General features: G+C 56.9%; 205 protein-coding genes, 3 tRNA genes, 1 other RNA gene, 4 pseudogenes and 1 other annotated feature (2 of these 214 running past the window's edge). Of the genes and pseudogenes, 80 read left to right on the top strand and 133 right to left on the bottom strand.

Translation table 11 applies throughout. The annotated features are described in order from the left end of the window. The 3 genes from HFD97_RS04660 to rnt all read left to right on the top strand — a co-directional run. A protein-coding gene (locus HFD97_RS04660) for an alkene reductase (RefSeq protein ID WP_009090476.1) crosses the window boundary here: on the top strand, positions 1–174 show its final stretch. The gene continues 924 nt to the left of window position 1, outside the view; the window shows 174 of its 1098 coding nt (coding positions 925–1098); its start codon lies off the left edge, out of view; its stop codon occupies positions 172–174. Positions 175–290: 116 nt separating this feature from the next. Then, a complete protein-coding gene (gene gloA, locus HFD97_RS04655; protein WP_009090478.1) occupies positions 291–698 on the top strand; it encodes a lactoylglutathione lyase in 408 nt (135 codons plus the stop codon). A 119-nt stretch (positions 699–817) separates the two neighbouring features. Next, positions 818–1486 carry a ribonuclease T gene (gene rnt, locus HFD97_RS04650; protein ID WP_046101737.1) on the top strand — a complete coding sequence of 223 codons (669 nt, stop codon included), beginning with the start codon at positions 818–820 and terminating at the stop codon, positions 1484–1486. Between the two features lie 43 nt (positions 1487–1529). On the opposite strand, the gene HFD97_RS04645 is transcribed toward rnt, so the two are convergent. Beyond that, complete coding sequence (locus HFD97_RS04645) at positions 1530–1865, bottom strand: Grx4 family monothiol glutaredoxin (RefSeq protein ID WP_179291196.1); 336 nt, start codon at positions 1863–1865, stop codon at positions 1530–1532. A 365-nt stretch (positions 1866–2230) separates the two neighbouring features. Here HFD97_RS04645 and HFD97_RS04640 point away from each other — a divergent pair, with 365 nt between their 5' ends. Continuing rightward, a complete protein-coding gene (locus HFD97_RS04640; RefSeq protein WP_058956560.1) occupies positions 2231–3019 on the top strand; it encodes a C40 family peptidase in 789 nt (262 codons plus the stop codon). A gap of 47 nt (positions 3020–3066) precedes the next feature. On the opposite strand, the gene HFD97_RS04635 is transcribed toward HFD97_RS04640, so the two are convergent. Beyond that, the gene (locus tag HFD97_RS04635) at positions 3067–3156 is read right to left on the bottom strand and encodes a YnhF family membrane protein (RefSeq protein ID WP_122983609.1); all 90 of its coding nucleotides are present in this window, start codon (positions 3154–3156) and stop codon (positions 3067–3069) included. Positions 3157–3437: 281 nt separating this feature from the next. On the opposite strand from HFD97_RS04635, the gene purR reads away from it, so the two are divergent. Next, on the top strand, positions 3438–4463 hold the full coding sequence (gene purR / locus HFD97_RS04630) for an HTH-type transcriptional repressor PurR (protein ID WP_167430895.1): 1026 nt from the start codon (positions 3438–3440) through the stop codon (positions 4461–4463). On the opposite strand, the gene punR is transcribed toward purR, so the two are convergent. Beyond that, positions 4460–5365, bottom strand: coding sequence for a DNA-binding transcriptional activator PunR (gene punR, locus HFD97_RS04625; protein ID WP_167430896.1), 906 nt, complete (start codon positions 5363–5365; stop codon positions 4460–4462). The genes purR and punR overlap by 4 nt on opposite strands. Before the next feature lie 106 nt (positions 5366–5471). Here punR and punC point away from each other — a divergent pair, with 106 nt between their 5' ends. Both punC and cfa read left to right on the top strand, forming a co-directional pair. Beyond that, positions 5472–6674 (top strand): purine nucleoside transporter PunC, encoded by a 1203-nt coding sequence (punC, locus tag HFD97_RS04620; RefSeq protein WP_167430897.1) that lies wholly within the window; start codon positions 5472–5474, stop codon positions 6672–6674. A 308-nt stretch (positions 6675–6982) separates the two neighbouring features. Then, a complete protein-coding gene (cfa, locus tag HFD97_RS04615; protein WP_167430898.1) occupies positions 6983–8131 on the top strand; it encodes a cyclopropane fatty acyl phospholipid synthase in 1149 nt (382 codons plus the stop codon). A gap of 238 nt (positions 8132–8369) precedes the next feature. Here the strand turns inward: cfa and HFD97_RS04610 are convergent, their stop codons facing one another. After that, a complete protein-coding gene (locus HFD97_RS04610; RefSeq protein ID WP_009090489.1) occupies positions 8370–9029 on the bottom strand; it encodes a riboflavin synthase in 660 nt (219 codons plus the stop codon). 208 nt (positions 9030–9237) lie between these two features. Here HFD97_RS04610 and HFD97_RS04605 point away from each other — a divergent pair, with 208 nt between their 5' ends. From HFD97_RS04605 to HFD97_RS04580, 6 genes are all read left to right on the top strand, one after another. Beyond that, entirely contained in the window at positions 9238–10611 is a 1374-nt protein-coding gene (locus tag HFD97_RS04605) for an MATE family efflux transporter (RefSeq protein WP_046101733.1), read from the top strand. 153 nt (positions 10612–10764) lie between these two features. Continuing rightward, positions 10765–10841 (top strand) — tRNA-Val (locus tag HFD97_RS04600). A gap of 3 nt (positions 10842–10844) precedes the next feature. Further along, positions 10845–10921, top strand: a tRNA-Val gene (locus HFD97_RS04595). Between the two features lie 11 nt (positions 10922–10932). Continuing rightward, positions 10933–11009: transfer RNA gene (locus HFD97_RS04590), tRNA-Val, on the top strand. 351 nt (positions 11010–11360) lie between these two features. After that, positions 11361–12773 carry a pyruvate kinase PykF gene (gene pykF / locus HFD97_RS04585; RefSeq protein WP_009090491.1) on the top strand — a complete coding sequence of 471 codons (1413 nt, stop codon included), beginning with the start codon at positions 11361–11363 and terminating at the stop codon, positions 12771–12773. Between the two features lie 303 nt (positions 12774–13076). After that, positions 13077–13313 carry a major outer membrane lipoprotein gene (locus tag HFD97_RS04580; protein WP_009090492.1) on the top strand — a complete coding sequence of 79 codons (237 nt, stop codon included), beginning with the start codon at positions 13077–13079 and terminating at the stop codon, positions 13311–13313. 74 nt (positions 13314–13387) lie between these two features. On the opposite strand, the gene HFD97_RS04575 is transcribed toward HFD97_RS04580, so the two are convergent. From HFD97_RS04575 to sufA, 7 genes are read right to left on the bottom strand one after another with little or no spacing between them, the layout of a single operon-like run. Then, a complete protein-coding gene (locus HFD97_RS04575; RefSeq protein ID WP_167430899.1) occupies positions 13388–14413 on the bottom strand; it encodes a L,D-transpeptidase family protein in 1026 nt (341 codons plus the stop codon). A 56-nt stretch (positions 14414–14469) separates the two neighbouring features. Then, positions 14470–14886 (bottom strand): cysteine desulfuration protein SufE, encoded by a 417-nt coding sequence (gene sufE / locus HFD97_RS04570; protein ID WP_009090494.1) that lies wholly within the window; start codon positions 14884–14886, stop codon positions 14470–14472. 21 nt (positions 14887–14907) lie between these two features. Continuing rightward, positions 14908–16131 carry a cysteine desulfurase SufS gene (gene sufS / locus HFD97_RS04565; protein ID WP_009090495.1) on the bottom strand — a complete coding sequence of 408 codons (1224 nt, stop codon included), beginning with the start codon at positions 16129–16131 and terminating at the stop codon, positions 14908–14910. After that, entirely contained in the window at positions 16131–17411 is a 1281-nt protein-coding gene (gene sufD, locus HFD97_RS04560; protein WP_167430900.1) for a Fe-S cluster assembly protein SufD, read from the bottom strand. Before sufD ends, sufS begins: the two co-directional genes overlap by 1 nt. Then, on the bottom strand, positions 17386–18132 hold the full coding sequence (gene sufC / locus HFD97_RS04555) for a Fe-S cluster assembly ATPase SufC (RefSeq protein ID WP_009090499.1): 747 nt from the start codon (positions 18130–18132) through the stop codon (positions 17386–17388). Before sufC ends, sufD begins: the two co-directional genes overlap by 26 nt. A 42-nt stretch (positions 18133–18174) precedes the next feature. Continuing rightward, a complete protein-coding gene (sufB, locus tag HFD97_RS04550) occupies positions 18175–19668 on the bottom strand; it encodes a Fe-S cluster assembly protein SufB (RefSeq protein WP_046101730.1) in 1494 nt (497 codons plus the stop codon). A 7-nt stretch (positions 19669–19675) separates the two neighbouring features. Beyond that, positions 19676–20050 carry a Fe-S cluster assembly scaffold SufA gene (sufA, locus tag HFD97_RS04545; RefSeq protein WP_009090504.1) on the bottom strand — a complete coding sequence of 125 codons (375 nt, stop codon included), beginning with the start codon at positions 20048–20050 and terminating at the stop codon, positions 19676–19678. Positions 20051–20438: 388 nt separating this feature from the next. Here sufA and HFD97_RS04540 point away from each other — a divergent pair, with 388 nt between their 5' ends. Then, positions 20439–20843 (top strand): hypothetical protein, encoded by a 405-nt coding sequence (locus HFD97_RS04540; RefSeq protein WP_009090506.1) that lies wholly within the window; start codon positions 20439–20441, stop codon positions 20841–20843. Positions 20844–20876: 33 nt separating this feature from the next. On the opposite strand, the gene HFD97_RS04535 is transcribed toward HFD97_RS04540, so the two are convergent. Next, a complete protein-coding gene (locus HFD97_RS04535) occupies positions 20877–23930 on the bottom strand; it encodes an FAD-binding and (Fe-S)-binding domain-containing protein (RefSeq protein WP_167430901.1) in 3054 nt (1017 codons plus the stop codon). Between the two features lie 204 nt (positions 23931–24134). Here HFD97_RS04535 and ydiK point away from each other — a divergent pair, with 204 nt between their 5' ends. Together ydiK and rprA are read left to right on the top strand one after the other, a co-directional pair. Next, entirely contained in the window at positions 24135–25253 is a 1119-nt protein-coding gene (ydiK, locus tag HFD97_RS04530; RefSeq protein ID WP_369974595.1) for an AI-2E family transporter, read from the top strand. Positions 25254–25545: 292 nt separating this feature from the next. After that, an RNA gene (rprA, locus tag HFD97_RS04525) (antisense sRNA RprA) lies at positions 25546–25653 on the top strand. Between the two features lie 79 nt (positions 25654–25732). Here rprA and ppsA read toward each other — a convergent pair. After that, positions 25733–28117, bottom strand: a complete 2385-nt coding sequence (ppsA, locus tag HFD97_RS04520; protein WP_167430902.1) for a phosphoenolpyruvate synthase — start codon at positions 28115–28117, stop codon at positions 25733–25735. Positions 28118–28547: 430 nt separating this feature from the next. Between ppsA and HFD97_RS04515 the strand changes: the two genes are divergently transcribed. Beyond that, a complete protein-coding gene (locus HFD97_RS04515; RefSeq protein WP_009090518.1) occupies positions 28548–29375 on the top strand; it encodes a pyruvate, water dikinase regulatory protein in 828 nt (275 codons plus the stop codon). A 153-nt stretch (positions 29376–29528) separates the two neighbouring features. Continuing rightward, entirely contained in the window at positions 29529–30575 is a 1047-nt protein-coding gene (locus HFD97_RS04510) for a 3-deoxy-7-phosphoheptulonate synthase (protein WP_046101726.1), read from the top strand. 7 nt (positions 30576–30582) lie between these two features. Here the strand turns inward: HFD97_RS04510 and HFD97_RS04505 are convergent, their stop codons facing one another. From HFD97_RS04505 to HFD97_RS04435, 15 genes are all read right to left on the bottom strand, one after another. Next, entirely contained in the window at positions 30583–32034 is a 1452-nt protein-coding gene (locus HFD97_RS04505) for a YdiU family protein (protein ID WP_167431221.1), read from the bottom strand. 85 nt (positions 32035–32119) lie between these two features. Further along, positions 32120–32866, bottom strand: a complete 747-nt coding sequence (locus HFD97_RS04500) for an EAL domain-containing protein (protein ID WP_167430903.1) — start codon at positions 32864–32866, stop codon at positions 32120–32122. Positions 32867–33160: 294 nt separating this feature from the next. Beyond that, positions 33161–33619 carry a C40 family peptidase gene (locus tag HFD97_RS04495; RefSeq protein ID WP_009090526.1) on the bottom strand — a complete coding sequence of 153 codons (459 nt, stop codon included), beginning with the start codon at positions 33617–33619 and terminating at the stop codon, positions 33161–33163. Between the two features lie 68 nt (positions 33620–33687). Next, a complete protein-coding gene (gene btuD, locus HFD97_RS04490; protein WP_167430904.1) occupies positions 33688–34437 on the bottom strand; it encodes a vitamin B12 ABC transporter ATP-binding protein BtuD in 750 nt (249 codons plus the stop codon). Beyond that, the gene (locus tag HFD97_RS04485; RefSeq protein WP_140028471.1) at positions 34438–34983 is read right to left on the bottom strand and encodes a glutathione peroxidase; all 546 of its coding nucleotides are present in this window, start codon (positions 34981–34983) and stop codon (positions 34438–34440) included. 40 nt (positions 34984–35023) lie between these two features. Then, entirely contained in the window at positions 35024–36007 is a 984-nt protein-coding gene (gene btuC, locus HFD97_RS04480; protein WP_140028470.1) for a vitamin B12 ABC transporter permease BtuC, read from the bottom strand. Positions 36008–36177: 170 nt separating this feature from the next. Continuing rightward, entirely contained in the window at positions 36178–36480 is a 303-nt protein-coding gene (gene ihfA, locus HFD97_RS04475; RefSeq protein ID WP_003853259.1) for an integration host factor subunit alpha, read from the bottom strand. 4 nt (positions 36481–36484) lie between these two features. Beyond that, on the bottom strand, positions 36485–38872 hold the full coding sequence (gene pheT / locus HFD97_RS04470; RefSeq protein WP_150029990.1) for a phenylalanine--tRNA ligase subunit beta: 2388 nt from the start codon (positions 38870–38872) through the stop codon (positions 36485–36487). A gap of 14 nt (positions 38873–38886) precedes the next feature. Next, entirely contained in the window at positions 38887–39870 is a 984-nt protein-coding gene (gene pheS / locus HFD97_RS04465) for a phenylalanine--tRNA ligase subunit alpha (protein ID WP_009090534.1), read from the bottom strand. Between the two features lie 71 nt (positions 39871–39941). Further along, positions 39942–40067: a sequence feature (Phe leader region), on the bottom strand. Further along, positions 40018–40062, bottom strand: coding sequence for a pheST operon leader peptide PheM (gene pheM, locus HFD97_RS04460; RefSeq protein ID WP_106120997.1), 45 nt, complete (start codon positions 40060–40062; stop codon positions 40018–40020). It overlaps the preceding feature by 45 nt. Before the next feature lie 117 nt (positions 40068–40184). Further along, the gene (gene rplT / locus HFD97_RS04455; protein ID WP_006118956.1) at positions 40185–40541 is read right to left on the bottom strand and encodes a 50S ribosomal protein L20; all 357 of its coding nucleotides are present in this window, start codon (positions 40539–40541) and stop codon (positions 40185–40187) included. Positions 40542–40581: 40 nt separating this feature from the next. Beyond that, the gene (gene rpmI / locus HFD97_RS04450; RefSeq protein WP_009090535.1) at positions 40582–40779 is read right to left on the bottom strand and encodes a 50S ribosomal protein L35; all 198 of its coding nucleotides are present in this window, start codon (positions 40777–40779) and stop codon (positions 40582–40584) included. A gap of 100 nt (positions 40780–40879) precedes the next feature. Next, the gene (gene infC / locus HFD97_RS04445) at positions 40880–41431 is read right to left on the bottom strand and encodes a translation initiation factor IF-3 (RefSeq protein ID WP_033736278.1); all 552 of its coding nucleotides are present in this window, start codon (positions 41429–41431) and stop codon (positions 40880–40882) included. A 3-nt stretch (positions 41432–41434) separates the two neighbouring features. Continuing rightward, the gene (gene thrS / locus HFD97_RS04440; RefSeq protein ID WP_167430905.1) at positions 41435–43363 is read right to left on the bottom strand and encodes a threonine--tRNA ligase; all 1929 of its coding nucleotides are present in this window, start codon (positions 43361–43363) and stop codon (positions 41435–41437) included. A gap of 246 nt (positions 43364–43609) precedes the next feature. Beyond that, a complete protein-coding gene (locus HFD97_RS04435; protein WP_009090538.1) occupies positions 43610–44371 on the bottom strand; it encodes a YdiY family protein in 762 nt (253 codons plus the stop codon). A 350-nt stretch (positions 44372–44721) separates the two neighbouring features. On the opposite strand from HFD97_RS04435, the gene ghoS reads away from it, so the two are divergent. Next, a complete protein-coding gene (gene ghoS / locus HFD97_RS04430; RefSeq protein WP_009090539.1) occupies positions 44722–45042 on the top strand; it encodes a type V toxin-antitoxin system endoribonuclease antitoxin GhoS in 321 nt (106 codons plus the stop codon). A gap of 78 nt (positions 45043–45120) precedes the next feature. Continuing rightward, positions 45121–46014, top strand: a complete 894-nt coding sequence (locus HFD97_RS04425) for a fructosamine kinase family protein (RefSeq protein ID WP_009090540.1) — start codon at positions 45121–45123, stop codon at positions 46012–46014. 8 nt (positions 46015–46022) lie between these two features. Here the strand turns inward: HFD97_RS04425 and HFD97_RS04420 are convergent, their stop codons facing one another. Next, complete coding sequence (locus tag HFD97_RS04420) at positions 46023–46559, bottom strand: YniB family protein (RefSeq protein ID WP_009090542.1); 537 nt, start codon at positions 46557–46559, stop codon at positions 46023–46025. A 144-nt stretch (positions 46560–46703) separates the two neighbouring features. Between HFD97_RS04420 and hxpB the strand changes: the two genes are divergently transcribed. The 6 genes from hxpB (at position 46704) to HFD97_RS04390 (ending at position 52031) form a co-directional block, all read left to right on the top strand. After that, the gene (gene hxpB / locus HFD97_RS04415; protein WP_167430906.1) at positions 46704–47372 is read left to right on the top strand and encodes a hexitol phosphatase HxpB; all 669 of its coding nucleotides are present in this window, start codon (positions 46704–46706) and stop codon (positions 47370–47372) included. A 174-nt stretch (positions 47373–47546) separates the two neighbouring features. Then, complete coding sequence (kduI, locus tag HFD97_RS04410) at positions 47547–48383, top strand: 5-dehydro-4-deoxy-D-glucuronate isomerase (protein ID WP_150030061.1); 837 nt, start codon at positions 47547–47549, stop codon at positions 48381–48383. 16 nt (positions 48384–48399) lie between these two features. Then, a complete protein-coding gene (kduD, locus tag HFD97_RS04405; protein WP_167430907.1) occupies positions 48400–49161 on the top strand; it encodes a 2-dehydro-3-deoxy-D-gluconate 5-dehydrogenase KduD in 762 nt (253 codons plus the stop codon). Positions 49162–49299: 138 nt separating this feature from the next. Beyond that, positions 49300–49890 (top strand): metal-dependent hydrolase, encoded by a 591-nt coding sequence (locus tag HFD97_RS04400; RefSeq protein WP_009090554.1) that lies wholly within the window; start codon positions 49300–49302, stop codon positions 49888–49890. Positions 49891–50041: 151 nt separating this feature from the next. After that, positions 50042–51433: an L-cystine transporter gene (locus HFD97_RS04395; protein ID WP_167430908.1), complete on the top strand. Its 1392-nt coding sequence runs from the start codon at positions 50042–50044 to the stop codon at positions 51431–51433. A 187-nt stretch (positions 51434–51620) separates the two neighbouring features. After that, positions 51621–52031, top strand: a complete 411-nt coding sequence (locus HFD97_RS04390; protein WP_167430909.1) for a DUF6515 family protein — start codon at positions 51621–51623, stop codon at positions 52029–52031. Positions 52032–52135: 104 nt separating this feature from the next. Here the strand turns inward: HFD97_RS04390 and osmE are convergent, their stop codons facing one another. Next, positions 52136–52471, bottom strand: a complete 336-nt coding sequence (gene osmE / locus HFD97_RS04385; RefSeq protein ID WP_009090559.1) for an osmotically-inducible lipoprotein OsmE — start codon at positions 52469–52471, stop codon at positions 52136–52138. A 296-nt stretch (positions 52472–52767) separates the two neighbouring features. Here osmE and HFD97_RS04380 point away from each other — a divergent pair, with 296 nt between their 5' ends. The 4 genes from HFD97_RS04380 to cho all read left to right on the top strand — a co-directional run bounded on the left by HFD97_RS04380 (position 52768) and on the right by cho (position 56786). Further along, positions 52768–53970 (top strand): multidrug effflux MFS transporter, encoded by a 1203-nt coding sequence (locus HFD97_RS04380; RefSeq protein ID WP_150029997.1) that lies wholly within the window; start codon positions 52768–52770, stop codon positions 53968–53970. 118 nt (positions 53971–54088) lie between these two features. Then, positions 54089–54913 carry an ammonia-dependent NAD(+) synthetase gene (nadE, locus tag HFD97_RS04375; protein WP_009090562.1) on the top strand — a complete coding sequence of 275 codons (825 nt, stop codon included), beginning with the start codon at positions 54089–54091 and terminating at the stop codon, positions 54911–54913. 60 nt (positions 54914–54973) lie between these two features. Next, the gene (gene yddG / locus HFD97_RS04370; protein ID WP_167430910.1) at positions 54974–55858 is read left to right on the top strand and encodes an aromatic amino acid DMT transporter YddG; all 885 of its coding nucleotides are present in this window, start codon (positions 54974–54976) and stop codon (positions 55856–55858) included. Positions 55859–55925: 67 nt separating this feature from the next. Then, positions 55926–56786, top strand: a complete 861-nt coding sequence (gene cho, locus HFD97_RS04365) for an excinuclease Cho (protein ID WP_167430911.1) — start codon at positions 55926–55928, stop codon at positions 56784–56786. Positions 56787–56859: 73 nt separating this feature from the next. On the opposite strand, the gene spy is transcribed toward cho, so the two are convergent. The 6 genes from spy to HFD97_RS04335 form a co-directional block, all read right to left on the bottom strand. Next, positions 56860–57354: an ATP-independent periplasmic protein-refolding chaperone Spy gene (gene spy, locus HFD97_RS04360; protein ID WP_009090567.1), complete on the bottom strand. Its 495-nt coding sequence runs from the start codon at positions 57352–57354 to the stop codon at positions 56860–56862. 308 nt (positions 57355–57662) lie between these two features. After that, complete coding sequence (astE, locus tag HFD97_RS04355) at positions 57663–58658, bottom strand: succinylglutamate desuccinylase (protein ID WP_167430912.1); 996 nt, start codon at positions 58656–58658, stop codon at positions 57663–57665. A gap of 50 nt (positions 58659–58708) precedes the next feature. Next, positions 58709–60037 carry an N-succinylarginine dihydrolase gene (gene astB / locus HFD97_RS04350; RefSeq protein ID WP_167430913.1) on the bottom strand — a complete coding sequence of 443 codons (1329 nt, stop codon included), beginning with the start codon at positions 60035–60037 and terminating at the stop codon, positions 58709–58711. Further along, positions 60034–61503: a succinylglutamate-semialdehyde dehydrogenase gene (gene astD / locus HFD97_RS04345; RefSeq protein WP_167430914.1), complete on the bottom strand. Its 1470-nt coding sequence runs from the start codon at positions 61501–61503 to the stop codon at positions 60034–60036. The genes astB and astD overlap by 4 nt, the downstream gene beginning before the upstream one ends. Continuing rightward, on the bottom strand, positions 61500–62531 hold the full coding sequence (gene astA / locus HFD97_RS04340) for an arginine N-succinyltransferase (protein WP_167430915.1): 1032 nt from the start codon (positions 62529–62531) through the stop codon (positions 61500–61502). The genes astD and astA overlap by 4 nt, the downstream gene beginning before the upstream one ends. Beyond that, a complete protein-coding gene (locus tag HFD97_RS04335) occupies positions 62528–63748 on the bottom strand; it encodes an aspartate aminotransferase family protein (RefSeq protein WP_167430916.1) in 1221 nt (406 codons plus the stop codon). Before HFD97_RS04335 ends, astA begins: the two co-directional genes overlap by 4 nt. 907 nt (positions 63749–64655) lie before the next feature. On the opposite strand from HFD97_RS04335, the gene HFD97_RS04330 reads away from it, so the two are divergent. Further along, positions 64656–65729, top strand: coding sequence for a porin (locus HFD97_RS04330; RefSeq protein ID WP_280116731.1), 1074 nt, complete (start codon positions 64656–64658; stop codon positions 65727–65729). Positions 65730–65768: 39 nt separating this feature from the next. On the opposite strand, the gene HFD97_RS04325 is transcribed toward HFD97_RS04330, so the two are convergent. Beyond that, positions 65769–67340 carry a bifunctional diguanylate cyclase/phosphodiesterase gene (locus HFD97_RS04325; protein WP_167430918.1) on the bottom strand — a complete coding sequence of 524 codons (1572 nt, stop codon included), beginning with the start codon at positions 67338–67340 and terminating at the stop codon, positions 65769–65771. Positions 67341–67747: 407 nt separating this feature from the next. On the opposite strand from HFD97_RS04325, the gene HFD97_RS04320 reads away from it, so the two are divergent. The 3 genes from HFD97_RS04320 to HFD97_RS04310 all read left to right on the top strand — a co-directional run bounded on the left by HFD97_RS04320 (position 67748) and on the right by HFD97_RS04310 (position 70416). Further along, on the top strand, positions 67748–69292 hold the full coding sequence (locus HFD97_RS04320; protein WP_150030003.1) for a methyl-accepting chemotaxis protein: 1545 nt from the start codon (positions 67748–67750) through the stop codon (positions 69290–69292). A 338-nt stretch (positions 69293–69630) separates the two neighbouring features. Then, complete coding sequence (locus HFD97_RS04315) at positions 69631–70113, top strand: MarR family winged helix-turn-helix transcriptional regulator (protein WP_009090576.1); 483 nt, start codon at positions 69631–69633, stop codon at positions 70111–70113. Between the two features lie 102 nt (positions 70114–70215). Then, positions 70216–70416 carry a hypothetical protein gene (locus HFD97_RS04310; RefSeq protein WP_046101707.1) on the top strand — a complete coding sequence of 67 codons (201 nt, stop codon included), beginning with the start codon at positions 70216–70218 and terminating at the stop codon, positions 70414–70416. A gap of 90 nt (positions 70417–70506) precedes the next feature. Here HFD97_RS04310 and HFD97_RS04305 read toward each other — a convergent pair whose 3' ends face one another. The 8 genes from HFD97_RS04305 to HFD97_RS04270 form a co-directional block, all read right to left on the bottom strand. Further along, entirely contained in the window at positions 70507–71829 is a 1323-nt protein-coding gene (locus HFD97_RS04305) for a PAS domain-containing methyl-accepting chemotaxis protein (RefSeq protein WP_167430919.1), read from the bottom strand. A 177-nt stretch (positions 71830–72006) separates the two neighbouring features. Further along, entirely contained in the window at positions 72007–73434 is a 1428-nt protein-coding gene (locus HFD97_RS04300; protein ID WP_167430920.1) for a YchO/YchP family invasin, read from the bottom strand. A gap of 171 nt (positions 73435–73605) precedes the next feature. Next, positions 73606–74403 carry an SDR family oxidoreductase gene (locus HFD97_RS04295; RefSeq protein ID WP_167430921.1) on the bottom strand — a complete coding sequence of 266 codons (798 nt, stop codon included), beginning with the start codon at positions 74401–74403 and terminating at the stop codon, positions 73606–73608. Between the two features lie 11 nt (positions 74404–74414). Beyond that, positions 74415–75482 carry an ABC transporter permease gene (locus HFD97_RS04290; RefSeq protein WP_009090581.1) on the bottom strand — a complete coding sequence of 356 codons (1068 nt, stop codon included), beginning with the start codon at positions 75480–75482 and terminating at the stop codon, positions 74415–74417. Between the two features lie 17 nt (positions 75483–75499). Further along, the gene (locus HFD97_RS04285) at positions 75500–77026 is read right to left on the bottom strand and encodes a sugar ABC transporter ATP-binding protein (RefSeq protein WP_167430922.1); all 1527 of its coding nucleotides are present in this window, start codon (positions 77024–77026) and stop codon (positions 75500–75502) included. Between the two features lie 10 nt (positions 77027–77036). Further along, on the bottom strand, positions 77037–77648 hold the full coding sequence (locus HFD97_RS04280) for a DUF2291 family protein (protein ID WP_167430923.1): 612 nt from the start codon (positions 77646–77648) through the stop codon (positions 77037–77039). Between the two features lie 45 nt (positions 77649–77693). Then, positions 77694–78629, bottom strand: coding sequence for a D-ribose ABC transporter substrate-binding protein (locus HFD97_RS04275; RefSeq protein ID WP_046101702.1), 936 nt, complete (start codon positions 78627–78629; stop codon positions 77694–77696). 55 nt (positions 78630–78684) lie between these two features. Beyond that, positions 78685–79482: a GolD/DthD family dehydrogenase gene (locus HFD97_RS04270; RefSeq protein WP_111207469.1), complete on the bottom strand. Its 798-nt coding sequence runs from the start codon at positions 79480–79482 to the stop codon at positions 78685–78687. Positions 79483–79834: 352 nt separating this feature from the next. Here HFD97_RS04270 and HFD97_RS04265 point away from each other — a divergent pair, with 352 nt between their 5' ends. Continuing rightward, positions 79835–80647 carry a DeoR/GlpR family DNA-binding transcription regulator gene (locus tag HFD97_RS04265; protein WP_111207471.1) on the top strand — a complete coding sequence of 271 codons (813 nt, stop codon included), beginning with the start codon at positions 79835–79837 and terminating at the stop codon, positions 80645–80647. 166 nt (positions 80648–80813) lie between these two features. Here HFD97_RS04265 and cobA read toward each other — a convergent pair whose 3' ends face one another. From cobA to HFD97_RS04230, 7 genes are all read right to left on the bottom strand, one after another. Next, positions 80814–81653 (bottom strand): uroporphyrinogen-III C-methyltransferase, encoded by an 840-nt coding sequence (gene cobA, locus HFD97_RS04260; protein WP_167430924.1) that lies wholly within the window; start codon positions 81651–81653, stop codon positions 80814–80816. Continuing rightward, positions 81653–84271 (bottom strand): nitrate reductase, encoded by a 2619-nt coding sequence (locus tag HFD97_RS04255; protein WP_167430925.1) that lies wholly within the window; start codon positions 84269–84271, stop codon positions 81653–81655. Before HFD97_RS04255 ends, cobA begins: the two co-directional genes overlap by 1 nt. Continuing rightward, positions 84268–88332 (bottom strand): nitrite reductase large subunit NirB, encoded by a 4065-nt coding sequence (gene nirB, locus HFD97_RS04250; RefSeq protein WP_167430926.1) that lies wholly within the window; start codon positions 88330–88332, stop codon positions 84268–84270. Before nirB ends, HFD97_RS04255 begins: the two co-directional genes overlap by 4 nt. A 10-nt stretch (positions 88333–88342) precedes the next feature. After that, entirely contained in the window at positions 88343–89131 is a 789-nt protein-coding gene (locus HFD97_RS04245; RefSeq protein ID WP_167430927.1) for an ABC transporter ATP-binding protein, read from the bottom strand. Positions 89132–89141: 10 nt separating this feature from the next. Next, on the bottom strand, positions 89142–90014 hold the full coding sequence (gene ntrB, locus HFD97_RS04240; RefSeq protein WP_167430928.1) for a nitrate ABC transporter permease: 873 nt from the start codon (positions 90012–90014) through the stop codon (positions 89142–89144). Between the two features lie 11 nt (positions 90015–90025). Further along, entirely contained in the window at positions 90026–91276 is a 1251-nt protein-coding gene (locus HFD97_RS04235; protein ID WP_167431222.1) for a CmpA/NrtA family ABC transporter substrate-binding protein, read from the bottom strand. Between the two features lie 262 nt (positions 91277–91538). Further along, positions 91539–92753, bottom strand: a complete 1215-nt coding sequence (locus HFD97_RS04230; RefSeq protein WP_167430929.1) for a nitrate regulatory protein — start codon at positions 92751–92753, stop codon at positions 91539–91541. A gap of 487 nt (positions 92754–93240) precedes the next feature. Here HFD97_RS04230 and HFD97_RS04225 point away from each other — a divergent pair, with 487 nt between their 5' ends. The 8 genes from HFD97_RS04225 to HFD97_RS04190 all read left to right on the top strand — a co-directional run bounded on the left by HFD97_RS04225 (position 93241) and on the right by HFD97_RS04190 (position 102247). Continuing rightward, a complete protein-coding gene (locus HFD97_RS04225) occupies positions 93241–93732 on the top strand; it encodes a hypothetical protein (RefSeq protein WP_009090601.1) in 492 nt (163 codons plus the stop codon). 85 nt (positions 93733–93817) lie between these two features. Continuing rightward, positions 93818–95035: a type IVB secretion system protein IcmH/DotU gene (gene icmH, locus HFD97_RS04220; protein WP_167430930.1), complete on the top strand. Its 1218-nt coding sequence runs from the start codon at positions 93818–93820 to the stop codon at positions 95033–95035. Then, positions 95035–97149: a type VI secretion system membrane subunit TssM gene (gene tssM, locus HFD97_RS04215; protein ID WP_167430931.1), complete on the top strand. Its 2115-nt coding sequence runs from the start codon at positions 95035–95037 to the stop codon at positions 97147–97149. Before icmH ends, tssM (HFD97_RS04215) begins: the two co-directional genes overlap by 1 nt. Positions 97150–97162: 13 nt before the next feature. Next, positions 97163–97861, top strand: coding sequence for a type VI secretion system-associated protein TagF (gene tagF / locus HFD97_RS04210; protein WP_009090607.1), 699 nt, complete (start codon positions 97163–97165; stop codon positions 97859–97861). Positions 97862–97897: 36 nt separating this feature from the next. Next, on the top strand, positions 97898–99034 hold the full coding sequence (tagH, locus tag HFD97_RS04205) for a type VI secretion system-associated FHA domain protein TagH (protein WP_167430932.1): 1137 nt from the start codon (positions 97898–97900) through the stop codon (positions 99032–99034). Beyond that, positions 99031–99807 (top strand): PP2C family serine/threonine-protein phosphatase, encoded by a 777-nt coding sequence (locus tag HFD97_RS04200; RefSeq protein ID WP_009090611.1) that lies wholly within the window; start codon positions 99031–99033, stop codon positions 99805–99807. Before tagH (HFD97_RS04205) ends, HFD97_RS04200 begins: the two co-directional genes overlap by 4 nt. 14 nt (positions 99808–99821) lie before the next feature. Next, complete coding sequence (locus tag HFD97_RS04195) at positions 99822–100775, top strand: hypothetical protein (RefSeq protein ID WP_009090613.1); 954 nt, start codon at positions 99822–99824, stop codon at positions 100773–100775. Positions 100776–100819: 44 nt separating this feature from the next. Further along, positions 100820–102247: a serine/threonine-protein kinase gene (locus HFD97_RS04190; protein WP_167428288.1), complete on the top strand. Its 1428-nt coding sequence runs from the start codon at positions 100820–100822 to the stop codon at positions 102245–102247. A 78-nt stretch (positions 102248–102325) separates the two neighbouring features. Here HFD97_RS04190 and HFD97_RS04185 read toward each other — a convergent pair whose 3' ends face one another. Next, positions 102326–103000 (bottom strand): gamma-glutamylcyclotransferase, encoded by a 675-nt coding sequence (locus HFD97_RS04185; RefSeq protein WP_167428348.1) that lies wholly within the window; start codon positions 102998–103000, stop codon positions 102326–102328. A gap of 225 nt (positions 103001–103225) precedes the next feature. After that, on the bottom strand, positions 103226–103456 hold the full coding sequence (gene chaB / locus HFD97_RS04180) for a putative cation transport regulator ChaB (RefSeq protein WP_009090618.1): 231 nt from the start codon (positions 103454–103456) through the stop codon (positions 103226–103228). A gap of 372 nt (positions 103457–103828) precedes the next feature. Here chaB and chaA point away from each other — a divergent pair, with 372 nt between their 5' ends. Continuing rightward, positions 103829–104920, top strand: a complete 1092-nt coding sequence (chaA, locus tag HFD97_RS04175; RefSeq protein ID WP_009090620.1) for a sodium-potassium/proton antiporter ChaA — start codon at positions 103829–103831, stop codon at positions 104918–104920. A gap of 62 nt (positions 104921–104982) precedes the next feature. Here the strand turns inward: chaA and kdsA are convergent, their stop codons facing one another. Genes kdsA through hemA form a run of 6 tightly spaced genes read right to left on the bottom strand, consistent with a single transcriptional unit; the run spans position 104983 to position 110305 of the window. After that, entirely contained in the window at positions 104983–105837 is an 855-nt protein-coding gene (kdsA, locus tag HFD97_RS04170) for a 3-deoxy-8-phosphooctulonate synthase (RefSeq protein ID WP_167430933.1), read from the bottom strand. A 25-nt stretch (positions 105838–105862) separates the two neighbouring features. Continuing rightward, the gene (gene sirB1 / locus HFD97_RS04165) at positions 105863–106672 is read right to left on the bottom strand and encodes an invasion regulator SirB1 (RefSeq protein WP_009090623.1); all 810 of its coding nucleotides are present in this window, start codon (positions 106670–106672) and stop codon (positions 105863–105865) included. A gap of 1 nt (position 106673) precedes the next feature. Further along, complete coding sequence (locus tag HFD97_RS04160; protein WP_009090625.1) at positions 106674–107066, bottom strand: SirB2 family protein; 393 nt, start codon at positions 107064–107066, stop codon at positions 106674–106676. A 24-nt stretch (positions 107067–107090) separates the two neighbouring features. Then, complete coding sequence (gene prmC / locus HFD97_RS04155; protein ID WP_167430934.1) at positions 107091–107924, bottom strand: peptide chain release factor N(5)-glutamine methyltransferase; 834 nt, start codon at positions 107922–107924, stop codon at positions 107091–107093. Continuing rightward, the gene (prfA, locus tag HFD97_RS04150) at positions 107924–109006 is read right to left on the bottom strand and encodes a peptide chain release factor 1 (RefSeq protein ID WP_058956598.1); all 1083 of its coding nucleotides are present in this window, start codon (positions 109004–109006) and stop codon (positions 107924–107926) included. Before prfA ends, prmC begins: the two co-directional genes overlap by 1 nt. 42 nt (positions 109007–109048) lie before the next feature. After that, on the bottom strand, positions 109049–110305 hold the full coding sequence (gene hemA, locus HFD97_RS04145) for a glutamyl-tRNA reductase (RefSeq protein WP_167430935.1): 1257 nt from the start codon (positions 110303–110305) through the stop codon (positions 109049–109051). Positions 110306–110521: 216 nt separating this feature from the next. On the opposite strand from hemA, the gene lolB reads away from it, so the two are divergent. The 4 genes from lolB (at position 110522) to HFD97_RS04125 (ending at position 114448) form a co-directional block, all read left to right on the top strand. Beyond that, a complete protein-coding gene (gene lolB, locus HFD97_RS04140) occupies positions 110522–111145 on the top strand; it encodes a lipoprotein insertase outer membrane protein LolB (protein WP_009090634.1) in 624 nt (207 codons plus the stop codon). Further along, the gene (gene ispE, locus HFD97_RS04135; RefSeq protein WP_167430936.1) at positions 111142–111999 is read left to right on the top strand and encodes a 4-(cytidine 5'-diphospho)-2-C-methyl-D-erythritol kinase; all 858 of its coding nucleotides are present in this window, start codon (positions 111142–111144) and stop codon (positions 111997–111999) included. The genes lolB and ispE overlap by 4 nt, the downstream gene beginning before the upstream one ends. A gap of 136 nt (positions 112000–112135) precedes the next feature. Next, positions 112136–113083 (top strand): ribose-phosphate diphosphokinase, encoded by a 948-nt coding sequence (prs, locus tag HFD97_RS04130; protein WP_009090638.1) that lies wholly within the window; start codon positions 112136–112138, stop codon positions 113081–113083. Between the two features lie 213 nt (positions 113084–113296). After that, on the top strand, positions 113297–114448 hold the full coding sequence (locus HFD97_RS04125) for a GGDEF domain-containing protein (protein ID WP_167430937.1): 1152 nt from the start codon (positions 113297–113299) through the stop codon (positions 114446–114448). Here the strand turns inward: HFD97_RS04125 and ychH are convergent. Next, complete coding sequence (gene ychH, locus HFD97_RS04120) at positions 114445–114720, bottom strand: stress-induced protein YchH (protein ID WP_009090642.1); 276 nt, start codon at positions 114718–114720, stop codon at positions 114445–114447. The two genes, HFD97_RS04125 and ychH, sit on opposite strands and share 4 nt — an antisense overlap. A 255-nt stretch (positions 114721–114975) precedes the next feature. Between ychH and pth the strand changes: the two genes are divergently transcribed. The 3 genes and pseudogenes from pth (at position 114976) to HFD97_RS04105 (ending at position 118151) form a co-directional block, all read left to right on the top strand. Then, a complete protein-coding gene (gene pth / locus HFD97_RS04115) occupies positions 114976–115563 on the top strand; it encodes an aminoacyl-tRNA hydrolase (protein WP_009090644.1) in 588 nt (195 codons plus the stop codon). 108 nt (positions 115564–115671) lie between these two features. Continuing rightward, positions 115672–116763, top strand: a complete 1092-nt coding sequence (ychF, locus tag HFD97_RS04110) for a redox-regulated ATPase YchF (protein WP_046101684.1) — start codon at positions 115672–115674, stop codon at positions 116761–116763. A gap of 196 nt (positions 116764–116959) precedes the next feature. Then, positions 116960–118151: pseudogene (locus HFD97_RS04105) on the top strand (tyrosine-type recombinase/integrase). Positions 118152–118489: 338 nt separating this feature from the next. Here the strand turns inward: HFD97_RS04105 and HFD97_RS04100 are convergent. From HFD97_RS04100 to HFD97_RS04090, 3 genes are all read right to left on the bottom strand, one after another. Continuing rightward, positions 118490–118837, bottom strand: coding sequence for a hypothetical protein (locus HFD97_RS04100; protein ID WP_167430938.1), 348 nt, complete (start codon positions 118835–118837; stop codon positions 118490–118492). Then, a complete protein-coding gene (gene traD, locus HFD97_RS04095; protein WP_167430939.1) occupies positions 118830–119294 on the bottom strand; it encodes a conjugal transfer protein TraD in 465 nt (154 codons plus the stop codon). Before traD ends, HFD97_RS04100 begins: the two co-directional genes overlap by 8 nt. A 122-nt stretch (positions 119295–119416) precedes the next feature. Next, positions 119417–119971 carry a hypothetical protein gene (locus HFD97_RS04090; RefSeq protein ID WP_167430940.1) on the bottom strand — a complete coding sequence of 185 codons (555 nt, stop codon included), beginning with the start codon at positions 119969–119971 and terminating at the stop codon, positions 119417–119419. 388 nt (positions 119972–120359) lie between these two features. Between HFD97_RS04090 and mobQ the strand changes: the two genes are divergently transcribed. From mobQ to HFD97_RS04060, 6 genes are all read left to right on the top strand, one after another. Further along, entirely contained in the window at positions 120360–121802 is a 1443-nt protein-coding gene (gene mobQ / locus HFD97_RS04085; RefSeq protein WP_167430941.1) for a MobQ family relaxase, read from the top strand. A gap of 112 nt (positions 121803–121914) precedes the next feature. After that, positions 121915–123462: a class I SAM-dependent DNA methyltransferase gene (locus HFD97_RS04080; protein WP_167430942.1), complete on the top strand. Its 1548-nt coding sequence runs from the start codon at positions 121915–121917 to the stop codon at positions 123460–123462. After that, on the top strand, positions 123459–124724 hold the full coding sequence (locus HFD97_RS04075; protein ID WP_167430943.1) for a restriction endonuclease subunit S: 1266 nt from the start codon (positions 123459–123461) through the stop codon (positions 124722–124724). Before HFD97_RS04080 ends, HFD97_RS04075 begins: the two co-directional genes overlap by 4 nt. Positions 124725–124782: 58 nt before the next feature. Beyond that, positions 124783–128031 carry a type I restriction endonuclease subunit R gene (locus HFD97_RS04070; RefSeq protein ID WP_167430944.1) on the top strand — a complete coding sequence of 1083 codons (3249 nt, stop codon included), beginning with the start codon at positions 124783–124785 and terminating at the stop codon, positions 128029–128031. 41 nt (positions 128032–128072) lie between these two features. Next, positions 128073–128666 carry an anti-phage protein KwaA gene (kwaA, locus tag HFD97_RS04065; protein WP_167430945.1) on the top strand — a complete coding sequence of 198 codons (594 nt, stop codon included), beginning with the start codon at positions 128073–128075 and terminating at the stop codon, positions 128664–128666. A 10-nt stretch (positions 128667–128676) separates the two neighbouring features. Then, on the top strand, positions 128677–129591 hold the full coding sequence (locus HFD97_RS04060) for a Kiwa anti-phage protein KwaB-like domain-containing protein (protein ID WP_167430946.1): 915 nt from the start codon (positions 128677–128679) through the stop codon (positions 129589–129591). Positions 129592–129721: 130 nt separating this feature from the next. Here HFD97_RS04060 and HFD97_RS04055 read toward each other — a convergent pair whose 3' ends face one another. Both HFD97_RS04055 and HFD97_RS04050 read right to left on the bottom strand, forming a co-directional pair. Next, positions 129722–130297 carry a hypothetical protein gene (locus HFD97_RS04055; RefSeq protein ID WP_167430947.1) on the bottom strand — a complete coding sequence of 192 codons (576 nt, stop codon included), beginning with the start codon at positions 130295–130297 and terminating at the stop codon, positions 129722–129724. A 97-nt stretch (positions 130298–130394) separates the two neighbouring features. Then, a complete protein-coding gene (locus HFD97_RS04050) occupies positions 130395–130679 on the bottom strand; it encodes a hypothetical protein (RefSeq protein ID WP_167430948.1) in 285 nt (94 codons plus the stop codon). A gap of 412 nt (positions 130680–131091) precedes the next feature. On the opposite strand from HFD97_RS04050, the gene HFD97_RS04045 reads away from it, so the two are divergent. Genes HFD97_RS04045 through HFD97_RS04035 form a run of 3 tightly spaced genes read left to right on the top strand, consistent with a single transcriptional unit; the run spans position 131092 to position 136160 of the window. Next, a complete protein-coding gene (locus HFD97_RS04045; protein ID WP_167430949.1) occupies positions 131092–131529 on the top strand; it encodes a DcrB-related protein in 438 nt (145 codons plus the stop codon). Between the two features lie 18 nt (positions 131530–131547). Beyond that, positions 131548–135759: an RHS repeat-associated core domain-containing protein gene (locus HFD97_RS04040; RefSeq protein ID WP_167430950.1), complete on the top strand. Its 4212-nt coding sequence runs from the start codon at positions 131548–131550 to the stop codon at positions 135757–135759. An 11-nt stretch (positions 135760–135770) separates the two neighbouring features. Beyond that, positions 135771–136160, top strand: a complete 390-nt coding sequence (locus tag HFD97_RS04035; protein ID WP_167430951.1) for a hypothetical protein — start codon at positions 135771–135773, stop codon at positions 136158–136160. An 86-nt stretch (positions 136161–136246) separates the two neighbouring features. Here the strand turns inward: HFD97_RS04035 and HFD97_RS22255 are convergent. Then, positions 136247–136680 (bottom strand): annotated as a pseudogene (locus HFD97_RS22255) (replication protein); the annotation flags it as partial. 544 nt (positions 136681–137224) lie between these two features. Between HFD97_RS22255 and HFD97_RS04030 the strand changes: the two are divergent. The 3 genes and pseudogenes from HFD97_RS04030 to HFD97_RS04020 all read left to right on the top strand — a co-directional run. Continuing rightward, a pseudogene (locus HFD97_RS04030) lies at positions 137225–137401 on the top strand (RHS repeat-associated core domain-containing protein); the annotation flags it as partial. A gap of 87 nt (positions 137402–137488) precedes the next feature. Continuing rightward, positions 137489–137908, top strand: coding sequence for a hypothetical protein (locus HFD97_RS04025; RefSeq protein ID WP_167430952.1), 420 nt, complete (start codon positions 137489–137491; stop codon positions 137906–137908). Between the two features lie 471 nt (positions 137909–138379). Continuing rightward, the gene (locus tag HFD97_RS04020; protein WP_167430953.1) at positions 138380–138859 is read left to right on the top strand and encodes a hypothetical protein; all 480 of its coding nucleotides are present in this window, start codon (positions 138380–138382) and stop codon (positions 138857–138859) included. Between the two features lie 67 nt (positions 138860–138926). On the opposite strand, the gene HFD97_RS04015 is transcribed toward HFD97_RS04020, so the two are convergent. The 7 genes from HFD97_RS04015 to HFD97_RS03985 all read right to left on the bottom strand — a co-directional run bounded on the left by HFD97_RS04015 (position 138927) and on the right by HFD97_RS03985 (position 147037). Beyond that, complete coding sequence (locus tag HFD97_RS04015; protein ID WP_167430954.1) at positions 138927–139535, bottom strand: ANTAR domain-containing response regulator; 609 nt, start codon at positions 139533–139535, stop codon at positions 138927–138929. Further along, positions 139532–140689, bottom strand: coding sequence for a transporter substrate-binding domain-containing protein (locus tag HFD97_RS04010; RefSeq protein ID WP_167430955.1), 1158 nt, complete (start codon positions 140687–140689; stop codon positions 139532–139534). The genes HFD97_RS04015 and HFD97_RS04010 overlap by 4 nt, the downstream gene beginning before the upstream one ends. A gap of 43 nt (positions 140690–140732) precedes the next feature. After that, complete coding sequence (locus HFD97_RS04005; RefSeq protein ID WP_167430956.1) at positions 140733–142439, bottom strand: nitrilase-related carbon-nitrogen hydrolase; 1707 nt, start codon at positions 142437–142439, stop codon at positions 140733–140735. Continuing rightward, positions 142439–143932, bottom strand: coding sequence for a cytosine permease (locus HFD97_RS04000; protein WP_167430957.1), 1494 nt, complete (start codon positions 143930–143932; stop codon positions 142439–142441). The genes HFD97_RS04005 and HFD97_RS04000 overlap by 1 nt, the downstream gene beginning before the upstream one ends. 320 nt (positions 143933–144252) lie before the next feature. Next, entirely contained in the window at positions 144253–144894 is a 642-nt protein-coding gene (locus tag HFD97_RS03995) for a response regulator transcription factor (RefSeq protein WP_058956608.1), read from the bottom strand. Continuing rightward, positions 144887–146266 (bottom strand): PAS domain S-box protein, encoded by a 1380-nt coding sequence (locus HFD97_RS03990; RefSeq protein WP_244319720.1) that lies wholly within the window; start codon positions 146264–146266, stop codon positions 144887–144889. Before HFD97_RS03990 ends, HFD97_RS03995 begins: the two co-directional genes overlap by 8 nt. A gap of 225 nt (positions 146267–146491) precedes the next feature. Beyond that, entirely contained in the window at positions 146492–147037 is a 546-nt protein-coding gene (locus tag HFD97_RS03985) for an RNA polymerase sigma factor (protein WP_058956610.1), read from the bottom strand. Positions 147038–147311: 274 nt separating this feature from the next. Here HFD97_RS03985 and sctW point away from each other — a divergent pair, with 274 nt between their 5' ends. From sctW to sctU, 11 genes are read left to right on the top strand one after another with little or no spacing between them, the layout of a single operon-like run. Next, complete coding sequence (gene sctW / locus HFD97_RS03980; RefSeq protein ID WP_167430958.1) at positions 147312–148454, top strand: type III secretion system gatekeeper subunit SctW; 1143 nt, start codon at positions 147312–147314, stop codon at positions 148452–148454. Between the two features lie 10 nt (positions 148455–148464). After that, positions 148465–150588 (top strand): type III secretion system export apparatus subunit SctV, encoded by a 2124-nt coding sequence (gene sctV / locus HFD97_RS03975; protein WP_167430959.1) that lies wholly within the window; start codon positions 148465–148467, stop codon positions 150586–150588. A 2-nt stretch (positions 150589–150590) separates the two neighbouring features. Next, a complete protein-coding gene (locus tag HFD97_RS03970) occupies positions 150591–151457 on the top strand; it encodes an FHA domain-containing protein (RefSeq protein WP_167430960.1) in 867 nt (288 codons plus the stop codon). Beyond that, positions 151457–152815, top strand: coding sequence for a type III secretion system ATPase SctN (sctN, locus tag HFD97_RS03965; RefSeq protein WP_185155336.1), 1359 nt, complete (start codon positions 151457–151459; stop codon positions 152813–152815). The genes HFD97_RS03970 and sctN overlap by 1 nt, the downstream gene beginning before the upstream one ends. Beyond that, on the top strand, positions 152793–153257 hold the full coding sequence (locus HFD97_RS03960; protein ID WP_058956615.1) for a hypothetical protein: 465 nt from the start codon (positions 152793–152795) through the stop codon (positions 153255–153257). The genes sctN and HFD97_RS03960 overlap by 23 nt, the downstream gene beginning before the upstream one ends. Further along, positions 153254–153802 carry a type III secretion system HrpP C-terminal domain-containing protein gene (locus tag HFD97_RS03955; RefSeq protein ID WP_167430961.1) on the top strand — a complete coding sequence of 183 codons (549 nt, stop codon included), beginning with the start codon at positions 153254–153256 and terminating at the stop codon, positions 153800–153802. Before HFD97_RS03960 ends, HFD97_RS03955 begins: the two co-directional genes overlap by 4 nt. Then, a complete protein-coding gene (locus HFD97_RS03950) occupies positions 153799–154842 on the top strand; it encodes a FliM/FliN family flagellar motor switch protein (RefSeq protein ID WP_167430962.1) in 1044 nt (347 codons plus the stop codon). The genes HFD97_RS03955 and HFD97_RS03950 overlap by 4 nt, the downstream gene beginning before the upstream one ends. A gap of 5 nt (positions 154843–154847) precedes the next feature. Beyond that, positions 154848–155501, top strand: coding sequence for a type III secretion system export apparatus subunit SctR (gene sctR / locus HFD97_RS03945; protein WP_058956618.1), 654 nt, complete (start codon positions 154848–154850; stop codon positions 155499–155501). A 7-nt stretch (positions 155502–155508) separates the two neighbouring features. Then, complete coding sequence (gene sctS / locus HFD97_RS03940) at positions 155509–155769, top strand: type III secretion system export apparatus subunit SctS (RefSeq protein ID WP_111208903.1); 261 nt, start codon at positions 155509–155511, stop codon at positions 155767–155769. Beyond that, on the top strand, positions 155769–156584 hold the full coding sequence (gene sctT / locus HFD97_RS03935) for a type III secretion system export apparatus subunit SctT (protein WP_058956620.1): 816 nt from the start codon (positions 155769–155771) through the stop codon (positions 156582–156584). Before sctS ends, sctT begins: the two co-directional genes overlap by 1 nt. Next, a complete protein-coding gene (sctU, locus tag HFD97_RS03930; RefSeq protein WP_150030034.1) occupies positions 156581–157666 on the top strand; it encodes a type III secretion system export apparatus subunit SctU in 1086 nt (361 codons plus the stop codon). The genes sctT and sctU overlap by 4 nt, the downstream gene beginning before the upstream one ends. 27 nt (positions 157667–157693) lie before the next feature. On the opposite strand, the gene HFD97_RS03925 is transcribed toward sctU, so the two are convergent. The 11 genes from HFD97_RS03925 to HFD97_RS03875 all read right to left on the bottom strand — a co-directional run bounded on the left by HFD97_RS03925 (position 157694) and on the right by HFD97_RS03875 (position 169925). After that, a complete protein-coding gene (locus HFD97_RS03925; RefSeq protein WP_150030035.1) occupies positions 157694–158104 on the bottom strand; it encodes a type III secretion system chaperone in 411 nt (136 codons plus the stop codon). Between the two features lie 35 nt (positions 158105–158139). Next, complete coding sequence (locus tag HFD97_RS03920; protein ID WP_167430963.1) at positions 158140–163539, bottom strand: AvrE-family type 3 secretion system effector; 5400 nt, start codon at positions 163537–163539, stop codon at positions 158140–158142. A gap of 62 nt (positions 163540–163601) precedes the next feature. After that, a complete protein-coding gene (gene hrpT / locus HFD97_RS03915) occupies positions 163602–163787 on the bottom strand; it encodes an HrpT family type III secretion system protein (protein ID WP_058956625.1) in 186 nt (61 codons plus the stop codon). 17 nt (positions 163788–163804) lie between these two features. Next, positions 163805–165853, bottom strand: coding sequence for a type III secretion system outer membrane ring subunit SctC (gene sctC / locus HFD97_RS03910; RefSeq protein WP_111208908.1), 2049 nt, complete (start codon positions 165851–165853; stop codon positions 163805–163807). 24 nt (positions 165854–165877) lie between these two features. Continuing rightward, positions 165878–166105 (bottom strand): HrpF protein, encoded by a 228-nt coding sequence (locus HFD97_RS03905; protein WP_058956626.1) that lies wholly within the window; start codon positions 166103–166105, stop codon positions 165878–165880. A gap of 75 nt (positions 166106–166180) precedes the next feature. Continuing rightward, the gene (gene sctL, locus HFD97_RS03900) at positions 166181–166777 is read right to left on the bottom strand and encodes a type III secretion system stator protein SctL (RefSeq protein ID WP_167430964.1); all 597 of its coding nucleotides are present in this window, start codon (positions 166775–166777) and stop codon (positions 166181–166183) included. Beyond that, a complete protein-coding gene (locus HFD97_RS03895) occupies positions 166764–167348 on the bottom strand; it encodes a serine kinase (RefSeq protein WP_167430965.1) in 585 nt (194 codons plus the stop codon). The genes sctL and HFD97_RS03895 overlap by 14 nt, the downstream gene beginning before the upstream one ends. Positions 167349–167351: 3 nt before the next feature. Further along, the gene (sctJ, locus tag HFD97_RS03890) at positions 167352–168116 is read right to left on the bottom strand and encodes a type III secretion system inner membrane ring lipoprotein SctJ (RefSeq protein WP_167430966.1); all 765 of its coding nucleotides are present in this window, start codon (positions 168114–168116) and stop codon (positions 167352–167354) included. Positions 168117–168121: 5 nt separating this feature from the next. Continuing rightward, positions 168122–168490 (bottom strand): EscI/YscI/HrpB family type III secretion system inner rod protein, encoded by a 369-nt coding sequence (locus HFD97_RS03885; RefSeq protein ID WP_167430967.1) that lies wholly within the window; start codon positions 168488–168490, stop codon positions 168122–168124. A gap of 62 nt (positions 168491–168552) precedes the next feature. Further along, positions 168553–168792: a hypothetical protein gene (locus HFD97_RS03880; RefSeq protein ID WP_058956631.1), complete on the bottom strand. Its 240-nt coding sequence runs from the start codon at positions 168790–168792 to the stop codon at positions 168553–168555. 140 nt (positions 168793–168932) lie between these two features. Continuing rightward, complete coding sequence (locus tag HFD97_RS03875; RefSeq protein ID WP_058956649.1) at positions 168933–169925, bottom strand: sigma 54-interacting transcriptional regulator; 993 nt, start codon at positions 169923–169925, stop codon at positions 168933–168935. A 463-nt stretch (positions 169926–170388) separates the two neighbouring features. Here HFD97_RS03875 and HFD97_RS03870 point away from each other — a divergent pair, with 463 nt between their 5' ends. Both HFD97_RS03870 and HFD97_RS03865 read left to right on the top strand, forming a co-directional pair. Continuing rightward, complete coding sequence (locus HFD97_RS03870) at positions 170389–171057, top strand: hypothetical protein (RefSeq protein WP_167430968.1); 669 nt, start codon at positions 170389–170391, stop codon at positions 171055–171057. 15 nt (positions 171058–171072) lie between these two features. Then, a complete protein-coding gene (locus HFD97_RS03865; protein WP_167430969.1) occupies positions 171073–172131 on the top strand; it encodes a hypothetical protein in 1059 nt (352 codons plus the stop codon). Between the two features lie 186 nt (positions 172132–172317). Here the strand turns inward: HFD97_RS03865 and HFD97_RS03860 are convergent, their stop codons facing one another. From HFD97_RS03860 to HFD97_RS03705, 33 genes are all read right to left on the bottom strand, one after another. Next, positions 172318–174177: a hypothetical protein gene (locus HFD97_RS03860; protein WP_167430970.1), complete on the bottom strand. Its 1860-nt coding sequence runs from the start codon at positions 174175–174177 to the stop codon at positions 172318–172320. 191 nt (positions 174178–174368) lie between these two features. Next, positions 174369–175277, bottom strand: a complete 909-nt coding sequence (locus HFD97_RS03855) for a LysR family transcriptional regulator (protein WP_058956636.1) — start codon at positions 175275–175277, stop codon at positions 174369–174371. A gap of 170 nt (positions 175278–175447) precedes the next feature. Next, positions 175448–176269 carry a M55 family metallopeptidase gene (locus tag HFD97_RS03850; RefSeq protein WP_167430971.1) on the bottom strand — a complete coding sequence of 274 codons (822 nt, stop codon included), beginning with the start codon at positions 176267–176269 and terminating at the stop codon, positions 175448–175450. Next, positions 176266–177309: a P1 family peptidase gene (locus HFD97_RS03845; RefSeq protein ID WP_167430972.1), complete on the bottom strand. Its 1044-nt coding sequence runs from the start codon at positions 177307–177309 to the stop codon at positions 176266–176268. Before HFD97_RS03845 ends, HFD97_RS03850 begins: the two co-directional genes overlap by 4 nt. Before the next feature lie 2 nt (positions 177310–177311). Next, positions 177312–178196: an ABC transporter permease subunit gene (locus HFD97_RS03840; protein WP_046101680.1), complete on the bottom strand. Its 885-nt coding sequence runs from the start codon at positions 178194–178196 to the stop codon at positions 177312–177314. Then, positions 178193–179125, bottom strand: coding sequence for an ABC transporter permease (locus HFD97_RS03835; RefSeq protein WP_009090709.1), 933 nt, complete (start codon positions 179123–179125; stop codon positions 178193–178195). The genes HFD97_RS03840 and HFD97_RS03835 overlap by 4 nt, the downstream gene beginning before the upstream one ends. A gap of 83 nt (positions 179126–179208) precedes the next feature. Beyond that, complete coding sequence (locus HFD97_RS03830) at positions 179209–180750, bottom strand: glutathione ABC transporter substrate-binding protein (protein ID WP_167430973.1); 1542 nt, start codon at positions 180748–180750, stop codon at positions 179209–179211. A gap of 22 nt (positions 180751–180772) precedes the next feature. Next, complete coding sequence (locus HFD97_RS03825) at positions 180773–182638, bottom strand: ABC transporter ATP-binding protein (RefSeq protein ID WP_167430974.1); 1866 nt, start codon at positions 182636–182638, stop codon at positions 180773–180775. Between the two features lie 15 nt (positions 182639–182653). After that, positions 182654–183619 (bottom strand): N-acetyl-D-Glu racemase DgcA, encoded by a 966-nt coding sequence (gene dgcA / locus HFD97_RS03820; RefSeq protein ID WP_167430975.1) that lies wholly within the window; start codon positions 183617–183619, stop codon positions 182654–182656. A 1-nt stretch (position 183620) separates the two neighbouring features. Next, entirely contained in the window at positions 183621–184628 is a 1008-nt protein-coding gene (dgcN, locus tag HFD97_RS03815; RefSeq protein ID WP_167430976.1) for an N-acetyltransferase DgcN, read from the bottom strand. A gap of 606 nt (positions 184629–185234) precedes the next feature. Beyond that, on the bottom strand, positions 185235–185687 hold the full coding sequence (locus HFD97_RS03810) for an SMI1/KNR4 family protein (protein WP_167430977.1): 453 nt from the start codon (positions 185685–185687) through the stop codon (positions 185235–185237). A 3-nt stretch (positions 185688–185690) separates the two neighbouring features. After that, positions 185691–190055, bottom strand: coding sequence for an RHS repeat-associated core domain-containing protein (locus tag HFD97_RS03805; protein ID WP_167430978.1), 4365 nt, complete (start codon positions 190053–190055; stop codon positions 185691–185693). Positions 190056–190058: 3 nt separating this feature from the next. Next, positions 190059–190499: a DcrB-related protein gene (locus HFD97_RS03800; protein WP_167430979.1), complete on the bottom strand. Its 441-nt coding sequence runs from the start codon at positions 190497–190499 to the stop codon at positions 190059–190061. Between the two features lie 14 nt (positions 190500–190513). Next, positions 190514–191362, bottom strand: a complete 849-nt coding sequence (locus HFD97_RS03795) for a hypothetical protein (RefSeq protein ID WP_167430980.1) — start codon at positions 191360–191362, stop codon at positions 190514–190516. 205 nt (positions 191363–191567) lie between these two features. Beyond that, complete coding sequence (locus tag HFD97_RS22250) at positions 191568–192284, bottom strand: hypothetical protein (RefSeq protein WP_244319721.1); 717 nt, start codon at positions 192282–192284, stop codon at positions 191568–191570. Between the two features lie 4 nt (positions 192285–192288). Beyond that, positions 192289–194832, bottom strand: coding sequence for a type VI secretion system tip protein TssI/VgrG (tssI, locus tag HFD97_RS03785; protein WP_167430981.1), 2544 nt, complete (start codon positions 194830–194832; stop codon positions 192289–192291). A 16-nt stretch (positions 194833–194848) separates the two neighbouring features. Continuing rightward, a complete protein-coding gene (locus HFD97_RS03780; RefSeq protein WP_167430982.1) occupies positions 194849–196351 on the bottom strand; it encodes a serine/threonine-protein kinase in 1503 nt (500 codons plus the stop codon). 27 nt (positions 196352–196378) lie between these two features. After that, on the bottom strand, positions 196379–198988 hold the full coding sequence (gene tssH, locus HFD97_RS03775) for a type VI secretion system ATPase TssH (protein ID WP_167430983.1): 2610 nt from the start codon (positions 198986–198988) through the stop codon (positions 196379–196381). 54 nt (positions 198989–199042) lie between these two features. After that, positions 199043–200089, bottom strand: a complete 1047-nt coding sequence (gene tssG / locus HFD97_RS03770; RefSeq protein ID WP_009090735.1) for a type VI secretion system baseplate subunit TssG — start codon at positions 200087–200089, stop codon at positions 199043–199045. Beyond that, on the bottom strand, positions 200086–201957 hold the full coding sequence (gene tssF, locus HFD97_RS03765; protein WP_150029636.1) for a type VI secretion system baseplate subunit TssF: 1872 nt from the start codon (positions 201955–201957) through the stop codon (positions 200086–200088). Before tssF ends, tssG begins: the two co-directional genes overlap by 4 nt. A gap of 2 nt (positions 201958–201959) precedes the next feature. Next, entirely contained in the window at positions 201960–202535 is a 576-nt protein-coding gene (gene tssE, locus HFD97_RS03760; protein WP_009090738.1) for a type VI secretion system baseplate subunit TssE, read from the bottom strand. Continuing rightward, on the bottom strand, positions 202525–203352 hold the full coding sequence (locus tag HFD97_RS03755; protein ID WP_167430984.1) for a type VI secretion system accessory protein TagJ: 828 nt from the start codon (positions 203350–203352) through the stop codon (positions 202525–202527). The genes tssE and HFD97_RS03755 overlap by 11 nt, the downstream gene beginning before the upstream one ends. A 16-nt stretch (positions 203353–203368) precedes the next feature. Continuing rightward, on the bottom strand, positions 203369–204328 hold the full coding sequence (locus HFD97_RS03750) for a hypothetical protein (RefSeq protein WP_167430985.1): 960 nt from the start codon (positions 204326–204328) through the stop codon (positions 203369–203371). 10 nt (positions 204329–204338) lie between these two features. Continuing rightward, on the bottom strand, positions 204339–205130 hold the full coding sequence (locus HFD97_RS03745) for a PP2C family serine/threonine-protein phosphatase (protein ID WP_046101647.1): 792 nt from the start codon (positions 205128–205130) through the stop codon (positions 204339–204341). Further along, positions 205127–206998 (bottom strand): type VI secretion system-associated FHA domain protein TagH, encoded by a 1872-nt coding sequence (gene tagH, locus HFD97_RS03740; protein WP_167430986.1) that lies wholly within the window; start codon positions 206996–206998, stop codon positions 205127–205129. The genes HFD97_RS03745 and tagH (HFD97_RS03740) overlap by 4 nt, the downstream gene beginning before the upstream one ends. Before the next feature lie 166 nt (positions 206999–207164). Further along, on the bottom strand, positions 207165–207761 hold the full coding sequence (locus HFD97_RS03735; protein ID WP_167430987.1) for a hypothetical protein: 597 nt from the start codon (positions 207759–207761) through the stop codon (positions 207165–207167). Between the two features lie 217 nt (positions 207762–207978). Continuing rightward, entirely contained in the window at positions 207979–208353 is a 375-nt protein-coding gene (locus HFD97_RS03730) for a hypothetical protein (RefSeq protein WP_167430988.1), read from the bottom strand. A gap of 26 nt (positions 208354–208379) precedes the next feature. Next, complete coding sequence (locus HFD97_RS03725; protein ID WP_255461634.1) at positions 208380–208661, bottom strand: T6SS amidase immunity protein Tai4 family protein; 282 nt, start codon at positions 208659–208661, stop codon at positions 208380–208382. 206 nt (positions 208662–208867) lie between these two features. After that, positions 208868–209281 (bottom strand): hypothetical protein, encoded by a 414-nt coding sequence (locus HFD97_RS03720; RefSeq protein ID WP_167430989.1) that lies wholly within the window; start codon positions 209279–209281, stop codon positions 208868–208870. Continuing rightward, the gene (locus HFD97_RS03715) at positions 209278–210066 is read right to left on the bottom strand and encodes a hypothetical protein (protein WP_244319723.1); all 789 of its coding nucleotides are present in this window, start codon (positions 210064–210066) and stop codon (positions 209278–209280) included. The genes HFD97_RS03720 and HFD97_RS03715 overlap by 4 nt, the downstream gene beginning before the upstream one ends. A gap of 54 nt (positions 210067–210120) precedes the next feature. Next, positions 210121–210270 (bottom strand): hypothetical protein, encoded by a 150-nt coding sequence (locus HFD97_RS22245; RefSeq protein ID WP_244319724.1) that lies wholly within the window; start codon positions 210268–210270, stop codon positions 210121–210123. A 74-nt stretch (positions 210271–210344) separates the two neighbouring features. After that, positions 210345–210827 (bottom strand): type VI secretion system tube protein Hcp, encoded by a 483-nt coding sequence (locus HFD97_RS03710; RefSeq protein ID WP_009090751.1) that lies wholly within the window; start codon positions 210825–210827, stop codon positions 210345–210347. Between the two features lie 13 nt (positions 210828–210840). After that, the gene (locus tag HFD97_RS03705; RefSeq protein WP_167430990.1) at positions 210841–211026 is read right to left on the bottom strand and encodes a hypothetical protein; all 186 of its coding nucleotides are present in this window, start codon (positions 211024–211026) and stop codon (positions 210841–210843) included. A 122-nt stretch (positions 211027–211148) separates the two neighbouring features. Here HFD97_RS03705 and HFD97_RS03700 point away from each other — a divergent pair, with 122 nt between their 5' ends. Further along, the gene (locus tag HFD97_RS03700) at positions 211149–211388 is read left to right on the top strand and encodes a hypothetical protein (protein ID WP_185155335.1); all 240 of its coding nucleotides are present in this window, start codon (positions 211149–211151) and stop codon (positions 211386–211388) included. Between the two features lie 101 nt (positions 211389–211489). On the opposite strand, the gene tssC is transcribed toward HFD97_RS03700, so the two are convergent. The 10 genes from tssC to HFD97_RS03650 all read right to left on the bottom strand — a co-directional run bounded on the left by tssC (position 211490) and on the right by HFD97_RS03650 (position 225297). Continuing rightward, entirely contained in the window at positions 211490–212989 is a 1500-nt protein-coding gene (gene tssC / locus HFD97_RS03695) for a type VI secretion system contractile sheath large subunit (RefSeq protein WP_140924263.1), read from the bottom strand. Next, positions 212986–213519, bottom strand: a complete 534-nt coding sequence (tssB, locus tag HFD97_RS03690; protein ID WP_009090754.1) for a type VI secretion system contractile sheath small subunit — start codon at positions 213517–213519, stop codon at positions 212986–212988. The genes tssC and tssB overlap by 4 nt, the downstream gene beginning before the upstream one ends. Before the next feature lie 79 nt (positions 213520–213598). Further along, positions 213599–214621, bottom strand: coding sequence for a type VI secretion system protein TssA (gene tssA / locus HFD97_RS03685; protein ID WP_140028372.1), 1023 nt, complete (start codon positions 214619–214621; stop codon positions 213599–213601). A 10-nt stretch (positions 214622–214631) separates the two neighbouring features. Further along, a complete protein-coding gene (tagF, locus tag HFD97_RS03680; RefSeq protein ID WP_009090756.1) occupies positions 214632–215348 on the bottom strand; it encodes a type VI secretion system-associated protein TagF in 717 nt (238 codons plus the stop codon). 14 nt (positions 215349–215362) lie between these two features. Further along, the gene (gene tssM, locus HFD97_RS03675; RefSeq protein WP_167430992.1) at positions 215363–218992 is read right to left on the bottom strand and encodes a type VI secretion system membrane subunit TssM; all 3630 of its coding nucleotides are present in this window, start codon (positions 218990–218992) and stop codon (positions 215363–215365) included. A gap of 3 nt (positions 218993–218995) precedes the next feature. Beyond that, positions 218996–220234 carry a DotU family type VI secretion system protein gene (locus HFD97_RS03670; protein ID WP_046101641.1) on the bottom strand — a complete coding sequence of 413 codons (1239 nt, stop codon included), beginning with the start codon at positions 220232–220234 and terminating at the stop codon, positions 218996–218998. 17 nt (positions 220235–220251) lie between these two features. Next, on the bottom strand, positions 220252–221592 hold the full coding sequence (tssK, locus tag HFD97_RS03665; protein WP_167431227.1) for a type VI secretion system baseplate subunit TssK: 1341 nt from the start codon (positions 221590–221592) through the stop codon (positions 220252–220254). Between the two features lie 5 nt (positions 221593–221597). Beyond that, positions 221598–222092 carry a type VI secretion system lipoprotein TssJ gene (gene tssJ, locus HFD97_RS03660; protein ID WP_150029648.1) on the bottom strand — a complete coding sequence of 165 codons (495 nt, stop codon included), beginning with the start codon at positions 222090–222092 and terminating at the stop codon, positions 221598–221600. A gap of 23 nt (positions 222093–222115) precedes the next feature. Next, on the bottom strand, positions 222116–222709 hold the full coding sequence (locus HFD97_RS03655) for an SH3 domain-containing protein (protein WP_150029649.1): 594 nt from the start codon (positions 222707–222709) through the stop codon (positions 222116–222118). A 1067-nt stretch (positions 222710–223776) separates the two neighbouring features. Then, complete coding sequence (locus tag HFD97_RS03650) at positions 223777–225297, bottom strand: aldehyde dehydrogenase family protein (protein WP_150029650.1); 1521 nt, start codon at positions 225295–225297, stop codon at positions 223777–223779. Between the two features lie 232 nt (positions 225298–225529). Here HFD97_RS03650 and HFD97_RS03645 point away from each other — a divergent pair, with 232 nt between their 5' ends. Further along, positions 225530–226093: a class I SAM-dependent methyltransferase gene (locus tag HFD97_RS03645; protein ID WP_009090764.1), complete on the top strand. Its 564-nt coding sequence runs from the start codon at positions 225530–225532 to the stop codon at positions 226091–226093. Here HFD97_RS03645 and HFD97_RS03640 read toward each other — a convergent pair. Beyond that, complete coding sequence (locus tag HFD97_RS03640; RefSeq protein ID WP_167430993.1) at positions 226081–226803, bottom strand: glutamine amidotransferase; 723 nt, start codon at positions 226801–226803, stop codon at positions 226081–226083. The genes HFD97_RS03645 and HFD97_RS03640 overlap by 13 nt on opposite strands. A gap of 163 nt (positions 226804–226966) precedes the next feature. On the opposite strand from HFD97_RS03640, the gene HFD97_RS03635 reads away from it, so the two are divergent. Then, positions 226967–227851 carry a DMT family transporter gene (locus tag HFD97_RS03635; RefSeq protein ID WP_046101638.1) on the top strand — a complete coding sequence of 295 codons (885 nt, stop codon included), beginning with the start codon at positions 226967–226969 and terminating at the stop codon, positions 227849–227851. A 43-nt stretch (positions 227852–227894) separates the two neighbouring features. Beyond that, positions 227895–229274 (top strand): CoA transferase, encoded by a 1380-nt coding sequence (locus HFD97_RS03630; protein ID WP_150029653.1) that lies wholly within the window; start codon positions 227895–227897, stop codon positions 229272–229274. A 1-nt stretch (position 229275) separates the two neighbouring features. On the opposite strand, the gene HFD97_RS03625 is transcribed toward HFD97_RS03630, so the two are convergent. The 4 genes and pseudogenes from HFD97_RS03625 to HFD97_RS03610 form a co-directional block, all read right to left on the bottom strand. Beyond that, positions 229276–229842, bottom strand: coding sequence for a molecular chaperone (locus HFD97_RS03625; protein ID WP_150029654.1), 567 nt, complete (start codon positions 229840–229842; stop codon positions 229276–229278). Positions 229843–229870: 28 nt separating this feature from the next. Next, positions 229871–230065: pseudogene (locus HFD97_RS22240) on the bottom strand (phosphatase); the annotation flags it as partial. Between the two features lie 51 nt (positions 230066–230116). Beyond that, positions 230117–230320 (bottom strand): hypothetical protein, encoded by a 204-nt coding sequence (locus HFD97_RS03615; protein ID WP_046101635.1) that lies wholly within the window; start codon positions 230318–230320, stop codon positions 230117–230119. Positions 230321–230477: 157 nt separating this feature from the next. Beyond that, positions 230478–230686: the end of a phosphatase gene (locus HFD97_RS03610; RefSeq protein ID WP_150029655.1), read on the bottom strand. Its footprint extends 529 nt past the window's final position; only the last 209 of its 738 coding nucleotides appear in the window; its start codon lies beyond the right edge, outside the window — the gene reads right to left on this strand; the stop codon is at positions 230478–230480.

Below are 230686 nucleotides of genomic sequence, written 5' to 3'. Positions count from 1 at the left end.
GCGGACGATTTGATTGGTCGCGGTCTGATCGATGCCGTCGCGTTTGGTCGCGACTACATCGCGAACCCGGATCTGGTTGAGCGTCTGCAGCAGGATGCTCCTCTGAATCCTCAGCGTCCGGAAAGCTTCTATGGCGGCGGCGCGGAAGGCTACATCGACTACCCGACACTGTAAACCTGTCTGGCTGCCGTCCGGGACGATGACGGCGGCCATTATTCAATGGCGATTTTCATCGCTATACTTAGCGCCTGGGTCATCCGGCGATGGCGTTTTACTTCAAAGAGGATGTTATGCGTTTACTACATACCATGCTGCGCGTTGGCGATCTGCAACGTTCAATTGATTTCTACACCCGTGTGCTGGGCATGCGCGTGCTGCGTCAGAGCGAAAACACCGAATATAAATATACCCTGGCTTTTGTGGGCTACACCGACGAAAGCGAAGGGGCGGTTATCGAACTGACCTATAACTGGGGCGTGGACAAGTATGATCTCGGCAACGCCTATGGTCATATCGCGCTGGGCGTGGATGACGCGGCTGCCGCCTGCGAACGTATCCGTCAGAATGGCGGTAACGTGACGCGTGAAGCGGGCCCGGTGAAGGGTGGCTCCACCATTATCGCTTTTGTTGAAGATCCGGACGGCTACAAAATCGAACTGATCGAAAACAAAGATGCCGGTAAAGGCCTCGGCAACTGATCCTGCCGCCAGCCTGCCCTCCCGGGCGGGCTGAATCCCCTTCTCTGCGCTTCATCTGCTGCACCCGGCCCCGTTTTTTGCCATAATGCGCGCTGCCCTTTTCCTGCAATGAGATCCTGATGTCTGAATCGAATTCCCCTAATGCACTCAATCAACGTTTCCGTGGCTTCTATCCGGTGGTCATCGACGTGGAAACCGCCGGTTTCAACGCACAAACCGATGCGTTACTGGAAATTGCCGCTATCACGCTGAAAATGGATGAAGAGGGATGGATTCAGACAGACCAGACGCTGCATTTCAACGTCGAACCTTTTGTCGGATCGCTGCTGCACCCTGAAGCACTGGCCTTTACCGGTATCGATCCCGGCAACCCGCTGCGCGGTGCCGTCAGTGAATATGAAGCGCTGCACGCCATTTTTAAAATGGTGCGCAAGGGGATCAAGGACAGCGGCTGCAATCGCGCCATCATGGTGGCGCACAACGCCACGTTTGATCTGAACTTTATGTCTGCGGCGGCTGAACGTGCCAGCCTGAAACGCAACCCGTTCCACCCCTTTGCGACCTTTGACACGGCAGCCCTGAGCGGGCTGGTGCTGGGTCAGACCGTGCTGGCGAAGGCGTGTATCGCTGCGGGAATGGAGTTCGACAGCAGTCAGGCACACTCGGCGCTGTATGATACGCAGCAGACCGCAACGCTGTTCTGTGAGCTGGTGAACCGCTGGAAGCGGTTAGGTGGCTGGCCCCTGCCCTTTGCCGAAGGCGATGCAGACGCCAGCGCCTCCGTCTGAGGAATGCCACAACGAAAAAGGCCGACATTGCGTCGGCCTTTTTTTATTCTGCTTCTTTAAATTTTTCTGCGGTCTCTTTAATCAGCGACTGCAGTTCACCACGCTGTAACATCTCAACGATGATGTCGCATCCACCGACCAGTTCACCGTCTACCCACAGCTGCGGGAAGGTTGGCCAGTTGGCGTACTTTGGCAGCTCTGCACGAATGTCCGGGTTCTGCAGAATATCCACGTAAGCAAAACGCTCACCGCAGGCTGACAGTGCCTGCACCGCCTGTGCAGAGAAGCCGCAGCTTGGCAGCTTCGGAGAACCTTTCATGTACAGCAGGATCGGATTTTCTGCGATCTGGCGCTGAATTTTTTCTACAGTACTCATAATTGCCTTCCTTAATTCGTCACTTCGTGTTTGTTTATTGTAGCGACTTCGCAGCGTGACTGAAAACGAGATTTTGATCGCTGCCTGCTGAAATCGCCATCCTGGTTAAGTCATGACAGGCACAGCGTGAATTTCTGATTATTAACAGCCGGTAACAGATTAATAATTCGTAATAATTTCGTTGATATAAGACGCTGAAAATGTTCATTTTCAGCACAATCGCGTGGGTTGCAAAGATTAACAATAAAAGGCATTACAGTTTTTAAAAGAACTGGACTAGAATGGCTTCGGCGCTGATCCTGGATCAGATTAATCTCAACTTTGTCGCGGTGCGTAGTGGCCCTGACAACTTAACTACTTAATGGACTATGCGTTTAATCATTACGCTTTTTATGCTGGCCTTTGCGCAACTGTTCTTCAACATCGCCGCCGCGTCTCCGCACGCTCCGGTGAACGTCAGTACGCATAAAGCAGAGAAAAAGAGTGCGCGCGAGGATGAGCGCCGCAAACGTCGCGTGGTGAAAACCACGACAAAAAAAACCCGTCTCAGCCCGGTGCAGAAACTCAAAACGAAAAAACAGAAAAAAGTTGAACTGACCGCTAAACAGACACCTGCCAAAAAAACCTCGCTTAAGACCGCCCGACTCAGCACCAAAGAGAAAAAACGCTACGGCCACCAGCGCCTGCTGAAAAACGCGGATGCCAGCGAGACCGGCACCATTAAAATGAGCAAATCTCACCGTCAGCGCTACCAGAAAGCGCGTGAAACGGCGATGACCAAGCTCATGGGTCAGCTGGGCAAACCTTATCAGTGGGGCGGCACCTCCCCCCACACCGGCTTCGACTGCAGCGGGCTGGTCTGGTACGCCTATAAAGATCTGGTGAAGTTTAAAATTCCGCGCACCGCTAACGAGATGTATCACCTGCGTGACGCTGCCCCTATCAAACGTGAGTCACTGGAAAAAGGCGATCTGGTCTTCTTCCGCATTAATGGCCGCGGAACCGCGGATCACGTCGGGGTTTATCTGGGTGACGGCAAGTTTATTCAGTCACCGCGTACCGGCAAAGATATTCAGATCAGTGCGTTAGGGGAAGATTACTGGCAGCGTCACTATATTGGTGCGCGTCGTGTGATGACGCCGAAAACCATTCGCTGAGCTGATGCAGCGTCAGAAAAAAGCCGGGAGAAGTCCCGGCTTTTTTATCAGTGCAGTACAGCGGTAAAACTAAAGGCCACAATCATCAGCAGGCAGCCGACAGTGGTCATTAACGCCAGTTTAAGATCGGTACTCATGGGTTGCTCCTTAACCACGTAATCATTGTGGTTATTCTATTTTCCCACAGCCGTGGGTAAAAATCTCGTTTTATCCGTTCAGCCTTGTTAGAATCCCGCCCTTGTTGCGCAACGCGCGCAGCCCTGATTCCGTTTGCGCACTTTTTCAGGCATTTATTCTCCGTCGGCCGCCGGTTTAATGCGCCATAACACGGCATTTTTGCGGAAAATACCCTGAGCAGACGCAAACGTTTAACACTACGCTTATCATACAGTTAGATAAGTCCTGGAGTCCGATTTTCATGGCAACAATTAAAGATGTGGCAAAACGCGCTGGCGTCTCCACGACCACGGTTTCGCACGTCATCAATAAAACCCGCTTCGTGGCTGAAGAGACGCGCGATGCGGTCTGGCAGGCGATCAAGGAACTGCACTACTCGCCGAGCGCCGTGGCGCGCAGCCTGAAGGTGAATCACACCCGGACGCTGGGGCTGCTGGCCACCTCCAGCGAAGCGCCCTATTTCGCTGAGATTATCGAAGCGGTCGAGAATCACTGTTTTGACAAGGGCTATACGCTGATTCTGGGGAATGCGCATAACGACCTGCAAAAACAGCGCGCCTACCTCAGCATGATGGCGCAGAAGCGCGTCGATGGCCTGCTGGTCATGTGCTCTGAATACCCGGACGACCTGCTGCAGATGCTGGAAGAGAACCGCAATATCCCGATGGTGGTGATGGACTGGGGCGAGTCGCGCGCCGACTTCACCGATACGGTGCTGGATAACGCCTTCCAGGGTGGCTATCTGGCGGGACGCTATCTGATTGAGCGCGGCCACCGCGACATCGGCGCCATCCCCGGTCAGATGGAGCGTAACACCGGGGGCGGACGCCATGCCGGTTTCCTTAAGGCACTGGAAGAGGCGGGCATTCAGCCGCGCACCGAGTGGATTGTGCAGGGAGACTTTGAGCCGGAGTCGGGCTACCAGGCGATGCAGCAGATCCTGTCGCAAAAGCAGCGCCCGACGGCGGTGTTCTGCGGTGGCGACATCATGGCGATGGGGGCGATTTGCGCCGCTGACGAGATGGGTCTGCGCGTTCCGCAGGACATTTCGGTGATCGGTTATGACAATGTGCGCAACGCGCGCTATTTTGCGCCCGCACTGACCACCGTCCATCAGCCCAAGGCTCAGCTGGGTGAGAAGGCGCTGGATATGCTGCTTGATCGCATCACCAGCAAGCGCGAAGTGTCACAAACGATTGAAGTCCATCCCACGCTGATTGAACGCCGTTCAGTTGCGGATGGTCCGTTCCGCGACTATCGCCGTTAATCCTCGCTTAACCACTCCTGATTAAGCGTTTGCGCATCACCCAGATAGCTGAGTAACCAGCCTGTTGCCGGTGATGCGCGATCCTCTGCCCAGCTGACACAGCAGGGGCTGTCCGGAAACGCCTGCGGCAGCGTCAGTTCCACCAGCGCGCCGCTGTCGAGCAGTGGCCGGGCCAGATGGCCCGGCACCATCGCCACGCACAATCCCGCCTGCACACACTCCAGCCCGGTTTGCCATTCCGGCACCACCAGCCTGCGCTGATTGTCCAGCGTCCACGTCATGCGCCGCGGCAGCGCCCGTGACGTATCCTCCAGCACCAGCGACGGCCAGTGACGCAGCGTGTCATCATCAATCCGGGTCGCCTGCGTCAGAGGATGGTCGGGTGCCACCACGCAGCGCCAGTTGAGCTTCCCCATATCCCGGAATGCAAACCGTCCGCCAACCGGTATCGCCTGGGTCGCGCCAATCGCGACATCGACCCGGCCATCGGCCAGGGCATCCCAGACCCCGTTGAAGACCTCATAGCTGATGTGCAGCTCCATGTCCGGGAAGTGGCGATAAAAATCTTTAACCATCTGCCGGGTACGCTGCGGTTTGGCGATGCGGTCAACGGCAATGCTTAGCTGCCCGCGCCAGCCGTTAGCCAGCTGCTGACACTGCTGCCGGGTTGCGAGCATTTTTTTGATGACGCTGCGCCCCTCCCGGACAAAATGCTCCCCCGCCGGGGTCAGTACCACTTCACGGTGCTGACGCTCAAACAGCGGCACCGCCAGCCAGCTCTCCAGCTGGCGAACCGTATAGCTGATGGCAGAAGGCACCCGATGTAACTCCTGCGCGGCGGCGCTGAAACTGCCCCCGCGTGCAACCGCGTCAACCACTTCCAGTGCATACTCTGACCACATAATCTGCCTTCAAAAATTTTAACAGCAACCGGCAAATATTACCGTTTCACAGCCGCAAACGCACCTTTTACACTCTGCCGCGTTTACCCTGCAAAATGAGAATCTGATGTTGTCGAATAAAGGATTTATGCCCTACCTCGCTCTGCTCAGCATGCTGGGCTTTTTAGCCACCGATATGTACCTGCCCGCCTTTGGCGCGATGCAGGAGACGTTCCGCACCTCGCCTGGCCTTATCAGCGCCAGCATGAGTCTGTTTCTGGCCGGCTTCGCCTGTGGTCAGCTCTTCTGGGGCCCGCTCTCCGATCGCATCGGCCGTAAACCCGTGCTGCTGGCCGGACTGGCACTGTTCGCCGCTGGCTGTGCGGGCATGCTGTGGGTGAACGATATCTTTCTGATGCTGGCGCTGCGCTTCATTCAGGCGATTGGCGTCTGTGCTGCCGCCGTGAGCTGGCAGGCGCTGGTCATCGACCGCTATCCGGCGGCGCGCGCCAGCAAAGTGTTCGCCACGATTATGCCGCTGGTGGCCCTCTCACCGGCGCTGGCGCCGCTGCTCGGGGCCTGGCTGATCGGCCATTTCCACTGGCGTTCGATTTTCCTGGTGCTGACCCTGATTGCGGTGGCGCTGATTCTGGTCACGCTGCGTCTGCCCGCGGTGAAACCCGCTCCGCAGCAGAAAGGGGCACAGCCGGGCTTCTTCACGCTGCTTAAATCCCGCGTCTACAGCGGTAACGTACTGCTCTACTCCGCCTGCTCCGCCAGCTTTTTTGCCTGGCTGACCGGTTCGCCCTTTATTCTGGCGGGCCTGGGCCTTTCCCCCGCCGACATTGGCCTGAGCTATCTGCCACAGACGCTCGCCTTTTTAATCGGCGGCTTCGGCTGTCGCGCCCTGCTCAACCGCTTTAACGGCGCACAGCTGCTGCCCTGGCTGCTGGGGGTCTACAGCCTGAGCATTCTGGCGCTGTTTGCGGTCGCGCTTTCGGGTCAGGGAACGCTGCTCAGCCTGATGGTGCCGTTCTGCGGAATGGCGCTGGCTAACGGAGCGATCTATCCGATTGTGGTCTCCAGTGCGCTGATGCCCTTCCCGCACGCCACCGGCAAAGCCGCCGCGTTGCAGAACACGCTGCAGTTAGGCCTATGCTTCCTCGCCAGCCTGGCGGTGTCGGCGGGATTAACCCAGGCACTGCTGACCACCACGCTGATCATGACAGTAACGATTCTGCTCGCCCTGATCGGGTACGTCATGCAGCGCGCCGCAAGCGCACAAACTGTTGTTGCCACTGCGCAACCTGCCTGCCAGGATAATCATTAAGACGCTAACCTTTTAGTTAGCGCCCTAACAATAAGTCATTGAATATTGACCCGCGTGAGAATATACTCATCCGGGTCAACAAATCTGTAATAAATCAACAATATAATAACGTAATAATCTGATTGGCACGCTGTTGCCGGGACGGTATTCGTACGCGTTATTCCCTCTTACCGGCCCTGCTTCAGCCTGTTCCAGTCCTCTGTATCTTACAGATAATCGGTTTGCGGAATCCTCCGTGACGTTTCTCAATGCCTGACGAATTGGCTATTCTTTGTTCAGGTTCAGATTGGACAGGTGGTGGAAAAGCTATGAGTTCATCTTACGCAGAAGCAGTGACTCCTGAAGATAATCATTGGTATCGCATCGTTCACGAACTGCTGGAAAAAGCGGACATCGAAATAAATGGCTCACGTCCATGGGATATCCGCATTCATCATCCCGGTTTTTTTAAGCGTGTTCTGCAGGAGGGATCGCTGGGGCTGGGCGAAAGCTATATGGAGGGATGGTGGGACTGCGACCGTCTGGATATGTTCTTCCACCAGGTGCTTAAACATAAACTGGATCAGCAACTTCCGCACCATTTCAAAGATACCCTGCGCATCGCCGCCGCCCGCTTAACCAACCTGCAGTCCCGCAAGCGGGCCTGGATCGTGGGCAAAGAGCACTATGATCTCGGCAACGATCTCTTTTCACTGATGCTTGACCCTTACATGCAGTACTCCTGTGGCTACTGGAAAGAGGCCACGACGCTGGCGTCGGCGCAGGAAGCCAAGCTGGATATGATTTGTCGTAAATTAGCGCTGGAACCCGGGATGTCGCTGCTGGATATCGGCTGCGGCTGGGGCGGACTGGCGGAATTTGCCGCACGTCATTATGGCGTCAGCGTGCATGGCGTGACTATCTCGGCCGAGCAGCAGAAGCTGGCGCAGCAGCGCTGTGAAGGGCTGGATGTGACGATTCTGCTGCAGGACTATCGCGATCTGAACGAGCAGTTTGACCGCGTGGTGTCGGTCGGTATGTTTGAGCATGTCGGGCCTAAAAACTACGCGACCTATTTCGACGTGGTCGATCGTAATCTTAAGCCTGACGGGATTTTCCTGCTTCACACCATCGGCGCGATTAAAACCGATATGCGCGTTGACCCCTGGATCGATAAGTATATTTTCCCCAACGGCTGCCTGCCTTCGGTGCGTCAGGTGGCCGATGCCAGCGAGCCCCATTTTATTCTGGAAGACTGGCACAACTTTGGCGCAGATTACGACAGGACGCTGATGGCATGGCATGAACGCTTTTTGCAGGCCTGGCCTCAGCTGGCTGAGAATTATGGCGATCGCTTTAAGCGTATGTTCGCCTACTATCTCAACGCCTGTGCCGGTGCATTCCGCGCGCGCGATATTCAGCTGTGGCAGATCGTCTTCAGTCGTGGCGTAGAGGGGGGATTGCGCGTGGCGCGGTAGAGGAGCCGGTTGCGCCGCAAGGCCTGCCGAAGTCAGACCCGCGTTAACCGCAACGGAGAAGCTAAAGGCGCAGGGAACAGGGTCAGAAGAGGAAAGCGTCACGCGCCAGGGAGGGCGCGTGTCGAGCGTGTCAGGGATGACGGCTTTTGCGTCTTTCCGATCTGACCCTGTTTCCTGCGCAGGTGCAATCTCACAGCGAATCGGGTCAGCGGTTCAACAGGCGCTGTCGCGCCTGATATTAACTCTCTGCGGCAGGTTGCCCGGTCAGCGCGCTCATGGCTGCCGCGGCATCACGCTGGGCGAGCACGCGCTCCACGGTCTCGACGATCGCCTGAGTATGTGGATCGATCTCAATATTGACCCGCTGTCCAAAGGTCTTCGCCCCCAGCGTGGTGCGTTCCAGCGTTTCCGGGATCAGATAGACGCAGAACTTCGTTCTGGTCACATCCCCGACCGTCAGGCTGATGCCGTCGATACCGACGAACCCTTTATGCAGAATATATTTCATCTGCGCCGGGTCCTGGATTTTAAACCAGACTTCGCGGTTATGTTCTGACTGGATAATTTTGCAGATCTCAGCCGTGGTCATAATGTGACCCGACATCAGATGCCCGCCGATTTCATCGCTGAATTTTGCTGCCCGCTCGATATTGACCACGTCGCCCTCACGCAAATCGCCGAGGTTCGTCACCCGCAGCGTCTCTTTGATCAGATCAAAGCTGACACGATCGCCGTCGATTGCCGTCACGGTTAAGCAGCAGCCGTTATGCGCGACGGATGCGCCCAGCGCCAGACCCGGCAGGAGTTCTTCCGGCAGCCGGACAGTATGGGTACGAAACAGCTCTTTTTCTTCGATGGACACGATCTCTGCCATGCCCTGCACAATTCCGGTAAACATAATCTTTGCCTCTGAAAATCCGACGTTTGTGCCAGTTTACCACAGCTCAGGCCCGCTGTTAGATTTCAGCCCCTGCCACGGCGTTGAGTCAGTGCAAACCGCATTGTGTGACAAAGATTGGCGAATGGGGTTACGCCAGTTACACTAACTCACGAAATTCCCCGGGCTTTTTGCCCCTTTTCTTTCCTATAACTCGTCAGGTGTTAACGTGCAGAAGTATTTAACAGAAGCGCGTCAATTGCTGGCCCTTGCGATTCCGGTCATCCTTGCTCAGGTGGCCCAGACCGCAATGGGATTTGTGGATACCATTATGGCCGGCGCCGTCAGCGCCACGGATATGGCCGCCGTTGCTGTCGGCACCTCTGTCTGGCTTCCGGCCATCCTGTTTGGTCATGGTCTTCTGCTTGCATTGACGCCCACCGTTGCGCAACTCAACGGTTCAGGTCGCCGCGAACGCATCGGTGAACAGATCCGCCAGGCGTACTGGCTCGCCTTTTTTGTCTCCCTGCTGATTATGGTGCTGCTGTGGCATGCGGGTTACCTCATCCGCGCAATGCACGATATCGATCCCCGGCTGGCCCTGAAGGCAGAAGGCTATCTGCATGCCCTGCTGTTCGGCGCACCTGGCTATCTCTTCTTCCAGGTGCTGCGCAACCAGTGTGAAGGATTGTCGAAAACCAAGCCGGGTATGGTGCTGGGCTTTCTCGGCCTGATGTTTAACATCCCGCTCAACTATGTCTTTATTTATGGTCACTTCGGGATGCCGGCACTGGGCGGGGTGGGTTGTGGTGTGGCAACCGCGTCGGTCTACTGGGTAATGTTTATCTGCATGCGCTTCTGGGTGCGCCGGATGGGATCGATGCGTGATATCCGCATGGAGAGCCGCTGGTCGCCGCCTTCGCGTGTCATTCTCACCCGCCTGATGGCGCTGGGATTGCCGGTGGCGCTGGCGCTCTTTTTTGAGGTCACCCTGTTTGCCGTGGTGGCGCTGCTGGTGTCGCCGCTGGGCATCGTCAATGTCGCCGGCCACCAGATCGCACTGAATTTCAGTTCACTGATGTTCGTGTTACCACTGTCGCTGGGCGTCGCGACCACTATCCGCGTCGGCTACCGCCTGGGTCAGGGCTCCACCGAGCAGGCCCGGGTCGCCGCGTGGACGGCGCAGGGTGTCGGCATCAGCATGGCGGCGCTGACCGCGATTTTTACCGTGACGTTCCGTCACCAGATCGCCCTGCTCTACAACGACAATCCTGAGGTGGTGACGCTGGCCGCACAGCTGATGCTGTTGGCGGCGATTTATCAGTTCTCCGATTCGATTCAGGTGATCGGCAGCGGCATTCTGCGCGGCTATAAAGATACGCGATCCATTTTTTTCATCACCTTTATTGCCTACTGGCTGCTCGGTCTGCCTGCCGGGTATCTGCTGGCACTGACCGACTGGCTGGTGCCGCGTATGGGACCTGCGGGCTTCTGGTGCGGTTTCATTATCGGCCTGACCTCGGCGGCGGTGATGATGATCTGGCGCATCAGACGCTTACAGCGTTCACCGGCGGCCATTATCCTCGCCCGTGCGGCGCGATAATCCAGAAAAGCGGGCCATTTATGGCCCGCAGCGCCGAAAAAAACGACGGTTAGCACAGTTGCTGCGCAGTCACAGTGAAAAAACGATTTTCCCCTTGCCAGCCTCACACGCTGCCGTTAATATTCGTCCCCGCTGTCGCCCTGACAGCATGTTGCGCTCTTAGCTCAGTTGGTTAGAGCACCACCTTGACATGGTGGGGGTCGATGGTTCGAGTCCATTAGAGCGCACCAAGTGCGTCCGTAGCTCAGTTGGTTAGAGCACCACCTTGACATGGTGGGGGTCGGTGGTTCGAGTCCACTCGGACGCACCAATATTCAGTATGCGCTCTTAGCTCAGTTGGTTAGAGCACCACCTTGACATGGTGGGGGTCGATGGTTCGAGTCCATTAGAGCGCACCACTTTCAGAATTCCTTCAGCTTGCGCAACTCCCTTTATATTGATCTGCATCGCGTCCCCCTTCTGCTTTTTGATTGGTTTTCGCATACTTAGCGTCTATACTGTCCCCCGTTGTTTACTTGAAAGGTTTCAGCGATCACGTGCTTACTGCGATAACTCAAATGATTTGCGCAACAACAGCGTGGTGGTTACCAACCGTAGCCGCACAACTTCCCTGCACGCCTGGCCTTCGTCACCTATTCTTATTCAGTACTGCCCTTTTCAGTTTCAGTCTCAAATCAGAAATTTCACTTCGATGCGCTGCCATCGGATTCCGCCCTTATTCATCCATCACAACTTACAGATAATCCGTCATGAAAAAGACTAAAATCGTTTGTACTATCGGCCCGAAAACCGAATCCGAAGAGATGCTGACTCAGCTGCTTGAAGCTGGCATGAATGTTATGCGTCTGAACTTTTCTCACGGCGACTACGCTGAGCACGGCCAGCGCATTACCAATATGCGCGCTGTGATGCAGAAAACCGGTCGTCAGGCCGCTATCCTGCTGGACACCAAAGGCCCTGAAATCCGCACCATGAAACTGGAAGGCGGTAACGACGCGGCGCTGAAAGCGGGCCAGACCTTTACCTTCACCACCGATCAGAGCGTGATCGGCAACAGCGAGCGCGTTGCCGTCACCTACCCGGGCTTCACGGCTGACCTGAAGATCGGCAACACCGTGCTGGTCGATGATGGCCTGATTGGGATGGAAGTGACCGAAGTCACCGAAAACACCGTAGTCTGTAAAGTACTGAACAATGGCGATCTGGGTGAGAACAAAGGCGTTAACCTGCCAGGCGTCTCAATCCAGCTGCCTGCGCTGGCTGAAAAAGACAAACGCGATCTGATTTTTGGCTGTGAGCAGGGTGTGGACTTTGTCGCTGCTTCGTTCATCCGTAAGCGTTCAGACGTGCTGGAGATTCGTGAGCACCTGAAACAGCACGGCGGTGAGCACATCCAGATCATCTCCAAAATCGAAAACCAGGAAGGCCTGAACAACTTCGACGAAATTCTTGAAGCGTCAGACGGCATCATGGTTGCGCGTGGCGACCTGGGTGTTGAGATCCCGGTTGAAGAAGTGATCTTCGCGCAGAAGATGATGATCAAGAAATGTAATAAAGCGCGCAAAGTGGTCATCACGGCGACCCAGATGCTCGACTCCATGATCAAAAACCCACGCCCTACCCGCGCAGAAGCCGGCGACGTGGCGAACGCCATCCTGGATGGCACCGATGCGGTCATGCTGTCAGGTGAGAGCGCCAAAGGTCGCTATCCGCTGGAGTCGGTCACCATCATGGCGACCATCTGTGAGCGTACCGACCGCGTGATGAAATCGCGCATCGACAGCCAGAACGATACCCGTAAGCTGCGTATCACCGAAGCCGTCTGCCGCGGTGCCGTCGAGACCGCTGAGAAGCTGGAAGCGCCACTGATTGTGGTGGCGACCGAAGGCGGCAAATCGGCTAAAGCGGTGCGTAAATACTTCCCGAACGCCACCATCCTGGCCCTGACCACCAATCAGACCACTGCACGCCAGCTGATCCTGAGTAAGGGCATTGAGACACGCCTGGTTTCTGAGATCGCGTCGACCGATGATTTCTATCGTCTGGGTAAAGAAGCGGCGCTGGAAAGCGGCTACGCTCAGAAAGGCGATGTCGTGGTGCTGGTTTCCGGTGCATTAGTACCAAGCGGAACTACCAACACCGCGTCCGTACACGTCCTGTAAAACCTGCGTCAGCGGTTATTTAGAAGCGCCTTTAAGAGGCGCTTTTTTTATTTCCTCTTAAACCAAATACCAGAAAATTCCAATCGAAAATAACTATTCAAATACTCTTAATATTAAGGTTAATCCGATTAAATCTCTCTGTTTTCGCTAAATTTTTTTATCATATTCTGGGATTCGCTGCTTCTTTGAGCGAACGATCAAATTTAAGCATCTTCTCATCAAAAATTTATTCTCAACTTAAAAAGCTTTGTGTAATACTTGTATTGCTACATGGAGATTAACTCAATCTAGAGGGTATAAATAATGAATCGTACTAAACTGGTACTGGGCGCGGTAGTTCTGGCTTCAACTCTGCTGGCTGGTTGCTCAAGCAACGCTAAAATCGACCAGCTGTCTTCAGACGTTCAGACTCTGAACGCGAAAGTTGACCAGCTGAGCAACGACGTGAACGCAGTGCGTTCAGACGTTCAGGCTGCTAAAGATGACGCAGCACGCGCTAACCAGCGTCTGGACAACCAGGCTCACTCTTACCGTAAGTAAGAGTTCTGGTTTAAAAATGGCGCCTTTATGGCGCCATTTTTTTGCCCCTGCCAGGCTCTATCCGGCACCTTCTGTCAGGGTTTAACGTCCTTTGCCTCCTTCCCTGCTGCCGCACTCTCTGTCGGCACCGCGGCACTTTCCAGCCCTTCGGGCGGCACGGTATCACTCTCTACCGGTTCACCACTGCTGACCAGTACAGGCATGCCTGAGCGTCGTGCGATGCTGGCTTTAATCAGCGCCCGGTCACTCTTCTCACTTTTCATAAACTGTCTGAGTCCGTCGCTGAGCGCAATAGTCTGCGTCTGAGGATCATCTTTGTCACTGCGTGACAGCGGCTGGTGCACTTCAACGTAGCGTTTACCATCCGGCTCGATGGCGTACTTCACCGGCTGATTGATAATCTGCACCCGTGTCCCCTCTGGTACGGCGTTAAACAACGCTTCGATATCTTCGGAACGCAGACGGATGCAGCCGGAGCTGACGCGCATGCCGATGCCAAACTTCGCATTGGTGCCGTGGATCAGATACTGGCCCGTGCCGCGCGCCAGACGCATGGCAAACTGCCCCATCGGGTTATCCGGTCCCGCAGGCACCACGGCGGGCAGCGTGACACCCTCTTTCGCGTAGCGTTTGCGGATGTTCGGGGTTGGCGTCCAGGTAGGATTGGGGATCTTCTGGCTGATACGGGTGACCATCACGGGAGTGGCTGCCCCTAACTGGCCAATGCCGATGGGATAGACGATGACTTTGTTTTCGCCTTTGGGATAGTAATAGAGACGCAGCTCGGCAAGATTCACCACAATGCCTTCGCGTGGCGTATCGGGCAGGATCATCTGTAGCGGTATCGTCAGTTGCGTGCCCGCCTTTGGCAGCCAGGGATCGGTGCCGGGATTCACCTCCAGCATCCCCAGCAGACCGACCTGGTAGCGGGCCGCTATCGCTTCCAGCGGCTGTTTGTTATCGGGAACCTGAGTCAGGACGTTTTCGCCAATCAGGCGACTGTCAGGTGGCGGCAGCGGATATTCCGTGGCGAATGCGGGTGCAGAGAGCCCAAAACAGGTCAGCAGCAATGCACCGGCTAAACGTAAAGCTGGTTTCATGCAATTTTCTCGTCAGATAAAAAAACAGACGCCGGATGGCGTCTGTCGAGTGTAGCTTAGCTGAGGTTCTGAGCGGTATGGCGAATAGACCGAATCATCGCCTCCAGCCCCTGCGACCGGGTGGGCGTCAGGTGCTGCATCAGGGCCAGTTCGCCAAACCAGTGGCGGACATCCAGCGCCAGAATCTCGGCAGGCGGCAAGTTCTGATAGAGACTAATTACGATAGCAATCAGGCCCTTAACGATCGCGGCATCGCTGTCACCTTCGAAGGCGATGGTGCCATCGGCCTGCGGGGTCATTCTGATCCACACCTGGCTCTGGCATCCCGAGATGACGTTTTCCGGCTGGTGCAGGGTTTCAGAGGATTCCGGAAGTTTCGAACCCAGTTCAATGATGTACAGGTACTTCTCTTCCCAGTTGGCGCAACGGTTAAAGTTACGCACCAGTTTCTCTTTTTCAGGCAAATTCGCCATCAGTCACTCCGTTAGAACTGTTCAGCCGCCCAGCAGACGATGAATGCGCGTCAGACCCGCCGCCAGACGATCCACCTCTTCTTCACTGTTATAGAAGGTGAAGGAGGCGCGGCACATCGCAGGCACGTTGTAGTGCTGCATCAGCGGCATGGCGCAGTGATGGCCGGTGCGGATGGCAATACCATACTGATCCAGGAAACTGCCGACATCGTAAGCGTGGTGCTTACCGAGATTGAAGGCGATAACACCGGCGCGCGACTGCGGGCCATAGATGCGGATGTCCGGGACGGTGCCCAGCTTATCCAGGGCATAGTTCATGAGCGCCGTTTCACGCGCATGAATGGTATCAAGTCCCAGCGCCTGCACGTAGGCCAGTGCCGCACCAAAGCCGATAATGCCGCCGGTATTGGGGGTGCCGGCTTCAAAACGCCACGGCGCGCTGTTCCAGGTGGTGCCCGTCGGCAGCATGACGCGGTCAATCATCGACCCGCCGCCCTCCCAGGGTGGCATCTGGTCCAGCAACGCTTTGCGTCCATAAAGGATACCCACGCCGTTCGGGCCGTAGAGTTTATGGCTGGAGAAAACATAGAAATCACAGCCGATATCCTGCACGTCAACTTTGTCATGCATTACCGCCTGCGCACCATCCACCAGGGTAACAACACCCGCGGCTTTGGCCTGCGCCACGATCGCTTTGACCGGGTTAACCGTGCCGAGCACGTTTGAAACATGCGTCACGGCCAGCAGGCGCGTGCGGCTGTCAATCAGCCCCGCCAGCTGCTCAAGCGCCAGCTCACCGTTGTCATTCAACGGCAGCACACGCACTTCGGCTCCGGTGCGCTCAGCCAGCATCTGCCATGGAACGATATTGGCGTGATGCTCCATCTCAGTAATGATCAGGTTATCGCCAGACCGGAGCTGACTGCTGCCCCAGCTGTTGGCCACCAGATTGATGCCTTCGGTGGTTCCTTTGACGAAAACAATCTCTTCCTGCGACGAAGCGTTCAGGAAACGGGCGGCCTGATCGCGCACGTTCTCCATATCACTGGTTGCCTGCTGGCTCAGCGTATGGATGCCGCGATGCACGGCCGCATAGCCGTGCTGGTAAAAATGACTCTCGGCATTGATCACCGAGAGGGGACGTTGTGCGCTGGCGGCGCTGTCAAGGTAGGCCAGCGGATGACCGTTGACCTCTCGCTTCAGGATAGGAAAATCAGCCCTGATGCGGTCGAGATCGAAGTTCATCATACGTCGCCTCCGGGAAAACGTTGCGCGATACGCTGCAGTACGGCCTGACGCATCACCGGATTTTCCAGTGTTTCGGTCAGTTCTGCCGCAAAGGCGTGGATAATCATGGTCTGCGCAGCATCCTGCTCAATACCGCGCGAACGCAGATAGAACATCTGCTCGTCATCGATACGGCCGATGGTGGCGCCGTGGCTGCACTTAACGTCATCCGCATAGATTTCCAGCTGCGGCTTGGTATCGACCTCCGCCAGCTTGCCCAGCAACAGGTTGTTGTTGGTCATCTGCCCGTCTGTCTTCAGTGCATGCTGTGCCACTTTGATGTGACCGTTAAACACCGCACGGCCTTTGTCACGCACGATGGTTTTATGCATCTGACGGCTGACGCAGTGGCCTTTATTGTGCTCCAGGTAAGTACGGGTATCCGCGACTTCCTGTTTCACCGGCAACACCAGGCTGTTAATCGCCAGCGTACTGTTCTCGCCGTTCAGCTGCATGCTGGTATTGTGGCGCGACAGACCGGCACCCAGCAGGAAGCTGGTACTGCTGACCTGCGCATCGTTACCCACCACCAGATCGTTGTGCGCAAAGTGATAGCTGTTGCTGCTTTCAAACGCCAGTTTGGTGTGGGTCAGCTTTGCATTATCTCCGATCGCACAGGTAAAGCGCGAACCGGTGAAATGGGCCTGATCGTTGAGTGAAACGTAGTGCTCAATCACTTCCGCTTCGGCGCTCTCTTCCAGCTGCAGGTGATGACGATAATGAACGGTGTTCATGCCCGTCTGCTGACCGCTGGTGATATGCAGCAGGTAGACCGGGCGCGCTGCAGATTTACCGCGTGCCAGACGCAGGGTGGTCACCTCTTCCGCCAGGCTTTCGGTCAGATGCAGAAACACTTCCGGCTGAACGGCGGCGGGCAGCGGACGACGCTCGGCAGCCACGCTATGCTGAATCTCAAACAGCTCGGTGTCGCGGCTGCTCAGCGCCGCCTGGAACTGACCGTCAACGAAGACCAGGCGGATGGCATCCAGCGGCAGCGCCAGCGCATCAACCTGTTCAGCGCTCAGAGTCTGAGGTGCGTCAGGCAACACAAACTGCTGTGACAGCAGCGTGTCCAGCGGGGTGTATTTCCAGTTTTCATGCTTGCGGGTTGGCAGGCCAACGCGCATCAGTTGCTGCCAGTGCTGCTGAGCCTGCAGAGAACGCACGTCGCCGCGCGACTCAAACAGGTGATGCCACTGTTGCAGCGCAGAATCACTCTTCGTCGGTAAGCCAGCCATAACCTTGCTCCTCCAGCTGTTTCACCAGCGAGAAGTCGCCAGATTTCACGATTTTGCCCTGATACAGAACATGAACGAAGTCTGGCTTGATGTAGTCCAGAATACGCTGGTAGTGGGTCACGATGATAAAGGCACGCTTTTCGTCACGCAGGCTGTTCACACCATTGGCAACGATTTTCAGCGCATCAATGTCCAGACCGGAGTCGGTTTCATCCAGGATGCAGAGCTCAGGCTCCAGCGCCGCCATCTGCAGGATATCGTTACGCTTCTTCTCGCCACCGGAGAAGCCGACGTTAACGGAGCGGGTCAGCAGATCTTCCGGCATCTTCAGCAGCTGAATTTTCTCTTCGATGAAGTCCTGGAAATCAAAGCGATCCAGCTCTTCCTGCTGACGGTATTTGCGCACCGCGTTTACCGACGTCTGCAGGAAAAACTGATTGCTGACGCCGGGGATCTCAACCGGATACTGGAACGCCATAAAGATACCTTCACCAGCGCGCTCTTCCGGTGCCAGCTCCAGCAGATCTTTACCGTTGAAGCTCACCGAACCGCCGGTCACTTCATAATCTTCGCGGCCTGCCAGCGTGGCTGACAGCGTACTTTTACCTGAGCCGTTCGGGCCCATGATGGCATGCACTTCGCCTGGTTTAATTTCGAGATTCAGGCCACGCAGAATGGCTTTATCTTCAACACTGACCTGCAAATCTTTAATGCTTAACATACTTATTCCTTCACGTTGCTTCCGGCAAGGCGTGTGACGGCATCAGCCCACACTGTGCTCAAGGCTGATGGCTAACAATTTCTGGGCTTCCACGGCAAATTCCAGTGGCAGCTCGGAGAATACGTCTTTACAGAAGCCGTTCACGATCATCGAGATGGCGTCTTCTTCGCTGATACCGCGTTGCAGACAGTAGAACATCTGATCTTCGCCGATGCGTGATGTCGTGGCTTCGTGCTCCAGCTGAGCGGTGTTATTGCGGGTCTCCACATACGGGAAGGTATGGGCGCCGCAATCCGGGCCGATCAGCATCGAGTCACACTGCGTAAAGTTACGCGCGTTGGTGGCGGTTGGCATGATTTTCACCAGACCGCGATAGGTGTTCTGACTTTTACCGGCCGAAATCCCTTTAGAGATGATGGTCGATTTGGTGTTTTTACCAATGTGGATCATCTTGGTGCCGGTATCGGCCTGCTGACGACCGCTGGTCAGCGCCACGGAGTAGAACTCACCCACCGAGTAGTCCCCGCGCAGAATGCAGCTCGGGTATTTCCAGGTGATTGCAGAGCCGGTTTCCGACTGTGTCCAAGACATCTTGCTATGGTCACCTTCACACAGCGCACGCTTGGTCACGAAGTTGAGGATACCGCCCTCGCCTTCCCCGCCAGGGAACCAGTTCTGAACCGTGGAGTATTTCACTTCGGCGTTTTTGTGGATGATCACTTCCACCACGGCCGCATGCAGCTGATAGCTGTCACGCACCGGGGCTGAACAGCCTTCGATGTAGCTGACATAGCTGTCTTCGTCCGCAATCAGGATGGTGCGCTCGAACTGACCGGTTTTCGCAGCGTTGATGCGGAAATAGGTCGACAGCTCCATCGGGCAGCGCACCCCTTTCGGGATATAGACAAAGGTGCCGTCTGAGGCGACCGCAGAGTTCAGCGCGGCAAAGAAGTTGTCATTTGCCGGCACGACGGTGCCCAGATACTGCTTCACCAGCTCAGGGTGTTCCTGAATCGCTTCGCCAAAAGAGCAGAAGATGATGCCCTGCTCCGCCAGCTTGCCGCGATAGGTAGTGGCGACTGAAACGGAGTCGAAAATCGCGTCAACCGCCACTTCGCGGCCTTCGCGAACTGGCACCCCCAGCTGATTAAAGGCGTTTTCCACTTCCTGCGTCAGATATTCACTGGCAGGCGCGCTGCCTGAGGCCTGAGTGGCACCCGGCTCCGACGCGCAGCTATCGTCACAGCTGCCGCATGAGGGCGCGGAGTAGTAGCTGTAATCCTGATAGTCGAGCTTCTCGTAGTGCGCTTTCAGCCAGTGAGGCTCTTCCATTTCAAGCCAGGCATGAAACGCTTTAAGACGAAACTCCAGCATCCACTCTGGCTCGTTACGCTTGGCCGAAATCGCGCGCACGACATCTTCGTTGATGCCGTTGGCAAATTCTTCGGTTTGCAGTTGGGTAAAGAAGCCCTCTTTGTAGTTGAGCTTGCCTTCCCAGATTTGTACATCGTCAGATGTTTCGCTGTGTCGTGACATATTTCACTTACTCGACGCCAAAGCTCTCACCACACCCGCAGGCGTGCTGAGCTTTAGGGTTATTGAATTTAAAAATCTGATTCAGGCCTTCGCGAACATAGTCCAGCTCGGTGCCATCAACGAATGGCATCGCCTGAAGCGGCACAAACAGCGTTGCGCCGTAGAATGAAAACTGCAGATCGTCTTCGACAGGCTCTTTCACCAAATCCATAACGTAGCCGAACCCGGCGCAGCCGGATTGTTTCACGCTGAGTCGCAGACCCTTGACATCAGGGTCCTGCGCCGCCAGATTGAGAATTTGTTGCGCTGCGGTTTCAGTCAGCGTCAGCCCTTTCCAGACGAAATCGTCAGGAGAAAAAGAGTCTGTATTAACGGATGCCATATTGATACCTCTTGAGTCCGGACCTTTTCAGGCTATCCCCCTATGGTAGTGATCTCACCGATCACTTCAACCTCTTGTTTTGCAGGGATAATCATCTTGTGCTGTTTTATTTGCTTAATAATTAAGCATAGCCTCTTCAGCTCACTGTGTGGTGAGAACGTCAGCCTTAATAAGCCAATGATAACCTATTAATAAATCACTCATTTTAAAATAACCCTTTTTGATAAAAAGGCTTATTGATAGGTTACGCCTTTCTGCGATGTAAACAGATTGTTATTTCCGATTATACCGACAGGCAGGATAAATCGTTAAATTTTTCTGCCCGCACATTGCAATCCCTGAACAGTTGAATATGATAATTATTATCATTCACATTCAGGATGGTTTCATGACGCTCTCTGTCTCAGCCTGGCTCCAGCACAAAATCGATGAATACCAGTTCAGCATCCGCGATATCACCGTCGACTTTTACATGGCGCAGGCAAAGCTTGATCGGGCCGACTGCACGATACATCAGCTGCGTCAGTTCAACGATGCCTGTCAGGATATGGCAGAGATCTGCCAGTTGAATGGTGACGACCAGAGTTACCTGCATGCGATGGGAAAACTGCATCATCGCCTGGTTCAGGAGATGGGAAACAGCGAACGCGACCGCCTGTTCCGTATTCAGGCTTACCAGCTGGCGCGCCTCTCCCTGACCCGCCTCTGCCATCAACTGGCTCTCGTCGGCGAGTGGAACAAAGCCTCCGCGCTGCAAAGCGACTTCGTACGTCACGCAGGCTGGATATTCTAATCCAGCCATGCCGTGACGTCGCGCACAATTTTTTTACATTAATGCTAACAAAGCCTGAAGCGGATGACGCATGCCGTTGCCTTCCACCCGTTTGACCTGACTGCGGCAGGAGTAGCCGGTCGCCAGACAGCGCTGACGCGGCAGCCGCTGAAGCTGCGGATGCCATGAGAGCGCATAGATCCCCAGCGAGTTCTCCAGGTTTTTGCTCTCATGGCCGTAAGTTCCGGCCATGCCGCAGCAGCCAACGTTGATGTTCTCCAGTTTCGCACCAAACCGGGCAAAGATATCCTGCCACTGACCGGGGGCTGAGGGCAGCGCAGTTACCTCGGTACAGTGCGCAAACAGATACCATGACTCGCCGCCCGTGGCCTGTACGTCACGCTCTGCCAGCGCCCGCTGCAGCCATTCATGCACCAGCAACACAGCAAAGTCGCCACGTGCGTCGCCCAGCGTCTGACGATACTCATCGCGATAGCAGAGCACGGTGGCCGGGTCGACCCCGACCATCGGCAGGCCCAGTTTTGCCACCCGGTTGAGGAAGTCGGCCGTCCGGGCTGCGGTTCGGGCAAAGCGCTGCAGGAAGCCCTTAACGTGCTGCGCTTTACCATTGGGTGAGAATGGCAGCAGAACCGGACGATAGCCCAGCTTCTCAATCAGCCGGATGAAGTCACTGACCAGCTGCGCCTCATAGAAGCTGGTAAAGGGGTCCTGAACCACCAGCACACAATGCTCACGCTCCGCGGCGGTCAGCGCTTCCAGCTGCTCCAGCGTCATGTTCATCGCCGGATGTCCGCTGAGCTGCTGCTTCAGATTGGGCGCAGAGAGCAGAGGCAGGTCGACCATGCCGATATGCGTTTTGCTCAGCTCTTTCAGCCACGGCTGGCGCAGGAAGAAGTTAAACACTTTGGGTGCCTTCGCCATCAGCGGCGTATAGCTCTCAACCGCTGCCACCAGATGATCGCTCGCCGGGCGCAGATAGCGGGTGTGGTAAAGCTGCAGGAAACGTGAGCGGAACGCAGGCACGTCGATTTTGATCGGACACTGGGTGGAGCAGGCTTTGCAGGCCAGACAGCCTGACATCGCCTCTTTGACCTCATGCGAGAAGTCATACTCCCCTTTGCTGGCGTGCCAGCTGTTGCGGGTACGGGCGATCAGGGCGCGCAGCGACAGACGGTTTTCCGGCAGCTGCTTCTCCAGCATCAGCGGATCGACGCCCTGCCCGGCCAGCAGCCGCAGCCACTCCCGCGTCAGGCTCGCCCGTCCCTTGGGCGAGTGAATACGGTTGCGGGTGATCTTCATGGACGGACACATCGGGCTGCGGGCATCGAAGTTAAAACATAACCCGTTGCCATTACACTCCATCGCGCCGCGCCACTCATCCCGCACCGTTAACGGAATCTGCCGATCCCAGGTGCCACGCTTGACCGCATCAACCTGCATCATCTCGTCATGACGGTTGAAGGGGGTACAGATCTTGCCCGGATTAAGACGGTTAAGCGGATCGAAGGCCGCTTTGATGCGGCGCAGTTCGTTAAACAGCGTTTCGCCAAAGAAGGCCGGACTGTACTGGGCGCGGAACCCTTTACCATGCTCTCCCCACAGCAGGCCACCGTAGCGCGCGGTCAGTGCCACCACCTCGTCGGAGATCTGTTTCATCATCATCTCCTGCTGCGGATCGCACATATCCAGCGCCGGACGGACGTGCAGCACGCCCGCATCAACGTGTCCGAACATGCCGTAACTCAGACCGTGGCTGTCGAGCAGCGCGCGAAACTCGACAATGTAATCCGCCAGCTTCTCTGGCGGCACGGCCGTGTCTTCCACAAAGGGGATCGGTTTTGCCCGCCCTTTGGCGTTGCCCAGCAGTCCGACGGCCTTTTTACGCATGTTATAGATGCGTTCGATGCCCTCCAGGTCATTACAGAACTGATAGCCAATCACACCGCCCTGCTGCTGCGCCATCAGCGCATCGAGGCGGGCGCTGAGCCGTTCAATCTGCTGGTCGATCAGTGCGGCGTTGTCACCGGCGAACTCAACGATGTTCAGCCCCTGCATCTCTTTATCGGGCACATCGGCGATCAGTTCACGCACCGAGTGCCAGACGATATCTTCACGGGCCAGATTGAGCACCTTAGAGTCCACGGTTTCAACCGACAGCGCCTGGGCTTCCACCATAAAGGGTGCATTGCGCAGCGCAGAGTCAAAGGAGTCATATTTGATGTTTACCAGCCGCCGCACTTTTGGCAGCGGTGTGATATCAAGCCGGGCTTCGGTGACAAACGCCAGCGTCCCTTCCGCGCCACAGAGCAACCGCGTCATGTCAAAGGTCTGCATGTCATCGCTGAAGACATGGCGCAGGTCATAACCGGTCAGGAACCGATTCAGCTTTGGAAACTTTTCCAGAATCAGCGCACGGTGTTCACGGCAGCGGGTCAGAACCTGCTGATAGAGCCGCCCTTCGGGGGTTGCCGTCTGCGCCAGCGTTTCCGCCAGCGCGGTGGCCATCGGCCGCGTATCCAGGATATCGCCGCCCAGCAGCACGGCGCGCAGGCCCAGCACATGATCCGAGGTCTTGCCATACACCAGCGATCCCTGCCCCGAAGCATCGGTGTTGATCATACCGCCCAGCGTCGCCCGGTTACTGGTGGACAACTCCGGGGAGAAGAAAAAGCCGAAAGGCTTCAGCCAGGCATTGAGCTGATCTTTGATCACGCCCGCTTCCACCCGCACCCACCGCTCTTCCGTATTGATCTCCAGAATGCGGTTCATATAGCGCGACATGTCGACCACAATCCCCTGATTCAGCGACTGCCCGTTTGTACCGGTGCCGCCGCCGCGCGGTGTAAACACCAGGCTGGCAAAGCGGGCCTCTCCCGCCACGCGGGCGAGCAGCGCCACATCCGCGGTGGAGCGCGGAAACAGCGCCGCGTCAGGCAGCAACTGATAGATGCTGTTATCGGTAGAGAGTGAGAGACGATCGGCATAGCTGGTGGCCATGTCGCCGGTAAAACCCTGCTCTTTCAGCGACTCAAGGAACGTCAGCACCAGTTGAACGAGGCCCGGTGCCTGCGAAATCTGTGGGATCATGATTGTCTGACCGAAGGTGTTGTAAACGTTTGCGTTTATGCGTTAGCGATTTCCCGTTTTAACATATTTTTTCTGCGTCTGCCGTTTTTTCAGAAAAGCCAAAACCTTTCTCTGTAACGCTGTTTAATCCTCAGTAAATAGATCATGATGAAAACCGGCATCGCTATGCCGGAAAATGAAGGATTAAGACGAGGTTATGAGTCAATGATGAAAAGCCAGTACCGGGATATGGATTTACCGCAGATTCTCTTTACCCTGATGTTCATTCTGCTGCTGATTGTCGCCTGCCTGTGGGTGGTGCAGCCGTTTATTCTGGGCTTCGCCTGGGCCAGCATGGTGGTGATTGCTACCTGGCCGCTGATGCTGAAATTTCAGCGACTGCTGTGGGGACGCCGTTCGCTGGCTGTGATCGTGATGACCCTGCTGCTTTTGCTGCTGTTTATCATCCCTATCGCCCTGCTGGTCAGCAGCCTGATTGATAACAGCGCACCGGTCATTGCGTGGGTCACGCAGGGGCACACGATGCCGAAGCTGGTGTGGCTCAAAGAGATCCCAATGGTCGGCAAAAAGCTTTATGTCAGTTATGACACCCTGGTGGCGAGCGGCGGGGCCGGGATCATGGCCAAGATACAGCCCTATATCGGGCGTACCACCGGCTTTTTTGTCGCTCAGGCCGGTCATTTCGGGCGCTTTATGATCCATCTGGGCGTGATGTTACTTTTCAGCGTGCTGCTTTACTGGCGCGGTGAGCAGGCCGCTCAGGGCATTCGCCACTTTGCCTTTCGTATGGCCGGACGCCGTGGGGATGCCGCCGTGCTTCTGGCGGCGCAATCCATTCGTGCCGTGGCGCTGGGCGTGGTAGTCACGGCGCTGGTACAGGGCGTGCTCGGCGGTATCGGTCTGGCTATCTCCGGTATTCCCTACGCCACGCTCTTAACGGTGCTGATGATCCTCTGCTGTCTGGTCCAGCTCGGCCCGCTGCTGGTGCTGGTTCCGGCCATCATCTATCTCTACTGGAGCGGCGACACCACCTGGGGAACCGTGCTGCTGGTCTGGAGTTGTGTGGTGGGCACGATGGACAACGTCCTACGTCCGATGTTAATTCGTATGGGTGCCGATCTGCCGATGATCCTGATCCTCTCTGGTGTTATTGGTGGTCTGTTTGCGTTTGGCATGATTGGTCTTTTTATCGGACCGGTGGTGCTGGCGGTCTCTTATCGTCTCGTTTCCGTCTGGGTGCATGAAGCGCCGGCCCCGGATAACGATCCGCAGGCGGTGGCGGAAGCCCTTGCCGATCACGATGGCACCCCGCCCGCTGTGTGATACGGAACGGTAACAGGTTCTCCCGACGGCCTGTTTAACGATTGATTAGTGCGGTTAATGATGATTAACCGCACCCCCCCCTGCCGATCGGATAAATTTCCCTTTCCATTAGCGATTTTTAAGAAAAAAGCCATTCCCGGCCCAAAACAGACCTTTTTCGGCTAAAAAAGATTATTTTCTGCACTGTTTCTTAAGCCAAATGGGGGAGTTTAGAGGGCAAAAGATTATCGGCTTTAAACTAATAAGAGGATTCTTAAAGACGCCAGCCAGCCATATGAATAACATGTTTCCTATGTTCGAAATCAACTTACTGATTTCCAGACAACCTTATTCCCCTGAGTAGAGTAAAGAATTGCTGTGTGTAGTCTTTGCCCATCCCCTGTGATGGGCTTTTTTTTTTGCCTGAATCTGACCAGCAATAAAAAGAAAAAGGCCCGCAATGCGGGCCTGAAGGTTTGACAACAGCAGCGGTAAGGCCGTCAGGCCGTTTTCTTTAACTGCGCCAGACTCACCCAGGTTTCCACGACGGTGTCCGGGTTGAGCGACAGACTGTCAATGCCCTCTTCCATCAGCCAAGCGGCGAAATCCTGGTGATCGGACGGTCCCTGACCGCAGATGCCCACATATTTCCCCTGCTTTTTCGCGGCCCTGATCGCCATCGACAGCAGTGCCTTCACCGCCTCGTTTCGCTCATCAAACAGCGCAGAAACCACGCCTGAGTCACGATCCAGTCCCAGCGTCAGCTGCGTCATGTCGTTAGAGCCGATAGAGAAGCCATCAAAGTGCGCCAGGAACTGCTCCGCCAGCAGGGCATTCGATGGGATCTCGCACATCATGATGATCTTCAGCCCGTTCTCACCGCGCTTCAGCCCCTGACGCGCCAGCTCCTCCACCACCGCCTGCGCCTGGTCCACCGTGCGCACGAACGGAACCATGATTTCAACGTTGGTCAGGCCCATCTCATTGCGGACACGTTTTACCGCTTCACACTCCAGCGCAAAGCAGTCCCGGAAGCTATCGGCCACATAGCGACCTGCGCCCCGGAAACCGAGCATCGGGTTTTCCTCTTCCGGCTCATAGCGTTCGCCGCCCACAAGGTTGGCATATTCGTTAGTTTTAAAGTCGGAAAGTCGGACAATTACGCGTTTCGGTGCGAATGCCGCGCCAAGGGTAGCAATTCCCTCGGTCAGGCGGGCGATGTAGAACTCCACCGGATTATCAAATCCTTTGGTCATTTTACGAATCTGCTGCTGCAGTTCCGGGGTCTGCTGGTCGAACTCCAGCAGCGCTTTCGGATGCACGCCAATCATGCGGTTGATGATGAACTCCAGCCGCGCCAGGCCGACACCTTCATTCGGCAGACAGGCAAAATCGAAGGCACGGTCGGGATTGCCCACGTTCATCATGATTTTCAGCGGCAGTTCAGGCAGTGAGTCAACCTGAGAGCTGGTGATATCGAAGTCCAGCAGGTCATCATAGACATAGCCGGTATCGCCTTCGGCGCAGGAGACGGTAACGTTGTGCCCCTCTTTCAGCCGCTCGGTGGCGTCACCACAGCCCACTACGGCCGGAATGCCCAGCTCACGCGCGATGATCGCCGCATGGCAGGTCCGTCCGCCCCGGTTAGTGACGATGGCGGATGCCTTCTTCATGATCGGTTCCCAGTCCGGGTCGGTCATGTCGGTCACCAGCACATCCCCTTTCTCAATCCGGTTCATTTCGCTGATATCGTGGATGACCTTCACCGTACCGGCGCCGATACGATGACCGATAGCACGGCCTTCCACTACCACGCTGCCCTGCGCCTGCAGGGTGTAGCGCTCCATCACCTGACCGTTTGAACGCACGGTTTCAGGACGAGCCTGAACGATAAACAGTTTGCCGGTGTGACCATCTTTGGCCCACTCAATATCCATCGGGCGCTGATAGTGCTGTTCGATCAGCACGGCCTGCTTCGCCAGCGCCTGCACCTCTTCATCGTTCAGGCAGAAACGATCGCGTTCGGCCTCCGGCACATCTTCAATCCGCACCTGCTCACCGTGGGCCTGAGAGTCGGCGTAGACCATGCGAACCTTTTTCGACCCCATGTTGCGGCGCACGATAGCGGGACGATCGGCTGCCAGGGTCGGTTTGTGGACATAGAACTCATCCGGGTTAACCGCACCCTGCACCACCATTTCACCCAGCCCCAGTGCAGCCGTGATAAACACCACCTGATCAAAGCCGGATTCGGTATCAATGGTAAACATCACGCCAGACGCGGCCAGATCCGAGCGTACCATGCGCTGAATGCCGGCGGAGAGCGCCACACCGCGATGATCGTAGCCCTGGTGGACGCGGTAGGAGATGGCACGGTCGTTAAACAGCGAGGCGAAGACGTGCTTCACCGCCACCATGACGGCGTCAATACCCTGCACATTCAGAAAGGTCTCCTGCTGACCGGCAAAGGAGGCATCGGGCATATCCTCTGCGGTTGCCGAGGAGCGGACGGCAAACGAGGCGTCATGATCATCGGCAGAAAGCTGCTCGTAGGCGTCCAGAATGGCGGATTCCAGTTCCGGCAGGAAGGGGGTCTCAACCACCCACTGACGAATCTGTTTACCCGCTTTGGCCAGCGCTTCGACATCATCAATGTCGGTTTCATCCAGCAGCGCATAGATACGCTGGTTCAGCCCGCTTTGATCCAGGAAGAGGTTAAAGGCGTATGAGGTCGTCGCAAATCCGTTGGGCACGGAGACACCCAGCGACGAGAGATTCGTGATCATTTCACCCAGAGAGGCATTTTTGCCGCCCACCCGTTCAACATCATGCATGCCTAGCTGGTTATACCAGAGCACAAGTGGCTGTGCGTCATTACTGGCCATTAAGCGTATCCTTTTTAATGAATGGGGACAGGGAGTCATCTGTCCTCAGCCTGGCATATCACTTAAGCAATCACGATCTGTTGAATCGTTAAAGCAGAATTTCAGAAGCAGTTTCGGAATTGTGAGCGTTTTATTTTGCCGTTGCGCAAAATCGCCATTTTTACCTAACTCATTGATATTTTAACGTAAGTTAAATTTTCCCTTATCAGAGTGCTGTTTTTTGTTGCGCAACAAACCCGCGCAGACGCTGCCAGAAAACCGCCCCTCAGACGGTTAAAACAGCAAAATCCCCACGTTCGCTTTGTAGCCAGTGCCTTGAATCTCCGGATAAATAACCCGGATAGCGATTCCAGAAATGAACATCCGGCATGATTTTTTTCGCCGCATGACGCATGCTGATAACTCACTCTTGTTCAGGACAGAAGCGGTTATGACAACTGACAGAAGCGTTTTCTATATTTCCGATGGTACCGCCATCACGGCTGAAGTGCTGGGCCATGCGGTGTTGTCGCAGTTCCCGGTCAATATCACCAGCCTGACGCTGCCGTTTGTTGAAAACGTCCAGCGGGCGCTGGCGGTTAAAGCTCAGATCAACGCGCTGTATCAGCAGAGCGGCGTCCGGCCGCTGGTCTTTTTCTCAATAGTCACACCGGAAGTGCGCGACATCATCGTGCAGAGCGAGGGCTTCTGTCAGGACATCGTACAGGCGCTGGTCGCCCCGCTGCAGCAGGAGCTGGGTTTAGCGCCTGCGCCAGTGGCTCACCGCACCCACGGTCTGGATGCCAGTAACCTAGGGAAATATGATGCCCGCATCGCGGCCATCGATTACGCCCTGGCCCATGATGACGGCATCTCACTGCGCGGGCTGGAGGATGCGCAGGTGATCCTCGTCGGCGTCTCACGCTGCGGCAAGACGCCCACCAGCCTCTATCTGGCAATGCAGTTTGGTATCCGTGCTGCCAACTACCCATTCATTGCTGACGACATGGACAACCTTAAGCTGCCGCCCGCCCTGCGCGCGCATCAGAACAAACTGTTCGGGCTGACCATCGATCCGGAACGGCTGGCGGCCATCCGCCAGGAGCGGGCGGAAAATACCCGTTACGCCTCAATGCGCCAGTGCCGGCTGGAAGTGGGCGAAGTGGAGGCCCTGTTCCGCACCCACCAGATCCGTTATCTGAACAGCACCAACTACTCGGTGGAGGAGATAGCCACAAAAATTCTCGACATCATGGGTCTGACACGCCGCATGTACTAGGAAGCGGGAGCGGGCAGACGATGTAAAGCGTTGCTGCCGTCGGTTCTGATTTCATTATCAAATTCCGGGTTGAATTCGCACCCTGATGGTTTATTGTGACCACCATCACTTCCCGGTATTTCACCGCTGCGAAGAACCGTTTTCGAGAAACTCATGAATAAAACTGACGAACTGCGTACCGCGCGCATTGGTAATCTGATTACGCCTGCCAGCCTGGCGGCTGAGCACCCTGTCTCTGCGGCGATTGCCGATAATGTCACCGCAGCCCGCAAACGTATTGCCCGAATTCTGACCGGTGAAGATCCCCGCCTGCTGGTGGTGATCGGCCCCTGCTCGCTGCACGATCCCCGAGCGGCGCTGGAGTATGCTGAGCGCCTGAATGCGCTTCGCAGTCGCTATGCCGACCGACTGGAGATTGTTATGCGCGCTTACTTTGAAAAGCCGCGCACCGTAGTGGGCTGGAAAGGATTAATTTCCGATCCGGATCTGGATGGTCGTTATGATGTGAACCGTGGCATCTCTATTGCCCGCAAGCTGCTGATCGACATCAACGCCCTGGGCCTGCCTACCGCCACCGAATTTCTGGATATGGTGATCGGCCAGTTTATTGCCGACCTGATCAGCTGGGGCGCGATTGGCGCTCGCACCACTGAAAGCCAGATCCACCGCGAAATGGCCTCCGCCCTCTCCTGCCCGGTCGGCTTTAAAAACGGCACCGATGGCAACGTCCAGATTGCCGTGGATGCGATTCGTGCCGCGCGCGCCAGCCATATGTTCCTCTCGCCGGATAAGCTGGGCCAGATGACCATTTATCAGACCAGCGGCAATCCGCATGGTCATGTGATTCTGCGTGGGGGTAAACAGCCCAACTATCATGCCAGTGACGTCGCGGCGGCGGCTGAGAGCCTGTCAGCCTTTAATCTGCCAGAGCAGCTGGTCATCGATTTCAGTCACGGCAACTGCCTGAAGCAGCACCGTCGTCAGAAGGATGTGGCCGCAGATGTCGCGGAGCAGATCAAAGCAGGATCGCGTGCCGTGGCGGGCGTTATGATTGAAAGTTTCCTGCAGGAGGGCAATCAGAAGGTGGTGAGTGGTGAGCCCCTGGTTTACGGCCAGTCGATTACCGATCCCTGCCTCGGCTGGGAGGATAGCGAAGCTGTTCTCGCCCTGCTGGCCGAGGCGGTTTCTCACCGCCTCTGAGTCTCTGTCAGCTGGAGCAGCTCACCTCAAGCGTTTTACCCCAGTCTGGTGGCCGCTGACGATAGTCGGCGGCTGTTTCATCACTAAAGGGTTGCTGCAGCGCCTGGTGCAGACGCGCCAGCGCCCCCTGCTCTCCTCGCTCAGCCTCTTCAATCGCCTGCTGTGCCAGGTAATTTCTGAGGATCACCGCCGGGTTTGCCGCCTTCATCACCGCCTGACGCTCCGCATCGCTGACCTGTTCATCCATCAGGCGGCTGCGGTAGCGCTGATACCAGCGGTCAAAGGCCTCACGATCAATGAACTCATCCCGCAGCGGTGAACGGCTTTCCGCCTGTTGCGTCTCACTCAGTTGCCGGAACGTCAGGGTGTAATCGCTGTGCTCCTGCGTCATCAGCGCCAGCAGGTCGGTCAGGATCTGATTGTCGCTGCTCTGCTGGGTCAGTAAACCGAGTTTAGCCCGCATCCGCTCTCCCCATACCCGCATCAGTTCAGGTTCATAGGCGCTGAGTGCCGTGCGCAGTTGTTCAGTCGTCAGCAGCCCTGACAGCGCATGGGCCAGGCGGTTGAGGTTCCACATGCCAATCATTGGCTGATTTTCAAAACTGTAACGCCCCTGATAGTCGCTGTGGTTGCAGATGAAGTCAGGCTGATAATCATCCAGAAAACCATAGGGGCCGTAGTCGATGGTCAGACCCAGAATCGACATGTTGTCCGTGTTCATCACGCCATGCGCGAAGCCCACGCTCTGCCACAGCGCAATCAGCCGGGCAGTGCGCACCACAACGTCGGTAAACCAGCGCTGATAGCGATCCGCCTCCTCCACCAGATGCGGCCAGTGATGACGGATGGCGTAGTCGGCCAGCTGCTGCACTTTCTCCTGCTGCTGGCTGTAAAAGAAATGCTCGAAATGACCAAAGCGCAGATGGCTGGGTGAAATGCGCATCAGCATTGCACCGCGCTCCGCCGTTTCGCGGTAAACCGGCTCATCGCCAATCGACAGGGTCAGGGCGCGCGTGGTGGGGATCCCCAGATGGTGCAATGCTTCAGAGGCCAAAAACTCGCGAACGCTGGAACGGATCACCGCCCGCCCATCCCCCATACGGGAATACGGGGTCAGGCCCGCGCCCTTAAGGTGCCAGTCAAGTTTCTGGCCATCCTCTGTGCGCTGTTCTCCCAGCAGGATGCCGCGCCCGTCGCCCAGCTGACCGGCCCAGACGCCAAACTGATGGCCACTGTACACCTGGGCCAGTGGCTGCATGCCGGGCAGCAGTGCCGCGCCGTGCCAGACGTCATGCCCGTTACCGGCGAAGAGTGCGCTATCCAGTCCCATTGAGGCGGCCAGCGGGGCGTTATGATAGAGCAGGCGTCCGCCTGCCAGCGGCGTTGGGTTAAGCGCGGTATAGCATCCGGTAAGCACCCGGAACCAGGTATTGTCAAATGATAGCTTGCCTGAGGACATTGTTTCTCCCATGCGATGCTCAGCGAGACGTCGGTTTGCCAAAACCTTCAGTGTAACGCTGATATCGGGGATTAAACAGGTTCCATCAGCCAGGATGCTGAGAAGAGGGTCGGCGACTGTCGGCGCGGTTCAGGGAACGCAACGCGTCAGATTTGACCACCGGGAACAGTGCGCCCTGAAAATCGACCCCACTGAGCTGGCTCACTTTATCCAGCAGCCGATCATCGTCGATGCCGCAAATAATCAGCCGGTCACAATGGGTGCGGAAATTATCGATAATGCTCTGCATGAACGGCACAAACGACGCGCGCTTTGCCAGGGAGTGAATAAACTCTTTATCCAGACAGATCCAGCTGAATAAATTATCGTAGACCGCATTCGAGGGTGTTTTGCCAGCCCCAAAATGGGAAAGCGCTAAATTAAACTCATCATGCAGGCTCGCCAGCAGCGGATTATTTTTTCCGAGCTTCAGCTGCGGAAACGTTTCAGTGATATTCAGCAGAATGAAGGGCAGCTGCTTTATTTTGCGCATCACTAATTCGCTGGCCAGAAGCGTCCGGGCCATTCCTTCATCAATACGGATCAATGCGGAGACGTCGTGCGACTCGAATAACGCACGGTTCTGCTCCAGCAGGCTAATCTGACTTTGCAGCAGGCGTAACTGCTGCGACTCATCGAGCTGCGGCAGCAGCAGATCCTGAGGCAGCGTGATCGGCGCACTTTCATGCACAAACTGCGTAACCAGCTCAACAGCAGCCAGCCGTCCGTCAGCATCACAGACAGGATAAAACCAGATTTCCGACTGATAGTCGGCCGAGAGATGAATTTTCATTTTAATGCCAGAATATGCGGCGATGTTGATATCGTATAGTAATGGTCAGGCTCAGGCAATAGCGCCAAATCATTGAAGAGACGACCTTCTTTGCCCTTCCACCACCGTTTGCCAGCCTGCGATGACGCTTAAGCCAAATAGTGACGACAAAACTGCGCTTATTAGCGGAATTAAACCAGCATTTATTATGCCTAATAAAATCCCCGCTCAAAAACTGTCATTTAAAATAAAACTTTTAACGGCTGTTTTTTCTCTATTTTAAATTGGACTTAAGTCTTATTTCAGACTCTCCGGTTAAATACGGCGAGCCTGCCAGAAGACTTTGCGCCAGTAGACATTGTCCAGCGAGGAGCGGATCACCCCCTGGCTGGTGGAAGCATGAATAAAGGCATTATCACTGTCGTAGATGCCGACATGCAGGCCATTCTCCCCGCGACCGGTTTTAAAGAAGACCAGATCGCCGGGCAGCAGTTCGTCTTTACTGATACGGGTGCCGATATCACTCTGTGCTGAGGTGGTGCGCGGCAGTTGCAGCGCAAAGCGGTCGCGGAAGGTGAGATAGACAAAGCCAGAGCAGTCGACACCGTTACGGCTCATGCCGCCATAGCGATAGGGCGTGCCGTGCCAGTGACCGAGCTGGTCGTTCAGCTCTGCAATCACGGTAATCGAGTCGGAGAGACGACCATTAATCGGCGGGGCGTGATGACTGCATCCCGTCAGCAGCAGAACCAAAATCAGCAAACCCAGGCGCATCGCCAAATGTCCTTATCAGAAGTTGCAACCGGTTTAATGTAGCGGTAAAGCCCGCCGGGTAGCAAGTGTCAGGGCAGGACGGTCAGCAGCGTGCGTCCTTCAAGCTCAATCTGCCGGAAGGCGATGCCATAAAGCGGTGTCAGCCGCTGCGGGGTCAGAACCGCGGCTGGTTCGCCCTGCGCAATGACCTGTCCCCTCTCCATCAGCCAGACCTGATTCGCCTGATGCAGCGTGTGGTTGAGATCGTGACTGCTGGCGATCACGCTGATGCCCGCCGCACAGAGTCCGGCGATCAGATCGTCCACCGCTTTCTGCTGGGCGATATCCAGCGCGGTCATTGGCTCATCCAGAATCAGCAGCCGCCCGTCTGGATTGATGCGCGGATCAATTTGCAGGCAGACCGCCGCCAGGCGGACACGCTGCCACTCCCCGCCGGAGAGCCGGGTCAGTGAGTGGGCGAGTTTATCCTGCAGCTGAAGCTGCTGCAGCAGCATGCTGAGCCGATCTTCATCCTGCGCCCCCCTCTGTTTCAGATGCAGCCGTAAATAGTGCCAGACCGGCATCTGACTCAGGGGGGCCTGCTGCTGGGGAAGCCAGCCGCGAGCCCGGGCCAGCGCCGGGCCGCTCCACCCGGACAGCGGACGGTTATCCAGCACGATCCTGCCGGACGCGGCCTGCAGTCCGGCAACAATGCTGAGCAACGTGCTTTTTCCCGCGCCGTTCGGACCGGCGACATGCAGCAACTGACCGGCGGCAAGCTCACCGTTCAGTGAGCACAGCCGCCCGGCGAGCGCCACCTGCTGCAGGCGCAGCAGCATCTATTTCGCCAGAGCCTGCTTAATGGTTTCCAGAATAATGGGATCTTCCGGCGTCATATCAGGCGCGAACCGCTGGACAACGCGACCGTCCCGGCCAATAACGAATTTTTCAAAGTTCCACAGGATGTCGCCCGGCGCTTTTGGTCCGCGCCCTTTGCTCACCTGACGCTCGTAAAAACCGCTGCCTTCGGGACGAACGGCGTCAGGACAGGCCGCGATCAGCTGAGCATAGAGCGGATGACGCCCTGCCCCATTAACGTCGGTTTTGGCAAACATCGGGAATGTCACGCCATAGGTGGTGCTGCAGAAGGTTTTGATCTCTTCGCTGCTGCCAGGCTCCTGCTCCAGAAACTGATTGCAGGGAAAACCCAGTACGCTGAAGCCGTGATCCTGCCAGGCCTTCTGCAGATTCTCCAGCTCCTCATACTGCGGGGTGAGACCACATTTCGAGGCGACGTTTACCACCAGCAGTACCTTGCCCTGCCACGCAGAGAGCGTGGTTTTTTCACCATCAAGCGTAACCAGTTCAGTGTCATAAATGTTCATGCTGAATTCCTGTTGTGGATGCAGAGTAGCCAGCCAAAAGCTAGCGCGAAGATTTTACCAGTAAAAGAATAAACAGCGGCGCGCCGAGTGTCGCCGTGACCACGCCTATCGGTAATTCGGCCGATGTCAGCGCCAGACGCGCGACGATATCGGCCGCTAACAGCACGCCTGCGCCAGCCAGCGCAGAGGCGGGCAGCAGATAACGGTGATCGCTGATGCCGCTCAACCGCAGCAGGTGCGGGATCACCAGCCCGACAAAACCAATGGCACCGGCCATGGCAACGCTGATACCGACCAGCCAGCCCATCGCCAGCACCAGCAGATTGCGCCAGTAGAAAAGAGAGAGACCGAGCTGACGAGCGGAGATCTCCCCCAGCGCCAGCAGATTCAGTATGGGTCCCGTCGCATTCAGGGCCAGCATCACCGGCAGCAGCGCCAGCATCATTCCGCCATAGCGCCAGTCAATGCCGCTGAAGCCGCCCATCATCCAGTACATCAGCTGACGCAGGTCGAGGCTGGTGCTGAAGTAAACGGCCCAGGTCATGATGGCACTGCAGATAATCCCCAGCGCCACGCCCGTAAGTAACAGCCGGGTTACCGAGAGCTGACGATGCGCGAAACAGAGCAGGATCAGCGTAATCATGAGTGCTCCGGCCATCGCGGCCAGGCCGAGGCTCCATAGCGAGCCGCTGCCCAGCAACACGCCCAGCACCAGACCGATGCCCGCTCCGTTTGAGACGCCCAGCAGGCCAGGCTCGGCCAGCGGATTGGTAAACAGCGCCTGCATCACGACGCCGCACACCGCCAGGGATGCGCCGACCAGCATCACCGCCAGACTGCGCGGCAGCCGCAGCTGCCAGACAAAGAGCCGGCCGCTCTCCGTAAACCACTCTGAGGGCGCGATCCAGCTGTCACCGGCACACAGGCTGCCACAGAGCAGCGCAAGCAGTATAAGAGCTAAAGTAATAAGCCATTTCTGGCCGCGCTGGTCGGCCTGAAGCGCGAGCGGGTCAAGCAGAGACATAGGCTGGATTTGCTGAGAAAACAGAGATTTGATTGTAGTGGGATTGCAGAAAAAAGAAAGGTGGTTGATGCGGTGTGCGCCCTGCTGGCAGACGGGCGCGCCAGCGCAGTTACCGGCGGGTGAGACCATGAAAAAAGGCCGCTTGCGCGGCCTTTTTGAAACGCTGAAATTCAGTCAGTCTCTTTGGGTGTAGCGTTCTCTACGCGGCTTTTCAGCTTCTGTCCCGGGCGGAATGTCACTACGCGACGCGCGGTGATCGGAATATCTTCCCCCGTTTTCGGGTTTCTGCCAGGACGCTGGTTTTTGTCACGCAGGTCAAAATTGCCAAACCCAGACAGTTTTACCTGTTCTCCATTTTCCAAAGCGCGACGTACCTCTTCGAAAAACAGCTCTACTAACTCTTTGGCATCGCGTTTGCTCAGCCCGAGTTTCTCAAACAGGTACTCTGACATCTCAGCTTTTGTAAGCGCCATAGGTTCAATCCCTCAAGGTTGCCTGGAATCGCTCTTTTAATGCCGCAACACATTTGCCAACGGTCGCGGCAATCTCCTCTTCTTCGAGTGTCCGGCTGGTATCCTGCAAAATCAGGCTGATTGCGAGGCTCTTGAAGCCCTCAGAAACGCCCTTACCGCGGTACACGTCAAACAAGTTTACGCCAACTACCTGATTTACGCCAACTTTCTTACACTCCGCGATGATATCTGCTGCAGGGACGTTTTCAGCCACCACAACAGCAATATCACGACGGTTAGCCGGGAAGCGAGAAATCTCGCGCGCGTCAGGCAGGACGCGGTCTGCGACCTTATTCCAAAGCAGTTCAAAGACTAAGGTGCGGCCGTTGAGATCCAGCTTACGTTCCAGCTCAGGATGAACGACTCCGATAAATCCGATTCGTTCATCGTGCAAATAAATCGCCGCGCTCTGTCCCGGATGCAACGCCGGATTGGCTTCAGCCCGGAAGCTGATCGCATCCAGTTTGCCGGTTAAATCGAGCAGCGACTCTAAATCGCCTTTTAAATCATAGAAGTCAACTGCCTGGCGCGCCAGATCCCAGTGCTCTTCAACACGGTTTCCGCTGATAACACCGGCCAGCATAAGATCCTGACGGATGCCTAAATCTGCCTGCGTGTCGGGCACAAAGCGTAAGCCGCTCTCAAACAGACGTACGCGACTCTGCTGACGGTTCTGGTTGTAGACGACTGCGCTGAGCAGGCCGGTCCACAGGGAGAGACGCATGGTCGACATCTCGCTGGAGATCGGGCTTGGCAGCAGCAGCGCCTCTTCACCCGGATGCAGCAGCTGCTGAACCTTCGGATCAACGAAGCTGTAGGTAATCGCTTCCTGATACCCCTTGTCCACCAGCAGGTTTTTCACGCGTTTCAGCGACAGGTTCGCTTCGCGATGCTGAGTCATGACCAGCCCCGCCTGCACCGGCACGTTCGGGATGTTGTTGTAGCCGTAAACGCGGGCCACTTCTTCAACCAGATCTTCCTCAATCGCCATGTCGAAGCGCCAGCTCGGGGCGATCGCCTGCCACTCACCTTCGCCTGTCGTGACGTCGCAGCCGAGACGGGTCAGAATATCGGTAACCTGCTCATCGGCGATGACATGACCAATCAGGCGATCCAGTTTTTCCCGGCGCAGGGTGATCGTCGCCGGAACCGGCAAGGCGGCCTGATGCGTCTGGTCGATGATCGGGCCGGCTTCACCCCCGCAGATGGAGAGCAGCAGCGCGGTTGCACGCTCCAGCGCGATATGTTGCAGCGCCGGATCAACGCCTCGCTCATAGCGATGTGACGCGTCGGTGTGCAGACCGTGACGACGGGCGCGGCCGGTGATCGCCAGCGGGTCAAACCAGGCGCACTCAAACAGAATGTTCTGCGTTTCGCTGTTCACGCCCGAATGTTCGCCACCAAAGATACCCGCCATCGCCAGCGCCTGCTGGTGATCGGCGATGACCAGCGTGTCTGACTGCAGGCTGGCTTCAGTGCCATCCAGGAGCGTCAGCTTTTCGCCCTCTTTCGCCATGCGCACCACGATGCCGCCGTTGAGGCGATCGAGGTCGAAGGCGTGCATCGGCTGACCCAGTTCCAGCAGCACATAGTTGGTGATATCCACCACCGGATCGATTGAGCGGATACCACAGCGACGCAGCTTCTCTTTCATCCACAATGGCGTGGCCGCACCAACGTTAACGCCTTTCACTACGCGACCCAGGTAGCGCGGACAGGCCTCCACCGCATCAACCTGAATCGGGAAGGTGTCACTCAGCGTGGCAGCGACCGGCTGAATCTCTGGCTTGTTCAGCGGCAGACCGTTCAGCACCGCCACATCACGCGCGATACCGATCAGGCCCAGACAGTCCGCGCGGTTAGGCGTGACGCTGATTTCAATGGTGTTGTCATCCAGCTGAAGCCAGGCGCGGATGTCGGTGCCCACGGGCGCATCGGCAGGCAGTTCAATAATGCCGTTGTGGTCGTCGCTGATTCCCAGCTCGGAGAAAGAGCAGAGCATCCCTTCTGACGGCTCACCACGCAGTTTGGCCGCTTTGATTTTGAAATCACCCGGCAGCACCGCACCCACGGTGGCGACGGCGACTTTCAGCCCCTGGCGGCAGTTCGGCGCGCCGCAGACGATATCCAGCAGACGGTCACCGCCCACATTAATTTTGGTCACCCGCAGTTTGTCAGCATTCGGGTGCTGACCGCACTCCACCACTTCGCCAACCACGACACCGTTGAACGCACCGGCGACGGCCTCAACGCCATCCACTTCCAGACCGGCCATGGTGATTTGTTCAGACAGCGCGGCGCTGTCCAGGGCTGGATTTACCCATTCGCGTAACCAGAGTTCACTGAATTTCATTGGATAACCTGCCCTTACTTAAATTGTTTGAGGAAACGTAAATCGTTTTCGAAGAATGCGCGCAGATCGGTCACGCCATAGCGCAACATGGTCAGACGCTCCATGCCCATACCAAAGGCGAAACCGGAGTAAACTTCCGGGTCAATGCCGACATTGCGCAGCACATTAGGGTGCACCATGCCGCAGCCCAGCACTTCCAGCCACTTGCCGTTTTTACCCATGACGTCCACTTCTGCTGAAGGCTCAGTAAACGGGAAGTAGGACGGACGGAAACGAATCTGCAAATCTTCTTCGAAGAAGTTGTTCAGGAAATCGTGCAGCGTGCCTTTGAGATTGGTAAAGCTGATGTTTTTATCCACGATCAGCCCTTCCATCTGATGGAACATCGGCGTGTGGGTCTGATCGTAATCGTTACGGTAGACGCGGCCTGGCGCGATGATACGAATCGGCGGCTGCTGAGCCTGCATGGTACGGATCTGCACGCCGGAAGTCTGGGTACGCAGCAGACGGGTGGCGTCAAACCAGAAGGTATCGTGATCGGCACGCGCCGGGTGGTGAGCAGGAATATTGAGTGCATCAAAGTTATGATAATCATCTTCAATTTCCGGCCCGGTGACGACAGCAAAGCCTAACTCACCGAAGAAGGTCTCAATGCGATCCATCGTGCGGGTGACCGGATGCAGGCCGCCATTTTCAATGCGGCGACCCGGCAGTGACACATCGATGGTCTCTTCCGCCAGACGCGCATTCAGCGCCGCCGATTCCAGCGCCTCTTTACGCGCGTTCAGGCGGTCGGTGACCTGCTGTTTCGCTTCGTTGATTACCGCACCGGCTGCAGGGCGCTCTTCAGCAGGCAACTCGCGTAAGGTGGTCATCTGTAATGTCAGATGCCCTTTCTTACCGAGATATTCGACGCGCACCGCGTCAAGGGCGGCGATATCTGTCGCCCCGTCGATAGCCGCCGTGGCGCTGGCCACCAGTTCTGCGAGTTGGGACATAATTTCCTCTTTTTCCAGTCAGGCTGGTCAGTTCTTGTTGGGACCTGCCGGTCCAGTATGCTAACGCCAGAAATAAAAAAGCCTCCACGAGGGAGGCTTTTAGCGCGATTTTTCGTTTCTTTTCTTATGCGCAAAAGCCCCCGGATGTCAGGCGCTAAAGTAAAAAAAGAAACGGAAAATAGCAGCATTCATGCTTGCAGTTACCTTGTCATGCTTTACGAGGGCACTATTGAAATGCGCGGAGACGAAAATGTCAATCTTTTGCGCAGCTTACAGGCAATAAAAAAGGGAGCAAGCTCCCTTTTTCATCTGACTTACGCCAGAGCTGATTTCGCTTTTTCGACCAGTGCAGTGAAGGCCACTTTGTCGAATACGGCGATATCGGCCAGGATCTTACGGTCGATCTCAATGGCTGCTTTTTTCAGACCATTGATGAAACGGCTGTAAGACATGCCGTTCTGACGAGCCGCTGCGTTGATACGCGCGATCCACAGCTGACGGAACTGACGCTTACGCTGACGACGGTCACGGTAAGCATACTGACCAGCTTTGATAACAGCCTGGAAGGCAACGCGGTAAACACGTGAACGTGCACCGTAATAGCCTTTAGCTTGTTTTAAGATTTTTTTGTGACGTGCGCGAGCAACTACACCACGTTTAACGCGAGCCATGTGAGCTCTCCTGTTCTATATTCTGTTTAAAAAAATGGACTTATGCGTACGGCAGGCAGGCAGAAACCAGACCCAGATCGCCTTTTGACACCATGCCTTTAGGGCGCAGGTGACGTTTACGCTTAGTAGATTTTTTGGTCAGAATATGACGCAGGTTTGCGTGTTTACGCTTGAAGCCGCCAGAAGCGGTCTTCTTGAAGCGCTTAGCCGCGCCACGTACAGTTTTAATCTTTGGCATTTTTAAAAATATCCACTTCGCATTGTTGATAACATGACCCAGACAGGCGAACAGAAAACCGCACAACGCGAACGCTGCGCGGTTAATGTTACTTGAAAGCCTACTGTTTCTTCTTAGGAGCGAGCACCATGATCATCTGGCGGCCTTCGATCTTCGAAGGGAAGGATTCGACAATGGCCAAATCCAGATCTTCACACAGGTCTTTACGGACGCGGTTAAGCACTTCCATACCGATCTGCTGGTGCGCCATCTCACGACCACGGAAACGCAGCGTGATTTTGGCTTTATCGCCATCTTCCAGAAAGCGAATCAGGTTGCGTAGTTTGACCTGATAGTCGCCATCATCGGTTCCAGGACGGAATTTAATTTCCTTAACCTGAATAACTTTTTGCTTCTTCTTCTGTTCCTTAGAAGATTTGCTTTTTTCGTAGAGGAACTTGCCGTAATCCATAATACGGCAAACCGGCGGTTCGGCGTTCGGGCTAATTTCGACTAAGTCAGCACCCGATTCCTCGGCTTTTTCCAGAGCTTCGCGTAATGAGACGATGCCAAGTGGCTCGCCATCCATGCCCGTTAAGCGCACTTCAGTTGCGCGGATTTCGCTGTTAATTTTGTTCGGACGCGTCGGTAGTACTCGTTTTCCGCCTTTAATACTTTATTCCTCCAGTTGATGAAGATTTCGGCTGCGAATCTCTTGTTGCAACTTCTCAACAAAGAGATCGACATCCATCGACCCCAGGTCTTTACCACGGCGGGTGCGAACGGCAACTTTGCCTGCTTCCACCTCTTTATCACCGCAGACCAGCATATAAGGGACGCGACGTAATGTGTGCTCGCGGATTTTAAAGCCTATCTTCTCATTTCTCAAGTCTGCCTTCACACGAATGCCAGCATTCTGCAGCTTACGCGTTAAAGACTCAACATATTCCGCTTGTCCATCGGTAATATTCATGACCACGACCTGCTGTGGTGCCAGCCAGGTTGGGAAGAAACCAGCAAACTCTTCGGTCAGAATACCGATGAAGCGTTCCATCGATCCCAGAATCGCACGGTGAATCATCACAGGCGTCTGACGATCGTTATTTTCACCCACATACGTCGCTTCAAGACGTTTTGGCAGGGAGAAGTCTAGCTGAACGGTTCCACACTGCCAGGCGCGATCAAGACAATCGTACAGGGTAAACTCAATTTTCGGGCCGTAGAAGGCGCCTTCGCCTGGCTGGAACTCAAACTCAATGTTGTTTTCGTTCAGCGCGGCAGCCAGATCTTCCTCGGCGCGGTCCCACATCTCATCGGTGCCGATGCGCTTCTCAGGACGGGTAGAGAGTTTGACCACAATCTTTTCGAAGCCGAAGGTGCTGTACATGTCATAAACCATGCGGATACAGCTGTTCACTTCGTCACGCACCTGCTCTTCTGTACAGAAGACGTGGGCATCATCCTGGGTAAAGCCGCGTACACGCATCAGGCCATGCAGCGCACCTGATGGCTCATTACGGTGACAGCTGCCGAACTCGGCCATACGCAGCGGCAGGTCACGGTACGATTTCAGACCCTGATTAAAGATCTGAACGTGTCCCGGACAGTTCATCGGCTTAATGCAATATTCACGGTTCTCAGACGAGGTGGTGAACATCGCTTCTTTATAGTTTTCCCAGTGCCCGGTTTTTTCCCACAGGACGCGGTCCATCATGAACGGACCCTTCACTTCCTGGTACTGGTACTCTTTCAGCTTGCTGCGGACAAACACTTCCAGTTCGCGGAAGATGGTCCAGCCGTCGTTATGCCAGAAGACCATACCGGGTGCTTCTTCCTGCATGTGGTAGAGATCCAGCTGCTTACCAATCTTGCGATGGTCACGCTTTGCCGCCTCTTCCAGACGCTGCAGATAGGCTGACAGCTGCTTTTTGTCTGCCCATGCGGTGCCATAGATGCGTTGCAGCATCTTGTTGCTGCTGTCGCCGCGCCAGTAGGCACCGGAGATCTTCTGCAGTTTAAAGTGATGGCAGAACCGCATGTTCGGCACGTGCGGACCGCGGCACATGTCGACATATTCTTCATGATGATAGAGGCCAGGCTTATCGTCGTGGCTGATGTTTTCATCAAGAATGGTGGTTTTGTAGATTTCGCCGCGCGCCGCAAAGACGTCACGGGCTTCCTGCCAGCTGACCTTTTTCTTCACCACATCGTAGTTGGTCTCAGCCAGCTGATGCATGCGTTTTTCCAGCAGGTCGATATCTTCCTGGGTCAGCGTACGATCGATGTCGACATCATAATAGAAGCCGTTATCAATGACCGGGCCAATCGCCATTTTCGTATCCGGCCACAGCTGCTTGATGGCATGCCCTAACAGGTGCGCGCAGGAGTGACGGATGATTTCCAGACCGGCTTCATCTTTTGCAGTGATAATCGCCACGGCGGCGTCTTCGGTGATGGGGTCGACCGCATCAACCAGTTCACCGTTCACGCGGCCAGCGATACAGGCTTTCGCCAGACCCGGCCCGATGTCCAGCGCGATATCCATCACACTGACAGGGCGGTCGAACACACGCTGGCTGCCATCAGGAAGCGTAATTACAGGCATTTCTAATCCTTATTTGCAGTGGTAGGCCACACGAAAGCCTACATGCAACGTCATGTAAAATGGGTGACCTGGCGTAACATCAGACCCACATTGTCGGAATGTCGCCAGGATTGCCGTGCGGGGCAGATGATAGCAGTTTTCCTGGTCGAGAAAAACCATCCCCTTTTTGCTAAGCCGTGGAGAGATCAAAAAAAAGCGGCCTGACAGAGTGTCAGGCCGCCGGGCAGACCACGGTTAAAATTGCGCTTACATCGCGTAGGAGAGCATAACCGAGGTTTTGGTGTCGGTGCGATCCGGCGCAGATTCCGGCGGATTGTTGTTCCAGGTCACGTTGTACGCCAGCTTCAGGGCGAAGTGGCTGTTAATTGCCACCTGCAGGCCGGTTTCAGAGTTCACGGTGGTATCTTCACCGAAGCTGCTCAGTACAGACACACCCTGGACAAATTTGGTGGTATCAGTGAGCTGCCACTGATAGCTGACCGCGCCATAGCCCAGCGCTTTGGTTTCGTGGCCGCCATCGTGGAAATCGTCGTAGCGCACACCCGGACCAAATTCCGCACGCAGTGAATGCACCGGACCGTTCAGGATCTGACGACCGTAACCGGCTGTCAGAACGTCGCGCGAATCGTAACCATTGAAACGATCGCTTAACCAGCTCGCCTGACCAAACAGGTAGTCATAGTTGCTGACGTTGTAACGTGAACGACCGCCGATGCTATAGGTCTCGGAAGAGCGCTCATCGTTTGACGAGGTGTTGGCCGCGTTACCCCACAAGCTGTAAGCCATTGATGACTGATACCAGGTCATATTGGTCTGAGCGGTCATTGATGAACTGGTGGTGTTACCGGTTTGCGCCAGGTAGCCCGCAGCAGCTGAGCCTTCAAACGGCTTTTTCGCCGTAGAGGGGTCATCCATTGAGGTGAATACGGCGTTATCGGCCAGTGCCTGGTGACAAAATGCTCCGGCGGAGAGCAGAAGAACAGCAGACAGCTTGTTATAGGCTTTCATTAAATGTGATCCGTGCGACAGTTTAAAAAACGAAGAGTCTGAAGCGTTTTGCCCGGCATTCAATGCAATTTACGGTAAGTTTTGTAAAAAAATATTAACTCACCCGAAATGCGTGGAATCAGCCCTGCAACACGTGTTAATTGGGACTCATCTGATTAACGTCGCGCATTATAGTGCTGCGAAAGGGAAAAGATAGCCGTAGCCGCAGAAGATTTTTCCAACCCCGCGCACCTGCCTGACAGGAATTTACGCCCGGCATCACGGCAGGCACCGCGCATCCCCTTCATAATTCGCCTGATTTTTCACCATGGTCTACGCTCAGTTCAGTTTCCCTTCCCCGGAGGTGCCTCATGAGCAACAACGCCTTAACACGCTATATCGTGACCTTTCACTATCAGGAATCGGGATTAAGCGACATCCTGGAACTGACCAGCGCCATGACAGCGGCCGGTTTCACCACCACCCTGGCTGACGATGAGGGCCACCCGCATGAACTCGGGACCAACAGCTTTGGTATTGTCAGCCCGCTGTCGCCTGAAGCGCTGCAGCAGCAGGCCACTGCGGCGGGTGAAAGCGTGCTGGGTCAGCGGCCGGACGTGACCGTGACGACCTTCGAAGCGTTTCTGCGCGACACCGCTGAACATCGCCCCACCCGCTCCGCACCAGAATAAGAGGTGCAATCGGGCTGGTTTTGGTGAATATTTACGCAGTACAATCTGTCTTACGCAGCGAATAACGAGGATAGCCCAATGTGGTCAGCCATTAGTCGTCTGTTAAGCGAGCAGTTAGGCAATGCCGAAATCACCGAACGTCACGCCCTGGCCGGCGGCGACATCCATCCCACCTGGCGTATCCGCTACGGTGATCACGACGTGTTCGTCAAAAGTAACAGCCGGGACAGGCTGTCACTCTTCACCTGGGAAGCTGACCAGCTGGCGCTGCTGGCGCGCACCGGCACGGTTCGCGTGCCGGAGGTCTATGGTGTAGGCCAGCACCGCGAGGAGAGCTTCCTGCTGCTGGAATATATTCCGCCTCAGCCACTTGATGAGCAGAGTGCCTGGCGGCTCGGGCAGCAGCTGGCGCACCTTCATCAGTGGAGCGAGCAGACACAGTTCGGTCTCGATTTCGACAACAACATCACCACGACTCCTCAGCCCAACAGCTGGCTGCGCCGCTGGTCGGTCTTTTTTGCCGAGCAGCGCATCGGCTGGCAGTTACAGCTGGCGGCAGAAAAAGGGGTGCTCTACGGGGATACCGAGCTGATCATTGCTGCCGTGCAGCGGGTGCTGGCCTCCCATCATCCGCAGCCGTCGCTGCTGCATGGCGACCTCTGGCCAGCCAACTGTGCCAGCAGCCACAGCGGCCCCTGGGTGTTCGATCCTGCCTGCTACTGGGGTGACCGGGAGTGCGATTTAGCTATGCTGAGCTGGTACCCCGACCTGCCGCGTCAGATTTACGACGGCTATCAGTCGGTCTGGCCGTTACCGGATGGGTTCTCGCAGCGTCTGCCGGTCTATCAGCTCTACTACCTGCTGAACCGGGCTAACGTCTTTGGCGGGCACTGGCCGGACGACGCACAATTCGCCATCGGCCAGTTGCTGGAAGAGGATGCGCTGAGCGCCAGTCAGGCCAGACCGGCCTGACGACGCCCTCAGATAAAGCCGAGCAGCGACAGCACGAAATAACCGGCTACCGCAATGACCACGGGCAGGATGTAAAGCGGGAAGATCTGCAGGAAGATGGTGTGACGGGGTACGCGCACCTTCTCTTCCAGCTGCTGACGGCTTCGCCCTTCGCTGCCCTTTGCCTGCTCCAGGATCATCTGATCTTCAATGCCCTCTCTGACATGACGGGCCTGACGCCCCATGCGCGCGCCGGATGACTCCAGGGCCAGTCCGACAAAAATCAGGATGTAGATCAGCCAGAATCCCAGGTTCATCTGACCATTAAATTCCGGCACCGGGGAGTTGTGCCAGAAGATGTTCAGGAAGGGGGTGTTAAAGCGAAGCATATCGACGATAACATGAACAAAGTCGAGCATTACCGCGTCGATACCTGGCTGCTTCTCACTGTGCTTAAACATAAAGCTCAGCACCGAAATAATGGTCGACAGCAGCGCCACCAGAAAGAGCACCCAGCCTGCCACACGCTTAAGGATGGCGATGCGGCCAGCCTGTTGATAGGTCATAATATCTCCTGAACCCGAAATCCGATTTGCCGTAAGTCTACCTGCCAATGAAGAAATTTCCCAAAAAAAGCATGGCCGACGGGCGAAGCGTGCGCCAGCCGGGAATGATGCTATGGTAAAACCGACTTTAAAAGGAGACCTCTGATGCCCTATCACCGCCCTGTCCTCGCCGCCCTGTTTGATATGGATGGTTTACTGATCGATTCTGAGCCGCTGTGGGATCAGGCTGAACTGGATATCTTTTCAACGCTGGATGTTGACCTGTCACGTCGCAGTGAAATGCCCGACACGCTGGGTTTGCGCATCGACCAGACGGTGCGGATGTGGTACGAAACGCTGCCGTGGCAGGGTCCGTCGCAGCAGGAGGTCACGGAGCGGATTATCGTGCGCGCCATGACGCTGGTGGATCAGACCCGTCCCCTGTTGCCGGGCGTGGAAACCGCACTGCAACTCTGTCAGGAGCAGGGACTGAAGATTGGCCTGGCGTCCGCCTCTCCGATGGCGATGCTGGAACAGGTGCTGGAGATCTTTAATCTGCGCCACTATTTTGATGTGCTCTCCTCCGCAGAAGCTCTGCCCTACAGCAAGCCCCATCCGCAGGTCTATCTCAATGCCGCCGCCAGTCTGGGGCTCGATCCGCTGAACTGCGTCACGCTGGAGGATTCGTTTAACGGCATGATCGCCACTAAAGCGGCCCGCATGCGGTCGATTGTGGTACCCGCCGCTGAGCACCGCGACGATCCGCGCTGGGCGCTGGCAGATGTCCGGCTGGACACCCTGACGCAGCTTAGCCCGATCCATCTGAAAGGCTGACCCCCCGCCCGCTTTAAGCGGGCTTTTTTTTGCTCAGGCGTTCTGCGGTTGATCTGAATCTCAAAAAATTAAAACAGCGTTTCATTTTTATTGAATCACTGTCTCACTCTGCCTAAGATGCCCACATCGTCCCCTGATCGGGGGATGAATAACCTGACTCCAGAGGGGCACGAGATGGACATTCGCCAGAGCATTCACAGCGATCATGCTAAACAACTCGACACTGACGCACTGCGCCAGGCATTTCTGATTGAAAAGATATTTACCGCCGATCACTACACCCTGACCTACAGCCACATTGACCGCATCATTACGGGCGGCGTCATGCCGGTGAATCAGCCGGTCACGATGGGGGATGAGATGGGCAAACAGCTGGGCGTCGCCTGGTTTCTCGAACGCCGTGAACTGGGCATGATCAATATTGGCGGTCCGGGTCTGGTGGAGGTGGATGGCAAAACGTGGGAAATCGGTCACGAAGAGGCGCTCTATATCGGCAAAGGGGCGCGCGATCTGCTGTTTCGCAGCCTCGACGCATCGCAGCCCGCAAAATTTTATTTCAACAGTGCACCGGCGCACACCACCTTTCCGGACAGAAAGATCACGCTGCAGGAGGCGGTCAACGCCACGCTGGGCGATGCGGCAAGCGCTAATTGCCGCACCATACACAAATTTATCGTGCCCGACGTGTTGCCTACCTGTCAGCTCACGATGGGCCTGACCAGGCTGCATGAGGGCAGTCTCTGGAACACCATGCCCTGTCACACCCACGAACGCCGCATGGAAGTCTATTTCTATTTCGACATGAGCGAAGATCACGCCGTCTTCCACATGATGGGAGAGCCGCAGCAAACCCGTCATCTGCTGGTTCATAACGAGCAGGCGGTGATCTCTCCCAGCTGGTCGATACACGCGGGTGTCGGAACCCAGCGTTACGCCTTTATCTGGGGAATGGTGGGTGAGAATCAGGTCTTTGATGATATGGACGCGGTCAGAATTAGCGAACTGCGTTAAGCGGAGGACAAGCCGAATGGTACTGAACAGATTTGATTTAACAGGCAAAGTCGCCATCGTGACCGGCTGTAATACCGGGCTTGGCCAGGGGATGGCACTGGGGCTGGCGCAGGCTGGCTGCGACATAGTGGGTATCAACCGCATCGAACCGACTGACACGCAGCATAAAGTGGAAGCACTTGGCCGCCGCTTCTGGTCCGTTTCCGCCGATCTGATGTCTCCTGAGCTCATCCCGCAGGTCGCGGAAGAGGCGGTCGCCGCGGCAGGCAGAGTGGATATCCTGGTCAACAATGCCGGGATTATCCGTCGTGAGGATGCCCTGAAATTCAGCGTGCAGGACTGGGATGATGTGATGAATATCAACTGCAAGACGGTGTTTTTCCTCTCACAGCAAATCGCGCAGCGGTTTATCGCGCAGGGAAGCGGCGGCAAAATCATTAATATTGCGTCAATGCTCTCGTTTCAGGGAGGCATTCGCGTTCCCTCTTACACCGCCTCAAAAAGCGCTGTCATGGGCTTAACCCGTCTGATGGCTAACGAGTGGGGACGGCATGGCATCAATGTTAATGCTATCGCGCCAGGCTACATGGCGACCGATAATACCGAACCCCTGCGCAAAGATGCGGCGCGCAGCGCTGAGATCCTTGACCGTATTCCGGCAGGCCGCTGGGGCGTGCCGGATGACATGATGGGGCCGGTGGTCTTTCTGGCCTCGTCTGCAGCTGACTATATTAATGGTTACACGCTGGCGGTTGATGGCGGCTGGCTGGCCCGCTAGAAGACGGGGTGAGCCGTGACATGCCGCGGCTCGCCCTGTAAAAAAATTCACTGTTAGTTACAGCGTCACATGTTCTCATTTACTGGATAAATCCCTATACTGGATGCATCGACAGTTTCTTAGCATCCAGGTTCTATCATGACGGGCGAAGGCCACATCATTTTTGCCATTGCCAGCGCTATTTTTGCCAAACGTGCGGAGCTGACCCCGGTTCTGGCGCAGGCCGACTGGTGGCATCTCGTTCCCTCAGCCCTGCTGACATGTCTGTTGCCCGACATCGATCACCCTAAATCCCTGCTGGGACAGCGGCTGCGCTGGCTCTCACAGCCGATTGCGCGCGCTTTTGGTCACCGGGGCTTTACCCATAGCCTGCTGGCGGTGGCCGCCGGTTTATGGCTTTTTCAGATTAACCTGCCCAAGTCGTCACCCATACCGCCTGATGTCTTGCAGGGTCTGACCCTGGGCTACCTCAGCCATATAGTGGCCGATATGCTGACGCCTGCCGGGGTGCCATTGCTGTGGCCCTGCCGCTGGCGCTTCCGCCTGCCGATTCTGCGCAGCCAGAAAGGCAATCAGCTTGAGCGGGTATTGTGTCTGGGTCTGGTGGGCTATGCGCTCTGGTTTCCGGTGGGAATGCCTTCCTTTGGTGCAAACGGCTGGCCGACCCAGCTGTTCGATACGCTGCAGAATGGGGTCGGACGGTTAATTTCCAGTCATACCGCGCAATAAACCCGCAAAAATCAACAGTTAGTTATAAACCATGCCATTTGGATATAAGGCAGCCTCTCCGGCTGCTGTTACCATTCCTGCTGTCTTAATTCGTGATTAACATTATGCGGCCTCTCCCGGACGACAGGCCGCATTACTCTGGAGTTTCGGTATGGACCTTCCTCTTACGTTTAATATCGCGGCCTTCGTGGTGCTGCTGGTATTACTCTCCCGCTTCAGCCGCCATAGCTGGAGCCTGTCGAAGAAAGTGTTGATCGGTCTGGTGATCGGTGTGCTGTTCGGCCTCGTGCTGCAGCTGATCTACGGTGAAAACAGCGCCGTGGTCAAAGCGTCGATCAGCTGGTTTAACATCGTCGGCAATGGCTATGTCCAGCTGCTGCAGATGGTCGTCATGCCGCTGGTGTTCGTCTCGATTCTGAGTGCGGTCGCCCGTCTGCATAACGCCTCGTCGCTGGGAAAAATCAGCGTACTAACCATTGGCGTACTGCTCTTTACCACCGCGATTTCTGCGCTGGTCGGCGTCTTCGTGACCGGTCTGTTTGGCCTCAGCGCGGAGGGTCTGGTGCAGGGTGTCCAGGAAACCGCACGCCTGAGTGCGATCCAGAGCAACTATGTCGGCAAGGTCTCCGATCTGAGCGTGCCTCAGCTGGTGCTCTCCTTTATCCCGAAAAATCCATTTGCCGATCTGACCGGTGCCAGTCCGACCTCCATCATCAGCGTGGTCATTTTTGCCGCCTTCCTGGGGATGGCCGCTCTGCAACTGCTGAAAGATGACCAGGAGAAAGGTCAGCGGGTGCTGGTGGCGATTGACACCCTGCAGTCGTGGGTCATGAAGCTGGTGCGTTTAGTGATGAAGCTGACGCCGTATGGCGTGCTGGCGCTGATGACTAAAGTCGTGGCCGGTTCTAACCTGCAGGACATCATCAAGCTGGGCAGTTTTGTGGTCGCCTCTTACCTCGGTCTGGCGATAATGTTTGCGGTTCATGCCCTGCTGCTGTCGGTAAACGGCATCAACCCGCTGCGCTTCTTCCGCAAAGTGTGGCCGGTGATTACCTTCGCCTTTACCAGCCGCTCCAGCGCCGCCAGCATTCCGCTGAGCGTAGAGACTCAGACCCGTCGCCTGGGCGTGCCAGAGTCTGTGGCGAGCTTTGCAGCCTCCTTTGGTGCCACGATCGGCCAGAACGGCTGTGCCGGTCTCTATCCGACCATGCTGGCGGTGATGGTGGCGCCTACGGTTGGCATCAACCCGTTTGATCCGCTGTGGATTGCGACGCTGGTCGGGATCGTCACACTGAGTTCAGCCGGTGTGGCCGGTGTCGGCGGCGGCGCGACGTTTGCCGCCCTGATTGTGCTGCCTGCGATGGGCCTGCCGGTGACCCTGGTTGCGCTGCTGATCTCTATCGAGCCGCTGATCGATATGGGCCGTACCGCCCTGAACGTCAATGGCTCCATGACCGCCGGTTCACTCACCAGCCGCTGGTTAGGCCTGACCGACAGGCGCGTGCTGGAAAGTGACGACCACGCCGAACTGGCGCACCGTTAATCTCTGCTCAACCTGGCGCATCCGCGCCAGGTTAATCCCTTTCCGCTCTCCATAATCTTCCCTGTTCATGGCGACGCCGTTAAGAAAGCGTTAAGCGTGGTAAACAGGCGAAAATCCGCCGCTTTAGCGCTTGTCTTTCTTCTTTAAAAAGCGAATTCTGCCTCCACTCGTCTGTGGAGAATACCCGATGAAAAAAATGATCGTCTCACTTCTGACGCTGACACTCTTAGCGCCCGCCCTGGCTTCTGCGCATCCCGGCGGCTGGGGCCCACCAGGAGGATGGGGACCGCATGAGGGATGGAGCCGGCACGGTGGCCCCGGTCCGCGCTGGGGAGGGCCAGGTCCGTTGCGCTTTCTGCCCGAGGCCGCCACCGCCGTGTTGATTGGCGGGCTGACCTACTACCTGCTCAACGGCAACTATTATCAGCGTCACGGTGAGGAGTATGTCGTGGTGGCGCCACCGCCAGAGACGCGGATCAGCGGTGAGATGCGGGTGCTGGATTTTAACGGCAGGCGTTTTTATGTACAGGATGGCCACTACTACAAGCGGCAGATTGACGGCGATTATGTCGAGGTGCCGCGCCCGGCAGGGTTGTAACGGCAGGCTTGCCACCCACTCTTCGCGCCGGAAGGCATAAAACAGTGCCCCAACGAAAAACGGCCCGTCATGAAGACGGGCCGTTTACCATTCAGAAGCAGCGATTACTGCTGAACCTGCGGATCGGTGTCATACTCCGCGCAGCTCTGGAAGCCGTAGTTCATAACACGGCCGGTGTCGTTATAGCTCACGAAGTAAGTCTGTGCTTTACCGTCGCGCTGACCCAGAACATACGTCTGGCAGGTGCCGCGCGCGTGAACCATGGTAATTTCAGTTGAAGGCGAACCGGCGATCTGACGAACCTGATCGCGGGTCATCCCCTTTTTAACATCCTTAACGACTGGCTTAGTCACGTAGCTTTCCGCACGATCGTAAGTCGTACAACCAGACAGTGCCGCCAGTGTCAGCGCCGCAGCGATACATCCCATCACCTTCTTCATCTTGTTGTTCCTCATTTATTGTCCATGTGGCATCAAGCCTGGAACATAAATGCAGGTTTATCAAGTTTATGGCGGCCTTTTTGTGGCAGACGGAATGTCAGGATTCCGTAAAGAAGGCTGTTTTGCTGTCAACAGAGACGTATACTCCCCGGCATCTGAACCCTCTGATTTTGCGCCGTTTCCGTGACGCTGTCCTGCGCGGATGCCGATCAGGGTGCCCGCCGCACTGCCGGACGCTCTCTGGCGCAGGCTGGCCCGCTTTCTCTTCACCCCATCGCTGACGACCCCGAGGAATAATGACTCCTGCTCACTCTAACCGCCTGGTTTATGCCATCACGCTGGGCCTGCTGGCCGCACTGGGCCCGCTCTGTATCGATCTCTATCTGCCCGCTCTGCCTCAGATGGCGCGGGACCTCAACACCGAAACCGCCACGGCTCAGCTGAGTCTGACCGCCGGCCTGCTGGGGCTGGGAGTTGGCCAGCTGCTGTTTGGCCCGATGAGTGATAAGTTCGGCCGTCTGCGTCCGCTGACCCTGTCACTGGTGCTGCTGTTTATCGCCTCGCTGGGCTGCGCACTGGCGCAGGATATCCACCAGCTGCTGGTGGCGCGCCTGTTCGAAGGCTTAGCCGGGGCCGGTGGCGCGGTGCTGTCACGGGCGATAGCGCGCGATATGTACAGTGGTCATGAACTGACGCGATTCTTTGCCCTGCTGATGCTGGTCAATGGCCTGGCGCCCATCGGCGCACCGGTGCTGGGCGGCGTGCTGATGACGATCGTCAACTGGCGCGGCATTTTTATGGTGCTGGGCGGCATTGCCATTCTGCTGATCCTGCTGGCGCGCTGGAAGCTGCATGAGACGCTGCCGGAAGCCCGCCGCAGCAAAGGATCGATCTTCTCCGCTTACGCCGCGCTCGGCCAGGTGGTGACCCATCGTCCTTTCATGGGCTTCTGTCTGACCCAGGGCTTTATGATGTCGGGCATGTTCGCCTACATCGGCGCCTCTCCGTTCGTGCTGCAGCAGCTCTACGGTCTGTCGCCGCAGGCGTTCAGCTTCTGCTTTGCGGCCAACGGCATCGGTCTGGTGATCGCCTCCCAGACCAGCGCCCGCCTCTGCCCGTTGTGGGGCGAATATCGGGTGCTGAAAGGCGGCCTGACGCTGGCCTTTGTCGCCTCCAGCCTGCTGCTGCTCTGCGCCCTGTTTCAGGCCCCGCTGGCGCTGCTGCTGGTCGCGCTGTTCTTTACCATCGCCAGCAATGGGGTGATTGCCACGACCGCCTCCTCACTGGCGATGCAGAGTCAGGGCCATCGCGCTGGCAGCGCCTCTGCGGTGATTGGTGTCACCATGTTCACGCTGGGGGCGATTACCGTGCCCATCACCGGCATCGGCGGTACCTCGGTGCTGAGCATGTGCGGCACGATCTTCGGTTGCTTTATGCTGGCCATTTTAATGTTTACCGTGCTGGCGAAAAAACCCGAGCCTCAGCGAAAAACTCACTGATTTCGCAATGGTTAGCGCGAATCAGTTAGCGCTTTGGCTTGTTGTTTTCGTGAAGGCACGTTAGCTTTAATAACACGTTCGCATCGAGCCGACAGGCCACTGACCTGAGGAGAAGTTCATGTCACTGCAGCAGGAAATTATTGAAGCCCTGGGTGTGAAGCCCACTATCGACGCCGATCAGGAAGTGCGGGTCAGCATCGATTTTCTCAAAGCCTACCTGAAACGCCACAGCGGACTGAAAACGCTGGTGCTGGGGATCAGCGGCGGCCAGGACTCTACCCTGGCGGGCGCGCTGTCGCAGCGGGCCATTACGGAGCTGCGTGAAGAGACCGGCGATAACGACTACACCTTTATTGCCGTGCGTCTTCCCTATGGGGTGCAGGCGGATGAGCAGGATTGCCAGGACGCGCTGGCCTTTATTCAGCCTGACCGCTCACTGGTGGTTAACATCAAAGAGTCGGTCCTGGCCAGCGAGCGCGCGCTGAAAGAGGCCGGGATTACCCTGTCCGATTTCATCCGCGGCAATGAAAAAGCGCGTGAGCGCATGAAGGCGCAGTACAGCATCGCCGGCATGACCAAAGGCGTGGTAGTCGGTACCGATCACGCTGCGGAAGCGGTGACCGGCTTCTTCACCAAATATGGTGACGGCGGCACCGACATTAACCCGCTGTTCCGCCTTAACAAGCGTCAGGGCAAGCAGCTGCTGAAACATCTTGGCTGTCCGGAGCACCTCTATCTGAAGAAGCCGACCGCCGACCTGGAAGATGACCGTCCGGGCCTGCAGGATGAAGTGGCGCTGGGTGTCACCTACGAGATGATTGATGACTATCTGGAAGGAAAAAGTATCCATCCTGACAGCGCGAAAATCATTGAAGGCTGGTATCTCAAAACCGAGCACAAACGTCGTCCGCCGATCACGGTTTTCGACGATTTCTGGAAGTAATCCTGCGCCTCCTTTGCACGGGCAAGGGAGGCTCCTTTCACTCACGCTGTTGATCGCTCCATGCCTGCCACCGTTTCACGCGCCACCCTGATCGGGCTTATCGCCATTCTGCTCTGGAGCACCACTGTCGGCCTGCTGCGCAGTGTCAGCGAGGCCTTTGGTGCCACCGGCGGCGCGGCGCTGATCTACACCACCACCGCCTGTCTGCTCTGCCTGACCCGGGGTCTGCCCAGGCCAGGGGCGATGCCTGCGATCTATCTCTGGATCGGCGGCGTGCTCTTTGTCGGCTATGAGATGGCGCTGGCGCTGGCTATCGGACTGGCGAGCGATCGCCGTCAGTCGCTGGAGCTGGGGATGATCAACTATCTCTGGCCCTGCCTGACGATCGTGCTGGCGATCCCGTTTAATCAGCAGCGTTTCCGCGTCTGGCTGTGGCCCGGTCTGCTGCTGTCGCTGCTGGGCATCATCTGGGTAATGAAAGGCAGCGGCAGTGGCGCGCCGGCGCTGCTGTGGCAGAACATGCTGCGCAATCCCGTCGCCTATGCTCTCGCCTTTCTGGCCGCTCTGACCTGGGCGCTCTATAACAATTTCACCCGCCGCTATGCGCGCGGTGCCAACGGCGTCACGCTGTTTTTTATCCTGACCGCGCTGGCGCTGTGGCTGAAATTTGCCGTCAGCCCGACGCCGCTGACCTTTGCGCCGCTGCCGCTGCTGGAAGTCCTGTTTGTCGGCCTCTCCACCGCCATCGCCTATTCCGCCTGGAATCACGGCATTCAGCAGGGAAACCTGACGCTGCTGGCGACGGCCTCCTACTTTACGCCGGTGCTGTCGGCCCTGCTGGGATCGCTGTGGCTCGGCCTGACGCCACCGCTCGCTTTCTGGCAGGGCGTGGCGATGATCACCCTGGGCTCCCTCATCTGCTGGCTGGCGACACGGCCGCGCTGATCAGACGGCTGGCGATCATTTCACCGGTTTGTTATGCTGTATGGACAACCAGTAAATGGAGTCCACTTTGGTCAGACGTGCTGCCTCGCATCGCCTCGAACCCGACGCGAATGCGCTATATCAATATCCCGAACACCTGCGTGAGTGGCTGGAAGGTCTGCCGAATCACCCTGGCGTCTACACCTTCCACGGCGAGAGTGAGTCGCTGCCGCTCTATATCGGCAAAAGCGTGAATCTGCGCTCCCGGGTGATGTCCCATTTTCGCACCCCTGACGAGGCGAAGATGCTGCGTCAGTCGCGACGCGTCAGCTGGATCCCCACCGCGGGCGATCTCGGCGCGCTGCTGCTGGAAGCACAGATGATCAAAACCCAGCAGCCGCTGTTTAATAAACGCCTGCGCAAAAACCGGCAGCTCTGTTCATTGCAGATCACCCACGGCAAACCCGAAGTGGTCTACGCAAAGGATCTTGATTTCAGCCAGTCACCTAATCTCTTCGGGCTCTATCGCAGCCGGTTTGCTGCGCTGGAACGGCTCAAGCAACTCGCCGATGAGTATAAGCTCTGTCACGGTTTGCTGGGTCTGGAAGCCCTGAGTCCGCAGCGGGGCTGCTTCCGTTCGGCACTGCGCCGCTGCGCCGGGGCCTGCTGCGGTAAAGAGCCGGTCAGCGATCACCATGATCGGCTGCTGGAAGCGCTGGAGAACGTGCGGGTCTTCTGCTGGCCGTGGCAGGGTGCCGTGGGGCTGGTGGAAGAAGGCAAACAGATGACGCAGATCCACGTCATCGACCACTGGTTCTATCTGGGGTCGGTCAGCAGCATGGAAGAGGCAAAAAAACTGCAGCGGCCCAAAGGGGGATTCGATCACGACGGCTACAAAATCCTCTGCCGTCCTATCCTCTCGGGTGACTACCCTATCCTGCCGCTATAAAAAAACCGCCGGTGCTGTCCACTTACCTGCAGTGGACAGCACCGGCGGTCTCAGATGTATCGCTTAGCTCAGATTATTCAGCCGGTGGTGCCGGTGGCGCCATGTTGCCTTCGCGCGGGCCTTTTTCGGTCAGGCGCTGCTCAAAGTTGGCGTTGTACTGTTTCTTCTGCGCCGGCGTCAGCACGTTATAGAGCTTGTTCTGGGTTTCCAGCATCTTCAGCGCATGCTCTTTACCGTTGGCAGACATCTTCTCTGCCTGCGCTTCGGCTTTGCTCTTATCGAAGCTGTCAGCCGCGATGATGTCGTGCATCGCACGGCGATCATCCTGTGACGGACGCTGCATATCTTTGTGGCTCTCTTTCATGATGTCGCGCATCTGGGTTTTCTGCGCGTCGGTCAGATTCAGACCATGGAACATCATCTCCATGCCGTGGCGCATTGGCGGCTTATGCATCGCTTTTTCGCTGCCGGCTGGCGGAGGCGTCAGGGAATCCGCGGCGGCATGGACGGCGCTGGCTGCACCAAACGCCAGCGAAGAAGCCAGTAACAGGGAAGTCAGTTTGCGCATAATAGTGTCCTTATGATTCATGATAATGACGACAGCACTCTGTCGCGTCTTCGGAAACAAGAATACGACGCTGAACGTCAACTACTCAGAGCCTGAGTAAAGCCGTGAAAGCATAAAAGACAAAAATCCGGCAATCATGAAGAGAATGAGAAGAAAGGCGTGAGGAATTGAAAAACTTTATGAATTTACAGCGAATTTCGAAGAAATCGTGGAGGAGTGTAAGGGTTTCGGCAGGAAAGCGGAAGAGGATCTCCCGCTTTCCTGCCGATTTTTAGCGCGGATCGCTGTAACCCGTCAGCTGCCCCCCGTCAGAGAGGCAGCGCCTGGGTCTGTTCGCCCTCTTCAATCAGCATCAGGCCGGCTCGCAGTCCGGCAGCAACGCCGGGATTCGGGAAAAGCACATATTCCCGTGCCTGCTGCACGTAGTAGCGGGTATCCCCATCCTCGGCCAGCAGCGTGCCCTGAGGAAAGGCGGTAAAGTTCAGCGTCTCCAGCGTCATGTGCAGCCTGAAGTGCTCACTCAGCCGGGTGACCTGCTGCGCAACCCGATAGTGGCGCGGCTTCACGCGGGTGGCGGGCATGGGGTCACCAAAGAGCAGCGCCGCCAGCGCCTGCTGTACCGCACTGAACTGGCGCAGGTCGTTTTCGCCGAACGGCAGCGCCTTCCCCAGCTCCAGGGTGCAGCTGGCCGCACCGAAATGTTCACAGCTGAAATGGGTAAAGGTTCCGCCCGGTGCGCGATGAAAGACCAGCGCCTCCAGACCGGCAGCCGCCAGCCAGTCGAGAAACGCGGGAGGCCAGGGACGATCGTTTTGCGGCATGACGCCGAACTGCGGATGGTATGAGCCGCGAATCGCCGTGTGCATATCGAGATGCCAGCGCGTCTCATCGCATTCGCCCAGCAGCCAGAAGTTCTCCAGCGCCTGCTCCAGCCGCAGCACGCGGCGCGCCTCATCGCCATCGTCCACCTGCTGCCAGCGTCCGCCAAACAGCCGGTTAATATCATAACGGACATAGCGTTTGCCAGTGCGCAGCGCAGAGGGATTGCCCAGAATCACCAGCATCCGCTGCTGTAACGGCTTTTCGCCGCGAAGCAGCGCATTGACCAGCTGATTCATGATTTCCACCGGGGCCGTTTCATTGCCGTGGATCCCGGCGGAGAGCACCAGCGCCTGCTTAACGGGCACAACCGGCTCCATCAGCAGGATGCCGTGATACAACCACTGCCAGCGAAGATGCGCCGTTTCCCCCCTGCGCTTTCGCGGTGCCTCACCGGACAGCGTCTGCTGCAAAAAGTCCTGCATCGTTCCTCCTTTACGCCTCAGGCAGGTGGCAGCCCGTGCTGCCATCGCCTTCACTGCTGAAATGCATACACATTTCCTAAGTCTAGCAGCTTCGTCAGTTCATCCAGCGCGTCACGACCCTCCCGCAGCAGCTGCGGATCCACCAGGTCGGCCTGGGTCAGCCGATCGCGGTAGTGGCGGTCGACCCAGCTGTTCAGGGCGACGAACAGCCGATCGTTCATCAGCACGGCGGGATTGACGGCCTGCTGCTCCTGAGGCGTCAGTACCACCCGCAAACGCAGGCAGGCTGGCCCACCGCCGTTGTACATACTTTCACGCAGATCAAACACCTTCAGATCCTTCAGCGGCCCATCCCCTTCCACCTGCTCGCACAGGTAACGCCAGACCTCCGGATGCTGACGCGACTCTTCCGGCAGCACCAGCATCATGGTGCCGTCGGGACGGCTCAACAGCTGACTGTTAAACAGATAGGTGTCGACCGCATCTTTTACCGACACCCGATTCTCCGGCACTTCCAGCGCCACAAATCCGGGCACGCGTGCCCGAAGCTGCGCCAGCAGTGCAGGCTGATCGACAAATGCCTGCTGATGGCAGAAGAGCATCTGCTGGTTACTCACCGCGATTACATCGTTATGAAAAACCCCCTGGTCGATAACCGCCGGATTCTGCTGCGCAAACAGCAGGTGTTCAGGTGAGAGCTGATGCAGACGGGCGACCGCTTCACTGGCCTCGCGCGTCTGGCGCGCCGGATAGCGCTGCGGGGCTTTCCCCTCATGGCTGCTGTCGCGGCCATAGACAAACAGCTGTACGCCCCGCTCGCCATAGTCGCCCCCCAGGCGGTTGTGATTTGCGGCCCCTTCATCGCCGAACATCGCCACCTGAGGCAGCGCATCGTGCACCGCAAAATGGTCTCTGTCGCGGAAGATGGCGCGCAGCAGCCCGGCGGTTTCCGGGGCTTCCATCGCGCGGTGAAATTTATTGTTCAGGTTGGCCACCGTCAGGTGAACCCGGCCATCACCGCTGTCGGCTGACGGCGACACGGTGGCCGCATTGGCGACCCACATCGCCGAGGCGGAACTGGCCGCAGAGAGTAAGCCCGGCGCGGTTTTCCCGGCCGCCGCCACGACCTGCTCGTCACTGCCACGGAAGCCAAGCTGGCGCAGCGCCGCGATATTAGGACGCTCATGCGGGGGGATCACCCCCTGCACAAACCCCATATCGGCCAGCGCCTTCATCTTCAGCAGCCCCTGCTTTGCCGCCAGACGGGGGTTCGAGGGCTGCAGCTGATTGCGGGTTGAGGCTTCATTACCAAATGAGAGCCCGGCATAGTGGTGGGTCAACCCCACCAGACCGTCAAAGTTCGCTTCGGTGGCCTTCATAGCAACGTCTCCGAGGGTGAGAAATCCAGGCCTGGTGAGAGCGTGGCGGGCAGCGTCAGGTCCGGCGACTCCAGCGAGGCCATCGGCCAGGCGCAGTAGTCTGCCGCGTACCAGGCGCTGGCCCGATGGTTACCCGAGGCCCCAATGCCGCCAAACGGCGCGGTACTGGCGGCACCGGTGAGCGGTTTGTTCCAGTTGACGATGCCGGCTCGCGCCTCCAGCAGCAGCTGATCAAACTGCGCGCGCAGGGGGGAGATCAGGCCACACGACAGGCCGTAGCGGGTCTGGTTCGCCAGTGCTATCGCCTCGTCAAAGGTGTCGTAACGGATCACATTAAGCAGCGGGCCAAAAACCTCCTCATCCGGAATGCCCTGCACGCCGGTGATATCAATGATGCCGGGCGTCAGGATCGCGCTGTGGCGATCCGGCCAGCGCATCGCCAGCAGCACCTCGCCGCCCGCCTCCACCCGCCGCTGCCACTCCGCCATGATCTTCTCTGCCGCGCCGGTTGAAATCACGCTGCCCATAAAAGGGGGCGGTTCGGCATCCCAGGCCGCCGGCTGCAGCCGGCCTGCAACCTCCACCAGCCGCTGCAGAAACGCCTCTCCCGCCGCTCCGCGCTTCACCAGCAGGCGACGGGCACAGGTGCAGCGCTGTCCCGCCGTAATAAAGGCGGATTGCAGCGTGATGTTGACCGCCGCATCCAGGTCCGCCGGATCCTCGACAATCAGGGCATTGTTGCCGCCCATCTCCAGCGCCAGCATCTTTTCAGGCTGACCGGCAAACTGGCGATGCAGCTGATAGCCGGTATGGGCACTGCCGGTAAACAGCAGGCCGTCGATCTGGCTGCAGCTGGCCAGCGCCTGGCCCGTTTCACGTCCGCCCTGCAGCAGCGCCAGCACACCGGCAGGCAGGCCTGCCGCCAGCCAGATCTGCACGGTTTTTTCGGCGGTCAGCGGCGTCAGCTCACTGGGTTTGAAGACCACGCAGTTTCCCGCCAGCAGCGCCGGCACGATGTGGCCGTTTGGCAGATGACCGGGGAAGTTATAGGGGCCGAACACCGCCAGCACGCCGTGGGGACGATGGCGCAGGGAACTTTCGCCCTGCTGCTGTTCACCGGTGCGGCTATGGTAAGCCTTCACTGAAAAGCCGATTTTATTGATCATCGCCGCCACTTCGGTCAGCGCTTCCCAGCGCGGTTTCCCGGTTTCACGCGCAATAGTGTCGGCCAGTTCCGCTTTTTGCGCGTCCAGACCGGCCGCAAATTTTTCGATGATGGCCTGACGCTCCGCCAGCGGGCGGGTTGCCCAGCCCGGAAACGCGGCGCGCGCCGCCTCGCAGGCGGCGGCGACCTGCTCTGCTGAAGCCGCCTGCCCCTGCCAGAGCGGTTCCCCTCTCACCGGGTCCGCTTTCGTCAGGTGCTCTGCCTCACCGCTCTGCCACTCTCCCTTAATCAGGTGCGTCATGCTGTTTTCTCCTCTTTGCAGAGCGTCACCACCCGCAGGCTGTCGCCCGGCTGGCAGTGGAGCGCCCGCATCTGTTCGTCCGTCAGTTTTATGCTGTCACCGTCGGCATCTGCCGGGATTAGCGCGACACGGAACTGGCGGTAATGGTTATTGGCGACCAGGCAGAGCGGTGCATCCGCCGGATTTTCACCCCGCTCTGCGCCGCGCAGCCGGCTTTTGCGAATGGCGCGGATGCGGTCAATGTCGCACTCCAGTGTCGGGCCGCCATCAAAGATGTCGATATAGTTGAGGTAGCGGAAGCCCTCCGCTTCCAGTACGGCCCGGGCAGGTGCCGTCTGCGGGTGAACCTGGCCGATGACCGCCTGCGCCTCCGGGGTCAGATAGTCGATGTAGAGTGGATGTTTCGGCATCAGCTCGGCGATAAAGGCTTTCTGGCCGGTGCCGCTGAGGAAGTCCGCTTTGCTGAAGTCCATTGAGAAGAAGCGGCTGCCGACGCTCTCCCAGAAGGGTGAGTGGCCCTGCTGATCGCTGACGCCCCGCATCTCCGCGACTACCCGCTCCATAAAACGGTCACGGAAGTTAGCCATAAACAGGAAGCGTGATTTGGAGAGCAGATAGCCATTTTTGCCGTCACGATACTCAGGGTCGAGAAACAGGGTGCAGAGCTCGCTGCTGCCGGTATGGTCGTTACTCAGCGACAGGGTCGGCAGCGCGGCGTAGACGTTCAGCTCTTTCGACGCGTGCACCTGCGTGCCGACGCGGAAGTTATACCAGGGGTCCTGAAGGCCCACCGCCACTTCAATGGCGCAGATGCCCACAGCACGATTATCTTCACTGTCGGCCAGCACAAAGACGTAGCCCTGCTCAGCGCGCGGCAGCGTATCCTGCCAGGTTTGCAGCGATCGATCGATTCGCGCCTGAAGCGTGGCGCTATCGACCGGCAGCGAGGTCAGCCCGCCGCCGGTTTTGCCTGCCAGCGTCATCAGCTGGCTTAAATCATCGCGTTCAACCGGACGGATTACCATCATGATGCGGACCCTCGTACCAGGCTTTCACAGGCCTCGGCAAAGCGTGCCATACCCAGCTTCACCTCCTGCTCGCTGATGTTCAGGGCCGGGGCAAAACGCACCACGTTCGCACCCGCAATCAGCACCATGACGCCCATCTCAGCGGCAGCCAGGTTAATCGCTTTGGCTTTGCCGGCATACGCATCGCTCAGCACCGCACCTATCAGCAGGCCCAGGCCGCGCACCTCTTTAAACAGCTGCAGACGCTGGTTGATCTCCCCCAGAGCCGAGACGATCCACTGGTGACGCTCTGTCACTCCCGTCATAAAGTCCGGCTGATTGACCAGTTCCATCACTTTACCGGCCACCGCGCCCGCCAGCGGATTACCGCCATACGTGGTGCCGTGTGTGCCGACACCCATCACGCTCGCCAGATCGTCGCGCGTCAGCATCGCCCCAATGGGGAAGCCACCGCCGAGCGCTTTGGCGCTGGTCAGGACATCGGGTGTGACGCCGTAGTGCATATAGGCATAAAGCGAACCGGTGCGGCCCACGCCGCTCTGCACTTCATCAAAAATCAGCACGGCCTGATGCCTGTCGCAAAGTTCACGCAGTCCGCGCAGGAACGCCGGATCGGCAGGCAGCACGCCGCCCTCCCCCTGGATGGGTTCCACAATCACTGCGCAGGTCTGGTCATTAATGAGTTCCGCCGCGGCCGCCAGGTCATTAAACGGGGCGTGCTGGATGGCAGGTGGCAGCGGCGCAAAATCCTGAGAGTAAGCGGGCTGACCCCCGGCGGTAACGGTAAACAGCGTGCGGCCATGAAACGCATTCTTAAATGCCACAATGCCACTTTTCTGCGGGCCGACCCGATCGTGGGCCACTTTGCGCGCCAGCTTCAGCGCCGCTTCGTTGGCCTCCGCACCGGAGTTACAGAAAAAGACCCGATCAGCAAAGGTGGCATCAATTAACTGCTTCGCCAGTCGCAGGATCGGCTCATTGGTGTAGCCATTGCCGGTGTGCCATAAACGGGCGGCCTGCTCCTGCAACGCCTGTTGTAATGCCGGATGCGCATGCCCTAACGCATTCACGGCGATGCCACCGGCGAAGTCGACGTAGTCTTTGCCATTCTGATCCCAGACGGTTGAGCCCTCCGCGCGAACCGGGACAAATGTCGCGGGTGCATAAACCGGCATCATCCATTGATCGAAATCGTGACGTGAAACGTGCAGTGCCATAACCCATTCTCCTGCTTTCCCGGTCGGGTAAAGCTATTGTTTTAAAATTGTTAAGGGATGTTGTAATGCAGCCCTACTGTAGAGTGCAGTTAACGTGCCAGCCAGAGAATTAACTGCATAAAATCGTCACCCTGACGCAATATCAATAAGTTACACGCCGCTGATATTCACTTTTTTTGCATATATAGTGAATAATTGTCTGATTGCAGCGGCAGAGCCGGGTTTTAAATAGCGGAATTATGCAATCGCGGGATGAAATATCGCTTTTGTGATCGCTGATAAACAATCACTCCGCAAAAGGCCCGAAGAGTGCCCTGTTTTAGCGCAGCCTGCCTCGCGACGGTGCAGGATGAGGCGCAGAATATTCAGCGAGAGGATGACGACATGCCAGGATTTAACAGAATCTTTTCATTTAAGCGGGCAGTTCGACGTCTGGCCTGATTATTTTTTATGCGGATAAATATAATGAAAACGATTTCTTCTGCATTATTCCCGGCGTGATGATTGGCAGCGGAATAACCTTTGAAATAAAGATGAACAGATATTACTACGCAGACTAATGGTTAGAATAAAACCCTTATCGCTTATTTGCGTTAATGCCTTATCCATAATTTAATCAGCGGGAATGATGATTTAAAAACATACAAAATGCCGGGAATAGAAAAGCAACACCCACCAATTAGCAACTGATAATCATCACTTTTTTATTAAAAACGATAAAATCCATCAGAAGAAATGCTTATTACATCCGAATTTAATCGTCTTTCAGACACGCATTTTTCTTTACTGAATATGCATATCACATTTTGTTACTTTTATTGCGCTTTGTGATTTTAACTTTTTGTGTCATTTTCTTTTCTCCCCGCAGCCGGGGCATAATAATTAATGAATACAGGGTAATGAATAGATGATGAAGCGCACTTTACTGGCGGCTGTCATGCCGTTACTGCTCGGCCTCTCTTCAGTGCAGGCCGCAGAAATTTATAACAAGGATGGAAATAAGCTGGATCTGGTCGGCAAGATTAACGTGTCGCACCTCTTTTCTGACGACGATAAGAACAACGGTGATACCTCCTCTTATTCCCGCCTGGGTTTTAAAGGCGAAACAAAGATTACCGATCAGCTGACCGGCTACGGTTTCTGGCAGTATCAGTACAGCCTGCACAACTCAGAAGGCAGCGATGCGCAGAGCGGCAACCGTACCCGCCTGGGTTACGCTGGCCTGAAGTTTGGCGAAGCCGGTGCGCTGGATTATGGACGTAACTACGGCCTGGTATATGACGCGCTGAGTTACACCGATATGCTGCCCTTCTTTGGCGGCGATTCCGGCTACACCGACGCCTTCCTCTCTGGCCGCTCAACCGGCGTGCTGACCTGGCGTAACAGCGATTTCTTTGGCCTGGTTCAGGGATTAAATGTTGCCGCGCAGTATCAGGGTAAAAACGATCGCAGCGCTAACACCGACGGCGTACGTCGTTCTAACGGCGATGGCTTTGCCCTCTCTGCCTCTTATGACTTCGATTTCGGCCTGAGCTTCGCCGGGGCCTTTGCCAGCCTGGATCGCACAACGGCGCAGAACGCCGCCCCACGCGGTGAAGGCGAAAAAGCGCAGCACTGGGCGACCTCAGTGAAATATGATGCGAACCAGGTTTATCTGGCCGCGATGTATGGTGAAACCCTGAACGCCACGCCGATCACCAACGGTTTCGCAAACAAGGCGCAGAACTTTGAAGCCGTTGCTCAGTATCAGTTCCTGAATGGTTTCCGTCCGTCTGTGGGTTACGTCTCATCGAAAGGTAAAGACATTGAGAATATCGGCGACGCCGACATTGTCAAATACACTGCAGTGGGTGCGACCTACTACTTCAACAAGAATATGTCGGTCTATGGCGAATACCGCATCAACCTGTTGAAAGACAACAACCCGCTTAAACTGGCCACGGATGATATTACGGCCGTGGGTCTGATATATCAGTTCTGATGCCCATACGGGCCCGGCACACGCTGCCGGGCCCGTTTTTTATCGCTGTGCCAGCTGAGCCTCCGGGTCTGGCTCGATAACGGAGACGGCGGCTTCCTGAATGAATCCCTCTGCATCCGCCGATGCCAGCAGCAGTGTAGCCTGCTCAGCCGGTATCGGACGACTGAAGAGATAGCCCTGACCGTAGTCACAACCGCGCTTTCTCAGCCATCTCAGCGTTGAGACAACCTCAATACCTTCTGCGGTAATAATGACGTTCAGCTCCTGACAGAGCGTCAGCAGGGTTTCCACCACCTTGCGCTGCTCCGACCCGGTGACGATCCCGGCAATAAACGACTGATCGATTTTGATTTTGGTAATCCCCAGCCCCAGCAGCACCGACAGGTTGGAGTAGCCGGTGCCAAAATCATCCAGCACGACCCCAATCCCCTCCTCCCTGAGGCGTCTGATCGCCTGACGGGCATCGTCGGAGATCGCCATCACGTTCTGTTCAGTGATTTCGAGCTCCAGCATCACCGGCCCGGCCTGCTGCATAATGGCGGAGAGGCAGTTGGTCAGCGCAGGTCTCAGCAGCTGCTCCGGGGTGATATTCAGCGACAGACCGAGCCCGGCAGGCCATGCCCGCGTGGCGCTGACGGCATCCTGCAGCAGCGCCACGGTGAGGCTGTCCATCAGCCCGAGCCGCTCCACCACGGGCAAAAACTGCGCGGGTGCCACCGTCTGACCGGAGGCGGTGATCCAGCGCGCCAGGATCTCAAACCCGGTGATGTTGCCGGTGCGCAGCGAAACCAGCGGCTGCAGGAAAGGCACGATGGCATGCCCGCTGACGGCGGCGGCGACCTCATGCTCCATCTTCTCCCGCTGCAGGAAGCGCAGCGCCATATCCGGCGTGAAACGGGCCAGAGAGGCCTCTTTATTGCGCTTCGCCTCACAGAGCGCCAGATCGGCGGCCCGCACCACATCCTCCTGTCCCGGACAGTCAGAACTGGCAATACCGGCAGAGAGGTGCATAACGGTATGCGGCCCGGTGCGGATAGATGAGGCATGCTCACAGATCCTGCCGGCCTCCAGCAGCGCCTGCTCGGCCTGAGACGCCGCCACGACCAGGGCAAACTCATCGCCACCGATGCGAAACACCTGACTTTCCGTGCCAGCCGACGCGGTCAGCATCGACGCGAGCGCCACCAGGATCGTGTCCCCCTGACGATGGCCGTTGAGATCGTTGATAGTTTTGAAATCATCGATATTAAGCAGCGTCAGTGTATACGGCATCCCGCAGTCATCCAGCGCGGCGATATGCGCATTGAACGATCGGCGATTGAGTACGCCGGTCAGCGCATCGGTTCCGGCCAGCCTGAGCGCATTTTTTTCGGCCAGCAGTGTTTTGCGGATCAGACCCGCAATCAGCAGCGCCGGAATCACCATCGCCAGCCCGGCGAAAGCGGTCGATGTCAGGATGAACCGTAAGCGTTCGCTGGTTTCAAAATCCAGGTTATAGCTCAGGCCGAGCAGATGAGCGAGGTGCGCCTCAAGCCCATATTCCCACAATGTGGAAAGTAAAAAGATGGTCGCAATATTCAGCATTGCGAGCCAGAAAAGTTTCAGGCGCATGCGTTAATTCCTGGTGATGAAAGGTGTCAGAGTGTTGTTTTAATTTTTCTGTAAAAAACCGGGGCGTGATGGTTAAACACGGTCTGCGCGTGGCTGACAATAATGACCCCTTCTGTTCTGCCTGGTACTAATCAGGCGTTCTCACTGGCTGTGTGACAGTGAGGCAGAGGATCGCTCCTGACCGGCAGGGGCAGAACTGATCACTCATACCAGTCAGGGATCTATCGGCAGCGGCGGGCGTTTTAACAGGTCCGACCGGATAAATTAATCCTCCTGCGGGGTTTCTTACCGGCAAGTCACTGAATAGCACGGCAATAAATAGCGCTCAATTTAGTTAATAGCAACCCTCCAGAATTGCCGCTGACGGCCGATACCGTCTTAACTAATGACCCCTTCCGGAAAAACACATGAAAATCTCAACGCGTCTGAGTGCAGGTTTTGGTTTACTGATTTTGCTGTTAGTTATCTGTGCTGGCACAGCGATTCACGCCCTGGACAGTGCCCGCGATGGCATGAACGAGGTGGTGAATGTGCGGCTGAAAAAATATCAGACGGTGCTCGATATGCGGGGCGGCGTCCGTGATATGGCGATTGCCGTGCGCAACCTTGCCCTGCTGACCGATCCGAAGGCGATGCAGCCTGAGTGGGAACGCCTGCAGAAACAGCGGGCGCTTTACATCAGCAACCGCGAAGCGCTGGCACGCATGATGCAGACGGACGCCGGGCAGGCCGGGCGGGAAGCGATGGAGCGGATTGAGTCCAGTGAGGGTGCGGCCCTCTCCACGCTGATGACGGCGGGGAAACTGGGGCTGGAAAACCGTCAGCAGGAGGTCACAGATTATCTGTTAAACGTCGCGCGACCGGCACAGCAAAGCCTGCTGAAGGCAATAAACGAGCTGACCGAGCTTGAGATGCGCAGCAGCCAGCAGACCGTCGTGGAGAATGGCAACAGCATTGGTCGCACCACCCGCATACTGATGATCCTGACGGTCATCTCTCTGCTGGCGGCGGTCGCCACCTGCACATTCATTGTGCGGATGCTGATGCGTCAGCTGGGCGGCGAACCGATCCAGGCGCAGACGCTGGCGGCAGCGATCGCGGCCGGTGATCTCACCTCGCCGGTCACGCTGCGGACGGGTGACACGACAAGCCTGCTCGCCTCACTGAACAGCATGCAGACACACCTGCGCGGCATGGTCACGCAGATTAAAGACGCCTCGGCGTCGGTTGCGCTGGCGGCCGATGAGATTTCCCAGGGTAACACGGAGCTCTCTTCACGCACCGAAGAGCAGGCCGCGGCCCTGCAGGAAACCGCAGCCAGTATGGAGCAGCTGACCGCCACGGTGAAAAGTAATGCCGCAGGCGCACAGCAGACAGCGGGTTCTGCGCGCGAGGCGGCCATGCTGGCCCATGACGGCGAAGCGGATGTGCATCGTCTGGCGCAGACCATGCAGGAGATTTCGCTGAGTGCGGTCCGGGTCCGGGATATCACCGCGGTGATTGAAGGGATCGCCTTCCAGACCAATATTCTGGCGCTCAACGCCGCCGTGGAAGCGGCGCGCGCCGGTGAAGAGGGTCGCGGATTTGCGGTCGTTGCCGGTGAGGTCCGTTCACTGGCCCAGCGCAGCGCCACAGCAGCCCGTGACATCAAACAGCTGATTGAGCAGGCCGTGACGCAGGTCGAAGGCGGTGTGAGCGTCGCGGCGGGAACGGGTGAACGTATTCTGAAGATTGTCAGCCGCGTCGGTGAACTGGCCGATGCGATGGACAACCTCTCACTCTCCTCCAGCGAGCAGATGCAGGGTATCTCTCAGGTCAGCGTTGCGGTAAGTCAGATGGATGGGGTTACCCAGAACAACGCCGCGCTGGTGGAGGAGTCCTCGTCAGCCTCGCAGTCACTGCTGGCCCAGGCGCGCGATCTGCGCGGCATGGTCGAGACCTTCACGGTTTAACGCTCTCCGGCAGACCACGCCGCGCCGAACGTGTCGGGTGGAGACGTGCTGAATGCGCAGCCGGTTAGCTGCGCCAGCCGCTTCAGCACGTTGTGCACCCGGCGTGGCTGCCGGTTGGGTTGACTTCAATTTAATTTGACTCAATACTGGTTTGCCTTTCCATCCGGGGGCAACGGAACCGGTTTCTTCCCGCCGCAACGGCCCCCGACAGAGCGGGAGCCTGACAGCGTAAAGCGAGGCGGCCGCCAGGGTTGCCGACCCGGAGCAACCGCGGTGCCCTTACAGCGGAGACGCATCAGGATGCCGCCCCCCGTCCCCGACTCAGAATGAGTAAACATATGAACGATGAAACCACGGGGATCTGTGAAACGCCGCCGCCTGGTGCAGCACCGGAAACGATCGATCAGTTTCTCTGCTTTGCGCTCTACTCCGCCTCCCTCGCGATGACAAAACTGTATCAGTCACGGCTGAAGCCGCTGGGGCTGACCTATCCGCAGTATCTGGTGCTGCTGGTGTTGTGGGAAAAAGATCGCCTGACCGTTTCCGAAATCGGGGCGCGCGTCCGGCTCGACTCCGGCACGCTCAGTCAGCTTCTTAAGCGGCTGGAGAGTGCGGGCGTGATCTGCCGCCAGCGTGATACCGGCCAGGATGAGCGCCGGGTATGGGTCTCCCTGACCGAGCAGGGCCACCAGCTTAAAGTGACGGCGGCGGGCGTGCCGGCAGATATGATTTCGGTGATGGACACGGCCTGCCATGAGCTCGTCGATCTGACAGCCCAGGTCGCTACACTGCGGGACAAATTAGTGAAGGCGTTGCCATGATGGCCGCACACATCAGGGCGGCGGCCAGCCCGGGCCTGCGGCATCGCCTCAGCAGACCGCTTTCAGAAAATATTGATCAACACTGTTGCGCGGGGGTCGCCTTTGAGCACGAATAAACCGGTCGACATGGATGAGGTGCATGCCGTGGTCGGCCACGCGGTCGCCAGCCTGCTGAAGTCTGGCCAGCCAGCGGGCGCGGAGGAGATCCTGGCGTTTCTCCGGCAGCAGGAGGCGCGCTCCGTCAACGGCCAGAGAGATATCTATACCCATGCATTACGGGTGGTGATGGCCATCGTGCGCTGACAGACGCGCTGCCGGACGACAGGCTGACGGGATGCAGGCCATGCCGGGCCGCTGTTGCGGCGGACTGTTCAGCCCGCCTTTTATGGGCGATTACTCGCCGTGTGCCGCCCGGGCAACCTCACGCACGGCGCTCTCGACCCGCTCCGAATCTTTCTGAATGCTGGCGATAACCTCGCCCGCCTCACGCATCAGGCTCACTCCCTGACCGGTACTCGCCAGCGACGTTTCAATGCCACGCAGCACCTCTCGCGCCAGTTCGTTATTGCCCGCCACAACCCGTTCAATCTCCTCGGTCGCGCTGCTGACGCTGGCGGCCAGGGTGCGCACCTCGGCCGCGACGACGGCAAAACTGCGACCCGACGCGCCTGCCCGCGCCGCCTCAATGGCGGCATTGAGGGCGATCAGTCGGGTCTGCATTGCAAAACGCCGGATGGTTTCTACCATGCCATCGATGCTGGCAGACTGACTGTTAAGGCGCGAGACATCGGCCGACACAACGCCCATCTCCTGAGCGATCTGGCTGATTTTCTGAATGCTGTGTTCAATCACATCGGCCCCGGCCTGCGCACTGCCCCGCGTCTGAACCGCCATATTCCAGGCGTTCAGCGCCGCGTCATATTCCTGCTGATTACGCAGCACCTGCTCCGTCACATCGGTGGCGAACTTCACAATTTTGTCGAGCTGCCCGTCGCTGTTGAAGACCGGATTGTAGGTCGCTCTGAGCCAGAGCGGTTCGCCCCGCCGGTTGAGCCGGGGAAACTGCCCCGAAAAGAATTCACCCTGATTCAGCCGCGCCCAGAACTGACGGTACTCCTCGCTCCCTGAAAGTTCCGCTGAACAGAAAAGCCGGTGATGCTGTCCCACCACCTCCGCAGCCTGATAACCGGTGGCCTGGAGAAAGTTGTCGTTTGCCTCCAGCACAATCCCGTCAGGGCTGAAAGCGATCATCGCCATCGAGCGGCTGATCGCATTAATGATGGATTCTTTCTCCAGCGACGACTGCATCCTCTCTGAGATATCGGCGGCGATCTTGATGATTTTGAACACCCGGCCGCGTCGATCGGTCACCGGAATATAGCTGGCCTCCAGCCAGACCGGGCGCATGCCGTTAGCCAGCCGCAGATATTTGTCGCTGAAGCTCTCCCCTGCCGCGAGGCGCTGCCAGAAACGCTGATATTCAGCCGAGTTCACCAGCGCAGGCGGACAGAACATGCGGTGATGCTGACCCACGATCTCCTCCGCCCGGTATCCCATCGTCGCCAGAAACAGCGGACTGGCCCGGCGGATAATGCCAGCCGGGGTGAACTCAATCACGGCCATGGCACCGCCCAGCGAGGTGAACGACGCGGCAGCGTGCAGGCCACGCTGACGGATAAAAGAGGGAAGCAGAGTTTTCAGTACATTCAGGCGCATCAGCAAATCCGAAAAGGAGTGGGAACTGCTGTAGTTATCGGCATTTTCCCGTCACGCCTTATCCATTGCTGCGATAGTTGCGGCTGATGATTGCAACCTGATGTTACTGCTTTTCAGCCCCCGCCCGGCTCAGGCAGCGCGGGCGGGACAACGCCGCCGCAGAGGCCGCGGAGGTGATTACAGCGCCGCGCCGGGAGCCATCAGATCGAAGCGATCGTTCTGCGACACGTCATCCATCGGCATCGGTGGCGCAATCTTCAGGGTGATCCAGTTCGAGGTCACGCGCTGCTGTTTGCTGTCCTCCAGCGTTACCGACAGGCGATATTCGTTGCTGGCATCGGGTGACGGGTCCCACTGCGGCAGGATCACACTCCAGCCCTGCGGATCGGCATTGTTGGCAGGCGGTGTCAGGCTCAGTGCCTGCGTATCGCCCTGCCAGCTCACCGCCCGGATAGCATAACTGGCGCGCACCTGCAGCTTCAGCGGCAGACTCTCGCCACTGCTGAGCTGCCAGGGCGGGGTCGCCAGAAAGACCGACAGGGTTTTACGCTGACGGAAGGCGAGCACCGGCGTGTCACTGCGGGTCACCGTATCGTAGCGGCTGCCGCGCAGCGAGTGCGCTTCAGCGACGTTATCGGCATCAAGCTGGCGGCGCAGCGCCACGCCGAAACGGTAGTTGAGCTTCAGACCCAGCTGATCCTGGCTCTCGCCGGCGCTGCTGGTTTTATGGGTGGCGGAGAGCGTCACCAGTGGCACCGGCGTGTAGGAGAGACCAAACGACATGGCGGAAGGGTTGTGATAGCGGTTGCCGCTGTTAAACAGATCGACATTCTCCCCCAGATAGCGCTGATAGCTCACGGAGACGCCGAGCTGCCGGTAGAACGGCAGATAGCTCTGGCTGGTGATGTCATAGCCGCGCGCCATCCGCTGCTGCCGGGAATCGCTCAGGTTTTTCCAGCCGGAGAGAGGCTGATAGTAGTTGGCGGAGAGGCGCAGCGAATCGCTCCACGCCTCTGTGCCGACCGAGGCGCGCTGCAGGCCGCTGCTGAAGGTGCGGTCGACAAAGCCGTTGTAACCCAGCAGCCAGTTACCCGCCTCCCAGCGCTGACCCAGTCCGGCGTTGCCGACCAGCCCATCGTCAGTTTCGTGCAGGCCAAGCTGGCTGAAGGTGAGCAGGCTGTTTTCATCGGCCAGGGCGCTGAAGAGATCGCCGCCGGTGCCGGTGAAGTTACCCTCCATGTCCACTTTCAGATCGAGCTGTGCAGTGCCATAAGGCGACAGCAGCGACTGCCCTTCACTCTCTACCCGTTCGGCCACCTCATCCCGCAGATGATTGAACGCCCAGATGCCCGCCTGCTGGCCAAACGTGACGTTGCTGTCGTTTTTGCTCGCCTCACCGATACTTTTGGCGACGGCCGCCAGCTTTTTGCTCCACGCCTCATCCTGATCGCTGACACTGCCGAGGGTCGGCAGGGCGTCGCTGTAGCGCGCAGGATCGTCGAATGGCGTCTCTGACACGGCGGTGTCGGTCTGAAACGCGTGCGCGGCGGGTATCGCGGAGAGCGACAGCGTGATTAAGGCGAGAAAACCCGTTTTCCGTATCATGTCACCTGGTAAATTGATTGATTCGTTGCTGCAACAAAAGCCAAATTATCAATCATTACCTTAACATATTGTGACGGCGATGCAGGACAGCAGCGGCAAAATGTGCATATAACAGAAAAGTCTGGCTGAAAAAAGCCCGCCTGTGCGGCAGGCCAGCCGCGTACGACGCCGTCAGGAGAAGATCAGACCCCCATCCACATTAATGGTCTGACCGGTGATGTAGCGCGCATCCTCGGAGGCCAGAAAGGCCACCAGTCCGGCCACATCCTCCGGCTGTCCGGCGCGCTTCAGCGGAATGTTGTTGACCCACTCCGCCATCAGCTCACCTGTGCCGTAGGTTTTCTTTTCGCTGCTGAGGATCGCTCCCCAGACCCGATCGTTATAATCCCACATCTCACTCTCAATGATACCGGGACAAAAGGCGTTGACCGTGATGTTCCACGGGGCCAGCTCCAGCGCCAGGCTCTGCGTGATGCCAATCACCCCCATTTTGCTGGCGGCATAGTGCGGCGTGTAGATAAAGCCCTGCCGTCCCTGCCCCGACGAGGTGTTGATCAGGCTGCCGCTGCGCTGCGTCACCATATATTTTGCCGCTTCACGACAACAGAGCCAGACGCCGGTGGTATTGACCGCCAGAATCCGCTCAAAGTCGCTTTTTGGCAGCGTATCGAACCGGTCAATGGTGATAACCCCCGCATTCTGGATCGACACATCAATCTGACCAAAGCGTTCGGCGGCCTGCTGATAGAGCTGCTGCACCGCGGCTTCGTCGGTCACGTCAGCCTGCAGCGCCAGAATCTCACTGCCATACTGCTGCCGCAGCTGGTCGGCGGTGGCAAACACCCGGTCCGCATTGGACACCATCACCAGCCGCGCCCCGTCGCGGGCGAACCGCGCGGCGATACCGGCTCCAATTCCCCGGCAGGCACCGGTGATCACGACAGTTTTTCCCTGCTGTTTTCCGCTCATCATTGCTCCTGTTACGTGTGACGCACATCAGTGAGGGGTGCCGGCTGCGGCTTTTTTTCATGGCGACGCAGCAGCACCACTTTGCTTTGCAGACGCTGCTGGAACTGATCAATCACCACGGCCGTGACAATCACCAGCCCTTTAATCACCATCTGCCAGAAATCGCTGACGCCCATCATCACCATGCCATCCGCCAGGAAGACGATAACGAAAGCGCCAATAATCGAGCCGGAGACGCGTCCGCGTCCCCCCGCCAGCGCGGTGCCGCCCAGTACGGTGGCCCCGATGGCGTCCATTTCAAACATGTTGCCGGTCATCGGGTGCGCGGTCTGCAGCTGAGACGCCACCACCAGCCCCACCAGCCCGGCGCAGAGGCCGGAAAAGGCGTAGACAAAGATTTTAACTTTGATGATCGGCACCCCTGCCAGCCGTGCGGCGGACTCGTTGCCGCCCGTGGCATAGATATAGCGCCCCAGCGGCGTTTTGCGCGTCAGGTAGAGTCCCAGCAGTAAAAAGCCGAGCATCAGCCAGATAGGCAGATAGACGCCCAGCAGGGTGCCGGACCCCAGCACGGCAAAGCCGGTGTTGCCCAGGGCGGGCAGCCCGACCAGATTGGCGTAGGTGCCGCCATCGTTAAACAGCAGCGCCGCGCCCCGCGCCACATACATCATGCCCAGGGTGCAGATAAAGGGCGCCACGCCCAGCCGGGTGATCACCGTGCCGTTAATCAGTCCGGCCAGGATGCCAAAGAGGGCCACCACCAGAATCACTTCGGGCACGTTGAGAAACAGCGTGTTGCCGCCCCATAGCGGAATGCCATTGGTCAGCAGCGCGCCCGCCACCATGCCGCAGATCCCGGCCACCGCGCCCACCGAGAGGTCTATGCCGCCGGTCAGGATCACCAGCGTCATCCCTATCGCCAGCAGCCCGGTGATCGCCACGTGCTGCGTCATGATCAGCAGGTTAGAGGGGGTGAGAAAGTTCGGTACCATCACGCTGAAAAAGCAGACCACGATCAGCAGCGCAATGAAGGTGCGCGCTTTGAGCAGGTACATGTAGAGCAGATATTTTTGGTTCATCAGATTCTCCGGCCCGCTTAATCCTGCGGGGTTGATGCCGCGATGAGGTGTTCGCGCGTGGCCGCTGCGCGGGGCAGATCGGCCGTTATCCGGCCATCGGCCATCACTAAAATCCGGTCCGCCAGTGCCATCACCTCATCCAGTTCGGAGGAGGAGAACATCACCGCCAGCCCCTGCTGCGCCAGATTGCCAATCAGGTGATAGACATCGGTCTTCGCGCCCACGTCGATCCCGCGAGTCGGCTCATCCAGCAGGACCACCTGCGGCCCGGTCATCAGCGCCTTACCCAGCACCACCTTCTGCTGATTACCGCCGCTCAGCGAGGTAACCGGCAGCTCGGGATCGCTGACTTTGATCGCCAGATGGCCGATCATCTCACTGACCCGCTGCTGCTCGCGACGCGGGTTGAGCCGCCCCAGCGCCCGACGAAAGCCGCGCAGGCTGAAGTCCGAGAGCGTCATGTTGGCGGTGATCGACATCAGTTCAATCACCCCTTCGCCTTTGCGATCCTCCGGCACCAGCGCAATACCGCTTTTCAGCCGCTGCTGGAAGCTGCGTTTCGCCAGATCGCGGCCCGCCAGCCGCACCCGGCCCGACTGGCAGGGCATCAGGCCAATCAGCCCTTTAAACAGTTCTGTCCGACCGGCGCCGAGCAGGCCATAGATGCCGATTACCTCACCCTTGCGCAGCGTAAAACTCACCGCATTCAGCCTGTAGCCTCCGTTCTGATGCAGGGCAGTCAGCTCCTCCACCTCCAGCACGGTTTCCCCCTGCGGGGCAGGCTGAAAGTCGAACTGTTTTTTCCGGTCGCCCACCATCTGCGCGATAATCCACGGCACGCTGGCGTCGCGTACCTCGCGCTCACTGATAAAGCGGCCATCGCGGAAAATCGTGATGTGATCGCCGATCTCCATCAGCTCCTCCAGCCGGTGGGAGATGTAGATAATGGTGACGCCGCGCCGCTTGAGCTGCTCAATGACGCTGAACAGCACTTTCACCTCCGACTGGCTGAGCGCGCTGGTCGGCTCGTCCATGATCAGCACCCGGGTATCCTTGGAGAGCGCCCGGGCGATCTCCACCAGCTGCTGATGACCGATACCCAGCTCGCCCAGCGGCGCAAAGGGATCGACATCCAGCTGCAGCCGCTCCAGCAGCGACTTCGCCAGCGCATACTGATACTTCTCGTTGATCACCCCGCGCTGGAAAAACTCGTTGGCGATAAAGATGTTGTCCATGACGTTCATGTTTGGAAACAGGTTCAGCTCCTGAAAAATGATGCTGATCCCCTGTTTCTCCGCCTGCTGGGTGGAGTGAAGCGACACCGGCCGGCCATCCAGCAGAATCTCGCCCGACGAGGGGGTCTCCACGCCGGCCAGCATCTTCATCATGGTGGACTTCCCGGCGCCGTTCTCGCCGATCAGGACATTCACTTTGTTGCGGTAAACCCGGTAGTTGACCTGATCGAGTGCGGTTACGCCGGGGTAAAGACGCGACAGGTTGCGCGTTTCAATAATCACATCGCCGGGCTGTTGAGGTTGCTGCATCTGCCGCTCCTTATTGCCGGGAAATGGCGGCCGGGGTGATATCCGGCAGCTGTTGCGGAATGTCCCAGCTGCTGAACACGCCGGTCACCTTCACCTTATCGCCCACCTTCGGCGCGAACTGCTGCATCATCTGCGAGGCGTGCTGATTAATCGCCTTGCCGAAGTCACCGAACAGCACCTGGTCGTTAAAATCCTGATAACCTGCGCCCCGGTAGCCATCACGCAGCGCGGTGCCACGGATGATCGGCCCGATCTGAATAGTGACACTGTCACCTGATTCATCCTTTACGGTCATCTTTCCGCTGCGTGAGGTGGTGTTGACTGCCGTGACATCGCCCTGTACCGAGACGCTGAAGATGCAGGGATTCTCCGCCTGAGTGCGATAGCCGTCGGTCTGACAGGCAGTGTCAAAATCTTTGGCTGACCGCATTGCGGTGAGCAGCGCTGACACGGGCCGCGCCTCCGACTGGAGCTGCGGCACCAGCTTCTGCTGCCAGAGCTGGTCAATATCAGCCATCTTCGGGTTAGGGGGATTTTTCAGGTCAGCCAGCTCCTGCTGCGACACAATTCGGCAGCCACTCAGCAGCGTGACCACCAGCGTCAGCCAGACTCTTCGGGACATCTTCTTCTCCCAGGCGCCCGCCAGCGCAGGCGCGGCAGCGGTTAATTACGACTTGTAGTTGAAGTCCTGAACGCCTTTGGCATTCTCCGGGGTGATCAGAATGCCGCGGAACATCACCCGCTGTTTTTCCGGCTTCACGCCCTTCTGAATGAAGTTATCGAGATCGGTCACCCCTTCGGCGGCAATCGCCTGCGCCTGCAGCATGACGGTGGCTTTCAGCGTGCCGGCTTTCACCGCGTCGCGTTCGTCGTTGCTGCCGTCAATCCCGACCACAATCACGTCGTCACGCCCCGCCGCTTTCAGTGCCGCAATCGCCCCCAGCGCCACCGGACCGTTGCCGCAGATGACCCCTTTTACATCCGGGTGCGCCTGCAGGATGCTGTCCATGATGCGCTTGCCGTCGATCAGCGTGCCTTTGGCATCCTGACGCGCCACGCTCTGCATGTCGGGATATTGATCCAGCACCTGATGGAACGATTTCGAGCGTGTCACGCAGTTGTTATCCGCCAGGTTGCAGGCGAGTTCGGCGTACTTACCCTTTTCACCCATCTTTTCCACGAAAACGTTGGCCACGTCTGAGCCGGCCTGAAAGTTGTTGTGGGTGATCTGGGCCAGCGCCACGTCATCCACCGGAATTTCCCGGTTGATCAGCACCACCGGGATCCCGGCATCTTTGGCTTTTTTAATGGCCGCTACGCTGGCAGTGGAGTCAGCGTTATCGAGCACGATACCCTGCACTTTTTTACCAATCGCGGCGTCGATCAGTTCGCTCTGCTTCTTCACATCTTCACCATGCGACAGCACGGTGGTTTTGTAGCCCAGCTCCTGCGCTTTAAGATTGGCCCCTTTGGCCTCTGATGCGTAATAGGGATTATCGAGTGAGTTAACCAGGATCATAATGGTGCCTTTCTCGGCGGCAAACGCCGCCTGCGAAACCAGGCAGGCAGCCACGGCACTACACAGCAGGGTACGGTTTTTCATGATGTTCTCGCTTATCGTTATGTCAGGGTGTTCATTCCCGGGTGTCAGCGTGGCGTTACCAGATGGTGAAGCCCCCATCGATCATCAGGTCCGCGCCGGTAATCATGTCGCTGCCGTTGCTGGCGAAAAAGAGCACGGCGGCGGCGATCTCGTCGGTGTAGGCAAAGCGTCCCAGCGGGATCAGCTTTTTCATCTGCTCGCCCTTCTCGCCGCGCCACGCTTTTTCGCCCATTGGCGTCAGCACCACGGTGGGCGACAGGGTGTTTACGTTGATACGATGCGGGGCAAACTCTTTCGCCATGACTTTGGTCATGCCGAGCAGGCCCGCTTTGGCTGAGGTGTAGGCGACATGGTTGTCGATGGCGATCGAGGCAGCCTGTGAGGCGATATTGATAATTTTGCCGCCCGCACCCGCCCGGATCATCAGTCGTGCAGCCGCCTGTGAGCAGAGAAAAGGCCCGGTGAGGTTGACGGCGATCTGCTTCTGCCACTCGGCAAAGTCGGTCTCCACCACCGGCTGCAGCATCACGTATCCTGCGCAGTTCACCAGAATGTCGATGCGGCCATAGTGGGCAACCACCGTCTCAAAGGCGGCGTCGACAGAGGCGGGGTCGGTAACGTCACAGCAGACAAACCGGACCCGGTCGGCGGCAAAGTCCTTCTGCAGACTGGCAACCTTCTCCGCTTCAAACGGCGGATAGAGCAGTGCCAGACGCGCCCCCTTCTCCAGCAGCATGCCGTTGGTGGCCATCGCAATCCCGCCCAGCCCGCCGGTCACGACGGCCACTTTGTCACCCAGATTCAGGGCGGTATCCACGCCGTAGCGCAGGTTTACGTCATATTCACCACTCATCCCACTCTTCCCCTCAGATTTTTGCTGATGCCGTTGGCGTAATCATTTTCGAACAAAAATATATGCTATCGAAAAGAAATGATATGTGGAGCAGATCAAATTTCGACCATCTCACAGCCCGCGCCGCTTATCTGATTGAAAAGGCGTGATCTGGCTTGCAGTAGTGAAATAAAGCCTGACAGGCACGATCCGGAAAGCGTGAGAGATTCAACAACCTGTCTGCTTTTTATTTTCATTCGAAAATCAATGATGCACCTGGCTATCTCGCATTCAGAAAAAGGGCGCGTTAAACTCAGCCACAAAGAGCCTGTTTGCCCGACCCGTCAGGTCACTGGAAAAGGGAGCATTTCGATTGAAAAGCAAAAGTGAGCAGTTCGCTGACATGCAGCAACGCCGCGAGAAAATTCTGGAGATGATCCGTGAGGATGGCACCGTCACGGTTAAAGCCCTGACGGAGACTTTTGGGCTGACGGAGGCCACCCTGCGCAGCGACCTGCGTATGCTGCAAAAACAGGGGTTTGTACAGCGCTATCACGGCGGTGCGACCCTGATGACCGGTAAGCAGAACAGCGGTGCAATGCTGCTGGAGCGGCAGACACATCTGGAAGAGAAAGAGGCGATTGGCCGACTGGCGGCGCAGCACATCGAAAATGGGGATACGGTGATTTTCGATTCCGGCACCACCACCACGGCCATCACTGATGCCCTCAGCCATATCCGGCGTCTCTCCGTGGTAACGACCGCGGTGAATATCGCCCTGAAGCTGGGTGGCGAGCCGGGGATCAACATCCTGCTCACCGGGGGCACCTTTAAATTTCCGACGCTCTCCACCTCTGGCGAAAAAGCGGCCAGTTTCTTTGAGAACGTGCTGGCGGAGAAACTCTTTCTGGCCACCGCCTGCATCTCGCCGCGTCTCGGCCTGAGCTTTCCCAGTGAAACCGATATCAAGGTAAAACTGGCGATGATCAAATCGGCCAGCACAGTTTACGTGGTCGCCGATTCGAGCAAAATTGACAAAGTATCGATGTTTGCGCTGCCCTGCGACTGGAGTCACATTCACTATCTGATTACCGACAGCGGCATCAGCGCCGCTCAGGTCAGCGCGTTCGAAGCGCTGGGCGTGAAAGTGCTGGTGGCCCCCCTGCCCATGAAGCGGGCGATGTAACGGATTAGCACGCAGCGTTTTGAACGAAAGAAAGCACCGCCGTCAGCCGGGCAGGTAAGGCCTGCCTGAAGAGCAAAGTGTGCGAGCCAGGGAGGGCGAGCCCAATCCGCAGGGAGGCGGGAATCCTTTGCGATCAGGCAGGCCTTTCCTGCACGACGCACCACCCTCACAGCCCGCTCCAGACTGCGCCTGCGCCTGCTGCACGCGCAACACCCTGCTCCTGCAAATCTGCCCGGTAAAACCGCACGACGTCCCCCACCATCAGCAGCGACGGCGACACCGGCTGCGCCACCGCCACCGTCTCCGCCAGCCCGCCCAGGGTGGTGATCAGCACCCGCTGATCCGGCCGGGTCCCCTTTTCGATAATCGCCACCGGCGTCTTCCTGTCGCGCCCGTGCGCCTGAAGCTGCGCACTGATCGAGGCACTCCAGCTCAGCCCCATATAGAACACCAGCGTCTCATTCACCGCCGCCAGCGCAGCCGCATCCAGCTGCGGCTCGCCCAGCCGCCCATGCCCGGTAATCAACCGCAACGACTGCGCGCAATCCCGGTGCGTTAACGGGATGCCGCTGGCCGCCGCACAGCCCACCGCCGCCGTAATCCCCGGCACCACCTCACAACGGATCCCGGCCTGCTGCAGGCTCACCATCTCCTCGCCACCGCGACCAAAAATAAAGGGATCGCCGCCTTTCAGCCGGATCACGTTGCGCCCGCTTCGTGCCAGATCCACCAGCAGCTGATTGATCTGCGCCTGCTTCAGACCATGCGCGCCCGGCTGCTTGCCCACGTCAATCGACAACGCGCTCTCCGGCACCTCCGCCATCACCGCGTCGCTCACCAGTCGGTCATACACCACCACCTCCGCACGCTGCAGCAACCGCAATGCCTTCACCGTCAGCAGATCCACATCACCCGGCCCGGCACCAACCAGCCAGACCCTGCCCGCCTGCCCGCCCGCACCGGCCGGAGCCAGTAACTTATCCAGAGAATCAATTGCCCGCGTCATCATTCCTCCACCACCACGTCAGACAACAACAGCTGCTTCAGCTCCGGAATACAGGAGCCGCACTGTGTGCCGCACTTCAGCCTCTCGCCCAGCGCCTGAGTCGACCGGCACCCCTGCGCCATCGCCTGTAAAATCGCCTGCTCCCCCACCGCCATACAGCTGCAGATTATCCGGCCCGTCGCCCTGCCCTCTGCGGCCCGACCGGCCAGCACGCTGTGCCGCCCGGCCGCATCCTGCGGGGCAGCCAGGAAGGCCGCCGCGACAAACGCACTCTCCAGCGCCGGCTGCGCTGTGCCAGCGTAAAACGCCAGCTGCAACGCGCCGTCGCGCCAGGCCAGCAGCCGGTAGTCACTGCCGCTGCCGGTGGCGACCTGCACCTCACAACCGGTCAGATCCGCATGATCGGCCAGCCACGCCTGCGGCGAACCCTCGCCCGCCACCGCAAACCGCTGTACCGCCGGGTAGGGCACGCGCGCCCAGTAACGCAACCCGGCGGGCGGTGTCATCCCGCGCTGCCACAGCCAGCCCTGCCACTTCACCGCCAGCGGCAGGATGCGCACGGGCGTCTGCTTCAGCGCAGGCTGCCCGGAAAAAGGACAGGCCCGGGCGGCAACCAGCATGTCGACGTGCCCCTGCTGACTGAACTGCCGGTTCCAGTGCATCGGCACAAATAGCTCGCCACGCCGCATCCCGGCATCCGCACGCACCCGCACGCTGATCCAGCCCTGCTGCGACTGCACCCGCGCCAGCCCGCCCGGCGTCACACCATACTGCACGGCATCCGCCGGATGCAGTGCCGCAAACGGCTCATCACAATGCTGCATCAGGCGCGGCACCAGCCCGGTCCGGGTCATGGTGTGCCACTGGTCGCGCACCCGACCGCTGTTCATCAGCAGCGGATAAGCCGCGTCACGCGGCACAGCCCGCGGCGTTGCCGGCACCCGTAACTGCGCTTTACCGTCCGGATGAAAAAAGCGCCGATCGCTGAACAGCCGGGCGCAGCCTTGGGGGTGGTCAGCGTTTACCGGCCACTGCACCGGACGCAGCGCGTCCCACTCCGCCTGACTCAGCTGCGCCAGCCCGCTGATATCGAATGCCCGCTGCCCCCCGTTCTCAAAACCGGACAGCGCAGCATGTTCGCGGAAGATCTCCGACGGATGCTGCCAGTTAAACCCCTCACTGAACCCTAACCGCTGCGCCACCTGAGCCAGCAGCCACCAGTCTGGCCGGGTATCACCCGGTGCGCTGACGAAAGCGCGCTGACGTGAAATCCGCCGCTCTGAGTTGGTTACGGTGCCACTCTTCTCGCCCCAGCCCTGGGCAGGCAGCAGGATATCGGCAAAGGCGCTGGTGTCAGTCTGCGCCATCACATCGGACACAATCACCAGCGGACAGGCCGCCAGCGCCTGCGCCACCCGGTTGCCCTCAGGCATCGACACCGCCGGGTTGGTCCCCATGATCCACACCGCTTTCACGCTGCCCTCCCCGATCGCCCTGAACAGCTCCAGCGCGGTCAGCCCCGGCTGGCGGGCTATCACCGGACTGCGCCAGAAACGCTGCACCCGGTCGCAATCTTCTGCGGTAAACGTCATGTGCGCCGCCAGCTGGTTCGCCAGCCCGCCCACCTCGCGGCCACCCATGGCATTTGGCTGTCCGGTCAGCGAAAAGGGACCGCAGCCCGGGCGGCCTATTTTGCCGCTCAGCAGATGCAGATTGAGGATGGCCTGATTGTTGTCGCTGCCGGTGACGGACTGATTGATCCCCATACACCAGAGCGTCAGCACCCGATCGTGCTCACTGAACAGCCGGAAAAAGTGCGTCACCTGCTGCACGGTTAAATCGCACGCCACCGCCACCCGAACCACATCCCACGCCGCTGCCGCGGCCAGCGTCTCTGAGACGCCGTTGAGGTGCGGCAACATGCTGGCATCCAGGCCCTTCGTCTGTGCCAGCCAGTGCAGCAGGCCGGAAAACAGCACCGCATCGCTGCCGGGACGCAGCGGCAGGTGCAGATCAGCCTGATCGCCGCTCGCGGTCCGGCGCGGGTCCAGCACCACGATGCGCATCGCCGGACGCTGCTGCTTCGCCTGCATCAGCCGCTGCCAGACGACCGGGTGCGCCCAGGCGGCGTTAGAGCCGACCAGCAGCACCAGATCGGCCTGCTCCAGATCCTCATAACAGCAGGGCACAGCGTCCGCGCCCAGCGCCCGCTTATATCCCACCACGGCGGACGCCATACAGAGCCGCGAATTGGTGTCGATGTTGGCGGCGCCGATGTAGCCCTTCATCAGTTTATTGGCGACGTAGTAATCCTCGGTCAGCAGCTGACCGGAGCCGTAAAACGCTACCGCCTCCGGCCCATAGCGATCGATCACCGCGCGCAGCCCCGCCGCCGCCGCATCCAGCGCGGATGCCAGGCTGGCCGGCTGGCCGTCGACCCTGGCCGTCAGCAACCGGCCTTCCGGGATCAGCGTCTCGCCCAGCGCCGCGCCCTTGACGCATAACCGGCCCAGACTGGCAGGATGGTGCGGATCGCCGGTGACAACGGCCTGCTGCGACCCCTGCGGCGTGACGCAGACGCCACAGCCCACGCCACAATAGGGACAGGTGCTGTTCATGATGCCTGCGCCAGCGGGTTAAGCGGACGGTTTGCCAGCCAGATCTGCCCCGCTTCCAGCTTCACCGGCCAGCAGCGCAGCTGATGCTGCGGGTTATCCAGGCTCTGTCCGTCACGCAGCCGCACCCGCTGTTTATAGAGCGGGGAGATCACCACCGGCTCGCCGCCCACATCGCCCAGAATCCCGCGCGACAGCACGCTGGCATCGCTGCCGGGCTCGCGGTCCTCCAGCGCATAGAGCGTCTCGCCAAAGCGGAACAGGGCCACCCGTTCGCTGCCGAGACGCGCACCGATCCCCGCCTGAGGCGGAATCGCCTCCAGCGCGCAGATGGCACTCCACGGCTCGGCGGGCAGCTGTAACAGCGGCCGCGCGGCCACCGCTTCAGGCTGACGCTGACCGCGCACCCGGCTGTAGTGCAGCGTCTCATCCGGCTGCGCGCTGTTGAGGGTTGGGGTGAACAGCGCCAGGCGCGACGGGTCCGCCAGCGTGGTCTGCCACTCGCACTGGTAAGCGTCGACCACCTGCTGCATCTCCGCCTCCAGCGTCGCGCCCAGCCCGAGGCTATCCTCGATGATCACCTGCCGCAGATAGTCCAGACCGCCCTCCAGATTGTCCATCCAGACGCTGGTACGCTGCAGACGATCGGCGGTGCGGATGTAGAACATCAGCAGGCGATCCACATAGCGCAGCAGCGTGGCATCATCGAGATCGCTGGCGAAGAGGTCGGCGTGACGCGGCTTCATGCCGCCATTGCCGCAGACGTAGAGGTTCCAGCCCTTGTCGGTGGCGATCACCCCGATATCCTTGCTCTGCGCCTCGGCGCATTCGCGGGTGCAGCCGGAAACCGCCATCTTGATCTTGTGCGGCGCGCGCAGTCCCTTGTAGCGGTTCTCCAGGGCGATAGCGAAGGCGGTCGAGTCCTGCACGCCATAGCGACACCAGGTCGATCCGACGCAGGACTTCACGGTGCGCAGCGACTTACCATAGGCGTGACCGGTTTCAAACCCGGCATCGAGCAGCGTCTGCCAGATGTCGGGCAGCTGGTCGAGCCGCGCGCCAAACAGGTCGATACGCTGGCCGCCGGTGATTTTGGTGTAGAGATCGTAGCGCGCCGCCACCTCACCAATGGCAATCAGCCCCTGCGGCGTGATTTCGCCCCCCGGCACGCGCGGCACGACGGAGTAGGTGCCATCTTTCTGGATGTTGGCGAAGTAGCGATCGTTGGTGTCCTGCAACGGCAGATGCGCCGGTCTTAGCAGGTAGTCGTTCCAGCAGGAAGCGAGCAGCGACGCCACCAGCGGTTTGCACACTTCGCAGCCCTGGCCTTTGCCGTGAGACGCCAGCAGCGCATCGAAGGTTCTGAACTCCCCCGCCCGCACCAGGTGATACAGCTCCTGACGCGAATAGCTGAAATGGTCACAGACATCCTTCTTCACCTCGACGCCGAGGTTTTCCAGTTCATACTCCATGACCTGCTTCACCAGCGCCGCGCAGCCGCCGCAGCCGGTGGCGGCTCGGGTGCAGCTTTTGATACTGCTCATCTCCCCGCATCCGGCCTGAACCGCCGCACAGATATCGCCCTTGCTGACGTTGTGGCAGGAGCAGACCTGCGCACTGTCGGGCAGCGCCGCGACGCCGGGCGCTTTCGGCGCACCGGCCAGCGCAGGCAGGATCAGGCTTTCCGGAGTTGCGGGCAGCGGCAATGCATTGAGCATCATCTGCAGCAGCGTGGTGTACTCACTGCTGTCGCCCACCAGCACGCCCCCCAGCAGCCGGGTGTTATCCGCGGAGACCACGATCTTTTTGTAGATGCCTTTAGGGCCATCACTCCAGTAATAGTGCTGGCTGCCCGGCGTGCGCCCGTGCGCGTCGCCGAACGACGCCACCTCCACCCCCAGCAGCTTCAGTTTTGTGCTCATGTCGGCACCGCTGAAGGCCACTGGCTCTCCAGCCAGATGTCCGGCGAGCACCCGTGCCATCTGGTAACCGGGGGCGACCAGCCCGAAAATCTGCCCGTTCCACAAGGCGCATTCGCCAATGGCAAAGATCGCCGCATCGCTGGTCTGGCAGCAGTCGTTAATTTCAATGCCGCCGCGGGGGCCGAGCGTCAGGCCCGCCTCCCGCGCCAGCTCATCCCGCGGCCGGATACCGGCGGAGAAGAGCACCAGATCGGTGGGCAGCGCGCTGCCGTCGGCAAACCGCAGCACCACGCTGCCGTCCGGCTGCGGCTCAATGATGTCGGTCTGCTTCGAGGTGTGAACCGTGACGCCCAGCGCATCGATCTTCTGGCGCAGCATCAGCGCCCCGCCCTCATCCAGCTGCACCGCCATCAGCCGTGGCGCGAACTCCACCACGTGGGTTTCCAGCCCGAGCTGCTTCAGGGCGTTGGCCGCCTCCAGACCGAGCAGGCCGCCGCCGATCACCACACCGCGCTGACTGTAGCGGGCGCAGGCTGCGATTGCATCCAGATCGTCCAGGGTGCGGTAGACAAAGCAGCGGTCGCCATCGTGGCCCGGCACCGGCGGCACAAACGCGCGTGAACCGGTTGCCAGCACCAGCCTGTCCCACGCCAGCTCATTGCCCGCGCTGTCGCGCAGGCTGCGCTGCGCCCGATCGATTGCCACCACCTGACAGCCGCTGCGCAGTTCAATCCCCTGCAGGGCAAAAAAGTCTGTGCTGACCAGTGACAGCGCGTCCGCCGCTTTGCCGCTGAAGTAGTCGGAGAGATGAACCCGATCGTACGCCGGCTGCAACTCCTCGCCGTACACCACGATGTGGTAGTGCTGATGCAGCTGGTGGGCAACGAGTTGCTCAAGAAAGTAGTGACTGACCATACCGTGACCGACCACGGCTAATACGGGTTTACTCATCTCAGGACTCTCTGCAGCCTGCGGCTGCGGTTCAGGTTGATCGGGGTCGAACAGGGCGTTAAGCGTGACCGCCTCGCCCCGCTGCAGACGCGCCAGCAGTGCCGGGCCCTGTCGGGTGTCGCCAGAGAGCAGCACCCCGCGCAGGCGGCCCTGGCGAAGAAACAGACGGCGATAGTCGCCGGAAAGCGGATCGAAACTGTGGAGGGATTCCCCCTCACTGATATCCCCGGCGCTGAACAGCGAAATGCCGCTGACTTTGAGCCGGGTCGCCAGCGGCTGACTGACGAAATCGGGCTGCGGCGATCCCGCCAGCTGCGCCGCCAGAATCTCAGCCTGCGCCAGGCAGGGGGCCACCAGCCCCAGGGTTTCACCCTTGTGTTCACAACACTCGCCCACGGCATACACCCCGCTGACCGCGCTGCGCAGCTGGCCATCGACCAGAATGCCGCGCTGACAGGGCAGCCCCGCCGCCCTGGCCAGCGTCACCTCCGGCTCAACGCCGATGGCGATCACCACCTGACGAGCGGCGCAGCGCTGGCCATCCGTCAGCATCACATCTGCTTTGCCAATGGCCGCAATGCCGCTGTTCAGCAGACAGCGGATACCGCGCTGCTCCAGAGCCGCCTGTAACAGCCCGCCCGCCTGTGCATCCAGCTGGCGATCCAGCAGCCAGGGCTTGTGATGAACCAGCGTCACCGCCCGTCCCCGGGCGCGCAGCGCCGCCGCGGCTTCAATCCCGAGATAGCCGCCACCCAGCACCACGATCGGCCCCTCACCCGCCAGCAGCTGCCGGACATCAGCAATGCTGCGAAACGTCACGACGTTATCGCCCTCAATGCCGGGGATCGCAGGCCGGCGCGGCCGTGATCCGGTGGCAAACACCAGCCGATCCCAGCCAAGCTGGCGCTGACAGGTCTGCAGCGTGCGGGCCGCCAGATCGATCTGCAGCACGGTTTCACCGCTCAGCAGCGTGACGCCGTGTCGCTGATACCAGTCAGGGTCATGGATCAGGGTTTCATCGAACACCCTTTCCCCGGCCAGCACCGGCGAGAGCAGCACGCGGTTGTAGTTGCCGTGCGGCTCGCGGCCAATGACCGTGATGGCAAAGCGCTGCGGCGCACGCTGCACCAGCCGCTCCACCATCTGCATCCCCGCCATGCCATTGCCTATCACCAGCAACCGTTGCCTCATGGTCTGCTCCCTATGCCGCCGTGGTCTGTTTTTCATAGAGGAAATGCAGCACCTTCTGGCGCAGCTGGTGATAGCGCGGCTCATCGGCCAGCGCCACCCTGGCGCGGGGACGCGGCAGATCGACGGTGAGGATTTCGCCAATCTGCGCGGCAGGGCCATTGGTCATCATCAGCACCCGATCGGAGAGCAGCACCGCCTCATCGACGTCATGGGTAATCAGCACGATGCTGGTGTTCAGCTCCTGCTGAATGCGCATCACGCTGTCCTGCAGATGGGCGCGGGTTAAGGCATCCAGCGCGCCAAACGGCTCATCCAGCAGCAGCACGCGTGGCTTCATCGCCAGCGCCCGTGCAATGCCGACGCGCTGCTTCATGCCGCCGGAGATTTCGCCTGGCCGCTTGTGCATGGCGTGGCTCATCTGCACCCGATTCAGGTTGTGCTCGATCCAGTCGTGCATCTCCGCGCGGGTGAGACGTCCTTTAAACACCTGCTGCACCGCCAGCTCGACGTTCTGAAAGGCCGTCAGCCACGGCAGCAGCGAGTGGTTCTGAAACACCACGGCGCGCTCCGGGCCGGGACCGGTAATCTCACGGTTGTCACAGAGCAGCACGCCGCTGCTGGGGCGGGTCAACCCGGCGATCAGGTTGAGCAGCGTCGATTTGCCGCAGCCGGAGTGACCGATCAGGCTCAGGGTTTCGCCTTCACGGAGATCAAAACTGACGTTGTCGAGGGCCAGGAACTCGCCGCTGGCGGTGTTAAAACGCTGGCTCACCTGCTGAACGCGAATAATGTGTTTCATGCTCTTCCCCTTATTTTTCCCAGCTGAAGCGACGCACCAGCAGCATCAGCCCCTGCTCCAGCAGCAGGCCGACCACGCCGATAATCAGAATGGCGATCAGGATGTTGGCCACGTTGAGGTTGTTCCACTCGTTCCAGATCCAGAAGCCGATGCCCAGTCCGCCGGTCAGCATTTCAGCGGCGACGATCACCAGCCAGGCGATGCCGATAGAGAGGCGCACCCCGGTAAGGACAGCGGGCAGCACGGCGGGCAGCAGAATACGGCGCATCACCGTCCATTCAGAGAGCTGTAACACCCGCGCCACGTTGAGGTAATCCTGCGGAATGCGCTGCACGCCTTCGGCGGTGTTGATGATCATCGGCCAGATGGAACAGATGAAAATGGTCCAGCTGGCCGCCGGCTCGGCGCGCTGAAACAGCAGCAGGCCAATTGGCAGCCAGGCCAGTGGACTCACCGGGCGCAGCAGGGCGATAATTGGATTGCCCATCCGGGCGAGAAAGGTGAACCGCCCGAGCAGAAAGCCTGCCGGGATGCCCACCAGCGCGGCGAGGCCAAAGCCTATGGCGACGCGCTGCAGCGAGGCCAGCACGTTCCAGCCGATGCCCTGGTCGTTGGGGCCGTTGCTGTAGAACGGATCGGCGAACAGGGTCTGCGCGGCCTGCCAGGTCACGTAAGGCGACGGAAACGCCGGTTCCGCCAGCGCGGCGAGCTGCCACACCAGCAGGAGCAGCAGCAGGCCGCCCGCGGCCGGAATGGTGCGCTGCAGCAGAGGCCGCAGACGCGCCGGACGGGGCGCGATTTTTGGGGTGACCTGTAACGGGATCACGGTGGCACGACTCGGGGGGTTCACCGGCTGCGCCACGGCGCGCGCGTCAGTTTTCATAACGACCTCTCTTAACGTTTGATAGCGAAACTGGCGGCGTAGGCGGCAGGGTTACTGCCATCCCAGACTTTGCCGTCGATCAGGGTGCTGCTGCGCATCTCACTGGCGGGCACGGCAACCTGCCCCACCGCGCTGGCCGCCTCTTTATAGATATCGAGGCGGTTGATCTGGCGGGCCACCGCGAGGTAATCGGGATCGTGGGTGAGCAGGCCCCAGCGTTTCATCTGGGTCAGGAACCACATGCCGTCCGAAAGCCACGGAAAACTGACGTTGCCGTTGTCGAAAAAGCGCATCGGATGGGCGTCCTGCCACGTCTGGCCCAGACCGTTCTCATACTGGCCCAGCATCCGCCCCTGCAGCGTGTCGACGCGGGTGTTGATCCAGGCGCGTCCGGCCAGCACCTGCGCGGTTTCGCGGCGGTTATCGTCTGAGGCGTCGATCCAGCGCGCGGCGTCCAGCACGGCGGCGGTCAGCGCGCGGGCGGTGTTGGGGTTCTCTTTAACCCACTGCGCGCGGGTGCCGAGCACTTTCTCCGGATGCTCCGGCCAGATCTGCTGGCTGGTGGCGGCGGTAAAGCCAATGCTGTCGCTGATGGCACGCTGGTTCCACGGCTCACCGACGCAGAAGCCGCTCATGTTGCCGATCTTCATGTTCATCACCATCTGCGGCGGCGGCACAACCACGGTGCGGATATCCTCAAACGGATTAATTCCGGCACTGGCCAGCCAGTAGTAGAGCCACATCGCATGGGTGCTGGTGGGAAAGGTGTGGGCGAAGGTCAGACTGCCTTTGGGGCGGCTGTCGACCGCCTTTTTCAGGCTCGCCAGATCGGTCACGCCCTGACCCTTCAGCTGGTTCGACAGGGTAATGGCCTGGCCGTTATGGTTGAGCGTCATCAGGTTGGCCATGTCGTGCTGTGGCCCCGCCACGCCGAGCTGCAGCGCGTAGATCATGCCGTAGAGCACGTGCGCCGCATCCAGTTCACCGGAGGTCAGCTTGTCGCGCACCGCTGCCCAGCTCGCCTCTTTGCTGACCTGCAGCGTCAGGCCATACTTTTTATCGAAGCCTTTCACCGACGCCATCACCACCGGTGCACAGTCGGTCAGCGGAATAAACCCGACCCGCACCTGCGCTTTTTCCGGCGCGTCCGACCCGGCCGCCCAGACCGCATTGCGTAATCCCGGAATGATCCAGGCTGCGCCCAGCGCCGCGCCGGAAAGCAGTGCCTGACGTCGTGTCAGTGAAAATGACGGTTTGCTCATCATGTTGCCCCTGAACAGAAATAAAAAAAGGCGTCCTCCGACAGACCGAAGCCTGCGGATGGACGCCTTTATCCAAAGCACTGATCCCACCGCCATTGGCGGGCGCAATGCATACTCTCTGTAAGGTTAAAGCAAAGGGTGTGCCAGTTTTTTCAACGCCGTCAATGGCGGTTCACCGGCCTCCCTCTGCTGAAAATCTGACCGTTTTTGCACGTTTGTGACGCAGGTTGCGCACGGCGGTTGTGCAGCTACCTCTTCCGGGTTAGCTGCGCAGCGTCGCGGCGACCGCCAGCACCGCCTGCGCGATCTCCACGATCCGCCTGTTCTGATTCATGGCACTTTTGCGCAGCGCCTGCCACGCGGCCTCTTCGCTGAAACCCTGCTGCTGCATCAGCCAGTGTTTGGCCTGATCGACCACCCGCCGCTCGTCGAGAGAGGCGCGCATCGATGCCAGCTCATCCGCCTGCTGCTGCAGACGCTGCGACTGCTCGCTAATCAGCGACAGCACCGAGCGCCCGAGCTGGGGTGCCAGTCCGTCACTGTCGAGCGCCGCCGCGCCGGGCAGCCAGTCAGCGCCGGAAACATAGAGCGCAAAGGTGCTCTCCCCCTGGACAACCTGCCCTGTCGCCTGCTGCTGCGCCTGATCGATGGCCGCGCGACAGCGCTGCATCAGCGTGGCCGTCAGGGCATCCTCCAGCGTTTTCATCTGATCCAGCCGCTCTGAGAGCAGAGAAAACCAGTGCAGTGCACCGTTCTCCTCACAGGGGCCACCGGTGCAGGCGATACGCCGCAGACGTTCGATGTCCCGGCTGGCCTGAGCCAGCGGCTGCCAGCGTTCACAGGCGGTGCTGTCGGCAAACTGCCGGAAGGTGGTAAAACTCTGCTCCTGCGCCGCAATCAGCGCCACCATCTGGCTGCGCTGCCCGTCGGTAAACTGTCGCGCCGCAAAACCGGCGGAACCGATAGCCCGCTCCTGCCCGGCCAGCTCTTTGCCCTGCATAAAACTGAACAGGGCGATCAGCGCGCGGGAGATGTCGGGATGGCTGGCGGTGTCGGCTGCTTCAAACACCAGAATCAGTAAGGTGCGGATCACCTGATTAAAGGCGGCCATTGCGGCGGCCTGCTCACGTTCACGCAGGCTGATCTGCTGACGCAGCGCGGGTAACCCCTCCAGCGCCTGCAGGGCAGTGGCAATCAGGTTGCAGAAGCGGCTGAAGCCAGGCTGGGCCACGGCGGGCGGAAGGGCCTGATAGAATTGCTGCAGCGCCTCACTCACCGCCTGCTGACGGGCGCCTCGCTCTGCGCAGAACAGCGCACCGTCCGAACAGAGCCAGAGGTTAGTGGCGCCGCGTTCCCGCTGCAGCCGATGAACCAGTTCGCTGACGGCAGCCATCAGCTCGCCGGTCTGAAGCAGCCGCTGCAGGCTGGCGATATCGCTCTCACGTGAAGCCTGCAGCCAGGCCAGGGCGTCAGCCATTTTTCATCTCTCCGCGCCGTAAAATCCTTCTGAAGCAAAAGGCGTGCCGCTTTCCGAAAAAAAGCGGCATAAACCGCCCCGGAAATTCTGATTTTGAAAAGATTCTTTTCCTGCGCCGGGAAAATTTTCCGGCAACAAAAGGTTAGTGATACTTAATAGTTTCCCATCGAACCCATTGCGTGTCAGAATGGGAAGCCACGTTATCAATCAGTTTGTCTGTGCGATCATTCAGTTCGCTTTAACTATCACTTTATTCGCGGCTTTTTTCAGGGCGTATCACGCCCCGGAACCGCCCGCTATCACGCATCGGCAGCAGGCGCAATGGTTTGAAATCTCAAAAGTCTTAGGTAGACTAAACGCGTTACTATCCCGATGTAATCTGACCGTTTTTTAACAAACAGATTTTCAGCACGATGCGGCGCCTGAATCAGCGTTTTCTGCATCGGGCCTGGCAATATGCAGATACTTTGATGAGATCACGAGGAACATGGTGAAAAAGAGTCTTGCGTTAACACTGCTGGCGGTACTTACCCTGGCAGGCTGTAAGGCCCCGCCGCCGCCCGTCACTGACGATACGCTGGTCACCAGCGAAATTAACGGCGTCAAACTGGTCCATCGACACGCTGTCGCGGCACCCACTGCCTTTGAGCCGGTCAATCAGACCTGGCGTGCGCTTTATGGCGCCTCCGTGATGACCTCACCCGACTACGGCGGCAAGGTGGTTCGCTATCTCGAAACGGGTAAACCGTTTGAAGTATTAGGCAATGTAGAACACAGCTGGCTGGCGATTGCTGACCAGGCTGATGGCCCGTTAATCGGTTACGTCCCACTGAAAGCGGGCGTGGAGAGCAGTCGTTACGACGCCACCGTGCAGAGCGATCGCCCCCGTCCCCGCAAAGCGAAACAGGTCTGTGTGGCCGTCGGCGGCGCCAGCAAAGCCTGCCGCACTAACGATACCGCGACCTGGATCTTAGACTGACTATGAAATCCGGCGCATATTGCCCGCAGCACCGTCCCGTGCTGCGGGCACAGGCATTTGCCATTAGCTGGAAGATCACACTGTAATGACTGTGGAATCCCCTGCGCGTGAGGCGTCCCCCTCAGGCAATGAGAATCTGTTACTTCAGGCTGCAGCCCCCCTGCTGAACGCGGTGGTGCAGATTCGTCAGGCAGCCACCCATGACGACCCTGCCGGGCTGCGTCAGTCTCTGATCGATGAAATCCGCCAGTTCGAACAGCGCTGTAAACAGGCCGGACTGCCGTTTGAGATGATTATCGGCGCGCGTTACTGCATCTGCAGCGCGCTGGATGAAGCGGCAGCCCAGACCCCCTGGGGCACCCGCGGCGTCTGGTCGGGCAACGGCATGCTGGTCACCTTTCATAATGAAAGCTGGGGCGGCGAGAAAGTTTTTCAGCTGCTGTCACGCATTTCGCAGAGCCCGCAACAGCACCTCTGGCTGCTGGAGGTGGTTCACTACTGCCTGCTGCTGGGCTATGAGGGGCGCTATCGCGGCAGCGAAAATGGCCGAACCCAGTGCGACGGCATCCGTAAACGCTTGAAAATCCTGATAGATGAAACTCGCGCGCAGCGCGAATCCCCGCAACCGCCGCTGGTGGAGGTGCATCCGCTGGTGAGCACCCTCGCCCGCCCGATGGTGCCGCTCTGGGCGTGCGCCATGCTGGTCGCGCTGGTCGGCTGCCTGATCTACAGTGGCCTGAACTGGCGACTCGGCAATGCGGCAGAGCCGCTGCTGCGCACCATTTATCAGACGCCGCTGCCGCAGATCACCGCCGGACGCCGCCCCTCTTCGCCGCAGGCGCTGCTCGATCTGCGTCAGCGCCTGAACGATGTCATCGCGGCCGGTCAGCTCGAAGTCAGCGACGGCGCCTTTGGCAGTAAAGTGATTATCCCGGCGGATAAACTGTTTGCCCAGCAGGGCACGGTCATCAATCCGGTAGGCCGGGCGCTGCTGGCCCGTGTCTCAACCGCGATGAATGATGTGAAAGGCACCATTCTGGTGTCGGTGTTCACCGACGATCATCCGGTGGATAACAGCCGCTTTGCCTCCAGCTACGAGTTCTCCTTTGCCCGCGCCCGTGCCATCACCCAGCTTCTGCAGGTGCAGCTGGCTGACGGCCATACGGTTCGCTCTGAAGGCCGCGGCGACAGCGACCCGCTGCTGCCCAACGACAGCAGCGAAAACCGGACCCGCAACCGCCGCGTAGAGATCACCCTTTTTGCCGCGCCTGAAACGCTCAGTAATCACCAGGGAGCCCGATAATGCGCGCCTCACTTCGTCTGTTGTTAACCCACCGCCTGCTGTGGAGTTTTATCGGCGTCACGGCGCTGAGCTGCCTGGTCTGGATGCTGGGGCCGTTCTGGACATGGGATGAGTCACGTCCTCTGGAACCGGCTCTGCCCCGCCAGCTCACCGTCGGCGCACTCTTTTTTCTCTGGATCCTGTTCCAGCTGATCCCGTCACTCTATCGCGCCTGGTTTAACAGCCGCCTGCTGACGCAGCTCCAGCTGGCCGACAATGAAGATCCGGCCGAGCGTCAGATGACCGAAGAGCGGCTTAATCAGCGCTTCAGTGAAGCCGTGATGCAGCTGAAACGCACGCAGTTTGGCCGCCGCCACAGTGGCGGCTGGCTGGCGCGCGTTAACGCCAGCTACCTCTATCAGCTTCCCTGGTATCTGGTGATGGGGGCGCCCGGTGCCGGTAAGACCACCGCGCTGCTGAATGCGGGACTGGACTTTCCGCTGACCGACACGCTGGGAAAAAATGCCATTCGCGGCGTCGGCGGCACCCGCAACTGTGACTGGTGGTTTACCGACAGCGCCGTGCTGATTGATACCGCCGGTCGCTATGCGCTGCAGGAGAGCCAGCGCGTGCGCGACGCCGCGGAGTGGCACAGTTTTATCAATCTGCTCAAACGCTACCGCACCCGCCAGCCGATTAACGGCGTCATTATGACCATCAGCGTCGCCGACCTGCTGAGTGACTCAGCCGAGGCGCGTTTCGCTCAGGCAAGTGCCCTGCGTGAGCGCATGGCCGAACTGCATCAGCAGACCGGCATTCATTTCCCGGTCTATGTGATGGTGACCAAAACCGACCTGCTGAAAGGCTTTATGAGCTATTTTGGCTCGATGGATAAGGCGCGGCGTGACGCCATCTGGGGCTTCACGTTTAACCGTGAACCGGGCAAATCGTCAAAGAGTGACTGGCATCACCACTTTGGTCAGCAGTTTCAGCGGCTGGAGCAGCAGCTTCAGCAGCAGCTGGCGGATCAGATGACCCAGGAGCGCGACCTGAACCAGCGCGCGGAGTGTTTCCTCTTCCCGCAGGAGTTCGCCTCACTGCGCCCGCTGCTGAACGAATATCTGGATATCGTCTTTTCTGATCATCAGGATGCGGTGGCCTGGAGTCCGCGTGGCCTCTTCTTCACCAGCGGCACCCAGGAGGGGCTGCCCTTTGATCGGGTGATGGGTGAACTGAGCCGTAAGCTGCAGTTGCGCCAGGCGGGCGATCACTCCATCGCGGCGTGGGACAGCGTTAACCGCAGCCGCCCCATCCCCGGCAACAAAGGTCAGAGCTTCTTTATCCGCGATCTGCTGAGCGATCTGATTTTTAAAGAGAGCGGCCTGGCGGGCAGCAATCGCCGCTGGGAGTACCGCAATCAGCTGTTCCACTGGATTGGCTACGGTGTGCTGGCGGGCGCGCTGTTGATCGCCTCCAGCCTGTGGTGCCTCAGCTACTATCAGAATCAGCACTATCTGCAGGAGGTGGCGGCACGGGTGCCGGCCATCCGGTCGCAGAGTCAGCAGGTCATTCATCAGCCTGCAGATAATATTTTTGATCTGCTACCCTTTCTGAATAACCTGGTGAAGCTGCCGCTCTCGCCGCGTTTTTCTCTCGATAATCCACCGCTTACTATGCGGGCGGGCTTATATCGCGGGAGTCAGGTGAGCGATGCGGCCTGGGTGCTGTATCAGAATGCGCTCAAGTCGCTGCTGCTGCCGCGCGTGGCCCAGCAGATCACCAATATCCTGCGCAACGATCCGGGTGACGATAACGCCTACAGCCGCAATGCGCTGCGCGCTTATCAGATGCTCTATCAGCCGCGTAATTATGATGGCGAATTTTTACGGGCCTGGCTGCTGCAGAACTTACAGCGCTCGCTGCCCGATTCGGTCAGCGCCCGCGACCTTCAGCAGCTCGACTGGCACCTGAGCCAGCTGCTGGATCAGCAGATTCAGTCGTCGCCCTATGCCCGCGACAACGCCCTGATGATGCGTAAACTGGCGGAAAATCTGAACATTGCGGGCCAGTCGGGTCCGGTGCTGGCGGCGACGCCCCGGCACGCTGCCCCGCAATTTTCCTCGCATAGCGAGTAATGGTGAGGTAAACATGGCTGCTTACACGGCCCCCGGCTGGTATGGCAAGCTGCCGTCGACCGGTGACTTTCTGCACCATCGACTGAGCGAACAGCAGATTAGCCCCTGGAATCACTGGTTTCAGCAGGGACTGATGCACTGGCACCAGCAGGCGTATGCGATCAGTGCGAACTTTCTCCACGCGCCGGTGTGGAACTTTGTTCTGCCGGTGACGGCCACCCGGCCACAGATACAGATGGGCTGCCTGCTGCCCTCCTGTGACCGCGTCGGACGCGCCTGGCCGCTGCTGGCCCTGCACAGTTTTCCGCTGGCGCAGTGGCATCCGGCGCAGCTGCGGATCTCCGGTGACTGGTTTCAGGATCTGGGCGCCACGCTGTTACGGGCGGTGCAGACGCCGCTGAACGGCGAGCAGCTGGAGCAGGCGATTCAGGCGCTGCCCCCGCTGCTGGTGCCCGCCCGCAAGCCGTCTGAAATCATGGATGTGATCGGTTTTCAGGACCTGCCCTGCACGCTGAGCTGGCGTGAAGTGGCGGAGCGCTTCGACCCGCAGCAGCATATGAGCTACTGGTGGAGTAATCGCAGTGACGGGTTTGTGCATGCGACCCACAAGCATAGCGGCAACCTCACCGCGCAACTGTTTTCGTTACTGTTCAACCCGGCGGCAGGTTCACAGCCGGGACGTAATGGCCTCTATCCGCCGATGTTCGAATGAGGCCGGATGCGTTTGCCGTTTAATCTGGGATAACTCATGCAATTTACCATTGTGCAGTGCACTACGGATGTTCCGGTCAAAAGCGTCGCGTTTCAGCCGCCTGGCGGCACCATTGGCCGCAGTCAGGATAATGATCTGGTGCTGCCCGATGAGACGCGCGCCATTTCGCGTCTGCAGGCGCTGGTTCATCTGTCGCAGGAGGGCGAGTGTCGCCTGACCAATCAGGGCAGCGTGACGCCAGTGGAGCACAACGGCATTACCCTGGGACGCGGCATGCAGGTGCTGCTGAAACATGGCGATGCGCTGCGGATCGGCGACTATGCGCTGGAAGTGCGCGATCCTGCCTGCCACGCCGCCCAGAGCGATCCGCTGGCGCTGTTTGCCGGTGACAGTGCACAGCCCGCCAATCCGCTCGGCATTCACGAACATCACGACATTGAGGCGCGGCTGCTGGTCAGCGAGGCGGTGCCCGCCCGCCACGAACGTCACAGCGATGCGCGGCTGGCCATCGACCCGCAGGCGAGTGAGCCACGCCGCACCCTGACAGCCCAGCCGGTGGATCAGGATCGGCTCATCGCCGCGCTGCTGGACGGTATGGGGCTGAGCAACGGGCACGCTACACCAATTGATGAAGAGCAGATGCGGATTACGGGCCGGATGCTGAGCCTCTTCTCGCAGGGCACGGTCGCGCTGCTCTCCTCACGCTCCATTCTCAAGCGCGGCGTGAAGGCAGACATGACGATGATCCTCAACGAGGCCAACAACCCGTTTAAGATCCTGCCCTCCGGGAAGACCGTGCTGATGCAGATGTATCAGAGCCAGATGCCGGGCTTTATGCCGCCGGAACAGGCGGTGCGCGATGCGCTGGTCGATCTGCAGGCCCACCAGCTGGGCATGATTGCCGGCATCCGCGCCATCATCGCCGCGATGCTGCAATCCTTTAATCCGCAGCGGCTGGAGGAGCAGGCGCGCGCCGACGGCGTGGTCTCTAAACTGCCCTTCTCCACCGTGAAGAAAGCGGCGCTGTGGGACTACTTTACCCGTAACTATCAGCGCACCGCCGGGGAGATCGAGGATGATTTCCATACGCTGTTTGGCGAAGCGTTTCTTCATGCTTATGACATGGAAGTTAACCAGTATAAGGATTCTCAGACGCGGGTAGATGAAGCATGAAGATTGTGTTTGCCAGTCGCTGCCAGCAGGGACTTCGCGATGAGAATCAGGATCGCACCGGTGCTGAACTGGATGATCATAAAGCCTGTTTTGTGGTCTGCGATGGCGTCGCCGGTCTGCCGGGCGGCGAGATGGCGGCTCAGCTGGTGCGCGACACCCTGCTGAGTCAGTTGCAGGCGTACGACGCCTTTACCCCGGAAATCACCCATCAGGCGATTGAGCAGTGCCGTCTGGCGCTGCATGAGGCACAGGGTAAAAATCCGAAATTTTCACGCATGAGCACCACGCTGGCGGCCCTGTTTATAGACCGTAAAAAACAGCGTGCATGGTGGGCTCATGCGGGTGACAGCCGGGTTTACCACTTCCGCCGGGGGGTGCTCAACGAGGTGACCCGTGACCACAGTCTGGCGCAGCAGCTGAAAGAAGCAGGCTATGAAAATACCGGCATTAACAGTAATTTACTTTATAATGCGCTCGGCGCTGAGCCGCCTCGCTTAGTGAGCTTTTCACAGGAGATGGCGCTGGAGGATGGTGACGCCTTTCTGGTCTGTACCGACGGCTTCTGGCTGAATCTGACCACCGGCGAAATGGAACAGGCGCTGCGCATGGTGAATGCCTGCGAAGAGTGGCTGGCGCTGATGGAGCAGGCGGTCAGCCGCAACGTTAAAAAAGATAATCTCAGCGCACTGGCGGTCTGGATTGGTGAGCCGGAAGAGGCCACGCTGCTCTATTCACTGGCTGATTCGGCGCGCTTTCTGCCGCCTCGTTTTTGATTCCAAGGATCCTTATGAAACTGTGGTTGCCCGGCATCATCACTCTGCTGATTGCCTTTCACGCCCAGGCTGAAAATTATCGTGTGGTCTACTCCCCCAGCCTGGAGCTGGAGGTTTATATCGATGATGTGGTCAGCAAAGCGCCTGACGACTGGTGTAAAGAGACGCTGCCGCTGCGCATCGTCTCTGGCAAGAGTAAGGATTCGGCGGTGCTGACCACCTTTTTGCCGCGCGTTGGCACCCTGCTCGCCAACCAGTGCGGCCTGCTGGATGTGCTGCCCTGGCAGATGACCAGTAAAGAGGGAAGCGTGCTGGCCAGCGGCAGCGCCAGCAAGCTGCAGAACTGGCGGCCTATCGTGATGGCTGATGCCACCGCCAGCGCCAGTGAGAGCAACGCCGCGCCGCTGGACCTGTCGCGGCCGGCTGACAGCACGCCGCTGCAACACTTTGATCTGCCCAGCGGCTGTCATTTTCGTACCGCCTGGGATGAACATGCTCACACCCTGTTCATCCCGGACGTCAGCAAGCAGCAGTGCTCGCCGGATGGCTGGGCAGAAGGCAAAAGTGAGATGACGCTGGTTACACCGGATCAGAAGACGCCGGTCGCCGTCACCTTCTATCAGGGCTATCCCATCGCCAACCTGACGATCCCGGACAGCCGGCTGGAAGTGATTGCCGCCAATAATCAGCGCATGATCGTGACCCGGGCGGATGCCGCAGAGAGCTGGCTGGTGCTGCCCTTTGATGACCAGCATCACGTCTGGCGCTTCAACGGGGCGCTGTTAATTAAAATGGATAAGAATGCTGCGCAGCAGAGTGCTGACGCTGTGAAATCGCGGGTCGATACCTTGCGCAGCCAGTGGGCGCCCTATTTCATGCCACAGCAAAAAGTGAATGTGTTACTCATCGACACCCTGCACGCGGATCTGGTTGATCCTGCCATTGGTGCCTGGCGTAACATCAATTAATTACCGCGCAGCCTGGCGAGCAGGCCGTGTACAGAGAGTTCACTATGTCGGCAAATGAAAATCCGAAAACCGTTCCGAATGCCCTGCCTGACGGATACCGTTTTAACGAGTTTGAGATCAAGGAAGTGATTGGCGGCGGCGGCTTCGGCATCGTCTATCGCGCCTGGGATCATCAGCTTGAACGCACCATCGCCATTAAAGAGTATATGCCGGTGTCGCTGGCCGTCCGTGCTGCGGATCTCACCCTGGAATTGCGCGGTGAGCGTTTTCAGAAGCTGTTTAATGCCGGTCTGAACAGCTTTATTCAGGAAGCGCGCCTGCTGGCCCGCTTTAACCATCCAGGCCTGCTGCACGTGCTGCGCTTTTGGGAGCAGAACGGCACGGCCTATATGGGCACGCTCTATTACAGCGGCATGACCCTGAAGGAGTGGCAGCTCACCAGCCCGGAGTCGATCTCTGAAGCCTGGATACGCCGCCTGCTGCCTCCGCTGCTGGGGGCGATCAGCACCATTCATCAGGCGGGCTATCTGCATCGCGATATCTCGCTCGACAATATCCAGATTCAGGAGAATCAGCTGCCGGTGCTGCTCGATTTCGGCTCGGCGCGCAAAGAGATTGGCAACCTCTCTGATGAAACGGAAATCATGCTCAAACCCGGCTTTGCGCCGATTGAGCAGTACAGCGAAGAGGGGGAGGTTGAACAGGGCCCGTGGACCGACATCTACGCGCTGGGCGCGGTGCTGCACAGCCTGATTACCCATAATCCGCCGCCGGTCAGCGTGGTGCGCTGTATTGAAGATAACTATCAGCCGCTGGTGGAACGCCAGCCGGAGGGCTACTCGCTGCCGCTGCTCCATGCGATTGACTGCGCGCTGGCGATGAAGCCGGGCGATCGCCCGCAGACGATTGATGCCTTTGCGGCGCTGATTGATCTGCCGGTCAGCGATGTGGAAGCCGTGGTCAACAGCTTCCCGGTTCCCGGTGAACCGCCTGCTGCGCGGGTGGAGGAGCCGGTCGAGGCCGCGCCGCCGGTGGTGATGGCCATGAATCACGCCGCGGCGTCGGCTGAACCGGTGACACCGCGCACGACGCGCCGGCTGTCGCCCGCCCTGCTGGCACTGGCTGCGGTGGCGGTGCTGGCGACCGGGGCCGCCGTCTGGCTGGCGAACCGTCACAGCGCCGCGCCGGAAGCGGCAGACTCCTCAGCGGTCGTCACGCAGGCGCCCGCCTCTGCGCCGTCAGCGGCCGCCGTTCCCGCCGCGCTGGCAACCGTCTACCTTAAGCTGGAGAGCGGCGAAAGCGTGGTGCTCAACGGCCAGCCGGTGGAGGTCAAACCCGGCAGCAGTGGCTTTGCCGCGCTGAACCTGGCGGCGGGTCAGTATAAAATCGATATTCACAATGGCAGCGTGACCCACTCTCAGTCCCTGACCATTGATAAGCCCGGCACCTGGCTGATCAATCCAGGTAACTGAGTTTCGCGGGCTTGCAGCAGAAAAGAGAAAGGGCGCACGAGGATGCGCCCTTTCTCTGTTAAGAAGGAAAGCGGTGTGTCAGGCCTGTTTCAGGCAGGTTTGCTGTAAGGTCCGCACCTGATGCGCCAGTCGGCTCAGCCCCTCCTCCTCCATGCCGCGGCGGGTCAGCTCCTCCTCCAGGGCAAACAGATACTGCGCATTCGAGCCGAGCGGGCCGCTGGCCACGGCAATTAACGGCGCAACCGCATCCGGACAGGAGTCCGACTCATACAAAGGATGACGCGGGTCCATAATAAAGGTCAGCGCCGTGACGCTGCGGCCATCATCCAGCTGGAGCTCACACCAGGTAGGCAGGTAGCAGCCGGTGACCATCTCACGCTTCCACAGCAGCGTCAGCTCTTCATGCAGGCGCGCTTCCGGCAGGCGAAAGGCCAGGCCGCTGGTTCTGCCGCCCTGCTTCAGCGCCAGCATGCGACCGGGATGGGAAGCGGTGCCGCGACCGGCAATCAGTCGCAGACAGAACGCGCGATGCCAGCCTTCCAGCGAACCGGACGCGACCTCATCCGCCTCAAAGATTGGATTCCACATCAGCGAGCCATAGCCAAAAATCCAGACCGGGCTGTGATCGGGACGGCAGGCCAGCGTGGCGGCCAGCGACGCCGCACGCTGCTCGCAACTCCAGAGCAGCGTCTCTTCGATATCCCCGAACGACGTTTTACAATCCGCTTTTAACAGAAATTCCCGGGTAAGCAATGCGACCTCCTCAACATCAACGGCGTCCTGCGCACCAGCTCCTGTCACCTGATCGCCAGAGGCTTCTGGCGTTTCGGTCATGAAATTGACATTAATCTATTTTCGCGCGGGGTTTCAAGCGTGAGGCGGGTCGCAGCTTAAAAAAAACCAGATAAACCTGATAGCGCAGACGAAAAAAAGCGCCAGCTGATGCCGGCCCTCAGGCGGTGCGGAGAAGCAGCAGGGTTAATGCTTCGGATGCCACTTGTCGTCATCGCCCTTTTCATACTCTTTTTTGACGGCGGACCAGGCCACTTTATGTGCCACCTCTTCCCGCGAATCATCGCCGCGTCGATCTTCCGCCTCTTTATACTGATCCCAGGCGCTGTTGAACGCCTGCTGATAGATATCCTGGGCGTGGGCGGGCAGAACGTGTTTAACGTTGTCAGGTAAATCACTTCGGCTGGCGTAAGGCATAACGGCTCCTCTGTTGACGGATTCCTGTTAAGCCTGGCGCAACTGCGCAAAATTTCAAATCGTCACTTATCCCTGTTTCAGTCTGGAAACTGCCTGCAGGCGCAACAAAGGCAAATTAACTGCGGATTTTCAGGCACAGAATGCCAGGATGGTCTGGCTGATCGGGAATGTTGCAGACTGATTATTATTACATTATTCGGGATAACTTCAGGTTAATGCAGCTTCAATCGTTTATTGCATTTTAGTAAAAAGCAGTAAATTTTTCCCTGCCGGGCCGGTGAAAAGATAAACTGCGCCCTGCTGCAAAACTGATTATATTTCTAACAGCAGTTCGCGCTGCGTCGGACAATCATTAACCAGAGAGGATGGTGAATGCCTTCACATGAAAAAACACGTCACAAGGAATTCTCGCTGATATTTCCGATTATCACGCTGGGTATCCTCTATTTTTTTGGTGCGCAGACCTCTTTTCCAGTGGTCGTCGGGATTAACCTGCTGGCGCTGGTCGCCATCCTGAGCAGCGCGTTCAGCGTGGTGCGTCACGCCGACGTGCTGGCTCACCGGCTTGGCGAACCCTATGGTTCCCTGATCCTGAGTCTCTCGGTGGTAATTCTTGAAGTGAGCCTGATCTCGGCGCTGATGGCCACGGGCGATGCGGCGCCGGGGCTGATGCGCGATACGCTCTACTCGATTGTCATGATCGTGACCGGCGGGCTGGTGGGCTTTGCGCTGCTGCTGGGAGGCAATAAGTTTGCGACCCAGTACGTCAATCTGGCCGGCGTGAAGCAGTATCTGATCGCGATATTCCCGCTGGCGATTCTGGTGCTGGTCTTCCCGAACGCGCTGCCCGGCGGGAATTTCTCTGTCACCCAGGCACTGCTGATTGCGGCTATTTCAGCGGCGATGTATGGCGTTTTCCTGCTGATTCAGACGAAAACCCACCAGAGCCTGTTCGTCTATGAGCATGAGGATGAGAGTGACGACGGGGACCCGCATCACGGTAAACCCTCAGCGCACAGCAGCATCTGGCACACCGTCTGGCTGATCGTACATCTGATTGCGGTCATTGCCGTGACCAAGATGAACGCGAATACGCTGGAAAGCCTGCTGACAGAGATGAATGCTCCGGCTCAGTTCACCGGCTTCCTGGTGGCCCTGCTGATCCTCTCGCCGGAAGGCCTGGGCGCAATTAAGGCGGTGCTGATGAATCAGGTGCAGCGCGCCATGAACCTCTTCTTCGGCTCCGTGCTGGCGACCATCTCCCTGACGGTGCCGGCGGTGACCATCATCGCCACCCTGACCGGACAGGAGCTGATTTTTGGTCTGGAGCCGCCGCAGATGGTGATTATGATGGCGTCCCTGATCCTGTGTCAGATCTCCTTCTCCACCGGCCGCACCAACGTCCTGAACGGCGCGGCGCATCTGGCCCTGTTTATCGGCTATCTGATGACCATCATGCTGTAACGGCACCGGACGTCAGGCGAAAAAAAAGAGCGATTTCTCGCTCTTTTTTTTATACCGCAGACTTATTTGCTGGTATCGAGTTCCGGGAAGCTTTTCACCAGATCGTCAATCGCTTTCATCTGCACCAGGAATGGCTCCAGCTTATCCAGCGGCAGTGCGGAAGGACCGTCACACAGGGCGTGGTCCGGGTCCGGATGCGCTTCGATAAACAGACCGGCAATGCCGACCGCCATACCCGCACGCGCCAGCTCACCCACCTGGGCACGACGACCGCCTGATGCCGCACCAAACGGATCGCGGGTCTGCAGCGCATGGGTCACGTCGAAAATGACCGGGCTGTTTTTGGTCACTTTCTTCATCACGTTGAAGCCAAGCATGTCCACAACCAGGTTGTCGTAGCCGAAGTTGCTGCCGCGATCGCACAGGATAACCTGCTCGTTGCCGCCTTCTGCAAACTTATCCACGATGTTACCCATCTGGCCAGGGCTGACGAACTGCGGCTTCTTGACGTTGATCACGGCGCCGGTTTTCGCCATCGCTTCCACCAGGTCAGTCTGACGCGCCAGGAAGGCGGGCAGCTGGATCACATCGACCACTTCAGAAACCGGCTGCGCCTGAGCGGCTTCATGCACATCGGTGATGATCTTCACACCGAACGTCTGCTTCAGCTCCTGGAAAATTTTCATTCCCTCTTCCAGGCCCGGGCCACGGTAAGAGTGGATCGAGGAACGGTTCGCTTTATCAAAGGACGCTTTGAATACGTAAGGAATACCCAGCTTACCGGTGACGTTCACGTAGTGTTCGCAGATACGCATCGCCAGGTCACGGGACTCCAGCACGTTCATCCCGCCAAACAGCACAAACGGCAGATCGTTTGCTACTTTGATATCACCAATACTCACGACTTTCTGTGTCATGCCCTTTCCTTTTCAGTGGGTCCGCTTAGTGCAGCGTGACCTGTTTTTGTTCGATTGCATGAATCTGAACTTTGATCATTTCGCTGACCGGGTCTTCAGGACACTGCTCAACGAAGTACGTTAAATCATTCAGCGCGATATGTTCGCACTCCAGCTGCGCGTAAATCAGACCGCGATCGCGGATCTCATAGGGATCGTCAGGGTCGATACGCAGCAGCACCTGACTGACGTTCAGCGCCAGCTCCATCTTCTTCTCTTCCATCAGCGCCGCTTTCAGGGTATCGAGCATCTTGCGCATCACGGTGACGGTTTTGGCTTCGTCGAGATCGTCATCATACAGGCGTGCGGTCGGGCTGATATTGCCCTTGAGCCACACTTCCAGCGTGTGCCGATCGAGGGTTTCCCCGTTAAACGGATTGATCATCCACTTATCGCCATCAATCCAGTCCGCACGCAGAATCAGCTGTGTCGGGAAGATCACCGGCATCAGCGGCAGGTCCAGCTCGGCGGCGATGTGCAGCAGAATGATGCCCAGTGAGACCGCGGTGCCCTGACGGGTCCGCAGAACGTTGTCGATCCACAGCGCATCAGAGAGATTGTAGACACCGCTGGCACCGCCAAATCCCCACTGGCGATAGAAGAGCTCCAGCAGCTTTTCGAGCTGCAGATCGGCATCTTCCGTGTGGCTGACATAATCACGGGCTTCGGCGACTAACGCCGCCAGCTGCGCTTCCACCGAGATCGCCGGAAAATCGGCGCGGATGGCTTGCGTTGCGCCAATCACCGCTTCACACAGCGGTGTCTGGCTGAAATCTAATTGTTCGGTCGAGGTCATGCTATCCCCATAACGGCATTTTGGTCAGCGCCAGCGTAATGATGGTCACCAGGGCGATTAACGCCACCAGAAAAGCGATCCAGCGGGTGCGATCAGTGCGTGGACGGCGACTCAATGCCACAAATCCTAAGGCGATGTAGATGATAACCGCTAAAAGCTTCTCCGTCAGCCAGCTTCCTTGCGGTGTGAAGGGATAGAAGTGAGTAATCATCACCAGCGCGACGCCGCTCAGCAGTAACAGGGTGTCATTGACGTGCGGCAGAATGCGGACCCAGCGCCGCGTCAGCAGGGGTGAGCCGCGCCGCAGCCAGTAAAAACGCAGCAGAAACAGCGTTACGGTGATCCAGACCGTCACCAGGTGAAGATTTTTAATCAGGGGATAAAAAGCGATCATGCTGCGTCCTTTTCTCAAGCGCTTTCAGGTAAGAAGTTGTCCCAGGGTCACGCGCGGGTTGCCGCCGTAATCTTCAAGGGTTTCGACGGCCTGATAGCCGTTTTGCTGCATCAGCGCTGCCACCGCCTCGCCCTGCTGCCAGCCATGTTCCAGCAGCAGCCAGCCTCCCGGCAGCAGCCACGCGGGGGCCTGCTCGATCAGCGTGCGCAGATCGGCCAGCCCCGCTTCGTCGGCGACCAGCGCACTGCGCGGCTCAAAGCGCACGTCTCCCTGCGCAAGATGACTGTCGCTGGCATCGATATAGGGCGGGTTACTGACGATGAGCGCAAACCGCTGCGGCGGCAGGGAGCGAAACCAGTGACTGAGCAGAAAGGTGGTATTGGTGAGGTTAAGCGCCTGCGCATTCGTGCGGGCCAGCGTGACGGCGGCGTCAATCCGGTCCACGCCCGTCACCTGGCAGTCGGGACGCTCGCTGGCCAGCGCCAGTGCAATCGCCCCGGTGCCGGTGCCCATATCCAGAATCGCCGCCGGGGTGGCAGGCAGACGCGTCAGCGCCTGCTCCACCAGCAGTTCGGTATCAGGACGCGGGATCAGCGTGGCATCATTGACGCGCAGAGGCAGCGACCAGAACTCCCGTTCGCCCACCAGATGCGCCACCGGTTCGCCCCGGGCACGACGTGCCAGCAGGCTATCCAGCTGCTCGCGCTGTGCTTCCGTGAGCACGGTCTCATCGAAGGCAATCAACCAGCTGCGCGATTTACCGGTCACGAAACCTAACAGGATCTCCGCGTCACGCTTCGGGCTGTCGCCACCACACAGCGTGGCGGTCGCCTGTTTCAGCCAGTGACGAATATCCATTAATCCTGACCAGCCAGCGCCGCCAGCTGATCCGCCTGGTACTCCTGCACAATCGGTTCGATTAGGCTGTCGATTTTACCTTCCATCACTTCATCCAGACGGTAGATGGTCAGGTTGATGCGGTGATCGGTCACGCGCCCCTGTGGGAAGTTATAGGTACGGATGCGGTCGGAACGATCGCCACTGCCCAGCAGGTTGCGGCGGGTGCTGGCTTCCGCCGCGTGACGGCGGGCCATTTCGGCGGCGTGAATGCGCGCGCCCAGCACGGCCAGCGCTTTAGCTTTGTTTTTATGCTGTGAACGTTCGTCCTGACACTCCACCACGATGCCGGTTGGCAGGTGGGTAATACGAATCGCGGAGTCGGTGGTGTTGACGTGCTGACCGCCTGCGCCCGAGGAGCGGAAGGTGTCAATCTTCAGATCGCCGGCATTGATCTCCGGCAGTTCCGCTTCCGGGATCTCCGGCATTACGGCGACCGTACAGGCCGAGGTGTGGATACGACCCTGCGATTCCGTTTCCGGTACGCGCTGCACGCGGTGTCCGCCAGATTCAAACTTCATGCGGCCATAGGCACCCTCTCCGGTCACCCGGGCAATCACCTCTTTGTATCCGCCGTGCTCACCGTCGTTGGCACTGACGATCTCCACACGCCAGCGGCGGGCTTCAGCATAGCGGCTGTACATGCGGAACAGATCGCCCGCGAAGATCGCCGCTTCATCACCGCCGGTACCGGCGCGCACTTCAACGAAACAGGCGCGTTCATCATCGGGATCTTTTGGCAGCAACAGCACCTGCAGCTGCTGCTCCAGGGTTTCGCCCTTCTCGCGCGCTGCCTGTAACTCCTCCTGCGCCATGTCGCGCATTTCGGGGTCATCGAGCATCTGCTGCGCGGTTTCGATATCTTCCTGCACCTGCTGCCAGTCGCGGAAGCAACGGGTTACATCGGTCAGCTGAGCATATTCGCGTGACAGCGCACGGAAACGCTCCTGATCGGCAATCACGCCAGCATCCCCCAGCATCGCTTCCACTTCTTCGTGGCGCTCCTGCAGGGCTTCCAGCTTGGCAACTATAGAGGTCTTCATTAAATGTGGGATTCCCGTAAACAGGTGGCGACAGCAGTGTGCCTAATCGAGACCCAGGCTGTCGCGTAAAATCTGCAGGCGTTCATTATCGCCGTCGCGGGCGGCCTGCTGAAGTGATTTGGTTGGGGCATGTATTAAACGGTTGGTCAGCTTGTGCGCCAGTTCCTGCAGAACTTTCTGCGGATCGGTGCCCTGCTGCAGCGCCTGCAGCGCACGGCCTTCCAGCTCAGCGCGGATCTCATCCGCCTGAGAGCGATATTCCCGGATGGTGTTCACCGCGCCCTGCGAGCGCAGCCACGCCATAAATTCGCTGCTTTCCTGCACCACGATGCTTTCGGCCTGCACTGCCGCCGCTTTGCGCTGCGCCAGGTTCTGCTCGATAATCGCCTGCAGATCGTCCACGCTGTAGAGATAGGCATTAGGCAGATCGCCCACTTCCTGCTCAACGTCGCGCGGGACGGCAATATCCACCAGCAGCATCGGCTTATTACGACGCGCTTTCAGGGCGCGCTCCATCATCCCCTTACCGATAATCGGTAACGGACTGGCGGTGGAGGAGATAATAATGTCCGCCTCGGCCAGACGGGCGTCGATCTCCGCCAGGGTAATCACCTCGGCACCCACTTCCGACGCCAGCGTTTCGGCGCGCTCGCGGGTGCGGTTGGCGATGATCAGATTTTTGACCTGGTGTTCGCGCAGGTGGCGGGCCACCAGCTCGATAGTCTCACCGGCGCCGACCAGCATGACATTGACGGTGGAGAGTGATTCAAAGATCTGACGGGCCAGCGTACAGGCCGCGAACGCCACCGAGACGGCATTGGCACCGATGTCGGTTTCTGTGCGCACGCGTTTCGCCACCGAGAAGGTTTTCTGGAACATGCGCTCCAGTTCACTGCTCAGCGCCTGACCACGTGAGGAGTCGGCAAACGCTTTTTTCACCTGACCGAGGATCTGGGGTTCGCCCAGCACCAGGGAGTCGAGTCCGCTGGCGACCCGCATCAGGTGGCTGACCGCCTCATTATCCTGATGCCAGTAGAGGCTGTTACGCACATCCTCTTCATTCAGCTGATGATAATTGCACAGCCAGCTCACCAGACGCGCCTGTAAATCCGCCTGCTGCTCTACACTCAGGTAGAGCTCAGTCCGGTTACAGGTGGACAGCACCACACCGCTCTGCACCATTGGCTGTGACAACAGGCTGTTTAAGGCCTGCTCAAGCGTCTCCGGCCCGAACGTAACACGTTCGCGCAGAGCAATGGGGGCGGTCTTGTGGTTGATTCCGAGAGCGAGCAGCGTCATGGTGATTTTGGTTGGGATGTCCCAATAATGTCAGGGTTTTGTGAGGCGCATTCTACAAGATGCGACAGATCAAGAAAAGCCATACAAAGGCTATGACTGTAATAAGATTAACCCGATCATACGCAATTTGCTGCATAACAGCATTGACGGTTAAAACCGTGACGGTTAGCGTTATCCGTTGCCAATAATAAATGTGTCCGAGGAGATGACCACTTGATGCTTACTTCACCACGCAATCTGTTGCGCCTTTTGCCCCTTGCCAGCGTGCTGCTGGCGGCCTGTAGCGTCAACAAACCGCAGGGTCCGGGCCCCAGCGTCACCGCGCCGCAGTGGCAACAGCATCAGCAGGCGGTCTCAAAGGTCACGCACTATCAGACCCGCGGCGCCTTTGCCTACCTCTCCGACAAACAGAAAGTGTATGCCCGCTTCAACTGGCAGCAGACCGCGCCTGATCGCTATCGCCTGCTGCTGACCAATCCGCTGGGCAGCACCGAGCTGCAGCTGGATGCGCAGGGCTCGGTCGTGCAGATTGTCGATAACAAGGGCAAGCGTTACGTCAGCAACGATGCACAGAAGATGATTTCTCAGCTAACCGGCATGGACATCCCGCTGGCTAACCTGCGTCAGTGGATGATGGGTCTGCCAGGCGATGCCAGCGACTATCAGCTCAATGAGAGTTATCAGCTGCGCAGCCTGAACTACAGCCGCGACGGTCAGACCTGGCAGGTCTCCATCGCCGGTTACGACAGCAAAGTGACTCCGCCACTTCCTTCCAGCCTGGAGCTGAAAGAGGGTGACCAGCGGATTAAACTGCGCATGGACAGCTGGACCGTTCAATGATCACCCACTGGCCCGCCCCGGCAAAACTGAATCTTTTTCTCTACATTACCGGCCGTCGTCCTGACGGCTACCACAACCTGCAGACGCTGTTTCAGTTTCTCGATTACGGTGACGAGCTGCAGATTCACGCTGACCAGAGCGGTCGCATTCAGCTGCTGACGCCGCTGGCGGGTGTGGCAGACGAGGACAACCTGATTATGCGCGCCGCGAACCTGCTGAAACAGGCGGCGCTGCAGAGTAATCGCCTCTCTGCCAGCGCGGGTGCGCAGATTGCTATCGAGAAGAGACTGCCCATGGGGGGCGGCATCGGCGGCGGCTCGTCTGATGCCGCTACCGTGCTGGTGGCGCTGAATCATCTGTGGCAGACCGGCTTTTCGACGGAAGAACTGGCGGCGATGGGTGTGACGCTCGGTGCTGATGTCCCGGTGTTTGTCCACGGCTTCGCGGCGTTTGCGCAGGGCGTGGGCGAAGAGCTTCAGCCTGCCGACCCGGCTGAAAAATGGTACCTGGTTGCGCACCCCGGCGTGCATATCAGCACGCCGGTGGTGTTCGGCGATCCCGACCTGACGCGTGACACCCCAGCGCGCAGTTTATCGACACTTTTAGCCTCCCCCTTCGCCAACGATTGTGAAGCAGTGGTAAGAAAACGTTTTCGCGAGGTTGATGAGCTTGTTTCCTGGCTGCTAGAATACGCGCCGTCACGCCTGACTGGCACGGGCGCTTGTGTGTTTGCTGAATTTGACACCGAGTCTGCTGCCCGCCAGGTGCTGGAGCTTGCCCCGAATGGGGTGCGCGGATTTGTAGCCCGGGGCGTTAACGTGTCGCCGCTACAGCGTACCCTGCGAGGCGATTAGCAAAAGCGTGACAGTGTCACCACGTTCCGGACACTGCACCTTTTGCATCAACACACCCGTGTGAACGCCCATGACCGTGCACGCCGGTTACGGTCATGTCGTTCATTCTCTGGACGCAAAGCCTGAGGTTCTTCTCGTGCCTGATATGAAGCTATTTGCTGGTAACGCCACCCCGGAACTAGCACAACGTATTGCCAACCGCCTTTACACCAGTCTGGGAGACGCCGCAGTCGGACGTTTCAGCGATGGTGAAGTGAGCGTACAGATCAACGAAAATGTACGCGGTGGTGATATTTTCATCATCCAGTCCACCTGTGCCCCCACCAACGATAATCTGATGGAACTGGTTGTGATGGTCGACGCGCTGCGTCGTGCTTCTGCTGGTCGTATTACCGCGGTCATCCCCTACTTTGGCTATGCCCGTCAGGATCGCCGCGTGCGCTCTGCGCGTGTGCCGATCACCGCTAAAGTTGTGGCTGACTTCCTTTCCAGCGTCGGTGTTGACCGTGTTCTGACGGTTGACCTGCACGCCGAGCAGATCCAGGGCTTCTTCGACGTCCCGGTTGATAACGTATTTGGCAGCCCGATCCTGCTGGAAGATATGATGCAGATCGGACTGGAAAACCCGATTGTTGTTTCTCCCGATATTGGTGGCGTAGTACGTGCCCGTGCTATCGCTAAACTGCTGAACGACACCGATATGGCTATCATCGATAAACGTCGCCCGCGCGCGAACGTCTCTCAGGTGATGCACATTATTGGTGACGTTGCTGGCCGCGACTGCGTGCTGGTCGACGACATGATCGACACCGGCGGCACGCTGTGCAAAGCGGCTGAAGCGCTGAAAGAGCGTGGTGCCAAACGCGTGTTTGCTTATGCAACCCACCCAATCTTCTCCGGCAACGCGGTTGAAAACCTGCGTAAATCGGTGCTCGATCAGGTGATTGTCTGTGACACCATCCCTCTCTCTGAAGAGATCAGGGCGCTGCCGAACGTGCGCACACTGACCCTCTCAGGCATGCTGGCTGAAGCCATTCGCCGCATCAGTAACGAAGAGTCCATCTCGGCGATGTTCGAGCATTAATCTTCGCGGAAACCGGGCCCTGTGCCCGGTTTTTTTATGCCTGTTCCTGCCCGCTTAACTCTCTTCTTTTTCTGAGATTGGCGCGATAAATTTTCCCGTTCGCCCCGGTTTGCAACGCCACGCACTCTTTTCATCAATGGCCTCGTTTCCCGCTTCTGCCCGCTGCCGTTAAATGGTAATTTGCTGCCCATTTCTCATCAGAACCCGGCCATCATGACTCTCGATATCTATACCCTGTTTATTTGCGAGCTCTATGTGCTGGGCTTTTTAAGCCTGATCATGATTTTTGCCTGGATCGGATCGCAGTACGATCGCGTGCTGGGCTTTACCCTGCTGTCGCTGGTCCTGACGCTGGTGGCGGTCTTTTTAAGCAGCCTGCGCAGCAGCGGCTTCCATTTTCTGCCGGTGGCCGTCGGGAACGTGCTGGTGATGCTGGCCTATGGCGGGTTGCTGAATGCCTTTCGCCGCTTCTGTGACAAACCCATCGGCAGCCACTGGCTGCTGGGTGCCCTGCTCTGGGCGCTGCTCTGCTGTTTCCCGGCATTTTACGACAGCCTGCCGAAACGGGTGGTGGTGCTCTGTCTTGCCTGCGTCGCCTATACCGCCGCCCTGATCCAGCTGGTCTGGCTGGCTCGTGACACGCTGAAAGCCACCTTCTGGCCGGCCCAGCTGCTGCTCTGGATCCATCTGCTGTTCCATCTGGCCCGGCTGTTTCTGGATAGCGCCGTTGCCAGCGGGCTGCCAGGCGCGATTGGCGGGTCGGCTTTCTCGGTTTACGTTATCCTGGAGTCGATTCTGTTTGTTATTGGCCTCACCTTCACCATTCTGGCGATGGTGAATGAACGGATGCAGCAGACCCTGAAACATGCTTCCCTGCACGACCCGCTGACCCGCGTCTGGAACCGCCGCGCCCTGTTCAGCGAAGCAGAGAACATTGCGGCGCGATGCCATCGCCAGAACCGGCCCTTCAGCGCCATCCTGTTTGACCTGGACCATTTCAAAAGTATCAACGATCGCTACGGACATCAGCAGGGCGACCAGATTCTAATCCACTTTTGCGAGGTGGTGAGCGCACTGATTCCGGCAGGGGGACGTTTTGCGCGACTGGGCGGAGAGGAATTTGCGGCCATCATTCCGGCGACGGTACAGGAGACAGAAGCGTGGTGTGAGACGATCCGGCTGGCGGTCTGTGCATCACAACATAATGCGATTGCCTATTCGGTCAGCATTGGCTTTGCCACGGCCACACATCATCAGCAGGGTTTTGAAGCGTTACTGGTGCAGGCGGATGCGGCGCTCTACCACGCCAAGGCCAGCGGCCGGAACCGCACCGCGCAGCATCCGCTGCCTGCTGCCATTATTTAGTGGTGTGAGTTATGTGACCGGCGGCAGCGCTGGTCATAGTGACGCACCCAGTAATAACGATCTTCAATCTTTTCCCGGCCACTGACCCGGGCGCCCACCAGCCAGAGCAGCGCACCAATAAAGATGCTGAAGATAGCGCCCTGCGCCAGAGACTGAGGCAGATCGAGCGCGGGCAGCTGGTTCATAATAGAGAAACCGACGCCCAGAACCATGGTAACTAATCCCAGTACCATTAGCGTGTTACCCGCTACACGGCAGTGATGATGTTTCATAATGCACCTCCATCCATAAGAGCCAATAACCGCACACAATGTTAAGTGTCATAAGTTTAGGCAATGGCTCAGCCCCGCGATGCGGGCTGGATCACACATCAACCATAAAGCTTCGCCTGGTCCTGATTGCAGACTGTTGATTCCGATAGAAAATGATTAATCACGCTGATGAACCATTTGACTGCTTCTGCTTTGTCATCTCGCCTGTCGCGAAGTAAACTAACGCCCTTTCGCGATAACAGCAGGATAATCATTGTGAGCAGCATTAAACTGATTGTGGGACTGGCCAACCCTGGCGCTGAATATGCCGCCACGCGCCATAATGCGGGTGCCTGGTATCTGGATTTACTGGCGGAACGCCACAATCAGTCTCTGAAAGAGGAAGGCAAATTCTATGGCTACACCGCCCGTCTGGCGATAGCCGGAGAGGATGTCCGCCTGCTGGTGCCGACCACCTTTATGAACCTGAGCGGTAAAGCGGTGGCGGCGATGGCAACCTTTTATCGCATCGCGCCTGAAGAGATTCTGGTGGCGCATGATGAACTCGATTTACCGCCCGGCGTCGCGAAATTTAAGCAGGGTGGCGGTCACGGCGGCCATAACGGTCTGAAAGACATCATCAGCAAACTGGGCAACAACAACAATTTCCACCGCCTGCGCATCGGTATCGGTCATCCCGGCGATCGCAATAAGGTGACCGGATTTGTGCTGGGTAAACCGCCCGTCAGCGAGCAGAAGCTGATTGATGAAGCCATTGATGAGGCGGCGCGCTGCACTGAGCTGTGGCTGAAAGAGGATCGCATCAAAGCCATGAACCGGCTGCATGCCTTCAAACCTGCTTAAACGCCCGAATCGTCGCAATTCCGTGTATAATGCGCGGAATTTTTCAATTCTTCTCCGACAGCTCGCCATCGGGCGCACTGTCCATCCAGTTATAAAGGGTATCAAACCATGGGATTCAAATGCGGTATCGTGGGCCTGCCGAACGTCGGTAAATCCACTCTGTTTAACGCGCTGACCAAAGCGGGTATCGAAGCGGCTAACTTCCCCTTCTGCACCATTGAGCCTAACACGGGCGTGGTGCCCATGCCTGACCTGCGTCTCGACCAGCTCTCTGAGATTGTTAAGCCGCAGCGCGTGGTGCCGACTACCATGGAATTCGTCGATATCGCGGGTCTGGTGAAAGGCGCGTCTAAAGGTGAAGGCCTGGGTAACCAGTTCCTGACCAACATCCGTGAAACCGAAGCGATCGGTCACGTGGTGCGCTGCTTTGAAAATGACAACATCATCCACGTCGCGGGTAAAGTTAACCCGGCGGAAGATATCGACGTGATTAACACCGAGCTGGCACTCTCTGACCTTGATACCTGTGAGCGTGCGATTCAGCGCGTGCAGAAGAAAGCCAAAGGCGGCGACAAAGATGCGAAAGCCGAGCTGGCTGCGCTGGAAAAATGCCTGCCGCACCTTTCTGAAGCGGGCATGCTGCGCTCTCTGAATCTGGATGCCGATGAGAAAGCGGCGATTCGCTATCTGAGCTTCCTGACCCTGAAACCGACCATGTACATTGCTAACGTCAATGAAGACGGTTTTGAGAACAACCCCTATCTGGATCAGGTTCGCGCTATCGCAGCAGCGGAAGGTTCAGTGGTGGTACCGGTGTGTGCCGCAGTGGAATCTGATATCGCCGAGCTGGAAGATGAAGAGCGTGACGAGTTCATGGCGGAGCTGGGACTGGAAGAGCCGGGCCTGAACCGCGTGATCCGCGCCGGTTACGCCCTGCTGAACCTGCAGACCTATTTCACCGCAGGCGTGAAAGAAGTGCGTGCCTGGACTATCCCGGTGGGCGCGACTGCCCCTCAGGCTGCCGGTAAAATTCACACCGACTTCGAAAAAGGCTTTATCCGCGCGCAGACCATTGCATTTGATGACTTTATCGCCTGCAAGGGTGAACAGGGTGCGAAAGAAGCTGGCAAGATGCGTTCAGAAGGTAAAGAGTACATCGTGAAAGATGGCGATGTGATGAACTTCCTGTTTAACGTCTGATAAAAATCTGTTGTTTCATGGGGTTTTATGGAATCTCATGAGCAATGGAAAAACTTTAAATCCACGCAATCGCGTGGATTTTTCATTTCACAGAGTCTCCAATAATCTCGTCACAACCCAGTTAGAGATGAGTATGGGGATGAGTACGATTTTCTTCCATCTTCATTTAAGTAAGTACAATAACGGCATAATATAAATAACGCCCCGATATGCTCACCATACCCAATGCCGCGCTGCCAGACCGAAAGAAAAACTCCATCGACTCGAAGATTTAAATGGTCTCTACCTCGAAGTGAAACCCAATGGCAAAAAGGCCTGCCGCTATCGGTTTTAACTCAACGGCAAATCCAGCATGTTCGCGTTGGGTGAGTGCCCGAAGGTCAAACGTGCCAAAGCTCGCGAGAAATGTGAGCAAGCGCGTAAACAAGTCGCGAATGGAGTTAGCCCGATACAGACTCGCTAATTAGATAAGATCCGTAAGGTCAACGACGCATCCAACACCTTTGAGTTAATAGCCAAGGAGTGGTTGCAGATGAAAGACTGGGCCGAAATCACCAAAACACGCCGACTGGATATGCTTGAACGTGTGGTTTTCCTCGCAATAGGTAAGCTCCCAGTTAAGGAGATCACTCCACATCACATTCTCAAGATTCTTCAGGAAACGGCTAAATGAGGAGCACCGACCGTTGCCGCTGAAGCCCGTCGAACCATTTCATCAGTTTTCGAGTTGGCGGTAGCGACGCTTAGAGTTGATAGCGATCCTGTCTGGCCTGTGCGCAAGGCCCTTCGGTCAATAAAACACAACACAACACAAACAAGCACTGAATTCTCAGCAAATCGGGAAGTTGTTAAGCTGTTTTGACAACAGTCGTGGCTCATACCAGGTTAACTATTGCATGTGGCTCATGTGGTGGACGCTGGCGCGACCAGCCAAAGTAACTGAGGCAGAATGGGAAGAATTCGATCTTGACAACGCACTATGAATTATTCCGGCAACGCGCATGAAAGCTCGCAGGGAACATGTTATTCCCCTTCCCTCCCAAGCCGTCAATATGCTCAAAACACTACAAGGATTAACCGGGCACCGACAGCATATTTTTCCGGGCAGGGATAACCCGCTAGGCCCAATTACATCGCACTCTCTGCGCCAGCTACTCAAAAGTCTCAGTTGGAGTGGAACTTACAGCCCTCATGCCACCAGAACTACGGGGAGTACACGTTTAAACGAGATGGGCTATCGAGCTGATGCTATCGAAGCTCAGTTAGCGCACGCTGATACAAACAATGTTCGCCGCACGTACAATCATGCAACTTACATCGATGAACGAAAAGTGATGATGCAGGAATGGGCAGATATGCTGGACGAGTGGGTAGCAGAATACGATTAGTACTTATTGCATTCAGTAAATCATACAGATAAAAATCGCTATTCATGCTCCGCTATGTGCTAAAAGAAAATCAATGGTTTTGTCGAGGGCTAATTATTTCCATTTATTTGCCCTTAGCATATGTGAAAACCGTTTATTAGACCATCGAATTAAAATGTACTTTTGAAAAAAAGGTCCTAAACAGTGAAGTAAAAAATAATGTACATTACCCCCACAATAGGAATTATATACTCCTCTTCAATTAAAAATACAATATAAGTTACTGCCGCACCCGGTGGGTTTGTCCAACCCTTCACAGCCAAAAACAAGTTTTAGTCTGCTCAGCGTTATATCAAAGGCTAAAACTTAACAGTATATACCTGATTTCTGGTAGTGAAAGCTCCCTTATCTTTTTTACATTGTTCAAATGCTCTTGATAGTTTTTCAAAAAACCTCTGATTGGAATAAACCTGAGCGATATCTTTACCCGCCATCGTCATTCTGCTTCCAATGTTTCTCCTGTAATTTTTAATGAAATTTTCGATATCAAACTTAAACTCATCATTGAAAATATTTTCAAATTCAGATGTCGCAATTTCCGGATAACAGTCTGAGAGAATTGAGAACAGAAAAAAAGCCATGTGATCTGTTGCAGCCTTGATAACCTCATCGTTACTTTCTATACCTTCCAGTGTAAGTTCATTCATTTTTATTTTTCTTCTCTGCCAGTTTCTTTTCAAGCATTGCAGAAAAAGTGTTATTAAGCTGCATTGCCGTTCCCTTTTCAGTATGTTTTATCATTGCATCAGGATGAGTAAAATTTTCCGATTCATGATGTACACTAGTATCATTTTTTTCATGATCTGTTTTTTTAATGTAATTTTTACTTTTTTGCTCTTTTCTCAGATTCTCATTCTCTCTGGCTCTGGCCCCGTTACTTAACCAGGTTTTTCGTTGTACATCTGTCGAACTGACGAAAGTCAGAAGAAAACCAACTAACATATCATGATTAATATCCAGCCCCAGATACTTTGCTACTTCACCGCCTAATACAATTTTTTTATGTGTTGTTTCTTTTCGTGTCAGGGACTTTTGTTTTGTCGTTAATCTGTTCAGTTCCTGCTGTGCTGATGCAAGTAGTTGCTGTAAATTTTTTCTTTCCATTAAATTTCTCCTGTAATATTAAACCCGACCACCAACCACTAAGGGTTTGATCTTCATATTGCTTTTCTTATCCAGCAATCCATTTATTAGTAAAACAAAGGGATATATCTTTTTGTTTTTTATTATGATTTAGTGGCGGCAACCAGAACGTCGAGACGGCTTTTTATCGCTTCATATTGTTGCCCGGCATTAATCACCCCATTAAAACAGTCGAACAGCATTGATTTTTCATACTGCTGTATACTAAACCACCCGCCTTTCCTGTCTGCTCGCCTACTATCTGATGCAAAGGAAGATAAAATAACCTCTCGTTTAACCGAAAGACCAAATAACTGCCTGATAACTTCTCTGGCGGTAGCATATGTACTGTCGATGCTGAAATAATTCAGGAAAAGCCCCGTTACAATGATAATCAGCTCCTGCATGATGCTTCTTTTGAGTGAAGAGACAGCATTACCATACCGCCCTGACAGGGTTCTGAAACGGGTTTGCTCGCTGGCTTCCAGCAGTTGAGGTTCATATTCGCTGCGGATAGCAGTAAAGGCTTCTTTAACCGTGTTTTCTTTTAATCTGATGCGCATACTTTCGCTGTTGTCGCTGTAATCAATCAGAAACCATTTTGTTTCCAGATCGCCATCTCCATTCTGATTGTTAATGACATTTATTATTTTATTCATTTTTACCTCTATTGTTGTTTTAATCTGAATAAAACAATTATCACATCTTTTTTATTTAGCAAATTTTTCAAACATTAAATTCCGGGTTATATTATTAATGTAAGCAATAAGAAAACATCCCTTCTTCGATTTACATCCCTTTACCCCTAAGCTTACGCGCCTCTTCTTTCGGCGCTTAAATCCAGAGAAAAACTTAACCATTTTTTATTTTTATTCGGCGCAAGCTGAATAAAAAATAAATACAATGGCCCACTTATACATTGCTTCGCAACGTGTGGGCCTGGCGGGGGCCTTAAAGTCAAAACATAAGTTTTTCTTGCGAAAAACTAAAAGCAGCAAAGGTCAACACCTAAAAACAAATTAAAAACAGCAAGGAGTATTTTGTAGTATGGCAATATTTCACTTATCGTTTAGCATGCTAAAAAGATCCGCAGGAAAATCGTCCTGTTATCTTGCCGCATATAACGCAAGAGAAAGAATAGAAGACGTGAAAACAGGAGAAGTGTACGATTACTCATATCGTTCCGACCTGTTCCACCATTGTATTCTTGCACCAGAACACACACCTTTAAATATTGTGGAAAACTCGTCTGTTTTGTGGAATGAAATAGAAAAAATCGAAAAAAGAAAAGACGCCCAACTCTCACGTTATTTTGATATCGCTATTCCTGTTGAACTGGATAACGATGCCAAAATCGCGTTAGTGAAAAACTACTGCAAACGTAATTTTGTCAGCAAAGGCATGATTGCCGATATCTCTTTCCATGACCTTGACGGTCATAATCCCCATGCTCATGTTATGCTTACTTTGCGTGAGATAACACCACAAGGTTTCGGCAACAAGAACAGAAGCTGGAACGAGCATGATTTAATGGACGAGTGGCGAGCTTCGTGGTCCAGAATGTCTAACCGTGCGCTTGAACGTACTGGTTCTGCGAATCGCATGGATCACCGTTCCCTTGCAGCACAGCGTGAAGAAGCGATTGCTCTTGCGAAGGCAGCACAGGAAAAAGGAAGAGAGGATATAGCAAACGAATACCTAGCTAAGGCCATTGAGCTTGCTCGCCCTGCCCTTATCAGGATAGACCGTAAATCATGGCATACCAAGAAAGCCAAAACTCTACGTGCCGCAGAACAGGTGCAGGCAGCACAGACCAAACAAGCTGCTAACGATTTCAGGCAGTTGTTTAACAGTGATGTGGGTCATCTCATTACCGTCAACCTCAACACATTCCGTATTGAACGTCTGAAAGCAAAACCAGCACCACAACCCCCGGTACAACGTTCGCAAGAATCTGCTCATCTGCCTGAGCTGGTTGTTACCGAAAGAAAACGTCGCTTCAAGCCTGTCAAAGCGAAGCAAAGGGATATGTCCCTTTACTATGGTGTTGCGCCAAAAACAGCAAAACCAACTCTGTTGAGACGTAGGCGTAAGATCAATTTGCACAAGCTGTATGATTTTATTAAAACTTTTATGAGTGTGTTGCTGAAACACTCTATTCATAAAGCCATACCAGAACCCACTATCACTACCGTAGTCGCGCCAGCCGTTATCGATCCGCTTGATGAGGTTATGATAGACCCAGTTACTAAATTGAAGATAACCCGCAGGCAGTGGGAGTCGATGGGGACTACTAGTCAATCAGCAGACGTTTCCGTACCTCCGGCCGCTAACTACAACCACGAGCCTGAGAAAAAACAAAAGCCAGACAAAACAAGCGAAGCAATTGCCTTTCCACCTTTACCAAAGGAAAAGAAAGTTTCCACAAAATCAAAAGGTTTCACGCTGCCAAAACTTCGCTTTGGTTCTAGCAAGCGTAAAGATGAATAATTTTTAATCAAAACAATCAATTCAGAGTGATTAATTATCCTTTGATAAGCTCGTAACAACTGGAACTTTAAGGCAAAATAGATCAATCGTCCGTATCTGGAAAATGACCATAATGGCTAGAAAACCCAAAGAAATCAAAACAGACCCGTTAGAGGTCATCCTGTGGAAAGCGGCTGACAAGCTACGTAAAAACATCGACGCTGCTGAGTACAAGCATGTGGTACTAGGCCTGATTTTCCTCAAATACATTTCAGATTCTTTTGAATCGCATTACGAATTGCTAAAAGATGGGAAAGGCGAATACGCGGGAGCCGACCCGGAAGACAAAGACGAATACACTGCCTATAACGTGTTCTTTGTTCCTGAACTGGCGCGATGGAGTTACCTGATATCTAAGGCCAAGCTCCCCGAAATCGGTAAGTTGGTAGACGATGCGATGGAGCTTATCGAAGCGGGTAACCCACAGCTAAAAGGTGTATTGCCGAAAGTCTATGCTCGCCAGAATCTTGATGCCACAGTGCTGGGTGAACTGATAGATCTGATTGGCAATATTGCATTAGGTGATGCCAAAGCACGCTCTGCTGACGTTTTAGGCCATGTGTTTGAATACTTCCTTGGTGAGTTCGCGCTGGCAGAAGGTAAACAAGGTGGTCAGTTCTATACTCCAAAATCCATTGTAAGCCTGCTTGTTAACATGCTGGAACCCTATAAAGGCCGTGTCTTTGACCCTTGCTGTGGTTCTGGTGGTATGTTTGTTCAGTCAGAAAAATTTGTTGAAGCTCATCAGGGTAATATCGATGATATTTCGATTTACGGGCAGGAATCCAATCAGACAACCTGGCGTCTGGCAAAGATGAACCTTGCTATTCGTGGTATCAACTCAGAACACGTCCGCTGGAATAGTGAAGGCTCATTCCTGAATGATGCCCACAAAGATTTAAGATCTGATTTTATCATTGCTAACCCACCGTTTAACGTTTCCGACTGGTCAGGCGAACAACTTCGTGGTGATGCTCGTTGGCAACATGGTATTCCGCCTGCTGGTAACGCTAACTTTGCCTGGATGCAACACTTCCTGTATCACCTATCGCCAAAAGGTCAGGCTGGCGTTGTGCTGGCAAAAGGGGCTTTGACTTCGAAAAGTTCTGGTGAAGGTGATATTCGTGCAGCACTTGTTAAAGATGCAAATGTGATTGACTGTATTGTTAACTTACCTGCAAAACTGTTCCTGAATACTCAGATCCCGGCGGCGTTATGGTTTATGCGCCGTGATCGTGAAAACAGCAGTCAGTATCGAGATCGCAGTAAAGAAATTCTGTTTATTGATGCCCGTAATCTCGGTCATTTAATCAACCGCCGTAGCAAAGTGCTTTCCGACGACGATATCAAGACCATTGCTGACACATACCATAACTGGCGTAACAAAGGTGGCAACTACGAAGATGTCGCTGGTTTTTGTGCATCTGTCGATATCAATGAAGTCGCTAAACTTGACTACGTTCTGACGCCAGGCCGTTATGTCGGTCTTGTTGAAGAAGAAGACGATTTCGAATTTAAAGAAAGATTTACTGTTCTGAAAGCAGAATTTGAAGCACAATTGAAAGAAGAAGCATATCTAAATAAAGCTATCGTTGATAATTTGGCGAAGGTGGTTTTATGAGTCAGTGGACATCTATAAAATTAGGTTCTATTGTAAATATAACAAATGGATTTGCATTTAAATCGAAAGACTTTTTAACATCCCCAACATATAATACTTTGCCGGTACTTAAAATAAAAAATGTAGCTAATGGGGATGTTCATTTAAAAGATGTTCAATATCACTTATTTGATAGCAAATACGGGAAATACACTTCCTCAAAAGGTGATATCCTAATAACCTTAACAGGTAATCATCCACAAGCCCTAACTCAGGTTGTGGGAGCCGTATCAAAGCAGAAGTTTGATACGCTTACATATATTAATCAACGAGTTGCTAAAATAGATCCAATTCCTGATCTGGCCTTTAAGGATTTCATTTATTATTTTCTTAAAGATAAATCGACCCATGATTACTTAGCAAGTCAGTCTTCCGGAAGTGCAAACCAAGCAAATATTTCAAAAGCAGATATTGAAAACACAGAGTTATTACTTCCACCATTTACTGAACAAATAGCCATTGCCTCTGTGCTGTGCTCGCTCGATGAAAAAATAGACCTACTTCATTATCAGAATCAAATACTGGAAGCTATGGCCGAAACACTTTTTCGGCAGTGGTTTATTGAAGAATCGCAGGCAGATTGGAAAACAACGACACTGGATTGTCATATTACAGTAGCCAAGGGGTTAAGTTATAAGGGGTCTGGTCTTACCATGTCGGATAATGGCATTCCACTTTTTAGTTTAAACTCAGTACTTGAGGGGGGTGGTTATAAGAGTGCTGGTTTAAAATATTACAATGGTGATTTTAAAGAAAGACATATTGTAAAACCTGGGGATATAATTGTAGCCAATACTGAACAAGGTCATGAATATCGACTCATCGGTTATCCTGCTATAATTCCAAAAACTAAAAGTGAATTATCAATCTATACTCACCATTTATTCAAAATTAATATCAATGACGATAGTTACCTAACTAATGCCTTTATGTACTATTTACTTTGCGCCAAAGATATGCATGAGCAAGTTGTTGCTGCAACAAACGGTTCAACTGTAAATCAGTTGTCGGCTGACGGATTACAACGCCCAGAATTTAAACTCCCTCCGGAGTATAAGGTGAAAGAGTTCACTGCACAGATTGCTTCCTTCTGGAACAAAATAAGTAATAACAACTCACAAATTAAAAAAATTGAATCTCTGCGCGACACTCTCCTCCCCAGACTGATGAGTGGTGAAGTACGAGTTCAGTATGCAGAAGAAGCAATCGCGTCAGTAGCATAAAATAATTAAGCGGGTACAAAACCTGCTCTCTGGTTTAGCGGTAATAAGGACAGTACGCATGGCAAAGATGACCGAATCCGATATTGAAGTAATGGCGATTGAGTACCTGCAAGGGCTGGGCTATGAATATGTTTACGGCCCGGACGTTGAACCCAGTGGAATCAATCCGTTACGTAACTATCAGCAGGTTATCCTTGAAGATAAAGTGCGTACTGCCCTACAACGCCTAAATCCTCACCTTAGTGAACAGAAGAGTGAGGAAGCTCTAAAACAGGTGATGCAGATCAGCACACCTGATCTGATGGCAAACAATCTGGCCTTTCATCGCCTGTTGACCGAAGGGATCAATATCGAAGTCAGCAAAGACGGGAATAACCAGGGCGAACTGGCCTGGTTAATTGATTTTAACGATCCAGCCAATAACGAATTTCTGGTGGCGAACCAGATAACCATCCGGGAAGACCGTCATAACCGCCGCCCTGATATTATTCTGTTTATTAATGGATTGCCGCTTGTCGTTATTGAACTCAAAAACGCAACGGATGAAAATGCTACGGTATTAGGTGCTTATAACCAGATTAAAACCTATCAGAACCAAATCCCCAGCCTGTTTACGTACAATGCCTTTAATCTGATTTCTGACGGGCTGGAAGCCAAAGCGGGAACCGTTTCTGCTGATTTCAGCCGCTATATGACGTGGAAAACCTCTAACGGTAAAACGCAAGCCACCAGTACCCAGCCACAGCTAGAAATTTTATTACAGGGGTTGCTTAATCCTGTAACGCTGCTGGATATGATCCGCCACTTTATCGTGTTTGAAGCCAGCAAACATGAAGACAACAAAGGGATTATCAGTATCCGTACTGATAAAAAAATGGCGGCTTATCACCAGTACTACGCGGTCAATGCAGCAGTACTTTCCACTATTCGTGCATCGGCGGTGAATGCAGACTCCCCCTCTGCCGAAGTGGCAGTCCGCCAACAGGGACGTAACAGTAACGATCTCGTTAATGCGCAAAAAACCGGCGATCGCAAAGCGGGCGTAGTCTGGCATACCCAGGGTTCCGGTAAATCACTTTCGATGGTGTTTTATACCGGAAAAATTGTACTGGCGCTGGATAATCCGACCGTAGTGGTGATTACTGACCGTAACGACCTGGATGATCAGCTATTCGGTACATTTTCTTCCGCTACCCAGCTACTGCGTCAGACACCCAAACAGGCCGATAACAGAGACGAACTCAAAGAATATTTGCGGGTAGCCTCTGGTGGCGTGATATTTACCACTATTCAAAAATTCCAGCCTGATGATGGCAGCAATATCTATGATTTACTGTCAGCTCGTACCAACGTTGTTGTTATCGCTGATGAAGCTCACCGTTCACAGTACGGTTTCAGCGCCAAAGAAGTTGACGTGAAAGACAGAGAAGGCAACGTAACAGGCAAACGCACCGTTTATGGCTTTGCCAAATATATGCGTGATGCCTTGCCCAATGCGACCTATCTGGGCTTTACCGGAACCCCCATAGAAAAAACAGACGTTAACACCCCTGCTGTTTTCGGTAACTATGTTGATATCTACGATATATCGCAGGCTGTTGAAGACGGTGCCACCGTGCGTATCTTCTATGAAAGCCGTTTAGCGAAAATTGCCATCAGTGACGAAGGTCGCCAGCTCATTGAAGACTTCGACGATGAGTTTAACGAGGACGAGCTGACGATTACCCAGAAAGAACGTTCTAAATGGGCCAGAATCGAAGGTTTGATTGGCAGTTCAAAACGTATTAAAGCCATTGCGGTGGATATGGTTCAGCACTTTGAACAACGCTTAAAGTCCAATGCCGATCATGGCAAGGGTATGATTGTATCCATGTCCCGCCGTATTGCCGCTGAATTGTATAAGGAAATCATCGCCCTTAAACCCGAATGGCACAGTGAAGATTTAAACGATGGCGTGATCAAAGTCGTAATGACATCTTCCGCTACTGACGGGCCAGAAATCGCTAGACACCACACCACCAAAAAAGAACGTCAGGTTCTGGCTAACCGCATGAAGGATGATGATGACAAGCTGAAACTGGTGATAGTGCGTGATATGTGGCTGACCGGCTTTGACGCTCCCAGCATGCATACCCTGTATATCGACAAACCGATGAAAGGCCATAACCTGATGCAGGCGATTGCCCGCGTCAACCGGGTTTACAAGGACAAAATCGGTGGTCTGGTGGTTGACTATCTCGGTATTGCTTCTGATTTAAAAGAAGCCCTGTCGTTCTACTCCGATGCCGGAGGACGGGGTGATCCAGCTGAGGTTCAGGAAGAAGCCGTGACGCTCATGCAGGAAAAACTGGAAATCCTGGAAGGAATGATGCATGGCTACGATTACAAAGCCTACTTTACTGCAACGACTTCACAGCGCCTGACGATTATCCTTGAATCAGAAAACCACATTCTAGGGCTGGATAATGGCAAGGGTAAAATGCGTTTCCTTGCCGCTGTGGCTGCCATGTCCCAAGCATTTGCACTGGCGACGCCACATGATAAAGCAATGGAAGCGGCACCCGAAGTCGCATTCTTCCAAGCGGTGAAGGCACGTCTGAATAAATTTACTGAAAACCCGGACGGCTCAGAAGAAGAACATAATGACAGTCTTGAAGTGCGGGTAAAACAGACTATCGATCAGGCACTGGTTACCGATAAAGTTGTTGATATCTTTGACGCAGCGGGAATACAGAAGCCGGATATCTCTGTACTCTCTGATGAGTTCCTCCAGGAAATGAAGGATTATCAGCACAGAAATATTGCTCTGGAAACGCTTAAAAAGCTGCTTTCTGATGAGATCAAGGTTCGCTCGAACCAAAGTATCACTCAGGGTAAAAAACTGATTGATATGCTGACCTCTGCGATCAACGGCTACCAGAACAAGGTACTGACCGCTGCGGAGGTGATTGATGAACTGATCAAACTTGCTAAAACTATTCAGGAATCAGACAGCCTTGCAAGCCAACTGAACCTTAGCACTTACGAATACGCCTTCTATTCTGCTGTTGCAGATAATGACAGCGCTCGTGAGCTGATGCAAAAGGAAAAACTACGAGAACTCGCAGTTGTTCTGACGGAGGCTATCCGCAACAATGTGAGTCTGGACTGGACAGTGAAAGAAGCGGCAAGAGCGAAAATTCGCGTGGTGGTAAAACGTCTGCTAAAAAAATATGGCTATCCACCTGATATGTCATTGCTGGCTACGGAAACAGTATTGAAGCAGGCGGAGATATTGGCGGGAGAACTAGGAAAAGGATTTCCCTAATTTTTATATATCATCTATTTTAAGTTGCACAGGAGAAGCTAATGGATAGTAGGCCATATCTTAAAACAGCGCTATATATATTATCTCTATGGCTTCTGTTTTTATCTCTATTAATAATGTCTTATGACAAGGTATTAGTACATAATGCGTGGGACTACTTTTTTACTGAAAACTTTTCTTTCCAAGCCTCGTCATTACGAGTGAGGAATATTGTTTTTATACTCAGCCTAGCTTTCATTATTATCGGCACGATCATTTTGTTCCTTCTTGCAAATAGTTTCGGTTCGGGCTGGTCTGTTGCGTGTACTGTATCTGATATTAGCAATGAAAATCATGAGCATTTAGAGTTTTTAACTACATATATAATGCCCTTAGTTTTTACTGATGTAGATAGTAAGCGAACGGTATTGAATTTAGGATTGATGATATTTATTATCGGAGCGATATATGTAAAAACAAATAGGTTTTATTCAAACCCATCACTTGCAATACTCGGATTCAGAATATACAAAGCTAATATTCATGACCGAGGTGTAAAAAAATGCACAGTAATCTGCCGTAGTGTTTTGAAGAGCGCAGATAATATAAAGTATATAAAAATAGACGATGAAACTTATTTGGCTAAAATAGTGTAGAGGTCATGACATGTTCAATAACATTGAAAATATTTTACAATCTCAAGGTATTTCTGGTGAAGCTTTTTTTGTTGCTGATATTCAAGGTACGATAGATATATTTAAGGTTAATCTTGAACCTAATGCTGAACAAGAGTTAACCACCTGCTTTTCTAAAAGCATAACCAAAAATGTTATTGAGCCTAACAGAGGTAAAGCTGCTGTTCCACTCGTATCTACTTTATTGGAAAGAGATAAGCAAGTTTTTGAATATGATCACTTAGCGATTAATCACCTACCTTTTGAATTTACTAAAATGAACGATGTGTTAAATTTCGGGGTTAATGGAAATGCAAAACAGTTTAATTTTGCCACGCAAAGTCTTACGTCGGTAAAGGCAGTAATTTATCACCTTTGTGATGGTAATGGAAACAGCGTAGTGATTTACCAACATAAATACCCCGTTTCTTTACATAAGAAAACGAAAAAATCCTTCTTGAGTTTAAATGGCAGAACATTAGATAAGGTAACTCATGACAGCATTGATATAAATGATACTATTGACTTTTTCCTCTTCCAGAATAAATATTACGCATTGAACATCAAATTGCTTGAAAGAATGTACGGTTTAGAAAGTGTAATAGATAATCTTGCAAACATTTCAACGCCATTAATAATAAATCTTGGCATTGTTAACATACAAGGCATGCAAGTACCGCTAGATATTTTCAAGGATATGTATAAAGACCGAGCATTTATGCGTAGACTTGCTATGGTTTCAAAAGGAAGCTTGGTAACAACGGGTGTTTCCATTCCTCAAATACAGCAAGTTATGCAAAGGTTCCCTGTATTTCAACGGAACATTGATTTATCAGGAGGACTAATAAATCTTAATACAAAAGACCAAAAAAGATACTTCATACGACTACTTAATAACGAAGCATAATTTGCCGCACTTGACAACTCTCCCTTCCTTGCTGTTGAGAAGGATTCTGCCGCCTAAATTGAGAAAAATATTAAGAAAAGCATCCTCAACTTGTTTATGATAAGAGGATGCTTTTCAGTGAAATTAATACTTATCGTATTATTCCACCTTTCATTTTAACCACCTTCGCTGCCATGTTGCCATTGTTATTCGTGTTAAACGTCCTATCTCCGATATCATAGACAACGCCAGTTATATTAACCTTCTGACCTTTCTTAATTTTCAGGATATCGTCATCCTGGCCCGGAAAATAGGTCAGCAGCACAGCCCCGCCACAGTATTTGGTATCAAGCGTCTCAAAAATGATGGCGTAGGTTTTATGATCTCGCTGCGCCCCCAGATACTTCATGGTGTCGTAGGCTTCCTGAGCTTCCAGAACAGTAGCATTGCTGATACTGACTTTCTTGCCGATCCATTTATTTTTACCTGCCAAAGCATTTGCTTCATAATCACGGCAAATAACACCCAAGCCATTGACGGAGTTAACAGGAAGATTATCTGCTGCTGTGGTATTACCTTTACTGCCGGAAGTGTTTAAAACATTGCCCAGAGAAGATAAGGACGAGTTGATCGATTGCCCAACTTTCCCGGTTGCGTCGTTGAGTTGCTGACAACCTGCGAGCGTAAAAGCGGCAGATGCTAATAAAGCCGTAATCGTTTTTTTCATTCTAGATAACCTGCAAAGGATAAAAAAAAATCACTGAACTGATATCTTCATTCAGAACAGTGAGTGGTGATGTTTTTCCCTGATGTTGGCAAAGCCATTAACGTGCGGTCGGACGAACCCAACTGACTTTATCTTTGGTTTTAAATTTCAGAATCAGTAAGGGGCCAAGCATTAACGCGAGCAAAGTTATCACCATTACTGGCGTGGATTTGGTTAGATAGGCCATGACAAATCCCGCAGGAATGCCAACGATGGTTCCACCAACTACCAACCCCTTCATAGTCTGCTGGCTGACATAACCTTTTACTCTTTCCGCACCACATCCCCTGCACACTGACACACGCTCCTGCACTTCTGTACCGCAAAATGGACATTCAGACATGCTCTTTTCCTCATCAAACCCTCTCTAAGTAATTGATATAATTGATGTGAAGAAAGAGCCTGTCATATCGTTTTTATCGATCAAATTCATAAATCATGATAGTTAAAGACTATCAGAAGTACAGAATCGATCGATTAAGCCAATTAAAAATCGATCGATAAAGCCTAATTGATAGTTATAATCTATTAAAATATATATATTGATCAATTTAACAGATCAATAAGTTGATGAAATTTGTGATTAATTGAATGCTTTGCACTCTGCGGGGATAGGCATTTGCTGAGCCAGTCTGCTTCTTAAAGGTACTGACCTCAAAACACGCAACTTCCGTAAGTAAATGAAACCTCCATATAGAATGCTGCCTGCCCCTATGGCACACTTAAACCGCCCTGATGCATACGGAAGCTGCTCAATGCCTGAAAATCTCCCTCTCTGCTTTTTTACCGAAGGCCACATCACCCTTCCTGATCACTATCAGGATCGTACCGTTAATGTCTTCACCCTTCCCGGTGAGAATAAGCCCGCTTTTAACATCTCCCGCGATTCGATGAATGATGACGAGACGCTGTCAGGTTATATTGACCGGCAGTTAACGCTGATGCAGAAGCATCTGAAAGGCTGGAAGCAAACGGAACGGGTGCCCGCTGTGCTCGGCAATAACCTGTTACAGGGTGAATGTGTGCATGCCAGCTACCTGCGTGATGGTAAAAGAGTCTTCCAGCAACAGGCGGTATTTAACACGTCTGAAAACCATATTCTGGTTTTCACTGTGTCCTGTACCGCGATACTGACGGACGGAAACAGTCAACAGTTCCATGCGCTGCTTGCCAGCTTTTCTTTTAACAGCTGACAATTAAGGAAGGTTGTTATGTTTGAAGCGGCACGCGTGGGTGATGATATCGGCCATTCTCATGCGCTGGCAGGGATGATTGCCGGAACGATTGTCGGTGGACTGATAGCAGCAGCAGGGGGTATCGCCGCTGGAGCATTGATGATTGCCGGTATCGGTGCGTCATGCCTGGGCATTGGTGTGCTTCTGGTCGGGGCCAGTCTGGCGGTGGGGTATCTGACAGGCGAACTGGCAACGGCAGCGCGGGACAGCATGGCGGATGCCGGAGCCGCCAGCATGGAAAAGGAAGGCGTTATCGCCACCGGCTCTCATAACGTGTTCATTAATGGCAGACCTGCCGCCCTTGCCACCGACAGCATGGTGGAATGCGCCAGGGATGCTGGCTCACAGCAGATGGCCGAAGGCTCCTCACGCGTGTACATCAATGGCCTGCCTGCTGCCCGTCTCGGCGATCAGACCACCTGTGGTGGAAAGGTCATGACCGGTTCCGCAGATGTGATTATCGGCGGTGAGCCGGAACAGACACTGCCGGTACAGTCAGAAGTCCCGGAATGGCTCTATAAAACCTCCGACCTGACGCTGTTATTTGCCGGACTGCTCGGTGGAGCGGGCGGAGCGGCAGGTAAAGTCGGTGCGCTGGGAAGACTGTTCAGTAAAATCCCGGGTATCAACAAACTGGCCCGCGTCGCCTGCCGCGCTGGCGTGCTGATGACCAGCGCCGCCGCCGTGGGCATCATCGCGCGTCCGGTGGATATCGTCAGCGGCCAGAAGTTTCTCACTGGTGATGACGATCTGGACTTTGTATTACCGTCCCGTCTGCCGGTTTTCTGGCAGCGTTACTGGCGCAGTGGCAACCCCGGCGACAGCGTGCTGGGCCGTGGCTGGTCACTTTTCTGGGAAACGCGACTGGAAAAATATCAGGACGGGCTGGTATGGCGTGCACCGTCCGGTGATTACGTGTCATTTCCTCTCGTGCCAAAAGGACAGCGAACCTTCTGCGAAACGGAAAAACGCTGGCTGGAACACCATCAGGACGATACCTGGTCAGTGTATGACATCAGCGGCGAACGCTGGTATTACTCATCCCTGCGGGACAATTCCCCTTCCATGCCGCAGCGACTCACCGAACCCTGTGGTAACGATATTCTTTTTGACTGGAACGACGACCATACCCTGCATGCGCTCACCGACAGTGCCGGGCAGCGCGTGGTCTGCCGCTACACAACTGTCAGTAAACAGGTTTGCCTGACCGGAGCCTGGCTGGATGATGAAATCTGCCTGGTCAGCTACGGCTACGATGATAAGGCCCGGCTGATTAGCGTCATCGGACGTGGCGGTCAGGTACGCCGCCGTTTCAGCTGGTATGACGACGGGGACGGTACGGATTTACTGCGCAGCCATGAGGACAGCAACGGGCTTCTGAATGAATACCTGTGGCGGAACATTGATGGTCTGCCGCGCGTGGTGGCATACCGTAACAGCGCGGGCGAGCAGCTTGATTTTGAGTACGATTTTGAAAACGGCACCCGCCGCGCCATCCGCGAAGATGGCGCACAGGCACACTGGCTGGTTGACGACGATGACAATGTTGCACATTTCACAGATTATGACGGTCGCCAGACCGGCTTCGTCTGTCGTGATGGCGAGTTGTGCGACATTATCCTGCCCGATGGAGCCATGCGGCGCAGTCATTGGGACCGTTATGGCCGCCTCACGTCAGAAACTGACCCGGCAGGACGCACCACTGAGTACTATTGGTTCAGAAACACTGATCGCATTACCCGCACGGTTTTCCCGGATTCAACAGCCACTCAGTCTGTGTATGACCTGAACGGTCGCCTGCTGTCGGAAACCGATGCACTGAATCACACCACCACGTATCACTACCCTGATGAAGAAGAAACGCTGCCTGACCGCATCACCGATGCGAGGGGCGGTGATGTGTTGCTGGAATGGAACCGTCAGGGATTGCTGACGCAACGCACTGACTGCTCCGGTAGCGTGACCCGCTTTACGTATGACCGCTTTGGTCAGCTTATCACCAGTGAGGACGCAGAAGGCAACCTCACACGCCGCGAATGGAACGATGCAGGCCAGCTTACCGCCGTAATTCGGGCCGATGGCAGTCATGAAACGTTACGATGGAACGAGCACGGGCAACTTGCGGCTTGGCGAGACCCGCTGGAAAGTGAGGTTCGCTGGCAGTATTCCGCGCTTGGACTGCCAGAAAGCGTTACCGACCGCACGGGACGAACCCGCCGCTGGCACCATGACACGAGAGGCAATCTGCTGCGTCTGGAAAACGGCAACGGTGGCGAGTACCGTTTTACATATGACCCGACAGGCCACCCACTGAGCGAAGTCCGCCCGGACGACACCATCCGTCAGATGGAATGGAACGTACGAGGGCTGCTCACCACGCTTATGGAAAGCGGCAGATCTGACGACGATGGCGGTCTCCCGCGACGCGCTCAACAGTTCAGCTATGACAGCAGCGGCCTGCTGACAACACGCACTACACGCGATGCTCAGTACCATTACCAGCGTAACAACAGCGGGCAGCTTACCGGCCTGACGCGCAAGCCAACCACCGATGGTACAGCACTTGGAATCGAAGAAGATGAGATTCAGTTTACCTTTGACGCGGCAGGAAAACTGCTCGGTGAACGGGGCAGTAATGGTGAGCTGCATTACCACTATGACGCCCTTGACAACCTCACCGCGCTGACCCTGCCTGGGGGCCAGCAGATAAGCTGGCTGCATTACGGTTCCGGCCACGTCAGTGCCATCCGGTTCGGTCAGCAAATCATCTCTGAATTTACCCGCGACCGCCTTCACAGGGAGGTGGCCCGCACTCAGGGAACCCGTGAACAGACCCGCCAGTATGACAGTCTGGGCAGACGTACCCGGCAGCGCAGCTTCACACCCGACCTGCCGGAACAGACAATCTTAGAACGCGCCTTCAACTATACCGGGCGGGGAGAACTGTCTGACGTCAGTGACACGCTGCGAGGCAACACAATTTATGGCTATGATGAGGAAGGTCGTCTTCTCAGCCACTACGAAGCCCGCCCGGACCACAGTAACAGGAGGTTCCAATACGACGCTGCGGATAACCTGCTGCCGGATGATGACCTCCCTGCCCTGCCTCTGAGGAATAACCGCCTGACGCACTGGCAGAACCTGTTTATGAAATACGACTGGTGGGGTAACCTCGTCAGTCGCCGAAATGGTCTGTATGAACAGCATTATGTATACGACGCGGAAAACCGCCTCATACAGGCCGGGGGCAATGGACCAGAAGGCCGGTTTACCGCGCTCTATCATTATGATGCGCTAGGCCGACGCATCCGTAAAACGGTCACCACGCAGCGTGGCAACGCTGAGACCCGCTTCCTCTGGCAGGGCCTGCGACTGTTGCAGGAGCAGCAGCAAAACGGGCAGTGCCAGACATATGTTTACGATCCGAACGAAGCATACAGCCCGCTGGCGCGTGTTGAACATTTGAGTGAAGAAATTAGCGGAGAGATTCTCTGGTTCAGCACCGATCTAAACGGTGCACCGCTGGATATGACCGATGAACAGGGACAGCTCCGGTGGAGCGGTCATTACGACAGTTTTGGTGAGGTTACCCGTCAAACAGAAGGTTTTCACAGACTCGCACAACAAACTACCATCACTCATCAGCCACTGCGCTATGCCGGGCAGTACGCGGACAGTGAAACGGGTCTGCACTATAATCTTTTCAGGTATTACGATCCTCAGATTGGACGCTTTACGGTACAAGACCCCATAGGATTACTGGGAGGCTGGAATCTTTATCAGTATGCATCGAATCCGCTGGGTTGGATTGATCCGTGGGGACTGTCAAGATATCCTGGGGTCGATTTCTCAGGAAGTGATGCACTTTATCCTCATGGTGAAAATATTGTAAAAATACCAATGACAGGCAGTCGTTATGGCGACTTTAAGGCAGCAAACGAATTGGCAAATTACAAAAACTCAGTTGGGAATATTACAGGTAAATCACATCCAGATGGCTATACCTGGCACCATTTAAATGATTATGATCCCATAACGAATACTTCTACCATGCAACTTGTAGACACAAGCGCTCATGAAGCCACTTTCCCTCACTCCGGCTCAGTGAGCCAATACGAACAGTATCATGGTGTTAAATATGAATCACTTGAAGCCAAGAAAACTGCAAAATCATTGAATTGTAAATAGTGAGGCACATTATGCAATCAGAAGACTTAAAATTTTATGAAGATGATGAAGGTATTGCTGTCGATTTGAAGTTGAAAGCATTCGGTCCGGATGAAGTACAATGTGTTAATCTTGAATCTGAATTATCAGATAAAAAGATGAAAGATGATATACTTTATTTAATTAATCATCAAAATGATTTTTTACAAAAAATTCAAAAAGCAGCTCATGAGTATTGTATCAAAATTTACAATCAAGAACCATCTGATCTTAAACTTATAAAACTGTACATTTTCCCAGACAAAGAAAATGAATATGGTTTTATGTTCTCAACAAAAATTGATAGTGAACATGGAATTGGTGTAAAAATGATAAATGGAAATGTAGAAAAAATTGGCAGTAGTGAAACGGCATTTTTGTAAAACACCTCTATATTCAATAAAAAAACTAACGTAGTAAATTGAACTGTACCTTAATATAGACAATATATTAAGGTACAGTTTTTACATTAACAAGGGCTTTTGTTTAGGTTTAAATTTTTCGATTTGCATTTAATATAAGATTTAACAAATGACAGGCGATCACCATTGAATATTAAATCAGGTTTAATGAAGTAAAAATCCTGGATCATAGTTTCAGTAATGAAACTTTTCTCAACCAACTCTTTCATACTTTTAAAATAAGTCGTTCTGGATATTTTAACAATCGTTTTATCTACAATGTCATACGACATTAAAATTGTATCTATGTCCTTTTTATCCTGCATTACCCTGTACAGTATTTCAAAAACCTTTGTTCCTGCGGAAGACAATTCCGTAATAGCTTTAACGCCATTTACATAGAGTTTTAAAAATTGTGTTTCATCTACTTCCTGATACTGAAAAAACCCGCACCTCCCAGGTGCTCTCCTGTATTTTCATTTACAACCATGAGTTTATCCCTCTCATGTCATTTTTCTTTACTTTTATTCTTGTTATTATTTTTAAATAATATATTGATTTTCATCACCTGACATTTGAAGTATCAAAATTTTGAATAAAAATGAAGTTTTCTTTTCATGATGAGAATGATTGTTGATTAAAGTCCTCAAACCGCGGACTTTAACTCCCGAGATCGCGGACTTGGTTTTAAGTTATATCTGGCCTGAAAGCAGTTTTCTTCTTCATTATTATTATAGAGTGAAGCGAGAGATGTTCTTTATTGATTTTATAAAGTGAAAAAAGATTGTTTTCTTTCATTTTAAGTAACCCAACACGGCTGTTGTGCCGTGTCATTGGGGTTAATATTCATTACTTCTCTTTTATTTTATAATCAGAACACAAAATCCTGGACTCTGCTTATTTGCCTTTTAGGGGCAACCAGCAGACCAGGGAATAATGGTTTGTTATTTAATTAGTTTTTCAATGCAGCACATTAGTTTGCTCATATACTGCTTCAAAATCAAACCCCTTTGATAAAGGAAGCTGTCTTGTTTTTGCTTCCTGCTGTCAGCAAAACCGCTATGCGCTATGTCGGGCAGTACGCTGACAGTGAAACGGGTTTGCACTATAATCTTTTCAGGTATTACGACCCGCAGGTCGGACGGTTTAGGGTGCAGGATCCGATAAGATTGCTGGGAGGCTGGAATTTTTATCAGTATGTACCTACTCCGCTGGGCTGGATGGTCGTGGGGATAGAGTCATATCAATCAATGGAATGAGATTGAAGTGCTTCAAATGCGGACACGTACAGGTGCTAAGGTAAAAACTCTATGAGAAACGAAGTAGATTCAATTACTTATTTGATAACGTTATCAGATGAAAATCATGAGAAAGAATGGATGAAGATACTGCACAGTATATTATCTTCGCCTGATATTGAAGAAATACCTAACAATCCTGAGCTAAGCAGATCTGATTTCTTTTTGAATGTGTCAAAAATAAGATTAAAAACGGCCATCAAAAACAGAACCTCCACCTTTGGCCTTAATGATTTAATTTTTAATTTAGAAAAACTGCCTGCTGATACATTAGTAGAAAGATATGGCTTAAAAAGCAAAACATACTTCGGAGATTGTTTTGTCATTGAAAAAAACATCATTGGCTGTGGCTTTGTTATTAACGGTCATACATACTCATTCTCACATTCCACATCTGAATATTACGTTGACGGAATTAAAGAAGTTAAATAAAAATAAACGAACATCTAAAAATACATGAACTGCATATTAAAAGTATTTTTCATATCATGGAACAGGGCTGAAGTTTTCTCCCTAATAACTGAAACCCGTATCCTCTGGCAGAGTTTGCGACTGTTACAGGAACCGCAGCAGAACAGATAGTAACAGACATATTTTTCGACACGGTCGTTTATACATAGCCAGATGCAAATGATAAGGAACTGGTGATTATAGTGAATGATATGGCCTCCTATGAAGCTGGTGCAAAAGTTTTTCATGCAATTTATAATGCTACTATTGATAAAGCGAACATAAAGCAATTTCTGCATGCTATTTTTAAAGATAGCAGTAGCAAATTAACTATAAGCTAGTTCTCAGGGACGGGGGTTATCTGCTGGCAGATGATAATGAAGTCTATCCGCAGGATGCGGCTCGCAGAGATTTTCTATATATTTATTCGACTTCATAAGGCCAGAAACCACTATGTTCAAGCTGCGATACAACGTCACCCTTCAAATCAGCAAACAACCTACTCCGACATCAATAGGGAAATATGAAGTCCTGATCGCTGAAAAAGGTACGGGCATCATGGTTCCTGATCAGGTGGTTGAAGCTGCTGTTCAGGTCGATGATAAACGGTTACTTTTATTCCTTACTGATGACGTTCCGTACGAGGAAGCGCTCAAAATTGCCCTGCTCAATCTGAATGAAGGGGTGAAAGAGATACTGACCTTAGGTGGAGCATACCTGACAGGATCGTTTACTGATCTGAAAATATACCCAGATGCAGTTGAGTTCAGCTTTATGGGTGATACAACATGGCGCGTTGAAATACCCGTGAAGCCATTCATAAGACTCCCGTTCACCGGCGATCCTCGCGGCATTTCACGTCCTCTGGCGTTCAGGCATTACATTAAAATCTCCGCCAGTCCCAAACCTGCACGCGCCGACGGCAGCCGCTGATGTCAAAGAATAACGCAGCCCGAAATGCCTCCCCCCCCCTGTCCCCCACCTCCACAAGCAAAGCCCCCTATTCTACCAGCAGTGATTTCAGCCGGCTGAGCCATACCTCCGTGTCGTTCAGCAGCGCACAGCTGAGATTTTCAATGGTCATGTGTTGCGCCATTGAGGCGCGGCGCAGCAGGCTGTAGGCATCATCCTCATCCAGCCCCAGCGCGTTCATCACCCGCAGCTGTGCGGAGAACAGAAACTTACGCGCCCGAAGTCGCTCCTCCTGCCGCCGGAGCTGTGCGTCGAGCTGGCTGATGTGCGCGGCATGGTTGAGCGCCAGGGTAAAAGCGGTCATCACACCATCAAAGCGCACCGGTTTACGCATATAGCTGTCGATCTTCTGTTCAGCAATCCACTGCAAGCGTGAGGGTGTTTCAATGGCGGTAAGCGCTACCTTTGGCAGCGCGGGCCACGGGAGTGGGTTCGTGGGGTGAAACAGCGTGGAGTTATCCCCGTCGAACACCAGTAACTGCTGGTCAGCCAGCTGGCTCTCGTCCGGAAACACCGTACAGAACAGCCCCTCAATGCCTATGCGGCTGAACTGCTGCGCCAGATGGTGGTTATCACGGTCGGAACAGCCGATCACACACACTTTTAATCCGCGCATCTGTACGTTTTTTCGGCTCATTCGTCACCTCCGCGTGGCATGAGGCTCGCGAGATCCACCCTGGCCAGCCAGGGATCGGGTTTCACCGCCGCCTCCGCCTGCCAGAAACTCTCCAGCCTGCCGTTGTGGCATCGCGCCAGATGCGGGGTCAGCCAGCAGTGATTATTGTCGGCGTCGAGGCGGATCCGTCCGGCGGGCGAATCCATCTCATCCTGCAATACCGCATTACGCACACCGTCCACATCCGCATTGCCGTGGCGCGCAATGGCTCTCGCCAGCAAATGTCCGGCCAGCCAGGCACTCTCGCTGTCCACTGACGGCGAAACCTGCTCACCAAAGCGCTGATGATAGCTGCTCAGAAAACGGTGGTTGGCGGCGCTGTCAATCGACTGAAACCAGCTGGCAGAAACCAGATATCCCTCTAACGCCTCTGCACCAATCAACTTTACTTCCGGTTCACACAGCGTCAGGCTGAGCTTCAGCACCTCGTTTAGCCACGGCTGCTGCTGACAGGCCTGGTGCCAGGCGCGATAAAAGCTGTAGGCGCTTTTGCCGACCATGGTATTCAGGAGGACTTTCGGGCGGCAGGCGATAATATCCGCGATTAACGCCTCCACGTTTTCGTCCCCCATCGGCAGTAATTTACTCTGCAATACGCTGCCGCCCGCGGGGATGACGGCTTCACGGGTCAGGCGATCCATCTCCCATGACCAGACATAGTTAGAACCAATGTGATAGATCTCCGCCGCCTGCTGCTGTAACAGCCAGCTGAGCATCGGCAGGATATGCTGGTTGGGACTGGCCCCCAGGTAAATCACGCTATTGCTGCTCTCAAACCCCTCATAGCGCGCGGAATGCCACAGCAGCGCGTTAGCACCTTCGATCAGCGGCAGAATGGTCTTCCGCGCCGCAGACGTGTAGCAGCCAATCACATGACGTACCCCGTGGCGATAGAGTAAGTCGTGGCAATAGTCGTAATAGAGATCCAGCGACCCCTGCGGATCGCGGATCACGGGCGCCAGGGTAAACGGATGGGCGGGATTGGCGTTTATCTCCTCAATCGCCAGCAGGATGCCGTTGAGCATCTCGCGCCCGATCACCGCATAATCGCCTGACACTGAATAGAGAATACCGACCGGAATAACGGGTTTAGGCAGCGGCTGAGTGGCAGTCATAATAGCTCCTGAATCAGCGCGGCCCGCAGGCCGCGTCTGTGGCTCATTTCGGTGATGAAGCAATCAGCGCAGTGTAGAAATGCGGCTGACGCATCAGCACCAGGTCTTTACGCCTTACCACATGATCGGGGTAAGGATCGCCGGCTGACCCCGTGGAGATATCCAGCAGCGCCAGCCCCTTCGCACCGGTCGCTTTCGCTTCCCTGCGTGGAAAGGCAAAGGTATCCGGCCCGTATATCCCGCTCAGGCCAAAGCTTTCGCCTGCCGCAGCGGGCCAGTTGGCAAAAGCCAGCCAGACGTTATTCTCTCCCGCCCGAACGCGTGGCAGCAGCCAGTGGTAAGGATCGGCGCCGCGCGGGATCGGCCAGACATGCGGTATCGCCGTGCCCGGGTGCGCCATGGGCAGAGGTGAATGAAGCTGCGCCGGGCAGGCGATGATGTCGCAGCCTTCCAGCGCCAGGATGCGGGCCGCTTCCGGCACCAGCAGATCTTCACCCAGCAGAATACCAACGCGCCCGCACGGCAGATCGCACGTCACCCACTGATCCCCTGCGCAGGCCCAGTGCCGATCCTGGTCGCTGAGGTGAATCTGGCGATAGTGTCCGTTGACTCCCTCACTGCTCACCAGCAGCGCGCTGTTGTAACACTGCTCCCCTTCCCGCTCGGCGAACCCTGCAAGCAGCGCGATATCCAGCTCCATCGCCAGCGCGATCAGCGCCTGTACAGGCGCATCCTCCCGTGACAGCGCGCAATGGCTGCCGTCGCCCCCGGTCAGCGCGCGCTCCGGCAGGATCAGCAGTTCCGCGCCCTCTGATTTCGCCTGTTCGGCCCAGTGCCGAATCTGTGCCAGATTGGCATTCACCTCGTCTTGCGGCCGAAACTGCGCCACCGCAATACGGGACGCTTTGCCCTCAGGCAGGGGGTCACGTCCATATAAGCCAAAAAAGTCCGCGGGGTTCCAGAGGAAAGTATTGGTCATCAGCCGCTGATAGAGCTCAGGCCGGCGCTTGTTCAGCAGTAGATTCGCCTGCGGAAGAGGTAACTCAGCGCTGAGTATCCGATCGCCGCTGTCGCAGCTGGCCAGCACATTTCCCTGGCTATCCACAATGCAGCTGCCGCCGCTGAACTGCACGCCCCGCTCCCATCCCCAGCGGTTACTTTCAATCAGCGCACAGCCGTTCTCCCAGGCGCGCGTGAGCCAGTAAGGCGCAGGGGTACGTTCAGCCAGCCAGTTACTGATGTGGCAGATAATCTGTGCGCCCCCCAGCGCAGCCAGCCGGGCAGTTTCAATAAAGTGAATATCCATACAGACCAGCAGCGCAATATTGCCGATCTCAGTCTGAAAGACCTGATGCCCGCCATCACCGTTAGCCGCCCATTTCGGTTCCGAAATATAGGGATGCGTTTTTCGGTGGACGCCAATCACGCCCTGCGGGCCGACCAGAATGGCGCTGTTATAGTAGAGGTCGGTTACCCTGTCCCGCTCCGGCATGCCAAAGACCAGAAAGCAGTTAAACTCACGCGCAATCGCAGCGAATGCCTGGCTGGTGGGGCCATCGGCCGTTTCTGTGTAGGGGGCGACCTCCGCACGATCCTGCCAGCAGTAGCCGGTAGTGGCCATTTCCGGCATCACGATTAAGCGTGCGCCGTCGCGTGCCGCCTGAGTGGCTAATGCCAGCAGCCGGGCGACGTTTTCCTCTTTTCTGAACTGCGTGGGTTCAAACTGAATGGTTGCAACGTTGATGCGCATTATTCGGCCTCCTTGCTCAGTAAGGGTTTAAACACCGGTTTCGGCCCCTGGTAAGCATCAGAGGGTTTCCAGCGGGTTTGCATATCTTCCGGGAAGGTTTTGAAGTAGTAGCTGCCGCGGGTCGCCACGCTGATAGCGACATGCAACACAGGGCCAACCAGCATGGCAATAAATGAGGCGTACACCATCGGATAGAGGCCCAGCACGCCTGCCGCGCCTGTTGCCACCGCGACGCACAACGCAATGACGCCGGACGGATTCCACATCCGCAGATACGCTTTGCGATACTCCACGAAATCGGAAGGCGCAAGGTGCAGCACTTTGCGGCAGATAAAGTAATCCGCAAGGATAATAAAGACCCAGGTGTTGGTGAGAATGCCGGTAATGGAGAGGAACGTGCCGGTATACTGCAGGATGTTGCAGATATAGAACAGCACGCCGAGCAACCAGACCAGCAGCATCCACCACTGGCGTCCCGGCCGATAGTTAAACGCCATATCCATGGTGTTCGACAGGGCAATCGAACCTGAGTAGAGATTCAGGACGTTTATGCGGATCTGGGTAATCACTGCAAATAACACACCGGTCAGCCCCATAATCAGCGGGAAGACGAAGCCCGGATCGAGCGCCAGCGACCAGGCATCCTCGCCCTGAATATGCGGCATCAGGGTGTAGGCTATAAAGGCTCCAAACAGCATGACGACAACAATCGGGATCAGCATCCCCATCATGATGGTTGCGGTGCCTTTATGTGTGATCCCCGGACGGGCAAAACGACCGTAGTCAGTGGCCATCAGTCCCTGAAAAACAATCTGCCCGTTGGCCATATTCATCACCAGCCACAGGGCGTTACTGTCCGCCTCTCCTTTCGGCTGCCAGCCGCTGAAGCTGACCGCCGGATAGTGGTGCGTTAACTGCCAGATACAGAAGCCAAACAGCACAATGAAAATGGGAACGCCCCAGGTTTGCAGGAACTGCATGGATGACATGCCCTTCCAGACAAACCAGATGGCGGCCAGCCCCATCAGCGCAAAGATAGCGATACCGGTCAGGGAGTTGACCGGCACGCCCGCATAGTTGGCGATGGCGTGAGACACAATGGTGCCTTCAAACAGGAAATAGAAGATGAAGTTGACGGCGTAAATCAGCGAGGTGAAGGCGGAGCCCATATAGCCAAACCCCAGGCCGCGCGTCATCAGATTGAGTGAGAGCCCCTCTTTACTCGCCATCTTCATAATGCACGAGCCAATCAGGGTGGCGAACACCACCATATAACCAATGGGCAGCAGCAGCATTGGCCAGCCGACCTGGTAGCTCATGTCTGCCCCGAGGCTGAACCAGAACATCGCGGTAGAGTTGCCCAGCAGCACCAGAATAATGGCCGGAATCGGCCAGCGATAGTGCGCCGGCACACGGCCCACCGCGTAATCCTCAACGGCCTCTGCTTCGGTAATATCCTGCGGCCCCTGAAACCATGCTTTTAACTTACTCATAGATTTGCTCCAAAAAAAAGCCCCGCCGGCAGCATTGCCGGCAGGGCTTCTTCGCCTGAAATCGATGTTGTGGAGTGGCTGCTCGCCACAGGCCGCTTACCAGGCTACGGTGCCTGTTCCTGCCCGGCAGGATGCGGTAACGATAAAGAAGCAATTAATGCGCCAACTGTTAAAAGCGGCGCATACAGGCGGTAGAGAGGCGGATGGCAGGCGAGAGACGCATAATGCCGGTGCAGCGCGCACCATGGTGATCCAGACGCAGCGGGTGCGCCTTAACGGACAGCCACCGCCCGAAACGCATCTGGCGGTGGCTGACAACTTTACTGCACCAGGTTATGGCGCAGGGAATATTTCACGATGTGGGCGTTATTGGTAAATTTCATCCGCTTCATCATGCGTGACTTATAGGTGCTGACGGTTTTATTACTGATGGAGAGCGCATCGGCTATCGCATTGATCGACTCCCCGTGGGCCAGCATGATCATAATCTGCCGCTCGCGCATCGTCAGACTCTCATGAGGCGCACGATTATTACTCTGGTAGTCGGAAAAGATAATCTCCTGCGCCAGATCGTGATCGATATAGCGTGATCCCTGCGCCACGGTGCGGATCGCTTTCAGTAAAACATCCGGCGACTTGTCTTTCGTGATATAGCCCAGTGCGCCATTGTTTAACACCCGCCGGGTAATCTGTGGCTCGTTGTACATGCTCAGTACCAGAATACGCAGCTGAGGATAGAGGGGCATCAGGCGCGTGATCAGATCTTCTCCGCTCATGCCCGGCATCGAAATATCCAGCAGCAGCAGATCGACCTCGTGCTGGCGCAGACGTTCCAGCACCTGGCCGCTATCTGAGGCTTCGGCTGCCACTTCGATGTTGTCATCCAGCGCAAAAATCTGCTTCAGGCCCTCGCGCATAATGGCATGATCGTCGGCAATCATCAGACGTATGCATTTACTCATCGGTTAATACTCCCGGTTTTCGGACAGGATGGGCTGATTTAACACTTCCGGAGAGAGGAAACTTCAGTTTAACCCGGGTGCCTTTACCGGGTGTGCTGGTGATGGTCGCTTCTCCATTCAACATGCGTCCACGCTCCTCGATCCCGTGCAGCCCGCACGTTCCCTTCTTCACACGGTGCAGATGAAAGCCTTTCCCATTATCGACCACTTCAATCAGCAGCGCATCCGGCGTCAGTTTAACGAAGATATAGACGTTGCTGGCCTGGGCATGACGGACGATATTGGTGAGAGATTCCTGAACCACGCGGAATGCCGCTGTCAGCGTCACCTCATCCAGCACCACGGTGTGTTCGTCAGGTGCCAGCAGAATGCAGCGGATGCCATTGTTTTTTATAAACTGATCCCGCAGCCACTCCAGCGCAGGAACCAGGCCCAGATTGAGAACATTAGGACGCAGGCGGGTCGAGACATCACGCACCACCTGGATAGTGCTGTCCAGATGCGCCATCAGCGCCTGAATTTTCGCCTCCTGCGCATCGACAGAGAGATCTTTACGCATCGCCAGCAGCGATAACCCCGTGCGCAGCGCGGTCAGCTGCTGGCCCAGCTCGTCATGAATATCACGCGCCAGCTGTTTCTTTTCCGCTTCCCGCGCCCGCTCCAGATTATGCGTCAGCAGCCTTAACTCCTCTTCGGTCTGGCGGATAGCGGTGATATCGCGCCCGACCGCCAGCACACTCATCAGCTCGCCGTGCAAATCATATTCCGGTACGCAGCGCACATGCAGGATGCGTTTCTCTCCCTTACGCCTGACCACCAGCTCATCTTCAGCCACTTTTTCATCCACCATGGTGCGTGAGACCAGCTTAAACAGGCTCAGGCCGATCCCCCCGCGCTGCACGCTTTCGGTCAGCGGCAGCCGGGTGATGTCGGTTTCGCTAAGGTTAAAGCCGTTGCGAACCGCCAGGTTGGCGTAGAGGCAGCGGGTCTGCAAATCAAAACGTAAAATGAGGTCAGGAGAATTTTCCACGACCTGATGAAGCTGTTTTTCCCGCAGTTGCTGCTGCTCTTTTTGCCGACGGATTTCATCCATGTCGCGCACAATGCATAAGATATGTAATTCACCCTCCTGTTCATATCCGCTGCAACTGACCTCAACGGGAAAAACATGATGGCGACCGGTGTGATGTGACGTGAATTGTATGCCTTCCGGGCGGGTACTGAGTTTCCACCACAGGACAAAAACATCATTGTCGCGCAGCTCTTTATCAATGACGTCAAAGCTGATTTGCGAAAATGTTTCGCGGGAATAGCCTGTCAACTGGCAGGCCTTGTCGTTGACATATTTGATACAGAGCTGACTGTCTATCAAATATATTGCATCATGAATTTTGTTTAAGGCGATATCTGATAAGCTGGTGATATTCGCCTCATGATTGTCATCCTGGTCAGATACACCCTGTAAAAGCATTATTCCCTCCGGAGATTTATCACGCCGCAGAGAATAAATTTCCAGCGGCATGACAGTCTTTACCCGCTAAATATTAACGAGCTGATAATTTTAGCAGTGAATCTGCCATTTTTCGTATTTGCCCGATCAGGCGTAAATTCTCCCCTTCAGCGTTTCCCGTGCCCGTGAAAGTCGGGATCGGACAGTGCCGACCGGGATATCTAACTGCTGCGCAATATCCTGATAGCTGCCCTCTTCCTCAACCAGGATAGAGAGCATAACCCTGACATCTTTCGATAAAATTTCAAGAGAGGCCAGCGTATGGCTGAGTAATTGCCGGTTTTCCGTCAGATCGCTGGGGTCATTATCCAGCAACAGATCGGCGGTGATTTCATCATTAAGGTGATCAAACAGATAGTGGATCTGTTTCGCTTTGTAATAGTTACGAATCAGATTTACCGCAATACCAAACACCCAGGTTTCCGGGCGGGATGCGCCACGGAACTTATGCCGGTTACATAACACTTCAAGACAGGTCATTTGCAGGATGTCATCGGCATCTTCATGGCTGGCAATACGTTTCCGGATGAAGTTTAACAGCTTCTTATTATGCGTAACGAAGATCTCATCCCAGTTGACGTTAATTGCAAAGGGTGACTCTGCAGCAGCGGATACGAGCGTTGAATTGATCATCTTTTCTCTCTCTGAGTGGTAGCCAGTGATTACGCTACTCAGCAAGAGATATGCCATCCGCTGCCCTCTTAATAACTCCCTGTTTGTGAAAACAATTAATTTTTAATACAGATTTTTCTGAGAAATTTTTTTCCTTACCGCTGGCTGATTGATGCAAAAAATTGCACTAATTTCACGGCGAAATTATTTTCATTTTTTTTTGCTGCTTTTTTTCGGAACCGATATGCGTGCTTTGACACAGAAAGAGAGTAATGACCACTGAGGATGGCTGGCGATGCTCAAAATACAACATGCGATTCCGGCACTGGCGCACTCGCTAAAAGCCCTGCATAAAAACACGCCACAGACCGTGGTTAAAAATAGCGTGCCGGATAATGTCCGCGTGCGGGAAACGTCATTGAATGACGCGATGGAAGAAATTGGCGCCGCGTTCAGTGAAAAGATGGAGCGTAAACAAAAAGCGCAGGAGCGCCGCAATGCCTCACGTCACCTGCAGCGTGGCAGACACGCGAACAGCAAGGTCGGCGAGCTGAACGCGCTATTTTCCCTGCTTGATGGCGGTGATGAACAGCAGACATCAGAGCAGATGGCGTGGCTGCGTAGCGCGCTGCGCCAGACTCCGCCGCCGGACAGCGACACCGTGCTGGAAAAAAGCGGCGGCGATCCGGCACGCACCGCGCTGCTGCTGCGCATGCTGGGCGAACAGGCACAGGATGAAGGCGACAGAGAACTGGCCACGCAGGCCGGGGCACAGCTGGAAAGCCTGCAGAAAAACCACGGTCAGACCATTCGGGCTGGCAACAACACGGCATCAGCTATCGCCGGCTATACCCGTGACCCGCAGCGAAAACAGTCGCTGCGCGACCTTTATTACGACGGCATCGTTCACCAGCAGTCTGCCACCATGATGCTGGATATGCTGCTGGAGAGGATGGGCTCGCGTCATCTCCAGCCGACGCTGCGCACCCTGCAGCGCGCGCTGGCGGATGATATCGCCGCCCTTGCCCCCTCCATCAGCGTGACGGCCCTTTGCCGAATCCACCGCAGCCTCCGCGATGCCGCCGGGATAAGCCAGACGCTGAGCGACAGCCAGGTCTTTCTGCAGCGCATGCGGAGCAGAGTGCCCGACGTTGCCATGAACAGCCTGACGCTGGCCCGGCGTATGTTGCAAATCAGCCATAACGGCGCCTGGCAGAGTGATTTTAACGGTCTGGCAGAGGAGATTGTCGGCCAGGAGACACACCATCGGCCGCTCTTTTTCAGTTCGCTGTTTCCGCTGCTGTACGGTGTGCCTCCCTCACTGTGGCACGAGCGGGAAAACCGTGACAACGCGCTAAAACTGCTGCGCAGCATCATTACGGACGTCAACAAAACAGAGCAGCAGCAGCAACGCCGCAACCGGACCGCGGCGTCGTGAGGCCATAACAATGAATACCCTGTTTCAGATACTGAATCGCATCGCAATCAGCGCCATGCAACGCTCCGAAGTCGTGGGGGCGGCATTTGCTATGGCGCTGGTGTTTATGCTCATCATACCGCTACCGCTGCCTTTAATTGATGCGCTGATAGCGCTCAATATCTGTCTCTCCTCCCTGCTGGTCGTACTGGCCATGTATCTGCCAAAGCCGCTGGCGTTCTCAACCTTTCCCGCCGTGCTGCTGCTGACCACCATGTTTCGACTGGCGCTCTCTATCTCGACGACCCGCCAGATCCTGATCCAGCAGGATGCCGGTCATGTGGTGGCCGCCTTCGGTAATTTTGTGGTGGGTGGCAACCTGGCGGTAGGGATGGTGATGTTTCTGATCCTGACCGTGGTCAACTTCCTGGTGATCACGAAAGGTTCCGAACGGGTGGCCGAAGTGGCGGCGCGGTTTACCCTGGATGCAATGCCCGGTAAGCAGATGTCTATCGACAGCGATCTGCGTGCCGGCCTGATTGATGTGGTGCAGGCAAAAAACCGGCGCAGTGAGCTGGCTAAAGAGAGCCAGTTGTTCGGAGCAATGGATGGCGCAATGAAGTTTGTTAAGGGTGACGCCATTGCCGGGCTGGTGATTGTGGTGATCAACCTGATTGGTGGCATCAGCATTGGTGTGCTGCAGCTGGGTATGCCTGCCGGTGAAGCGATGCATATCTACTCGATTCTGACCATTGGTGACGGACTGATCGCGCAGATCCCGGCGCTGTTAATTTCGCTGACCGCCGGGATGCTGATCACGCGCGTCTCCTCAGACGATGAACAGACGGTCGATCATAATATCGGCCGCGAGATTGCCGAGCAGCTGACCAGCCAGCCAAAAGCGTGGCTGCTCTCCTCAATGGGAATGGTGGGCTTTGCCCTGCTGCCCGGTATGCCCACGGCGATCTTTTTAGTACTGGCCGCGCTGACGATGATTAGCGGTGGTTTTCAGATCTGGCGCGTCAGAAAAACCCTGAATCTGGCGCAGCCACAAATGGAAAATGAGGTCATTCCGCCTGAGCTGAACGGCAGGGAAGATCTGCGCCAGTTCAATCCCACGCGACCTTATCTGATCAACTTCTCCTCCTCATGGCGGGGTCATCCGGAGATGCTGGAGCTGGTGCAGGATATTCGCCGCCTGCGTAACCGCATCGTTTACCACTTTGGCTTTACCCTGCCCGCCTTCGATATCGAGTTTCTCGACCAGCAGGCGGAAGATGAGTTTCGTTTCTCGGTGTATGAGATCCCGAAAGTAAAAGGCACCTTTACCGTGTCGCACCGGGCGGTGAAGCGCAGCTGGCTGGACACGTTAGCCGCTGCCGACAGGGAGAGCGTGACAGAGGGTGATGAGCAGCGTCGGGAGGAGGACATTATCTGGCTGACGGCAGATCATCCGCTGCTGCAAAACGAAGAGGTCGAACACTGGTCGGCACGCGAAATCCTGGTCAGGCGCATGGAGAACGCGATTCATGCCAGCAGCCCCCATTTTATTGGTCTGCAGGAAACCCGCGCACTGGTGAGCTGGCTGGAATCGGAGCAGCCGGAGCTCGCCCAGGAGTTACAGCGCGTGATGCCCCTCTCACGTTTCTCCGGTGTCCTGCAAAAACTGGTTGCCGAACGGATTCCGCTGCGATCCGTCCGCGCGATAGCCGAAGCCCTGATCGAACATGGACAGCATGAGCGCGACATCTGGCTGCTGACCGATCAGGTGCGTATCTCGCTAAAAAATCATCTCTGTTACCAGTATGCCCGGCCGGACGGCCTGCATGTCTGGCTGCTGACACCGGAACTGGAAGAACAGTTACGCGACTCGCTGCGTCAGACGCAAAACGACCTGTTCTTTGCGCTAACCCATGAGCAGATCAGCGCCATTCTCCCGCTCATCGCCAGCGCCTTCCCGGTTGACACGCCGGAAAGCGCCGTGCTGCTGGTCGCGCAGGATTTGCGCAGCCCGCTGCGCGGGCTTATCCAGGAAGAGTTCCACTATGTGCCGGTGCTCTCGTTTGCAGAGTTGCAACCTCATCTCGCCGTCAATGTGCTGGGGCGTATCGCGCTGGATCCGGCTGCTTATTCACTGAACTCGTGGGAGAATTAATCATGTTCGAGCTGCGCGTGCTGTCTGGCCTGCATTTAGGCGCCGCGTTACCCCTCTTCGGCGAGAGCTGGCTGATTGGCCACGCCGAAGAGGCCGATCTTATGCTTAGCGATGCGCACGTGGCTGCCCGTCACTGCCAGTTGCGCCGGACCGGGACTGGATGGCAGATTCAGCCGGACGGCGGCGAAGCATCGGGTATCAATCCTGAAGAAGCGTTTCAGATCGCTGACGTCTGGCTCTGCGTTGCGCGCACAGAGACATCGTGGGCCGCCTGTATGCCTCCTGCGTCGCCACCCCAGCCCGACGAACCGGCTGCCGCGACACCTGAGCACGTCCCCCCTGCTGCTGCACGCAAAGGGTTATTCCCCCGCACGCTTCGCACGCTGGCCTGGAGCCTGATGCTGCTGCTCACCCTGACGGTCATGAGCTGGGTTTTGCAGCCTACCGTTGCCCAGACCCAGGTTACCGCCCCCCGGTCACAGCACACCCACGCCGCGATGCAGGCCCCGTTACAGAAAATGTTGCGTGAACGCGATCTGGCACGCGTCGTGAAGCTGGATATTTACAACCAGCGACTGCGTCTGCGAGGCCACCTCACTCAGTCACAGATGCAAATCTTTAACCGGATGCTCGCGCGCTTTAACGCCACCTACCCCAGCGAGACTCCGCTGAATAATCAGGTCCGGCTGCTGAAGGTCAGGCTGCCATTTCGTATTGTGCAGATCACCACCGGAAGCCGCGCCAATATCGTCACCGATGAGGGGCAGCGTCTGTTTGTCGGCGATGAAGTGGACAACCTGAGGCTGGTCGCGATAACCCCTGACCAGATCGAGTTTAACGGTCGCGAAAACATCAAGGTGAGCTGGTAATGACAGTGGCGCTGGAACAGTGGTATCAACAGCAGCGGCAGCGGATTGCCCGCTTTTCGCCGGTCGAAAGCTTTGGCCGTATCACCGGGATTAACGGGATTTTGCTGGAAAGCAGCCTGCCTCAGGCGCGGATTGGCGACCTCTGCCAGATCGTCAGGGATGACGGCCAGAGGGTGCTGGCAGAGGTGGTCGGCTTCAACCCGCAGCACACGCTGCTCTCAGCCCTCGGCCAGCTCGACGGCATTGCCCGGGGGGCGCGCGTGATTCCGCTGCGTCTGCCGCATAGCATTGTGGTGTCGGACGCCCTGCTTGGCAGCGTGCTGGACGGCTTTGGTCGCCCTCTGGATCCCGACCAGCACGGCGCATTCGCCCTGCCCGGTACCGCAGAAAATGCCGTGAACGTGCTGGGTAATGCCCCGGCTCCCACCGATCGTCCGCGCATTGCGACGCCGCTCCCCACCGGCATTCGCGCAATTGATGGTCCGCTGACCCTCGGCGTGGGACAGCGCGTAGGGATCTTCGCCGGCGCGGGCTGCGGGAAAACCACCCTGCTGGCGGAGATCGCCCGTAATACGCCCTGCGATGTCATCGTTTTTGGCCTGATCGGGGAACGTGGACGTGAACTGCGCGAGTTTCTCGACCATGAACTGGATGAGTCGCTGCGCAGCCGGACGGTGCTCATCTGCGCCACATCCGACCGCAGCAGTATGGAGCGCGCCAGGGCGGCGTTCACCGCCACGGCTATCGCTGAAGCCTGGCGCGACAAGGGCAAGCGCGTGCTGTTGATTCTCGACTCCCTAACCCGCTTTGCCCGCGCCCAGCGTGAAATCGGTCTCGCACTGGGCGAGCCGCCGGGCCGCGGCGGCCTGCCTCCTTCGGTTTATACCTTGCTGCCTACCCTACTGGAGCGCGCCGGGCAGACCTCACGCGGGTCGATTACCGCTCTCTATTCCGTGCTGATTGAAGCCGACTCGATGAACGACCCGGTCGCGGACGAAGTGCGATCCCTGATTGATGGCCACATTGTGCTGACCCGTCGTCTGGCGGAGCGCGGTCACTACCCGGCTATCGATGTACTGGCCAGCCTGAGCCGCACCATGAGCAACGTCGCGACGCGCGAGCATCTGCACGCCGCCACGCAGCTGCGCCGCATGATGTCCGCCTGGCAGCAGGTCGAGATGTTAATCCGCCTGGGTGAATACCAGCCGGGCCATGATGAGATGACGGATGCGGCAGTCTCGGCGCAGACGGCAATTAATCACTATCTGCAACAGGTGATGCACGCGCCCTGTGACTATGACACCACACTGCACCACTTATCGGAGGTAAGCCAGCATGCGCCATCATCCGCTGCCTGATCACGACACACTCCCTGATGAGACAAACAGAGAGCTGGAGCAGGCCTTTTCTCTGCTGCTGCCGATTCGCCGCCAGCGCTTACGCCGCTGTGAACGGTTGCAACGACAGGCGGAGCAGGTGCTGCGCGAAACAGAATGTCAGGCCGCCGAAGCGGAAAGCCAGCTCGACGCCGCCCGGCAGCATTATCAGCAGCTGCGCGAAAGCTTTGCCGGACGCCACCAGTCGGGGCTGCAGAAGCAGGAGCGTCTGGTCGGCGGCCTGGCCAGGGAGCGCGAGGCCAGCGAGGCGGTAAACGGGCAACGCACTCAGCTGCAACAGTGCCGCACAGAGCAGGTGACGCAGCAGCAGCAGGTGCAGCACGCACAGCAGCAGACACAGGCACGTCTGCGTGATGTGGAAAAGCTGGAATATCTGATGGCGCACAGCGAGGCATTACGATGACAGCCTTACCCCACCCGCCGCAAAAGCATTCGGCAACGCCTGCCCGTCCGGAGGTGTCGCGCCGTATGCCGCAAAGCGGCTCTTCAGAAGCGACGGCATCCGGCCGGCCTTCCCGCGCCGAACCGTTCCGCGAAGCGCGCGCTGAGTTTGACGCGCTGCTGCTCACCCCTGGCGAAACGCCGCCACTGCCACAACCGCTGATCCTGCCGTGGGAAGGCCCCTGCTCTGCCGGTCCGTCGTTATCCCCGGATGAAGCCCCTGCCGCCTCGCCGGTCAGGGCCTGGCAACAGCTGGAGCCGCCTCTGTGCGGCATGGTGGAAAAGCAGCCTGCCGGACCGGTCGCCATGACGCTGCTGCTGCCGCTGCTGGGCGAAGTGGATGCCCGCCTGACGCCTTTTGCGGCGGGCTGGGATATCAGCCTGCGCTTTGCGCCCCCCGCCATGAACATGATGGCAGCCCATCAGGAGCGCTGCCGGGCCTCGCTGCGCCGCCGGATGGCCTGTGCTGTCCGCCTGCGCTTTGAACAGCGCGGAGGCCAGGAATGACGCTCCTGATCCTGCGCACCTTGCCGCGCGAGGAAGCCAGCCTGCGCCAGCGTATCGGCCACGGTCTTCGCTTTGCGTTCACCCTGGCAGGCGACGCGGGTGAGCTTCAGCTTCGGCTTGCCGACGCCGCCGGGCGGCCACCGACACACCACTTCTTCTGCCGGGCGGGAGAGTTATCCCTGACGGGAAGCGAAGCGCTGCTGAGTCTCTTTTCCACCTGCCCGCTGATGCCCGATGCCGGGGCGTGCGCGGAGTGGTACTGGCCGCTCTTTAACCAGCATCTCAGCCCGGCGCTGCGCGCGCTGTTTGGCGACCTGACGCCGCATGACACTGCCTGCCCTCCGGTCGGAGGGATGTGGCTGACGCTGAGCGTCACGCTCAGCGAGGCGCAGGCGCACAGTCAGCTCTGTCTTGCGCCCGCTACGCTCGCGGCGTTGTTAAACCAGCCCGGCTGGGCGCCGCTGCCTGCGCCCCCCTGCAGCGATCTGCCGTTATCGCTGCCGCTGACACTGGGTGCGCTCTCGTTTACCCCCTCGCAGTTACGCACACTTCGCCCCGGTGATGTGGTTTTCCCTGCTACCCCCTGTTTTTTCCCGACCGGTCGCGGCGAGCTTCGCCTTGCACAGTTACACCTTGAGGGCGAATTGCTGTTCGGGGAGGGGCATCCTGCCCGTTTTCTTATTACCCGTCTGGAGAATACCTACATGAATGTGACCCCCGAAGAGAATATGCCTGCCGATACCCCCCAGCCGGAGGGCGACCTGACGGAAACCACGACGTCCGTGGCATCACCTTTTGATGCGCTGCCGCTGGCTTTAACCGTGCGCTGTGGTCATCTCAGACTGACGCTGGGTGAGCTGAATCGTCTGGATGTCGGCTCGACGGTCACGGTCGAGAATGTGGTGCCCGGCGAAGCGCTGCTGTGTCACGGCGAGTTTCCGCTGGCGAAAGGCGAACTGGTGGATGTCGAAGGACGGCTGGGACTACAGATTACCCATATGCTGCCGGGCGTGGCGAGCGTCGGGGATGTAAACAGATGATGCCGATGGAGATGGGGCCGCTGAACCCGATTATGCTGGCGCTGTTTCTCGGCGCGCTGGCGCTGCTGCCGATGATGCTCATCATCTGTACCAGCTTTTTAAAAATTACCATGGTGCTGCAATTAACGCGCAACGCCATGGGTGTGCAGCAGGTGCCGCCGACGATGGCCCTGAACGGCATCGCGCTGGCCGCCACGCTGTTCATTATGGCCCCGGTGTTCAGCGAGATGACCGACCGGCTGAAAGCGATGCCCGTCGATTTCAGCAGTATGGAGCGGCTCGACGATACCGCCGCTAACGGTATCGAACCGCTCAAAACCTTTATGCGCAAAAACAGCGACCCGGACATCGTTATCCATCTGCAGGAAAATGCCCAGCGTATGTGGCCTGAGAAGATGGCGAAAACGGTTACTCCGGACAATATGCTGCTGATAATCCCGGCCTTTGTGCTATCGGAGCTGCAAAACGGTTTCAAAATCGGCTTTCTGATCTTTATTCCTTTTATTGTCGTGGACCTGATTGTCTCCAATATCCTGCTGGCGCTCGGGATGCAGATGGTGTCGCCGATGACCGTTTCGCTGCCCCTGAAAATCCTGCTCTTTGTGCTGATCAGCGGCTGGACACGGCTGCTCGACGGGCTGTTCTACAGCTATTTATGAGGTTTTTATGGATATTCTGACGCTGTTTCGCCAGGGATTACTGCTGGTGGTGATCCTCTCCGCGCCGCCGCTGCTGGTTGCGGTCATCGCCGGGGTGATTATTTCACTGGTGCAGGCCGCGATGCAGTTGCAGGATCAGACCCTGCCGTTCTGCATCAAGCTCGTCGCCGTCGGCCTGACGCTGGCGCTCACCGGTCGCTGGGTCGGTGTTGAGCTGATGGAGCTGGCGCAGGCTGCGTTTGCGATGATGTCAACGGTCAGTGCCTGATGCTGACAGGTTACCCCCTCACTGATACCTTTCACGCGATCCTCGCGCTGGGACTCGGCATGGCGCGTATCTTCCCCTGCCTCCTGCTGACGCCGATATTCTCCTTCAGCGTGATTAAAGGGGGACTCCGCACCGCCATTGCCGTGGCACTGGCGCTGTTTATTGCGCCGGGCATCAAAGAACAGATTGATGCGCTTGAGCCGTCGATGCTGCTGCTGGCCGGCCTGGTTCTCAAAGAGTTACTGATAGGCATCCTGCTCGGCTTGTTGCTGGCGTTGCCTTTCTGGCTCTATGAGTCTGTCGGGGCGTTGTTCGATAACCAGCGTGGCGCGTTAATGGGGGGGCAAATCAACCCGCAGCTGGGGCCGGATGTGACGCCGCTGGGGAAACTGATGCAGCAGCTGCTGATACTGCTGCTGGTCACCGGGCTGGGATTATCGACCATCACGCAGGTGATCTGGGACAGCTATCATCTCTGGTCCGCCACACAGTGGATCCCTTTTCCTGGCGAGGCGGGGTTTCACGTCTGGCTTACGCGGGTGGGAAAACTCTTCAGCGATATGGTGCTCTACGCCGGACCGCCGGTGGCGCTGATGCTGCTGCTCGATTTTGCCATCGGTGTGATGAGCCTCTATAGCCCGCAGCTTCAGGCGACGGCCCTGACCATTCCGCTGAAATGCCTGCTTGGCATGCTGTTTTTTATCCTCTATCTGCCGCTGCTGGACCATCTGGGTCATGCGCGATTGTATGAACTTCGCGATCTCATCCCTCTCCTGTCACGGATCGTTGCCCCTGCAGCCGGAGGGACGCCATGAGCGAAAAAACCGAAGATGCCACTCCCCAGAAACTCCGGGAGTCGCGTAAAAAAGGCCAGGTCAGCCAGAGCCAGGATATCCCTAAGCTGCTGATCTCAATTGGTATCCTTGAAACCCTGTTTGCTATGGTGGAGAGCGGGATGCAGCGGATGCAGGCGATGATGCTGCTGCCGCTCTCCCGCCTGCGTGATCCGTTCGATCATGCGATGGAGGAGGTGATCGGGGAAAGTGTCACCGTTCTGCTGGTGCTGGTGGGGATCGCGTGCGCCATCGCCATCCTGCTGCGGGTCGTGGGTGGCTGGCTGCAGTTCGGCCCACTCTTTTCCACCGACGCGCTGACGCCGAAGCTGGATGCACTGAATCCGGTTAATCATCTGAAGACGCTCTTTTCCGCCCGTCAGTTTACCCAGCTTTTAACCAGCATCGTGAAAGCCGTTGTGATAGGCCTGGTAGTCTGGCAGGCGATCATGCCTGACCTCGGCAGCCTGGCTCAGCTGGCCCTTGGCGACCTCAACGGCTTCTGGCAGGGGGTGATGGCGCTGTTTATGAAAGTGTCGCGTCGGGTACTGATGGTCATGCTGATCATCAGCCTGTTCGATTTTGGTATTCAGCGCTATTTCTTTCTGAAGCAGCAGCGCATGAGCCATGAAGATATCAAAAACGAGTTTAAGCAGAGCGAAGGCGATCCGCATATGAAAGGCCACCGTCGCCAGGTGGCGCAGGCGATCCTGAATGAAGAGCCGGTGCCTGCCCGCGAGGTGAATGTGGAAGAGGCGGATGTGTTGCTGGTTAACCCGACCCATTTTGCCGTCGGCCTCTATTACCGGCCGGATGAGACGCCGCTGCCCCGTCTGCTGTTCAAAGCGTGTGATGAAGAGGCGCGCGCATTAATTGAAGAGGCGCAGCGCAAAAAGAGACCGGTGATCCGCTTTATCTGGCTGACACGCACCCTGTGGCGCACCACCCGCGAAGGCGCCTATGTTCCCCGCGAAACGTTAAATGCCGTCGCCCACGTCTACCGTCTGCTGCGGGAGCTGGAAGATCACTACCTGGATGAGGTGATTGAGATTCGGGAAGAGTGATGCGGAGGGCCACTCCGCATCAGTGCATCAGGCAGCCAGCATCTCCGGCAGCAACGTCCGGACTTCCTGAGCCTGGTGAATAAAGGCGAGCATCAGGGCGTTAAACGCAGCCGGCGTTAAACCGGCCAGCGGCTGCTGATAACAGAGCCGCATCTGCTCCTCTTCATCCAGCGCCAGCCAGCATCCACGCATTGCATACATGTCAAAGTTGAGTTTCATTAACCGCTGCCAGGTCACGAGCTGCGCGGCAAGCCGCGCTGAGGCGAAGAGCTGGCAATGCAGCAGTAACGTATCACTTCCCGGCGGAAGCTCCAGCACTACCGCCTCCCGGCCCTGCTCATCCTGCAACGCGCAGACGCCGTTGTCGAGCGTCAGAGCAATGCCCTGGCGGCGACCAAAATCGTCGAGCAGCCGCTGTACCTCTTGTTGCTGTGTCATCTTCAGCTCCTGTCAGTGTAAGGGGTGATCCGGGCTTAGCGTCGCCCGCGCTTGTCCTGCTGTCCGGCATTCGTTAACGCGTCCACCAGCGTCTGGCTGGCATGGGTTATATCGCCCTCCAGTGTGAAGGCGACAGGTGACCGCTGATTAACACCATAGTTAAAGGTAATTTTCCCCAGGTTACGGCTGATACTGACGCTGGCGGCACTGCTGCCCCCGGCGACAAACAGCGGCACAGAGATCCCCTCCTGTTTGGTATTGGTTTCACTAAAACCAATCGATTTAACCCGCAGGTATGTCCGGTCGCGCAGCAGCGCGGCGACCGTCTCCGGCTGGGTTTCCTGACGCAGCCACGCCTGCTGAAGGGCATAGCGCTGTTCATCATGCAGCTCAAGGGTGACCACCGCCTGGGTGTTACGGTTTTCTTGCAACTCGCGGATGATTGCTTTAAGCATGGGCTTCTCCTCCATAAAGCGGCTGATTGCCTCTGCGGCACTCTCTGGCAGTTCGCTGGCGAAGAGGCTATGCACGACATGCATCAGATTATTGCGGTCTACTTTGCGCAGATTACTGTATGTGCTCTGATACTCGGCACTGTTGAGCTGATGGCAGTGCAGCGCATGCGCACGGCGCTGCAAATCCAGTGCCCGGGCACTGTTAATGACGCCATACTGGCCATTTCCGGCTGGCGTCAGCGCCAGCAGATGGGTCAGCAGTTTGTCGAGCCTGTTCGCTGTGGCCTGCGACTCATCCTGAAGAAAGGTACTGAACCTGTCACTGCGTGCCTGTTCTGAGGCAGTTGTCGTGCCGTCCGCCTTATTCAGCGCCTCAAGCCTCTTTTTTTCGCCTTCAGACAGCGGACGCAGGGTGCCAGGATGCGCCTGGCGTTCGCTCAGGCTCTTTTTCAGCAGCACGTTCAGACCTGCAGAGCCCTCACTTTTCACTTTCTCTGGCGCTTTGTCCGCGTCTCTGAGCGCCTGCAGCAACGCATTGGTCTGCGGATCGTCAAAGTGCGTCTCTGTCTGCTCGATCAGCTTCTCCAGCTGGCGACGGTGAACAGGCTCCGCCCGGGCGATATCTATACTCATGCTGTGTCGGGTGCGGTTATCCATACTGGCCTGAATCGTGGTGCTGTTGACGCCAAACAGGGGGATACGCAGCCCGGATGAAGGACTCGCGGTAATGCCCACCCCGCCATTCAGACCAATGCTGGCGCTGACGGTGTTGAACATCCGCAGACGGTTATCACTGCGGCCCAGTGTACTGCCCGCCTCGCTCCGGGTGGTGGCACGCTCACGCTGCGCATTCAGGATATTCGTTCCCATCTGCGCCATGCCACCCGCGCGGATCATCACACGATTTTTCCTGCCTTCTCCGCCACTGATGGGATAGCGCAGGCCGCCACTGGCCAGCGCCATCGCAGTGGCATCCACGTTAAAGGTGAGTGTCGTGCCCTGCTTCACTTTATGACTGACACCTTTTTCCAGCAGTTCACCGGGATGAAGTTCACCCTGAATCAGCTGCGTGATAAAAGGCTGAAGTTCCGCCTCGCTCAGGGTAAAGCTGACGCTGTTCTGTAACTGGCGCTGCAGGGCAATGGCCACCATGCCACCCAGCCGCAGCGAGGGAACGATGCTGCGGTTGCCGCCAGACGCCGGGAGGGTCGTGGCGTCCGGCTGGCTCAGTGGGTTCCAGCCTGCGGCGCCAAACACCGTGCCGGTGCCGCCCCCGTTCCGGCTGAAGGTGACGTTGATACCACTTTCGCCGCGGGCGAAACTGGCGCTGTAGGCGCGATCAAGATTGCCCCGCACGCCCGGAATACCGATCACTTCCCCGCCGGGGATGACCGAGAGGGTCACCATGCCGCCGTAGTTGCGCCCAAAGCCGACGTTTTCCCCCGGCTCCAGCGCGTTGAGCGTCGTGAGAAGTTGCGCCGCCATCTGCTGCTGATCGGAGGCTTTCAGAACCGTGCGGGTCGTCATATTCAGGCCGTGGTGCGGCTTACTCAGCGCATTAATAAAAGATTTCATCGCGTCATAGCAGGCCTCCAGCTGGCGGTTATTCACAAAACCCTGAGCGGTGGCTTTCTGCACCAGATTTTCGCCATACTCCTCATCACGTAACAGACGCAATCGCGCTTTGATGGCTGCAATCTGTGTCGGGCTGGCCTGGCCGTGATCAACAGAGGCAGCCATCTGATCCACCACATCGTGCAGGGCGGCCATCATCAATCCGTCGAGGATCAGACGGGATTTCACCAGCCCCATCTCATCATGAGGATCGCGCATTCGCCCCAGTGGCGGCCGCGCCTTCTGGTGCCGGGCCACGACGCCGTTCGCGTGTAGCTGGCCAATCGCTGCCGGGCGCCCCTCACGGAGTGGATAGCGCCGGCAGACCTCATCCAGCCGGGCCAGCAGATTCTCATCATCACTGTACGGGTTGATCGCCTGGGTGGCAGCCCTGAGCCGTGAGGGATGAAACGCCTCTTTTTCACTTCCGTCACCGTGCAGCGCCCCGCTATGCTGGCCGAGCTGGCTGCTGTGGTGCTGTACGCTGTCGGCAACCGTGTCGATAAAGGCGTGCAGATGGTCGATAAACGTCCGGTCGAAGGCGCGCGTATCGAGTGCGGCGAGGCGCGCCTGCAGCGTGCCGTACGCCGCCGCGTCAGGCGTGGCCAGCAACGTTTTAAGCCGCTCATAAAGATCCGCCTGTTGCGCATAGAGCGGACGCAGCCCTTCACGCCCCTGCCAGTGATGGCGCGTGGCGTACCAGGCGTTTTTCAGGGGTCTTGGCGTCGTCATCCGGGTATTGAGTAAATGCGCGCCAAGCCGATCGCGCAGGCGGCTGTTGACATGATTACCATCACGTCCGCTCATCCCGGCAATAGTGGTTTCTGCCTTCAGCGTCATGCCACGCACGTTGACACTTTTAGAGGCTTCATCAAGCCGCGCTATCGCTTTCAGCGGCGTCTGTCGCGAGACACCAGGGGGCGGCGCTGTCAGCTCAGACGCCGACATGACCCGCCAGCGGTTCTCATCCGTGAGAGGGAGTCGCGGGCCTGCACCGTCCGGCTGCCCCTCTGCCCTTTCCGGCGACGTTGCGGCCAGCTGCCATATCGCACTGCGCCCCTCTTTGTCGACCACCATCAGCGCTCCGCTGGCACTGTTATGCAGTCGCGCTAAGGGGCCCAGTTGCGGAGGCAGCGTGACTGGCTGCCAGCGTGCATCCGGGCGGCTGCCAGGCGAGGCGCGCCAGTCCGCTTCCGGCATCGTCCAGAGCCTGCCCTGTATGTCGAGGAGATAGAGACTGCGATTCTGATCGGTCGTGATATCGGTCAGCGTATTGCCTTCGCCGTTCGCGGGCAGCGTCGCGCGGGTGTGCGGCAGCGCGTTCGCAATGCCCGCCTTAGTCAGCGTTTGCATCATCCTGTGCGCCTGACGACGCCCGGCCTGGGTGCGGTGATATTGCAGGGTGTTGTTTTCACTGATTGCCGCACAGTTTTCGCCATCCAGTGGTGCAATGGCGCGTGCTTTATTGTTTTCGTCAAACCCTGGCAGAGGCAGCTCTACGCTCAGGCTGACGTTTAACTGCCGCAGGGCAAAACGGTGATGCGCGCCGTCAATCCGGTCACTCTTCTGGCTGATTTTTACCCGTGAAGGCAACCCGTCGCGGATCACCCAGCCATTTCCGTCCTGCGCCCGCTTCAGCGTGTCCGCCTTCTCCTGGCTCGCCTCCCAGCGCCCGGCATTTTTATCCCAGGCATACAGTTTACCTTCATGAACCGTTAACTGTCCGGTGCGGCCCGTATCGACTCTCTCATGCGCCAGGGGATGCGGCTGCAATAATCCGTTGTGATGATCCAGCACCAGACTCTCGCTGAGATTCCAGCGCGCCTCAAACCGCCCCTGCGCATTCAGCACACAGAGATGTTTCTGGTCTGCCTCGCTTTTCACCACGGCCATCAGTTCGCCATCCCGGTGGGAAACCAGGCTGCTTATCATGACCCCAGCCCCCAGCTGCTCTGAGAGGACTGTCTGATTCAGATCAGGCTGTAACACGATCTCGCTGCCCGGCTGCGCTGGCGGGAATGCTGCGCTCCAGAGCGTCCCCTCGCTGTTCAGCGCATAGAGACGTCTGTGATGCAGCGCCACACCGGTGGCGTGAAACGCCTGCCTGTCACCCGCCTGATTCCGGGCGCTGAGGGTTATTTTCTGCTGTTCCTCTTTTTTCGCGCTGAGGCGACTGAGCAACATAACCGACTGTCCGGCAGTTTTCTCATCACTGAGAAGCAGGAGTGCGGCACCGTGCGAGCCGACGCAGTAGGCGGTAATCTTATCGGTTTTTGCCGACTTTTCGCCGCTGGAGAGATTGTGCAGACTCTTCTTGTCGTAAATGGCATACAGCATCCCATCAGGCTGCCTGCTTAACCGGCTGAAACTTTTTTCTTCCTCTTTATCGACCTGTTCCCAGCACATAGCGGCGTCGTTAAGCCGATAGAGCCGCCCGCCATGCTCCCGCCATTGCTCCGACACCGGCGCGCCTGACGGGGTCATCCCGGTTTCCTCGTCATCTGAGGGTTGAGGGGCGTGATGAAAGATGCCGGTCATCAGCGCAGAGACTGCCGCATCCGGTAGCGCCGCAAGCCGCTGCGGCGCGGTCAGCTGCGGCCAGGCAGGCATCGGACGGCTGCTGGTCAGACCGATAAACATCGTGGGCGACCCCTGTAGCGAAAAGAGCCTGCCGTCAGGGGCGATCAGGCCGTGCTGGCAATCGTCGTCGCTGGCCTGATGCGCCAGCCAGCGAAACTGCGGACTGGCCAGCGTTTCGCTGAGGAGAGCGGTAAGCGATTCCGACGCGCTCCGGATGACGTTTAACGTGCCATCCTCTGCCAGCGCCAGTCGGGCAGACTGCGGCTGCAGACCGCCCTGCCCGGTGGTCGCCTCCTCTTCGGCCGCACGGAACGCCTGCTGCTGCAGTGAATTGCGCTGGCTCTCCTGCAGCGCGCTGTAACGTTCTTCTGCAATGGGCGAAAGCAGATGGCGGCGGCGTGACGGCCAGGGTTCCGGCTCAGTCATCGGACGTAAGGGGGGGACCTCGGGCGCGGCGTCACTGTGACGCCTCTCCGCCGCCAGGTCGCGGCTGTTCAGCTCCGGCGGGCGGGTGCTCTCTGGCACATCGGGCGGGGGCTGGCGGCGGCACTTATCCCGCAGGCGGCTGAGGCTCTGGCGCAGGCTGCCTATGCGCTGGCGGGCATCCGCTGCCCGCTGGCGCAGGGCTGGCACGGGCTGACGGCTTACCTCCTGGTGCAGGGCGCCACCTGCGGTCTGCTGCGGGCGGCGGGAAAACTGACGTAGTGGAATAGCGTTATCGCTGCGGGCAGGCGACACAGATTGCGTCGCACGCAGGCTTCCCGAAAACGGGAGGTGAATCGCCATGGTTGATCCTCGCTCAAATACGGCCCCGGCGATCAACCGGGGTCTGAGACTACCGAATGCGGTCAGTTATCTACGGCTATCCGCGTAAAGTCATCCGGACCATTACGCAGTTGGGGTTGCCACCAGATGGTGAGGGTGTGCAGGTCGGATGAGGGGCGGCAGCTCACCTCGTTGCACCCGGCCTGTGGCCGTGCGCAGGCACTCAGCATCAGTGCGGCGGCGGCCAGCCCGATTGTTCTCAGTAACATGCTTTTTCCTTATCAGCTCAGAAGACGTTTTTGGCGGGTGCGCCGCCTGATGCAGAGAGCAGCGAAGCGCGCGACGGGCGGGCCGGCGCATGGCTGTCAAACGCCACAAACACCTCTGCCGATTCACCCGGCCGCAATTCCCCGCGTGGCCAGACCCCTACCGCCAGCGTGCGGTCACTGCGGCACACACTCTCATCAAACCGCTGCGTCTGACGCGTGTTATTGGTGATCACCCCGACGGTTATCTGTACGCTGCTGTTGCCATACCACTGATGGCGGCGGAAATCGCTGCCGAACGCCCCCGGAATACGACAGAGTGAGGAGAGCGTCTGGCCTGTGCCGCCGCTGGTCATCCCCGTCGGCACACGGTTCAGTGCCAGGTCGCGCATCGCCCCTTCGACCATCCCTTTGATGTCGGTATATTTATGACGGTTGCTCACTTCATCCATTGCATTATTCAGCTGTTCGCGCGACTCGGCGGCGATATAGCGGGAGGGGTCGACCTGATCGCCAATCAGATGCGGCGTGATGATAAACAGCCGCTCACGCTGAGAGGTTTCATAGCGTGTTGAGGTAAAGAGTTTGCCGATCAGCGGAATACTGCCGAGGATCGGGATACGTCGCTCGCGATCGCCGGTTTCTTTAGAATGGAATCCCCCCAGCACCAGCGAACGTCGTGCCTCCACCAGCGCCTGGGTACTGACCGCGGCATTGTGGGTTCCCTGGGCATCGCCCTCGTCATCTTTATCGAGCTTGCCATCTTCCACATCCACAATGAGCTGGATGGCCGATTTCTGTGAGGTGCTGATCGCGCGTGGCGTAACCCGCAGGCTGGTTCCGGCGGTGACAGACTGAATATCAGCCACCCGCTCGCCAATGGCGCGAATAAAGGCGGTATCGCTGAAATCAATCACGGCCGGCTGATTCTCCAGCGTGAGGATGGTGGGATTAGCGATGATTGATGCCGTCCCTTCCCCCTCCATCGCTTCGATGCTGGCAAAAAAGCGCTGGAAATCGGTAACAAACAGGGTGCTGGCACCGGAGAGCATATTGGCACCGCTGACGACGCTGCCAAACTGACCGGCCAGGTTGCTGGAGAAGCGCTTCAGCGCGCTGCGATCAATATCGACGATCACCGCATCAATTTCGATCAGCTTCTGCGGCACATCGATGGCGCTGATTAATGACTGATAGGCTCCCCGGGTTTTCGGATCGTCACGGACCAGCAGCAGGTTGTTACGGACATCCGCCGAGACTTTCCCCGCCAGCCTGCTGGCTGACGCTTTCTTACGTCCGGAGACCGGGATATTGCGATTAATCAGCTCATTGAGCACGCTTTGCGACTGTTCACGCGAAACCTGTTCATCCTCTCCCTGCCCCGATGCCTGGCTGCCGGAAGAGGCGTTGCCGGCGTGCCCCAGCAGCTCATTCAGGATAGTTGCCACCCCCGGCACCCGCAGTTCCTGATCGCGATAGCGGATGGTGCGATCCGCCACGGCTGCGTACCGCAGCGGAAATGCCATCATATCTTTGTTGCCCTCGGCTTCAGGTTTACTCTCCGACTTACGGGCAAATTCCGTTATCTGACGCACATACTCCGGCGGCCCGGTGACCAGAACCACGCCCTCATCGGGCAGCTCACCCCAGCCGAAGCGGGGCTCCAGCAGGCCGACCCCGCGCAGCGCCTCTTTCAGATCGGGTGCCGCTTCCGGCGAAATCTCAATACGCTGGGAGGTCTGGGCAGCCTGTGGGCTGACGTAGAGCGTGCTGTTGTAAACAAACCACTGAAAGCGATACTCAAGCGCCAGGCGATTGAGGAACGCCTCCGGGCTTTCTGCGCGCAGTTTACCCGTGACATTGCTGTCGGGCAGCGTGCCCAGATTGACCTCGACACCAAAGCTGCTGGCAAAGTCGTCAAGAATAATGTTAAGCGGGGTGTTGTCTGCCGAGTAGGCATAGGCACCGCTCTTCCATTCATCCGGCACCCGGGCGCAGGCGTGGCCCACACTCAGTACCAGCAGGGTAATGACCGCCAGCAGGCGGCCCGGAAAAGAAAAGGTAAACACGCCTGACTCCTTGCTGACAGGGGCTCAGTTAACAGCGTCGATAATCGCTTTACGGATGCCAAACTTGAACTGGGTATATTGCGAACTCGCCCAGCTGGCGTTGGACATATCCTGCAGGCGATTCTGGAAAGCATACATATCCGCAATGCTGAACGATTCGCCCGAGATATCACGGGCAAACTGATAGGCTTCATGATGTTTGCGGTGGGAGTTGGAAGAAAGCTGACGCTGGAACAGATCGTTTGAACTCATGATGGTGACTCCTCTTGTTAGGCACCCCTGTTAAGTGGCGCAGCACGCAAAGCAGTTCCACAGATTTTTTGTTTTTTATGCGCTCTCCTCTGCCAGCGCGGGTGCGAGCTGCTGATGCAGCGTCCGCCAGTCCACGACCAGCTCACCGGTGTCGGTTATCAGCCGCAAACGATCGGGCTCAAGCGCCGGGTCGGCGTACAGCGTCCAGCGCAGCGACGGCTGCGTGGCCAGCCAGTCGGCAATCTGCTGCACCTGCCCGCTGGCGCAATAGAGCGTAGCCTGCTGCTGACGCGGAGAGTGACGCAACAGCTGTCTGATCAACACCTGAAACCGGCGCTCATCGTCCACCTCATCAAGCAGTTGCTGCAGCGCCTCGTTAACGACCTTGCCGGCCAGTACCACCAGTTGTGCCTCTTCGGCGGTGCGCTGATGCTGCCAGTCAGTGAGGAGCGTCTGCGCCTGCTGCCAGAACAGGGCTTCCCATTCGCGCTGGCTGGCCTCTTTTTCAGCCTGCGCTTCGGCACGGGCCTGTTCACGGATCGCCTGCGCCTGCTGGTGCGCCTGGCGGATAATGGCGGTCGCTTCCAGCCCAAGCGCAAGCGCCTCGCGGCGCAGCAGCGTACCCGACGCCGGGCAGCCCTCCGGCAGGGAAAGGCTTTTAAGTTTCCACATTGCGCATCGCTCCCGAAGGATGTTGCACCTGCCAGAGCGCCACTTCCCATAAGGGGCGCAGGCGGTGATCGGGCAGTGAAAGTGCCGGGCTTACCGGCGCTTCCTCTGCCGGAAAAAGCAGCCGCAGACGCGGCCAGATTGTCGGGAATAACGCCTGCAGCAGGCAGAGGCTGTCGGCACTGCCGCCGGTGGTGAAAAGCCCGGCAGGCAGCCAGCATGCAACGCGCGTCCCCTTCGCCAGACGCCGCAGCCAGATCTTCAGCTCAGCGGAGAGTGGCATGGCCCCGCCGCAAATTTCAGCGACCAGAATGAGGAGTTGCGCGCGCTGCTGAGGGGGCAAATCGCTGATAGCCAGCACCATCGGCTCGGGTGCGGCCAGCTCCCCTGAGATACCCAGCGTATGTTGCCAGCACGAGGCGTGCTGACGCAGAAACTGCCTCTGCACAGGGACAGATAAACGGGCCAGCGGTGGCAGACACCAGCTTTCATCCGCCTGCAGCCAGCACTCCGTGTGCCACCAGCGCAGCCAGCGCAGAGCCAGTTCTTCATCGGGTGCAGCGTTATGCATCATGCCTCACTTCGCCTGAGCAGCCAGGCGCTTACGGCTCAGAGCCTGACGAATGAAGGCATTGGCCACCAGTAACAGCAGCAGCACCCCAAAGAATGTTGTAACTACCTTCACCATCCCGTATCGTTCCGGGGTAAGCTGAAACGGCCCCAGCTGCACCATTTCAGGCTTATCCTGCCAGGCTTTCGCTGGCACAAAAACGATCGCCAGGTCGCGATCGTCGCGGCCGACCAGCCCCGGAATACTGGTCGCCACCAGCCGCCGAATACGCGGTTCGATACTGTCCGGATCGAGATTTTCATGATATTTGATAAATACCGACGCGGACGCGGGCTGAACCGGCTCGCCAGGGGCGATACGCTCCGGCAGGACAACGTGCACGCGCGCCACCACGACGCCATCGATCTGTGACAGGGTTGCTTCGACCTCCTGCGACAGCGCATAGATATAGCGGGCGCGCTCCTCCAGCGGGCTGGAGATGACCCCACTTTTCTGAAACACCGCGCCGAGATTGGTTCGCGCCTGATGCGGCAGTCCGGCGGCATTCAGAATATTGACCGCCCGCTCGATATCGCCGCGCGCGACGCTCACGCTTACCCCCTCTTTAGAAACCTGTTTTTCCGCCTCTATCTTAAAGCGGCTCAGTTCTGCCACGACATCATTGGCATCGTTTTCCGAGAGTCCACTGTGCAGCTGCGTCTGGTCGCCACAGCCGGTCAGCAGCAGCGCCAGACACAGGGCGCAGAGGCATTTCATTACAGAGCCATTCATAGGATTCACTGCAGATTGCTGATTTTGTCGACTGACTGAACGGTTTTGGCGATCACTTTGGCGTTCATCAGGCTCTCGATGTAGTAATCAGAGAGTTGCGCATTGGCGCGGGAAAAATCTTCCGCACTGGAAGATCGCGACGCGACTCTGAGATCGTGAAAGGCCTCTTTTTGCGCACGCTGGTTGCCGCTCAGCGATTGCAGGATATTGCCCACCACGCCGGGTTCCGAAGCGGTCCCACTGCGACCGTCAGGTGCCGGGCCATTCAGCTGTGCGTTAAACCATTGAATATCCCCCTCCGACGGCGGATCGCTGTACATCTCAACTGAGGGAACCGGTTCAGAGGTGAGTGAAGAAGATTGAGAGACTTTCATCCGTAGCACTCCTGTGGCATGAAAGAGCAGGGAGACAGGAACTGGCCCCCTGCCGGAGCGGATTAATACTGAATTTTGACCTGGGCAGCCGCAGAGGCAGCCTGCGCATTACTTTCGGCGATGCCGTTAATGCGCTGGAACTCTACATCACGATCCATTTTATCGGCCTGATTTTCCTGCATTTTGTCCATCGCCTGCTGTGACCGGACCATATATTTCGCACCGCTGTAGGCTCCGGCAACCTGCGTGTAAGCAGACGCTGCGTTGGTGATGCCGTTAGAAAGTAAGCTCGCACCTGACATAATAATTCCTCGCGTTGATGATGAGTTGTCGTTGGGTGTTGCCTTCATTAAGTAAAAAAGGAGGCGACCCGGTTCCATCGCAAAGAAAATATTTCTGCCGGTAAGGCGTCTGGCCCACCCCGGGTGAGGCGGGCGACTGGTCAGGCGATAAGTTTCAACAGCTTCAGGCGGTGATAGAGGGTACGTCTGGGGATACCTAATTCAAGAATGACATCGTCGATACGATGATCGTGGCGGTTCAGGCAGTCGTGGATCAGGCTGCGCTCAATGCGCCGCATTCTCTCCTTGAGTAATCCACCCCCTTCCTGCCTGATCTCACTGCACAGCGGCGGCAGGCCTAGCACAAAGCGTTCAGCCGCCGCTTTCAGCTCGCGGATATTTCCCGGCCAGCTATGCAGCAGCAGGGTTTCATCAAGCGCGGGCGACGCTGGCGGCAGTGGCTGATTGAGGCGCAGCGCCGCCTCCTGGGTAAACTGGCGAAACATCGGCAGAATCAGCTCCGGTCGTGATCGAACGGTTGGCGTGGCAATTTTAATCGTGTCGAGGCGAAAGAAGAGATCCCGGCGAAAACGCCCCTGCGCTACCAGCTGCGCCAGCGGAATCTGCGAGGCGACAACGATGCGCAGATCCAGTCCGATACTTTTAGTGCTGCCCAGGCGCTCCACCGCGCGGTTTTCCAGGACGCGTAGCAGCTTGGCCTGCATCGTCAGCGGCATACTGTCAATTTCATCCAGAAACAGCACGCCGTGATTGGCACTCTCTATATATCCCGCCCGGGAACTGCTCGCGCCGGTATACGCCCCGGCCATGACGCCAAACAGCTCGCTTTCGGCCAGCGTTTCCGGAATGGCTGCACAGTTGACCGGCACCATCGGGCCGCGACAGCCGGACAGCTTATAGAGCCGCTGGGCCAGCGCATCTTTCCCGGTGCCCGTTTCTCCCTCAATTAAGACATCGATGTTCAATGGCGCAATCGTATTCAGAATCTTATACAGATGGGTATGGATATCGGTTACGGGTTCGGCATCTCCCGTCACTACAGAGGGACGGGAATCAACCTGACGTAAAACGCTATCCGCCCTCTCCTCATCAACAGTCGCCTGGCCTGACTGTGTCCTGTAAAGACGAACCATACATTCTCCGTTAGCTTCACTTAAGCGCGTCTTACAGAAGACACGCGGATAATTCAGCACGTTTGGAAATTCCGGAAGCAGAGCCTGATGTAAAGAATTACAAATTTACCGCGGCTTCACTCTCACTCAATCTGTCCAGGCCCGCTATCAGTCCAGGATTATTGTTTTGTAGGGATTGACGTGCAGCCGGTAAGGATTACCTTACAGGATTTAATAAAAAATCTTATTAAACATGAAGATATGATTTTCCTGAAGGCGCCTCTGCGTGTTGAGAATCTGAACCCGTATCACAAAGAGAATATTCAGCCTGGAACCAGCCCGGAACAATCGCCACTCACAGTGCGAGGTAGCATCAGCCTGAAAAGTAAAATTGTGCAATCGGCAGAAAATAGGATTGCAAAATATTACGGCTTCAGCGGCTGCCCATTTCATCACTGACTGACTAATACTGAGGAGTAACATCATGAAAATTCCAGGATTTGGTGGGGGTGCGGCAAATGCGAACAGAGTCGATCTGCCGTCGGCCACAATGCCCGGCAAAGCGGGAGGCACTCCGGCAGGTAAAGCTGATTTACCCGATCAGCCGGGTAAATCATCGTTATCTTTTCTTGATAATGCGAAAACCAACCCCCTCTCGTTTGCCAGTAACGCCTTTGGCGGCCTGAGCACGCTGGCTTCGCTGACCGGTTCAGGCGGCAGCCAGAACAACAGCCCGTCAAAAGGGGCCAGCTCGCCTGACGCTCTGGGCGGCGGTGGCTTACTGCAGCAGATTATGATGCTGACCGGCCTGCAACAGCTGCTGGGCGGGGGAAACAAAGCGCAGCAGCCGGCGGAAGCGACGACCCCGGCGCCGTCACAGGGCGCGAACAGTAGCAGCAATCCGCTTGAGCAGCTGATGCAGATGCTTCAGCAGTTGCTCCAGCAGATGATGGGGGCTGATAAAGGTAAAGGCGCAGAGAGCGGAGAATCCGGCGGTAATGCCCCACAGGCACTGGGTCAGGGCGCAACGGATAATGGAGGCCAGGGTGGCATGATGCAGAACCTGCTGTCGCTGTTGGGGCTCTCTTCATTGTTGCAGGGGCTGCTGGGCGGTGGCGAGGGGCAATCTTCCGGGAAAAATACGCAAAGCTGATGCAGGGGAAACTCTATGGTGATGAATATACCTGGCGCAGGCGGCATCACGCCTGCGTTTTCACCCGGCAGGCAACTGCCGGGTAATCTGCCCTTGCCCGCTTTCCAGTCCGGAGCTTCGCTGGCGGGTCCGGGGCGTGATCTTCCCGTCTCCTGGGCCAGTGCAGGCGGAACCCCGCTCGCGGGGCTGACCGATCCGACCTGCCAGTTAGATCAGCTGTTATCCCAGCTGGGTTCAGGGGCGCTGGTCGATCCGGCCGCCGCTGATGAAGGCGCGCTACCCACGGCGTTATTTGTCAGCGAAACAGCCGGTGAAGACGTTCCGCAGGCAGCGGGCGATGGCGTGCGGAGCAGTGAGAAGGACACCCGCGTCAGGCCGACAGAGGAGAACCTGACGGGCCGCCCGCCGGGGGATAACCGCAGCGCCGAACAGATCATTGATGAGAATCCGGTGCTGAAAAACCTCGGCAATCAGAAAGATATCAAGCGCGAGCAGCTTAAGGAGCGCTTCGGCGACTGGACGGATGCCAATAAGGATCCGAAAAGTCGTGCTGATGCAGCCTATAACATGGCCTGCGTGCTGAACAGCATCAAAGGTCTTAACGCCCGCGACGGCAGCGAGCGAAAGGAGATCTCAGCGAACGACAAGATTGAGGGCATCACCAGGGATGGCGACGCCCGCCACGGTACCGAGGCGGGTGTACTGAAGGATATCGCCGAGCAGGGGCTGAAGATGCTGCCGGAGAATAAACAGCTGCCAGAGACGAACGATACGCACGTGCGTCCGGATGGAACCAATAAAGATAACTTCCAGTGGGGGATGGGTGAGTTTGGCAAGATATTGTCGAACATCCCCATTCTGAAATCTGTTGCTGCGCCTTTCTTTAACAATATTGGTGAGGCGCGCAACGTGGGTGAAGTCTTTACCGGCGGCCTGAAAGGACTCGCCGAAGGCGGACTGAGTGCAGCACGAGGGCCGGTTGGCTGGGGCATTACGGCAGCCACCGATACCGTGCAGATTGCGATGGAGAATGCCGGCGGAAAAGGAAAGAACGAACCGCCACCGTTTGCCTGATCTCTGACAGCTGACGTTTGTCCCTGTAGCCGATACAGGGACTTTTTTTTGCTCAGGCCGGTAGCGTGGTCGCCATAACGCGCGCTTCCGGGGGGGGACAGGGCAGATGCGGGTTACGGCGGACGTGTGAGGCCGCACAATTCAGGCATAAAAAAGCCGCATCGCTGCGGCTTTCAGACGGGGGTATCAGGAAGGTTTTTTCGGTTCAGCGGCTTCTGCCGGAGCGGCGGCGGCTGCCGGAGCGGCCGGTTCTGCCGGACCTGCGGCTGGCCCGGCGGCGTCTGATGAGGCAGACAACGAGGTTAAGGCGTCTGACAGCGGGATCATCTCTTCGATACGCTCCTCCATGCTGGCTGTTTCTATGTTCAGCAACGCATCAAGGGCTGCCTTATCAGCCTCGGTATGCTCTTTCGGATCTGTCTTTATCGCTTCCGTCGAGGGGAACTCTTTCCACCAGGCATGAGTATCGCCCGTCTCGTGCATCTGTTGTGAGCGAGCTGGCGGGCTGTTTCTCAGCTCGCCGGAATAGCCCGACTGCACACTGCCGCTGTCCGACACCTCTGCTTCTGACGGCGTTGCGGTTCCGGTTCTTTCACCTGGCGCTGGCGTTCCGGCCGGAGATGCCGCCCTGGCATCCGCGTCTGAGGCTGGCATTGATTCATGCAGGCTCGCTCCGGCGCTGCCATCTGGCGCAGGCGAACCTTCAGGTGTTCCTGCGCCCGAAGCGGTATGGGCGTCACCGTCCGTGGTATCAGTGACGGCAGATGATGAAGAGCCTGTATTGCCTTCGTCATTCAGACCCAGTTTGTTTTTCACCGCTTTTTTCAGCTCATCATAGGCAATGGCGGCCGCCCCCTGTGAAAAATAGGCTGCCGCCGCCACCGGGATATAGGCCCCCTGACCTGCAAGTTCACGCACGGCGCGGTTAGCCGGATTTTTCATGACCTCCTCAATACTGCCCAGCCCTTTGGCCATAGACGATGCCATAGCCTCACTCGCGCCTCTTTTCGACATATTTGCCAGTCCCAGCCCGCCGCCCAACGCGAAGCCTTCGACCAGCTGAGAGAGCGCGACAAGATTCCGCACGGCACTGCCCCAGGTTTTTGGCGTCTTCGCATTGTTCATCAGAGCATCAAAACGGCCACCTTGCGCGCTATGCCCCTGCCCGCTGGCTAAGGCGTTATAACGTTCCTGCCAGTCAGTGCGGCCAAATAAGTACTCCGCATTATTCAGGCGGTCGAAACGGTTCTGCGCAACCCCACTTGCCGCCCCGGCACCGTAGGTTAAGGCCATACTGGCCATCTGACTGCCAAGATAAGCCGGTTTACCTGCACTCTTCAGGATACTCATGGGTTGCGCACCTGGCGCGTTTTCTGCGAGTGTCTGTGTACCCGCGGAGATCGCTGCGTTAATCGGGTTGCGCAGGTTATACCCTGTCCCTCCCAGCGCCGCCTGCTGTGTCTTATGCCCCAGCGTGTCGTGCCTTTTCATTACCTCCTGCATAAAGGGTTCGAGGTAATTTTCGTCAGCCTGCATCCACTTACCCTCTTTAAGGCTGTTATCGACAAGTTTAGAGACAACCGCCTTGAAGGCGACCGCCGTCAGTCCAGCGGTGAGACCTGTCACAAAATCGTGTGCTTTGGTGCCCGGCTCCAGATTGAGCTGATGTGCCAGCAACTTACCCGCCAGGTCACCGGGCACGCCGGAAAGTCCGTAAGCCAGCCCTATCGCAGACTCGGCGAGTGCCGATGTTCGTCTGTCACTGTCGCGGGCGTGTTTAAGCACATCGCTGACATTATCTGCAGTCTGCCCCATTTCATCATGTAGCGTGACAGCGACCCGCTGCATGTGTTCGTGCACGCCGTCGGCACTACTGGATTCATTTTTCAGGACCTGCTCAATACGCGCAATCTCCTGTAGCCGGTTTGCCGCGGCGGCATCAACGCCCGCCGCTGCGCCGGTCGACGCCGTCGTACGTGACCGCAGGGCGATCTCCTCATGTCCGGATGCAGGTGTGCGCCCGTGACTTCTGATTCCATCCATCATTCTCACTCCGCCAGGTTGTGCCGGTTACCAGCAACCGGTCAGTTGATGACTTGCGAAGTGAGTGACTCACCCCGCAACGTGAGAGTTGAGTGCGGCAGGCGCGAGTCCGGTTTCATACCTGAGCGACATTCTTAAGGTTTTGTGATGCACGTCATAAAACGCCCTGTCGGGACGCGGGAATGCGCGACGTCTCAGCCAGCAATAAACTGCGTTTCACACTGCCGGGCAATCTCCCACAGTCGGTTGCGAATCACCTGCTTAAGCTGCAACGTGGACTGCGACTGAGGCAGGTCGCGACGGCTGATCAGCATCACTTCAAACGGCAGGGGCTGGGCCACGGGCAGCAATTTCAGCTGGTCGGCATAGCGGCAGGCGGTGAAGAGATCCACGACGCCCACGCCGCCGCCCGCCAGCACCATATCCGCGATGACCGAGTAGGTTTTGATCGATAACGACACGGCAGGATTCAGTTTTTTATCGCGCAGCGCACGATGGAGCACGCGCCCTAAAGGGTCCTGGGCCTGCATCATCAGCAGATTGTTGTCGCATAACCACGCCAGCGTAACGGGGTCAGCCTGGGGATGATGACGTGGCAGCAGCGCCACCATGGAGGAGTGAAACAGGGGTTCAGCCAGCAGAGCCGCGTCGACCTGCTGACCGAAAACCAGGGCAAAATCGAGCTGATTCTCCAGGATCATCTGGCATAAGGTACTGAAGTGCTCGGTGACCAGTTCAACGCTGACAGAGGCCATCTGCTGTCGCCAGGTCACCAGGGCGGGAGCCATCACCATCTGACCAAATGCGTGAGCCGCCCCGACGCGCACTAACTGCCCTTCGCCGCGCCGCAGCTGTTCGGCGAGCTGAGTAATGGATTGCAGGCGCTGACAGAGTTCGTCGATTTCCGGCAGCAGGCGCCGCCCCTCTGCTGTCACGCTCATCCCCTGAATACGGCGTTCAAACAGCGCAAACCCCAGCTGCTGCTCAGCGTGATTCAGCACCCGGCTGATGTTCGGCTGCGACACATTCAGCAGGCGCGCCGCTGCGCTGATGCTGCCGGTCTGAACGATGGCCTGAAAGACCTCTATATGGCGGAGCCGCATAATTTTTACCCTGGATGGAATAGCGAATAAAGGCGCCTCCGCCAGGTGGCCTGATCAGGTCCGGGCGGAGGAGAGGCGAATCGTCTCCTCATGCAAAAACTGTACCGCATAGCCAGAGAAGAGGCAGTTACCCGCCTCACAGACAGGGTTACATCTACGGGGTAATGCCGCTACGACTGGGTCGTCGCCAGATAAGAGAAAGCACTGAGCAGGCTGATTAACGTCGCCATTTTCTCCGCCCGATAGCCGACGGTGACACCATCAAGACGCGTGACGCCGGGGATCAGACAGAACAGATCGGCCAGCACCGGTCTGCTGGCCTGCAGCCGCATCGCGTAGGGTGCCGTCAGGCGGGTCGTGCTCACCTGAGGCTGATGCTGCAATGCGGTGCGTGCCGCGGCAGCAATCGCACGCTGCGCGGCGTGAGGGCTGATCGATTCCGCGCAGGTGTGAGAAATGGCGCGTTTGACACAGACGTAATCGACCATCGGGTAGTGTTCCGCTATCCAGCCCTGCAGCTGATCGTCGCCCGTCACCAGCAGCAGTGGCGTGCCCTGCTCAGCCGCGGCGGCGGCGTAGATATCGGTCTCGCCCATCACCAGACCATTGATATGGATACGCCAGAATGCCCGGCCGTTGATGGTATGCGCCAGCACGCCGGGTTCACCCGCGGCGCTGTGATAGCCCACCAGAAATAAGCCATCGAACTGCTGCTGTTCAATGCCTTCCACCATCGACAGCCCGCGAGGTTTGCCCTGCACCAGCCGGGCGCGGGAATCGATATTTTCCGCCCGCAGGTTGGTCATCCGGGCATGGCTGTCTGCGACCACCACGTCCGTGGCGCCGCCCGCGAAAGCGCCCTCAATCGCAGCATTGACTTCCTGCTCCATCAGCCCCCGGGCCAGCTGGTACTCCGGGTTGCCTGGGGTACACTGCTCCGGGCACATGACGCCCGCAATGCCTTCGATATCGGCAGAGATAAAAATTTTCATGAGGTTAACCTGTCCAGTATCTGAGTCAGTGAGGGCCGATGATGACCCCGAAAGCCGGTCACGGCCTCCGCGCTCAACAGGGCGTCCAGTACAGCCTGTTCGGTGGCATCGGCCGCGGCGGCAAGTAGCGGCTCCAGCCGCTCCTCCTGTGGCGGTTGCGGCAGCGGTTGCGTTGAAAACGCCACCGCAATATCGCCCGAGCCGTGGCCCCAGTGGCTGCCCAGCCGTCCCAGGCCGGCACCGGCGCGCTTCGCGAGGCGCTTTAACTGTCGCGCCTCCAGCGGCGCATCCGTTGCCATGATGATGATGACAGAACCGGCATCGCGCTGCGGCGTGTGGCCTGGCAGCAGCGGCGCAATCATCTCACCGGCCCGCACGCCATCGAGCGTCAGGGCCTCCAGTGCGCCAAAATTGGCCAGCACCAGCACGCCAAGCGTGGCGCTGAGCGAGGGGATCAGCCGCGAGGCGGTGCCGATCCCCCCTTTCAGGCTGAAACAGCTCATGCCGCGTCCGGCCCCGACGCTGCCGCGTGCGAAGTCGGCTGAGGCGGTCTGCAGGGCCGTCTGCGCCATCGCCTCGCTGACAGCCAGTGCCTGAATATCGTTGAGCCAGCCATCGTTACACTCCAGCGCCAGAGGATTGACCGTCGGCAGCGTTCGCCCCAGCTCCGGGTTGCGACGGATGGCATCCCGTACCAGCGTGGTAAACAGCGTGCCGACCGCCAGCGTGTTGCTGAGCAGAATCGGCGTCTGCAGCACGCCAAGCTCCTCGATCTGAACCAGCCCGACCGGTTTGGCAAACCCGTTCAGGACCTCTGCCCCGCACGGCAGCGGCGTCAGAAACAGATTGTCGCCGGGCGGCACGATAGCGGTGACGCCTGTCTGCGTCTCGCCTGCATTCAGCGTAGAGTGGCCCACCCGCACGCCCGCCACATCGCTGATGCGATTAGTGGCTCCGCAGGCGCTGCGCGGCTGACCCAGCTGACGCGTCTCACGCCAGCGCTCCAGCAGCAGCGTGCGCTGCACATGTTGAAAATCCATCGTCAGCCCTTGAGTTTGGGATCGAGGGTGTCGCGCAGCGCATCCCCAAGCAGGTTAAAGGCCAGCACGGTCAGAAAGATCGCCAGCCCCGGAAAGACGCTCATATGCCAGGCCCCGGCCATCATCATGCTGCGGCTCATCGCCAGAATATTGCCCCATTCCGGCACGTCAGGTTCCGGGCCCAGTCCGATAAAGCTCAGGCCCGCCGCCGTAAGAATACTGGTGCCAATGCGCATGGTGAAATAGACAATCACGCTGGAGAGCGTGCCGGGCAGAATATGCCGCAGAATAATCACCCGGTCTGGCGCACCGGCGCAGCGCACCGCCTCAACATACGCCGCCTGTCGCAGTGAAAGCGTCGAAGCACGCACAATGCGGGCAAAGACCGGTACGCTGAACACCGCGACCGCGATGATGACATTGTTCAGGCCCGTTCCCAGCAGCGCCACCACCGCAATGGCCAGCAGCATGCCGGGAAAGGCGAACAGCACGTCGGCGCCGCGCATAATCAGCATATCGATCCAGCGGCCATAGTAGCCGGCCAGTAAACCCAGTATCACCCCGGCGATCATGCCCAGCGTGACCGACAGCACCCCGACATAGAGCGAGATGCGGGCGCCGTAAATAATCCGGCTCAGCAGGTCACGCCCCAGCTCGTCGGTCCCCATCCAGTGGGCGGCCGTCGGCGGCGACGATAACGCCATCCAGTCCGGTGCCATCGGGTCCCAGGGGGCCAGCCAGGGCGCAAAGAGGGCGACCACGATCAGCAGCAGCACAAATCCGCCCGACACCAGCGCCAGGGGATTACGCACAAAGGCGTGCAGGAAGTCGCGCCAGGGTGAACGAATGATCTGTGGCGGGTTTTCAGTCAGTGATGACGAACTCATCTCGGCTCCTGTCGCAAACGAATGGCCGGATTGACGACTGCATAGAGCAGATCGACCAGCAGGTTAATCACGATAAATTCAAACACGAACAGCATCACCAGCGCCTGAATGACCGGCTGGTCCTGCGCCTTGATCGACTCAATCAGTAACCAGCCCAGACCAGGCCAGTTGAAGACGCTCTCCACGACGATAGAGCCCCCCAGCAGAAAACCGAACTGCAGGCCCAGCATGGTGATCACCGGGATGAGTGCGTTGCGCATTACATGTTTCCACGTCACCAGCCGTTTTCGCAGCCCTTTCGCTTTTGCGGTGCGCACGTAATCTTCCTGCGCCACCTCAAGAAAGGCCGAGCGGGTAAAGCGCGCCATCACGGCCGCCACCGACGACCCCAGAGTGATGGCGGGCAGGACAATATCGCTGGCCCTGTTAAAGCCGCTGACCGAAAAGAGTCCAAAGGGCATCGCGACGAACTGGATCAGCAGCAGCCCCAGCCAGAAGGCGGGCATGGAGATGCCGCCGACGGCCACGCTCATCAATGTCCAGTCCTGCCATTTCCCCCGTTTCAGCGCCGCCAGAACCCCGAAGAGCAGGCCGAGGATCACGGACCAGGTAAATCCTGCGAGGGCGAGCCACAGGGTCGGCATGAATCCCTGCGCGATCACCTGCCGCACCGGTTGCTGCGTGCGGTAGGTGATGCCAAGATCGCCCTGCAGCAGGCTGCCGACCCAGTGGAGATACTGCTGCGGCAGCGGATCGTTCAGTCCGAGATGCTGACGTGCCGCCTCTACCGCCTCGATGGGCGCATCCGGTCCGGCATAGATGCGCGCCGGATCGCCCGGCAGCAGCTTGATAAAACCGAAAACCAGCAGCGAGACCACCAGCAAAACCGGGATCATCTCGAGCAATCGGCGAAGGATGTATGCAAACATGCGATTCCCTGAAACAGAGGTGCAACGGGCCTTTCCACGCCCTTCTCCCGCATGGGGTCAGGGGCGTGGAGGAAGAAATCGTCTTATTTAAAGGACGCCTGAGTGAATATGAAATTGCCATCAGGCAGCATTGAAACGCCGCTCAGGTTGCTGCGCTTGCCCACCAGGTTGTCTGGCGTGCCAAGAAAGGCTACCGGTGCCGCTTTCCATAACGCCGTCTGGGCCTGCGCATAGGCGATGCCACGCTTCGCCGCATCGGCCGTCACCAGCCCGGCGGCGATCGCTTTGTCCACTTCCGGGTTGCTGAAGTAGGAGACATTATAGGAGGTCGGCACCCAGGACTCGGTGGCAAACAGCGGGCGCAGCGCCCAGTCCGCATCGCCGGTAGAGGTCGACCAGCCGCCATAATAGAGGTCAAACTCCGCCATTTTCGGATCCTTTACGCCCCACAATTTTGCATTGCGCGTTCCCGAATCCATCGGGGTAACCGTGGCACGAATACCTACCGCGGCCAGCTGTGCCTTCAGCACCTGACCGGCTCGCACGGCGGCCGTGGCATTGGTGACCCAGAGCTTGAGATCCAGCCCCTGCGGATAGCCTGCCGCTTTCAGCAGGGCTTTGGCCTTATCGGGTGCATAGTGATAATCGGGATCCGTTTGTTTCTGATAGAACTGCACCCCTTCCGGCATAGCCGAGGTGGCCGGTTTGCCCAGACCGGCAAAGGCCACTTTCAGCCACAGATTACGGTCAATCGCATAGTTGATGGCCTGACGCACGCGAACATCCGCCAGCGGCTTGTGCTGCGTGTTCATCGCCATGTAATAGAGATAGATGCTCGGGTCGCGCTGCACCGTCAGGTGGCTGTCCTGTTGCACCGCCGCAATGAGGTCGGACGGCAGTGGCCAGATGGCATCCACCTGCCCCGATTTTAAAGCCGCAACGCGTGTCGCATCTTCCGGGCTTGGCGAGAAGATCACCTGGTCGACTTTCGGCCACCCCGCCTGCCAGTAACCCGCATACTTCGCCATCGTCACGGCTTTGCCCGGTTTCCAGTCGACAAATTTAAACGGACCGGTTCCCACCGGATGCAGCCTGAGCTGGGCTTCGTCCGGGTATTGCTTCAGGATTGCCGGGCTCCACATCACCGCCGAGGGGTGCGCCAGCGTGTTAATAAAAGCCCCGAACGACTGATTCAGGTCGATTCTGACCTGGTCGGGTGCCAGCACCGTCACCCTGTCGATCATTTTGTAGAGGCTGTTGCGCTTCAGCCCTTTTTTCTGGTCAGACAGACGATCGAGGTTGGCTTTGACGGCTTCCGCGTCAAAAGGGGTGCCATCCTGGAAGGTGACGCCCTTGCGCAGCGTCAGGGTAAATTCGGTCGCGCTCTCATTGGCGGTATAACCGGTCGCCAGCCAGGGTTGCAGCTTCATCTGCGGATCAAACTGGAACAGGCGTTCAAAGATACCGCTCTGTACGGAGTAGCTGATGTTATCCGAAGTGTCGTGCGGGTCCAGCCCCGTGATATCGGCATACATGGAGATACGCAGATCCTGCGCCTGCGCAGCAGAGACCAGCATCGTCGTCAGGGCGAAGGCGAGTGAGGTACGGCGAAAAATGGGTTTCATGAAATCTCCTGGTCGTTGAGGATTATCGCAATGCAATGCCGTCAGCGACCCAGTGCTGAGGCGCAACCTGTCGATAACGGGGCTTAGTGACCGTTTCGCCCACCTTACGTAACGGCGAAGGGATCTCGCTGTCATCGACAACGCGGGGCTGACGGTTCTCAGGATCGGCTACCGGCACGGAGGCCAGCAGACGCTGGGTATAGGGGTGCTGCGGGTGATTAAATACCGACTGGCGCGGTCCCAGCTCCACAATCTGGCCGAGGTACATCACCGCCACGCGATTCGCAATGCGCTCTACCACCGCCATATCGTGAGAGATGAAGATCCACGCCACGCCAGTCTGCTGCTGGAGGTCCATCATCAGATTGACCACCTGCGCCTGAATCGAGACGTCGAGGGCTGAGACCGCCTCGTCGGCGATAATGACTTTCGGCTTCAGTGCCATGGCGCGGGCGATGGCAATCCGCTGGCGCTGCCCGCCCGAAAATTCGTGCGGATAGCGACGCGCATGCTCCGGCAGCAGGCCGACGCTCTTCAGTAACGCATCGATCTGCGGCGAAGCCTCCTCCAGCGATTTCACGATGCCGTGCAGGAGCAACGGCTCGGCGATGGTAAAGCCCACGGTCAGGCGGGGATTCAGTGAGGCGTAGGGATCCTGAAAGACCATCTGAATTTCACGGCGGAGCGGCTGGAATGCCGCCTCTTTCAGGTCAGAGATCTCTCTTCCCTCAAAGTGAATGCTTTCGGCCTCACTGCTGATGAGCCGCATCAGTGCGCGTCCGGTGGTCGATTTGCCGCAGCCGCTTTCACCCACGATGGCCAGGGTTTCACCGGGCCACAGCGTGAAATCAATCTGCTCCACTGCATGCACATGGTGCGTCAGGCTCGATAAGATGCCGCTGCGGATCGGGTAATAGACTTTCAACCCGCGCACATCGAGCAGCGGCGCCACGTCGTAACGCGCGGTCTGCTGTTCGCGTTGCACCGCGTCGCGGGCACCCGGCAGAGGAAAACGTTGCGGCCAGTTGTGCTCCCGCATATCACCGAGTCTGGGCACGGCTGCCAGTAATGCTTTGGTATAAGCGTGCTGCGGAGCGGCAAAAATCTCAGAGACGGTGCCCTGCTCGATGACTTCGCCGCGCAGCATCACCACCACCCGATCGGCGATTTCTGCCACCACGCCCATATCATGAGTGATAAACAGCACCGCCATCTGTTTCTCGCGTTGCAGTTCCCGCAGGATGTGCAGAATACGCGCCTGCACGGTGACATCCAGCGCGGTGGTCGGCTCGTCGGCGATCAGGAGCTGCGGGTCACAGGCCAGCGCCTGCGCAATCATGACACGCTGCCGCATGCCGCCGGACAGCGAGTGCGGATAGCTCTTCATGACGCGATCCACATCGGCGATGCGCACCTGTCGCAGCAGTTCACGCACGCGCGCCTGCGCCTCTTTTCTGCTGCACTGCTGGTGATCGCGTAACGCTTCGGTCAGCTGATCATCAATGCGCAGCACCGGATTCAGCGAGGTCATGGGCTCCTGAAAGATCATCGCCATTTCACGGCCCCGTAACGCGCGACGCTGATTCTCATCCAGCGTTTCCAGCGCATGCACGTTTCCATTGCGATCGCGAAACTGCATGCTGCCGCGATCGACACGGCCGCCGCTTGCCAGTAAGCCCATCACCGCCAGCGACGTAACAGATTTACCGGAGCCGCTTTCACCCACCACGGCGACAATCTCACCCGGATTGATGGCAAAACTGATCCCCCTGAGAGCCTGATTTTCACCGCTGCGTCCCCGAAACGAGACGCTGAGATCCTGAATCGCCAGTACGGGAGAGGCAGAGGCTGTGCGCGCTGCAGAAGAGGTAAGTCGTGTGTCCGTCATCGTCGCCTCGCAAAGTTATAGCCAGATGCGGCCCTGGGAGTAGCTCAAAAAAGGAGAACTGTCGGCGGCCAGCCAGATGGGGCCATCCAGGTCGATGAACTCCGCATTGACCGCGACGGGTAAGGCGGCCTCCATCGCCAGTGACGAACCCAGCATGCAGCCAACCATAATGCGCATATTCTGCGCCCGGGCCGCCTCCACCATCGCCAGCGCTTCGGTCAGGCCCCCGCACTTGTCGAGTTTGATGTTGACCATCTCGTAACGATCGCGCAGTTCCGCAATATCCGCCCGCGTATGACAACTCTCATCGGCACAGACCGGGATGGGATGCTTAAAGCGTTGCAGGTCATGATCCTGCCCGGCGGGCAGCGGCTGCTCGACCATCGCGATGCTGAAGGCCTTCAGTGCCACCAGCAGGCTCTCCAGGTCCAGCCCCGACCAGGCTTCATTGGCATCGATAATGAGCGTGGCGCGCGGTGCCGCCGCACGGATCGCGGCGACCTTTTCCAGAACCGCATCGCGGTCGAGCTTAATCTTGAGCAGGATTGCCCCGCGAGAGACGGCCTCTGCCGCCGCGAGCGCCATATTTTCCTGCGTGTCGAGGCTGAGGGTTTCGGCCGTCACCACCGACGGTGGCTGAGGGCACTGGCTCTTCTGCCACAGCGTCTGATGCGTCCGTGCGGCGTCGAGTCGCCATAGCGCGCAGTCCAGCACGTTGCGCGCGGCGCCGGCGGGTAAGCGCTGTTGCAGATCGTCATGGCTCAGGCCCGCCTCCACGTCAGCACGCACGGCTTCAAGCATCGCCTGCACGCTTTCCGGCGTCTCACCGTAGCGGGCCGTCGGAGTGCATTCGCCCTGCCCGATGAACCCGTTTTGCTCCAGGGTGACCCGGATGACCGTCACGGCGGTCCGGGTTCCACGCGAGATGGCAAAGGGGCGCGCCAGCGGCAGCTCCACCACCTCAATCTGCAACGTTCTCATTTCAGCCACGCTCCTGAAGCAGCGCGGCGATCCCGTCGATACCAAAACGCACAGGATCGGTTGCCGGCAGGCCAAACTCAGCGGCGATTTCAGCGCAATACGCGAGCGCCTCTTCTTCGCTGTAATTTGAGGTGTTAATCGCAAAGCCTGCGAGCTGTACCGATTCACTGGTCACCTGCGCGGCGCGCAGATTGGCTTCAACGCATTCCTTCAGGCTGACCATCGGCTGGTGGGGCAAATGACGCATATGCGGGCGTCCCATTTCATGACACATGACCAGCCAGTGCGGTTGCGCACCGTGCATCAGCCCCATACTCACGCCCGCATAAGAGGGATGGAACAGTGAGCCCTGCCCTTCGACGATGTCCCAGTGGTCCGCGTCATTCGCGGGTGATAGCGCTTCAGCAGCGCCGGCAATAAAATCCGCGATGACCGCATCCACAGCAATGCCCTCACCCGCGACCAGAATGCCGGTCTGGCCCGTGGCGCGAAAATCGGCTTTCATCCCGCGTGCACGCATCGCCGCTTCCAGCGCCAGGGAGGTGTACATCTTGCCCACTGAGCAGTCCGTACCGACGGTCAGGATGCGCTTACCTGAACGCTTCTTGCCGCTGCCAACATTGAGCACCGGACGCATATGGCGCAGGTCAAACAGCGCAACGCCCGACGCCTGCGCAAGCGCGACCAGTTCCGGTTCGTCCACCAGACGGTGATGCAGACCACTGGCCACATTCATGCCTGCTTTGATGGCACTTTTAATGGTTTCCAGCCAGTGCGCAGGCAGATAGCCCCCTGCGTTGGCGGTACCCAGCACCAGGGTTTTTGCGCCACGCGCTTTGGCACCGGGAATATCCAGTTCATCCAGACCCAGACTGACTGTGCAGCCCGGCAGTTTGATTTCGCCAACGCACTGCTCCGGCCGCCAGATATGAATACCGCGCGCCGTTTTTGCCGCAAGGGGATCGGTCACATCGCCAAGAAAGAGTAAATAGGGTTGTGGAATTAGCATGTTGTCTCTCGTTTCAGCCAAAAGATCAGGTTCTGAAACCACTATTTCATGCGTTCTGAAAGGTGACGAATGCTTGTTTAGCAGGAGGGTATAACGGCAGGTTATAGTCAGAGGTAAGAGTGATGATACGGGGATTTTTCAGGGGGAAGTGAGCGTCAGAGGGACTCAAACCGGGAGGGGGTCATAGGAAAAGAAGATGTTTAGACAAGAAGGATGGCTTTATTATGAATTAGGGCAGAAGGCAAAAAGGCTTATCATGCCCTTGAACCAAAGGCCGTTGGAAAGTAAATCCATGACGACTGCCATATTCAATGTCAGTTCAAATTATCGAAATTTAAAAATAAAATATTACAGCCATTGACACACAAAGTTAATCACCTGCAACGTCAATAGTAAGGCGAGTTTAATTAATAAAAATAAAAAACGTCATCTCCATACATAGCCTTACAACTCGAAAGCACCCTAAAAATAATATATTAGCTATTAATTATAATTTTTATGCGCCCGCTATGTTAAACAGCATGACTACCATCGAAAGGCTTCATTTTTAGTAAAAAATCAAGCCGAAAAAAAACCACTGTATCTTTCCGGCCTGATTCGATTTTATTAGATTTCAATCTCATAAAGGTTATTTATGAAATCATCAAGATTCAATGCAACTAAATGCATATTTTGCATTCCCGGCACATCACCATCATCGGCTTCATTTTCATGATCCCAAAAATAAACCTCTGCTTTTTCGCCATTGATACCGATTAGAATAAGATTGCCGCCAGGGTCTTTAGCAATGGGAATGTAGTTTTTAGGAATGCGTTCTTTGTAAGTATTGAAGTAATTTATGAGACCTTCATTTTTTGAATCACTGACCTCTAGAAATTTATCAACACTTGACCCATCTTCACCGTCAGCAAAGTCAAATCCGTCAGGTTGAGGATATCCACCATTGTATTTCTTTAAAAACTCTCTATAACTATCAGGTAGCTTGATGCTTAACTGATTCTCCACATTAACTATATCCTGTTCGCTCACCATATTTTTTGAATCATGTATTTTTGTCATAAATCACTTTCCCGTAGCTATGCCGCCAGTATGTTTTACTGCTGCGTGTATATCTGTTGGTATTAACTGCATATATCCCGAATCTTGATGATGGTGCCATGTATAATCGTTTGGCCTTGGATTACCTCTGCCATATCCAGCAGCTTTATCTGCACGGGCAAAATCAATAGCACGAGTTCTACCAAGCTCAATACGAACATTTCTTATCGAATATCTGGTAAAGTCAGGAAAACCAGCATGATTAAATGGAACACTATGCGGGTATTTATGTCTTATTACAACAGGCAGACTTTCAATAGGGTACATCTTACCTGAAAACTTGCTATTTATTGGCATGCGACCATTAACCGCTTTAACCATTTTAGAGGCTAAACTACACTTACTCAATCCAAGTGGGTCAATCCAATTTATAGCATTCGGTGCAAACTCATACAGATTAATTCCGCCCGCCAGCCCTATCGGGTCCTGCTGGGTAAACCGTCCACTGTCCGGATCATAATATCGAAACAGATTGTAGTGCAGTCCGGTTTCACGATCCAGGTACTGGCCCTGCATACGCAGGTTCTGCTGCACGGCAGGCAGCCGCTGGCTGGACTCGCGCAGCAGTTTGCCCCACGGGCTGTTGATCCCTTCCCAGGCTTTTTGCCCTTCCGCGTCAGTCAGCAGCTCCGGCATCCCGTTGGCCGCGTTATGGAACCAGTAGATCTCCGGGCTTTCCATACCATCAATACGTGCCAGCGGTTCATAGCTCTGGCTGTCGCTGTAAACGTAGGTCAGCGGAGTGCCGTCGTGGATCTCCTGCAGCAGGCGGTAACCTTCCCACACAAAGCGCGTCGTGACGGCGTTTTCAGATGGTCTTCCCTGTAACAACTGCTGGCTGGTTTTACTGATGCGACGTCCCAGAGGATCGTAACGGAAACTCACCTTCGTGCGCGGCTTATTGCGGTCCCGCGGCTCGCTGATCACTTCCGTCAGGCGATGCTCACCATCGTAACGATATCGCCAGCGAGTCTGGCCGTCATCTTTCTCAGTGGTGCGGCCATGAATGTCATACTGCCAGCGGATACCGTTCAGTCCGGTGACACGGTTGTGCACGACATGAGCGGCACTATGGCGATCCAGCGGGTTGCCTGCGCCATCCCAGCGCCACTGCTCATTACCCGGCTGCGCACCGTCCTGGGACAACAGCCGGCCGGCGTTATCGTAGTGCCATAACGTCTGGCTGAACGGATTATCGTCACGCTCTTCGCGGATCAGGTTGTTGCCGTAATCGAAGTCGCGCCGGCGGGACCAGACGCGCGGCGCAGGACGTTGCGCGTCACCCCTGAGCACGTCACGGCGGCGCAGTCTGCCTAAGCGGTCATACTCGCTACGCATAGTCAGGCCGCCCTGCGTGCGGCTCAGTTCCCGGTGCAGGGTGTCACGGGTAAACTCGGTGACCGGCAGATTGTCCAGTGCGATGCTCAGCAAGTGGCCGCTACCGTAATAAAGCTGCTTCAGGTTGCGACCATCCGGCAGGGTTAAGGCCGTGCAGTTACCCAGCGCGTCATACGCCCACGCCAGTTCGCCCTGCTCCCCCTGTTCAGCAACGATGCGGCCCAGCGCATCATATTTAAAGGTAATCTCCTGCTCGGCCTGCTGACTCCACTCGGTGTCAGACAGCGGTAGATGCTGCGACACTTTACCGAGCTGGCCGCCACCGCTGTAGTGATAGCGCGTCTGACCCTCCGGCGTGGTTCGCGCCAGCAGTTGCCCCGCATGACTCCAGTGGTAATGATGGGTGATGGCCTGAGGATGGCCGGCGGCAAAGGTACGTGATACGGTGCGGCCCGCCGCGTCATAGTCGTATCGCGTGGCAACACCATCCAGCCCCACTTGGGTCAGCAACAGAGAATCTGCCCCCCACTCGAACTGATACTGCTCGCCGTTCTCGTTTTGCAGCGCCGTGAGGCGGCCACGGCTGTCCCAGCTTCGCTGAACCGTCTCACCCTGCGCATTGCGGTTGGCGATCAGTCGTCCGACATTGTCGTAACGGAATTCACTGCGGTTGCCATCCGCCGACTCATGGGCCAGCGGCAGGCCGTTTTCACTCCAGTGCAGTCGCTCTTCCCAGCCCTCTGCGCGCGCCAAGTGAAGAGGACGGCCTGCGGCGTCATAGTGATAACGGGTTTCTTCACCATCCGGCGCGGTGACAGAGCTGAGCCAGCCCAGAGGATGATAACGGTAGCGCGTGGTCAGCCCTGAACAGTCGGTTTCACGGATAACCTGTCCGGCATCGTTAAACTCCCGGCGATAGCTGTTACCTGCTGCATCGATCTCTTCGACAACCAGTCCGGACTCATCCCGCTTATAGAACATGCTTTGCCCGAGCGCATCAACGACGCGCTCAAGACCGTGATGCGGGTCGTAATAGTATTTCGTCGTGGAACCATCCGCTCCGGCAACTACCGTGGGCAGTGAACGGTGTGACAGCCATTGCACCGCCTGCACACCGCCGTCAGCATCTTTCTCTTCAATGCGGTTGCCCAGATCGTCATAGGTGAAACTCACCGCGTTGCCCAGCGGATCGATGCGGCGCGTCAGGAGTTCGTTTTCATCCCACTCATAGCGCCACTTCTCGCCCCGCTCATCGATGAAACAGGTGATGAGACCCGCGGCGTTCCAGTGGTGTTCGCGCTGCTGACCGTCATAGGTCGACACGCGCGTGATACCCGCCTCGAGATCGTAATGCATGCGGCAGCCGTCACCGCTATTGGTGCGGTTCTCAACTACGCGCCAGTGATCCAGCTTCTGCCAGCGGTATTCACTTTCCAGCCCGCCGGGCAGCTGATGCCAGACCATCAGTCCGTCGTCGTTGTAACGGAACCGGCGGGTAACAACGCCTGCCGCATCGGTCACGCTGGCAAGCTGGCCCTGTTGGCTGTAGGTCCAGCGCGTCAGAGGCCAGTGCTGCTCGCCATCAAAATGGCTGGCTGACGTCGGCCGCCGCGGATGCTGTCTGTCGTCGTAGTGCAGCGTGACGTCAATCGCCAGCGGCGCGTCATGGATACGCACCAGGCGGGCCTGTTCATCCCAGCCCGTCTCCAGCGCGTTGCCGTACTCGTCGCTGAGTGACGCCAGCCGCAGCACCTGCGGATCGGCGGCCGTGCGCCGGTAAAGACGCCATACCGCACCGTCGTCATCGGCAATGGCGATATCGCCAGTCTCGCTGCGCCGCACCATCAGCCCTTCGCTGATGCTGTAGAGCACCTCTTTTTCACCGGGGACGTCAAAGCTCAGCTCGCGCCCGTTGTCGTCAAACCAGGTTGCCCGGTTGCCTTCCAGCGTCAGATAGCTGTCAAACACCGTGGCCCAGCCCTGGCCGAACAGGCCTGCGCGCTGAGTCAGGCTGTTATAGCTGCGCTGAAAACTGAGCGGGAAACGGCCGGGAAGAGAGAAATCGCGTTCGGCATCATCATTAAGGACTTTGACGCCGGTTGCGGCATGAACCGGGAACAGCGATGAGAAGGCGGCGTTGATGGACATATCCGCCATCATGCCGCCCGCCGCACCGGCCAGCGCACAGGGCATATTTTTCAGGATCTGGCTGGGGCGACCGCGTATGAGCGAAAGGCCGATCATCATGACCGCGAGACCCGGCACCTTGCCACTTTTGATCTCTCTGACCGTAACAGTTTCACCTCCGATGATGACATTGGGGGAAACAGCATCACTTACCGTGGCGTCACAGGTCGTTTTATCCTTTGCCCGCACCGCAGGCTGGCCATTGATAAAAACGCTTTTCGAACCCTGAGCCAGATACTGCGGCGCACTGTGTTTTTCACAGGCCACTTTATCCTGCTCAAGCGGAGAGGTCCCCGCATCGGCGGAGGCGACCGTGGGCTGCCACATAGCACTGCCGAACTGGCCCACTGCAGAGAGCAGCATGCCGCCGTAGTCCGCGAAGCTCTGCGGTGATTGCGGTTCCGGTGGCGGTGTCTCACCCGGCGTCATCATCCCGGCCGCGCGTGCGGCCATAAGACCATTCACGCGTACGTTGTCTGAACCGCTGGCGATCACTCCGGCGGGTGAAGGCGGGAATATCATGTCGCCCAGCCCCTCTGCCGCTTCAGAGATGTCGTCCGACAGGCCCGCAGCATTGGCTAACACACCGCCAATGATGCCGCTGAGCAGACAGCTGGAACCGATAGCGGCAACCCCGGCCGCCGCCATGCCGGCGCCCAGTAAAGGCGCAGCCAGTGTTGCCGCCGCTCCTACCGCAGCCCCGATGACGGCATAAGCCGCCCCTTCAGCCACGACACTGGTGATATCAGCGAAAATGCTGGAGTGAATGATCTCGTCGCCCACGCGGGCCGCATGGTTATCCATAAGTTAATCTTTCCGTGGCGTATTCAGACTCAGGCTTTGTTTGAAAGCCTGCCAGCGCTGACCGTCTTCCTCATTGAATGGGCGCATTGCGGAGAGCGTAAAAATCATAAAGATGTTCGACTCAGGAACCTGTGCAGCCAGCTGTTTCTGCCACACCTTTTGTCCGTTACGGTCAAACAGGGTTTCAACTTCTGTCGCAGGTAAGGTGTTATTCACACCGGCCATCACAGGAACAAATTCACTCTGCTGAATGTGCCCCATCTGGCTCCGCAATGTGTCCCACTGACGCTGAAATTCTTTTTCTGCATCACTGCCTTCTGCAATAACACCACGACTCACCACCCACGCCAGTCCACTGGCCTCATCGCGCAGAATGTTCATGGTGTTGTCCTGCCAGGCAGCAGGAAAAAGCGCAAAAGCGCCCTCATTGAATTGGTAATGCATATCGGATGTCCGTCTTATTCATTGTTTGTGGCAGGAGAATTCAGGTCGCGATAATCACCATCAACGTTATCGGCGTTAGTGAGTATCTGCGTATTATCACGGGCAACTTTAATATCAAAAAGTCGGTGCGAAATTTCAGGGTCGCCACCGCAACTGATATCCCGATTATCTTCACGAACCGTTATGATAAAAAACTTTTTCTCACGGCTTTCATCGAGATCGTAACGCAGGCATTTATCATCGAGAGTGGTCAGGTGCCAGGTATGAATGGCTTCGGTGGCGATGCTGATAGCCTGGTCAGGGCTGATTTCGCTTTGCTCTGCACCCGGGTCTGTTTTCAGCATAATATCGCTGACTTTTCCCTGTTCAATATGGAACATCAACTGCTTTTTGCCCGACTGATAAACAAGCCAGTGCTGATTATCACTGTTATCTTCTTTTCCGGGTCCATAGGCTTGCTGAACCTGTTCCAGGCTGTCACCGACCATTATATTTCTGGCCGTCAGCACGCTGGCGTTTTCCAAAAGAATCTCAGCCAGAATCGGGTGCATTCCCTTTCCTGACGCCGCCGCGCTGAACAACTTAAACCCGTTATAGGTATGCTGGAAATATTTATATTGCTGATTATCAATCACTACCTCTCCAGCCAGATCGGAGCTCAGTGCCTCGCCTGCGCGTACGAAGCTTTCGTCACTCCAGGTATCACCGGGCGTGAAAACATAGTCATTAAGCAGAACCGAAAAATCACCCTCATTAAGAGCAGGAGCAAGCGACTCCGTGCCGGATTCAGCCCTGACAATGCAGGCTAAAAAGAGAAGAATAGGCACAATTATAAAGCTGGTTAATAAACGATTTACGATCATTATTTTTATCGAAGTTGGCAATTGCAAAAATAAAAAAATTTCATTCGCTAACTCAACGCGACCAAATTAACTCAAAAAAAATCAACGCATCAATAATATGCATGAGGTGGAGACGAAACATAACCACCTCAATAAACATCATAAATTAATCAACGTTACTATTATCTGAGTCGCAAAAAACTTTCGTTTGAGAAGAATAAAACCATCACTCCCACTTACCACTTTGCTCTACGAGTATTTTATTCTTCTGAGTTACTTTTAACACAAGCGGATCAAAGTTCACAATATAATTTACGCCGCTATTAGTGAAAATCATTCCATTAGCTATATTTGAGTTGACAGGCTGCGTGGTTTTGCCTTCAAGAGTGATTTGTTTCCCGTCCTTATTTCTGAGACCTAAGTACTTAACTTTATTACATACAGTATAAAACTCTCCACAACCATTCACTAAAGTAATGGTAAAGTCAGATGTCGAGAAAGTTTTCATGCCCGATTTTAAATTTTCCTGGCTAACTTCCTTTTCGAGCGCGTAAGTTTTTGGAGCGTAAAACTCGCCATTTTCAGGGTCTTTAATTAAATTCCATAAAACTTTATCATCTTTAATTTCTAAATTTGCTTTGCCCTTTACTCCACCAAATGAAGAATTAAATTCAATCAAAGCTTTTTTATCATTTGCAGTGCCTTTGAGGTTGCTGACATTATCCTCAGGACAATCTATTTTGTTGCCACCCCTGGTAACATAACAATAACTACCCGTGATGTTATTATTATCCTGTTTTAATTTCAACGTTAGAGTGGAGTATAATGATCCATTATCATTTTTTTCTTGCCCACTCCACTGACCAGTAAAGTCATCAGAAGCAAGCAGGGGTAATGAAGAGACTGACAGCAAAACCGCTAAGCTAAATCTAAATTTATTCATCTAATTAACCTTTGAAATCCAGACAATCGTTAACCCTATTGAGCCAGCCATTAAGATTAGGTAAGTTTTTAGGATCAGATATAGTCAGGTTAGTATAATATTGCTTTCTGATTTCAGCAATGCTATTGGTTAGCTTACTTGAATCCTCAACACTATTCATAGCAGAAATCGTATCAGGCCCAATTACACCATCAACCTTCACATTTTTTCCATATTGGCTATTTAGCAGTTTTTGAATCTGCTTTCCTGCCCCACCAGATGTAATGCTCCAGTCATAGGACATCAAAGCTAATTTAGGATCTTTAATGTCATTAAAACCACTTGGGTCCCAGTACCTTTTCTTATAAATAACTTCAGCCTGTTCTGGAGTAATTTTCTTCAGATTTTCTAATGTCGGCTCAACCCCTAAATCTTCTTTTGAGTATTTTTTCCATGTATTCCATGCAATGCCATGATTTGTTGGACCACCCTTATCAGATGCACGATTTGCATAGCCGCCTTCATGCCTTAATATTATTGGAGAAATCCTGGAAAAATTATCACCGTTTTTTAGTGTCGGCGCCCCTTTCGCCGGTGCCGCCGCAGCCTTTGGCGCAGCGGGTGCCGCCTGCCCTTTCTGCTTCGGCGGGAACAGGTTCTCTACGGCCTGGCTGATGTTCTGTTTATGACCTGAACCCGGAGCGCTTGTGCCCGGTTTAGCACCATCTGTGTTCAGATTAAGTTTGCCGCCGGATGTGGTGATATGCCCATCGCCCTGCACGAAAATATTGAATCCCTTGCCAACGATATTTATCTGGCCATTCGCGTTGAGTTCGATAGCGCTCTCTCCGCATTCCAGGCGAAGTTGAGTGCCTGAACCCACTACATAGGTATCGACTACCGCATCAAGTTTGCCCTTACCGGTCAGCCGCTCTTCGCCACCTTTCACGCCGTGGACACGGTTGGTTTCGACACGGTAAAGCTCATTGCCACCTGCGTAATGGCTGTGATTATTAGCAACTGAATGGCTGGCGTCATTTTTAACATGGGTATCCATGTTCTTCTGCGCCTGGATCCAGAGGTGCTCTTCACCCGCCTTATCCTCAAACCTCAGCGCGTTCGCGGTGTCCGCCGTGCCGTCCTTCGACCGGCTCAGGAACCCCATCTGCGTCGCCGCCGCCGGCAGCGCCCACGGCGGCATGCTCGCCTCGTTATACACGCGGCCGATGATCAGCGGACGATCCGGATCGCCGTTGATGAAGTCCACCACCACCTCGTCGTTCACGCGCGGGATCTGCACCCCGCCGAACCCCTGGCCCGCCCACGCGCTCGATACGCGCACCCAGCAGGAGCTGGTGTCGTCACCCTTCGCCAGGCGGTCCCAGTGAAACTTCACCTTCACCCGCCCGTAGCGGTCCGTCCAGATGGACTCCCCCTTCGGCCCCACCACCTTCGCCGTCTGCGGGCCGTGCGTCTTCGGCCACGGCGTCTCCGGCGGCGTGCGCCACGTCACCGACGACGGCAGCACCGTAAAGTCAATGTTGTGCCGGCTCTCCCCGCCGTCGCCGCTGGCGTAGGGGTTCTCGGCGAAGTCATAGGTCGCCGAGGTCACCAGGTATTCGCCGTTGTCGCTGAAGTGCGGCGCGTTGAGCACCGAGAAGGTGTACCCCGGCGCGATGCCGGTGGCCGTGCCCGACCCGCTGACGCGGTGGTGCTCCGCCTGCCACACCTCCTGACGGATGCGCGCGTAAGACTCGCCGTGGCTGTGGTCCACAAAGTGCCCCGGCCAGTCGTAGACGTCCACCGCGCCCGGCACCGGCGACGCCGGGTTCTGCCGCGCCTGCAGCATCCACGCGTTCGGCTTGCGGAAGTCGTAGTCGTCGGTGCTGTACATCCCCGGCGTCACGCTCTCCGACAGCGACCACTGGCTGATGCCCTCCTCCGTCACCACGCCCCCCGACGGCGTGACGTGATAGGCGATGGTCTCATAGCCCGGAAACGCCTGGTGCTGGTCCGGCGCGTCGCACAGCACCAGCGTATGTTTGTCCGCCTCGTGGCGGAAGAAGTAGTACATCCCCTCCAGCTCCATCAGGCGGCTGATGAAGTCCAGGCTGCTCTCCTGATACTGCACGCAGTACTCCCACACCCGGTAGCTGCCCGCCAGCCGCGTCTCGACGCTCACCCCGTACTCCTTCAGCAGCGTCTGCACTATCTGCGGCACCGTCTGGCTCTGGAAGATGCGCAGGTTGCGGTCCCGCTTCATCGGCCACAGGTCCGGCTCCACCGTCAGCTCATAGCACGCGTAGCGCGTGCCGTTCAGCTCCTGGCTGCGCACCGCCACCCGGGTGATTTTACCGTTGAGGTAGCGCGGGCTCAGCGCGCTCATCAGGCCGTCGGTGGGCAGCGTGAACGTCACCGGCTGGCCCAGCAGGGCGTGGCGGTCGATGCGCGCGTCGGTGGAGAGCAGCTCGGCGGTGAGCACAAACGGGTGCGACAGCGCCTCGGTGCCTTTCAGCGTGTGGAACAGCAGGCCGTCCGCCGGCAGCTGTGCGGTAATGCGTGAGAACATAAGTAATCCCTGACTATTAACTGTGTGGATCAAGCAACCAGACGCCTTCTTCGCTGACGTTCAGCGTCTGCTGGCGGGTGCCGCTCTGGCCACTGATGGCAAAGGTGTAGTTGCCCGGCGCCAGCTGCAGCGTAGCAAAGCCATTGACCGCAGGCACCAGCGCCTGCGGCTGACCGTTCACCTGAACCCGTTCACCCTGCTGCAGCCGGATATAGACCTGCGCCGCCGGGGCGGCTGGCGGGGCCGGTTGAGGATCGGGTTCACGTGCGGCGGTCTGCGCTGGCGCGGTTGTCTGAGCCTGGGTGCTGGCAACGCTATCCGGCGGGGTCTCAGCCTGCGTCGGTGGCGCAGCCACCGGCTGGTTAACCGGCGCGACGGTGACGGCAGGCGCGCTGTTTTGCGCGGTCTCCGCCGGGGCCGTCTGTTCATCACCACGCGACATCAGCAGACCGGCGCACAGCCCGACCAGCACGCCCGCGGCCACCAGGCCCGGCAGGGCAAAGCGGTGGCCCAGCAGCGTTTTCAGCCGCGAGTCGGGGCTAACCGCCTCCTCTTCTTCGATCGGCACCAGCATGGTGCCCGGCCCGCTCATTTTTGCGCTGAGCAGCGGCTCCGGTTCACGTTCCGGCAGCGCCATCAGCGCCGCAAAGTCATCAATGCTCTGCGGACGATCTTCCGGTTTCAGCGCCAGCGCACGATCGACAGCGCTGAGCAGCGCAGAGGAATACCCCGCCAGACGACGCTGCACCAGCGGCTGGTAGTTATCTTCGATACTGCGCACCACGCTCACCGGCGGCGGCGCGCCTGTGATCAGTGTATGCAGCACCGCGCCCAGCGCGTAGATATCGGTCCATGCGCCCTGCTCGCTCTCATCGTTGTCGCTGTACTGCTCAATCGGCGCATAACCGGGACGCAGCATCGTCTCGCTCTCATCGGAGAGGTTGCCGATGGTTTTACGCGCTGACCCGAAGTCCAGCAGGATCGGCTCACCGCTGCTCTGGATCTGGATGTTATCCAGCGAGATGTCACGGTGCAGATAGCCCGCTTCATGGATGGTTTTAATCGCCCCCAGCAGCGGTGGCAGCAGGCGGCGGATCCAGGTTTCATTCACCGACTGCGGCTGACGTTCACGGAAGGTCGAGAGCGTGGTGCCGCTGTAGAACACCGTGCCCATATAGGCGGTGTCGTTCTGCACCCAGAACCGCAGCACGTGCAGCAGGTTCGGATGGTTAAAGCGCGCCAGCAGCCGCGCCTCCTGGATAAAACTGTTCAGTCCGGCGTGAAAGGTTTTGCTGAAACGCTCACTGCGCAGCACCAGGTTGAGATCATCGCTGCGCACCGCCAGCGAGGCGGGCATGAACTCTTTGATGGCGATATCGCGTTCCAGCTGGTGGTCCCAGGCGCGATAGACGATGCCAAAGCCGCCACCGCCGATGACCTCTTTAATCTCAAATTCATTGAAGCGGTAACCCAGCGGCAGGGCGTTGGGGACATTCAGGGGTTGATCATGTTCCGACATATTCGAAAACTCTCTGATGACTAGGCTTTAAACAGCGAACTGGCAGACAAATTCGCCCTGCTCACAGCGCACGGCAACGCGGCGATAGCGTTCATCGCGGGCGTGGGCGCTGAGCAGTATCTGGCTCATCTGCGGTAACAGCGTGTTGGTGAGGATGGCGTCGACCATGCGTCCGCCCGACTCCACTTCGGTGCAGCGCTGCACGATCTGATTCACCACCGACTCGTCGATCTCCGCCTCGATGCCGTGATTGTCGGCGAGACGACGCACAATGCGCGCCAGCTGCAGCCGCACAATCTCCGCCAGCATGTCATCGCTGAGCGGGTAGTACGGCACCACCAGCAGACGCCCCAGCAGCGCAGGCGGGAACACCTCCAGCAGCGGTTTACGCAGGGCGGCGCTGAGGGCGTCGGGATCGGGCATCAGTTCCGGATCGGCACACATCGCGCTGATAAGCTGCGTGCCGACATTCGAGGTCAGAATGATGATGGTATTGCGGAAGTCGATGTGACGCCCTTCGCCATCCTCCATCCAGCCCTTGTCGAACACCTGGAAGAAGAGCTCATGCACATCGGGATGAGCTTTCTCAATCTCATCCAGTAGCACCACGCTGTAAGGGCGACGGCGCACCGCTTCGGTCAGCACGCCACCTTCGCCGTAACCCACATAGCCCGGCGGGGCCCCTTTCAGCGTCGAAACGGTGTGCGCCTCCTGAAACTCGCTCATATTGATGGTGATGATGTTCTGCTCGCCACCATACAGCGACTCGGCCAGCGCCAGCGCGGTCTCGGTTTTACCCACGCCCGACGGCCCGCACAGCATAAAGACGCCTGCCGGTTTGTTGGGGTTGTCGAGGCGGGCGCGCGTGGTGCGAACCCGCTTCGCGATCAGATCCAGACCGTGACGCTGGCCGATAACGCGCTGGTTCAGGGTGTCCGCCAGATTGAGTACGGCGTCGATCTCATTCTTCACCATCCGGCCCAGCGGAATGCCGGTCCAGTCAGAGACCACAGCGGCGACCACGCCCGAATCGACGGCAGCGAAGAGCAGCGGCGTGTCACCCTGCAGCGCAGTCAGCTGCTGCTGTGTGGCATCGCGCTGTTCACGCAGCGCCGCATCCTCTTCGGTGGCACAGCGGGCGCGCAGCGCAACCAGCGTCTCGACCAGTTCGCGCTCCTGCAGCCAGCGCTGTTGCAGCGCATCATGTTCCGCTTCCAGCGCCGCACGCTCTCCGGCAATCGCCTGCTGGCGGGTCACGTCACCGAGGCCGACACGGATTTCACGTTCCACGATCTCCGCTTCAATCTCCAGCGCGGCCAGACGGTGCAGACAATCCTCCAGTGCTGCGGGCTGCGCGCCCTGACTGACCGCCACGCGGGCACAGGCCGTATCCAGCAGCGCCACGGCTTTATCAGGTAACTGACGCGCCGGGATGTAGCGATGCGAGAGTTTCACCGCTGCGCTGACCGCATCATCCAGCAGCAGCACCCGGTGATGCTTCTCCAGTGCGCTGACGGTGCTGCGCAGCATCAGAATCGCTCTGGCCTCATCCGGCTCCTGCACCTGCACGGTCTGGAAGCGTCGGGTCAGCGCCGGATCTTTCTCGATATACTTTTTATATTCCGCCCAGGTGGTCGCGCCGATGGTGCGCAGCTGGCCACGCGCCAGCGCCGGTTTCAGCAGGTTGGCGGCGTCGCCGGTGCCCTGCTGCCCCCCCGCGCCGACCAGGGTGTGGATCTCATCCACAAACAGCACAATCGGCGTCGGGCTGGACTGCACCTCATTGATCAGCGCCTGCAGTCGCGCCTCAAACTCCCCTTTCATCCCGGCACCGGCCTGCAGCAGACCGATATCCAGCAGCCAGAGCTGCACGTCGCGCAGCGGCGCAGGCACATCGCCCGCCGCGATACGCAGGGCAAGCCCCTCGACCACCGCCGTTTTGCCGACGCCCGCTTCGCCGGTCAGCAGCGGGTTGTTCTGGCGGCGACGCATCAGGATATCGACCATCTGGCGGATCTCGTCGTCACGCCCGGTCACCGGATCGATGCTTCCCGCACGGGCGCGCGCCGTCAGGTCCTGGCCATACTGCGCCAGCGTGCTGCCGCTGGCCGCTGGCGGTGCGCCTGCGACATCCTGCGGTGCGCTCAGCGCCTGCTGCGCTTCTTTGCTGTTGCCGAGCAGCGTGTCGAACTCCGCCAGCAGGGCATCGGCGTTAATCCGGGCAAACTGACCGGAAATGCCTTTCAGCACGCTGGCGAGGTTAAAGGTTTTGAGGATGCCGATGAGCAGATGACCGCCGCGAATGCGGGTTGCGCCATATTTCAGTGAGGCGTAAACCCACGCCCGCTCAACGGCGCTGTCGATATGCTCAGAGAGGTCGGAGACCGCACTGGCGCCGCGCGGCAGGCGATCCAGCGCAGCGACAATGTCCTGAGTCAGGGCCTTTTCATCCAGTGAAAAATGTGTGATGACCTGCTGTAAGTCGCCATCCTGCTGCTGCATCAGCTGATGCAGCCAGTGCACCAGTTCAACATAGGGATTGCCGCGCAGTTTGCAAAAGGCGGTGGCGCTTTCCAGCGAGGTAAATAACAGCGTATCCAGTTTGCCGAACAGGACGGCACGGCTGATTTCTGACATAGGGGACTCTCTTCAATGAAAGACGCAGGCTGTGTAACAGGGAAAGCGGCTGGGCTAGCGCGAGGCAGCCTCAACCTCAAATATAAAATCTTCGCGATCCTGCGGCTGCGGCATCTGCCCCAGCCAGCTGGTGTAACCAAGCCGGGCACCGCCACCCAGTGCCACGCCCCCGACCTCGTCTGCGGCGAGGATCAGACTGAGATCCCACTGCATTTCGATGCCGAGGTAGTGACGTACCCAGTCGCGCACTTCGCGCGCACCGGGGGCATCGGGCAGGAAATGGGCATACTGCGCGGCGCTGAGCGGCCCCAGGTGGAGGCGGAAACGGTGCTGTACGTCGCGTACCGCCACGCCGAGAAAAGCGGAGGCACCCAGCCGGGGCATATGGCGTCCCGCACCCAGCCGGGCCTGATCGCGGCTGTCCAGCGTAAGCCAGTGCGGCAGGTTCTGCGTCAGCCTGACCGGCACGCCGAAATAGTGCTGCAGAATGCGCACCAGCCCCTCGGCGTCGTGACCGTGACGGCTGAGATGCCCCACCAGCATCAGCCGCGCATGCAGGCTGAGTGAGCTGGCCTGCTGCTGGGCCGGCAACCCGATGCCGGCGAGGCAGGCAAGATAGTTCAGAAAGCGACTATCGTCGGGCCGATCCAGGGAGACCGTCGGCTGCGCATCCGCCCAGGCGCGATAGAACAGCAGCGTGGCGCGATGATGAAACAGGTCAGCAAATGCCGACAGGCTGTGATCCTGATGATGCACAATCCGTTCGTGTACATATTCGGTCAGATGGGTTGGCAGCGGACCATTGGGTCCAAACAGACCAAAGCTGTAAATCGAGAGATCGTGGCGTCCCGTCTCCTCCCGCGGCGCGGCGCTGGCGACGGTAGAGGGAGCAAACGCCAGTGACGGCGTCTGCCCGATGCGCACCGCTTCAAACTTCGGCAGCGGCGCACGGCCCAGCGGATAACGCTGTCCGCCCTGCGCATCCAGCCGCCGCAGCAGCTGGAACAGATCGTAGCGCCACGGCGCGGCCATCACCTTCTGCCAGAAATCGTCCGGCAGGCGGGTCAGTCTTGGCAGCGTAATGACTTTTTCGCCACTCATATCAGCGCCTTCCGGCCCATGCGCGGCGGCCAGTAGCCGACTTCGCCGCGCTGCTGGCTGTTGAGGGTGAACTCGGTGAAGCTGTTCAGCGCCACAAGGCGGCTGCAGACCCGCTCCAGTACGCTGCCGAGCAGCCACGGGCTGGCACCCGAAAACGCCTGCTCATCCACCTCCAGCGTGATACTGACACCGCGCGCAAACACCACCGGGCCTGGCTCCGGTACGCGGCGGTTAACGGCGCTGAGCGTGCAGTGGCGGATGCCGTCAATCTGGCGGGCAACCGGTGCTTCCGCCAGGTTGGCGTAAAGGCTCAACAGCTGACGCAGCGCCGCCGCGCCCTCTCCGTCGCTGCTGTCCATCAGGCTGAGGTAGTTCATCTGCAGATGGCTGATCAGCCGCCATGCGGAAAGCCCCTCGGCCAGGGCCGGACGCGGCGGCGTCGGGCCTTTGCACAGTTTCAGCTCCGCCACCGGAATGGAGTCCGGCATGACGAAGTTGCCCTGATCCTGCTGCAGCATCAGCGGCAGATCGCGGCTGGTACACATCACTTCGGCGGAGAGATAGCGCATCTCATCGCGCCATGGCGCGTGATGCTCATCCACCAGCGAGAGAAAGAGTTCTGAACCGATGTAGCCGGTGCGGGTGCCATAGCGCTGCGCCTGTTCAGACAGGGTGCGCTGCTCGCGGCGCAGCGAGAAGTAGGCGCCATAGTCGCCCTGATCGCCACTGAAGGTGCTCCAGAAGGGGCGGAAAACCTGCTCTTCACGCTTACCCTCAATAGTGGCGAACAGGCGCTGCACCGAATGCACTTCATAATCCAGCGGCCGGATGTTATCCACCACCAGGTGATATTCATGCTGACTGTCGCTGACCTTCAGGCGCTCTGCCGTTTTCGGGAACAGGTTGATGACCGGGGTGCAGTGCAGCGCCAGGTGGCTGTGATCGACCACGCTCTCCAGCGCGCTGTCCGCCTTGTCGAGCAGAATGATGATGTCGAATGCCTGGGCGCTGTCGCAGCGGCGCAGAAACGGCGCGAGCTGGTTCAGGCTGATAAACTGGAAGCGCGCCGGGAACGCGAAATATTCCTGCAACAGACGATAGCCGTCGAAGTTGCGCAGATCGTCCGGCAGCAGCGCCTGCTCCGGCGCAAACCCTTCCTGCTGCAGGGCATCATCTGAAAGCACCTGACGCTGAGGGTGTTTCTCAACGGACTGCAGCACGATACCCACCCGGTGCGCCATCAGCAGCTCAAGCAGTTTCAGGGCCTGAATATCCGGGCCGCTGAGAAACAGCATCAGGTCATCCACGTTCAGCTGACTCAGCGAGGAGATCCCCTCACAGCTGATGCGGATGCGCAGTGCACTGGCTGCCCCCAGGCCGCTGAGTTTCAGCTCCCCCGTGGGCAGATCGCCGGGCACCCCGCCAAGCGTGACTTCGCTGATGCGCAGCGGATGCAGCATCACATCCTGGGCGGTGCTATAGCTGCAGGTGACGCCGGTTTTTTTCAGGTTCTGGCTTTCCATCATGGTGCCACGCGGCACATGGAATCCCTGGGTGATGTCCCCTTTCCGGCTGTCCGGGGTCAGCTGGGCGATCGCCATCGACGGCGTCGGCGACAGATAGGAAGGCGCAATCATCTCCAGCAGACGCTGCGAGAAGCGCGGAAACTCCGCATCCATCTTCAGCTGCACGCGGGAGGTCAGAAAGGCGAATCCCTCCATCAGCCGTTCGACGTAGGGGTCCGCCACATCGATGCCGCGCATGCCCAGACGTCCCGCCACTTTGGGATAGCGCGCCGCAAACTCCGCCCCCATCTCACGCAGATAGGCCAGTTCGCGGTTGTAGTAGTCGAGCAGATTGCTGTCCATGATTACCCTGCATCCTGAAGTTCGAAATGGCCGCTCTCCAGATCAACCTGGGTGCGGAACAGAAACGCCAGCGGATAAGGCACACACCAGAGCCGCCCTTTGATTTCAATCGACAGCACGTTGTGCAGGCTGAGTGAACTGAGATCGCTCACGCAGCGCACCTGCAGGCCCTGCGGCAGAATGCGCGGTTCGAAGTGGAGAATGGCGTTGGTCATTTTGCGCTGGATATCCTGCCACTCGATATCGGAGACATTCTGTCCGGCCAGGGGTGCCACGCCGAAATTCCAGACCGAGCGCTGCACCTGATCAAAGCCGCTGAGATCCTGCTGCGCTTCGTTATTGATGGTATTAAACAGCCACTGCAGATCGCGCAGAACGTGGCGGCGCAGCGTGCTGTGCGTAATCAGCATGCTGTTCTCCGCCTCCTGCTGCTTCTCCGGCGCGTTGTCCGTGAGACGATCCAGCAGCGAGGATTGCAGTTTGTCGCGGGACGTTAACGCATCGCGCTTTTTGCGCGCACGAAAGCCGCCATGCAGCTGGGCATAGCCGTCATTCTGCCCGCCTGAATCATGACTCATCAGCACTCTCAACGTTATCAAACAGGACCTGCTGCAGACTCAGCAGTGAAAACTCTGCGCTGTCGGTGAGCCACATTTTTTGTCCCTGACCGATGAACTGATCCGGATCGTCGCCCAGCGGCTGCCATTCGGTGGCACTGGCACGCAGAAAACGTTCTTCCGCCCCCGCCAGCAGCGGATAGCGCGCCGGGATCTGGCACACCTGCTCACTGCCATCAATCAGCTGCACGCGCGTATGACGCCACACCAGATCGGTGACGCTGGCGGGCGCCTGAAACTGCATTTCACGGATCGCCGCGAACGGGATCCAGTAGTAACGGCCCTGATTGATGACTTCACACACCGGCCCGAAGCGGCTGTCGCCATCCATCAGCCAGCTGAAGGCCGAAGGCTGATCCTGCTGAGTGGCGCTGCCGGGATTCGCGGCAGCGAGTTCGAGTGCTTCGGCACGCAGTGCAGAGCCGCGTGCGGCATCGCCCTCTGCCTCCGCCTGCAGTGCGGCCAGCAGCGTGTCGCACCAGTGCCAGGCACTGCCGGGCAGCACCGGCTGCGCCTCGCCACGCAGCACGGCGTCGCGCTGCAGCTCACCGGCAATCGCCTGCTGCAAAAGATTCACCGTCGGCTGCGCCTGCGGGCTTAACGCCAGCCAGGATTGCAGCTGGGTCTGCGCACGCGACCAGTTGCCTGCCAGGCAGAGCAGCTGCACAAACGCGGCCCGCAGGTCAGCGCTGGCCGGAGAGGCCTGGATCTGGCGGGTAACATCAGCCAGCGCTTCGCTCAGCGAGGCATTGGCCAGACGATGCTGTAAGGTTTCCATGCAAACTCCTTTTGCGTCAGTTGAGGGTGCGATAGACCGCAGCGGCCGGATCTTTCAGTTCAGGATGCAGCTTTTCCACCAGCTTCACGCTCAGCGCCGCATTGCCGCTAATCCACGGCGACCAGACTTTGCGCACCTCCTGCAGACGTGCCGCGACCGCGCTCTCATCCGCGGCTTCGCTGACCGGCATCTGCACGACGACCTGCGGGCTGGCCTGCCAGCCGTTAAACCGGTTGCTGAACGGCAGTATCAGCCAGCTGTCCGGTGATTTTTCGTTGCTCAGCACCATGCGCTCGCTGTTAACCGTGGTGATGTGCAGTTCGGTGGTCGACGACTGGTTGCTCAGCCCCATGATCGGGAAGCCCTGCAGGAAGGTCACACCCACCTGCGCCGTCGCGCCGTTACCCTGCTGCGTCAGGCTGCTGTGTCCACTGAGCCAGCCATCCGACCCGCAGACCAGCCCCTGCTTTGCCGGAACAAACAGCGCGCTACCCTGAGCCGGGTGTTGCCACCAGGTGCGGAAATGGCAGCCATCGAGCAGACTGAACTGCAGCCACGGTGAGGTGTCGGCCTGCGCGGCGTTGACCAGCGGATCGGCAGGCACGGCGGCGGCCGGTGTCGCAGGCGGCGTAACCACGGTTTTCCACTGCTGCGCTCTGGCGGCGCTGCCGGTCGCGATTTCACTGCCCTGCGCGTCGGTGAGCTGCCAGTGCAGCTGTTGCAGCGGTTTGCACTGGGACGCCATCAATCCGGCAACGCGCGGCAGGAAGGTTTTCAGCACCGCCGGGTCTTTTTCACCCAGCGTGACGATCCGCAGAGAGATCGTGCTGTTACACCAGCTCGACAGCTGATTGTTTTTTACATTATCGATCCAGACATCCAGTTTCTGTGCCGGGGACTGGACGATGCGATAGTTTTCAGCATAAGCGTGCGTGCTGAGCAGCAGCGCTGCCAGACCCAGTAATCCATATTTCATGTTGGCGTTCTCAATCTCGCAGAGGGAAGAACTGCGCCGCTTCAGAGAGCGAGTGCAGTAAAGTGGTGTCCTGAGGTGACCCAATCCAGACGGCCAGCGCACTGAAGTTATCCTGCTGTCCGGCATCCGGCTGGTCGTTTTTAATGATCTGCTGCATCAGCGTCAGCCACTCTTCCGGCGTATTCACCATGTGCAGCGACTGCTGCATCTGCTCCAGCGACACGCCGTGCCAGAAACCGTCGGTGCAGAGCAGAAAGGCATCGCCATCTTCAATCTCCACCACGTCGCTGTAGCTGGCGTCGCGCTGCTCATCACCCATCCCCAGCGCAAAATAGAGCAGATTGCTGTTGATCCCTTCGGTACGGTGTCCGGCATCCTTCATCTGCTGCACCAGACTGTGATCGGTGGTGACCAGATAGAGATAACCGCGCCGGAACAGATAGAGGCGGCTGTCCCCGGCGTGGGCCCAGCAGGCCAGATGGTAGTCCCGGTCGATAAACAGGCTGACCATCGTGGTACCCATCCGGCTGTGTTCACTGCTGACTTTCTGCTGCTGACGAATGGCGTGGTTGGCGTGATTGACATAGCGGCGAATCGACTGCGCATCAAGATGCGCATTGCCATCAAAGGCCTCCAGCAGGCTGCTGCGGGCGATCGACGCGGCAATCTCGCCGCCGGGGAATCCCGCCACGCCATCACACACGACAAAGCAGGCGGAGCGCTTGCCGATCACATCACCGATCTGGTCCTGGTTACTGGCGCGATCGCCCTGATTCGACGTCGAGGCAATAGTGATATTCATGCGTCATCCGTGTGGGTTTGTGAGTCTTTGTACTGATTGACTTCCAGGTCATAGGCGTGCAGGAACGCTTCGCCAAACAGGGTGTGAAAATCGTCCTCGATTTCGCCCGCCGTCTCGCCGTAACGCTCAACAAAATGTTCCCACAGGGCGGCTTTGCGGCTGCCCGGCAGGCCGATGCGTGACACCGAACCCGCCTGGCGCGCCTCCTCCTCCAGCTGTTCCGGATTAAAGGATTGCAGCATGGAGGCGATGATGGCGCGGATCCCGGCGATCATCCCCAGCTGGTGGGCCTGCAGGTCGATCAGCGCATCGCGCACGGCCTGACGCGGTGGCATAAAGCCCGGCATCCGGCTGCCGAACATCTGCATCAGGACGGTCTTGCCTGACGGCAGCAGCTTGAACGGGTTATTAGCGTCGTCGAGGATCACCGTCATGTCAGCTTTGACGCCGCGCTTGAGGATCGAACGCGATGAGAGCAGCGCGACCGTTCCCTGCGAGAACATGCTGAGCATCTGACCAAACTGCAGCATCTGTTCCCGGTCAAACTGGGGCGTCGGCTGCAGGTCACGCAGACCCATCCCTTCCAGCAGCGCATCCAGCAGTTCCCCCTTCAGGGCGTCGCCGCTGTTCTGGCCGGCGGTCGACGGCTGTTCCGTGGCGGCAGGCTGATATCCCGAGGCGACCGGATCGATACGCAGCCGCCCTTTTGGCGTCGGTGAAGGAGCGCGCTGTACGGCCTGCGGCGTGGGCAGCGTAATCCCGCCATACTCATTTTGCGGCGTGACCGCGTCGGGCTGAGCGGCGTCTTCATCTTCGATCAGGGGCGTCTGGCCCGGCGCTTCAGGGTGAGGCTGGCTCTCTGCTGCCTGCTGAGATGGTGGTGCGTCACTGAACAGCATCGAAAAATCCTGCGCATCCGGTGTGGCAGGCACCGCTTCCGGCGGGCGTCCGGTTGCCGGTTTCACGCTGGCCGGGGCTTCCGGGGGCACATGCAGGGTGGCCGGTTTCGCGGTCTGCGGCTCCGGCTGAGCCAGCGGCACCGCGTTGCCCATCATCAGTCCCAGCGGGTCGTCATGGTTGCGCGCATCCATGCTGCTTTCACCCTCAAACAGGCTCAGCGGGTCCAGTTCAGCGGCGGGCTTTTCAGCCTGAGGTGCCGCCGTCTTCGGCTGAGCAGAGAGCGTGCTTGGCGTTCTGTCGTCAAAAATGCTTTCCCGGGCGAACAGCGCATCGCCTTCATCAAACAGGCTGCTGTTTTTAGGCTGCTGACCAAAATTGAGCGGCGCGTCATTAGCCAGCTGGGAAAGCGGATCTTCCGGGTTACGCTCCGGCGCGGCAGGCGCGGTCAGCGGATGCGCCTCCGGCAGTTCCAGCGCGGCTTTGCGCTTAGAGAGATCATCCGAGATCGAAAACTCTTTCGCCAGGCTGTCCCAGATTTCGCTGGGAATGGCCGCCGTCGCGGTTTTTTCCACCGGCGGCTCAGGCACTATCGACGCAGGGCGCACCGGCTCAGGGCGCGGAGCCGTCCTCTCCGTCTGCGGCGGCTGCGCACTGTTGAGGTCACTGACCCGCAGCTGATAATCATCAATGCCCAGAATGTCCCCATCCTGCAGCTCGACCTGACGGCCACGCTCAAGCGGAATATCGTTGAGCAGCACCCGCGTCACATTGCCACGGTTGGTCAGGCGGCACTCACCGCTGGCGGTGATATGCACAATCGCCTGCAGTCGGGAGAGTGTACGGTCGTCATCTGGCAGGACCAGATTGTTGTCCACGCCGCGACCAATGGTGCCGCCGGGCGGAAAGAAGTCACAATGGGTCTGCGGCGGCTGTTGGCCCGGTTTAGTCGTTATTATCGTAAAGCGCATAACGGATTCCTGCGGTTAGCGGTTCGGCATCTATAGTGCGCACCTCTCAGGGAAAGGTGCGGGGTATAGGGAGCAATGAGATGTTACGGGCGATGGGTGAATATCAATGCGACGCCTTGTGGTGCGAAGCCGGTTCAGATTGATTAAAAGTGAACGTTGCAGGGTGTCAGTTAACCGGTTCAAGACGATTCGCGGGAATATAGCCTGATAACGGCCCCATCAGATCTGGCTGACTTTCGTCATATGTCGCCACATAAAACCATGCCTGGTTGATACTCTTAATTTTAATTAAAGATGTTTGTGAAGAGACCTTAGCGACAGACTGACTCCCCTGTTCCGGCCGACTCAGGAGTTTACTTTCCTGAATCCCCTGTTTTAACCGCAGGGTTATTAACCAGGGATAACTATCACAGCCCTGCTCAGCCCAGGCTTTTTTTATCGGTTGTGCTGTAAAAGAAACCAGATCAGCCTGATATACGTGTTCATCACACTCGGTAGTAACCGTGAGGTTATTAATCTTCACCATGCCATATTGTTCAGCATGACCTTCTTTATATTTAAAGAAGTCATCGGGGATCTGAGTGAAATACCTGCCAATAAATTCAGGCGACACGTCAGACCTATTGATGTTAATAATTTTATGCGCGCTGCTTTTATCATCTGCAACAAAGCGTAGCTGAAGCGATGGAGAATTAATATTGCCATGCCACTCCGGTAACCAGTAAGCCTGTAACGTACCGGACTTAACATTATCGTTTGCCATGACACTCTGGCTTAGCGATAAGCACAACAGTAAAAACTTTAAGACGCCTTTCATTTCCGTCACCACTGTGTCAGATAATAACAGGTCAGGCTCAGGATCGTTTTCAGCGAAAGCGAACCCGACTAGTGTAATAAGTAACGCTGAACATCAGATGGAAGAGATAACTCTACTACGTAAATCCTGGTCAGAACTACGTTTAAGCCTTCCTTTCCCGACGTTATTTCATGGTCCCAACATCGTGAGCGATAACCTTATCCCTCTTCGTGACTATGTAGTCCCAGAGGTCCTCACCTTTGGTGCTGGGGTAGAATGCGTAGTTAAACGTTCTGTTGCTGAACTCATAGCCCTTAAAGTCGCAAACGTCAGGACAGTGCGTGTTAATCGTTTTCCCCTTAAGCACGATAAAGGAGCCGTCTTTAAGGCTTACCGATTTGAGCAAGACCTTATCGCAGGTCAGATTTCCTTCTTCACAACCATACGTTATCTGCGCGTTGAAATGCTTACCTTCAAAACTGAACGTTGTCTCAGCAAACGCCATAAGAGGCAAAGAGATCAGAACAAAAAACCCCAGAAACACCTTCTTAATCTTCATGTTATTCAGCTCCTCCTCATTCTCTTTTAGTCTGGCTCATGTGAAGCTGAGTACTTTCTGTAAACCGTTTCTGCGTCCTGACATTGCGAGAGCAGTGTGCATTTCAACATACCGAAGTTTCCAGCGATCGAACCGGTCAGGTCCATCTTAAGATAATCATCAATTAACCTGTCGCCTTCACTGAAGGCGTCAACAGGGAGATGGCTTGCTTCCAGCCAGACTGAGGCACTTTTAAAGGCATCATCAGTAAACGCCTTATCAGAAGAAACTTTCCCTGCACATCGATTCAATAGCCAGTTGCTGAAAATCTGCGGTTGCGTATAGGCGTCTGTTGCAGGTGGCGATATCGATGTCTAAATTATGAGAAATTAATAAAAACCCTGACGCTACTTTATGACTGGGTTCTAAACAAAAGCCATATTACAATTACGTTTACAAAATAGAAGAAACTAAGCAGATAAGTTTTTATAAATTTAATTTGACAATTAATAAGATGAGGTGACTTAGATAAACATCAATTGAAAAAATGACGCCAGATAATAAAACCTATCCCACCACCAATCATCATAACTCCAGCAATCATGTTCAGACTATGCAAACGCACCAGCCAAATAATTTCACCTTCAGGTAATGACTGAATAAATTCGTATGATTCCTTGCTAACCATCTTGTTACTTTTATGATGGAGTTTTACGCCTTTGTAGAGGCGAGCAAAATAGGAAATCTTTAAAGGATGGAATGACGCACTCAAAAAATAGCTAACGTTCGTGCTAATATCCAGATCCAGCTTCCTTTTACGAAATTCGCTTACTAACGCATCAAACTTCCCAGCATTCCTTCTGAATATCACATACCCAATAATCTGCAAAACAATTGAGATAAGAAAAGAAATTACTGATGCCGAAATTAAAATGTAAGGCCAATTCATAAAATCCTATCCATCGTAAATCCAGTAAACCAGCTTGCAAGTTCCCCGGATACATATCCACCTATAACTGCTCCAACTACACTGCAGGTGAGAAAACCTACTGGACCAGTGCCAACTCCAATGGCAAGACATACTCCTTGCCCAACGCCAGCTCCCACTGAACCTCCATAGACACTTGCAGCAGTGCTACTGGCAAACTTAGCATACTCGGTTACAGCAACTTTAGCACATTCGTTTTGCCGGTCTACTGTACAAGCGTGATAAACCTCATTGGTCGTGTTAACAGCCCCAAACCCAATTGACACCCATCCACCCATTTTCATAATTTTTGCTGCCTTAGCTGCACCATCAACATAGGTAGAATAACCTCGTATTGTTGTGCTTCCTGCAGTTCGCCAGTCATGGAGAATAGATGAACTCGAAAGATTTAAAGCGTGCTTAATTTTTTCATAAGGCTGTAATTTTAATACTAAACGAGAAAGCCGGGTTAATAAAACTTCGAGCTCGCTAAACAACTTTCTGCGTTCAATGAAAAACTGTTGCCCGAATAATGTTCCAGCTGTTAGATATTGATTACGGTATGCGTTTTCGATAGCAGTTAGTTTTTTGCCAATTTCATTAAAATACTTTTCTCCAGCATCACCTATAATACCTGAGGATTTGTCCATATAGTTGGTTATGGCAGCAATTGAAGCATAATGACGATTGAAAAAATCCGCCTCATCCACTGTCAGATGAGTGACACTATCATTAGTTCTTTTTTTAGCCTCATCCAGAGTACGCATTGCTGCGGGATGATTGTTTCCATTGGGATCGGCAACAATTAGTATCTGGCCGGGTTAAGCCCAGGCAACATCAGCATTCAATTGCAAAAAGAAGTTCGCAGCAGCCATATTTCGAGTGCCATAGAGCCACATTGCCTGCTCGGTCAGCCTTCCCGGACGCTGGACAACACAAAACCCCGGTTCAATTGAATTTTTTTCAGCCATCACAATCTCCTTTTGCTATTAAACGCATGTCAGTTCCTGCTTTTAAAATACGCCCCTGCCAGGGGCGTACCTGATTACGCTTCTTTGTTGCCTTTAATGTCCCAGCCTGCGCTGCTTTCTGCGCCCTTGCCGCCGGAAGCACTCTGCTCCCAGTATTGCTGCTTCACTTTAGAAGCCTGGAAGGAGTAAGTCATGCCCAGCGTATCGCCGTTGTCAGAACCGTTGTAATTAACGGTGGTCACCAGCACATCTTCCAGAGTAATGCGTGCATACTCAACCTGAGTCCCACCCGCTTTACAGATAGAGAGTTCAACTTTAGCGAGGTGCTTACCGCTGGCACAGTTCTTCAGCAGTGCCGTGGTCGATTTGTCGATCAGGGCGTTAACGTGCAGGTCGTTAAAGTTAACTTTACCGGCACCGCCGCCGCCGCCAACAGACATGTTGCCTGGCTGAGAGGCACCCCATGAGAAAGAGGTAATATCGGTCCAGCCAGTGTGGTTAGAGTCTTTAGACTCGCCGGTGACACCGTCAACCTTCATAAACATATCAATAGCCATTATCTTTCACTCTTTATTGGTTGAGATTATTGCTTTCAAAAAAGCAAGGATATGGCAAAAAGAAAAGCATGGGGCTGAATAAAACAGTCCATATTTTACCTTTGCCTTGCTTCTGAAATAGCGTCATTAACGCTATTTCAGACTTCTTGCTGCCCGTTTTTTTAAATCGGACAAATACTTTTATTTCTCGCTTGTTCATAGCGAAACCTGACATGCGAATTAATGTTCTTCCATTCGCCTGAGATTGCAGCCGGCCATTCTGTAGACAGTAATATCATGCAAAGTTTATAGTAGCGGGCCTGTCAATTGCTCAAAAAAGGAATGAGCGTGAAGAAAATCATCTTACTTTTCCTGGCCATATTAATGTCACTACTTTCACTTTATTCGATCACTGAACTTGTCGGGTCGATATATCTCATTTCTCGCTATGAGCATTTCAATGCCTATTCACTCGGATTGATTGCCGGTAAAGCCGTTTTCATCGCAGTTTGTGTCGCGGTGACTTTTATACTGGTGAAAAGCGTACGCAAACGCACTCAGTCTGAAAAAGACCGGGCATAGCATTGCACACCAGGCTCAGGCAAACATCCGGTTAATAGCCTCATCAGCAGGGAAGCGCGCGATGCGGATTCAGACTCCAGCATCACGCCCCTTCTCACCCTTTAGGCGTTGTCATTTTTCAGTGACGGCAGCTTAGAAACCAGACGCAGTGACACCGTCAGTCCTTCCAGCTGGTAGTGCGGACGCAGGAAGAACTTCGCGGCGTAGTAGCCTGGATTATCCTCCTGCTCTTCCACATTGACCTCAGCCGCCGCCAGTGGCTTACGTGATTTGGTCTCCTGGGAGGAGTTAGCCGGATCGCCATCGACATAGTTCATCACCCAGTCGTTCAGCCAGCGCTCCATCTCATCGCGCTCGCGGAAGGAGCCGATCTTGTCACGCACGATGCACTTCAGGTAGTGCGCGAAGCGGCAGCAGGCAAACAGGTAAGGCAGGCGCGCCGCCAGACGGGCATTGGCCGTGGCATCCGCATCGTGATACTCCGTCGGCTTCTGCAGTGACTGCGCACCGATAAAGGCGGCGAAATCAGAGTTTTTGCGATGTACCAGCGGCATAAAGCCGTTTTTCGCCAGCTCCGCTTCGCGGCGATCGCTGATGGCGATTTCGGTCGGACACTTCATGTCCACGCCGCCGTCATCACTTGGGAAGGTGTGGCACGGCAGGTTTTCAACCGCCCCGCCTGACTCCACGCCGCGAATCGCGGTGCACCAGCCATACTCTTTGAACGAACGGTTGATGTTGGCTGCCATCGCGTAGGCGGCATTGCTCCACGCGTAGTTGCTGTGATCGGAACCATCGGTCTGCTCTTCAAAATCGAAGCTGTCGACCGGGTTTGTGCGGATGCCGTAGGGCAGACGCGACAGGAAGCGCGGCATGACCAGCCCCAGATAACGGGCATCTTCCGATTCACGCAGACTGCGCCAGGCGGCATATTCAGTGTTCTGGAAGATCTTGGAGAGGTCACGCGGATTCGCCAGCTCCTGCCAGGACTCCATCTGCATCACTTCCGGCGCGGTACCGGTAATAAACGGACAGTGCGCTGCCGCCCCGATACGTGCCATCTCACCCAGCAGCTCAACATCCTGCGGACTGTGATCGAAATAGTAGTCACCTACCAGACAGCCAAACGGCTCGCCGCCAAACTGACCATACTCCTGCTCATAAATCTTCTTGAACAGCGGGCTCTGGTCCCAGCCAGCGCCTTTGTAGCGCTTCAGGGAGCGGCCCAGCTCCTGTTTGGAGATGCTCATGAAGCGGATTTTCAGCATCTCGTCGGTTTCGGTGTTGTTCACCAGGTAGCTCAGGCCACGCCAGGCACTCTCCAGCGACTGAAATTCCGGATGGTGAATAATCTGGTTCACCTGCTGCGACAGCTTTTCATCAATCTCCGCGATCAGTGCCTGAATGGTGCGATAGGCATCGCTGGAGACGGTCACGGTATTTTCCAGCGCCTGCTGCGCCAGGGTTTTTACCGCGCTTTCCACGGCAGCGCGCGCCTGATCGCTTTTTGGCCGGAACTCTTTGTTCAGCAGCGCGCTGAACTCGTCCTGACTGAAGCTGGCCGCGCCCTGTGATTGCGGCTGTTGTGAAGTCTGGGTCATGCTTTAGGCTCCTCTGCGTCAGTGGTGTCACCCTGCTTTGGCAGATGGGTCAGGGCCTGTAACAGCGTCGGGTCCTGCAGCACTTTACCAATCAGCTCTTCCGCGCCGTTTTTGCCATCCATGTAGGTCAGCAGGTTGGCCAGCTGGGTACGCGCTTCCAGCAATTTGCTCAGCGGCTCGACGTTGCGGGCCACGGCATCCGGCGAGAAGTCATCCATGCTGTCAAAGGTCAGATCAATATTCAGTTTGCCTTCGCCGTTCAGGGTGTTGTCCACCTGGAAAGCGGCGCGCGGCTTCAGGGCTTTCATGCGCTCATCGAAGTTATCGATGTCGATCTCAAGGAATTTACGCTCGTCGATGCCCGGTTGCGGCTCCAGCGGTTTACCGACCAGATCCGCCAGCACGCCCATCACAAACGGCAGCTGAATTTTGCGTTCCGCGCCATAAATTTCCACGTCATATTCAATCTGAACGCGAGGCGCGCGATTGCGGGCAATGAACTTCTGCCCACTGGATTTGCTTGTTGCCATGGTTTTCTCCATTAATGATGCGCGGATAAAGTGTCACAGCAGGCGCGCAGGTCCCGCTGTGTGAGTGCGTTATGTCTGCTTAATCGCGACGGCCGAAAATGGTTTCCAGCTGATGCACCCCATCAGGGGCCAGTTCACGGATGATCTCCAGAAAGTCGCGTTCGATTAAACGCTGAACCCGGTCGATCATCAGTGGTGCCGGATGGCTCGGCTCGTGCTGGGTAAAATAGAGCTTTACCTTTTCCAGCATCAGCTGAGCGTCGGCGCGGGAGCCAATCTGCACACTGCGCCAGTCAGTGGCTGCACGGGGTGCCGCCGGTGCAGGCGCTGCTGCGGTTTCAGCCGGCTGTTCCGTCGCCGCTGCCGTGGGGACCAGGGCGCTGAGATCGGTGGCCTCGCCGCGCTCGGCGATCAGTGCAATCTGCCTGCGCAGCTGCGTCAGTTCCGGCACGGCGGCGTCGCCCAGCCGTTCGGCCACGGTTTCGCAGATGGTCTGCAGCCGCTCATGAATCTGCAGCACCGCCTCAATGCCGGGCTGATCGCCCCGCGCCAGTTCGTCGATCAGACGCGGCAGGCCACCCGGATAATCAGCCACCTCTGTCTTGCTGCCGTCGCACAGCGCAGCGGCATCACGCAGCGTGATCCCATCTGAGGGGTAGCGCAGCAGCCAGCTCTGGCGCACCGCGCTGCTCAGGGGCGACTTGTCACCCAGCAGCGCCAGCGCGTTGATGCGGTAGAAAGGATCCTGTTCGCCATACTCTTCCAGCCGCGGCCACAGCGGCTCCCAGTAAAGCAGTAAAGCCTGCTCAATCAGTTTCAGGCCCTGTGCGTAGCCCGGCAGCCCTTTCAGCTCGGTCCAGGCGTGAGTCAGCGCCAGCATCACCCGCAGATCTTTGCTGCGTTCCAGCAGCGCGATCGCCAGTCTCTCCACTTTGTTCCAGTCCGCCGGTTCCGCCGGAATGATCGTGCTGCCGAACTGCTGCTCCGCTTTACCGGCGCTGGCCTGCTCCATCGCCTGAAAATCGGCGTGATACTCCAGGTTATCCCCACCGGGATTGTCGTCGCTGACCGGAGCCAGCAAAGCCTCAATATTGGTCGTCATGCGTATCGCCTCAGGATTCAAACATCGGGGGATAAAGTCCGTTTCGTCCCGGCTTTGCCCCACCGGCCGGATCAAACAGCAGGGAAAAAAGCTGGGCGGTGAAGTTACCGCTGTGCACCTGGGTATAAAGCGGAAACCCGTCGCTCTGGTTCGTCCACCAGAAGCTGGTGTAGAACTGCGGGTCAAAGTTCTCACCCGGCAGCGTCCAGTTCAGCGTCGAAGGGGTATCGCCATGCCCGATCACGTTGAGAATGTCTGACGATTCGTCTGACGCCTGAGGAGGCTGCGGCTGCGGGATACTGAGCAGCGCCTGATCCAGCTGTTCCGGTGAGCCGCCGCCCTGCACCACCCGCAGCAGTGTATTGCCCACCTGCTGATACCACTCACCGGAACGCGCCAGCAGCGCGGGTGACCACTCGGCCGGAGTGAAATGACGCAGCGCACAGAGCGGGTAGTTACGCCCCACGCTGTCACGCGCGGCAATCAGGCAGCCCATCTGGATGAGCTGGCTGCCGAGCATCGGGGGAACCACAAAGTTCCATACCGGCGCATTGAGAAACGGCCGTGAAGGCGCGTTATCGCCTTCCTGATTGCTCTGCCAGTGGTGGAGCCCCACCTGAAACCAGCTGGACCACTGGCGATAGAGCACGTCCGGGAAGCGGCGCTTTACAAAGTCACCCGCGCTGGGCAGTTTGCCGTACCAGCAGGGTGCAGCGTATTGAGTCATTGTCGGATCCTGTTTCAGGGGCAGCTAAAGCCGGGAAGCTGGAACGGGTTACGAATGCTGCCAGGGGTAAACGACAGCGTCACCTGATGGCCTTCCACGCTGAACTTTGCTTCGCGGGTCAGTCCGCCAGCCGCGGTCACCCGGGCGCGGTCGAAGAAGCGATTGAGCGCCCACGGGCCGCTGGTGACCAGGGTGGACGTGGTGCCGTTGGTCAGACCGAGCTGCATCCGCACCTGGCTGGTGCCGCCGGGACCGGGCCAGCTGACCAGCTGAACCGCCTGCGGGCCGTGGCTGTAACGCAGAATCTGTCCATCCACATCCAGCGTCAGGTTAAGAATATCGTTGTCCATCCTGACGGTGCGCAGCGTCACGCGGAAGCCTGGGGTGGTTGCGCCGTTGGCAAAGAAGGCATCGCGAATCGACTGCGCCTGCTGGAAGGGACGCAGCAGGGCTTCGCCGCCTGGCAGGGTTTTACCGTCGATGCCCGGCGTAAAGCGCCACGCTGCGCGGGTGGTGTCCACTTTGCTCGCCAGGTTGTCACGGAAGAAGCTGTCCATCATGCCGCTGCCTGGCGCAAACATGCGGGCCAGGTCGTCGGGCGTTACCTCGCTGCGCGCAGAGCGCACCAGCGGATAGCGACCAGCAATCGCCTGACGGCAGAAGCTGCCGACCTCCATGGTGATGCGTTTGCGGACGTTATCCATGTCGCGACGCTGAGCATCGCTGCTGGCCCCCACGGCCATGCTGGAAACCATGTTCTGCAGCGACCCCGGCAGGCGACCGGCGCTGGCCTGCAGACGGCTGATGGCATCGCTGGCCGGTGGCGGCATCCCGCTGTTGGCGGCATCCTGCACCGCCGTGAGGTAACGATAAAGGTCGTCAATCTGGTGCAGGAAATCATCGACTGCCAGCACCTTGCTACCCTGCTGTAACGGCTGCGCCAGCTCCAGAATCGGCGCAAAGTGCAGCGCCACAGCCTGCTCCGGTGCGGCCTGCGCGGCAGCCTGGCCCCGTGCGGCGCTGGCGTCGGGCGAGGTAAACAGCGCTTCCAGCGTGCGGGTGGCGCTGTTATCTGACGGCTGCTGCGGCTGCGCGGTTTTCTCATCAGGCTGTGCCCGGTTCAGCGTCAGCAGTTTACTGAGGTTGATGACCATCTGGCGCAGCGGTGAGTGATTGCCAGAGAGCAGGCGCGCCGTGTTGATGCGCTGTGACAGATCGGCGCTGCTGTTGAGCTGGATATCGCTGAGGAACTGCTCCCACTGGCGGATATAGTCCTGCACATAGAGCTGGCGCACCGCGAGGTCGATCTCCTCACTTTTCTGCTGCGGCGCGGCCCCATCCAGCACCCAGAGATCGTCCTTATAGAGCGCCTGCGTCACCGGCGCGATCTGCTTATCCACCTGCTGCCAGTAGCCGTCCGGCGTGTAGAGCCCCTCTACCCCGTCGTTGACCGACTTGCCGCTTTTGCGTGAAAACACCAGCTCGCTCTGCGGCCCACCCAGCGCCGACAGCGTGACCGGCTGTAGCGTGCCGTTGCGCTGCAGCAGCCGCTTCAGTCGGCCATAGACCCGCTGTGAGAGCGGCATCTGGTTAATCAGCGTCTGTTCGCGCCTGACCAGCGCCTCATCCTTCGCGTAAGGCGACGACTGGATCTGCGTCTCCAGCAACTGTTGCAGGTGCCATGCCAGCTGTTTGACCTGCTGCTGGGTGACGTTCTGCGGCAGTTCGCGGGAGAGGTTAAGCATCAGCCACGCCTGCAGGAACTTGCCATCGTAATGCTTTGGCTGGTAGAGCATCTGATACGCCTTCAGCGCCTCATAGCTGTAGTCAGCGTCGCTGCCATTGTCATTGCGCAGCCAGCGGGTGATGTTCTGTGCCACCTGCGGCAACAGCAGCTGCTTCAGCGCTTTGTCATAGAGCGCCCGGGTTGCATCGCTGACCTCGGTGCCGCGATAGAGCCCCATCCGGCGCGTCAGCGGTGGCGAGTCGAGCGAGAAGTCGGCGCTCTCCGGCAGGTGCAACAGGGTGTTGAGATAGGGCACCAGCGCAAACAGATCGCCATTGACCTGCTGCTGTAACCGATCGCCCAGCTGCTCCACCTGCGGCGTTTTGGCAGCCATCTCCTGCAGATAGGCTTTGTTTTTGCTGTAGCTGGTGAGCCACAGCGCGCCAGCCACCAGTAACAGCACCAGCAGGGCCAGATAGCCCGACCACAGACCGGCGCGGTTGCGCAGCTCCCACCAGCGGTTGCTGCCCGCCAGGCCAGACTCCTGGAAAATCACATTTTCCAGCACCCCTTTCAGGAAGAAGCTCTGCCCTTTGTTCTGCGGGATCGGCGCCTCTTTATCGACATGGTCCCAGCTTCCCGACTCACCCGCCTGCTGGTTCGGCAGATTGAGTGCGCGGTTCAGCTCCCCCATCACCCGGTCAAACGGCAGACCTTCCTGGGTGCCGCTGGCAAAATAGATGCCGCGCGGGGCGAACTGGGTTTCAAAATCAGAGCGGGCAAACAGCGTGTCGAGCGCCTCTGCCAGCACCGGACGCAGTGCCGCAAACTCCTGCGGGAACAGATAGCTCTCGGCCCGCGCCTGCGCGTCGCTCTCCGTCAGCAGCCGATCCGCCAGTCCCGCTTCCAGCCGCTGCTGCAGCAGGGAGTACTCCTGCTGAAACTGGTTATTCAGCTCAAAATCGGCGGCGGAGGCCTGCGCCCACGGGAAGGTGAACCCCCACACCTGTTCACGCTGCGCTTTATCCAGCGCGGCAAAGTAGCTGCGGAACCCTTTGAGCAGGTCCGCCTTGGTCACCAGCACATAGACCGGGAAGCGGATGCCGAGACGGTCATGCAGCTCCATCAGGCGCTGACGCAAAGCGAGCGCCTGGTTGCGCAGCGCTTCAGGCGACTGGGTCAGCAGATCGGAGACGCTGAGGGTGACGACCACGCCATTGATCGGCTGACGTCCGCGATATTTGCGCAGGAGTCCGAGAAAGTGGTGCCATTCGCTGGCGTCGCGCTCCTGCTGACTCTCCTGGGTGCTGTAGCGCCCCGCCGTGTCGAGCAGAACAGCTTCATTGGTAAACCACCAGTCGCAGTTGCGTGTGCCGCCAATCCCGCGCAGCGCCGACTTCCCGAACTTATCCGCCAGCGGAAACTGCAGGCCGGAGTTGACCAGCGCGGTGGTTTTACCGGCACCGGGTGCGCCGATAATCATGTACCACGGCAGCTGGTAGAGATACTGGCGGCCAAAGCGCTGCGCCCAGAACGGTGTCCCTTTGCTGCTGTGACGCTGGAAGTGCGCCTTTTTCAGCATCTCTGTGGCTTCTGAGAAGCGCCCTGCCAGCACCTGCTCTTCGCTGGTCAGCCGCTGCCGGTCCGCTTCCGGGGCGTCACTCTTGCCGGTTTCCAGGCTCGACATCAGCTTGCGGTTAAGCCAGAAGTTATAGAACCGCGGGATCGCCTGCCCCAGGCCCCACACCAGATAGAGCAGCGCAATACTGATGATGCGATTCTGCTCCGGCTCAAGCGGACGCGAATCCACGATAGAGAAGACCGGGCCGATGACCCAGATGATAAAAGAGAGCGCGGTGATGCCGACAAAGCCCCACGCAAGGCGGCTGGTCAGTACCGCAAACAGGATATTCAGCATGGATCAGTTCCCTCTCGCCAAGCCGTTAAGTTCGGCATGGGTCGCATCCGGTGCTACCAGCAGCGTGATTTCAACCCGACGGTTACGTGCACGATTTTCTGCACTGGTGTTTGGCACCAGCGGATTGCTTTCACCGCGCCCTTCCGCTTTCACCCGTGAAGGCTGCGCCAGCTGCTGTTGCAGCAGGCTCTGCACCGACTCGGCACGCGCCAGAGAGAGTTCAAAGTTGGAAGCGAAGCGCGCACTGCGAATCGGCACGTTGTCGCTGTAGCCAATCACCTGAATCTGGCCGCTGACGTTATTCATGGCGGCGGCGATACGCCGGATGACGTCGGTATAACGTCCGCGCACCTCGGTGGCCGCCGATGCAAACAGCCCGTCCCCTTTCAGCGTCACGACGCTGCGGTCCGCTTCGTCGCGCACCGCCACCAGCCCGGCATCAATTTCCGGTTTCAGGAAGGCGCGCAGGTTCAGCGTGGCAGGCGGAGGCGGCGCCGGATTACCGATCTTCACTTCCGGCAGGGCCGTCTGGTAGATACGCGCCAGCACCGGCGAGGTGTAATCGCCCAGACGCCAGTTGAGCACGATATAAAACAGGCAGGCAGCCAGCCCCGCCACGGCCGCGCAGGCCCACAGCGGAATCATCGGCCGCCAGAGTTTGCGCAGTACCGGCTGATCGGTCGGGTGCGGTGACAGCGCCGCCGCGTAACTGCCGCGCACGCTTTTAATCATCTGCAGCAGCCGCTGTTTGATGGTCTCCAGCTGCGAACGGCCGTTGTCCAGCACCCGATAGCGCCCTTCGAATCCCAGCACCAGACAGAAGTAGATCAGTTCCAGCATCAGAATGTGACGACGCGGGTTCTGTGACAGCTTCGCCAGCAGCTGGAAAAACTTTTCGCCGCCCCAGGTTTCGTTGTGAAAGGTGACCAGCAGACCGTTGCTGGTCCAGACGCCGCGACTGCCCCAGGGGGTCAGCGCCGCCGCCTCATCCAGCGCCGTGCAGAGGCAGTAACGCGCGCCGATAATCACTTCATAGCCGAGCCCCGACTGCTGGCAGCTCAGTTCAAAGCGCCGGATCTGGTCGATCAGCTGCTGGCGCAGTTGGGCCGGATCGTCATGGGTGACGGAATGTCGGATCTGGGGAATGGCATTAATCAGGGGATTCGCCGCCGCGACCAGCACATTCTGATGGCTGGCATCCGGCGCAATGTCGCTGTGTGATTTTTCGTGTTCCTGCATCATGCTGCGTGCTCAGTTTATTATTCTGACTGACTGCGGATGGCCCAGAACTCCATGTTCAGGCCCGGAAACTCACCGGCAAGGTGCAGCGCAAAAGCGCCTGAGCGCTCCATCTCTTTCCATAGCTCGCTGTTCTTATCCAGTTCGAAATAGTTGTAACCGGCATGCCACGGGATCTGCGGCGGCGCACCGGGCATTGCCCTCAGGGCCAGACCCGGCAGCTGCAGCTGCACCAGATCGCGGATTTTGCTGACCGGCGCGACTTTCATCTGCGCCGGGAAGTGAGTCTGCAGGGTGTCGGCGGGGACGCTGGCTTTAACCGCCAGCACAAAGCCAAACTCATGCACCATGCTGCTTTCCGGCACGGTCGCGACATTGAGGCCGTGTGAGCGCTGGATCAGCGGCAGCTGAATGGCGCTCTCCTCCATCACCTGTGACAGCCCCTGACGCAGCAGCAGTGACAGGCGGCTGAAGCAGCCCTGCAGATCGTCATGATCGTAAAGCGGCAGCCCGTCCGGGGCGCGGGCGGGCGTCCAGGTGCTGAGTTCTGCCGCCAGTTGCACCCAGTGGCTGTAAAGCGTCTCCGGATGAAGCAGCGGCAGATGCTGCAGATGGCTGTGCAGGCCAAGCTGACGATTGAGCAGCGCCAGCAGCATAAAATCGACCATATCGGCGCTGTTGAAGCGGCCTGTGCCGGGCGCCCGCTGGCTCAGCTGCTGGCTGCGTTGCTGGATCAGCCCGTGCAGATCGTTGAACATGTTCTGCAGCGGACGGCTGCTGTTGAGGGTCAGCATCGGTGGAATGTAGTCGCTGTCGAGCCGGATATGGTTGTCGCTGCGTTTTTCAATCACCTGCGCTACGCCCATTGCGGTCCACTCAGCGGTCAGGTCCTGCTCCAGCATCAGACGCAGGCGCAGTTTGCCAAACTGCACGGTCGCGCTGCCCACCGCCTGAGCGTTGTCATCTTCCACTTCCGCTTCCCAGGCCAGATAGCGCGCCAGAGAACCCTGAGACTCCTGGAAGGCAACCGCCTCACGTCCGTTGCGGCGGGCCGGTATCGCCAGCACGACCTTGCTGCGGTCAATTGTGGCAGGCAGATCGAGCGGTGCCGGGCCATGCCTGGGCTGACTGAACGCAAAGAAAGTGCCGTCCGGCAGGCAGCCGCTGGCGGCACTCAGAGCCAGTTTGCCCTGACGCATCAGCGCCTCATCAAACTCCAGATCGTAAAAACCCCAGGTGAAGGGGCGCTGGGACTGACCCCATTCACGCAGGGTACTGAGAAGATAATTTTCTGACTGCTGGAAATGGTGAGGACGCAGAAACATCCCCTCCGTCCAGACCACCTTTTCGGCTCTGTTCATAGGCATCACTGTTTTTCCACTCGTAGGCCGTTAACGCCCGCGACGATGCGGGCATTCAGCTCGCCATCGTTACGTTTCCAGAACGCCCAGAATGCGGGGGCATCGCCTTCCGGGACCGGCAGCGACAGCCGCCAGACTTTGCCATCCAGCGCCTGGTATTCCGCCATGATGCCGATGAAGCGCGCCTCGGGCAGACTCCGGATGCGCAGCGTTTTGCTGCGCTGGTCCGGCGTCAGGAAGAACTGTTGCGTATTCAGTTGCGCACTACCCAGCGCGGTCGCCGGCTGGTTTTGCAGGGAGTAGAAATCGGCCGACATGAAATCCGCGTCGGAGGTCAGTAACATGACCCGCACTTTCAGCGGCGCACCGCCGTTAACCTGGTTCTGCGCCTGCACATCCAGGTTGTAGTAGGCCACCGGCGGCGTACTGCTGCTGCAGCCTGCCAGCAGCCAGGCCATCACGCCAATCAGCGCCGCGCACAGTTGTCGTGTCATCATCATCCTGCCCTCCCTGCTCAGTGCGATTAGTTAATGATCCAGGTTCCGCTGCTGCTGTTCTGGCAGGCAGTGCTGTCACCGTTGACCGCGACGCAGGTCTTCTTCTTGCTGCTGCTGCGTGCACGGCGTTTTGGCTGATCGGCTTTCACGGTCTGATCGTAAAGCTCGCTTTTCACGACGGCGCGGAACGGCACATACCCTGCCAGCTTAACGGAGGCCTGTGGCGCAGCCGATGGCGTCGCCTCTTTCGCGCTGGCGGCATCCTTTTCCGGTTCCGCAGCGGCCTGAGCCGGTTCACCCAGCGCCAGCCAGTTGTTCTCTACCTGACCAATGACGGTGTAGCTGTCACCGCTTTTCAGGGTCTCAACCACTTTGCCGCCAAAGCTGGGCTGGCTCATTACCGAGGCAGGATAGAGCGCACGGTAAGGCTGATTCACCGGCGTGAACTGGGCTGGCGGTTTAATCGCATAGCGGTGGCTGATCGCCACGCCATCGACTGTGCTGGTCACCAGCGTGTCATCCGTCATTTTTGGGGGCGTTTTACAGCCCGCAAGAGAGAAAACAACCATCAGGCCTAATGCAATGCGGAGCTTCACCATATTTTTCATGTTGTGTTCCATTCGTACCTAGAAGAGTGGCCAGGGGCCGGGTGTCAGTAATGAAAATCGGAGGGTGTTAAATGTCTGGCCGCTGATTAGTACCAGACCAAAAAGCAATCATTAAGCAGATTGCGCTGAATTAGCGTCTGCACTGCTGAAAAACGATCAACAAAGATTAAGTATGAAAAGCGACTTCGGCAGGCTAAGGCAGAGACGGGAAGAAATTACGCCTGAATGTAAATGATCAAATTGTTGATCTATTTCTTTCCGACAAAATTCCTGAGGCAGGGTAAATCCAGAGATTACTTAAGCCATCCATGACAGAAAAACTTTCGCGTTGACAATTCAGACGTCGCTGAAAGTTTAAGCAGACCGCACCAGCCACCCTTCCCTGACCGCTGTTAGTTGTTCATTTTAAACACTTTATCAATCCATGATCTCTCATAGCTACCGCACGAGTCAGGAAAATCCTGCCCGTGAGCCTGAAACCAAAATCCATTTGTAAATATTAGCTGCAAGTTTACATAAGACTGACGAAAATTCAACGGCACGGTTTTGGTGCAAAAAACATCAGATTTCATTAACTAATTTTGTTAATACAAATCTGCCTCACTTTTAACCATCTACATAGGAGTAATCTTAACAAGTTGCGTTAATATGAAGTATTTTTACTCAAAAATATGACAGGGCTGAAATCAGCATTAATACATCTCATGTAATGAGTGGCGCTATTAAGGAAAGATCAGAATGATTCGTGCCCCGGAAGCAGAGAGGCATCGGGCGTCGGTTCGCAAAGGAGGATTCGTATAAATGCCAGTTTATCAATACGTTAATATATTGATGTAGTGCCTGGCCGCAGCCAGGCACCTGGCGTGGGGAGGGGAAAGTAAGCGAAACGTTAAATAAACATGCTAAATTTTTTAACAGACTGATTAATTGTTCTTTACCGGACCGTCTGACGGTTCCCGAAGGCAAAAATCACCCGGTACATTACATCCTCTAATCGTACAAAAACCACGCCGTAGCGTTGTTCAGCGGTGATAGCGGAGAGGAATGAGAGCCGCAGGCAGCGGCTCCCCGCGTCAGGTTCAGAAAAAACCGAGCGGTTCGATACTGTAGCTGACCAGCAGGTTTTTGGTCTGCTGATAGTGATCCAGCATCATTTTGTGGGTCTCACGCCCAATCCCCGATTTCTTATAGCCACCAAAGGCCGCGTGCGCCGGATAGAGGTGATAGCAGTTTGTCCAGACGCGTCCGGCTTTGATTGCCCGGCCGACCCGATAAGCGCGGTTGATATCGCGGGTCCAGACGCCTGCCCCCAGCCCATAGATGGAGTCGTTGGCGATGCGGACGGCTTCAGCTTCATCCTTAAAGGTGGTGATGCCGATAACCGGGCCAAAGATCTCCTCCTGGAATACGCGCATGCTGTTGTTGCCTTTCAGCAGGGTCGGCTGAATGTAGTAGCCACTGTTGAGGGAATCATCCAGTTTCTCGACGCCTCCGCCCACCAGCACCTCCGCGCCCTCCTGCCGGGCCACGTCCAGATAGGAGAGGATTTTATCAAACTGCTGCTGTGACGCCTGGGCTCCCACCATCGTCTCTGTATCCAGCGGATCGCCCCGTTTGATGGTTTTCACCCGCTTCATGACGGCCGCCATGAACGGCTCATATATCGACTCCTGCACCAGCGCCCGTGACGGACAGGTACAGACTTCGCCCTGGTTCAGGAAGCCCAGCACCACGCCTTCGGCTGCTTTCTCAATAAAGCTCTCTTCCGCCTGCATGATATCTTCAAAGAAGATATTGGGAGATTTCCCCCCCAGTTCGACTGTAGAGGGGATCAGGCTCTTCGCCGCCAGCTCCAGAATATGACCGCCGGTGGCGGTTGAACCGGTAAAGGCAACTTTGGCAATGCCGGCGTGGGACGCCAGCGCCTCACCCGCCTCTTTACCAAACCCGTGCACCACGTTCAGCACCCCCGGCGGCAGCAGGTCTTTGATCAGATCGACAAACACGGTGATCGACAGCGGCGTCTGTTCCGCCGGTTTCAGCACCACACAGTTCCCTGCGCCCAGCGCCGGGGCCAGTTTCCAGGCCGCCATTAACAGCGGGAAGTTCCACGGGATAATCTGCGCCACCACGCCCAGCGGCTCATGGAAATGGTAGGCGGCGGTGAACTCATCGATCTCCGCCGCACTGCCCTCCTGCGCCCGGACGCAGCCGGCAAAATAACGGAAGTGGTCGACAGCGAGGGGCAGATCCGCCGCCAGCGTTTCGCGCACGGGCTTACCGTTATCCCAGGTTTCATAAACCGCCATCGTCTCCAGATTCGCTTCAAGCCGATCGGCAATTTTCAGCAGCAGCAGCGCGCGTTGCTGCGGAGAGGTTTTGCCCCAGGCTTCTGCGGCCGCCGCGGCCGCTGCCACCGCATTATCCACATCAGCCACGTCTGAGCGCGGGAACTCACCGGCCTCAGACCCGTTTACCGGCGAGGTATTGGTGAAGTAGTTGCCGTTCACCGGCGCGACGAATTCACCATTAATAAAGTTGCCATAATTCTTTTGTAACGTGATCAGAGAACCCTGTTCTCCCGGGGCGGCATAACGCATGGTCATTCTCCTGACAGGTGACTGATGTAACAATGACGAAACTTATTATTAACATGAATGATCATCGCCAGCCTGTCAGTTCCGATGACCGGAAACTGTGACCGCGCCGAAGGAATCGTCGCTTCCGCTTCGTTTATAGAAAATTCCGACTTTTTTCGGAAAGGCTGGCAAATAAGAAACTAGTGCGTCACAAAGGGGTCAACGAGAGGATGAATTCATTCGGGAGATAAGCATGCTGGCTTCGGCTTTTACCCAGATGCGCGCTAAAGCCAATTTCGTGCATCAGTTTATCCGCAATCCGCGCATGATGGGCAGCATAACGCCATCCTCAGAGGCGTTATGCCGCACCATGATTGCCTCGGTGGCGTGGCCTGAAACGTTACGGATTGCCGAGCTGGGCGCGGGCGATGGCGTCCTGACACGGCGGATACTGGCAGAGATGTCCCCTGACGCCACGCTGGATGCTTTTGAGATCAGCGCTGCGCTGGCCGACCAGCTCAGCGCGCTGGACGACACGCGCATGACCGTGCGCACCTGCTCCGCGGAGTACCTGAACGGGGAATATGATGCGATCTTCTCCGGCCTGCCACTGCTGTCCTTACCGCCCGCTCTGCGCGAAGCGATCCTGCGGGCGGTGTTTAATGCCCTAGGGCCGGATGGGATCTTCGTGCAGTTTCAGTACACCTCACTGACCCAGCCCGACCTGTCGCGTTACTTCACCTGGGAACGTGAGCGGGTGCTGAAAAATGTGCCACCCGCCTGGGTTTATCGCTGCCGGCGTCACTACGCGCCCTGAGCCTGCGCTGCGGCCGGGCGCGTCTGTTGCCAGAACTCCACCAGCAAGGCACGCGCCCAGTCTTTCCCCTCGATAACGTCCCCGCCATCAGACAGCCCTTTCGGCAGACAGACGTCCATAATGTGCCGTGAAAATTCGGGATGAAACTGCACCGACAGCGCCTGCGGGGCGTAACGCACAATCTGGCAGCCATCCTGCGCCGATGCCGCCAGCACCTGCGCCTGAGGCGGCGGAGTGATGACCGACTGCCGGTGTGACAGCCAGACGCTGAACCCGGCTGGCAGACCCTGCAGCAGCGGATCGCGCTGCGCCTGAGCGCTGCAGCGGATTGGGAGCAGGCCGCGTTCCCAGCCATGCGGATTATCCGCCACCTCGCCACCCAGCGCATACGCCATCAGCTGGTGACCATAGCAGACACCCAGCAGCGGCAGCTCCTGCTCAATGGCTGCCCGGACCCAGGCCGCACTGCGCTCACTCCACTCCTCATGATCGGTGACCATCGCCCAGGAGCCGCTGAGGATCGCCCCGGAAATTTCATCAAAAGCCGGTAACGCTTCACCGAGATGGGGCCGCACAATCAGGTACTCATGGGGTTGCAGGTCGAGGGCGTCGATAAACCAGCGTGGCTGTTCACCAATCTGCGAAACAACGTTAGCGGGCGGGACTTCAAGCTGAATCAGGGCAAGGGGTAAAGCGGGCGTCTGGGTCATACCGAATTGGGTCCTTTTCAGAAGTCGTGTCAAATCAGTCTGCCAGCATCACGTCCGAAAGTCTCACCGCTGCGCGCAGAAAATTTTTTCCGGCATTGGCTGGAATGCCGCAGTTCGTGCCATCATTAGCGGGCTAAGCAAAAAACATCGAAAGGATATTATCGTGGCTGTGCGGCATTTTTTTCTGATTCTGATGGTGGTCTCTGTCTGGGCCTTCAACAATGTGGCGGTGAAATGGGGCCTGCTGGAGCTGCCGCCCCTGTTTCTGACCTTTATGCGTTTTCTGGTCGTCGCCGTGGTGCTGGTGCCGTTTTGCCGTATTGAACGTAAGCAACTGCCCTGGCTGCTGCTGCTGGCTTTCACATTCGGGTTTATGCACTTCTCGCTGCTGTTCGTCGGCCTGCGCTACACCGATGCCGGCACCGGCGCGATTGTGGTGCAACTGGGCACGCCGATTGCCATGCTGCTGGCGATGCTGGTGCTGAAAGAGAAGCTGAAGCTGGTGCAGCTGATGGGCATTATGATCTCGCTGAGCGGTGTGGTGGTGCTGTCAGGCAGCCCGACGATTCCGTCGTGGTGGGTGCTCTGCCTGCTGTTGTGCAGCGCCACCGGCTGGGCTGTCAGTAACCTGATTGTGAAGAAGTCGCCGCCGATTAAGCCACTGACCATGACCGGCTGGATTGCCTTTCTGGCGATGCCGATTGTCGGTGCCTCCAGCCTGGTGATGGAGTCGAATCAGCTTTACGCCCTCGAACATGCAGGCTGGCACGGCTGGTTCGCCATTCTTTACAGCGCCATCGCCTCGTCAATTATTGCCTACACGCTCTGGTATGTGCTGCTGAAAAAATATAACGTCAACCTGATCATGCCCTACTCCCTGCTGACGCCGGTGTTGTCGGTGCTGATGGGCATCGTCGTACTGGGGGACAGTCTCAACCGCTTTAAGATTATCGGTGCCTCGCTGGTGATCCTTGGCACGGCCATCGCCGTGCTTAACCTGCGTAACCTGCGCATGCACGCCCGCTTCCCGCGCCTGCGGCGGCGTTGATCCGGCGTGCTATGCTTGAGAAAACGTACTCAGGGAGCACAACATGGATTCAGCGCGCACCGCCTCACTCTGGCAACAGATGGTGCAGGGATTGCAAGGCAGCGATAACGTCTGGCCTCTCCCCGCTTTTATTGATCGTTCAACATTCTCATCCGCGTTTGCCGTCAGTGAACTGGCGGCCACCAGCCTGGGTCTGGCAACCCAGGCGGTGGCGGCGCTTCTCGCCACCGCCCGCCCGACTTATCCCTCCCCACCTGTTACCGTCAACGTCAGGCAGGCGTCACGCTGGTTCCAGCAGAGCTTTCATCCGTTAAACCGCCCGGCCCCGGCAATGTGGGATGCTTTTGCCGGAGACTACCGCAGTCGCGACGGCTGGATCCGCCTGCATACCAACGCGGCTCATCACCGGCTGGCGATGGAGCAGGTACTGGGCACCCACGCCGATCGCCCGGCGCTGGCGCAGCAGGTTGAGCAGTGGCAGGCCAGCGAACTGGAGCAGGCAATTATTGATGCGGGAGGCTGTGCCGCCAAAATGCGCAGCGCTGAAGCCTGGCAGCAGCATCCCCAGGGTCAGGCGGTGCAGCACGAGCCGCTGTTTGACTGGCACATGACGGCTGCAGCGCCCGCGCCCGCGTGGCCGCTGGCTGAGGCGCGTCCGTTACAGGGGATCAGGGTGCTGGATCTGACGCGGATTATTGCCGGCCCCGTCGCCACCCGCTTTCTTGCCAGCCTGGGTGCCACGGTACTGCGCATCGATCCGCCCGGCTGGGCGGAGCCGACGCTGGATGAGGAGATGAGCTGCGGCAAGCGACGTGCGGTGCTCGACCTGACACAGCCGGTCGATCGCGACCGGTTTATCCGCCTGCTGCGGGACGCCGATGTTCTGGTACATGGCTATCGGGCCGATGCGCTGGAGCGGCTCGGTTTTGACGCCGAAACCCGCCAGTCACTCTCACCGGGCCTGGTCGATGCCAGCCTGAATGCCTGGGGCTGGCAGGGGCCGTGGCGCAACCGGCGCGGTTTCGACAGTCTGGTGCAGATGGGCTGCGGCATTGCCGAACGGGGCATGCAGTGGCAGCAGAGCGATAAACCGTGCCCGCTGCCGGTCCAAGCGCTGGATCATGCCACCGGCTATCTGCTGGCGGCCGCGGTGCTGGAGGGATTACGGCGGCGTCTTACCGGGGGGCACGGCAGCCAGGTCCGGCTGTCACTGGCGCGCACCGCATGGCTGTTGCAGCAGCATGCCGCAGGCCAGCACACCGGCTCGGGCATTGTGCCTCAGGTGAAGGACAACCTGCCCTTCCTGGAGCTGACGCCATGGGGGATTGGCGTCCGGCTGCGCGCCGCCGCCTGGCTGCCCGGCACGCCACAGTTCTGCGCAACGCCGGGGTGTGTGCCGGGTACGCACCCGGCGGCGTGGTGACTCAGGCGTCGGGCTGCTGTTCGTTACTCTCAAGCAGCTCGTTGTACATCACCTGAATGGCTTCGCGGCTCAGCATCGCCAGCGTGCGGTAAAACGCGGTGGTGGCATGCGCTTCCACTTTGCCCAGGAAAGCCCCGCACCACGGCAGCAGATACTCTTCGAACAGCGCCAGCTGTGCCGCGCTCTCATCTTCCGCCGACTGATCTTCCAGCCATGACGCAGAGAGCAGCAGAACACCAAAGTGATCCGCGGGCGCATCGCTCAGTGGCATACCGCGCGAGGAGAGAAACGCCCGCACTTCCGGCTCGGTTTTGCCTTCAGGCCACTGTGAAGCGTAAGGCGACACGTTACAGTCGCTGCCAACAAACAGCGCGTTGTAATCAGCGGCCAGCGCCTGAGGATCGCTGTTCTGTTGCAGACGGGTCAGCAGCTCATCCTGCTCCAGCGGCCACTGTGACTGCAGCTTACCCTCGCGTAGCAGGGTAAACAGCGGGACCAGCAGCGGGTCCTGCGGCTGACGATTAAACAGAGAGCCGATCACGCGGCACAGAATGGAAAACTCATTCATGAGTCAGATTTCCTTGAGGCAAAGTAAGTTAAAAGTCAGCCAGTTCAGCAATATGTTTGCCGCTGCGCTGCTCCAGAAAGTCGAGCTGGCGGCGCGGCGTGACATTTAACACCCGATCCTCCGGAAAATCCACTTTACGGGCGATGCGCAGGCAGTGTTCAAAATGGCCCAGCGTAAATGCAGTGTGGGAATCGGAGCCAAACGCCAGCCATCCACCGGCATTATAAGAGACTATCTCACAGGGTGTTCAGGAGAGGGAAATAGCTATGCACTGTCATTCCCTGTGCTCCCCTCTGGCTTTACCAAGGAAATAAGCGGCTCCATACCCCATCAAAACAGAACCAAAAAAGCCGCATAGCTTCAGAGCCAGACTATCAAACAAAAATAGCGAAGCGAGAGCCAGGAAACTCATCGCTGCTGTTATCGTCCCCTCAAGAAGGTGTGCCGAAAATTTACCCAGCCATTTTGCAAACTTCATTATTGATCCTTCGGCACGTCTGAGGGTGACTATTGATATAACCGAGGCAGGGCTGTTCAGATACGTTGGGTAGTATCCGAATAAAGTCATGCTTTTCAAACCAGAGAAAGATGGCCCTGAAAAGCCCCTATGCGGGGCTGAGTTCCCGACGAAGCAGTTAAAAGTCAGCCAGTTCAGCAATATGTTTGCCGCTGCGCTGCTCCAGAAAGTCGAGCAGGCGGCGCGGCGTGACATTTAACACCCGATCCTCCGGAAAATCCACTTCATGGGCGATGCGCAGGCAGTGTTCGAAATGGCCCAGCGTAAACGCGGTGTGGGAATCGGAGCCAAACGCCAGCCGTCCACCGGCGTCGCGCACCGCGGCGG

It is taken from the genome of Pantoea sp. EKM103V (assembly GCF_011800365.1).
Classification (GTDB): Bacteria; Pseudomonadota; Gammaproteobacteria; order Enterobacterales; family Enterobacteriaceae; genus Pantoea; species Pantoea anthophila.
Note: the sequence above shows the minus strand (reverse complement) of the source record. Positions and strands in the feature narration are given on the sequence as shown.

Coding starts and splice junctions, on each gene's coding strand:
- gloA (WP_009090478.1), top strand. CDS start 291: ATGCGTTTACTACATACCATGCTGCGCGTTGGCGATCTGCAACGTTCA.
- rnt (WP_046101737.1), top strand. CDS start 818: ATGTCTGAATCGAATTCCCCTAATGCACTCAATCAACGTTTCCGTGGC.
- HFD97_RS04640 (WP_058956560.1), top strand. CDS start 2,231: ATGCGTTTAATCATTACGCTTTTTATGCTGGCCTTTGCGCAACTGTTC.
- HFD97_RS04635 (WP_122983609.1), bottom strand. CDS start 3,156: ATGAGTACCGATCTTAAACTGGCGTTAATGACCACTGTCGGCTGCCTG.
- purR (WP_167430895.1), top strand. CDS start 3,438: ATGGCAACAATTAAAGATGTGGCAAAACGCGCTGGCGTCTCCACGACC.
- punR (WP_167430896.1), bottom strand. CDS start 5,365: ATGTGGTCAGAGTATGCACTGGAAGTGGTTGACGCGGTTGCACGCGGG.
- punC (WP_167430897.1), top strand. CDS start 5,472: ATGTTGTCGAATAAAGGATTTATGCCCTACCTCGCTCTGCTCAGCATG.
- cfa (WP_167430898.1), top strand. CDS start 6,983: ATGAGTTCATCTTACGCAGAAGCAGTGACTCCTGAAGATAATCATTGG.
- HFD97_RS04610 (WP_009090489.1), bottom strand. CDS start 9,029: ATGTTTACCGGAATTGTGCAGGGCATGGCAGAGATCGTGTCCATCGAA.
- pykF (WP_009090491.1), top strand. CDS start 11,361: ATGAAAAAGACTAAAATCGTTTGTACTATCGGCCCGAAAACCGAATCC.
- HFD97_RS04580 (WP_009090492.1), top strand. CDS start 13,077: ATGAATCGTACTAAACTGGTACTGGGCGCGGTAGTTCTGGCTTCAACT.
- HFD97_RS04575 (WP_167430899.1), bottom strand. CDS start 14,413: ATGAAACCAGCTTTACGTTTAGCCGGTGCATTGCTGCTGACCTGTTTT.
- sufE (WP_009090494.1), bottom strand. CDS start 14,886: ATGGCGAATTTGCCTGAAAAAGAGAAACTGGTGCGTAACTTTAACCGT.
- sufS (WP_009090495.1), bottom strand. CDS start 16,131: ATGAACTTCGATCTCGACCGCATCAGGGCTGATTTTCCTATCCTGAAG.
- sufD (WP_167430900.1), bottom strand. CDS start 17,411: ATGGCTGGCTTACCGACGAAGAGTGATTCTGCGCTGCAACAGTGGCAT.
- sufC (WP_009090499.1), bottom strand. CDS start 18,132: ATGTTAAGCATTAAAGATTTGCAGGTCAGTGTTGAAGATAAAGCCATT.
- sufB (WP_046101730.1), bottom strand. CDS start 19,668: ATGTCACGACACAGCGAAACATCTGACGATGTACAAATCTGGGAAGGC.
- sufA (WP_009090504.1), bottom strand. CDS start 20,050: ATGGCATCCGTTAATACAGACTCTTTTTCTCCTGACGATTTCGTCTGG.
- HFD97_RS04540 (WP_009090506.1), top strand. CDS start 20,439: ATGACGCTCTCTGTCTCAGCCTGGCTCCAGCACAAAATCGATGAATAC.
- HFD97_RS04535 (WP_167430901.1), bottom strand. CDS start 23,930: ATGATCCCACAGATTTCGCAGGCACCGGGCCTCGTTCAACTGGTGCTG.
- ydiK (WP_369974595.1), top strand. CDS start 24,135: ATGATGAAAAGCCAGTACCGGGATATGGATTTACCGCAGATTCTCTTT.
- ppsA (WP_167430902.1), bottom strand. CDS start 28,117: ATGGCCAGTAATGACGCACAGCCACTTGTGCTCTGGTATAACCAGCTA.
- HFD97_RS04515 (WP_009090518.1), top strand. CDS start 28,548: ATGACAACTGACAGAAGCGTTTTCTATATTTCCGATGGTACCGCCATC.
- HFD97_RS04510 (WP_046101726.1), top strand. CDS start 29,529: ATGAATAAAACTGACGAACTGCGTACCGCGCGCATTGGTAATCTGATT.
- HFD97_RS04505 (WP_167431221.1), bottom strand. CDS start 32,034: ATGTCCTCAGGCAAGCTATCATTTGACAATACCTGGTTCCGGGTGCTT.
- HFD97_RS04500 (WP_167430903.1), bottom strand. CDS start 32,866: ATGAAAATTCATCTCTCGGCCGACTATCAGTCGGAAATCTGGTTTTAT.
- HFD97_RS04495 (WP_009090526.1), bottom strand. CDS start 33,619: ATGCGCCTGGGTTTGCTGATTTTGGTTCTGCTGCTGACGGGATGCAGT.
- btuD (WP_167430904.1), bottom strand. CDS start 34,437: ATGCTGCTGCGCCTGCAGCAGGTGGCGCTCGCCGGGCGGCTGTGCTCA.
- HFD97_RS04485 (WP_140028471.1), bottom strand. CDS start 34,983: ATGAACATTTATGACACTGAACTGGTTACGCTTGATGGTGAAAAAACC.
- btuC (WP_140028470.1), bottom strand. CDS start 36,007: ATGTCTCTGCTTGACCCGCTCGCGCTTCAGGCCGACCAGCGCGGCCAG.
- ihfA (WP_003853259.1), bottom strand. CDS start 36,480: ATGGCGCTTACAAAAGCTGAGATGTCAGAGTACCTGTTTGAGAAACTC.
- pheT (WP_150029990.1), bottom strand. CDS start 38,872: ATGAAATTCAGTGAACTCTGGTTACGCGAATGGGTAAATCCAGCCCTG.
- pheS (WP_009090534.1), bottom strand. CDS start 39,870: ATGTCCCAACTCGCAGAACTGGTGGCCAGCGCCACGGCGGCTATCGAC.
- rplT (WP_006118956.1), bottom strand. CDS start 40,541: ATGGCTCGCGTTAAACGTGGTGTAGTTGCTCGCGCACGTCACAAAAAA.
- rpmI (WP_009090535.1), bottom strand. CDS start 40,779: ATGCCAAAGATTAAAACTGTACGTGGCGCGGCTAAGCGCTTCAAGAAG.
- thrS (WP_167430905.1), bottom strand. CDS start 43,363: ATGCCTGTAATTACGCTTCCTGATGGCAGCCAGCGTGTGTTCGACCGC.
- HFD97_RS04435 (WP_009090538.1), bottom strand. CDS start 44,371: ATGAAAGCCTATAACAAGCTGTCTGCTGTTCTTCTGCTCTCCGCCGGA.
- ghoS (WP_009090539.1), top strand. CDS start 44,722: ATGAGCAACAACGCCTTAACACGCTATATCGTGACCTTTCACTATCAG.
- HFD97_RS04425 (WP_009090540.1), top strand. CDS start 45,121: ATGTGGTCAGCCATTAGTCGTCTGTTAAGCGAGCAGTTAGGCAATGCC.
- HFD97_RS04420 (WP_009090542.1), bottom strand. CDS start 46,559: ATGACCTATCAACAGGCTGGCCGCATCGCCATCCTTAAGCGTGTGGCA.
- hxpB (WP_167430906.1), top strand. CDS start 46,704: ATGCCCTATCACCGCCCTGTCCTCGCCGCCCTGTTTGATATGGATGGT.
- kduI (WP_150030061.1), top strand. CDS start 47,547: ATGGACATTCGCCAGAGCATTCACAGCGATCATGCTAAACAACTCGAC.
- kduD (WP_167430907.1), top strand. CDS start 48,400: ATGGTACTGAACAGATTTGATTTAACAGGCAAAGTCGCCATCGTGACC.
- HFD97_RS04400 (WP_009090554.1), top strand. CDS start 49,300: ATGACGGGCGAAGGCCACATCATTTTTGCCATTGCCAGCGCTATTTTT.
- HFD97_RS04395 (WP_167430908.1), top strand. CDS start 50,042: ATGGACCTTCCTCTTACGTTTAATATCGCGGCCTTCGTGGTGCTGCTG.
- HFD97_RS04390 (WP_167430909.1), top strand. CDS start 51,621: ATGAAAAAAATGATCGTCTCACTTCTGACGCTGACACTCTTAGCGCCC.
- osmE (WP_009090559.1), bottom strand. CDS start 52,471: ATGAAGAAGGTGATGGGATGTATCGCTGCGGCGCTGACACTGGCGGCA.
- HFD97_RS04380 (WP_150029997.1), top strand. CDS start 52,768: ATGACTCCTGCTCACTCTAACCGCCTGGTTTATGCCATCACGCTGGGC.
- nadE (WP_009090562.1), top strand. CDS start 54,089: ATGTCACTGCAGCAGGAAATTATTGAAGCCCTGGGTGTGAAGCCCACT.
- yddG (WP_167430910.1), top strand. CDS start 54,974: ATGCCTGCCACCGTTTCACGCGCCACCCTGATCGGGCTTATCGCCATT.
- spy (WP_009090567.1), bottom strand. CDS start 57,354: ATGCGCAAACTGACTTCCCTGTTACTGGCTTCTTCGCTGGCGTTTGGT.
- astE (WP_167430912.1), bottom strand. CDS start 58,658: ATGCAGGACTTTTTGCAGCAGACGCTGTCCGGTGAGGCACCGCGAAAG.
- astB (WP_167430913.1), bottom strand. CDS start 60,037: ATGAAGGCCACCGAAGCGAACTTTGACGGTCTGGTGGGGTTGACCCAC.
- astD (WP_167430914.1), bottom strand. CDS start 61,503: ATGACGCACCTGATTAAGGGAGAGTGGCAGAGCGGTGAGGCAGAGCAC.
- astA (WP_167430915.1), bottom strand. CDS start 62,531: ATGATGGTAATCCGTCCGGTTGAACGCGATGATTTAAGCCAGCTGATG.
- HFD97_RS04335 (WP_167430916.1), bottom strand. CDS start 63,748: ATGGCACTGCACGTTTCACGTCACGATTTCGATCAATGGATGATGCCG.
- HFD97_RS04330 (WP_280116731.1), top strand. CDS start 64,656: ATGATGAAGCGCACTTTACTGGCGGCTGTCATGCCGTTACTGCTCGGC.
- HFD97_RS04325 (WP_167430918.1), bottom strand. CDS start 67,340: ATGCGCCTGAAACTTTTCTGGCTCGCAATGCTGAATATTGCGACCATC.
- HFD97_RS04320 (WP_150030003.1), top strand. CDS start 67,748: ATGAAAATCTCAACGCGTCTGAGTGCAGGTTTTGGTTTACTGATTTTG.
- HFD97_RS04315 (WP_009090576.1), top strand. CDS start 69,631: ATGAACGATGAAACCACGGGGATCTGTGAAACGCCGCCGCCTGGTGCA.
- HFD97_RS04305 (WP_167430919.1), bottom strand. CDS start 71,829: ATGCGCCTGAATGTACTGAAAACTCTGCTTCCCTCTTTTATCCGTCAG.
- HFD97_RS04300 (WP_167430920.1), bottom strand. CDS start 73,434: ATGATACGGAAAACGGGTTTTCTCGCCTTAATCACGCTGTCGCTCTCC.
- HFD97_RS04295 (WP_167430921.1), bottom strand. CDS start 74,403: ATGAGCGGAAAACAGCAGGGAAAAACTGTCGTGATCACCGGTGCCTGC.
- HFD97_RS04290 (WP_009090581.1), bottom strand. CDS start 75,482: ATGAACCAAAAATATCTGCTCTACATGTACCTGCTCAAAGCGCGCACC.
- HFD97_RS04285 (WP_167430922.1), bottom strand. CDS start 77,026: ATGCAGCAACCTCAACAGCCCGGCGATGTGATTATTGAAACGCGCAAC.
- HFD97_RS04280 (WP_167430923.1), bottom strand. CDS start 77,648: ATGTCCCGAAGAGTCTGGCTGACGCTGGTGGTCACGCTGCTGAGTGGC.
- HFD97_RS04275 (WP_046101702.1), bottom strand. CDS start 78,629: ATGAAAAACCGTACCCTGCTGTGTAGTGCCGTGGCTGCCTGCCTGGTT.
- HFD97_RS04270 (WP_111207469.1), bottom strand. CDS start 79,482: ATGAGTGGTGAATATGACGTAAACCTGCGCTACGGCGTGGATACCGCC.
- cobA (WP_167430924.1), bottom strand. CDS start 81,653: ATGACGCGGGCAATTGATTCTCTGGATAAGTTACTGGCTCCGGCCGGT.
- HFD97_RS04255 (WP_167430925.1), bottom strand. CDS start 84,271: ATGAACAGCACCTGTCCCTATTGTGGCGTGGGCTGTGGCGTCTGCGTC.
- nirB (WP_167430926.1), bottom strand. CDS start 88,332: ATGAGGCAACGGTTGCTGGTGATAGGCAATGGCATGGCGGGGATGCAG.
- HFD97_RS04245 (WP_167430927.1), bottom strand. CDS start 89,131: ATGAAACACATTATTCGCGTTCAGCAGGTGAGCCAGCGTTTTAACACC.
- ntrB (WP_167430928.1), bottom strand. CDS start 90,014: ATGAAAACTGACGCGCGCGCCGTGGCGCAGCCGGTGAACCCCCCGAGT.
- HFD97_RS04235 (WP_167431222.1), bottom strand. CDS start 91,276: ATGAGCAAACCGTCATTTTCACTGACACGACGTCAGGCACTGCTTTCC.
- HFD97_RS04230 (WP_167430929.1), bottom strand. CDS start 92,753: ATGGCTGACGCCCTGGCCTGGCTGCAGGCTTCACGTGAGAGCGATATC.
- HFD97_RS04225 (WP_009090601.1), top strand. CDS start 93,241: ATGGTGAAAAAGAGTCTTGCGTTAACACTGCTGGCGGTACTTACCCTG.
- icmH (WP_167430930.1), top strand. CDS start 93,818: ATGACTGTGGAATCCCCTGCGCGTGAGGCGTCCCCCTCAGGCAATGAG.
- tssM (WP_167430931.1), top strand. CDS start 95,035: ATGCGCGCCTCACTTCGTCTGTTGTTAACCCACCGCCTGCTGTGGAGT.
- tagF (WP_009090607.1), top strand. CDS start 97,163: ATGGCTGCTTACACGGCCCCCGGCTGGTATGGCAAGCTGCCGTCGACC.
- tagH (WP_167430932.1), top strand. CDS start 97,898: ATGCAATTTACCATTGTGCAGTGCACTACGGATGTTCCGGTCAAAAGC.
- HFD97_RS04200 (WP_009090611.1), top strand. CDS start 99,031: ATGAAGATTGTGTTTGCCAGTCGCTGCCAGCAGGGACTTCGCGATGAG.
- HFD97_RS04195 (WP_009090613.1), top strand. CDS start 99,822: ATGAAACTGTGGTTGCCCGGCATCATCACTCTGCTGATTGCCTTTCAC.
- HFD97_RS04190 (WP_167428288.1), top strand. CDS start 100,820: ATGTCGGCAAATGAAAATCCGAAAACCGTTCCGAATGCCCTGCCTGAC.
- chaB (WP_009090618.1), bottom strand. CDS start 103,456: ATGCCTTACGCCAGCCGAAGTGATTTACCTGACAACGTTAAACACGTT.
- chaA (WP_009090620.1), top strand. CDS start 103,829: ATGCCTTCACATGAAAAAACACGTCACAAGGAATTCTCGCTGATATTT.
- kdsA (WP_167430933.1), bottom strand. CDS start 105,837: ATGACACAGAAAGTCGTGAGTATTGGTGATATCAAAGTAGCAAACGAT.
- sirB1 (WP_009090623.1), bottom strand. CDS start 106,672: ATGACCTCGACCGAACAATTAGATTTCAGCCAGACACCGCTGTGTGAA.
- HFD97_RS04160 (WP_009090625.1), bottom strand. CDS start 107,066: ATGATCGCTTTTTATCCCCTGATTAAAAATCTTCACCTGGTGACGGTC.
- prmC (WP_167430934.1), bottom strand. CDS start 107,924: ATGGATATTCGTCACTGGCTGAAACAGGCGACCGCCACGCTGTGTGGT.
- prfA (WP_058956598.1), bottom strand. CDS start 109,006: ATGAAGACCTCTATAGTTGCCAAGCTGGAAGCCCTGCAGGAGCGCCAC.
- hemA (WP_167430935.1), bottom strand. CDS start 110,305: ATGACGCTGCTCGCTCTCGGAATCAACCACAAGACCGCCCCCATTGCT.
- lolB (WP_009090634.1), top strand. CDS start 110,522: ATGCTTACTTCACCACGCAATCTGTTGCGCCTTTTGCCCCTTGCCAGC.
- ispE (WP_167430936.1), top strand. CDS start 111,142: ATGATCACCCACTGGCCCGCCCCGGCAAAACTGAATCTTTTTCTCTAC.
- HFD97_RS04125 (WP_167430937.1), top strand. CDS start 113,297: ATGACTCTCGATATCTATACCCTGTTTATTTGCGAGCTCTATGTGCTG.
- ychH (WP_009090642.1), bottom strand. CDS start 114,720: ATGAAACATCATCACTGCCGTGTAGCGGGTAACACGCTAATGGTACTG.
- ychF (WP_046101684.1), top strand. CDS start 115,672: ATGGGATTCAAATGCGGTATCGTGGGCCTGCCGAACGTCGGTAAATCC.
- HFD97_RS04100 (WP_167430938.1), bottom strand. CDS start 118,837: ATGAATGAACTTACACTGGAAGGTATAGAAAGTAACGATGAGGTTATC.
- traD (WP_167430939.1), bottom strand. CDS start 119,294: ATGGAAAGAAAAAATTTACAGCAACTACTTGCATCAGCACAGCAGGAA.
- HFD97_RS04090 (WP_167430940.1), bottom strand. CDS start 119,971: ATGAATAAAATAATAAATGTCATTAACAATCAGAATGGAGATGGCGAT.
- mobQ (WP_167430941.1), top strand. CDS start 120,360: ATGGCAATATTTCACTTATCGTTTAGCATGCTAAAAAGATCCGCAGGA.
- HFD97_RS04080 (WP_167430942.1), top strand. CDS start 121,915: ATGGCTAGAAAACCCAAAGAAATCAAAACAGACCCGTTAGAGGTCATC.
- HFD97_RS04075 (WP_167430943.1), top strand. CDS start 123,459: ATGAGTCAGTGGACATCTATAAAATTAGGTTCTATTGTAAATATAACA.
- HFD97_RS04070 (WP_167430944.1), top strand. CDS start 124,783: ATGGCAAAGATGACCGAATCCGATATTGAAGTAATGGCGATTGAGTAC.
- kwaA (WP_167430945.1), top strand. CDS start 128,073: ATGGATAGTAGGCCATATCTTAAAACAGCGCTATATATATTATCTCTA.
- HFD97_RS04060 (WP_167430946.1), top strand. CDS start 128,677: ATGTTCAATAACATTGAAAATATTTTACAATCTCAAGGTATTTCTGGT.
- HFD97_RS04055 (WP_167430947.1), bottom strand. CDS start 130,297: ATGAAAAAAACGATTACGGCTTTATTAGCATCTGCCGCTTTTACGCTC.
- HFD97_RS04050 (WP_167430948.1), bottom strand. CDS start 130,679: ATGTCTGAATGTCCATTTTGCGGTACAGAAGTGCAGGAGCGTGTGTCA.
- HFD97_RS04045 (WP_167430949.1), top strand. CDS start 131,092: ATGCCTGAAAATCTCCCTCTCTGCTTTTTTACCGAAGGCCACATCACC.
- HFD97_RS04040 (WP_167430950.1), top strand. CDS start 131,548: ATGTTTGAAGCGGCACGCGTGGGTGATGATATCGGCCATTCTCATGCG.
- HFD97_RS04035 (WP_167430951.1), top strand. CDS start 135,771: ATGCAATCAGAAGACTTAAAATTTTATGAAGATGATGAAGGTATTGCT.
- HFD97_RS04025 (WP_167430952.1), top strand. CDS start 137,489: ATGAGAAACGAAGTAGATTCAATTACTTATTTGATAACGTTATCAGAT.
- HFD97_RS04020 (WP_167430953.1), top strand. CDS start 138,380: ATGTTCAAGCTGCGATACAACGTCACCCTTCAAATCAGCAAACAACCT.
- HFD97_RS04015 (WP_167430954.1), bottom strand. CDS start 139,535: ATGAGCCGAAAAAACGTACAGATGCGCGGATTAAAAGTGTGTGTGATC.
- HFD97_RS04010 (WP_167430955.1), bottom strand. CDS start 140,689: ATGACTGCCACTCAGCCGCTGCCTAAACCCGTTATTCCGGTCGGTATT.
- HFD97_RS04005 (WP_167430956.1), bottom strand. CDS start 142,439: ATGCGCATCAACGTTGCAACCATTCAGTTTGAACCCACGCAGTTCAGA.
- HFD97_RS04000 (WP_167430957.1), bottom strand. CDS start 143,932: ATGAGTAAGTTAAAAGCATGGTTTCAGGGGCCGCAGGATATTACCGAA.
- HFD97_RS03995 (WP_058956608.1), bottom strand. CDS start 144,894: ATGAGTAAATGCATACGTCTGATGATTGCCGACGATCATGCCATTATG.
- HFD97_RS03985 (WP_058956610.1), bottom strand. CDS start 147,037: ATGATCAATTCAACGCTCGTATCCGCTGCTGCAGAGTCACCCTTTGCA.
- sctW (WP_167430958.1), top strand. CDS start 147,312: ATGCTCAAAATACAACATGCGATTCCGGCACTGGCGCACTCGCTAAAA.
- sctV (WP_167430959.1), top strand. CDS start 148,465: ATGAATACCCTGTTTCAGATACTGAATCGCATCGCAATCAGCGCCATG.
- HFD97_RS03970 (WP_167430960.1), top strand. CDS start 150,591: ATGTTCGAGCTGCGCGTGCTGTCTGGCCTGCATTTAGGCGCCGCGTTA.
- sctN (WP_185155336.1), top strand. CDS start 151,457: ATGACAGTGGCGCTGGAACAGTGGTATCAACAGCAGCGGCAGCGGATT.
- HFD97_RS03960 (WP_058956615.1), top strand. CDS start 152,793: ATGCGCCATCATCCGCTGCCTGATCACGACACACTCCCTGATGAGACA.
- HFD97_RS03955 (WP_167430961.1), top strand. CDS start 153,254: ATGACAGCCTTACCCCACCCGCCGCAAAAGCATTCGGCAACGCCTGCC.
- HFD97_RS03950 (WP_167430962.1), top strand. CDS start 153,799: ATGACGCTCCTGATCCTGCGCACCTTGCCGCGCGAGGAAGCCAGCCTG.
- sctR (WP_058956618.1), top strand. CDS start 154,848: ATGGAGATGGGGCCGCTGAACCCGATTATGCTGGCGCTGTTTCTCGGC.
- sctS (WP_111208903.1), top strand. CDS start 155,509: ATGGATATTCTGACGCTGTTTCGCCAGGGATTACTGCTGGTGGTGATC.
- sctT (WP_058956620.1), top strand. CDS start 155,769: ATGCTGACAGGTTACCCCCTCACTGATACCTTTCACGCGATCCTCGCG.
- sctU (WP_150030034.1), top strand. CDS start 156,581: ATGAGCGAAAAAACCGAAGATGCCACTCCCCAGAAACTCCGGGAGTCG.
- HFD97_RS03925 (WP_150030035.1), bottom strand. CDS start 158,104: ATGACACAGCAACAAGAGGTACAGCGGCTGCTCGACGATTTTGGTCGC.
- HFD97_RS03920 (WP_167430963.1), bottom strand. CDS start 163,539: ATGGCGATTCACCTCCCGTTTTCGGGAAGCCTGCGTGCGACGCAATCT.
- hrpT (WP_058956625.1), bottom strand. CDS start 163,787: ATGTTACTGAGAACAATCGGGCTGGCCGCCGCCGCACTGATGCTGAGT.
- HFD97_RS03905 (WP_058956626.1), bottom strand. CDS start 166,105: ATGAGTTCAAACGATCTGTTCCAGCGTCAGCTTTCTTCCAACTCCCAC.
- sctL (WP_167430964.1), bottom strand. CDS start 166,777: ATGTGGAAACTTAAAAGCCTTTCCCTGCCGGAGGGCTGCCCGGCGTCG.
- HFD97_RS03895 (WP_167430965.1), bottom strand. CDS start 167,348: ATGATGCATAACGCTGCACCCGATGAAGAACTGGCTCTGCGCTGGCTG.
- sctJ (WP_167430966.1), bottom strand. CDS start 168,116: ATGAATGGCTCTGTAATGAAATGCCTCTGCGCCCTGTGTCTGGCGCTG.
- HFD97_RS03885 (WP_167430967.1), bottom strand. CDS start 168,490: ATGAAAGTCTCTCAATCTTCTTCACTCACCTCTGAACCGGTTCCCTCA.
- HFD97_RS03880 (WP_058956631.1), bottom strand. CDS start 168,792: ATGTCAGGTGCGAGCTTACTTTCTAACGGCATCACCAACGCAGCGTCT.
- HFD97_RS03875 (WP_058956649.1), bottom strand. CDS start 169,925: ATGGTTCGTCTTTACAGGACACAGTCAGGCCAGGCGACTGTTGATGAG.
- HFD97_RS03870 (WP_167430968.1), top strand. CDS start 170,389: ATGAAAATTCCAGGATTTGGTGGGGGTGCGGCAAATGCGAACAGAGTC.
- HFD97_RS03865 (WP_167430969.1), top strand. CDS start 171,073: ATGGTGATGAATATACCTGGCGCAGGCGGCATCACGCCTGCGTTTTCA.
- HFD97_RS03860 (WP_167430970.1), bottom strand. CDS start 174,177: ATGATGGATGGAATCAGAAGTCACGGGCGCACACCTGCATCCGGACAT.
- HFD97_RS03855 (WP_058956636.1), bottom strand. CDS start 175,277: ATGCGGCTCCGCCATATAGAGGTCTTTCAGGCCATCGTTCAGACCGGC.
- HFD97_RS03850 (WP_167430971.1), bottom strand. CDS start 176,269: ATGAAAATTTTTATCTCTGCCGATATCGAAGGCATTGCGGGCGTCATG.
- HFD97_RS03845 (WP_167430972.1), bottom strand. CDS start 177,309: ATGGATTTTCAACATGTGCAGCGCACGCTGCTGCTGGAGCGCTGGCGT.
- HFD97_RS03840 (WP_046101680.1), bottom strand. CDS start 178,196: ATGAGTTCGTCATCACTGACTGAAAACCCGCCACAGATCATTCGTTCA.
- HFD97_RS03835 (WP_009090709.1), bottom strand. CDS start 179,125: ATGTTTGCATACATCCTTCGCCGATTGCTCGAGATGATCCCGGTTTTG.
- HFD97_RS03830 (WP_167430973.1), bottom strand. CDS start 180,750: ATGAAACCCATTTTTCGCCGTACCTCACTCGCCTTCGCCCTGACGACG.
- HFD97_RS03825 (WP_167430974.1), bottom strand. CDS start 182,638: ATGACGGACACACGACTTACCTCTTCTGCAGCGCGCACAGCCTCTGCC.
- dgcA (WP_167430975.1), bottom strand. CDS start 183,619: ATGAGAACGTTGCAGATTGAGGTGGTGGAGCTGCCGCTGGCGCGCCCC.
- dgcN (WP_167430976.1), bottom strand. CDS start 184,628: ATGCTAATTCCACAACCCTATTTACTCTTTCTTGGCGATGTGACCGAT.
- HFD97_RS03810 (WP_167430977.1), bottom strand. CDS start 185,687: ATGACAAAAATACATGATTCAAAAAATATGGTGAGCGAACAGGATATA.
- HFD97_RS03805 (WP_167430978.1), bottom strand. CDS start 190,055: ATGGATAACCATGCGGCCCGCGTGGGCGACGAGATCATTCACTCCAGC.
- HFD97_RS03800 (WP_167430979.1), bottom strand. CDS start 190,499: ATGCATTACCAATTCAATGAGGGCGCTTTTGCGCTTTTTCCTGCTGCC.
- HFD97_RS03795 (WP_167430980.1), bottom strand. CDS start 191,362: ATGATCGTAAATCGTTTATTAACCAGCTTTATAATTGTGCCTATTCTT.
- HFD97_RS22250 (WP_244319721.1), bottom strand. CDS start 192,284: ATGAATAAATTTAGATTTAGCTTAGCGGTTTTGCTGTCAGTCTCTTCA.
- tssI (WP_167430981.1), bottom strand. CDS start 194,832: ATGTTCTCACGCATTACCGCACAGCTGCCGGCGGACGGCCTGCTGTTC.
- HFD97_RS03780 (WP_167430982.1), bottom strand. CDS start 196,351: ATGTCGGAACATGATCAACCCCTGAATGTCCCCAACGCCCTGCCGCTG.
- tssH (WP_167430983.1), bottom strand. CDS start 198,988: ATGTCAGAAATCAGCCGTGCCGTCCTGTTCGGCAAACTGGATACGCTG.
- tssG (WP_009090735.1), bottom strand. CDS start 200,089: ATGAGTGGCGAAAAAGTCATTACGCTGCCAAGACTGACCCGCCTGCCG.
- tssF (WP_150029636.1), bottom strand. CDS start 201,957: ATGGACAGCAATCTGCTCGACTACTACAACCGCGAACTGGCCTATCTG.
- tssE (WP_009090738.1), bottom strand. CDS start 202,535: ATGAGTCATGATTCAGGCGGGCAGAATGACGGCTATGCCCAGCTGCAT.
- HFD97_RS03755 (WP_167430984.1), bottom strand. CDS start 203,352: ATGGAAACCTTACAGCATCGTCTGGCCAATGCCTCGCTGAGCGAAGCG.
- HFD97_RS03750 (WP_167430985.1), bottom strand. CDS start 204,328: ATGAAATATGGATTACTGGGTCTGGCAGCGCTGCTGCTCAGCACGCAC.
- HFD97_RS03745 (WP_046101647.1), bottom strand. CDS start 205,130: ATGAATATCACTATTGCCTCGACGTCGAATCAGGGCGATCGCGCCAGT.
- tagH (WP_167430986.1), bottom strand. CDS start 206,998: ATGCGCTTTACGATAATAACGACTAAACCGGGCCAACAGCCGCCGCAG.
- HFD97_RS03735 (WP_167430987.1), bottom strand. CDS start 207,761: ATGGCAAACGATAATGTTAAGTCCGGTACGTTACAGGCTTACTGGTTA.
- HFD97_RS03730 (WP_167430988.1), bottom strand. CDS start 208,353: ATGAAGATTAAGAAGGTGTTTCTGGGGTTTTTTGTTCTGATCTCTTTG.
- HFD97_RS03720 (WP_167430989.1), bottom strand. CDS start 209,281: ATGAATTGGCCTTACATTTTAATTTCGGCATCAGTAATTTCTTTTCTT.
- HFD97_RS03715 (WP_244319723.1), bottom strand. CDS start 210,066: ATGCGTACTCTGGATGAGGCTAAAAAAAGAACTAATGATAGTGTCACT.
- HFD97_RS22245 (WP_244319724.1), bottom strand. CDS start 210,270: ATGGCTGAAAAAAATTCAATTGAACCGGGGTTTTGTGTTGTCCAGCGT.
- HFD97_RS03710 (WP_009090751.1), bottom strand. CDS start 210,827: ATGGCTATTGATATGTTTATGAAGGTTGACGGTGTCACCGGCGAGTCT.
- HFD97_RS03705 (WP_167430990.1), bottom strand. CDS start 211,026: ATGAACAAGCGAGAAATAAAAGTATTTGTCCGATTTAAAAAAACGGGC.
- HFD97_RS03700 (WP_185155335.1), top strand. CDS start 211,149: ATGAGCGTGAAGAAAATCATCTTACTTTTCCTGGCCATATTAATGTCA.
- tssC (WP_140924263.1), bottom strand. CDS start 212,989: ATGACCCAGACTTCACAACAGCCGCAATCACAGGGCGCGGCCAGCTTC.
- tssB (WP_009090754.1), bottom strand. CDS start 213,519: ATGGCAACAAGCAAATCCAGTGGGCAGAAGTTCATTGCCCGCAATCGC.
- tssA (WP_140028372.1), bottom strand. CDS start 214,621: ATGACGACCAATATTGAGGCTTTGCTGGCTCCGGTCAGCGACGACAAT.
- tagF (WP_009090756.1), bottom strand. CDS start 215,348: ATGACTCAATACGCTGCACCCTGCTGGTACGGCAAACTGCCCAGCGCG.
- tssM (WP_167430992.1), bottom strand. CDS start 218,992: ATGCTGAATATCCTGTTTGCGGTACTGACCAGCCGCCTTGCGTGGGGC.
- HFD97_RS03670 (WP_046101641.1), bottom strand. CDS start 220,234: ATGATGCAGGAACACGAAAAATCACACAGCGACATTGCGCCGGATGCC.
- tssK (WP_167431227.1), bottom strand. CDS start 221,592: ATGAACAGAGCCGAAAAGGTGGTCTGGACGGAGGGGATGTTTCTGCGT.
- tssJ (WP_150029648.1), bottom strand. CDS start 222,092: ATGATGATGACACGACAACTGTGCGCGGCGCTGATTGGCGTGATGGCC.
- HFD97_RS03655 (WP_150029649.1), bottom strand. CDS start 222,709: ATGGAACACAACATGAAAAATATGGTGAAGCTCCGCATTGCATTAGGC.
- HFD97_RS03650 (WP_150029650.1), bottom strand. CDS start 225,297: ATGCGTTATGCCGCCCCGGGAGAACAGGGTTCTCTGATCACGTTACAA.
- HFD97_RS03645 (WP_009090764.1), top strand. CDS start 225,530: ATGCTGGCTTCGGCTTTTACCCAGATGCGCGCTAAAGCCAATTTCGTG.
- HFD97_RS03640 (WP_167430993.1), bottom strand. CDS start 226,803: ATGACCCAGACGCCCGCTTTACCCCTTGCCCTGATTCAGCTTGAAGTC.
- HFD97_RS03630 (WP_150029653.1), top strand. CDS start 227,895: ATGGATTCAGCGCGCACCGCCTCACTCTGGCAACAGATGGTGCAGGGA.
- HFD97_RS03625 (WP_150029654.1), bottom strand. CDS start 229,842: ATGAATGAGTTTTCCATTCTGTGCCGCGTGATCGGCTCTCTGTTTAAT.
- HFD97_RS03615 (WP_046101635.1), bottom strand. CDS start 230,320: ATGAAGTTTGCAAAATGGCTGGGTAAATTTTCGGCACACCTTCTTGAG.